Origin of the sequence: Pseudoxanthobacter sp. M-2, from assembly GCF_046156265.1 — a bacterium.
Classification (GTDB): domain Bacteria; phylum Pseudomonadota; class Alphaproteobacteria; order Rhizobiales; family Segnochrobactraceae; genus CAMDHY01.
In genome coordinates this window covers 398370-629055 of the sequence record NZ_JAWDIR010000011.1, presented here as the reverse complement: position 1 = coordinate 629055, position 230686 = coordinate 398370, and the positions used below count along the sequence as shown (strand labels likewise).

Genomic DNA, 230686 nt, shown 5'->3' with positions numbered 1-230686 from the left:
CGATCCTCGCCGCGCTCGATGCCGGGCTAAACGTGGCCACCGGCCTGCACAGCCGCCTCTCCGACGTGCCGGCAATCCGCGAGCGCGCGGCGGAGAAGGGCCTGTCGCTGTTCGACGTCCGCCACTCGCCGGTGAAGTTTGCGACCGGCAAGGGCAACAAGCGCACCGGCCGCCGCCTGCTGACGGTCGGCACGGACTGCTCGGTGGGCAAAAAGTACACCGCGCTGGCGCTGGAAACCGGCATGCGGGACAAGGGCTTCGACGCCGATTTCAAGGCGACGGGTCAGACCGGCGTGCTGATCTCCGGGCGCGGCGTGGCGATCGATGCGGTGGTGGCGGACTTCATCTCCGGCGCCGTCGAGTGGCTGACGCCGGATGCCGACCCGAAGCACTGGGACCTCGTCGAGGGCCAGGGCTCGCTGTTCCACCCGTCCTTCGCCGGCGTGTCGCTCGGGCTCCTGCACGGCGCCCAGCCGGACGCCTTCGTGGTCTGCCACGAGCCGACGCGCACCAACATGCGGGGCGTCAAGACACCGCTGCCGACCATCCAGCAGGTCATAGACCTCACCGTCACCTGCGGGCGGCTGACCAACCCGGACATCCGCTGCGTCGGCATCGCGGTCAACACCGAGCACCTCGACGACGCGGCCGCCCATACGGTGCTGGCCGAGACGGCGGCGGCGCACGGCCTGCCCGCCGTCGACCCGATCCGCACCGGCGTCGGCCCGATCGTCGACAAGATCGCCGCCGACTTCGGGCGCTGACGCCAAGGAGCCCCCGATGGCCCCGCGCCTCACCACCCGCGTCGAGCGCTGGCCGATCGCCGGCACCTTCACGATCGCCCGCGGCTCCAAGACGGAAGCCGTGGTGGTGATCGCCGAGATCGCCGACGGGCCGCACGTCGGCCGCGGCGAGTGCGTGCCCTATGCGCGCTATGGCGAGAGCGTCGAGGGCGTCGAGGCGGACGTCAGGGCGATGGCGGATGCCGTCGCAAGCGGGCTCGATGCGGCCGGCCTGCAGACGGCGATGAAGGCGGGCGCTGCGCGCAATGCGCTCGACTGCGCCCTCGTCGACCTCGCGGCGAAGCGGGCCGGCACCAGTGCCGCCGCCCTCCTCGGCCTGCCGCCCCTGCAGCCGGTCGTGACCGCCTACACGCTGAGCCTCGGCACGCCCGAGGCGATGGGAGCCGCAGCGGCCGCCGCCTCCGCTCGGCCGCTCCTGAAGATCAAGCTCGGCGGTGCCGGCGATCCGGAGCGGCTCGCCGCCGTCCGCGCCGGTGCCCCGAACGCGACGCTGATCGTCGACGCCAACGAGGGATGGACCGACGCGCTGTTCGCCGAGAACATGGCCGCCTGCGCGCGGGCCGGCGTTGCGCTGGTCGAGCAGCCACTGCCGGCGGGCGCTGATTCCATGCTCGCCGACGTGCCGCACGCGGTGCCCATCTGCGCCGACGAGAGCCTGCACACCGCCGCCGACATCCCCCGCCTCGCGGCGCTCTACGACGCGGTCAACATCAAGCTCGACAAGGCCGGCGGCGTCACCGAGGCCCTCGCCATCGCCACGGCGGCGCGTGCGCACGGGCTGAAGGTGATGGTCGGCTGCATGCTCGGCTCGTCGCTTGCGATGGCGCCGGCGGTGCTGGTGGCCCAGGGCGCCGACTTCGTCGACCTCGACGGCCCGCTGCTTCTCGCCCGCGACTGCGAACCGGGCCTGGTCTTCGACGGCTCGACGCTGATGCCGCCAAGGCCGCAGCTGTGGGGCTGAAAGCGCCGCGCTCGGTTTCGTGACCCCTCCCCCCTCGTGGGGGAGGTGGCGGGCGAAGCCCGCCGGAGGGGGCCGCCGCGCGAAGCGCGGCGGTACGGCGCCTGAGAGTTCTGCAACGTCGCCCGCCGACGGCTGACGCCGCCGGCGGCCCTCCCCGGACCGCTCCGCGGTCCGACCCTCCCACAGGGGGAGGGTAAGGCGAAGAGAGCCCCCTACCGCCCCTCCCGCACCATCACCCACGCGGCGATCAGCAGCCCTGCCCCGGCTGGCACCGTCATCGTCAGGAACGCAGCCGATCCCAGCGCAGTATAGAGCGGCCCCGACAGCGCCGTGGCGCTCGCCATCACCAGGGCGATGACGCTCGCCGCCAGCGACTGCACCGCCCCCGTCCGCCCCGGCGAGGCGGTCTCCGAGACGCGGCGCACCAGAGCGAGGTGGGTGGCCGCGAAGGAGAAGGCGTGCAGCGCCTGGGCGGCGATCAGCACGGCGAACCCAGGCTCGGCCGCGATCGTCACCCAGCGGACGATCGCCGCCAGTGCCGCCACGACGGCGAGCAGCGACGCGGAAGGGCGCGACGTCCAGCGGTGCGGCAGGGCGAACAGGATCACCTCGCCGATGACGCCGATGCCCCACAGCATGCCGATCTCGGCCCCCGAGAAGCCGCGCGCCTCGAAGGCGAGCGAGCCGAAGCCGTAGACCATCGCGTGGCTGCCCTGGACGAGGGCGCAGGCGGCAACCAGCGGCAGCGCCGGGCGGATCGCCAGCACGGCATCGGCGAAGCGCGGCCGCTCGGCCGGCCTCGCAGCACCGTCGCTGCGGGCACTCGCCGCCATCAGCGCGGCGGCGACCACCGTGAGCGCCAGCGTCGCCATCATCATCGGCCAGACGGCAGTCGCCGGCAGCACGCCGAGCACGGCGCCGGCGGCGAGCGAGGCGGCGATGAAGGCGGCGGAGCCGCAGAGCCGCATGCGGCCGTAGTGGGCCCGACCGGCCCGTGCGACCGCCATCGCGGCGGCGTCGGCGATCGGCAGTTGCGTCGTCCAGACGGCCGTGAAGGCGAGGCTGACGACCAGCAGCGCGACGACGCCGGACGACACCGCGACGAGGCCGAAGATCGCCAGCGACGCAATGGCATAGGCGAGGATGGCGCGGGGCAGCGAGCCGATGCGGTCGGCGAGCGCGCCCATCGCGGCGAGCGTGACGACGCGCGCCGCCATCGGCACGGCGAGCACGATGCCGATCTCGTCCGGCGTCAGCCCGACGGCGGCGAGATAGATCGGGAAGTACGGCAGGTGGACGCCGACGGAGAGGAAGATCGCGGCAAAATAGAGCGAGATCGTCCAGGGGGCAGGAAGGCCCGCCGCGGCCGTGACGGTCGTTGGACGGTCCGTGGGGCGCTCCGTCCTCGGGGCTGCGGTCAAGCAGGGTTCTCCGCCAGCGCCCGCGCCAGCACCGCCTCGTCGACGTTGCCGCCCGACAGCACCACCACCGACGTCTTGCCGCGACCGTCGATGCGGCCCGAGAGCAGCGCCGCGAGCGCCACCGCTCCGCCCGGCTCCAGCACGAGCTTCAATTCGCGGAAGGCGAAGGCGACGGCGGCAAGCGCCTCGGCGTCACTCACGGCGACGGCGCCGGCGAGCGTCCGGCGGTTGACCGGAAAGGTCTTCTCGCCGGGCATGTTCGACATCAGCGCGTCGCAGAGCGAGCCGCCAAGGCGCTCGTTCTTCAGCCGCTCGCCGCCTGCCAGCGACCGCACGTGGTCGTCGAAGCCCTCGGGCTCGACGGCGTAGACGGCCACATCCGGAAACGCGTCGGTGAGCGCCGTCGAGATGCCGGCGACGAGGCCACCGCCGGAGGCCGGCGCCATCGCCAGGTCCGGCACAATGCCGAGCCGTCGGCACTCGCCGGCGATCTCGAGCCCGACGGTGCCCTGCCCGGCCATGACGCCGAAATCGTCGTAGGGGTGGACGAAGGTGGCGGTGCGCTCGCCGGCGATGGTGCGGGCGATCGCCTCGCGGTCCTCCGTCAGGCGGTCGTAGAGCACCACCTCGGCGCCGAGCGCGCGGGTGCGGGCAATCTTCATCGCCGGCGCGTCCTGCGGCATGACGATGACCGCCGGCATGCCGAGGATGGCCGCCGCCGCCGCCACGCCCTGGGCGTGGTTGCCCGACGAGCAGGCGACGACGCCGCCCTTGCGCTCTGATTCAGGGATCGTCGACAAGCGGTTGAAAGCACCGCGGAATTTGAACGACCCGGTCCGCTGCAGCGCCTCCGGCTTGAGGAGGACGCGGCCACCTATGCGCGCGTCCAGCACATCCGACGACAGCAGCGGCGTCACCGCCGCCTGCCCGGCAATGCGACCTGCCGCGGCAGCGATGTCGGCGACGGAGAAGCCGGTGGCGTCAGTGGCGGACATGGGAGGCTCGCGGGAACGGAGGACGGCGTGCCGTTCGCTTGCCCGAGCGCCGGCGCGGCGTCAATCGCGGTCGGCGCTGCGAACACCAACGCTCGCTGTGAGGCCAGCACCACCCCTCGATGCGTGTCCCCTCTCCCAGCCCCGCTGGGAGAGGGTGCCCGAAGGGCGGGTGAGGGCCGCGTCGCGCGAGCGGCGCGGACGGCGGCGAGCACTGTGCTCGTGGCTTCGGCGCACTCCGCGCGCCGCCCTCATCCGCCCTTCGGGCACCTTCTCCCGCCTGAGGCGGGAGAAGGGAAATGCGGCGACCGCAGCAATAAACCAAACCTCTGCATGATCTTGGCGGATCGTGTTCAAAGCCTTCTGAGGTGGTTGTCCCAGGCCACCTCGGCGTGGCCGACGCCCGCGTCTGCCCCCGCGCGGCGGACGACGACGTCACCGTCGCCGCTGGTCAGCACGAAGCCGCCGCCGGTGGCGGGGGCGGCGCCGCAGCCGTCGTGGAGGGGGCGGCGGTCAACCACCGCCTCGGTCTCGGTGTCGACGACGAGCACGATGCCGCCGCGCGGGCCGGAGACGGCCAGTCGGCGGCCGTCGTCGGCGATGGCGAGGGAGCCGACATAGTGGCGGAGCGCCTCCCGCGCCTCGTCGGGCAGCGCCACCAGGCGCAGGTCTTCGCCGGGGGCGTGCACGGCCAGGAGCGGCGCGGCGGCCTCGTCGGCGCCCTCCCACTGGCAGCCGAGCCAGGCACGGCCGCGGCCGTCGACGGCGAGGTGGCGGGGGCTGAGGCTCTTGAGGTCGGCGGGTGGCGCGACGCTCTCCAGGAGGTCGCCGGTCTCGATGTCGACGCGGGCGAGCGAGGGCTGCATGTCGGCGAGGTTGAGGGGCGCGCGCGGATAGTCCGGGTGCGTGAGGATACCGCCGTTGGCGACGATCAGCGTGCGGCCGTCGGGGGCGAACAGGATCTCGTGGGTGCCGACGCCGTGGCAGGGAAGCTCGCCGATGCGCGCGAAGCCCTTGTCGACGTCGTAGACGCCGATGACGCCGACGCCCTCCTCGTAGGCGTTCTCGGCGGCATAGAGCAGCCGGCCGTCGCGGGAGAATTGGCCGTGACCCTCGAAGTGGCGGCCCTCGGCGGCCTCGATGACGCGGTCGGGGGCACCGGCGCGGTCGAGGACGATCGCGAAGGTGCCGGGGCGGCGAGCGAACAGCGCGAGCCGCCGGCCGTTCGGGTCGACGGCGGCGCAATGGCCGCGGGCGGGGATGTCCGCGGTGCGGAGGATCGCGCCGGTCTCGTCCAGCAGCGCGACGCCGAAGCGGCCGTCGGGAAAGCGGCAGGCGGAGGCGTATTGTGCCCCCTGCCCGGCGCGCGCCAGCGGTGCCACGGCGAGCGACAGTATGAGCCCGCCACCGGCCGACAGCAGCGCGCGGCGGTGGAGGCCGACGGCCTCAGTCGCCGTCGAGCGCATTGAAGCCGACGCTGAGGCCGAGGTCGGCGGCGATCGTCGTCGCCATGGTGGTGCGGACGCTGGCGAGCGCGATCGTCACATAGTCGAGCTTGCCCCGCAGCGCCGGCTCGGTCGCGATGGCAGCGACATCGCTGCCGGCGAGCGCGGCGACCGTGCGCTCCGCCTGGCTCAGCTCGAAATCGACCGAGCTCTGCGCCCAGGCGTCCTGCTCCGGCAGGTCGGCGGCGATGCCGCTCGCATCGATCAGGTCGCGCTGCGCCTGGATGGCGGCGGTCAGGTAGGCGACGGTCGCGCCGCTGCGGGCATAGGGGAAGCGGTTGGGCTTGGCCTTGTCGGGCGCGTCTCCCATGGCGGGGCGCAGCGCCAGGTCGCGGATCTGCTCGAGGCCGGTGAGCGAGGCCTTCAGGACCTCGTTCGCCGCCTCCTCCCAGGACCGGTATGCCGGGTTTTCAGGGCCGGGATTGAGGATCGGAACGTCGCCGCTGGCCCAGGCCTCGTCGAGCGCAACGCCGATCGCCGCAACGTTGCCGGCCGCCGCCTTTGCGACGATGCAGTTGCGGGCGAGCCCGGCGGGGTCGGTCTCGGCCGGCAGCACCACCACGAGCCGCTCGATCGCCGGCAGGCCCTGAACGGCGGCGCTCTGGCCTGCGATGCGGGCGGCGTCGAGCTCGTCCAGCGCCGGGCCTGCGAGCAGCTGCCGCAGCTGCCGCTCGACGACGCCGCGCGGGTCCGGCCAGAAGGCAATGCGCTCCAGCCGGGCATCGGTGGCGGCGGGACCGAAGCGCAGGAAGTCGAGGCGAGCCCAGGCCTTCACCGCGCCGCCGAAGGCGTCGCGGACGGCACGGTGTTCGATGCGGCCTGGCTTGGCACAGAAGTGGTCGACGGCGTGGGCAAGCACCTCGGCGCGGTGGCGGAAGGCGTGGTAGGCGGGGCGGAAATAGCCCTCGACGGCGCTGGTTACGACCGCCTGCTGGCGGGCCGTCACCGGGTCCGGACCAGAGGCGACAGCGGCGCCACCGGATACCGCCAGAGCCAAGCTCGCCGCCAGTACGAAACGTACTTTCATAGGCTTTCCAGATAGTTGAGGAGCGCTTCTCGATCAGCGACGGAAAGCGCCCGATAGGACGCGCGCGCCGCCGTCGCCTCGCCGCCGTGCCACAGCACGGCTTCGTCGAGTGTAGAGGCCCGGCCGTCGTGGAGATAGCGCCGGCTCGCCGGATGGCGGCCGACGAGCCCCACCAGCGGCGCCGTGCGCCACTCCGACGGTGCCGCGTCGCCAGCGACGGCGGGGTCGGCGAGGCCGTCACCGAGGTCGTGGAGCAAGAGGTCGGTGAAGGCCGGCACGGTGCCGCCGCCGACGGCGGGCAGGACCGGCACGTGGCAGGCGGCACACCCGGTGGCGGCGAAGACGGCGGCGCCGGGTGCGTCATCGGCCGGAGCCCGGGGCCGGAGGTCGGCGAGGAAGGCGCCGATCGCGGCCGTCATCGGCGCCGCCACCTCGTGCGGCCCGCCACGGTCGCCGCCGCCGTGGCGGGCGTCGCGGCACGCGGTCTGGACAGGCGTGCAGTCGCCGGCGGGATCGGGGAAGGTTTCGGTCGAGAGGCCGAGGTCGACGGTGAAGGCGGCGGCGACCTGGCGGTCGAGGGTGGCGCCGGTCGCGCGCCAGCCATAGCGGCCGATCGCGCGCCCCCCTGCCCCGTCGCCGACAAAGTGGACGCGGCCGGAGATGCCGTCACCGTCGGTGTCGTGCGGATCGGCGAGCGCCAGGATCGCCGCCGCGTCGACGGTGTCGAAGGCGGCGAGGCCGACGAGGGACGGCGCTCGGCGGACGCCGGCGGCGGCCGTGACCGGCCCGAAGGCGAGCGCCTCGAGGCGCGGCGTCACCCGCGGCCCCGGCTCACCGTCGAGCGCGGTCTGCAGCGCGAACACCACCTCCGCCTCCGCCGCCTGGCCGGGCAGGCCGCGGGTCTGGATCTGGTCGCCATAGACGGGGTCGCCTTGGCCGGTGGCATCCGCCAGCCGCACCACCAGACCGGCGCCGGCGAGGTCGCCGCGGTCGTTCGCCGAGATGCGCGCCGCGCCGCCGCCCTGATGGCAGCCGGCGCAGGAGCGGGCGTTGTGGAGCGGGCCGAGGCCGTCGGCCGAGCCGGTGGAGGCGCCGGCGGCGACCCAGACGCGCTCGAACACCGCCTTGCCGACGATGGCGTCGAGGCCGCCGGCGGCCGCGGCCCCCCCGGCGACGGCGACGATCAGGGTTGTGGTGAGCGCGAGGCTTCTCACATCACCCTCACGAAGCCCATCATGCCGGTCTCCTGGTGCTCGATGATGTGGCAGTGGAGCATCCAGTCGCCGGGATTGTCGGCCACCAGCGCCACCTCGAGCCGCTCCTTCGGGGTGAGCAGCACGGTGTCGGCCCAGTGCGGCACGATCTCGCGCCGGCTCGACGACAGCACGCGGAAGAAGTGGCCGTGGATGTGGATCGGGTGCGGGTGCGGGGTGACGTTGTGGAGCGTTAGCCGGTAGGTACGGCCGCGCTCCAGCACGGCGAGCGGCGGCGGCAGGCGGGCGTGACCGCCATCGGGCCACGGCTCTCGGTTGATCGCCCAGAATGAGCGGTCGGTCACGCAGAGCGGGCCGAGCGGCGGCGCCTCGGCGTCGCCGGCGATTTCGGCGACGCTCGCGCCGGTGGCGGTGGCGCTGAAGGTGAGCGTGAGCGGCAGCGCATTCGCGAGGTCCGGCTCGGCGAGGTCGGCCATCAGCAGCGGCGCCGGCTGGAAGGTGCCCGTGCGGCGGGTGTCGCCGGTGCCGGAAAGCGTCGCGAGCGTCACCGGCTGCGGGGCGTGGTAGTCGACCAGGCGGGCCTCGCGGCCGGCGGCGGGCGCGCGGACGACGAGGTCGAGGCGCATCGCCGGGCCGAGGCGCCAGGACCGCAGCGGGAACGGCGGCACGGCGACGCCGTCGATGGCGACGACGGCCGCTTCCGCCCCCTCGACGCCGATCTCGGGAATGCGGGTGGGGTCGACATTGAGGACGCGCAGGCGGCAGTCGCCACCCGCGGGCAGGTCGATGCGGAGCGCCGCCTCGCCGTTCGCCGAGCGGACAGTGCCGAAGCTGCCGGCGCGCGCGGCCCCCTCGTCAGTGAGGAAGGGCAGGAAGGCGCCGTCCTCGCCGATCCGCCAGTCCTTCAGGCAGACGAGCACGTCGGCGTCGTAGGGGACGGTCTCGTCACCCTCGGCGATCAGGACGCCGAGGAGGCCCCGGCCGAGCGTCTCGGCGGTGTTGCAGTGGGTGTGGAACCAGAAGGTGCCGGCGTCCGGCGGCGCGAAGCGGTAGCCGTAAGTGCCACCCGGCGGCACCGGCTTCTGGGTGAGATAGGGCACCCCGTCCTCGGCGTTCGGGATGCGCAGCCCGTGCCAGTGGACGCTCATCTCCTCCGCCCACGCCGGGAGCCGGTTGTCGAGCGTGGTGACGAGGGTGTCGCCGCGGCGGATGCGGACGACCTGCGGGAAGGCATCGCCCTCGAAGAAGGTCATCAGCGGCATCGCCCGCCCGCCGAAGGCCGGCAGGGTGACGGAGCGCTCGGCCGCGACGAGGGAGAGTGGCACCTCCCTGCCCTGCGGCATAACACCGACGCGGGCGAGCGGCGGCGGCCCGGCGGCGCGGGTCGAACGCCAGCCGAGGATGGTGGCGGTGAGGCCGGCAAGGCCGCCGAGGACGACGGAGCGACGAGTGGGGCGAAGCATCATGGCGGGCCGAAACGCAGCGGCCCGCCCGTCTCCGCCGAAGCGGGGAAGCGGGCGGGCCGAAGGGCCTTGGGAGGCGAACGCAGCATCTTCTCGACCTGGGGGCGGCGGCCGGACGAACCGGCCGCCGGTGACCTTCCTCAGTTGGCGCCGACGGCCGCCGGGTTGTCGAGGCTGTCGGAGCCCTCGACCGAGATCGTCAGGCCGAGCGCGGAGACCAGCCCCTCGACGGCGCGGGTCTGGGCGACCAGGGCGGTGACGATGTCCTCGATGATCTGGTTGCCCTCGGCATTGTCGGGCCCGATCATCTGGTCGTAAGCCATCTTGCCGCTGTCGGCGGTCTCCTTCATCACCGTCATCCTGGCGGTGGTATCGGCCATCGCCTGCTCGACGCGGGTGGCCGCCTCCGGCGCCTTCGCCGCGGCATAGGCGGCGAGGCCCGGACCCTCGAGCGTCGTTCCGTCGACGCGGGTGTAGGTGCCGGTGTAGAGCGCCACCATGCCGACCTGGTCATAGTAGTGCGAGTTGTGGGTGTTGTCGGAGAAGCAGTCGTGCTCCTCCTCCGGGTCGTGCAGGATCAGGCCGAGCTTGATGCGCTCGCCGGCGAGCTCGCCATAGGAGAGCGAGCCGATGCCGGTGAGGATGGTGGCGAGACCGCCCTCGGGACCCTTGGCGATCACGTCCTTGCGGGCCGCGCCATCCGGCCCCCACTGCTGCGCCATGTCCTCGAGGTCGTCGACGAGCAGCTGGGTGGCGACGACGAGATAGGCGCGGCGGCGCTCACAGTTGCCGCCGGTGCAGTTGGCGACGTCATAGTCGGTGGCGGGCCGGTTGCCGGCACCCGGACCCGTACCGTTGAGGTCCTGGCCCCACAGCAGGAACTCGATGGCGTGGTAGCCCATCGAGACATTCGCCTCGACCTCCTGGGCCTCCTGCAGGCCGGTGATGAGATCGGCGCTGATCGTCGTGGCGTCGATCTCGTCCGGGCCGACACGCAGCTTGGTCGAGCCGATGACGTTCAGCGCGTAGAGCGGATTCTCCTCGGAAACCTCGCCATAGGTCGCGCCGTCGACATAGTCGATCAGGCCCTCGTCGAGGGGCCAGGCGTTGACCTTGCCCTCCCACTCGTCGACGAGCGCGTTGCCGAAACGCAGGCCCTCGCTCTGCTGGTAGGGCACGCGGGCGGCGATCCAGGCGGTGCGGGCGGCGGCGAGCGTCGCGTCGGACGGTGCGTCGAGGAGGTCACCGATCGCCATCTGCAAAGTCTTGGCGGTGGTGAGGCTGTCCTCGTACATCGCCTGCGCGACGTCGGCGTAGTGGGTCACGACGGCTTCCGGCGCCGGGGCGTCGGCGGCCGAGGCGGAGGCGACCGCCGCGACGGTCAGGGCAACGGCGGCAGCCGTCGCCGCAAGGAGGGGAAGTCGGCGCATGGGTGAGCTCCATCGTGCCGCACACGGCGACTGCCGAGGCGGAGCATTCGCGGGCGGCACGTCCGGGCCGCACCGCTCCCGTTGTGCAACCGTCGCGGCTCAGGTGGCCGCGACGGTCAGTCCATGATCAGGAAGACGTGATCAGGAGGACGGGCCGTCGTCGTAGCCGACCTTGTCGACGATCTCGCTCGCTTCCTTGCGGTCGGCGGCGATGGTGGCGAGCGGCAGCGGATCGGGCTTCAGCTCACCCCAGGAGGCGACGATCTCGTTCACCTCGAGGCCCGGCTTCACCGGGTACTCGAAGTTGATGTTGGCGTAGATCTCCTGCGCCTCGTCGGAGGAGAGGAATTCGATCAGCTTCACCGCGTTGTCGCGGTTCGGCGCGTTCTTGGCGAGCGAGGCGCCGGAGATGTTGACGTGGGTGCCGCGGCCCTCGGCGTTCGGGAACAGGACCTTGATCGCCTGCGCCCACTCCTTCTGCTCCGGCTCCTTCTCGTTCGTCGCCATCAGGCCGACATAGTAGGTGTTGCCGAGGGCGAGGTCGCACTCGCCGGCGAGGATCGCCTTCGCCTGGTCGCGGTCGCCGCCGGCCGGCTTCACGGCGAGATTCTCCTTGATGCCCTTGATCGTCTCCTCGGCCTTGTCGGCGCCGTCGTTGGCGATCAGCGAGGCGAACAGGCCGATGTTGTAGACGTGCTGACCGGAGCGGGTGCAGATCTTGCCCTTCCACTTCGGGTCGGCGAGCTCCTCGTAGGTGATGGTGTCCTGGGCGACGCGGTCCTTGGAGGCGTAGACGACGCGGGCGCGCATCGTCAGGCCGATCCAGTGGCCGTCGGGGTCGCGGTACTGCGCCGGCACGTTCTCGGTGATCACCGCGCTCTCGACCGGCTGGGTGATGCCGAGCTGCTTGGCACCGTCGAGGCGGCCGATGTCGACCGAGAGGATGACGTCGGCGGGCGAGTTGGCGCCCTCGGCGGCGATGCGCTCCTCGAGACCCGAGCTCGCCGAGACGACGTTCGTCTTGATGCCGGTCTCCTCGGTGAACTTGTCGAGCAGCGGCTTGATCAGGTCCGGCTGGCGGTAGCTGTAGATGTTGACCTCGCCGTCGGCGGCGGCCGGCAGCGCGCCGAGGGAGAGCGCGAACGCCGCGGCGGCACTGGCGAGGAGGGCGTGATCGAACGTCTTCCGCATGGCTGGACCTTTCCCGTTGTTCCGACGTCGTGGCCGCATCCCGCTCTCACCCTCCGGCGGTTCGCGGCGCGAGCCATGACCTGAAGCGCAAGAAGCGGGAGCACCGACACGACCCGCGTCGATTGACTGTATCGGAAAAGAAACGAAGTGGGCCCGCGCTGTCAATCGACGATTTCGTCACAGAGAGAGATCGGAATGGTTTCACATGCGAGTTGAACAAGGAAGAATTCCGAACTCCAGCTCCCGCTCCAATCTTGAATTAAAATGATTCAAAACAGGGAAGTGATATTTTAGTTATTCTAATTCGTGTGACGGCAGCGCCAGCACGGGCGACCGTCGCTGATGCTGCGGGGAAGACACGGGCGGCACGCCGCCCCACATACCGCGGCCAGCTTCCGCTGGCGCGGGTCCACGTCCCTCCCCGCCCCGTCAGGGAACGATGCGGACGTCGGCTTCGGTGTGGAAGACGCCGGTCTGGCCGAAATCCTCCGAATACTTCTGCTTGATCTCGGAGATCTTGGCAGCGTTGGCCTCGTCATCGGGATGGACGACGATCAACACCTTGGTCAGTTCGGCGAGCACGGCGTCGGCACCGGGATTGCTGCCCTGGCCATAGGCGGTCACGACCGTCAGCCCCTGGGGAAAGCGCGGAGTCACCACCTCGGCGAGGAACCGCGCCCATTCCTGCTCGCTGACGCCGCGGCCGTCGGCGCTCTTCAGGCCGAAATAGAGCGTCGTCTGCACCGCAGCGATCTCGCCCATCCCGTCCTGTGCCCGCGCCGGCAGCGTCGCGCCGGCGGCGCACACCGCCAGCGAGAACAGGCAGGCGGCGGCGAAACGATGCATCGGACGGGCTTTCATCACGGTCGCTCTCCCCATTCCGCGAGGGGCCACGGCCCACCCCGCGTTTGCTTGACTTCCCCGAGCCTCGCCCCTTATATCCGCGCCACCCGCGCATCGCGCACCGGGCGGTTAGCTCAGCGGTAGAGCACTGCTTTCACACGGCAGGGGTCACTGGTTCAATCCCAGTACCGCCCACCATTCTTCCGCCGCGGCTTCAGGTCGGGCGCTTCTCTCCGTCAGCTTCCCTCGCTGTCGCGTTCCCCGCCGTTCGGGGACGGTCTAGATGCTGCCCTCGACCAGATCCGTCCAGTGGATGGTCCGGTTGCGACCGGCCTCCTTGGCGGCATAGAGGGCGCGATCGGCCGCGGCGATCAGGTCGGAGGGCGAGATCGAACCGAGGCAGTCGAAGGTGGCGATTCCGACGGTGATGGTCGTGCCGCCGAGTTCCGGGAAGACGGTGGCCTCGACGTCCGTGCGGGCGGCCTCCGCCACGGCCCTCGCGCCTTTTGCGTCGGTCTCCGGCAACAGCAGAGCGAATTCGTCGCCTCCGACGCGCGCGACGAGGTCCCCCGGCCGGCGGGCAGCGGCGAGCAACCGCTTGGCCACGACCTGCAGGACCATGTCGCCATAGGCGTGACCATGGCGGTCGTTGACCGTCTTGAAGCGGTCGATATCGACGACGAGCACGGATACCGGCCGGCGATTGCGCGACGCCCGCCGCATCTCGGTGATGATGACGCGCTCGAACCGGCGGCGATTGGCAAGGTTGGTCAGGGGATCGGTTTCCGACAGCAGCCAGAGGTTCTGCTCTGTCGCGTTGCGGCGGGCGATTTCCCGGCGCAGCAGCACGGCAATGCCGAACATGACGGAGCAGACGACGGCGGTGATCGCGAGGCTCACCACGGCCTGCCGCCGCCAGCCGAAGCCGAGCACGCCGTAACCGTGGCCGACTCCGACGGCGAGGATCATCGGCACGTCGGGGAGGCTGCGGAAGGCATAGAGACGTGTGACGCCGTCGATCGCGATCGCGCCCTGATAGGGAGCCCGCGGCGCGCCGAGATAGGGAAGTGCATCCGGAGAGCCGCGCGTGGTCCGACCGGTGTTCCCGTTGCCGTCGATGGATGGCAGGCGAAAGACGACCGTCTCCCCGCCCCACAGCAGCCAGACGACGCCATCCGAGCCGAGATCGAGGTCGGCGAGCGACTGCTCGAAGGACTCGACGAGGATTTCCGCCATGACGACGGAGCGCACACCGTCCCGGTCGGCGACGGCGCGCGCCACTGGCAGCACCTGCCGGTTCGAGAACAGGCCGATCCCCGGCGGCCCGACGACGAGCCGGCCCGGCTCTCGCACCGCGTCGAGGAACCAGACCGACGTGGCGAAATCCACCGCTGGCTGGACGACGGTCTCGCCGTGCGCCCCAACCAGATGGAGAGGGCGGCCGCCGCCATCGAGAATGACGACGGCGCCGAGCCCGCCGTCCTCGCGAGCCAGGGCGGAGAGGACGGCATAGTGGGCGGCGGTCAGTCGCGGCGGCCCGTCGAGGGGCAGCACCGCGAGCACACCGCGCAGGAAGGCGTCGGCGGACGCGATGTGCGCCTCGGAGTCATGACTGGCGAGGCTCGCGAGGTTCTCGACCGTCCGCGTGGCCGCCCGTTCGGCGGCATCGCGCGCGAGCAGGATGTTCCAGCCGATCAGGGCGAAGACGGCGACGCACAGAAGCGCAACGGCGGCGATGATGAAGGTTCCGCCGATGAGTTGGGCCCGCAGCCGCCCCCGCACGCCGCCGGGGCCCGGCGCAACAGCCCCGCCTCGGGCCGCTCGTGCCACGACCTCCAACCCTGAAGGACCATCCGCCAACACCAGCCCCGCCGGTCCGCGGCCTTCGACCCCGCCATCCGACGGTCGCCGCACGGCACCGGTCCGGCGGACCGAATCGCCGCCGAACCGTGCGAGGCGAAAGCTAGCGCGGCAGCGAACCGCCGCGCTTGAGGCGGATCAATCTCCGCCGTCGTTTCACGCGCCGTCAGCCCTCAGGCCACCGGCGCCTGGTCGTGACGAGCCTCCCCCCGCGTCTTCCACAGCGAGAACAGCACGCCGGCGGCGAGGATCACGAATGTGACGGCGAGCGACCATTCCGCCGGGAACTTGCCCCAGCCGAGCAGGTCGGCGACGAAGATCTTCGAGCCGATGAAGATCAGCAGCACCGCCAGCGCCTGCTTCAGATAGGCGAAGCGGTGCATCACCGCCGCCAGCGCGAAATAGAGCGCGCGAAGGCCGAGGATGGCGAAGATGTTGGAGGTGTAGACGATGTAGGGGTCGGTGGTGATGGCGAAGATCGCCGGCACCGAGTCGACGGCGAAGACGACGTCGGCGATCTCGATCAGCACCAGCGCCATGAACAGCGGCGTCATGAACTGCACCATCTTGCCGGTGCGCGGGTGCGGCTGCTTCACGAAGAAGCGATCGCCGTGCAGTTCGTCGGTGACGTTGAAGCGCCGCTTCATCCACAACAGCAGCGGGTTCTTGGCGAGGTCGGTCTCGTGGTCACCCCACCACAGCATCTTGACGCCGGTGAACACCAGGAACGCCGCGAAGATGTAGAGGACCCAGGCGTATTCGGCGACCAGCGTCGCGCCGAGGCCGATCATGATCGCGCGCAGCACGATGACGCCGAGGATGCCCCAGAACAGCACGCGGTGCTGGTACTTTCGCGGGATGGCGAAGAAGCCGAAGATCATCGCGATGACGAAGATGTTGTCCATCGCGAGGCTCTTCTCGACAACGAAGCCGGTGACGTATTCGACCGCTGATTGCGAGCCGAGCTGCCACCAGACGAAGCCGCCGAACGCCAGTCCGAGTGTGATGTAGAAGGCGGAGAGCGCGATGCTCTCGCCGACCTCGATCTCCTTGTTGCCCTTGTGGAAGACGCCGAGGTCGAGGACGAGCAGCGCCAGCACCAGCGCCATGAAGCCGAGCCACATCCACAGTGGCTTGTCGAGAAACAGATAAAACAAAAAGTCCACGTGCGACCTCCCTCTCGAGAACAGCGGCTCGAGGGGGCGCACGTGGCGTGCGTTCCGGACCCCGTCATCGAGCTCACCCGATGCGGTCCGACATCACGATCAGCGATCGTCAGAGGGGCCCGGCCCGCGTGGCGGGAGGTGGGACATCCGGCCTCGCAAAGCAAGGGACCCAGCCAGCGCGAGAGGATGCGTCAGGCCGTCGCAGGCACGCGCCGCAGACTGGCGCCGGCGTCGATGCCGAAACCCTGCGGCCTGTGTCGCGTGTCACAGCACGGTCGCACAGCCCGGCGATAAGGTTCCTGTCATTGCTCCCAAGGCAATTGCGGTGTCGTGTAGCCCGCCTCGGTCCGCCGGGGCGGGCTTTTTCCTGGCCTGTCGCTCCAGTCCGGCGGAAGCTGCGGCAAACGAAGCTGGCCGGCGGTCGTCAGCGCGACGGCTCCTCCCAGGCGACGACGCGTCGATAGAGCCGCCAGGTCGCGTGGCCGAGCACCGGCAGGACGACGATCAGCCCGAGGAAGAGCGGCAGCAGGGCGGCGACGGTCAGCACCATCACCACCGCGGCGAAGCCGAGCATCGGCACGGGATTGAGCGTCACCGCCCTGACGCTGGTGATCATCGCGGTGATGAAGTCGACGTCGCGGTCGAGCAGCAGCGGGAAGGACACGACGGTCAGCGAATAGAGGACGACCGCCAGGATCGCGCCGACGATATGGCCGACGGCGAGGAAGACCCAGCCTTCCGGCGTGGTGAGGATGACGGAGACGAACTCCTGGGCGGTGGTGAACGAGCGCAGGCCGAGGAAGAGCGCCATCAGGAGCCGCACCTGGTACATCCAGACGATGAAGACGAAGATCGTCACGAAGGCCATCCAGCCGAGCTCGCGCCCGCCCTGCCGGCCGATGCAGGCGAGAATGGCGGCAAAGCTCAGCGGTTCGCCGATCTCGCGCCGCCGGCTCACCTCGTAGAGCCCGGTCGCGACGAAGGGGCCGATCAGAGCGAACCCGGCGGCGAGCGGATAGACGAGATAGCCCATGCCGCCGCGGGTGGCGGTCGTGAGAATCAGCAACCCGCCGGCCGCGTAGATCGCGCCGAAGAAGAGCCCATAGAGCGGCGCCGCCTGGAAGTCCCGCATCCCCTCCGCTAGGGCGTCGACGACGTCCGAGATGGTGATCTTGCGCAGGATCGGCTGCGGCGGCCTCGCGGCTTCGCTCCGCGCGGGCGTGGCGTCGGTCATGGCGGGCCCCTCGTTTTGCGAAGCCTCACCCACCCGCGCCGACGGCGCCTTGACCTGCATCAAGCGCCGGCGGGCGCGAACGCACCCGCGGGCCGTCGCGTCGACATCTGCGCAGAAGCCGACGGCCGACGGCGAGCGTCGCCTCGACGGCCAGCAGCATCAGAGGAGTTTCACAGATGGGGAATGGTGGGCGGTACAGGGATTGAACCTGTGACCTCTGCCGTGTCAAGGCAGCGCTCTCCCGCTGAGCTAACCGCCCGGGACGCGGGCGTTGCTATAGCCGCGTTGCCGGAGCCGCGCAAGAAGATTGGCGCGGCAATCGCGGGGGTCCGTTGCCCGCCGTCGCGCGGACGCCTAGAAGGCAGCGATGAGCCAGCGTCCACCCCAGCATCGCCGCCCGCCCGGCAAGGGCCGCCCGCCGCACGCGCGCGCCGAGGCGCCCTACGCCCTCTACGGGCTGCACACCGTCGCGGCGGCGCTCGCCAACCCGCGGCGCGTCAAGCACCGCCTGCTCGCCACCCGCAACGCCCTCGCCCGGCTCGGCGAGCGGGCGGACGTTGGTCCACTGCCGCTCGAGGCGGAGATCGTCGAGCCGCGCGTGCTCGACCGCATGGTCGGGACGGACGCCGTCCATCAGGGTGTGGTGCTCCTGGCCGACCCGCTCGACGATGTTTCCCTCGACGACCTCGCCGGGGCCCGGCTGATCGTCGCCCTCGACCAGGTGACCGACCCGCACAATGTCGGCGCCATCCTGCGCTCGGCGGTGGCGCTCGGCGCCGGCGGCCTCTTGACGACGACCCGCCACGCCCCGACGGAGGGCGGCGTTCTCGCCAAGGCGGCGTCCGGCGCGGTCGACCTCCTGCCGATCGCCGCGGAAACGAATCTCTCCCGCGCGCTGGCGGCACTGCGTGAACACGGCTTCACGACGATCGGTCTCGACAGCGAGGCCGGCCACGACCTCGACGACGTGCCGATCGGCGACCGTGTCGTGCTGGTGCTGGGAGCGGAAGGGAAAGGCGTGCGGCCGGGCGTGCGGGGCGGCCTCGACGCGATGGCGCGGCTCACCGTGCCGGGGGCGATCGCGTCGCTCAATGTCTCGAACGCAGCGGCGATCGCACTCTATGCGATCGGCCGGCGGCTGCGCATCGGCGCGTCGGGTTGACCGACGGCAAGCACTGCCACGCCTGGCGACGCGGGAGCGATCGCCCCGCGCCGCCGGAGATGTCTCAGCGGCAGAACACCAGGCGGCCGCTGTAGGTGCGGTAGTAGCCGGTCCGCGGGTTGAACGAGCGGAACCGCTTCGAGCACGAGCGCACCCACGCCCGCGTCCACGGCCGGCGAACCTTGACGACGCCGCGCGGGGCAACCACCACCGCACGCGGCCCCACGACGACCGGAGCGCCGACGATCACCGGCGCGCCGTAGCCGTAGTAGCCGCCGTAGTAGCCGGGCCAGTAGCCGCCACCCCAGCCGCCGTAGCCCCAGCCGCGGCCCCAGCCACCGCCGTACCAGCGGCCGCCGCGGTAGTAGTGATTGTGATGCCGGCCGCCACCGTGCCAGCGCGGCCCGCCGCGATAGGGCCCGCCGACCGGTGCCACCCGCTTGCCGCGCGACTGCACGGTCTCGACGGGAAGCCCGCCGCTCGCCGCCACGGTCTTGCCGCCGCCGATGTTGGCGATCGGCGCAGCCGCCACCGGCGCCGCGAGCAGGACCAGGCCGGCCGCCAAAGCGAAGAGGGTCTTCATGATGCTGTACTCCGCAACACGCCCGCCCGGCGGCGAGGGGTGCGCCCCGCGCGAAAGCTGACGCAATGTTGGCACCCCCAAGCTGAATGCCGCCTGAATGGCCGGGCACCGATGGCCAGCCGATTCGATTGCCTGCCGCCGCCGAAGGCACCCGGTGCCGGCCGTAGCGGCGACCGCGGAGGGCGCGGCCGGAGCAGGCGCGCCGCAGCCGCGCGAGCGGACCGGATCGTCGTCGAGACCCTCGTGCGCGGCCGATCGAGCCGTGCTATGGGAGCCGCGCCCGCGAGGCAGGGCGGCCGGGTTAGCACAGCGGTAGTGCAGCGGTTTTGTAAACCGAAGGTCGGGGGTTCGATCCCCTCACCCGGCACCATTGCGGAGCAAACTCTCTATAAATCTCAATGCCTTATTGGCATTGGTCGACGATTGGTCCACCCATCGGCCCACCCCCGGCTGTCAGGTCGGGAAGCGCGTGCGTACGACACCCATTCTGCGAACAGGGCGACACGGCACCATCGCGCAGGCCTTGAGCACCTATCGCGCGCTCCTCGCTTTCCCGTCGGGGACCGTACGCCGTGTGCGGCCCGCTGCATCGACCCTGCAACATCGATGGCAATGCGGGCGTGGCCGGGCGCGACCCGATCCGTTGTTACGGCCCCGCACCGAGGCGACGTGCGTAGATTATCGCTTCCTCGAGCCGCGCCCGAGACGTCGCGGCGAGACGACCCACGCCGAGCAGGCGGGCCAGCGCAAGCGCTGGATCGGGGTCGCTGTCGAGCGAGGGGGTGGACAGAACGAGCCCTGCGAGTTCGGGCAGCGGAATCTCCGTCACCGACCGTCTGAACGCCTCGTCCGTGACGGCGCGGTGCGGAATGACTGGCGCGACGGTACCGTTCAGCCAGACGAAGTCACCGACGCTCTCGCTGGTGCGCTCGTAAGCAAGCGTATGCGGCTCGAGACGCTCGCGGATCCTGCTGCCCGTCCGCAGCCAGCCGTGCGCCCGCGCGACGCGCTGCGCGAGCAGATCGTCGCGAACCGGCGCCTCGGCCTCCAGGATCACCTGCACCATGCGCTGCAGCGTTGGCTGATAGTCGGCGTCGTGAAACCGCTCAGGGTCCGCCGGGATCTGCGAGATGTCCGCGACGCGATACGGCGCGCCGGCCCCGACGACCACCGGCGCGGCGGGATGGGAGGCGTTGACCTCGATCATTCGTTCGGCGGCGGCGTTGCGGACGAGAACGGGGGCTGCCTCCCACACTGGAGCGGGCGGCTCGGCTGCCAGGAGGATGGGCGCGTCGTCCTGTCGGTAATCGCCGCCGGTGTCGTCCGCCGGCTCGTCGGAGGAGGCTGGAAGGTCGGCCACTTGCCCCGGGTCGACCTCGTCACCCAGGTCCCAGTGCTGGGTCTCGGCCGGGGCAGCGTCGGCCGCCGCCTGTCGGCTGTCCTGGAGGAGGGTCGTCAACGCCTCGTGCAGACGCGCGGTCGCTCCACGGGCGTCGAACCACCAGTCGGTCGACCAGACACGCAGGATGTTCCAGCCGAGGCCCCGGAGCACCTGCTCCCGCACCTTGTCGCGGTCCCGCGCCGTCGCCGCGCTGTGGTAGGTCGCCCCGTCGCATTCGACACCCGCCAGGAACGCACCCGCACGGTCGGGGTGGCGGATGCCGATGTCGATGCGGAACCCCGACATGCCGACCTGCGGCACGGTTTGCCAGCCGAGGCGCGTCAAGGCTTCCGCCACGGCCTCCTCGAACGGCGAATCGTAATCTCCGACCGACCCTTCCGCCTGGCCAGCGAGGGCGACCGCTCCGCGGGCGGCGAAGTCCAGGAAGGTCTTGAGGTGCAGGACGCCGAGCGCCTTCGTCCGCTCGGCGACGACGTCGTCGGCCCGGAAGCCAGAGAAAATGACCAGTTCCTGGCGCGCGCGGGTCACCGCCACGTTGAGGCGGCGCTCGCCGCCGTCGCGGTTGAGGGCGCCGAAGTCCATCGACCGCTTGCCGGCGGCATCCCTGGAAAAGGTGATCGAGAACAGGATGACGTCCCGCTCGTCGCCCTGGACGTTCTCGAGGTTCCTGACGATCGTCGGCTCGACCCGATCATCGCTGAAGAACCACTCCAGCTCCGGCTCATGGCGGCGGGCCTCGTCGAGGAGGTCGTGAATGAGGCTCTGCTGCTGGGCGTTGAAGGTGACGATGCCGAGCGTCGGGCGAACGGCCTCGGGCAACGCCAGCCAGTGCCGCATCCTGCGGACGCCGTCATCGACCAGGGCCTGCGCCTCGGTCCGGTTCGTCCGGCTCTTGCCGCGGTCATAGACGCCGTCGACGTGGACGAGCCTCACGGCACGGTCGGTCACGGTCGGCGCAGGGAAGGTAATCAGGCGGTTCTGGTAGTAGTGCGCGTTCGAGAAGGCGATCAGCGACTCGCTGCGACTGCGGTAGTGCCAGCGCAGGTCGCGGACGGGGATGCCGGCCGCCTTCGCCTCGTCGAGGATGCTCTCGAGGTCGCGCTCGTGGTCGGCGACATCCTCCTCGTCCTCGTTGCGGCCGAAGAAGTTCGTCGGCGGCAGCTGCTTCGGGTCGCCGACGATGATCGTCTGGCGCCCGCGGGCGATCGCTCCGACGGCGTCCCAGGTGGTGATCTGCGATGCCTCGTCGAAGATCACCACATCGAAGAGTGACTGCGACGCCGGAAAGTACTGCGCGATCGAGAGCGGCGACATCAGCATGCAGGGCGCGAGCTTGGCGAAGCTCTGCGGCAGTGCGCCGATCATCTCGCGGATCGAGCGGCTCGGCCTCTGGAGCTCCATCTGATGGCGCAGGAGTCCGAGCTCCGAATTGCGCGGCACGCTCTGCACCGCCGGAAGTCCGTGGGCGATCGCACTCACCACCCGCGCCGTGGCCTTCGCGCGCACGAGATCGTCGATCTCGCGGAACTCCTCGATGGCGTGCTCGTGCTGGAAACGGCGGAAGTCCCGCAGGGTCCCATCGGCGTCGATCGTCGGCGGCAGCCACCAGCGCGCATAGGCGAGCTCGAAGGCGGCCCGTGTCTCGCCGGGCGCCACGGCGCCGCTCTCGAGATCCGCGATGAGCGGTGCAAGACCCTGTTCCTCGGCGCGCCTGCGAACCCCGCACCAGCTCGTCCAGTCGCGCAGCAGCCCGGCCGAAGCGGCGATCTGCTCCGTCACCGTCGTGAGGTCCTGCAGCAGGGTCTCGCTGTCGAGCGAGCCGGGATCTCCGCACCCGGCGACCTCCGCGAACCGCGCCATGGCCGCGAGAAAGCCGGCATGCGCCTCCCGGTAATCGCTCGCCCCGAGACGAAGCGCATCATCGGCTTCGCCCGGCATCAGGGCCGGCGAGATCGCCCTGGCGACCGTCGCGATCGCCTCGGCCGTTCGACCGAGGCCGTGCACACCGTCGCGCAGACGGCTCGCGTCGGCGAGGTGTCGGTCGAGGGCGGCGACGTCCGAGTCGAGCCCGGCGAAGGCGACCGGCTTGCCGGCAAGACCGCTGGTGTCGGCCGCCCGCCGGAGCGTCTGTAGCCGGGCAAGGATGGGCAGGTCGTTCTGCGGGTCCGGCCGCCCGGCGCTCGCGTAGCTCTCCAGGAGTTTGCGGACGCGGCGACGTCCGAACCAGCTCATCGGCCAGATCGAAGCGCCGGCCTCGCGCCAGCCCCGCGCGAGCTCATCCGTCGGGATACCGTCGATGGCGTCTCGCGCGAACGAGGCCGACAGGTCCGCTTCCGCCTTTCGGTAGGCGGCGATGGCGGTCTCCAGCTCGGCAAGCAGACCCCGCAGGCGCGGGAAGTCGGGATCCAGGCTGACCCGCCGATCGCGACCCGCGGTCTCGCACAGGGCCCCGGCGAGCGCCGCGAAACGATCGAGGTCGGCGCGCGATCCATCTTCCCGACCTTGCAGCCCGAACTGACGCGACAGGGCGGCAAGGGCCTTGCGCAGGCGGGTGATCGACCGGGCGAGTTCGGCAGCGGACGCCAGCAGGGCTTCCTGCCAGGCGGACGACCATTCGGGCCGGTCGACCCAGGCGAGCACCGGCTCGCGCCGAACGGATTGATAGACACGACCGAGCTCGGCGGCGAGTTCCGTCAACCGCAGGCGGTCCGTCACGTCGTGGTAGTCGCGGTGCGGCCAGGAGAGCGCGGGGGCGTGGCGCTCGCGACCCCGCAGCGCCACGCCGAGGGCGACATAGGGTGTCAGCCCGTTCGCACCCTGGCGATGCAGCGCCTCGACGTAGGCGTTGAGCGCGTCGCGCCGGACCTTGAGCCGATCGTTGACCGCAATCCAATCTGCCATCGACGCGCTGCGCCCCTTCTCCCAGGAGCTGCGCAGCTGCGTCAGGAAGGACTTGCGGTCCGCCTTGTTGGAGTGGAGCTCGAGACAATGGTCGCCGAGCCCGTGGGCGCGCAGGCGCCGGTGCACGACGTTGAGAGCGGCCGTCTTCTCCGCCACGAACAGGACGGTCTTCCCGGCAGCGAGGCAGTTGGCGATCATGTTTGCGATCGTCTGGCTCTTCCCCGTGCCCGGCGGCCCGACGATGACGAAGTCGCGCCCCTCGGCCGCCGCCATGCTGGCGGCGATCTGGGAGGAATCGGCGGGGAGCACCGACACGATGTCGGCCGGTGCGTATCGGCGGTCGAGGTCGCGCTCGTCCGTCGGGATGCCGCCGTCGCCGGAGAACGCCTGTTCCGGCGTATCGATCAGGTGACGGACCACACGGTTCTGCCGAAGCGCGTCCGTCCGCTCGACGAGATCCTTCCACATCAGGTACTTGGCGAAGGAGAAGGTCGACAGTGCGACGGCGTCGACGACCTCCATGCCCGGCACGTCCCGGACCGCCCGCCGCATGCTGGCGAGCAGGCGCGGCACGTCGATGCCGTTGTCGTCTTGGGGCAGATCGCCGGCGAACTCGGGCAACGTGAGCTCGAACTCCCGCTCGAGGAACTGCAGCAGCGTGGCGTTGAAGCGGGGCTCGTCCTCGTGGAAGCGGAGCGAGAACTGTGAACTGGCGCTCCGGCGCTCGAGTTTGACAGGCACCAGCAGCAGCGGCGCGCGATAGCCACGTTCGTCCAGCGGCTTGCGCTTCCAGCGCAGGAATCCGACCGCGAGGAACAGCGTGTTCGTGCCGCCCTCGGCGAAGTCGTTGCGGACCTGCCTGTAGAGCTCGATCAGCCGCGCCTCGAGGGCTCGCTTGTCGAGAGGCGAGGCGAGCTCGTCGCGGGCAAGCGCGTCGGCCGCGTAGCCGCGCTGGAGGTCTTCGCCACGCGCCTCGCGATAGAGGGCGGCGTCGCGTTCGCCGAGAGGGTTCTGTTCGGGCAGCGAGATCAGGCGCATCGCGGCGCCCTGCGAAAGCCGGTCCTCCAGCCTGGCGACGTCCGGGCACAGGAAAGGGATAGTCTTCTTCGAGTCGGCAAAGTTCAGCAGGCGGTTGCGCAGGGTGAGGTCGAGAAGCTTCTTCTGCCAACGGTCGATGCGGCCGGCGGCGGTCGTCGGCTTGACCTCCACCTCCTCCGCGGGCTGCTCGGGCAGGTCGACGTCGTCGAGCAACGGCAGCGGAGGCGCGATGGCGCCTGGATGGTCGGTGTTTTCCACGCGCTCATGCGACGCGAGCGGCCGGATGCCGCCACTCCGTGAGCGCGCGATGTCGATCGCCGCCACGAAGCCTGCCGCCTGGTCCTCCTCCAGCCGCGGCAGCAGCGCGCCGCGGGCGTGCTGGAACGGCATCGCCGGCCGATGCGTGACGCCGGTCGTCTCGAAGACCACGAGTTCATGGCTGGCGATGGCCTTGCGGACTTCCCCGAGGTCGGTCGTCACCGCATTTGGCAGGGTCTTCTTGACGAGCCAGGCTCCGACGGCGGCGTGGTCCCTGAAGAGGAGCACTACCGCGTGCAGGCCGCATCCCTCGAGCGCCGCGGCGAACAGCAGGGCGGTATCGAGGCACGTGGCGAGACGGTCCTGTGCGATGGTGGATGGCCGCCGCACCTTCTGGCCGCGCTGCTCGAAGCTCGCCGGCGGCTCCGCATAGAAGACGTTGAGGCCGACGACAGCCGAATAGACTGCCGAGGCCAGGAGCAGGGCGCGCTTGGGGTCGGCCGTCTGATAGCCGTCGAGACCAGCCTGTTGACCGTGCGCCGCCAGCGCTTCCGCGGCCGCCAGGAGGACCTTGGCGACGGCCGGGTCGTTCGGCAGCACGAAGGCCGGCAGCAACTGCGCCATGTCGGCGACGCCGCCCCATTCGTCGCGGGCCAGCAGGCGCACCGGCATCCGTTCTTCGAGGAGCAGCTCGTCGCCTGCGCCGCGCAACTGGAACGTGACGACGCCACTTTCGGCCTCGTCCAGTCCGGAGAGGTATTCGGCGTCGAGATCGATGCGGCGGTCGGCCAACGTCAGCACGTCGCCGGGGACGAGGCGGTCGATGGTCCAGACCTTGGGCCGAAGGAAAGCCGGCGCCGACGTCATCGTGAGCCGGCAGCTCTCGAAGTGTGAGCGCGTGGCGTTCTCGATCGCGATCGAGCGGATCACCGGGATGGCGTTCTGGAAGGAGGCGTAGGTGAAGCTGCCGGCAACCGCCGCGACGAGCCTCACGCACTCCGGTATCCCGGCCGCCCCCGTGGGCGCCTCAGCGCTAGTCTCCGTCAAAGCCCACCCCCCGTATTTTCTCGAAATTAGACGGGGCAAGTCGCCTGTGCAACGTCAGGTATTCATCGCGTCAACGGTCCTCGGGGGTCGGGTGCACTGGAGTCTGAAGCGTCGGGAAGTGCGGGTTGTGGGTGGAGTGCTTCTCGTCAGCATCCATTCAACGCTTCGAATTCGAGCCGGGCTGCGGGCGCGGCAAAGACAAGCTCACCCTCAACCTGTTCCGGCTGACGGACGCCTCACCCGACGATCCCGACCTGTTGCCGCCACCGGACGAGGTCGCGGTCGAGATCGTCGAGAGCCGAGTAACGGCGATGCCGGCTACGACGCCAGCGCCCTGACTGGCGCGCTCGGCAAGACGGGCTGGCTCGCCCGCCGCTCGCCGAACACCTCCGCCGCGAGCAGCGACAGCGAGGCGGTCCACTGCCGGAGGGTGAGTTTCGCCGGGGCGACCTGGACGAGGAGGTCGTCGACGAGCGGCAGCAGCGGGTCCGCATCGAGGGCGTCGCGCACGTCGCGAGGGCTGCCGACGAGGACGGCCTCCTCGAGGCTGTAGGGCTCCGTCGGCGAGGCGCGGCGGGCGCGCAGCTCGGACGGTAACGCGGCCTCGAACTGGCGGCGTGCCTCGGCCCCGTCGGGGTGGACGAAGAGGTGGCGGGACATCGCGATGCGCTGGCGGGCGCCCGCGTGCTCGCGGAAGGTCGCGATGACGGCGGCGTGCTGGCGGCGGTTCTCGGCGAGCGTGCGCTTCTTCGAGGTGCCGACGAAGAGATGGTCGCCAGCCTCGGCGATCGCCCGCACGTCGGCGAGCTCGGTGCCGACGCGCCAGATCTTGTCGAGCAGCGCGCTGCCGGGCGGATGCAGCACCCGACCGCCGCCAAGCTCGGCGCCGGACAAAGCATGGCGCAGGGCGTGGAGGTGGCGCTCGAAGACGGCGTGCTGGTCGTCCCACGCCACCCCGAAGGCGTCGAAGGCCCAGTTCTCGAGGCCGGTGCCGACACCGAGCTCGAGGCGGCCGTGCGCCAGGAGATCGGCGATCGCCGCGTCCTCCGCGACGCGGATGGGGTTCTCGAGCGACAGCACGACGACGGCCGCGCCGAGGCGGATGCGGCTGGTGCGCTGGCTGGCGGCGGCGAGGAAGAGCAGCGGCGAGGCGACGCTGCCCTTGTCGGAACCGAAATGGTGGGACGTGATCCAGGCGCTGTCGAAGCCGAGCCGCTCGGCCACCTCGATGAGTTGCAGTCCGGCCTCGTATTGCCCCGCCGGGTCGGCCGTGCGGTCGTTGAGGCGGAACATGATGCCGATGTCGGGCACGCGTCTTCCCTCATATGGCCAGAGAGGCCCGGCGGAACGCCGCCGAGCCATCCGGCATCCGGCTGAGGCGGGGGACGGCCAGCGCCGCCCCCCTCCCCCGTCACTGGCTCTGCTGGTCGATCCAGGTGTTGTAGGCCCAGCCGTTCAGCAGGCCGCGCGGCGGGTCGATGAACGCCGTGACGTCATGGACGCTGTCGAGGGCCGCGACGTTGTAGCGGTCGAGATAGAGCGGCAGCGTGATCGCGTGGTCGATCAGGACGTACTGAGCGATCTTGTCGTAGGCTGCCTTGCGCGCCTCGTCGGTGAGCGCATAGCGGCCCTCCTCCAGCCAGGCGGTGACCTCCGGGCTGTCGAGACGCGGGCCGTTCACCGTGCCGTCTTTTGTGTAGACCTTGTCGAGGATGACGCCGGGATCGGTGCCGCCGACGGAGCGCGGGAAGATCTCGTAGGCGTTCGCCTCGCGGACCTTGTCGACGGTGCCCTCGTCGCGGAACTGCAGGTCGACCTCGACGCCGACATTGCGGCGCAGCTCCGCCTGATAGGCAGCGAGCACGGTGTCGAGCGGCGCCTTCGGCGTCGTCGCGATCAGCCGGACAGTGAGGCGCTTGCCGCTCGCGTCGGTGCGATAGCCCTCGGCGTCACGACCGGTCCAGCCGGCCTCGTCGAGGAGAGCGTTCGCCCGCGCGACGTTGCCGCCGTAGGCCTTCTCGACGCTCGCGTCATAGAACTTGCTCTGCGGCTGCACGATACCCCAGGCGCGCTCGCCAGTGCCCTTCAGCACCGAGGCGACGATGGCGTCGACGTCGGCGGCGTCCTGCAGGGCGCGGCGCACGCGCACGTCCTGCGTCGGTCCGCTCGTCGTGTTGAAGTAGAGCGAGGTCGGGGCGACGTTCGAGCCCTTGAACTCGTACTGGAAGCCGTCGACGCCGTCGAAGAGGTCGATGTCGTTCGGCGCGATGTCGACGGCCGCCTGCACCTCGCCGGAGGCCAGCAGGCCGGCGCGCACGGACGGCTCGCTGACATACTTCACCACCAATTCGTCGAGGTAGGCCGGGCCGGTGTGGTGGGCGGTGGCCGGCGGCGAGGTGTAGCCGTCGTTGCGCTTGAAGACGAGTTCCTGACCGGGGACGACCGCCGTCAGGATGAAGGGACCGGTGCCGGCGATGCCGACGCCGCCAGCCCGGACACCCGGGTTCTCGAGCGACGTCGGCGAGACGATCGAGCCCTCCAGCGACGCGAGCGTATGCAGGAAGTTCGCCGCCGGCGCCTTCAGCGTCAGCTGCACCGTGTGGTCGTCGATCACCTTCGTCTCGGCGAGCGCACGGAAAGTGTTCTTCGCTGCGCCGGGGGCGTACTTGCCGTCGATGACGCGGTCGAAGTTCGCCTTCACGGCCTCGGCGTTGAAGGGCTCGCCGTCGGTGAACGTTACCCCCTGGCGGAGATTGAAGGTGTAGACGAGGCCGTCGTCGGACTTCGTCCAGCTCTCGGCCAGCCAGGGATGGAAGCTCTCGTCGTAATCGGCGGCGACGAGGCTGTCATAGACGTTGCGCATCACCTGCGTCTGGCTGATGGCGCCGCGGTGATGCGGGTTGAGGCCCTCGTCCGGGAAGAACGGCAGCGCGATCGTCAGCGTGCCGCCGGACTGCGGGTTGCCGGCAGCCGGCGCAGTGTCGGCGAAGGCCGGCGTGAGGGTAGTGAGGCCGGCGGCGACGGCGATGACGGCGCCGCTCAGCCACGAGCGTCGAAGCTTGCTTGCCATGGTGAGATTTCCTCGTTCAAAGATGCGGCACGGCCTGCATCAGTTGTCGCGTGTAATCGACGGTCGACGTTCCGAATAAGGATTCGGACGACCCCTGATCGACGATCTTCCCCGAAAGCATGACAATTGTCTTGTCACACAGATGATTAACTACCCCGATATCATGGGATATGAACAGAAATGATGCGCTGTAGACGCTTCTGATATCGACAAATAAATCCAATATTTGCGCTTGTACGGAAACATCCAGCGCCGAGACCGGCTCATCACAGACGAGGACCTTCGGGTTGGAGCCGAGGGCGCGGGCGATGGAGACGCGCTGGCGCTGCCCCCCGGACAGCTCGCGGGGGTGGCGGTCGATCGTGCCGGCGGGGAGCTGCACGAGGTCGAGGAGCTCGCGAACGCGCCGCTCGCGGGCCTCGCGGTCCTGGTGGACGAGGGCAACGCTCTCGGCGACGACTTCGCGCACCGTGTAGCGAGGGTCGAAGGAGCCGAGGCTGTCCTGGCCGATCAGCTGCACCGTGCCGACGCCGGCGCGCCGGGCCGCCTTCGTCTCGCCGGGCCAGAGGGCGCCGTAGATGGTGATCGCGCCGGCATCGGGTGCGAGCAGGCCGGTGACGAGCTTGGCGACCGTCGACTTGCCCGATCCGGATTCGCCGACGAGGCCGACGATCTCGCGGGCGCGAATGGTGAAGGAGACCCCGTCGACCGCCTTGAACTCGCGGCCGCCCTCGCCGCGGTACCACTTCACCAGGCCCTCGCCCCGCACGACGGTCGGGCCGGCGTCGATGGCGACCGGAGAGGCCTCGGTGGCGGTCGGCTTCGGCAGTGCCGACAACCGCTTGCCACGCGATTGCAGGCCAGGAATCGCAGCGATCAGCTGACGCGTGTAGTCGCGCTGCGGCCGATAGAGCACGTCCCGCGCCGGCCCAGCCTCGACCACCCGGCCGCGGTTGAGCACGATGACGTCGTCGGCGATGTCGGCGACGACGGCGAAGTCGTGGCTGATCAGGATGAGCCCGCGGCCACCGCCGACCTTCTCCTTGAGAAGCTGCAGGATGCGCGCCTGGATCGTCACGTCGAGCGCCGTCGTCGGCTCGTCGGCGATGATCACGTCGGGATCCCCCGCGATGGCGGAGGCGATCAGCGCCCGCTGCCGCTGCCCGCCGGAGAGCTGGTGGGCGTACTGGCGCCGCTTGAGGCCGGGGTCGCGGATGCCGACGGAGGCGAGCAGCGTCTCGATCTCGCCGGCCGCGCGCCGCCGTGGCCACCAGGCCCCGTCGGCGGCGTCGAGCGCCTCGCTCACCTCCGCGCCGATGGTGCGCATCGGGTCGAGCGAGGTCAGCGCGTCCTGCAGGACGAGGCCGATGCGCCGGCCGCGCAGGCGCCGCCAGTCCGCCTCGCCGAAGCCGCGCGCGTCCCGCCCGAGCACGTCGAAGCGCTCGGCCGCGACCCGGGCGCCGGCGCCGGCGAGGCCGAGCAGGCTGCGGGCGCTGACCGACTTGCCGGAGCCCGACTCGCCGACGATCGCGAGCACGCGGCCGCGCCGCAGCGACAGGTCGAGACCGTCGACCACCGGCGGCGCCCCGGCCGGCGCGCCGTCGAATGCGACGCGCAGGCCACGAACGTCGATGAGGAGTTCGCCCGCGCCGGGGGCGGGAGCGTCCTGGCAGGGCCGCACGTGCACGGTCATCGGCCGCTCCTGCGCTCGAAGGACCGCTGGAAGTGCCGGCCGACGACGGTGACGGCGATGGCCGTGAGCGTGATGGCGAGGCCGGGGAACACGCCGGCCCACCAGGCGACGCGCAGGTCGCCGCGCGCCTCCGACAGCATCGAGCCCCACTCGGGGATCGGCTGGGCCGGCCCGAAGCCGAGGAAGCTCAGGCCCGCCGCGCCCAGGATGGCGCCGCCGACGCCGAGGGTGGCGAGCACCGGAACGGTGCCGAGGGCGTTCGGCAACACGTGGCGGAGCACGATCAGCGCCGGCGAGGCGACCGACAGCCGCGCCTGCTGCACGAAATCGGAGTGGATCACGGCGAGCGTTTCGGCGCGCACGACGCGGCCATAGCGCGGCGCCGAGGCGACGCCGATGGCGAAGATGAGGTTCCAGGTGCCCGGCCCGGTGAAGGTGATCAGAACCAGGGCGAACAAGAGGTCGGGGAAGGCCCCGATGACGTCGAAGGTGCGCGAGATCACCTCGTTGCCGATCCGCCCGGTCACCCCCGCGAGCAGCCCGAAGACGACGCCGAGCCCGACGCCGAGGACGGTGGATAGAACGCCGATGAACAGCGAGTACTGCGCCCCGTAGACGATGCGGCTGAACACGTCGCGGCCGAGCCCGTCGGTGCCGAGCAGGTTCTCGGCGCCCGGCGGCGACAGCGCCCGGCCGAAGTCGGTCAGCAGCGGATCGTGCGGCGCAACGAGGCCGGGCACTGCCACGACGACGGCGAGGAGGCCGAGGAAGCCGAAGGAGAGCGTGACCTCCCAGCGCGGCAGCCGCGGCAGCCGTCGTGGCTCACGCAGGTCGGTGAGGGAGAGTGTCATGGATCACCTCGCCCGCAGCCGCGGGTCGGCCCAGAGGTAGAGGATGTCGACGAGCGTATTGACCGCGACGTAGATGACGGCCGACAGCAGCGCGACGGCGAGCACGACGGGGATGTCCTGCAGGGTGACGGCGACGACGGTCGCCTGGCCGATGCCGGTGCGACCGAACACTTGCTCGACGACGACGGTGCCGGTCAGCATGCCGCCGACCGCCCAGCCCGACAGCGTCATCGCCGGCAGCAGCGAGTGCCGCAGCGCGTGGGCGTACTTGAGGCGGGTGAAACCGATGCCTCGGGCCCGCGCCGTCACCGAATAGGGCTGCTCCAGCGAGCGCTCGATGCCCTCGCGGATGACCTGGGAGAGCACCGCCGCGAGCGGCAGCGCCAGCGTCAGCCCCGGCAGGATGAGCTTCCTGAAGCCCGACCCCGCCGTCACCGGCAGCCAGCCGAGGTTGAAGGCGAAGATCGTGATGAGGACGATGCCGAGCCAGAACGACGGCATAGACGCGAACACCAGCTCGGTCAGCTGCGAGGCGCCCGCGACGATGCCCTTCCGCCCGGCGGTCGCCACCGCGATGACGATGCTGAGCAGGAGCGCGGTGACGACGGCGAAGGCGGTGAGCTCGGCGCTCGCCGCCAGACGCGGCCCGAACAGGATGTCGTTCACCGGCGCGTTCTGGGCGTAGGAGAAGCCGAAGTTCCCCTGCACGACGTTGCCGAGATAGTCGACGTACTGGTCGAGCAGCGGCCGGTCGAGGCCCCAGTCGCGCTCCACCGCCGCCCGGAGCTCCGGGGTGGCGACCTCGCCCATCAGCAGCGTCACCGGATCGCCGGGGGCGAAGTGGATGGAGAGGAAGCTCAGCGTCACCGCAGCCCACAGCACGAACACCGCCGAGGCGAGCTTGCCGGCGACATAGCGCGCGACGAAGCGCTGGCGCTCGAGCCGGCGGCCGCGCGCGCCCGCCTCCTCCTCCGGGTGGCCCCGCCCGACGGCGGGGCCCGTGCTCGACTGGACGGTCATGGTGGCGCCGCGGCTCAGCTGAACGAGGCTTCGGCGCGGCGGACGCGCTTGATGCCGTAGTTCTCCGAGAACCCGTCCGCCGGACGCTCGAGGCCGTAGGTGTCGCGCAGAGTCGTGCCGGGGTACTCGGTGCGGAACAGGCCGCGCTTCTGCAGCACCGGCAGGACGTGCTCGACGAAGGCGATCGCCACCTCCGGCAGCGCCGCCGGCATGACGTTGAAGCCGTCGACGGCGCCGGCGCGGTACCAGCTCTCGATCAGGTCGGCGATCTGCTCCGGCGCACCGATCGCCGCCACGTGGGTGAGGCCGCCGCCCTGCCGGGCGAGGATCTCGCGCACCGTCAGCCGTTCGCTGCGGGCGGTAGCGACGAGGGCCGCGAAGTGGCCCTGCTTGCTGCCCGAATGACCGTCCTCGGGGATGAGGTCCCAGGGGAGTTCCTTGTCGAGGACGAGCGCCTCCACCGGGACGCCGAGCTGCAGCGCCAGCGCGTTGATCGCATAGTGCTCGGTGTGAAGTTCCTGCAGCTCGCGCTCGCGGCGCCGGGCCTCGGCCTCGGTGGAGCCGACGAGGGTGACGAGGCCCGGCAGCACCTTGACCGTCTCCGGATCGCGGCCCCAGGCCTTGGCGCGGTCGCGCACCTTCGTGCGGAAGGCGAGCGCCGAGGCGAGGTCGTGCTGTACGGTGTAGACGGCGTCGGCGAAGCGCGAGGCGAGCCCGACGCCGTCCTCGGAGGAGCCGGCCTGGACGATCACCGGATGCCCCTGGGGCGAGCGCGGCAGGTTGAGCGGCCCGACGACGTTGACGTACTCGCCGACGTAGTCGATCTCGCGGATGCGCTTCTCGTTGACGAAGACGCCCGTCGTCTTGTCGGCGACGAAGGCGTCGTCGGCCCAGCTGTCCCACAGCTGGATCACCGCCTCGACGAACTCGTGGGCGCGCCGGTAGCGGGCCGCGTGGTCGAGCATCTTCGCCTGGCCGAAGTTCTGGGCGACGTCGTCGCCGGTCGTCGCGACGACGTTCCAGGCGGCGCGGCCCTTGCTGACGTGATCGAGCGTCGAGATGCGGCGGGCGAGGTTGTAGGCGGAGTTGTAGGAGCTCGAGGCCGTGGCGACGAGGCCGATGCGGCTCGTGTGCTGCGCCACGGCGCCGAGCGCCACCGTCGGATCGAGGCCGCGGAAAGGCCGGTATTCGCCGCGATAGCGCCAGACCGGCGTGTCGGCGAGGAAGACCGCGTCGAGCAGCCCCTTCTCGGCGATCTTCGCCACCTCGATGTAGTGGTCGAGGCTGCTGTAGTGCTGCCCGTCCTTCTCCCCCGCCCGCCAGGCGCCCGGAAAGACGCCGCCGGGGATGAGGTTGAGGTTGAGGGTCAACGACTTCGGCTTCGGCTTGGTCATGGTCGAGTTCCATTCTGGGGAGCCGAGCGGGCCGCGTCCGACGCGGCGCCGCGGCGTGGCGGTGCTGACGGGAATGCTGGGACGGGGCGGTCCCTCAGTCGCTGAACGAGCCGTAGCGGCCGTTGGCGTAGACCAGCGAGGGACCGACGCCGAGCGTGATGGCCGCGACGCGGCCGAGGATGATCGCGTGGCTGTGCCGCTCGATCGCCTCCTCGAGTTCGCAGTCGATGACCGCGAGAGCCCCGCCCAGCCCGAGGGCGCCGGTCGAAAGTTCGACCCAGTCGGCCTCCGCATAGCGCTCGGCGCCCTTCACGCCACCCCTGCCCGCGAACCTGTCGGCGACATCCTGGTGGTGGCGACCGAGAACGTTGACGCAGAAGTGGCCGTGCCGCCGGATGGCCGGCCAGGTCGACGACGACAGGTTGATGTTGACGATCATCGTCGGCGGCTCGACCGACAGCGCGGTCGCCGAGGTGACGGTGGCGCCGGTGCGCGCCTCGCCGAGGCCAGCCGTGATGACGCTGACGCCGCCGGCGAGCGCTCGCATCGCCTGCTTCAAGGCGTGGGCGTCGGCAGCAGGCTGGCGAACCGGGTGTGGGAAGGCGACGTTCATCGGCTGCGCGTCCTGTGCTTCGGATAGGAAGGTGGCTCCGGGCGTCGACGCACCCCGGCCACGACGTCGGCGGCCCCGAGAGAAGCGGGGCTACTGACGACAAATCTCCAGCGCAATCCCCGTGCCAGAGACTTTCCTATTTTGAATCAATAGCTTGAGGGAGTGGTCCGGACCGGGCTGTGGCGGCTTCGCCGCAGCACGCGGGCGGGACTGCGGTCAATCCGTCACGCGATCTGCACCGTCCCTGCAGCTGTCTTGCCGTAGAAGATCGGCTTCCGAAATAATCATCCTGCTGGAATGACACCATGAAGCATGAATTCGCTGCGTCAATCGCAGCAGATCGTTCAGCTAAATGAGCGAAGACGTTAGGTGTATCCGCCGCTGTACTGGTGGCACGGATAATGCTGATTGCGGGCCGCTTCACCCGTCACGACGAGAGGCAGATCATGCAGCGCATGCACGACGACCATCTGGAACGGCTCCGGCGCCGCTCTTCGAGACGGAAGGCCGGCGGAGGACGGTCGTGAGCGGCTTTCGCGGCGCGGCCGGCCGGCCCCAGGTGGTGATCGTCGGTGGCGGCTTCTCCGGCGCCGCGGTGGCGTGGCACCTCGCGCGCACGGGAACCACCGAGATCGCCATCACCGTGGTGGAGCCCCGGTCGCGACTGGGCGCCGGCCTCGCCTACGGGACCGACGACCCGTCGCACCGCATCAACGTGCCCGCCGCCAAGATGAGCCTCGACCCGGGGGATCCCGGCCATTTCGTGCGGTGGGTGGAGGCGCGCGAGGCCGTGCGGGACGACCCGGACGCGGCCGCGCCCGGCGGTCAGCTCTTCCCGCGGCGGTCGGTGTTCGGCGCCTACGTCGGCGACCAACTCGATCCGCTGCTCGCAGCCGGGGTCGTCGCACACGTCCGCGACCGGGTCGTGGACGTGACGCCGGCCGGACGGCGCTTCGCCGTCGCGCTGGAGGGGGGCGCGACCCTCGTCGCAGACCTCCTCGTCCTCGCCGTCGGCCACACCGAGCCGCAGCCCCCGGCGGGTTTTGCCGAGGCCCTTGAGCATCATCCGCGTTTCATCGCCAACCCCTGGGCACCGCAGGCATTCGCACCGCTGCGCCCCGACGACCGCGTGCTCGTCGTCGGCACGGGGCTGACGATGGCCGACGTGGTGGCGAGCCTCGACGCCGCCGGCCACCGTGGCCCGATCACCGCGATCTCCCGCCGCGGCCTCGCCTCCCGGGGGCACGGGCCGGCGGGTTCCGCGTTCGGCGATTTCTCATCCGCCCCGGCGCGCACGAGCCGCGCGCTGCTGCGGCGCATTCGCAAAACCCTCGACGAGGCCGCCACGGCGGGCAGGCCGTGGCAGCACGTCATCGACGCTGTCCGGGAGCAGGGAACCGCCATCTGGGCGGCACTGCCGCACGAGGAACGCCGCCGCCTGCTGCGCCACCTGCGACCCTTCTGGGACAGCCACCGCTTCCGCGTCGCGCCGCAGGTCGCGGCGACGATCGCCCGCCGGCGCCGCGCTGGCACTCTCGCGATCCGCGCGGCCCTGACGCGCGACGTCGTCCGCGACGGTGACACCATCCACATCGATCTGCAGGATCGCTGGAGCGGCGCCTCGACGCGGCTGACGGTGGATGCGGTGATCCTCGCTACCGGGCCGGCAGCAGGGCGCCTGTTCGATCGCCTGCCGGTGCTGAGGAGCCTGCATCGCCTCGGCGCGATCCGGCCCGATGCCCTGCGCCTCGGCATCGAGACCGACCGCCACGGCCGCGCGGTCGGCGCGTCCGGGGAAACGGACCCGCGAATCCTGGTGGCGGGTCCCCTCGCCCGCGCAACGTTCGGCGAACTGATGGGGCTTCCCGAAGTGGCGATCCACGCCGTCCGGGTGGCCGACGCGGTCCGGGCGGCCCTGGCACAGACGGTATCGCTGGCGAACGCGTGACGACACTGCCCGTCCCCCGGATCGATGCGACCCGGGTGATGGGTCGCTCACCCACCGGGTCCGAGGCGTTCGCGGCCGGCGGATGGCGCCGTCCGATCGGCCGCGCTATCGCCCTCCAGCGACCCTGACCTGCCGGTAGTGCCGCGCGAAGGCGTCGGCGGCGATGCGGGCGGCAACGTCGGCGCACTGCTCGCGGATCTCCGGGACGGCGACGATCTCCCACAGGCGACCGGTGCCGAGCGGGCCGAGGGCGAAGAGGGCGTTGTCGGCGCGGCCGTTGCGGTCGAGCACGCGGCCGTCAGCATCGATGTCGACGCCGAGGCCGGCAGGATCCTCACGCAGGAGCCCGGCCTCGGCCAGGTCCCGCAGCAGCGGCTGCGAGCGCACGGGGGCGCCGCGGTCGAGGCCGGCGCAGTTCAGCACGCGGTCGACGCGCACCTCCACGGGGACCGCGTCGCCGCGCGGGCGCAGCGTGACCGCCACCTTGTCGTCCGCTGTGCTGCGCCGGAGGGCCAGGACCCGCCCGCGCACGACCTCAAGGCGGCCCGATGCCCGCCACTCGGCGACGCGAGCCGCCACCTCGGGTGCGAAGCGGTGGCGGTGGATGTTCCAGAACGGTGCGACGCGGCGCAGGAAGCGGCGCCGGTCCTCGCTGCCGAGGCCCTGCCAGAGCTCCTGCAGGCGGGGACGGAGGCCATCGACGACGGGACGCCAGTCGCGCCCGGCGGCGATCTCCGCCTTCGCCTTCGTGCGTACGAGCCGCGACAACTCGACGAGCGGCGTCGTCGCCGCGACGGTGGCGAGCGCCAGCGGCGGCTGCCGCGGCTCGCGGTGGGCGAGCGGTAGCAGGCCGCGGCGCGACACGGCGACGATGCGGCCGCGGTGGCCGCGGGCGGTCAGTGTCAGCACCTGGTCGATCATCGTCAGGCCGGTGCCGATGACGAGAACGGCGTCGTCGTCGGCCACGGCATCAAGGGCCGAGGGCTGCCAGGGATCGAGGATGATGCCGTCGCCGACCGCCCGGTCGACGACGTCCGCCGGGACCGGAAGGCCGGTTGGGATGTTGCCGAGGCACAGCGCCGTCGCCTCGGCGACGATCGGGCCGCCGCCGTCGAGGTCGATTCGAAGCCCGCCGGCGACCGGCGTGGCCGCCAGCGCGGCCTGCCCGAAGCGCAGCAGGGTGACGCGGCCGGCCGCGTCCCGTTCTGCCGCTGCGAGCCGGTCGGAGACGTAACGCCCATAGGCGCGGCGCGGGGCGAAGCTGTAGGGCAGCGCGTCGGCCGCGATCCCGTGGCCTTCGGGCGCGTCCCCGAGCCAGCGGACGAAGTCGGTCGGGTCGGCCGGAAACAGGCTCATCCGACCAGCCGGGACATTGATGCGATGGTCCGGATCCGCGGTTCCGTAGGCCACGCCACGCCCGGCGTCCTCGCCAGTGCCGATGAGCGCGACGCGGGCGCGCTGCGGCATCCGGCGGAGCAGATTTACGGCCAGTGCGGCGCCGGTGAAGCCCGCACCGATGATGGCGACGTCGACATGCTGCATGGAGGTCACCCAGACTGTCACAACAGGTACGAGGCCAATCGGTGCACCTTGAAGGCGATAAAGTCGATTGATTTTGTCGTTATTTGGACAGGAGCGTTTCGGTGTGTCGGCGCAAGGGCCGTTTCCGCCTCTACAGACCCGCTCTTAGCGGTCCGGCACGGCCGAAAAGATGCGCGCGCGCAGCAGGCTGATGCCGCCGTGATCGCCGGCCTCAGCCTCGTTCTCCGGGCCGACATCGAGTTCGATCTCGTCGCCCGTGACGGTGCGGGCGACCAGGCGGCGGCTGCCGGGGCGGTCGAGGACGCGGACGAGCCGGGCCGGCACGGCGTCACCGTCGTCTCGGGCGCCGGATCGCCAGGCGACGTCGGCCGGGCGGACGAAGGCCCAGGCCGGGCCGTCGAGGACACCGGGGGCCGGGTGACGGACGTGTCCGGCGACGGTGGCAACGCCGGCCGCGACGCTCGCCGGGAGGCGGTGGGTGTCGCCGAGGAAGGTCATCACGAAGGCGGAGGCCGGCTCGCGGCAGAGCTCGCGCGGCGCGCCGACCTGCTCGATGCGGCCGTGATCGAGGATCACCACGCGGTCGGCGAGGTCGAGGGCCTCCTCCTGGTCGTGGGTGACAAACAGGGTGGTGATGCCGAGGCGCTCATGCATCTCGCGCAGCCAGCGGCGCAGCTCGCGGCGGACATTTGCGTCGAGTGCGCCGAACGGCTCGTCGAGCAAGAGCACCTGCGGGTCGACGGCGAGTGCGCGGGCGAGCGCGACGCGCTGGCGCTGGCCGCCTGAAAGCTGGGCCGGGAAGCGGCCGCCAAGGCCGTCGAGTTGCATCAGCGACAGAAGCTCCTCGACGCGGGCCACGACCTCGGCCTCAGGCCGGCGGTCGCGGGCGGCGCGCATGCCGAAGGCGATGTTGTCGGCCACCTTCATGTGCGGGAACAGCGCGTAGTGCTGGAAGACGAAGCCGACACCCCGGTCGCGAACGGGTATGTCCGTCGCATCGACGTCGCCGAACAGGATGCGGCCGGCATCCGGGAAGGCGAGGCCGGCGACCATCCGCAACAGCGTCGTCTTGCCGGAACCGGAGGGCCCGAGCAGCGCCACGAGCTCGCCGGAGGCGATCTCCAGCGACACGTCGCGGACGGCGTGCACCCCGTCGAAGCGCTTGCCGACGCCGTCGAGACGGATCCTCATGCGGGCTTCTCCTCGCCGACCGGGGTCGGGACAACGGCCGCCGTCGGGCGCGCGCGACCGGCGCCGCGGCCCTCGAGTGCGACCTTGGCGACGAGGGTGAACAGCGCGATCACCGTCAGCACCGAGGCGGCGGCGAAGGCGCCGACGGCGTTGTAGTCCTGGTAGAGCAGCTCGATGTGCAGCGGCAGCGTGTTGGTCTGGCCGCGGATGTTGCCCGACACCACGGATACCGCCCCGAATTCGCCCATGACGCGGGCGTTGCAGAGGACGACACCGTAGAGCAGCGCCCACTTCACGCCGGGCAGCGTCACCGTCAGGAAGGTTCGGAAGCCCGAGGCGCCGAGCGAGGTCGCGGCTTCCTCGAGCTCGGTGCCCTGCGCCTGCATCAGCGGGATGAGTTCGCGCGCCACGAACGGCGCGGTGACGAAGATGCTCGCGAGCACGATGCCGGGCAGCGCGAACAGGATGGCGACGTCGTACTCGCGCAGCGTCGGGCCGAACAGGCCCTGCAGGCCGTAAACGAACATCAGCGCCACGCCGGCGACGATCGGCGAGATCGAGAACGGCAGCTCGATGATCACCAGCAGCAGCTTGCGGCCGGGAAACTCGAACTTGGTGATCGCCCACGCGGCGGCGATGCCGAAGACGGTGTTGACCGGCACGGCGATCAGGGCCGTGACCACCGTCAGCCAGATCGCGTGCAGCGTGTCCGGGTGAAGGATGTTGGCGGCATAGGTGGCGAGCCCCGACGAGAAGGCTCGCACGACGATCACGGCGATCGGCGCCACGACCAGCACGATCGCGACGAGAGCGACGCCGCCGATCAGCATGCGGCGCACGACGGCACCGTCGCCGATCCGCAAGGTGGGTTCGCGCGCGGCCATTCCTCTAGCGGCCCTTGTCGAGATAGCGCAGGCCGCGGGCCTGCAGGGCGTTGGTGACGGCGAGCATGACGAAGGCGGCGATCAGGATCACCGAGGCGATGGCGGCCGACGCCTCATAGTCGAACTCCTCGAGGCGGATGAAGGCGAGCAGCGCGGTAATCTCCGTCTCGAAGGGCTGGTTACCAGCGATGAAGATGACGGCGCCGAACTCGCCGAGGCTGCGCGCAAAGGCGAGCGACGAGCCGGCGAGCAGCGCCGGCATCAGGAGCGGCAGGATCACCGTGCGGAAGATCCGCCCCTCCCCCGCGCCGAGGCTGAGAGCGGCCTCCTCCAGCGCCGGCTCGAGGTCCTCCAGCACGGGCTGCACAGTGCGCACGATGAACGGCAGGCTGGTGAAGGCCATCGCCACCATGATGCCGAGCGGCGTGAAGGCGACCTTGATGCCGAGCGCGGCGAGCGGCGCGCCGTACCAGCCGTTTTCGGCAAACAGCGTGGTGAGGGCGATGCCGGCGACCGCCGTCGGCAGGGCGAACGGCAGGTCGACGAGGGCGTCGAGCAGACGGCGGCCGGGGAAGCGGTAGCGCACCAGCACCCAGGCGAGCGCGAAGCCGAAAACGACGTTGAACGCCGTTGCCACCGCCGCCGCGCCGATCGTCACCCGGTAGCTCGCCACCGCCCGCGGCGCCGAGACGATGCGCCAGTAGTCCTCCAGCCCGAGGCTCGCCGCCTTGAAGACGAGGGCGCCCAGCGGCAGGCAGACGATGATTGAGACGTAGAGGACGGTGATGCCGAGGCTGAGCGGCAAGCCAGGGAGAACACGGCGCGACAACGGACGGCTCCCTCCGGCTGTGGGCTGGCGGACGACGAGCGGCGAGGACGCTCGCCACAACGACGATGGGGGCCGCCAATGGCGGCCCCCGCTGCACCTGTCAACCGTGCGCGGGCGGAAGGGTGCGATCAGCGGCTGCCGTAGAGGCGGTCGAGCGTCGCGTCAGCGGCGAAATGTTCCTTCGTCGCCTGGTCCCAGCCGCCGAACACTTCCTCCACCGTGAGAAGCCGCACCTCGGGGAACTGATCCTTGAACTCCGCCACCACCGCCGGGTCGTGCACGCGGTTGCCGTGCTCGGCGACGATGCGCTGGCCTTCGGTGGTGTAGAGGAAGTCGAGATAGGCCTTGGCGAGGTCGCGGCTGCCGCGCTTGTCGACGACGGTGTCGACGATCGCCACCGGGAACTCGGCAAGCAGGCTGACCGAGGGCGTGACGGTGTCGAACTTGTCGGCGCCGTACTCCTTCTGGATGCCGCGGGTCTCCGCCTCGAAGGTGATCAGCACGTCGCCGATCTCGCGCTCGACGAAGGTCGTCGTGGCGGCACGGCCGCCGGTGTCGAACACCGGAACGTTGTCGAACAGCTTGGAGACGAATTCCTCCACCTTCGCCTGATCACCGCCGAACGCCTCCTTCGCGTAGGCGGTGGCAGCGAGATAGGTGTAGCGGGCGTTGCCGGAGGTCTTCGGATTGGGGAAGATCACCTTGACGTCGTCACGGACGAGGTCGCCCCAGTCCTTGATGTTCTTCGGATTGCCGGAGCGCACGAGGAAGGCCGGCAGCGAGTAGTACGGCGAGGCGTCGTTGGGGAATTCCGACTTCCAGTCGGCCGAGACGAGGCCGCCCCTGTCGACGAGGACGTCGATGTCCGTCACCTGGTTGAAGGTGACGACGTCGGCCTGCAGCCCCTCGAGGATGGCGCGGGCCTGGCGCGACGAGCCACCGTGGGACTGGTCGATGGTGACGTCCACCCCCGTCTTCGCCTTGTGGTCGGCGATGAAGGCGGTGTTCACGGCGGCGAACAGCTCGCGCGAGATGTCGTAGGAGGCGTTCAGCAGCGTCGTCGGCGCCTGCTGGGCGGCTGCGGGAACGGCAACCAATGCCAAGGCGGTCGCGGCGGCGATCGTGAAACGTCTCATGGTGGCTCCTCGGGCGGGTGTCCGACGCTGTCGGCCGGACAATAGGGGTTGCAGCGGCGCGATCCGAGCAACACGGTTGCTGTGGAAGTCCGCAGGCGGGATCATCGCGCCGCCGGCGGCGGGATTTCTGGAATCTCGTTCCGACGCGCGCCGTTCAGCGCTGCATGCCCCAGCGGCGCACGGTCACCGCCTCGATGGTGCGGAACAAAACCACCTCGACCACCAGGCCGATCAGGATCACGGTCGCGAGACCCGCGAACACCTTGTCGGTGAGGAGCTCGTTGCGGTTGCGGTAGATGAACCAGCCGAGGCCGCCCTGGCTCGAGCTCATGCCGAAGACGAGTTCGGCTGCGATCAGCGTCCGCCAGGCGAAAGCCCAGCCGATCTTCAGCCCCGACAGGATCGACGGCAGCGCCGCCGGCACCAGGATGCGCAGCACGTAGGACGGCCCCTTGAGGCCGTAGTTGCGACCGACGAGGCGCTGTGTCTCCGGCACCGCCTCGAAGCCGGTGAGGAGCGCCAGCGCGAACGGCCACAGCACCGCGTGGATCTGCACGAACAAGAGGCTCTTCTCACCGAGCCCGAACCACAGGAGCGCGATCGGCAGGAGCGCGATCGCCGGCAGCGGATTGAACATCGCCGTCAGCGTCTGCAGGACCTCGCGCACGAAACCGTTGGCGACGGCGAGCGAGACGAAGACGAGGGCGATCGCGATGGCGACGACGTAGCCCTTGAGGAGCACGCCCAGCGAGGCGGCGGCCGCCTCCATCAGTTGGTCGCTGCGCACCGCGTCGACGAAGGCAGCCGCCGTGTCGAGGAAGCTCGGCAGCATCAGCGGGTTGTTCTGCCACACCGCGGCCGCCTGCCAGGCCGCGGCGAGCAGCACGAGGACAAAGGCGCGGCGGACGAGCGTGTGGGCCGCGGCCGCCCTCAGCCAGTCGCCGAGAGTGGTGCCGGGCGCGGCAGGCCCGGCCTTGCCGGTGCCAGCGGTCAGGTCAGTCATCGCGGTGGCTCCCGGGACGGGCGAACAGCAGGGTCTCGACGTCGCGCACCACCGCCTCGAAGCGCGCCGTGCCGACATCGGCGAGGCCGAACGCGCCGGTGTCGTAGGTGGCGAGGGTGCGGCCGGGATGCGGGCTGAGGAGGTGCAGCGAGGTGCCGATCAGCACCGCCTCGTCGATCGCATGGGTGACGAAGAGCAGCGTGAAGCCAAGTTCCTCGGCGAGCTGCAGCAGGTCCTGCTGCAGGCGCCGGCGGGTGAGCGCGTCGAGGGCGGCGAACGGCTCGTCCATCAGGAGCACGTCGGGCTCGGTGGCGAGCGCCCGGGCGATCGCCGCGCGCTGCTTCATGCCCCCGAGAGCGTGTGCGGATAGGCGTCGATCGCCCGCTCCAGCCCGACCTTGCCGAGCGCCGCGACGGCGCGCTCGCGCGCCTCCTCCGTCGACAGCCGCCGCGCCACCCGCAGCGGGAACATGACGTTCTGCGCCACCGTCTTCCAGGGGAGCAGCTGGTCGAACTCCTGGAAGACGACGATGCGCTCGGGGCTCGGACCGGTCACCGGCTTGCCGCGCGTGCGGATGGTGCCGGCGGTCGGGCGCTGGAAGCCGGCGACCATCCTGAGGATCGAGGACTTGCCGCAGCCGGACGCGCCGATCAGCACCAGCCGCTCGCCCTGCCGGACGGTGAAGCCGACGTCCTCCACCGCCCGCACCGTGCCGCGGTCGGTGGTGTAGTCGAGGACGAGGCCCTCCGCCTCGAGGACGGAGGGCGCCGTCGCGGCGCGGGAAGCCGCCACCGCGGTCGCGTGCAGCATCGGCTCAGCTCCCCGGCTGCGCGTGCAGTTCCTCGAAGGTGTAGTCGGTCCAGCTCTTCGCTTCCGTCTTGATCGCGCCGGTGCGGTAGAGGAAGTCCGCGAACACCTGCGTGCGCTGCGGCACCGTGGTGTACTGCACCTCCGGGTTCTCCAGCACCTCGAGGACGAAAGCCGGATCGAGCCTGGACTTCTCGATCCGGACGTAGGTCTCGGCGGCGGCCGGCTTGTTGGCGGCGATCCACGCCGTCGCCTCCTGGAAGGCGTCGTAGAAGGCCTTGTAGGTCTTCGGGTTGTCGGCGCGGAACTTGATCGTCGTGTAGACGAGCGTCGGCGTCGCCGGGCCGCCGAGGATGTCGTAGGAGCTCAGCACCTTGTGCACCTTGCCGCTCGCCAGCGCCTGCTCCTGGAACGGCGAGTTGGAGATGTGGGCGGTGATCTCAGTCGAGCCGGAGAGGAGCGCGGCGGTGGCGTCCGGGTGCGGCAGCGTGATTGTCAGGCCATCGAGCTGCTTGTGGTTGCCGACGCCGAACTCCTTTTCGGCGGCGATCTGCAGGAGCCGCGCCTGCACCGAAACGCCGACGGCCGGCAGCGCGATCTTGTCGGCCGCCGTGAAGTCCGTCAGCGCCTTGACGTTCGGATTGTTGGTAACGAGGTAGTTCGGCTGCGCCCCGAGCGCCCCGATGATCTTCACCGAGCCGCCGGTCTTGTCCCACAGCGTCAGGAACGGCCCGATGCCGGCGGCGGCGACGTCGACATTGCCGGAGAGCAGCGCCTCGTTGATGGCGGCACCGCCCGAGAGCTTCGCCCACTCGACCTTGATGTCGAGCCCTTCCGCCTTGCCGTACTTCTCGATCAGGCCCTGATCGCGGATGACGTGCAGCGGCAGGTAGAGCGTGCCGAACTGCTCGACGATGCGGATCAGCCCCTCGGCCTTCGCGGGCAGGCCGGCGACAACGAGCGAGGCCGTCAGGACGGCGGCGGTGGCGGCCTTTGTCAGTATCTTCATGGCAGAATTCCTTCCTGGAACGTGATGAGACCGGCTGCGTGCCGATGCAGCCCTGATCAATCGCCGTAGATGAGACGCGGCAGCCAGAGCGCGATGCTGGGGAACAGGATGATGAGGACGAGGCCGAGGACTTGCAGTCCCATGAACTGCAGCATGCCGGCATAGATGTCGCGGAGGGGCCATTCGGGGACGACGCCCCTGAGGAAGTAGGCCGACAAGGCCACCGGCGGAGACAGCCAGGCGGTCTGCAGGTTGACCGCGACCAGGATCCCGAACCAGGTCAGGTCGAAATCGAGCTCGCGCATCAGCGGCAGCACGAACGGCACGACGATGAGGACGATCGGCACCCACTCGAGCGGCCAGCCGAGCAGGAAGATCAGCGCCATCACCAGCGCCAGCAGGGCGTAGGGGTGGAGGTCGAGGGACAGCAGCAGGTCACTCAGGTAGGCCGGCGTCCCCAGTCGCGCGAAGACCGCGCCAAAGAAGTTCGACGCCGCGACGAGGAAGAGAATAAGGACGGAGATCTCGAGCGTCTTGATGAGGGCGTCGGTCAGGCCGCGCCATGTCAGTCGGCGGTAGAGGACTGTCAGAAGCAGCGCTCCGAGCGCACCACAGGCAGCGCCCTCGGTGGGCGTTGCGAGGCCAAGGATGATGCTGCCGAGCGAGAAGGCCACCAGCGCCACGGGCGGGACAAAACCCTTGCCGAGTTCGATCCACAGCGCCCCGAGGTCCGCATCGGCCTGGCGCGCGGGCGGCAGCGGCGCGATCCTCGGGTCCAGTCGGCTTCTGAGCAGGGCGTAGCCGGTGAACAGGCCCGCGAGCATCAGGCCCGGGAGGATCGCCGCCACGAACAGCGTCGTCACCGGCACTTCCAGGACCGGTCCCATGACGATCAGCATGATCGACGGGGGAATGAGGATTCCGAGGGTGCCGCCCGCCGTGATCAGCCCCGACGAGAGGCGCGTGTCGTAACCGGCCCGGATCATCGGCTTGCCGGCCATGATGCCGAGGAGGGTGACGGAAGCGCCGACGATGCCGGTGGCGGCGGAAAAGATGGTGGCGACGAACATCACCGCGATGAACAGCGCGCCCCGCAGGTTGACGAGCAGACCCTGGGCGGCGTCGAACAGACGCTCCATCAGGTTCGCCCGCTCCATCAGGAGGCCCATGAAGACGAACAGCGGGATCGCCGTCAGCGTCTGCTCCATCATCGTGCCGTAGAACTGCAGCGTCAGCAGGTAGAAGACCAGCTTCCCGAAGCCCCAGTAGCCGAACACGAGGCCGAGGAAGATCAGCGTGAAGGAGATCGGGAATCCGACGAAGATGCCGAAGAGCATCCCCGCCAGCATCAGGAGACCGATGATCTCGCCGCTCATGCGAGCGGCCAGCGGCCGCGCGTGGCGGCATAGAGGCTCTTCAGGAACTCCGAGACGCCCTGCAGCACGAGCAACGCCACGGCGGCGGGCAGCACCGACTTGATCGGCCCGAGCAGAGGCATCCACGCGGTGTCCATGCCGCGCTCGCCCCGGACGACCGCCGTCGCGGCATATTGCCAGGCCAGCACGAAGAAGACGATCATCGCTGGAAAGTAGAGAAAGACATAAAGCGTGGCGTCGAGGCGACCCTGCGTCCGTGGCGAAAGCTTCCCATAGAGGAAGTCCGCCCGCAGGTGGACGCCCTTCGACAGGGCGTAGGCGGCGCCGAGCATGAAATAGGCGCCGTACAGCATCCGGCTGATGTCGTAGGCCCAGACGGTCGGCGACGCGAAGAAGTAGCGGCCGGCGATCTCGTAGATCATCGCGGCCGTCAGCGGCAGGACCAGCCAGGACACGATCCGGCCGATCCAGCGGTTGAGACCGTCGATGGCGCGGATCGGCACCGCCATCCAGGCGGGCATGTCCGCCGGCAGGATGAGCCGATCACTGCGCCGGGAAGCGAGCAACTCGTCCGGGACGTCGCGAAGCGTATCGGAAACGGACATCGGTCCCCTTGCGAGACGGCACGCCTCCGGGACGGCCCCGGAGGCGTGGAAGCAGTTCGAGGCGGATCAGTTGCCGGCGGCCAGGACGTCCGCGTAGGCACCCGTCAGGCTCGCGTTCGCCCTCTGGGCGTTCGCCCAGAACGGGATCGCCACGTCGGCGAAGGCCTTCTGGCTGTCCCACACCTCCTTGAAGAAGGCGTTCTCCGCCGCGTGGCGGTCGAAGACGGTCTTCGCCGCGTTGGCATAGGCGACGAAATAGTCCGGCGGCGTCTCATGCAGGATGACGCCGTCCTCCTCCACGAGTTGCTTCAGAGCCTTGCCGTTCTCGATGATGCGGTAGCTGTGTGCCTTGATGAGCGCAGCGTTCGCCGAAACTTCGATCGCCTTCTGCTGCTGCGGCGTGAGACTGTTCCAGACGTCCTTGTTGATGTAGATGTCGGCGTTGACGACGTTTTGATGCAATCCCTGCAGATAGTAGTGCTTCAGCACCTTCTGGAAGCCGAAGACGCTGTCGGGCTTCGGGCAGCACCACTCGGCCGCGTCGATCACGCCCTTCTCCAGCGCGGGCAGGATCTCGCCGCCGCTCATCGCCACCGCGGCGACGCCGATCTCGTTGTAGATCTGGCCGGGAATGCCCGGAGGAGCGCGGAAGCGGACACCCTTCATGTCCTCGACGCTGTTGATCGGCTCCTTGAACCACCCCAGCGCCTCGGGACCCACCGGCTGCAGGAGGAAGCCCTTCACGTTGACGCCCATCTCGTCCCAGAGACGGTCGTAAAGCTCCTTGCCACCGCCGTAGAGGTACCAGGAGACGAAGGCGAGGTTATCGAGGCCGACGCCCGAGCCGGCCGCCGGCGAGCCGAACAGCGTCGCCGCTGGGTGTTTGCCCGACCACCAGTGCGTCCACGCGAAGCCGGCCTCGATCAGGCCGGCGTCGACGGCGTCCAGCGTTTCGTTGATGCCGACGACGGCACCGGCCGGCAGCACCTCGAAGCGGACCTCGCCGTTCGTCAGCGCCGTGACGTCCTCGCCGAAGTCCTTCAGCATCACGACCTCGTCGGCGTTGATCGGAATGACCGACTGAACGCGGATGACGGTCTCGGCTTCGGCCTTGAGCGGCAACAGCAACGCCGTCACAGCGGTCGCCTGCAGCGCTAGGCGCCGAAACAATCCACCGACCGAGCGAGCGCGGGTTGGGCGAGAGGAGCCTTGAGGATGCGACATTTGCGGTTGCTCTCCCTGAACGAGGACAAGTCGACGCTTGCGACTGCAGGGCATGTGCCAAGCAAGTCGCTCAACGAATTCAATTTCTTAGATCGATGACCGGCGCCGCGGCTGTTGCCATTGCACCGCCTAGCGGGTCGCATCTGCTGCGATGGCAGGGGACTGCCGGCGGGAGCGCGGATGCGGTTCCGCGCCGGCAGCGCCCTCCCCCCTCAACTCCAGGCGTGCAGCGGCGGGGCGATGCCGTTCAGCGCGTAGTTGCCGAGGATCGCGTACTTCCAGCGGACGGGATCGTGCAGGGTGTGGGTGCGGGCATTGCGCCAGTGGCGGTCGAGGTTGTGCTCGGCGAGGGTGGAGCGCGTGCCGGCGAGCTCGAACAGCTTGTTGGTGGCGGAAATCGCGATCTCGGTCGACAGCACCTTGGCCTCGGCGACCGCTATCTGCGCGGCCGCGACGGTCTCCGCCGTCGGCTCCGCGACGGCGCGGTCGACCGCCTCGCCCGATTTGTCGAGCAGCGCCTCGGTGGCGTGCAGGCGCAGCGTCAGGTCGCCGATCGCCTGGATGGTGTAGGGATCCTCGAAGGCGTGCTCCAGGCCGCTGTCGACCCAGGCCCGCGCCTTGGTGCGCACGAAGCGGATGGTGTCGTCGATCGCCGCCCGGGCGATGCCGGTATCGACGCCCGCCTGAATGATCTGGAAGATCGCTCCGTCCGCCGTCGGCCGGTCGTAGCCCTTGTAGCCGGGCACGAGGTGCGTCTTCGGCACCTTGACGCGGTCGAGGATGACGGTGCCACTCGAGGTCGTGCGCTGGCCGAAGCTCGACCAGTCGTCGATGACGGTGAGCCCCGGCGCGTCGCGGTCGGCGATCGCGTACCAGGCGCGGCCCTCCTCATCGAGGGCGACGATCGGAACCAGATGGGCGAGCAGCGCACCGGTCGAATAGAACTTGCGGCCGACGACGACCACGTGGTCGCCGGCGTCGGTGAAGCGGGTCTCGAAGTCGGCGGCGCGCTTCGAGCCGAACTCGGAGAAGGCGTTGCCAAAGCGCACACCCTTCAGCACCTCGGCGAACAGCCGCCGCTGCTGCGCCTCATCGCTCACCGTCCGGATCGCCGCGACGACGCCGAGATGGTTCTGCGGGATCTGGCCGATCGAGGGATCGGCGGCCGAGATGATCGCGATCACCCGCGCGAGCGTCACATAGGAGACCTCGGGACCGCCGAAGCGCTTCGGCACGTTGATCGACCAGAGGCCGCTCTGGGAGAAGGCGTCGAGCTCGGCGAGCGGCAGGCGGCGGTTGCGGTCGCGCTCGGAGGCGCCGACGGCGAAGTCGGCGGCGAGCGTCTCGGCGACGGCGATCGCCTCTGCATCGTCGCGGATGACGTGGGCGGGAGTACGCGGACGTGGCACGCCGGGGACGCCGGCGGGCTTGTCGACGGCGAGCGAGAGTGCGGACATGGAAGGGTCCTCCTTTGGGATGGGCGCGTGGGCCGGCGTCAGACGACCTGCGCGAGGCGGGCGGGCTCGTCGCGGTGCGGCGTGGCGAGCCCGAGGTAGAAGGCCTTGACGTCGTCGCGCGCGGCGAGCTCGGCGGCGGTGCCGGCGAGCACGACACGGCCGTTCTCGAGCACGCTCGCGCGGTCGGCGTGGCGCAGCGCGACGGTGGAGTTCTGCTCGGCGACGAGGATCGACAGCCCTTCGTCGCGGTTGAGCCGCTTCAAGGCGCGGAAGATGTCCTCGACGATCAGGGGCGCGAGCCCCATCGACGGCTCGTCGAGTACGAGCAGGCGCGGGCGCGCCATCAGGGCCCGGCCGATCGCCGTCATCTGCTGCTCGCCACCCGAGCAGAGGCCCGCGGCGCTCCGGCGACGCTCGGCGAGGCGCGGGAACAGCGCATAGACGCGGGCGAGATCCCGCCGGATGTCGGCACGCGAGCCGCTGCGCCCGAGCCCGCCGGTGACGAGGTTCTCCTCGACGGTGAGCGACTTGAAGCAGTGCCGCCCTTCGAGCACGCCCACCAGGCCGCGCCGCACAAGGGCGGCGGTCGAGGTGCGGGCGACGTTGAGGCCGTCGTAGCTGATGCCACCGGCGACGATCTGGCCGCGCTCGGCGGGCAGGAGATTGGTGACGGCCTTCAGCGTCGTCGTCTTGCCGGCGCCGTTGGCGCCGAGCAGCGCGACGATCTCGCCGGGGGCGACGGTGAGGCTGACACCGGAGAGCGCCCGGATGGCGTGGCTGTAGGTCGCCTCGACCGCATCGACGACGAGCAGGGGGCGGCTGTTGGACGGGGCCATGGAGCACGCTCGGGCTTGGGAGCCCGGCGAAAGGGCCGGGCTCCGGGTCGGTCGGTCGGTCGGTCGCTGTTCGGCTCAGTTGGTGCTCTGCTCGGCGGCGCAGTCGCGCGGCGTGATGCCCTGCTCCTTGGCGTAGGTCGCCGCCGACTGCTCGATGATCGGGCGCAGCAGCGCCCAGTCCGGCGCGATCCAGTCGGAGACGACCGTCCACTTGCCGCCGTCCCACTGCTGGAAGGTGACGCGGCCGTCGCCCTCGTGGTTCTCGCAGGTGACGTTGATCGAGTGGAACAGGCCCTTGGCGCCGAGAGCCGCCACGCGCGCCTCGTCGAGACGCAGGTTCTCGAAGCCCCAGCGCACCTCCTCGCCGGTGAGCGTGCGCTTGCCGAACTTCTCCTGGGCGATGCGCACCGCCTCGACATTGAGGATGCCGTTCACGATGCCGAGGTTGTGGTAGACGCTGCCGATGCGATCCTTGTCGTCGAGGTTGCCCTTGCCGGCGTCGTAGACGGTCTTGATGACCTCCTGCAGCACCGGATACTCGGCACCGGAGGCCTGGGTGGTGATGGCGATGTAGCCTTTGGCGGCGTCGCCGGCCGGCCGCACGTCCTCTTCGGAATTCGACCAGACGTTGCCGATGATGTGGTCGGCGGGGAAGCCGGTCTTCTGCGCCGTCTTCAGCGCCACCGGGTTCATCACGCCCCAGCCGCGCAGCACGACATAGTCGGGCTTCGCCCGGCGGATCGTCAGCCACTGCGACTGCTGCTCGTTGCCGGGGTGCGGCACCTCGATCTGCTGCACCTCGAAGCCGTACTTCTCGGCGAGCAGGTCGTAGATCGGGATCGTCTCCTTGCCGTAGGGCGAGCCGTGGTAGAGCACGACGATCTTCTTGCCCTTCAGCGTCTCGATGCCGCCCTCGCGCGAGGCGATGTAGTTGATGATGCCGGACGTCTCGCTGTAGGGGTTCAGGAGCAGCGGGAAGACATAGGGAAACACCCGGCCGTCGGTCGAGTCCGTGCGGCCATGGTTGATGGTGATCAGCGGCACCTTGTCGGCGGTGACGCGGTCGATCATCGCGTAGGCGATGCCGACCGACAGCGGGTTCCAGGCGGCGATGCCGGCGTGGTTCTTCTGGCGCTCGTAGCACTCGACGCCGCGCTCGACCTCGTACTGCGTCTCGCACTCGTCCCAGGTGAGCGTGACGCCGTTGACGCCGCCGTCGCGGGTGTTGATCAGGTTCATGTAGTCGATGAAGCCGCCGAAGAAGCCGGTGCCGCCGGCCGCGTAGGGGCCGACGCGGTAGCTCTGCAGCGGGAAGTATTGCTCGTCGGCGACGGCCGGAACGGCGACGGCAGCGAGCGCAGAGGCGAGCAGTCCGGCCCGGAAGGCGGTCCGGAAGGTGTTGGAAATCGACATGGCAGGCTCCAGCGGTTTGTCTTGGGAGACAGGCAGTCTTGGGGAGGCGAGCTCTTGGGAAGGTCGGGTCAACGGCCGGCCCAGGCGCCGACGAGCCGCGTCTTCAGGCGGTCGAGGAGCGCGGCGAGGCCGGCCGGTTCGGCGATGAGGAAGACGATGATGAGGGCGCCGAGCACGATGCGCTGGCTCATCTCGAGCACGCCGGAATCGAACACGCCGCCGAACACGGCCTGCCCGGCGCGGGACAGCACCAGCGGGAAGACGACGATGAAGGCCGCGCCGAAGAAGGCGCCGCGGATCGAGGCGAGCCCGCCGATGATGATGATGAAGAGGATCTGGAAGGAGCGGTCGAGATTGAACCCGGCCGGCTCCACCGTGCGCAGGTAGGCGAAGGCCCACAGCACGCCGGCGACTCCGATGAAGAACGACGACACCGCGAAGGCGACGAGCTTGGTGCGCAGCACCGGCACGCCGATGATGCGCGCCGCCGTCTCCTGGTCGCGGATGGCGATGAAGTTGCGCCCGGTCTGCGAGCGCACTAGCCGCACCGCGACGATCGTCAGCACCGTGACGACACTGAGCGAGAACAGGTAGCGGCCGACCGGGCTGCCGAGGTCGAGCCCGAAGACAGTGAGCGGCGGCGCGTTGATGACGCCGGACGGGCTGCCGTTCGAGAACCACGAGAACTTCGTCAGCGCCCACTGCACGAAGAACTGCGCAGCGAGCGTCGACACCGCCAGATAGAAGCCGCGCAGCCTGAGGCTCGGCAGGCCGAAAACGAGCCCGACGGCGGCGGCCGTGACGCCCGCCAGCACTAGGCTGGCAAGGAACGGCAATTCGGGGATGCGCAGGTTGAAGTTGTAGGCGGCGAACGCCCCGACCGCCATGAACGCGGCCGACCCGAGCGACACCTGGCCGGCATAGCCGGTGAGGAGGTTGAGCCCGAGGGCGGCGAGCGACAGCGCCAGGAACGGCGTCAGGATCGCCTCGAACAGGTAGCCTGTGCCGACGAAGGGCACGATGCCGAAGGCGACGACCAGCACGCCGGCGATCGACGCCCCGGCGAGCGGAACGTTGATGGGAGCGGGCGTGAGCGCGGTGATGGTCATCGCTCAGGCCCTCTCGACGAGCTTCTGGCCGAACAGGCCGGAGGGGCGGACGAGCAAGAAGGCGAGCGCCAGGACGTAGGCGAACCAGCCCTCGATGCCGCCGCCGAGGAAGGGGCCGACATAGACTTCGGCGAGTTTCTCGGCGGCGCCGATCAGCAGGCCTCCGACGATCGCGCCGGCGATCGAGTCGAAGCCGCCGAGCACCAGCACCGGCAGCGCCTTCAGCACCACCAGCGACAGCGAGAACTGCACGCCGAGCCGGGCGCCCCAGAGGAGGCCCGCGACCAGCGCCACCACCCCGGAGGCGGTCCAGACGATCGCCCAGATGCGCGGCAGACGCAGCCCGACGGCGAGCGCGGCGAGCTGATCGTCGGCGACCGCCCGGAAGGCGAGGCCGACGCGGGTGTAGCGGAAGAACACCGTCAGCAGCGCGACCATCAGCGCCGCCGTGGCGGCGGCGAACAGATCGAAGGTCGAGACGAAGACGCCGCCGAATTCGAGCGGCAGGTCGTCGATGCCGAGATCGAGGCCGTGTACCTGCGTGCCCCAGAGCAGCTGCGCCACGCCCTCGATGACGTAGGAGAGGCCGAGAGTGGCCATGAACAGCGTGATCGGCGGCTGGTTGACGAGCGGGCGCAGCACGGTGCGCTCGATGCCGATGCCCAAGAGCGCCATCGCCGCAAGCGTGATCGCAAAAGCGAGCCAGAACGGCACGCCGTGCTCGACCAGGCTGACGAAGGTCAGCGCCGCGAACAGCAGCATCGCCCCTTGCGCGAAGTTGAGGACGCCCGAGGTTTTGTAGATCAGCACGAAACCGATCGCGACCAGCGAATACATCACGCCGGAGAGCAAGCCTCCGACGAGGACTTCCAGGAAGAACTGGAACTCGATCACAGCCCGCCCTCGCCGTCTTCGTCGTGGGCGACCCCGAGATAGGCGTCGATGACGGCTTGGTCGGCGCGGACCTCGTCGGGCGTGCCGTCGGCGATTTTGCGGCCGTAGTCGAGCACGGCGACGCGATCGGACAGCCCCATGACGACGCCGATGTCGTGCTCGATCAGCACGATGGTGGTGCCGTAGGTGTCACGGGCGTCGCGGATGAAACCCGTCATCTCGCGCTTCTCGGTCAGCGTCATGCCGGCCATCGGCTCGTCGAGCAGCAGCAGCCGGGGCTCTGCGACGAGGGCCCGGGCGAGTTCGATGCGCTTCTGCACGCCGTAGGGAAGCGTGCCGGCGCTGCGGTCGCGCAGGCCGCCGAGATGGAGGAAGTCGAGCATCGCAAGCGCGGCCTCGCGGTTCTCCGCATCCTCGCGCCGCGCCGCCGACAGCCCGAGCACCTGGCCGAACAGGCCGGAGCGGACGCCCGACGTCAGCCCCATCAGGACGTTGTCGAGCACCGTCAGCCCCTTGAAGAGGGCGAGGTTCTGGAAGGTACGGGCGACGCCGAGGCGGGCGAGCCGTTCGGTCGGCACCGCCGAGAACGTCTCGCCGGCGAGGCGGATGCGGCCGCGCTGAGGCCGGTAGAGGCCGCTGACGACGTTGATGAGGGAACTCTTCCCCGCCCCGTTCGGCCCGATGATGGCACGGATCTCACCTTCGCCGACGGCGAGGTCGACGTCGGCGAGCGCGGTGACGCCACCGAAGGTCAGCGATACGCCATCGAGCGCCAGCAGGACGGACGTGGCCGCCACGGGCAGCGGCTCGGGCCTCGGTGCGGCGATCGCTCCGACTCCCGGCCGCGGCGGCGCGACGTCGAGAGCGGCGAGCGCGAGCGAGTCCTGCAACATGAAGGGCCTCCGGCGTTTTCAGGACACGGGTGAGCCGGATCCGGCGGCGCTGACGCCGCCGGACTGCGGACCCTCCCCCGAGGCGACGATGTCAGGCGGCGGCTTCGGCCGGCAGCACGGCGGCTTCGAGCTCGCGCACCAGCGGCAGGACCCGCTCGCCGAAGAACTCGACCTCTTCCTGGAAGTGCAGGAAGCCACCCAAGATCAGGTTCACGCCGATCTTCTTCAGCGCGACGATGCGCTCGGCGATCTGTTCGGGCGTGCCGATCAGGTTGGTGCGGAAGCCGTCATTGTACTGGATGAGATCACGGAACGTGGAGTCCTGCCACATCCCCTTGCGCTCCGGCGAGGCCTGCCCGGCCTGCTTCACGGCACCGCCGAAGGCGTTGACCGCTTCCGGGTCGGCCTGCTCGACGATGCGCTCGAGCTCGGCCTTCGCCTCCTTCTCCGTCTCGCGGGCGATGATGAAGGCGTTCGCCCCGAAGCGGACCGTGCGGCCGTGGCGGGCGGCGATCGAGCGGACGTCGTCGATCTGCTCCTTGTGGCCTTCCGGCGTGTTGCCGTTCATGAAGTACCAATCGGAGACAGCGCCGGCGTTCTCTCTCGCCGCCCGCGAGTTGCCGCCCTGGAAGATCTCCGGATGCGGCGACTGCAATGGCTTTGGCTTCAAGGTGAAGTCGTGCGCCGAGTAATACTTGCCGGCGTAGTTGAAATTGTCTTTCGTCCAAATGCCTTTGACAACCTCGATGAACTCGCGCGAGCGGCGGTAGCGCTCGTCATGCTCGAGCCACGGCAGCCCGAGCGCCTCGTACTCGCCGGCGAACCAGCCGCTGACGACGTTGATCGCCCAGCGTCCGTCGAAGATCTGATCGGCCGTGGCCCCGAGCTTGGCGATGACGTGGGGGTGCCAGGGACCGGGCAGGATCGCCGCGATCACCTTCAGCGTCGTCGTGTTGGCAAGGATCGCCGTCGAGAACGTCGTCGACTCGTGCTGGTATTCGGCGCCGTAGCTGCCGATGAAGCGGATCTGCGACAGCGCGTAGTCGAACCCGACGCGCTCGGCGATGCGGGCGAGCTTGATGTTGTACTCGAGCCCCCAGTCGGTGCGCTGCGGGATCTTCGAGACGACGAGGCCGCCGGAGACGTTCGGCACCCAGTAGGCGAATTTCAGCGGGGCGGGTGCGGCGGTCGGCAAGGCATGGAGGGTCATGGATCTGCTCCGATCTGTCGGCGCGCTCAGGCCGAGAGGGCGGCGGGAAGATTGTGGGCGGCGGCGGCCGGACCGAACGCGGTTGCCGTATCGGCCCCCAGCAGCGTCACAACCTCGGTGACGACGCGGTCGATGCGATCGGCGATGGCGGGATTGACCAGGCGATAGTCGCGGAAGTCCGTCTCGACGGCATAGATCGTCGTCGGCACGGTCAGCGTGTTGAAGTAGCCGAAGAGCGGCCGCAGCTGATGCTCGGCAACGAGCCCGTGCAGGGGCGTGCCGCCGGTGGCGAGCAGCACGACGGGCTTTCCCACCAGCGCGTCGTAACGGATGAGATCGAAGAGGTGCTTGAGCGCACCGGTGTAGGAGGCGCGATAGACCGGCGTGCCGACGACGAGCACGTCCGCGGTCTCGACGGCACGAACGATCTCCGCGGCGGATCCCTGAAGCTTGTCCGATGTGAGCGCGGAGAACAGCGTGGGTCCGGCGTCGACCAGTTCGACGAGGCGGGGCCGGACGGGCGTTCGGGCGGTGATCGCGTCGAGGACGGCGGAAACGAGCGTCGTCGTCCGCGACGGTCGAGTCACGCTGCCGGAGATGCCGAGGACGGACGGAATGGTCATGGACAGGGTGGCTCCTGGGCCGCGCGGCTGCGTCGCAACCGTCGGCAAATCGGATGCTGCATAGCCTAAAGACGATAATGTTGATCAGATAGATCGTGTATTGACGTTCCCGCGATATGGGGGGAAAAATCTGCCCTCTTCCGCGATATGGGCGCCAACGGGATCCGGCCGGCCGATGGCAATGGCAGCGCGTGCGACTCAAGGACGGTCAGCCCCCGGCGCGGTGGGCGCCCCGGCAGTGCCGTTGCCGGAGCTCGACACCTTCCTCGTCGATCGCGAGCACGGCCTCGATCCGCGGGCCGGCCTCTATCGCGGGCGCGTGGTTCATCTGCCGGTGCTGGAGTCTCCCGACGACGTGCCGTTCGATCTCGCCGCGCGGACAGCCGACCAGCGCCTCGTGCTGCTGTTCTACCCCGGGGGCTGGTCTGCGACGGCGCGCGCGGCCCTCGTCCGCTTCGATTCCGCCCGCGAGGCGTTCGGCGCCTCGGCAACGGTGCTTTGCGCCGTGACGCCGGAGACGCCCTTCCAGGCGCGGCGGACCATCGCCGCGACCGGCATCGGCTTTCCGGTGGCGATCGACCACATGTGCCGGTTCACCAAGTCGCTCGGCATCGTCTTCAAGGTGCCGCTGCCGCTCAGGCGCATCGTCCGGGATCGCGGCGTCCGGCTGGCGTCCTGGAACGGCGAGCAGAGCTACGACCTACCGATGCCGGCGGCGCTGCTGCTGGACCGCCAGCGTCGGGTGCGCTGTGCCTGCGCCGGTTGGACAGCGGCATGCCTCGATCCGTCGACGCTGCTGGAGGCCCTCACCCGGTTGCCAGCCGCCGATTGAGGAACAGAGATTGATCAGAGCCCTGGTGCAAACCCGACAGCAGCGTCGATCGGCTGCTGCATCGCCGCCCCCTTCGTCGGCGACGGGCGTGCCAAGCTCTTGAGTTCCTTGACCCCGCCGCTTGGCACGGCGGCTGCTCCGATACCGGCGACCGACCCGTCACCTGATGCAAACCCAGGCGCAGCGGATCAACGCCGCATCTGCCGCCAGCGCTTGCGCCGGCGCCTGTACGAGGGACTCGAGCGTGACCACACACACCGACGACCCGATGAACGTTCTCTGGTTCCTGCCGACGCACGGCGACGGCCGCTATCTCGGCACGTCGGTCGGCGGCCGGCCCGTCGACCTCGCCTATCTGAAGCAGGTGGCGCAGGCGGCCGACAGCCTCGGCTATTTCGGCGTGCTCCTGCCGACCGGCCGCAGCTGCGAGGACTCCTGGGTCGTGGCCTCGGCGCTGGCGCCCCTCACCGAGCGACTGCGATTCCTGGTCGCCGTCCGTCCCGGCCTGCAGTCGCCGACGATGGCCGCCCGCATGACGGCGACCCTCGACCGCATCTCCAACGGCCGCCTCCTCATCAACGTCGTCACCGGCGGCGATCCGCAGGAGAACAAGGGCGATGGCATCTTCCTCAGCCACAGCGAGCGCTACGAGGTGACGGACGAGTTCCTCACCGTCTACCGCGCGCTCTTGTCCGGCGAGACGGTCGAGTACACCGGCAAGCACATCCACATCGAGGATGGCCGGATGCTGTTCGAGCCGGTGCAGCGCCCCTACCCGCCGCTCTATTTCGGCGGTTCGTCGGAGGCCGCCAACGCGGTCGCCGCCGAGCACGTCGACAAGTACCTGACCTGGGGCGAGCCTCCGGCCGACGTGGCCGCCAAGGTCGCGACCGTCCGCAAGCTCGCCGAGGCCCGCGGCCGCAAGGTGACGTTCGGCATCCGCCTGCACGTCATCGTCCGCGAGACAACGCGGGAGGCGTGGGACGCCGCCGACACCCTCATCCGCTATCTCGACGACGACACCATCGCCGCTGCCCAGAAGGTGTTCTCGCGCATGGATTCGGAAGGCCAGCGCCGCATGGCCGCCCTGCACGGCGGCCGCCGCGACAAGCTCGAGGTCAGCCCCAACCTGTGGGCCGGCGTCGGCCTCGTGCGCGGTGGCGCCGGCACGGCGCTGGTCGGCGATCCGGAGACGGTGGCCGCGCGGATGCGCGAGTACGCCGATCTCGGCGTCGACACCTTCATCCTCTCCGGCTACCCCCACCTCGAGGAGGCATGGCGGTTCGGCGAACTCGTGCTGCCGCTGCTGCCGCTCTCGACGCCGACGGCGCGCCGCCGCCAGCCTGTCAACACGGGCCCGTTCGGCGAAACCATCGCCAACGACTACCGCCCGGCAGAACGCCGCGCCGCGCAGTCGTGAGGCACCGGGGCGGACCAGAGCGCCCCACCCGGGTCTGAGTGCGGAGCGGCGGGGCGAAAGACACCGGCGCGACGCCGCCGGTCACCGCTGCGGCGCCACCCCGGTTGTGCCGCGGACGATCAACTCGACGGGCAGCTCGGCGCTGCCGGGAGCCTGTCGGGTGGCGATCCACTCCAAGAGCTTCTTGGCGGCCAGATGGCCCATGCGCTTGGCTGGCACGCGCACGGTGGTCAGTTGTGGGCGCATGTATTGCGTCACCGGCAGATCGTCGAAACCGATGATGGAGATGTCACCCGGCACGCGGAGCCCGGCATCGAGGCACTCCGTCAGCGCGCCGATTGCCTGGATGTCGTTGGCGCAGAAGACCGCGCTCGGCGGCTCGGTGCCGTTCAGCATGTGATGCATCGCCGCCCGCCCCTCGATGAAGTCGAAATCGCGCTCGAAGACGAGGTCCGGATCGAAGGCAATGCCGGCGCGCCGCAGCGCGTCCTCATAGGCGCGCCGGCGCTCGCGGGCCCGGTCGTTGACGGCACTGCGCCCGCAGACGAGGCCGATGCGGCGATGGCCGAGGTCGAGCAGGTGCTGCATGGCGATCTCGCCGGCACGATAGTTGTCGAACGATACGCACGGACAGGCCGCCTCGTCGGTCAGCTTCCAGGTGAGCACGTGCGGCACGTCGTTGTGGCGCAGCATCTCGTAGATGTCGGCGGATCGCCCTCCCCCGGTCAGGATCAGCCCGTCGACGCGGCGGCCCAGCAACTGCCGGATCAGCTTCTCCTCGCTGCGACCGTCGAAGTCGCTGACGCCGAGCAGAACGGTGTAGCCGGCCTGCTGCGCGACATTCTGGATCGCCTGCGTCGACGACGCGTAGATCGAGTTCGTGATCGTCGGAATGATCAGGCCGATCGTCATCGACCGGTTCGACACCATCGACATCGCCGCGCCGTGCGAGACGAAATGGCGGCGCTTGATGACCGCCTCGACGGCCTCCAGCGTGGCGCGGGCAACGAGATCGGGCTGGTTCAGCACGCGGGAGACGGTGGCGAGCGAGACGCCGGCCTCCTCCGCGATCTCCCGCATCGTCGCGCGGCGCTGGCTGGCCGACTCGCCTCGTGGACCGCTCATGCTCGCTCCGTCGCGTGATCCCTCAACGTTAGCGGATCGCCCGGCCCTGCTGCAACTGAAACCGTTTTCATTCTGCACTGCAGCAAATCCAGCAGACTAACTTCGTGATTGGAAGAATTATGGGCCCATCGCAAAGTCACTCTTGACCGTGGCAGCGAGTAGACAGTAGCATCCCTCCCAACGGCCGGCTTCGTCCGCGCCCCGATATGAAAGCGGTTTCATACAGCGGATCGAACTCCCACTGCGCGTGGCGCTGCTTGCGCTGCGTGGGGCTTCGAGCGGACGGCCGCGAACGCCACGGGAGGGCGAATGCCGAAGTACCTGAAGCGTGCGGATGCCCCCCGCGACAGTGGCCGCGAGAGTGTCGAGCGGACGGTCCGCGAGATGATCGATGCCATCCGCATCGAGGGCGACGCGGCGGTGCGGCGCTATGCCGAGCGGCTGGACCGTTGGGACTCGGCCGAGTTTCGCGTGCCACCGGATCGCATCCGGGCCGTCTCCTCTCGCCTGCCGGAAACCTTCAAGGACGACTTCGGCGTCTGCCTGCGCAACGTCCAGGCGTTCGCCCGGCGGCAGCGGGACTCCCTCGGTGAATTCGAGGCGGAGATCGACGACGGCATCGTCGTCGGCCAGAAGCTCATTCCGATCGAAACGGTCGGCTGCTACATCCCGGGCGGCAAGTATCCGCTGATTTCCGCCGCCATCATGAGCGTGGGGACGGCGAAGATCGCAGAAGTCGGGCAAATCATCGGATGCGCGCCGCCGCGCGACGCCGACGGGATCTTCCCGCACACGCTCTATGCCCTCCATACGGCGGGCGCCGACGAGATCTTCTGCATCGGCGGCGTGCAGGCGATGGCCTCGATGGTGTTCGGCCGGGTCGGCATGCGACCGGTCGACATGATCACCGGCCCCGGCAACGCCTTCGTCGCCGAGGCGAAGCGGCAGCTGTTCGGCGAGGTCGGCATCGACCTGCCGGCCGGCCCCACGGAGATCCTCATCATCGCAGATGACAGTGCCGATGCGGCGCTGGTGGCGACCGATCTGCTCGGCCAGGCCGAGCACGGCCCCGACAGCCCCGCCTGGCTCGTCACCACGTCGGAAGCGTTCGGTCGGGCGGTCATCGCCGAGATCGAGCGGCAACTCCTGACGCTGCCGACACGCGAGATGGCCGGCGCCGCCTGGCGCCAGCGCGGCGAGGTCGTGATAGTCGCCGACGACGACGAGGCGATCGCCGTGAGCGACGTTTACGCGCCGGAACACCTCGAAATTCAGACCCGCCGTGACGACTACTACCTCGCGCGGCTGAAGAACTACGGCAGCCTGTTCGTGGGCGAGGAGGCGACGGTTGCCTATGGCGACAAGGGCGTCGGCACCAACCACACGCTGCCGACCGGCCGCGCCGCCCGCTACACCGGCGGCCTGTGGGTTGGCAAGTTCATCAAGACCGTCACGTACCAGCGGTTGACCCGCAAGGCGAGCTTCGCGATCGCGCCCACGATGGCGCGCATCTGCGAGGCCGAGGGCATGCTCGCCCACGCCATCACCTGCCACACCCGCCACGACCGCTACGCGGCAGAAGTCACGCAGCCGAACACGGCTGCCGTGCGCGCCGGCCAGTGAGGGACCCTGGATGATCTTCTTCTTCGCCGAGACACCCGACGGCTGGGCCATTCCCGGAGTTCACGGCCCGTGGGCAGACGACGAACTCGACGGCTACGTACAGGGCGCGGTCTATCTCATCCGCGGCCAGGGCGAGAACATGCTTATCGACACCGGCAACTGGTCGTTGCCGGAGTTCGACAACAGCATGGGCGATTTCCTCATCGACAAACTCGATCGCGAGAAGAATCCGCTCAAGTACATCTTCATCACGCACAGCCACTACGACCATGTCGGCAACGCCGCCGAGCTGAAGAAGCGCTACGGCGCCAAGGTGCTGGCGCATCCGCTGGAGCGACCGATCATCGAAGACCCGTTCATCGTGACACGGGCGGACAACATCACACGGTTCGGGATGACGCCGGAGCAGGTGCTGGCGGACTTCAACCTGAAGCCGGGCGAGAGCCTCGGCCTCTCCGATCCGAGCATTATCGCCAAGTACTGGAACTTTCCGGTCGAAGTCGACACGGAGGTGAGGGGCGGCGATATCCTCGAGGTCGGCGGGCTGAAGCTGGAGGTCATCGATCTTCCGGGACATGCGGCCGGTCAGGTCGGCGTCTACAACCCGAAGAACGGCACACTCTACAGCGCCGACATCCTGCACTACCCCTCGCCGCTCGGCCCCTACCCGATCGGCAACGCAAAGGCGCACACCGACACCATCCAGCGCTGCATCGACCTCAAGCCGCAGATGCTGCTGGAGGGGCACGGACTGTGCGCCTTCTCGGAGGCGAGCGCCTTCCGCCGCCTCAACCACATGCGCCAGCAGCAGCGAGACACCCGGTTCCGCATTCCGTTCGTGCTGCAGCGCGAGGGCCGGCCGATGACCACGACGGACCTCGTCGCCGAGGTCATGCCGGTGAAGTCCGAGCTCGACTACCCGGTTTTCACCGGCCTCGGGATGCGCCGCTGCTACGCCGAGTGCTGCGTGCAGACCCATCTCGTCTGGCACATCGAGGACGGTGCCGTGGAGCGTGTGCGCGACGACGGCAAGATCAAGTTCGTCGCCACCGCCAAGGGGCGGGACTTCGCCGTCGAGGAGTACGAGGCGCGCCGCAGCAAAGACTGGAGCTGAGCGGCGCGAGCACCCCCCGCAGGAAAAGAACATCCATCGGTGCCCCGGTTTTCGGAGGACGTCATGACCAAGAAACTCAACCCGCGCTGGTTCCCCGACTACGAGAAGAAGTCGGTGGTCGATGCCCACATGGAGCGGCTCGGCCTCACCGGCGTGTCGCGCCGGCAGTTCCTGGCGACCGCCTCGGCGGGCGCCGTCGCACTCGGCACCGGCCTGTCGTTCGGCTTCCCCGGCGTGGCGCTCGCCGACACCAAGAACAAGATCGCCCACCTGATGATGACGCTCCGCCTCGAATACGTGGCGAACGCCGACGCCGGCGCCCAGGAGGCGGCGGAGGTGTTCGGCCTCGGCATCGAGTCCGTCGATGGCCAGCTCGACAGCGGCCGCCAGCTCGACCAGTTCGAGCAGCAGGTGGCCGCGGGCGTCAACGGCGTGATGCTGCACGCCCCGGACGGCGGCTCGATCCGCCGCATCGCCGAGCTCGCCAACCAGAACAAGGTCTGGTTCGACAACACCTGGGGCACGCTCCCCTGGTTCACGCCGTTCGATGCAGGCGACTACTACACGCTCTACGCCGTGCCGGAGGAGTTCTCGGCGCACAAGGACGTCACCGCCGAGGTCTGCAAGGCGATCATGGCGGCGTTCGGCGGCGGCGAGGTGGTGGGCGTCACCGGCGTTTCCGGCAACTCGACCGACCTCATCCGCTCGCGCGGCCGCGACGCCGCCATCAAGGAATTCCCGCAGATCACGCTCGCCGGCGAACTGCCGGGCAAGTGGAACCGCGAGGATTCCCAGAAGGCGATGGAGGACCTGATCTCGCGCTTCCCAAAGCTGCGCGGCGTCATCGCCCAGAACGACGACGTCGCCGACGGCTGCATCGCCGCGCTCAGGGCGGCCGGCTACAAGCCGGGCGAGGACGTCTTCGTCTGCGGTGCCGACGGCACCAGCGGCGGCGCCGAGATGATCAAGCGCGGCGTGCTGCTCGCCACCAGCGCCAACGTCCCCCAGTACATGGGCGGCCTGTTGTCGTCGCGGCTCTACGACGTCCTCAACGGCTGGCGCCCGAAGGCGGCCGAGCGGATGATGAGCTGGCGCTCGATCACCATGACGAAGGACAACGTCGACGCCTACCTGGCGCGTTATGTCGACAACGGCGACGTCCCGCCCTTCGACTACAAGAAGATGTCGAAAGTCCTGCACCCGGACGACTGGGACCCGCAGGCCGACCTCTTCCCTATGGACATCGACCTCGAGTGGGGCGGCATCCCGAAACCCGACGGCTGGGACTATCCGAAGGCCTATGTCGACAGCCGCAAGGACGGCGAGGCCGAGGCCGTGCGCGCTGAGTATGCGGCCCACTACAAGACCCCCCTGCTCGGCCCATCGCCGATGAAGGGCTGAGGGCGGCGGCCCGGGGCGACGATGATGCAAGCCGCGCTGCTCGAACTCCGGGGCGTGTCGAAGAGCTTCGGCTCGACGGCCGTCCTCGGGTCGGTCGATCTCGATCTCGGCGCGAACCGGGTGACCGGCATCGTCGGCGAGAACGGTGCCGGCAAGTCGACGCTGCTCAACATCATCTCCGGTCTCGTCGCCCCCGATGCCGGGGCGATGACGCTCGCCGGGCGGCCGTTCGCCCCGGCGAGCTTCGCCGAGGCATCGGCGGCCGGCATGTCGCGGGTGTTCCAGGAACAGGCGCTGATCCCCAACATCGCCGTCTACGAGAACATCCTGCTGTCCCACGAGGGCCGCTTCGTCCACTTCGGCCAGGTCGTGAAGCGGCGCGCGATGATCGAGCTCGCCCAGTCGATCTGCGACGAGGCCGGCATCGGCGTCGACGTGCGCCGGACGACATCGGACTACTCCTTCTCGAAGCGGCAGCTGATCGAGATCGCGCGGGCCTGCTTCGTGCCGGTCCGCGTGGTCGGCGCGGCGACCCCGATCGTGCTGCTCGACGAGCCCACCGCCTCGCTCGAAAAGGGCGACGAGGAGATCTTCTCCCGCCTGCTCGACCGGCTGCGCGCCTTCGCCTCGGTGGTGTTCGTCTCGCACCGGCTGACCGAAGTGATCGACGTCTGCGACGACATCGTCGTGTTCAAGGACGGCGGAGTCGTCGCCCGCGTCGATCCGGCTGCGGCGAGCGAGCGGTCCCTGCACGCGCTGATGGTCGGGCGCGACCGCGACGTCGACTACTACGGCGAGGCTCGGCAGCTCGTGGAGGGTGGCGCCGTCGCCTTCTCCGCGGCCGGCCTGACACTGGCTGGCGCCTATGACGACGTCTCGCTCGACGTGCGGGCCGGCGAGGTGCTCGGCATCGGCGGGCTGCTCAAGTCCGGCAAGTCGGAGCTCGGCATGGGGCTCGCCGGCGTCGTGCGGCCGGACAGCGGCACCGTGCGGGTTGGCACCGGAGAGGCGCGCCGCCCCGACATCCAGGCGCTGATCGCCGAGGGCCTCGGCTACGTGCCGGCCGAGCGGCTGCAGGACGGCATGATCGCCGCCTTTCCCGTCGCCTGGAACATCTCGATGGCGAGCGGCGGCGACCTCTTCTCGAATGCCCTCGGCCTCTGGCGCTCGGCGCGAGAGATCGAGGTGGCCGAGCGCTCGATCGCCCGGCTCGGGATCAAGGCGCGCGGACCCCTCGCCGAGTGCCGGACGCTGTCGGGCGGCAACCAGCAGAAGGTCGTGCTCGCCCGCTGGCTCTGCCGCGAGCTGAAGGTTCTCATCCTCGACAACCCGACGCGCGGGATCGACGCCGGTGCCAAGCAAGAAGTCTACGCGCTCGTCCGCTCGCTCGCCGAGCAGGGCATCGCCATCGTGCTGATCACCGACGAGCTGCTCGAGCTCATCGGCCTGTCGAACCGCATCGCCATCATGCAGCATGGCCGCATCGTCGCCGAGTGCCCGGCGCCGGCCGAGGCGAAGCCGAGCGAGCAGCACCTCGTCGCGCTGATGCTCTCCTCCCCGGCCGAAGCCGCTCCGCGGGGGGCCGCGGCATGACGCAGGTTGAAACCAGCGGACGAAGACCTGCGGTGGCGGTCCGACCCGCAGCGACACCGTCGGCCGGCGCCGGCGCGGCCGCGCACCGCTCACTCGGCGAGCAGTTGCGCGGCGGCCTGTGGCTGCCGATCGGCGTCGTCCTCGCGCTCGTGGTGATCTTCTCGCTCTCCAGCGAAGCGTTCTTCACCGTCCGCAACTTCACGGCCATCTCCGGACAGGCGAGCACCTTGCTGATCGCCTGCCTCGGCGCCTCCTTCGTCGTGCTGATGGGCTCGATCGATCTCAGCGTCGGCGCCGTCGTGCTCCTGGTGGGCGCGGTGACGGTGAAGGTGCTCAATCTCGGCGACGTCGGCGCACTCGCGCTCCTCGTCGCCATCGGCTTCGGCGCCCTGCTGGGGGCGCTGAACGGCGCGATCTTCGTGATCGGCCGCATCCCGTCCTTCGTCGTCACGCTCGGCATGTTGTCTGTGTTCACCGGCACCGCCTGGTCGATCCTCGAAGGGCGCGCGCTGCGCTTCACCTCCTACGATTTCGAGGACCTGGCGATCGGTCAGCTGATCCCGGCGGTGCCGAACATCGCCCTGTTCGCACTCGGCTTCTGGGCGCTGATGGCGCTCGTCGGCTTCAAGACCCGCTTCGGCCGCTACATGTACATCATCGGCGGCGGCGAGGCGGTTGCCGCCACCACCGGCATCCCGGTGAAGCGCTACAAGCTCTACGCCTTCATGCTGTCCGGTGCGATGGCGGGCCTCGCCGGCGCGCTGGCGGTAGCCCGCCTCGGCGCCGCCGGGCCGACGCTCGGCCAGGACCTGCTGCTCAACACGCTCGCCGCCATCGTCGTCGGTGGCACCTCGCTCTCCGGCGGCGTCGGCGGCGTCCACCGCACGCTGATCGGCGTGCTGATCATCGCCCTTCTCGACAACGGCCTGAACCTGATGGGCGTCGACCAGTACGCCCAGATGGTCATCAAGGGCGCCGTCGTCGTCATCGCCGTTCTCATCGGCCAGGACCGGGGAAAGGTCCGGGTCATGAAGTAGCCGGCCGCCGCCAGAGGCAGCCGGCCCGTGCCTGCGCGTCGCGTTTCGTCCGAACGCAGTCGACCGAACGCTTGGAGGATATCACCATGACCGACAGAACCCGCCGCCCGGGCGTCGATCGCCGCACGCTTCTCGGCACCGCAGCCGGCGGCCTCGCTGCCTACGCTCTCTCGCCTGCCCTGCTGCGCTCGCGCGCTTTCGCGCAAGGGAGCGACCTCGCCGGTGTCGCCGACTACGCCGCAGCGGAAGCCAAGAAGCTCGCCGAGGGCCGCCAGGTGACCCTGCGCATCCTGCAGCCGTCCGGCTCGCTCGGCAACGTCAAGCCGGTCGCCGACGTCTTCACCGAGAAGTCCGGCGTCAAGGTCGAGTACGTCGAAGTGCCGATGGGCGAGATCAACCAGAAGGTCCTGCTCGAGGCCGTCTCCAAGTCCGGCGGCTTCGACATCGCCCTGCCGGCCACCTTCGGCGTGCCGGACCTCGCGGAATCCGGCATCCTCGTCAACCTCGACGACTACGCCACCAAGCACGCGCCGGCCGACTACAACAAGGACATGCTCTACACCATCGGCGACTACTACAAGGGCAGCCTGTACGGCTACCAGACCGACGGCGACACCTACCTGATGTTCTACAACAAGCCCTGGCTCGACAATCCCGACGAGCAGAAGGGCTTTGCGGACAAGAACGGCTACGAGCTGAAGGTGCCGGACACCTGGGAGGAGCTCGACGCGCAGCTCGCCTGGTTCCACCGTCCCGACAAGGGCATGTACGGCGGTGCACTGTTCCGCACGCAGTACTTCATCGCCTGGGAGTGGTGGGGCCGCTTCCACGCCAAGGGCTTCTTCCCGCTCGCCGACGATCTGACGCCGCAGATCAACAACCCGGCCGGCGTGGCAGCGCTGGAAGAGCTCGTCGCCGCCTCGCAGTACCTCTATCCCGGCGCCCGCACCAACGGCCTGTTCGAGAATTTCGAGGCTTACGGCGAGGGCGACAAGTACGCCAACATCGGCTGGGGCGGCACCCAGAAGTTCCTCAACTCCGACAAGTCGAAGATCAAGGGCAAGCTCGCCTTCGGCTCGATGCCGGGCGGCAAGGTCAACGGCAACCTGCTGCGCACCCCCTACTTCAACTGGGGCTGGAACTACGTCGTCTCCAGTGTCTCGCCGGAGCCGGAGATCGCCTACCTGTTCACGCTGTTTGCCTGCAGTCCGGAGATGTCGACGATCGCCGTGCGCGACCCGGCCGGCTACTTCGACCCGTTCCGCGGCGTGCACTACGAGGACCCGGAGATCATCAAGGTCTACACGCCTGAGTTCCTGGCGGCGCACAAGCAGTCGATGATCAACTCGATCCCGGACCTCTATCTGAAGGGCCAGGGCGAGTACTTCGATGAGCTGCGCGTCAACATCGCCGCCGCCGACGCCGGCACCAAGACGGCACAGCAGGCGCTGGACGACACGGCGCGGGCCTGGGAGCGCATCACACGCCGCATGGGCCAGCGCAGCCAGCAGGTGCAGTGGCTGTTCCTGAAGTCGATCTACCCGCCGGATATTCGCGGCCAGCTCACCTGAGCAGACCGCCGACATCGTGACGAGGCGGCGGCGCGGACCTGCGCCGCCGCGAGGCGCAGGCGGACCCTGTTCGAGGACCAGAAGCGATGGCATCGACCCTCGACGAGGGACGGACTTCGGCAGGCAGCGCACCGGCGACCCGGCGGCGCGGCTGGCTGCCGTTCAACATCGCGCTGGTGCTGCCGGCGCAGCTCACCCTCATGGCCGTCGTCATCGTGCCGACGCTGATCGTCGTCTGGCTTTCGCTCACCGACTGGCAGCCGACCCAGAACATCCCCTGGTACGACGCCGAGATCATCTGGTTCTGGAATTTCTACGACCTCTGGTACGATGAGCGCTTCGTCAACTCGGTCTGGCGCACGCTGTTCGTCGTCGCCGTCTGCACCGGCGTCGAGCTCCTGCTGGCGCTCGGGCTGGCGCTGCTCTTCCTCGAGGACTGGCCGTGGAAGAAGGTCGCGGTCAGCGTCATCATCCTGCCGATGATGATCATCCCGGTCGATGCGGCGAACGCCTTCTTCATGCTGTTCAACGAGCACGGCCCGCTCAACCACCTGATCACGCTCATGATCGGCCAGCCGTTCGAGTTCTCGTGGCTGTCGCACCCGGTGTGGGCGATGGTGCCGATCATGCTCGCCGAGATCTGGCAGTGGACGCCTTTGATGTTCCTGCTGATCCTCACCGGCCTCGTGGCCCTGCCGGAAAACCAGATCCGCGCCGCGATCAACCTCGGGGCCTCGCCGGCCCGCATCTTCGCCCGCATCATGCTGCCGCTGCTGATGCCGGTGATCGCCATCGCAGTACTGATCCGCGCCATCGAGACCTTCAAGATCTTCGACGCCGTCTACATCCTGACGCGTGGCCAGCCGGGCGGCGCCACCGAGACGATCTCGATGTACATGTACAATGGCGCCTTCGTTTACTTCCGCTTCGGCTATATCGCCGCCGCGGCCCTGATCGTGCTCGTGCTCGTCGTCTCGATCTGCCTCGCCTTGTCGAAGCCGTTGAAGCGGCACGGGTGACCGGAATGCAGACGTCCTCCCGCACCGCCACCATCCTGAAGCGCACGGCCGTCGTCGTGGCGATGGTGTTCGCCTTCTTCCCGATCTACTGGCTGATCGCCACCTCCTTCAAGCCGTTCGACGAGTGGGCGTCGTGGCCGCCGGTGTGGCTCACCGAGAACCCGACGCTGCAGAACTACCGCATCGTCTTCTTCCCCGAAGCGGCCCGCGAGTTCGCCGCCGCGCAGCAAGGCTCGCTCGACTACAAGGTCTCCGGCAGCGCCTGGAAGGCCTTCCAGGACTCGGCAATCATCTCGACCTTCGCCACCGTGCTGTCGGTGGTGTTCGGCACGCTGTCGGCCTACTCGATCGTCCGCTTCCGCACCGGTGGCGAGAACTACCCGTTCCAGTTCCTCACGGTGCGCATGATGCCGCCGATCGCGGTGGTGGTGCCGATGGTGGCGTTGTTCGCCATCCTCCGCCTCTCCGACACCTATTTCGGCCTGATCCTCGCCTACACGGCGTTCACCCTGCCGTTCTCGATCTGGATGATCCGCTCCTTCATCGAGGAGGTACCGGCCGAGCTCGAGGGCGCAGCGATGGTGCACGGCATGAGCCAGTTCCGCGCCTTCCTCACCGTCACGCTGCCGCTGGTGAAGGGCGGCATCCTGGCGACGGCGCTGTTCATCTTCATCCTCAACTGGTCGGAGTTCCTGTTCGCGCTGGTGCTCACCTCCGGCAAGATCACCACGGTGACGCTGCAGGTGGCGAACTACGTCTCCGCCTCCTCCGGCAAGCTCTACGGCGTGCAGGCGGCGATGGGCACGATCTCGACCCTGCCGGTGATCGTCTTCGGCTACCTGATCCAGAAGCACCTGGTGCGCGGCCTCTCGTTCGGCGCGGTGAAGCGGTGACGGCGCCGCGCCTCGAACTCCGCGACGTGCGCAAGAGCTTCGACGGCGTCGAGGCGGTGCGCGGCTCGACGCTCCGGCTGGAGGCGGGCGAATTCCTGTCGCTGCTGGGGCCGTCCGGCTGCGGCAAGTCGACGACGCTCGCGATGATCGCAGGCTTCCTGACCCCCGACAGCGGCGACATCCTCGTCGACGGCAAGCGCATCAACGACCTCGCCCCGCAGCACCGCGGCATCGGCCTCGTCTTCCAGGACTATGCGGTGTTCACGCGCCTCAGCGTCGAGGCGAACCTCGCCTTCGGCCTCGAGGCGCGCGGCGTGCCGCGCCGCGAGCGCCGCGCCCGCATCGACGAGATGGCCGAGACGCTGCAGCTCGGGCCCCTGATGAAGCGGCGCGGCGGCAGCCTCAACATGAGCGAGATGCAGCGCGTCGCGCTCGCCCGCGTGCTGGTGACGCGGCCGAGCCTGCTCCTGCTCGACGAGCCGATGTCGAACCTCGACGCGGCGCTGCGCGCCTCGCTGCGCAGCGAGCTCAAGCAGATCCAGCGGGATCTCGGCCAGACCGTCCTCTACGTCACCCACGATCAGGTGGAAGCGATGTCGATGTCCGACCGCATCGCCGTGATGAGCGAGGGACGGCTCCTGCAGGTCGGCGCGCCGGACGAGATCTACCACCGCCCGGCGACGCGCTTCGTCGCCGAGTTCATCGGCGACCCGCCGATCAACATGCTCCCCTGCGAGGTGATGGCAACCGATCGCGGTCCGCGCCTGCGCACCGCGCTGCACGACCTCGCCGCGAGCGGCATCGCCGCCGGCCCGGGTCGCCACCTGCTCGCCATCCGCCCGCACGACGTCGAAGCCTTCCGCCAGGCGGGCCGCGATACGGCGCCGGCGTCCGTCGTGCTGGTTGAGAACCTCGGCGCCGAGCACGTCGTGCACGCCGGCTACGGCGACAGCCTGCTGTCCGTCGTCACGCCGCCCGGCTTCGCCAGCATCGGCGACACCGTCCACCTCCGGCTCGATCTCGCCCGCGCCCACATCGTCGACGCAGCGTCCGGCGCGATCCTCGCCCGCGGCCTGGAGGCGCGCGCCGCATGACCGCTCCCGCGCCCGGTTCTGCCTCCGTCGCCGACTTGCGCGTTGCCTTCCCCGGCGTCGTCGCCCTCGACGGGGTTTCGCTCGACATCGCCAGGGGCGAGTTCGTCACCGTCGTCGGGCCGAGCAATGCCGGCAAGTCGACGCTGCTCAAGACCATCGCCGGCCTCCATCGTCCGGCGGCGGGCCGCGTCGCGATCGACGGCCGCGACGTCACCGCGCTCGAGCCGCGCGACCGCGGCGTCAGCCTCCTCTTCCAGAACATCGCGCTGTTCCCGACGCTCACCGGCTTCGAAAACATCGCCTTCCCGCTGCGCACAGCCGGCGTCGGAGAGCCCGAGATCGCCCGACGCGTTGCCGACGTCGCGGCACTCCTGAAGGTCACCCACGTGCTGCAGCGCCATCCGCGCACGTTTTCCGGCGGCGAGCAGCAGCGGGTGGCGATCGGGCGGGCGATCGCGCTGCCGAGCCGCCTGCTGATGCTCGACGAGCCGCTGACCAACCTCGACGCGCGCATCCGCATCGCGCTGCGCGTCGAGTTCAAGGCACTGCATCGCGATACCGGCCAGACCGTCCTCTACGTCACCCACGATCAGGTCGAGGCGATGTCGCTGTCCGACCGCATCGCCGTGCTGCACGAGGGCCGCTTCCAGCAGATCGGCACGCCCGACGAGATCTACCATCGGCCCGCCAACCGCTTCGTCGCCCGCTTCATGGGCCAGCCGCCGATGAACATCCTGGCCGCCGACGGCGTCGAGGCCGGGGAGGCGCCGGTGCTCGTCGGTCCGGGCTGGCGCCTGCCGATCACCGGCGCGGCGCCCTCTCCTCGCACGCTGCCATCGCGCCTCGAGCTCGGCGTGCGACCGGAAGCCGTGCGCGCCGCGCCGGCCGAGACGCCCGACACCCCGTTCCGCGGCGACGTCGTCTGGGTCGAGCGGCTCGGCTCGAAGCACGTCCTCGACGTCCGCCTCGGCGGCACGGCGCTGAAGGCGGTGGTGCGGCCGGATCATCCGATCCAGGGGCCGGGCCCGGCGTGGTTCGGCTTCGAGGCGCGCGGCGACCGCCTCATCGACGGCGCCAGCGGCCAGTTCGTCCGGTAACGACAACAACAGGGAGTGCTCGCCATGTGCGTCGTCTGCGGAACCGGTGGGCCGGGCGGGCCACTGCCCGGCAAGTTCAGATACTCGCACTTCTCGCAGGACCTCGACCTCGCGCCGCAGCGCCGTCTCGCCGAGGTGGTGGCGATGTCGCCGGACGACATGGCGCGCGCCTCGCGGCTCGTGTCGGGCACCTACAACGAGCTCCTGCAGACGGCCGCGAGCCTCGAGGATCCCGGCTACCGGCGGCTGATGACCGAATGCATCGTCCGCCCGCAGGTGACGTTCCTGGAGATGTATCCGGGCGACGACGACCGCCGGCGGATGTTCGACGAGATGGTGCGGCTCGGCTTCTTCAACCCGGCCGACGATCCCGACCACGTCTGGCCGCGCGGCCACATGGACCCTCAGAGCTACCTGACGGCTCCGTCGAGCCACAACGACTTCTACAACGCCCACCCGGGCGGCCTCGCCGTCACCGTCGCCTACAACATCCGCATGGCCGACGCCTACACGCAGAACTACCGGCAGATGTACGGCATCCCGATCAACCGCGACCTGCCGGTCGCCTCGCTGCTCGTGCACGAATATCCGAAGGTCTGGCTCTATCAGTGGCAGGACGACGGCTCCTGGCTGGAGGAGCCGCGCACCGTTTACGATGATACCTGGCACGCCCACTGCATCTACGTGACCGCCGAGCTGATGCACCGCCGCTTCGACGCCCGCATCGTCATGGCGATGGCGGCGGCCCACCAGCTCTCCGCCCTCGACGCCTCGATGGATGGCCGCCGGGTGGTGACGAACTGGGTGGGCCTCGACCGCGTCGCTCACTTCATCGAAGCGGCCGCGGTGCTCGCGCAGGTCGATCCGGTCGACTACGGCCTGCTGGAACGCAAGGGCGGCAAGCTCGTGCTGGCGCCGCAGCCGGCCGAGCAGTGGGTGACCCACCTCGCCGACATGAACTGGCCCTACGCGATGGGCGCTGCCCACCTCCACACCTGGCCGCTCCTGAAGCAGGTGGCCGAGAGCGATCTCGGCATCCGCGGCGGCGACCTCGACGGCCGGCCCTTCAACCAGCTGAAGAACTATGTCTGGTCGCAGCTCGGCCAGATCACACTTTACGAGATCCTCGTGCGCGAGGGCTTCGACGCCGCCCGCGCCACCATCAACCGGCTGGTCGCCGCCTGAGGGCGGCGAGAGGAAGCATTTCATGTCGGGTTTCAAAGTCACGCCGGAGGCGGCCCTTGCCTTCGGCCGCGACGTCTATGTCGGCCATGGCAAGATCGAGGTGATGCCGAAGGTGCTCGTTCACGGCCTCGACGACGTCGCCGTCGCCTACACGCCCGGCGTCGGTCACGTCGTCCGGCGGCTGATGGAGCATCCCGAGGAGCTGTCGCAGCAGTCCGCCAAGGACAACCTGGTCGCCCTCGTCACCGACGGCACCGCCGTGCTCGGCTTCGGCAATACCGGACCGCACGCCGCAATTCCGGTCATGGAAGGCAAGGCGGTGATGTTCAAGATGCTCGCCGGCATCGACTGCATGCCGCTCTGCGTCTCCACGCGCGGCCCTGAGCACCTCGTTGACGTCATCCTGGCACTCGAACCGAGCTTCGGCGCCTTCCACCTGGAAGACGTCGCCTCGCCCGGCTGCTTCGAGGTGATGGCAGCACTCGAAGAGCGGTTGTCGGTTCCGATCCTGCACGACGACCAGTTCGGCACCGCGACCGTCATCGCCGCCGGCTTCCTCAATGCGCTCCGCGTCACCGGCCGCCGGCCCGAAGACGCGCGCGTCGTCGTCAACGGCGTCGGCGCCGCCGGCCGCGCCGCGATCACGATGCTGCAGGCGATCGGCATCGGCGACATCGTCGCCGTCGACGTCGGTGGCATCCTTCACCGCGACGACGACCTGCCGCACGCGCACTGGCGCGACGTCGCGCGGCAGACCAACCGCGACGGGCTGCGTGGCGGCCTCACGGAGGCGATGTCCGGCGCCGACGGCTTCGTCGGCGTATCGAAGAGCGGCCTCGTCTCGCATGCGATGGTCGCGAGCATGGCGCCGGGCGCGATCGTCTTCGCCCTTGCCAACCCCGAGCCCGAGATCATGCCGGCCGAAGCCCTCGCCGCCGGTGCCGCCGTCGTTGCGAGCGGCCGCTTCGACTACCCGAACCACTGCAACAACCTGCTCGCCTTCCCGGCGCTGATGCGCGGTGCCCTCGACACCAAGGCGCGCCGCATCACGCCGACGATGTGTGCCGCCGCCGCCCGCGCCATCGCCGGCCTGGTGCCCGACGGCGACCTCAGCCCGACCAGCATCCTTCCCTCCCCGCTCGACGACGCGCTCTACCCGGTGGTCGCCGAGGCAGTGGCACAGGCAGCCGTCGCGGAAGGTCTCGCACGCTTCATCCCGCCAGCCGGCGCCGTCGCCGCCCATACGGCCCATCGTCGGCGGCTGGTGGCACTCCGGCAGGTGGAGCTTGCGACTTTGTCGACACCCTGACGTTACCGAGAGCGCATCACGGCAACAGGCAGCCATACTCGCCGCCACGCGCTACTCGTCCCTGGACCGTCGACGGCGTCATCGCCCATCAACTTTCGGCGGTGCGAGAGGCGCCCCGATCAACAGGTCGACCGTCTTCGGCTCCGAAACGAGCGCACGCGCTTCTTCGCGCCGGAGCTTAGCCGCCCGAGTGTAGAACCCGCGCCGCCAGTCGGCGTGCCGAGGATAAGGGGGTTCCTGTCGAAGCCCTCTGCCTTGGTCGAGAAGACCGGGCCGCACTGACAGAATTTTCTCCACGCCCGTAACGTTGGAGCAAGGGTTGCAATTGGTCGATATTATCTTATTGTTTCTTGTGGTGAGCTCCTCTGCTTGCGCCTGATAGAGCAATTCAACGCCCTCACCAGGCACCATCAACAAAGACAATCATCCTAACAGTCAATAACTTGCGCACCCTGCAGAGCGCGGTGGCCGCCCACTCCCCGTTGCCAGCCGTGGGCAGGGACGCCCGACGTTGCTGGCGCGCCAGCGTCTCGGAGAGCGATCTTCCCCGGTGCGCGACCGACGTCGACGCCCTCAGTAGCGGGCCGGCACGTAGAGCTCCGGTGGCAGCGTCCGGCGCTCGTAGTCGGGGTTGAACACCCGCTCAGGCAGGGTGATCTCCTCGTGCGGCACCTCCTGGTACTGCACCTGCGACAGGAGGTGCGAGATGAGGTTCAGCCGCGCCCGCTTCTTGTCGTTGCCCTCGACGATGTGCCAGGGCGCCTCGGGGATGTTGGTGCGCTCGAACATCTCCTCCTTCGCCTTGGTGTACTGCTCCCAGCGGACGCGCGACTGCAGGTCCATCGGCGACAGCTTCCACTGCTTGATCGGGTCGTGGATGCGCATCAGGAAGCGCAGCTGCTGCTCCTCGTCGGTGATCGAGAACCAGTACTTGACCAGGATGACGCCGGAGCGGACCAGCATCCGCTCGAACTCCGGCACGTCGCGGAAGAAGTCCTCCACCTGGGCCTCGCTGGCGAAGCCCATGACGCGCTCGACGCCGGCGCGGTTGTACCAGCTGCGGTCGAACAGCACGATCTCGCCGGCGGCCGGCAGGTGCGGCACGTAGCGCTGGAAGTACCACTGCGTCCGCTCGCGGTCGGACGGCGCCGGCAGCGCCACCACCCGGCAGGTGCGCGGGTTGACGCGCTGGGTGATGCGCTTGATGGCGCCGCCCTTGCCGGCGCTGTCGCGCCCCTCGAACAGCACGACGAGCTTCAGCCCCTTGTGCTGCACCCAGTCCTGCAGCTTCACGAGCTCGCTCTGCAGGCGCATCAGCTCGCTGAAATAGGTGTTGCGGTCGAGGGTGCTCTTCTTGCGGTTGGCGAGCAGCGCGCGCAGCTCCGGCGGCACGCGGGCGTCGTCGATCGCCTGCTCGAGCTCCTCGTCGAGATCGTCCTCGAGCTCGATCTCGAGCCAGCTGCGGGATTGGCCGTCGTGAGTTGGTGCTGTCATTCCTCAGGACCTCCTGCGGGTACCGCGCGGGTGCCGCAAGTTCTTGCGTGTTGTCGAAATTGCATCAACTGGCGTGAAGCGGGCGGAAACCCGGTCCGCTCCCGTCAGCCGGGTGCGCGCCCCGATCGGTGCCTCACGCGCGCCTACGGCCGCTCGCCGCGCGCCATCCGGCCCTCGAGCTCGGACAGCACCGGCAGAAGGTCGGCAACGCCGTCGATGACGGCGTGGGCGCCGGCGGCAAGCAGGCGGTTGCGGGCAATCTCCCGGCGGGCGGCAAACTCCTCCGGCGCCAGCGCCCGCGTCTCGGCGAGCGACAGGCCGAAGACGTTGCCGGTCACCGCGACGCCGACCGCCCAGGCGCCGGCGTTCAGGCCCTCGGCGATGCCGACCTCGGTGTCGTCGACCTTGACGCAGGCTGAGGCCGGCCAGACGTCCATGTCGACGAGCGCCTTCCACAGCATCAGCGGGCTCGGGCGGCCGGCCGGGGTGTCACCGGTGCAGACGAGAGCGTCCGGCCGGTAGCCCTGGGCGGCGGCGACGGGCGTGATCTCGGCCATGATATCGTGGGTGTAGCCGGTGGTGGAGCCGAGCTTCACGCCGGCGCCCTGCAGCTCTGCTGCGACCTCGGCCGCGCCCGGCACGAGGTCGGCGTAGCGGGCGGCGACCGCCTTGTTCTTCGGCACGAACACGGCGTAGAGCGCGTCGATGTCCGCTTCCGACGGCGCGCGGCCGTGCACCTGCCGCCACTCCGCGGCGACGCGCGGCAGCGCCATCAGGGCGGCGATGTGGGGGCGCTTCGCCATCCCCATCGGCCCGCGTGCCTCGTCGATCGTGAGCGTCACGCCGAACTCGGCGAACGCCTCGACGAAGACGCCCATCGGCGCGAGCGAGCCGTGGTCGACCATCGTGCCGGCCCAGTCGAACACGACGGCCTTCAGGTGCCGGAAAGCGAGCGTCACGAGGCATTCTCCGTTATCGCCGGCGCCGGCGCGCCGAACAGTTCGTCCACGACTTCCTCGGCGATGGCGAACGACGTGCTCGCCCCGGTGCCGGAGGTGATGACGACGAGGCGCACGCGCGGATGCGGCGCGTCGACCAGCATGGTCCGGTCGGCGGCCGAGGCGTAGGTGCCGGTCCAGCGCTCGGTGACGACCGGCGCCGGGATCGCCAGCACCGCCGAGAGCTCGTCGAGGATGATGTCGTCCACCGCCTGCGGGGCGAAAGGGTCGGGCGTCGCGTCGTAGTGGTGGGAATCGCCGACCACCAGCGAGCCGTCGGCGCTCTGCACGGCGATCAGGTGGACGCCGTTCTCGAGCGCGTCCGGCTGCTCGGCCACGAGCCGCGCCTTCAGCGCGGCCGCCTCGGGCAGCGCCGCATAGCCGAGATAGCGGACGAGGCCGAGGTCCGACATCACCGCCGCCGGCAGGCGGAAGTCGGCCGTCGGCGCCGCAACGCGCAGCATGTGCAGTTTGCAGCGGGTGAGCGCGAAGGCGGCGAGCCGGTCCGGATAGAGCGAGACGAGGTCGTCGCCCGGGCAGACGACGACGCGCTCGGCCCTCACCTCGCCGGCGCTCGTCGCCACCACCGGCGGCTCGACGGCGACCACCGCCGTGCCGCGCTGGAAGACGACGCCGTGACCGTCGAGATAGGCTGCGAGCTTCGGGATCGCCGTGCGGGATTCGACGCGCAGCTCGTGCGGGCTCCACAGCACCCCGGCGATTGGTTCACCGGAGAGGACCGGCAGGCGCGCCGCCGCGGCGGCCGAATCCAGGAGTTCGCACCCCTCGCCCATCTCCGTCGTCAGGAACGCCTCGAGCACGGCGCGGGCTTCCGGCCGGCGTGCCACGACGGCGAGGCCGCGGTGCTCGATGGCGATGCCGGCGGGGCCGGCGATCTCCGCCCAGACGTCGCGCGAGCGCATCGCGCGGCGCCACGTCGTGCCGCGCTCCTGGCCGGTGACGGTGACGAAGCCGAAATTGCGCACCGAGGCGCCGTTGGCGCGCGCATCGCGGTCGATGACGACGACCGAGAGGCCGCGCCGTGCCGCCGCCAGCGCGTGGGCGAGGCCGCAGATGCCGGCCCCGACGACGGCGAGGTCGAACGCCTGCCCGCTCACCGGCGCCGCCAGGCCTGGGCGCGGAAGAGCAGGCCGCGCGTCAGCACCGTGTAGGCGATGCGCACCGCCGCTGAGGTGAGAAGGATCATCGTCGCCATCGCCGCGGCCGGCGCGATGTCGCCGGCGTCGTCCATGTTGAGCACCGCGATCGCCGCGAGCGTCGTGTCGGGAGAATACAGGAAGACGAGCGCCGACACCGTCGTCATCGCGTTGACGAACAGATAGATGGCGATGTCGAGGATCGCCGGCAGGCACACCGGCACGGTGACCACCGCGAACGTCCGCCACACCGGCACCTTGAGCGACGCCGAGACGGTCTCGAACTCCGGATCGATCTGCTTCAGCGCCGTCGTCGCCGTCAGGTGGGCGACCGAATAGAAGTGGGAGATCGTGCAGATCACCAGGATCGCCATGCCGCCATAGAGGAAGCCGAGCGGGTTCGCCGGATCGTTGAAGAAGAAGATGTAGCCGAGGCCGAGCACCAGGCCCGGCACGGCGAGCGGCAGCAGCGCCAGCAACTGGCCAATCGCCCGCCCGGCCCCGAAGCGCGGCGTCTTCTCGATCGCGTAGGCGCCGGTGAAGATGATGGCGGCGCCGAACACGGCGGTGAGCGTCGCCAGCATCAGCGAGTTGCCGTAGCTCGCCCAGCCGCCGCCATCCATGTTGTCGAAGTCGTAGTTCTTCAGCGACGGCGTCAGGTTGTAGGGCCAGAACGTCGCGAGCGACGCGAACACCGCCACCGCCAGGATGACGAGAACGGCGAGCGCGATCACCGCACAGATGGCGAAGAAGGTGAGGTCGACGGCGCGGTTCGGCTTCGGGATCAGCGGCACGGCACGCGCCGACAGGATGGCCGCCTGCCGCCGCTGCACGATGCGGTCGCCGACGAAGGCGAGCACCGCCGGCAACAGCAGCACGACGCCGACCACCGCGCCCATCTGGAAATTCTGCTGGCCGACGACCTGCTTGTAGATGTCGGTGGCGAGCACGTCGAACTGGCCGCCGATCACCTTCGGCACGCCGAAGTCGGTGATGACGAGGGTGAAGACGACGAAGATCGCGCTGATCAGCCCATAGCGAGCGCCCGGCAGCGTCACCGTGAAGAAAATCCGCCGCTGCGAGGCACGCAGCGCCTCGGCAGCCTCGTACAGGCGCGCGTCGGAGATCGCCAGCGCCGTCGTCAGGATGATGAGGGCGTGCGGAAAGGTCCAGAACACCTCGCCGATGACGATGCCGATCGGCCCGTAGATGGAAGCGCCCATCAGCCAGCTCTTGAGCAGGCCCTGGTTTCCGAACAGGTAGACGAGGCTGATCGCCGGCAGCAGCGACGGCGCCAGGATCGGGATCTGCGCCACCGCCTTGAAGACACCGCGGCCCGGCATGCAGGTGCGCGTCAGCCCGTAGGCGAAGACGAAGGCGAGCGTCACGCAGATGACGGTCGACAGCGCCGAGACCCACAGGCTGTTGAAGAGGTTGCCGGCGAGCGCCGGGTCGCCGAAGTAGGCGGCGAAGTTGGCGAGGCCGACGAAGGCGCCGTCGTGGTCCTCGACCGCCTTGCCGAGCAGGGCCGAGAGCGGCAGCACGACGAAGACGACGAGCGCGACGACGATCGCCAGCACGAGCAGGCGCAGGGTGATGTCGTCTCGCGACAGCCTCGGCCGGATCGGGCGCGACGTCGCGCCGGACGCGGCCGCGAGGGGGGCGGCAAGCGTGGTGTCGGTGCTCACGCGCGCGGCCTCAGTGACCGGCCGCCGGCGGATCTGGAAACACCCTGAGACGCTCCGGCGGCAGCATCACGGTGATCGTCGAGCCAGGGCTGATGCCGAGGTCGCGGACGTCGTTGATCGAGAGGTCGGCCGAGAGGTTGAGGCTGGTGCCGACGGCGTGCAGCGTCGTCGAGAAGTGGTTGCCGATGAACTCCATGACACCTACCTGCATGGCGAGCCGGTTCGGCCGGTCGGCTTCGACCGCGCGCACGACGATGTCCTCGGGCCGAAGGCAGACCGTCACCGCCGCACCGGCGCCGACGCCGACCCCTTCGGCGAGCGTCAGCGTGGCACCGCCGACCTCGGCGCGGTCGGTGGCGGCGAGGCGGCCCTTGAGGAAGTTCATCTTGCCGACGAAATCGGCGACGAAGGCGGTCGCCGGTCGGGCGTAGATCTCGTCGGGCGTGCCGACCTGCTCGATGCGGCCGCGGCTCATCACAACGATGCGGTCCGACATCGTCAGCGCCTCCTCCTGGTCGTGCGTCACCATGATGGTGGTGATGCCGAGGCGGCGCTGCAGGTCGCGGACCTCGCCCCTGAGCCGCGCCCGCACCCGCGCATCGAGCGCCGACAGCGGCTCGTCGAGCAGCAGCAGGCCCGGCGACAGCGCCAGGGCGCGGGCGAGCGCGACGCGCTGCTGCTGGCCGCCGGAGAGCTGCGCCGGGTACTTCTTCGCCTGCTCGGACAGGCCGACCAGCGTCAGGAGCTCCTCGACGCGCCCGGCGATCTCGGCGCGCGGGCGGCCGGTGGAGACGAGGCCGTAGCCGACATTGTCGGCGATCGTCAGGTTCGGAAACAGTGCGTAGGACTGGAAGACGATGCCGAAGTCGCGCCGGCTCACCGGCTCGGCGGAGATGTCGCGCCCGCCCTGACGGATGCTGCCGGTCGTCTGCACGTCGAGACCGGAGATCGCCCTGAGCAGCGTCGTCTTCCCGCAACCGGACGGGCCGAGGAAGGACACGAACTCGCCCGGATAGACGTCGAGGTCGACGTCCTCCAGCGCCGTGAACGGCCCGAAGCGCTTCGACAGGCCGCGGACTTCCAGGTACGGCGCGGGCGGGTGCGATGGGGCGAGGTGCGGCGCAGGCGAGTGGGGCGCGGGAAGGTGCGATGCGGATCTGTCGAGCAAGGCGGCGACCTCCGGCAGGCTCCGAAAGCATCGACCGGCCGGAGAACCCGGCCGGTCGTGAGGGTGCACGCAGCGCTTGCGGCGCTGCGATCAGCCTTGCGGCGCGATCACTTCGGCTCGGACTTGCCGTCGTAGCGCTTCGTCCACTCGGCGAGGATGCGCTCGCGGTTCTCGGCCGCCCAGGCGAAGTCGGTCTTGATCAGCATCGCCTCGACGTCGCCCGGCATGTACTCGAGCTTCTCGGCGATGCCCGGCAGCGCGACGATGGCGTAGCTCTGGGCGTAGAGCTTGTTCGCCTCCGGCGTCACGGCCCAGTCGGCGACCTTCTTGGCGGCTTCCGGATGCTTCGTCGTCGCCATGACGGCGGTCGCCTCCATGTCCCAGCCGAGACCCTCGGAGGGGAGCACGATGTCGATCGGCGCGCCGTCCTTCTTCGTCTTGTTGGCGCGATACTCGAACGAGAGGCCGACGACGTACTCGCCGGCGCCCGCCTGGCGGCAGGGCTTCGAGCCGGAGTGGGTGTAGCTCGCGACGTTCTTGTCGAGGGCGTCCATGAAGGCCCAGCCCTTCTCTTCGCCGAAGAGCTGCAGCCAGGCCGAGACCATCAGGTAGCCGGTGCCCGAGGAGGCCGGGTTCGGCATGGTGATCTGGCCCTGGTAGGCCGGGTCGGTGAGGTCGGCCCAGGAGGTCGGCACCTTCAGCTCGCGCTTCTCGGCTTCGACGGTGTTGAAGCAGACGGCTGAGGCCCAGACGTCCATGCCGACCCACGCCGGCGGGTTCGCCGGATCGCGCATCGTCGGCTTCACGGCCTCGAGACCGACCGGCGCGTAGGGCATCAGCATGCCCTCTTTCTCCAGCAGCATCAGCGAGGTGGCGGCGAGGCCCATGACGACGTCGGCGCGCGGGTTCGCCTTCTCGGCGAGCAGCTTGGCGGTGACGATGCCGGTCGAGTCGCGGACGAACCGCACGTCGACGTCCGGATGCGCCGCCTCGAGCGCGGCCTCGTAGGCCTTCAGCTGATCGGCCTCGATCGCCGTGTAGACAAGCACCTCGGTGGCCGAAATGGCCGGACCGACGGCCGATGCGGCAAGAATGACGGCGGCTGCGGATGTCAGAATGTGCGTGCGCATGTGGCTTCCTGCGATGCAAGACGTCGGACGGCAAACCCGTGATCTCTACGGGTTTGCTTCTGATGGCGAGGAACAACGTCGAGACAAGTCCGACTGATCAAGACTATTTCGACCGGCAGCCACAACGAATAAACCAATACGGCGCCACTCGTCGGATAGCATCGGTAGATGAAGCCTGGATGACGGTTCTGTCACGGTCGGACTCGGCCGCGGCAGCCCCACGGCGAGAGCAGGGGGATGGCCGAGACCGGCCGTCCGTGCGGCGGCGTCACGGATGGCTTGCCACACCGCCATCGGCCGGCGGCCGAGATGGCGGGGTGACCCGGCCCGCGACGGCGCGGCAGGAGAGCCGGCGCTTGTCCCGGCGGACATCCCGCGCATCCTGTCCAGCGCCCCGGGGGGTGGTCTCGACGGAAGTCCTGTGAAAGATGCGCGCTGACCGGGCCGAACCGGCGCCGACGCGGTCACGGGTGGCTGCCGGGTCCCGGCCGTGGTCGAACGTGTTTCGTCGCGGCCCCGGCTGGCCGCTGGACCGGAGGTCCCGCCGTGGTGACGGACAGCAGCGCCCTGCCGATCGTCCTGATTGCCCTGATGTATTTCGGGGACATGGTCTTCGCCTTCAGCGGTGCCGTCGTCGCCGGACGGCACCGCATGGACCTTCTTGGGATCGTGCTGATCGGGATCGTCACCGGGATCGGCGGCGGCACGCTGCGCGACGTGCTGCTCGGCAACCCGGTCTGGTGGGTCCACAATCCGCTCGAGCTCGTCCTCTGCGCGGCGACGGCCTTCGCCGCCTACTTCATCCGCGGCGTGCCCGGCGGCCGCGAGGACGCAGCCGCCTGGGCAGACGCCATCGGGCTTTCCGCCTTCGCCGTGGTCGGCGCACATATCGCACTGGCGGCCGGGGCATCGGCGGTGACGGCGGCGTTCCTCGGCATGGTGACGGCCACCGGCGGTGGCCTGATCCGCGATCTCCTGACCCAGACCCGGCCGATGATCCTGAGCAGCGACCTCTATGCCACCGCCGCCCTCGTCGGTGCGGCCGCCTACGTGCTTCTGGCGGGCCATCTCCTGGCCCCGCAGGTCGCCGCCTTCGCGGCCTTTGCCCTCGCCTTTGCGGTCAGGGCGGCGGCGATGAAGTTCCACATCCGCTTCGGCGTCATGGGGGAACCGATCATCACGACGCGCCGTCGGGCCGATCCGCCGTCCTGACCCGTCGGGTGACGGCCGCACCGCCGCCGGCGAGGCGCGAACCGAGTCCGGCGGGCGAGCGGGCAGCCGGCCCGCTGCCACAGACCTGCAACACTCAAGCGATTTCGCCGCGCCGCGGCCCCTCCCCCTTGCGCCGGCCGTGCGGCTCTGCAAGCTGGCGGCAGGGGAAATCGAAAATCACATGGACATGTCCAAGAGCGCTGCCCGGCGTTCGCGCCGTCCTGCCGTCGAGTGGCCGACGGTCGGTGTCGCCGTCGCCATCTATGGTGCCTGGCTCCTTCTCACCGTCTTCTGGGAGGCGCTGCCGCTGTGGCTGCTGGTGCCGCTCGGGGCCTGGTTCGTCGCCTGGCAGTCCTCGCTGCAGCACGAGGCGATGCACGGCCACCCGACGCTGAACCGCACCCTCAACACCGCCCTCGCCTGGCCGCCGCTGTCGCTCTGGCTGCCCTATCCGGTGTACCGGCTGCAGCACCTGCGCCACCACCGCGACGAGCACCTGACCGACCCGCTGGAAGACCCGGAATCGGCCTACTTCACACCGGCGATGTGGGCGCGGATGCCGACCCCGGTTCGGCTCATCATGCGGTTCAACATGACGCTGATCGGCCGGCTCACCATCGGTCCGGCGATCATGATCGGCTTCTTCCTCGCCGACGAGGTGAAGCGCGTCATCGCCGGCGAGCCCGGCCGGCGGGCGATCTGGGCGTGGCACCTCGTCGGCGTCGCCGCGGTGCTCGTCTGGGTGGTGGCGATCTGCGGGATGCCGCTCTGGCTCTATCTCGTCGGCTTCGTCTATGCCGGCACGGCGCTCACCCGGCTGCGCTCGTTCGCGGAACACCGCTTTGCCGACCAGCCGGAGAAGCGCACCGCGATCGTCGAGAACGGCGGCCTGCTCGGACTGCTCTATCTCAACAACAACCTGCACGTCCTCCACCACGTCCGCCCGGCGGTGGCGTGGTACCGGCTGCCGGCGCTCTACCGGGCTTCGCGCGAGCAACTCGTCGCGCGCAACGGCGGGCTGGTGTACGACGGCTACCGTGATATCGCCCGCCGCTACCTCGTCGCCGAGCACGACGACCCGCTGCACCCCCGCGCCGGCTGAGGGCGGCGGCGCGCCGGCTAGGTGGGCCGTGCGAGAGCCGGCCGACGGCATCGCGCAGCGGCGTCCGATCTCTCTCCACTGCCGGAGCATCCGATGAGTGCGCCAGCGCGTATCGCCGCGCTTGCCATGTACGACGCGCCGGCCGCCGTCGCCGCCGCGAATGACGCGCTGTGGGCGGGGCTGCGCGACCGCCTCCGCGCCGCGGGGCTCGACGGCGTGCCGGACAGGCTGACGCGCGGCGGCTCCTATGCCGACCCATGGCTCCATCCGCGCCTGTTGCTGGCGCAGACCTGCGGCTTTCCCTATGTGCACCACCTCCGGGGCCGGGTGCGGCTGGTGGCCACTCCGGTCTATGGCTTCCCGGGCGGCACGGGGGCTGAGCGGCGGAGCGTCGTCGTGGTGGCGGCCGGCGCCTCGTTCGCCCATGTCGCCGACCTGCGCGGGGCCCGCGCAGCAATTAACGACCCCGGCAGCAATTCCGGCGCCAACTTGCTTGCCGCGCTGGTCGCGCCGCTCGCCGTCGACGGCCGGTTTTTCTCGTCCGTGACGCTGGCCGGCGGCCACCGCGAGAGCCTCGGAGCCGTGGCAACGGGCCGGACGGATGTGGCGGCGATCGACAGCGTGACCTTCGGGCTCCTCTCGGCGCACGCGCCGGAGGAGGTCGCCGGCGTGCGTGTGCTCTGCGAGACGCCCGGCGGTCCGGGATTGCCGTTGATCACGCGGGGCGCGGCGACGGACGGTGAGGTAGCGGTGCTGCGGCAGGCGCTGGCCGATGTGGTCGCCGATCCGGCGCTGGCAGAGTCGCGAGAGACGCTCGGGCTCGTCGGGATCGAGGTGCTGGGGGACGAGGACTACGGCGTGCTCGCCAGATACGCGGCCGAGGCAGCGGCGCGGGGGTACCGGGAACTTTCATGAGGTCGCGCTCGGATTGACGGCCCCCACCCTGAGCGCCTCCGGCGCTCTGTCCTCCCCTTGGCAGGGGAGGGACGGGCCCGCGGCGCAGCTCGCGATCCAACCTTTGGCGTGGTCGCCATCCGGCGGGGCAGGCATGTGGCGGGCAGGAACGTGGCGGGGCAGGCGGTCGGCGTAGGCAGGCGGTCGGCGACTGCTCGTCCCTCCCCTGCCAGGGGGAGGGACAGGCCGCGCAGCGGCCAGGGTGGGGCCCGTCAATCCACCCTCAAAGCTCTTCTGGCGCGCGCCGTCCTCGACGCTCGAGAGGGACGCCCCGCCTCACTGCACTGAGGCGCCCCACCCTCAATGCCGGTACGCCACTCCCGTCGCGATGCCCTCCGCCACCAGGTCGCCGATCAGCGGGGCGAGCTTGAAGCCGTGGCCGGAGCAGGCGGAGATCACCGAGGCCTTGGCCCCGATCGGCCCGACGACAAAGCTCTCGTCCTCCGTCACCGTGTAGAAGCAGGCCTTGCGCTCGAGGATCGTGTAGCGGTCGAAGCCGGTGAAGGCGAGATCGGCGGCCGACATGAGCCGCGCCACGTCGGCGTCCGTCGCCGCCCGGTCGCCGTCGGCGTCGCCGGAACGGGTGAAGGTGTGGTCACCGACCTTCAACCGCGTGCCCGGCCGCGGCGGTAGCGTATAGGTGCCGCTCTCAAGTCCGAGATCGAGGAAGATCGGCGCCGCCGCCCACGCGGCCGCGAGATCCGTCGGCGGGGCGAGGAAGAGCACCGCCTGGCGCGACGGCACGGCGCGGCCGCGGATCTCCGGCACGAGCCGGTCCGCCCAGGCGCCGGCCGCGACGACGATCTGGTCGCCCGTGAAGACCTTGCCGCCGGCGACGGTGACCGTGCCCGCCTCCGGATCGACCGCCTCCACCTTCGTCAGCGCGTGGAAGACCACCCCCTGCCCCGCGAGGTGGACGACGAGGTCGGTGAGGATGCGGATCGGGAACAGCACGCCGGCGCCACCGAACTCGACGGCGCGCGTCAGGCCGCCGGTGTTGATCATCGGGTAGCGCGCCGCGATTTCGCCGACCGGCACCTCGCGCCACGGGATGCCCATCGCCTCGAGGTCGACGATCGAGGCACCGATCCACGGCGTCGGCTCGCGCTCCAGCACGATCGAAGGCAGCGGCGTCAGGTGGCAGGCGCCGATGTCGGCCCACAGCCGCTCGTAGAGGCGGAAGCAGTCGGGCATCAGCCGGGCGTAGCGGTGCATCTCGCCGTAGGCGTGGCGGGTGATGCGGTGCTCGTCGTGCGACGTCGCCTTGGGGTTGGGGATCGGCCCCTGGTCGAACACCTCCACCGCGAAGCCGCGCCGCACCAGCCCCCAGGCGGTGGAGAGGCCGGCGATGCCGGCGCCGACGACGAGAATCTTGCCCTTGTGCATGCGGGACCTTCGACGCGAACGGAACGGAGAAGTGGCGGGCCGGTCAGGCGGCGGCGGCGCGCGCGGCCGCGACCCAGCCTTTGTCGGCGGCCCAGCCGTCGGGCACTGCGTCGAAGCGGTCGAGCCGGTACTTGTCGAGGTCGGTGAACGAGCAGCGCCCGTCGACGACGAGGTCGCGGATGGCGTGGCCGGTCGCCGGCGACAGCCCGAAGCCGACCGCCGACATCGTGCAGACCGTGAGGTTTTCCGGCGACGACAGCCGGTCGATCACCGGCCGGCCGTCGGGCGTGTTCTCGATGAGCCCGGCCCAGGAGCGGATGACGCGGACGTGCGCCGCCTTCGGCAGGAGCTCGGCGAGACGGCGGGCGAGATGGGCGGCGAGCGGCGACGTCGGCCGTGACAGCGGTGCACCGTCGGCCGGCAGGTCGATCCACTCGTGCGGCCCGCCGCCATAGGCGAGGTTGCCGCGGAGCGTCTGGCGGCCATACAGGCCGTTGCCGTCGACGCCGCCGTGCGGCATCAGCGGCAACGGCTCCGTCACGATCATCTCGGCGCGGGCGACCGCCACCGGCAGGCGCACACCGACGGTGGCGAGCAGCCGGCCGCTCTGCGGGCCGGCGGTGACGACGACGTGGTCGCACTCGATGAGGCCGGCGGCCGTCTCGACGCCCGTCACCTTGCCGCCCCGCGCCACCAGCCGGACGACCGGCGTGTGCTGCAGGATGCGGCCGCCGAGGTCCTGGATGGCCCAAGCATAGGCCTGGACGGTGCGCTGCGGGTTGGCGTGGCCGCCGACCTTGAGGTGGATGCCGCCAAGCGCACTGTCGCCCGCAAGCGGCACGCGCCGGCGCACCTCGTCGCCGTCGAGCGCCTCCCAGTCATAGCCGTGGCGGCCGACTTCCTCGCCCATGCGGAGATAGGCGTGGAGGTGGTGCTCGGTGGTGGCGAAGATGATGCGCTCGCGGCGGTATTCGGTCGGGTAGCCGAGGAGCTCGTCCATCAGCGGCCAGAGCCGCTGCTCCTCGTGGAAGAGGGCGCTGTTGTAGTGGGTGCAGCCGCCGCCGTTGCGGCCCGACGCCTCCCACCCGACGATGCCCTTGTCGACGACGAGGACGTCGACGCCGGAGCGGGCGAGCCACCAGGCGGCCGACAGGCCGCTGACGCCGCCGCCGACGACGACCACGCTGGCGCGGAGGGGAGCATCCATCGGGCCGCTCACATGTGCATGGTGAACTCGATCAGCTCCTGCTCGCGCGGGGTGCCGATCGCATCATAGGGGACCCACTGGGTGGGAATGCCGAACCAGACGTCCCACTGTTCCTCGGAGGCCGCCGTCTCCGGCAGGGTCGCCAGCACCGCGAGCGGCAGCGGCCGCACCGGCGCGCGGTAGCAGGCGAGCGGAATGCCTTCCACTGGCACGCCGGCGCCGATCGCCATCACCATCGCCACCTGCTCGCGGCAGCGCCGGCCCTGGCACGGGCCCATCGTGACGCGGGTGAGGCGTTTCATCTGGTCGTGGCTCGGCGTCCCCTCCCCGGCCATCGCCGACAGCGTCCGGCAGCGGTTCTCCGGGATGGCGGCGCCTAGATAGCGCGGCGGCTGCACGCCGACGAGTTCGGCGCGCGTCACCTCCTCGCACGGGCAGACGAGCACGTCGGTACCCCCGGTCGCGAGCAGCGCCTCCATCCAGCGGCGCCGGTGCGGCAGCTGGTCGTCGCCGTACACGGGCGTCGGTGCGGGGGTGGACGCAGCGTCGCCTTCGGACGCGGTGGCTCCGCGCGCGGCGAGGACCGCGGCGGCCGCCCGACGGCCGTGCGCCGCCGCCTCCTCCGGCGTGGCGAGCCGGCGGCCGACGCCGGCGCAGTCGCCGGCGACGAAGACGGACGGCAGCGAGGTCGTGACACCGTCGGGGCTGTCCGGCACGAAGCCACCGCGGGCGCCGTCGAGCACGACCCGCACGCCGGCGGCGTCGAGGAGGTCGATCACCGGCACTCGGCCGACGGCGAGGCAAAGGGTGTCGCAGGCGATCGTCTGGTCTGGACGGTCCCCGTCGACGGCTGCGACGACGGCACCCGCGACGCCGAAGGCTCCGCGCACCGCCGACCGGACGACGCTGCCGGTGAGGACGCGGACGCCGCGCTCGATCAGGGCCGCGATGCGGGACGGTTCGCCGAGCGGTGCCGGCACCACCTCGACCAGTGCCGCCACCGCGAGGCCACGGGCGAGCGCGCTTTCGGCCGCCGTCAGCGCCAGATCGTCGGAGCCGAGCACGACGAGGCGGCGGCCGTCGAAGGCTTCGTAGCGCTCGAGCAGAGCCGCCAGCGCGACAGCGCCGACGACGCCCGGCTGGTCGGCACCGTCGAAGGAATAGACGAGGTCGCGTGCGCCGGCGGCGACGATGAGTTGGTCGAAGCCGCAGAGCCACGCCGCCGTCTCATCGGCGAGCCCGACCACCGGCCCCGGCAGCGCGTGCAGGGCGGCGCCCTCGACGAAGACGCCCCAGGCGGCCGTGCCGAGGGCCACGTCGATGCCGAGTTCGAAGGCCTCGGCGAGGTCGGGATTGGTCGCGAGCATCTGCTCGAGCATCCGCTGCGGCGCACCGATCGAAGCGTCGGCGCGGCCGCCGTAGAGCAGCGGCACGTCGAGGCCGACGAGGCCGGGCGCGACCGGGTTCTCGTCGACGAGCTTCACCGCCAGCCCGGCGCGCGCCGCCGCGAGCGCCGCGGTGACGCCGGCCGGGCCGGCGCCGATGACGACGACGTCGAAGCGCTCGCGCGGCGGCGCGAACTTGCCGACCTGCGAGCGCGGATCCTGTGCGGGGCGATCCGGCGCGGGCGACGGCGCGGCGGTCCGATCGTTCACGGGCCGTCCTCCGGTGTCGTCCATCAGATCGCCTCCAGCGCCGCGCCGAGGTCGGCGATCAGGTCGTCGACGTGCTCGATGCCGACCGACAGCCGCAGCGTCGCGTCGTCGATGCCGGCGGCCTCCCGCCGCTCCTTCGGCACGGCGTAGTGGGTGGTGGAGGCCGGGTGGCAGATCAGCGTCTCGGTGCCGCCGAGGCTGACGGCCATGCGCAGCACGCGCAAGCGGTCGAGCATCCGGAACGCCTCCGCCTCGCCGCCGCGGATCCGGAACGAGAAGGTCGAGCCGGCGCCGGAGCACTGCCGTTCGAAGGCGGCGCGGGCGCGCGTGCCGGCGGGCAGGAAGCCGAGATAGGTCACGCTCGCGACCTTCGGGTGGTCGCGCAGGAAGGTGGCGACCGCCAACGCGTTCTGCGCCGCCCGCTCGGTGCGCAGGTGCATCGTCTCGAAGGAGCGCAGCAGCAGCCACGAGGTGTGGGCATCGAGCGTCGAGCCGACGAGGGTGCGGAACATCTTCAGACGGGCGATGACGTCCGCCCCGCCGCTGACGCCACCGGCGAGCAGGTCGCTGTGGCCGCCGGCATACTTCGTCAGCGAGGTCATGCAGAGGTCGGCGCCGTGGGCGAGCGGGCTCTGCACGAACGGTCCGAGGAAGGTGTTGTCGATGCCGACGAGCGGCCGGCGGACCTGGCGGCGGCCGATGTCATCGGCGACGGCGGCGAGAAGCGCGATGTCGGTGACGGCAGCGGTCGGGTTGGCCGGCGTCTCCGCCCAGACGAGACCGACGGGGCCGGCGGCGATGGCCGCATCGGCGGCCGCCTCGATCGACTCCCGGTCGGTGCCATCGGAGAACCCGAAGGCGCGGATGCCGAAGCGCGGGAGTTCCTGGTGCACGAAGGCATCGGTGCCGCCGTAGATCGGCCGGCAGTGCACGAGCGTGTCGCCGGGCGACAGCTGCGTGAGCAGCACGGCGGTGATCGCAGCCATGCCCGTGGCGAAAGCCGCCGACGCCTCGGCGCCGTCGAGGGCCGCGAGCCGCGCCTCCACCATGTCGAGATTGGGATGGCCGAGACGGCCGTAGATGTGGCCGCCGGCGCCGTTGTCGACGCCGTCGAAGAAGGCGACGTGCAGGTCCTTCGCCGCCTGCGCCGACGGGTAGACGAAGGTCGACGTCAGGTAGGCGGGTGGCTTGGCGGCACCGTTGGCGGTGGCCGGGTCGTAGCCGTGGCCGACCGTCAGCGTCTCGCGGCGCACGGTGTCGTTGCGACGGCTCATCGCGCCCGCCCGCGGCTGACGCCCGCCGGTACTTGCTCGCCCGCTCTGCTCACGCGACCTCGGCGACGCGCAAGGTGGGGCCGCCGACGCGGGTGCGGACGCGGCTCACATACCAGTCGATGAAGCGCAGCACGAACGCCTCCCCCTCCGGCGAATAGGGCCCCGGCCGGTAGCCGCGGCCGTTGACGCCGCGCTGGTTCATCTCGGCGAGGTCGCGGTCCTGGCGGTTGGTGACGTCCCAGGTCTCCACCAGCCGGGCGAGATCGTAGTCGATCCCCTCCACTGCGTCTGCCCGCACCAGCCACTTGCCGACGACGTGGGTCTCCTCCGGCCCGACCGGATAGGCGGAGAACGAGAAGACGTAGTCGCCGAGGCAGTGGGTGAAGTTGTGCGGCTCGGTGGCGAAGCGGAACGAGCCGAGGTCGCCGCCGTCGACGTCGATCAGCGGCTTTGCCACCGCCGGCTTGCCGTCGCGCGACATCGAGATCATGCCGTCGTTCAGCGGGAAGCGGGCGCACTGCCACCACGGGCCGTCGCGCGGGCCGACCTCGAGGCCGTTCGCCTCCATGCGCTCGCAATAGGCGCGCTGCCGCTCGCCCTCCTCCTGGGCGAACTTCGGGGTGATGCCGACGGGGAAGGAGACGCCGAGCTCGGGGTGGCAGGCGGCGCAGTGATAGCACTCGCGGCCGTTCTCCATGACGAGCTTCCAGTTCGCCTTTTCGACCAGCGTCACCTCGTGCACCAGCTTTGTCTCGCGCAGCCGGAACGGCGACAGCATCGGCTCGAGATCGGCGCGGAAGGCGGCGAAGTCCGGTGGCGTCTCGGCGATACACACGTAGATCGCGCCGGCGACCGTCTCGACGTGGATCGGCAGCAGCGCGTGGGCGGACGGATCGAAGCTCTCGTCCATCAGGCGCGCCCGCATCAGGCTGCCGTCGAGCTCGTAGGTCCACTGGTGATAGGGGCACGACAGCCGCGTCGCCTTGCCGTGACCGTCCGGGCAGATCTGCGCGCCGCGGTGGCGGCAGGAGTTGAAGAAGCCGCGGAGGGTGCCAGCCCGGTCGCGGACGACGAGGATCGGGGTGCGCCCGATGGTGAGCGCGAGGTAGGCGCCGGGCTTCGGCAACTCCACCTCGAAGCCGACCATCAGCCAGCTCTCGCCAAAGACCGCCTCGACGTCGAAGGCGTAGAACTCCGGGTCGGTGTAGAACTCCTGGGGCAGCGTGTGCCCCGGCCGCCACGTGTCGAGACTGTCCCTGATCCGCCGATCGTCGCGCATGCGAGGCCTCCGTCGCCTGCTGCCAGCTAGCACGGGTGATCGCGCCGAAGACAATGTTGATTACTCATGCTCCAATTCGAAAAAAGCAATTGAGACGGGCGTGCGCAAACCTCATCATCCCATGCAAGAAAAAGATGGACTTCCACGAGGGTGACACACCAGAGCCGCGCCGGGCGACATGAGTCGCCGGCCGGCCCGCTGATCCAATCGAGGGGCGGGTGATCGACAGAAAATGGCTGCCGCTCAATGCGTTGCGCGCCTTCGAGGCGGTCGGCCGGCGGCTCAGCTTCACCGGCGGCGCGCAGTCGCTGCACGTCACCCAGAGCGCTCTCAGCCGCCACGTCATCAGCCTCGAGCAACTCATCGGCAAGCGCCTGATCGACCGCCGCGCACACGGCATCGCGCTCACCGAGGCCGGCGCCAAGTTGTTGCCGGTGCTGGAGAAGAGCTTCGACCGCATCGAGAAGGTGCTCGACGAGATCCGCAGCGAGGAAACGACCGAGCGCGTCCTCAAGGTGCACATGCCCCCGACGTTCCTGCAGCGCGTCGGCATGCAGATGTTGCACGAGTTTCGCGGCGAGTATCCGAACGTCGCCATCGACGTGTCGAGCGCCTACGGCAACGGCCTGCCGGCACGCGAGGTCGATGTCGCCGTCGTCTACGACAAGCCGACCGTCTCCGACGACATCCTCGACCTGCTGTGGATGGAGCGGGTGACGCCCGTCTGTTCGGCGGCGCTCGCCGCCCGCTTCGCAGGGCAGCCGCTCGGGGACCTGATCGCCGCCAGCGAGCTCCTGCACGTGCGCGTCGAGGGGCAGGCGCCGAGCCACCTGTGGAGCCAGTTCGCGCGCGTCGCCGGGGTGCGCATCGACACCTCGAAAGGCATCACGTTCGACACCCTCGCCCTCGCCGTCCAGTACGCAAAACGCGGCCACGGCGTCGTTCTCGCCGATATCGATCTCTTCATCGAAGAGATGAATGATGGAAGTCTCGGCGTTCCGGCCCGTGATGTCGAGTACAAGGACGGCTATGGTTACTTCCTCAGCTTGCACCCGGAGGATCTCGACGATCCGCTGATCGCACTATTCCGGACCTGGGTGATTTCCAGGATCGCCGGTATTGACCGGAGCGGCTCGTCCGCTACCCTAAGCGATGTGGCTGAACCGCGGCGACGGCGGGGCAGCGGTGTGGCGCCGAAGGCGCCGGGCTAGCGACGGGGGCAGACGAGGGCGCGGCCGGGATTGCCCGTGGCGCCCGCACCAGCAATCGAGCACCGCCCCGACGGGGTGGGTCATTCGACAGCGGCGCCCACAAGGCGCCGGAAACCAGACGACGTGACCAACCAGACTGGGAGCCGTGATCTCATGACCAGACTTCTCGCCTCGACGATCATCGCCGCGGGGCTCGCCGCAGGCGTATCATTTGCTGGTACCGCGCCCGCCAAGGCGGCCGACTGCGGCACCGTCACCATCGCCAACATGAACTGGGCATCCGCCGAGGTGCTCGCCTGGATCGACCAGATCATCCTGTCGAAGGGCTACGGCTGCAATGCCGAGCTGGTGCCCGGCGACACCACGCCGACGCTGACCGCGATGATGGAAAAGGGCGAGCCGGACGTGGCGCCCGAGGCGTGGGTCAACGCCGCCCGCGAGCCGCTCGACAAGGCCGTCGCCGAGGGCCGTCTCTACTTCGCCTCCGAAGCCCTGCCGGACGGCGGCGTCGAGGGCTGGTGGATCCCGAAATACGTCGCCGAGGCGCATCCCGACATCAAGACCATCGACGATGCGCTGAAGCACCCGGAGCTGTTCCCGGCGCCGGAGGACGCCTCGAAGGGCGCCGTCTACAACTGCCCGACCGGCTGGGCCTGCCAGATCCTCACCGCCAACTTCTTCAAGGCCTACGGCGGCGCGGACAAGGGCTTCGTACTGGTCGACACCGGCTCGGGCGCCGGCCTCGACGGCTCGATCGCCAAGGCCTACGAGCGTCAGCAAGGCTGGCTCGGCTACTACTGGGCGCCGACCGCCATCCTCGGCAAGTACGACATGGTCAAGCTGTCGATGGGCGACGGCGTCACCCACGATCCGGCCGAGTGGAACCGCTGCAACACCGTGCTCGACTGCGCCGATCCGAAGCCGAACGCCTGGTCGAAGTCGGAGATCTTCACCGTCGTGACGTCGCGCTTCAAGGACGCGGGCGGCCCGGCCTACGAGTACCTGACGAAGCGGACGTGGAGCAACGACACCGTCAACAAGCTGCTCGCCTGGATGGTCGACAACCAGGCGACCGGCGAGCAGGGCGCCATCCACTTCCTGAAGACGCAGCCGCAGATCTGGGAGAAGTGGGTGAGCCCCGAGGCGGCCGAGAAGGTCAAGGCCTCGCTCTGAGGCACCCAGAAGCGGTGGAGGGCGGCTCCCGCCCTCCACTGTCCGGTCAGGTCCAGGGTGATTTGTATCCTGGCTTGCGCCACACTTCCGTCCGTGACGGATGTCCGGGAGCGCGCCAATGAGCTTCTTGACCGACTTCCCGACGATGGACAACGCGAGCCTGACAGCGCTCAAGAAAGCCATCGACGAGGGGTTCCGCAGTTTCACGCGCACCTATGGCGAAGCGTTCGAGATCGCCTTCGAGCCCTTGAAGGTCTTCATGATCTGGGCCGAGCGGCTGATGACGACGACGCCGTGGCCGATCATCCTGATCGCCATCATGGCGATCGCCTGGCTCGCCAGCCGCAACATCAAGGTCGTCATCGGGTCGGGCGTCGCGCTGTTCGCCATCGGCTATTTCGGCATGTGGGACGACACCATGAAGACGATCGCGATGATCGTCGTGGCGACCCTCACGGCCCTGGTGATCGGCATTCCGATCGGCATCCTGATGTCGCTGTCGAAGCCGCTGCGCAGGATCGTCACGCCGATCCTCGACGTCATGCAGACGATGCCGAGCTTCGTCTACCTGATCCCGGTGGTGATGTTGCTCGGCATCGGCAAGGTGCCGGGCCTGATCGCGGTCGTCATCTACGCGCTGCCGCCGGTCATCCGCCTCACCGACCTCGGCATCCGGCTGGTCGACAGCGACGTCATCGAGGCGGCCAACGCCTACGGCTCGTCGGGATGGCAGCGGCTCGTCCACGTGCAGCTGCCGCTGGCGCTGCCGACGATCATGGCCGGCGTCAACCAGACGATCATGATGGCGCTGTCGATGGTGGTCGTCGCCTCGATGATCGGCGTCCAGGGCCTCGGCCAGCCGGTGCTGAAGGCGATCGCCAACCAGTACTTCACACTCGGGCTGTTCAACGGCTTCGCCATCGTCGGCATCGCCATCATCTTCGACCGGGTCAGCCAGGAGTACGGACGGCGCCTGCAGAAGCACCGGGAGATCGTGCATGGGCACTAGGCATGGGTACTAGGATCGACGGCATCAAGCTGCGGCACGTCTACAAGATCTTCGGGTCCGACCCGGCTGCCTACGTGGATCGCGTCAAGGCGGGCATGACGAAGACGGAGTTGCTCGAGCACAACCACGTCCTCGGCCTGCGCGACATCTCGATGGACATTCCCGGCGGTGCGATCCAGGTGGTGATGGGGCTGTCGGGCTCCGGCAAGTCGACGCTGATCCGCCACATCAACCGGCTGATCGAGCCCACCGCCGGCGAGGTGCTGGTGGACGACGTCGACGTCGTCAAGATGACGCCGCTGGAACTGCGCACGTTCCGGCGCACGCGCACGGCGATGGTGTTCCAGAAGTTCGGCCTGCTGCCGCACTGGACTGTGCTCGACAACACGATGTTCGGCCTGAAGGTGCGCGGCACCGCGGCGGCCGAGCGGCGCGAGACGGCGATGCGCTGGATCGAGCGGGTCGGGCTGAAGGGCTTCGAGGACAAGTATCCGAACCAGCTCTCCGGGGGCATGCAGCAGCGCGTCGGCCTCGCCCGAGCGCTCGCGAACGACGCGCCGATCCTGCTCATGGACGAGGCCTTCTCGGCGCTCGACCCGCTCATCCGCGTCGACATGCAGAGCGTGCTGCTCGACCTGCAGACGGAGATCCGCAAGACCATCGTCTTCATCACCCACGATCTCGACGAGGCGCTCCGGCTCGGCGATCACATCGCCATCCTGCGCGACGGCGAGCTCGTGCAGAAGGGCACCGCCCAGGACATCGTGATGACGCCGGCCGACGACTACGTCGCGAGCTTCGTCAAGGAGGTGAACCGCGGCCGGGTGATCCTGGTGGAATCGGTGATGACCGTCATCGCCGCCGGGGCCGTGGCCTCCGACAGCCTGCCGCGGGTGGCGGCGAACGACCCCATCGAGGTGGCGAGCAAGGTGATGTCGGATGCCGGCGCCGCGCAGGCGGTGGCCTGCTGCGAGGCGGGCCGCCCGGTCGGCCTGGTGACGATGCGCGACGTCATCAACACGATGACGACACCTGCCGCCTTCCCCTCGATCGCCCGCCAGGCCGCCACGGAGACGATCGCCGACGTCGCCTGAACGGGCGTCGGTCGCGCCGATCCACCCGGGCTTCGCAAAGATAACGGCGCGGCCGCAGGTTCGAGCTTCCGCAAGCCCCGGCCCCGCGGGCGGCCTGTTCTTGCCGACCGTCAGCCCGCCGGCTTCGGCACGATCGGGGCGACTGGCCCGCCGGCTGCCTTCCAGGCGCCGAAGCCGCCGGCGAGATGGCTGACGTTCTCCATCCCCATGTCCTGCACCGTCTTCGTCGCCAGCGCCGAGCGCCAGCCGCTCGCGCAGAAGAAGACGAAGCGCTTGTTCTCCGCGAACACCGGCTTGGCGTAGGGGCTCTCCGGGTCGACCCAGAACTCCAGCATGCCGCGCGGGCAGGAGAAGGCGTCCGGGATGCTGCCGTCGCGCTCCCGTTCGCGCGGATCGCGCAGGTCGACGAAGACGACATCGTCGCGTCCGTGCAGCGCCAGCGCCTCGGCCGGCTCCACCGCCGTGACCTCCGCGCCGGCTTCCGCCAGCAGCTGCTTGTAGCCCTTCTTCACCGCTCTGATCCTCCCGTGTCCTCCGTCCGAGCCTACGCCTTCGGGCCGGGCCGCGACAGGGGCCGGTGGCCCCATGGCCAGAACGCAGCGGCGCGCGGAACGACCGCAGCGTCGCGATCGTTCATATCCCCGACCACCGCTCTCCGAGGACCAGCACGATGACCCAGCAGCCCGACGACCCGCAGCAGCCCGATCCGAAGCGCGGGCCCGTGGACCCGTCCGACCCCCTCGGCCCCCCGATTCCGCCGATCACCGAGCCCGAGCCGGACGATCCCGCGGACCCGCCGCCGCTCCCGAACCCCGACGAGCAGAACCCGCCGATGCAGGCGACCGCCAACTGATCCGCGCCACCGGTCCGACCATGCCCAGTCCGCTCACCAGCAATCGCACGTCAGCTACCAGCAACGGCCGCTCGTCCAGCAAGCTCCGGGAGTTGCCACCGTTCGGTCTACCCGACGAGCCCTACCCGCCCCCGCCCGCGTTGGCACCGGCGCCCGCGGACGATCCCCGCGGCGTCTATCTGGCGCCGCCGGAGGAGACGGCGAAGGTCCGCTGACCACGGCGTTGTGGCGTGGCCGTGCCGCTTCCGGATCAATCCGGGATCGACGCGCCTGCCCTTTTTCGTCAGGATCGCCTCCAGGAGCACGGGAGAAGGCGCCGAATTCGCCCCACCTCGCCGGGGGAACCGGCGGGGGGAGAGGGAGGATGGCCCCTTATGCTCCGTCAGGGGGCCTTCATGACGACAAGGTTGGATACTCGGCGCCCGCGGTGGGCACTGTTCGCCGTCGCGGCGGTAGCGGCGATCGCGCTGCTCGGCCCGGTGCAGCCGGCCGCCGCCCAGACCATCGGCTACGCCCAGGCAATCGACATCCTCGCCGACAGCTGCGGCGAAGACATCCTGAAGCACTGCAAGGGCGTCAACCTCGGCGGCGGCCGCGTCGAGGGTTGCCTGATGGACAGCCCGAGAGTCTCCCAGGCCTGCAAGGTCGATCTCGTGCGGGTGCAGCAGTTGCTCGCCGCCCGGGCTGCCGCCCAGGCGGCCGTCGGCGAGATCTGCAACCGCGACGCCCAGCAGTTCTGCAAGATGACCAAGCCCGGCAAGGGCCACATCCTCAACTGCCTGCTGAAGGCCGCGCCCAGCGTGAGCGCCAACTGCAACGCGGCGATCGACGCCGCCGGCTATCGCTGAACCGCGCCCGGCAGAGAGAGAAAAACCCATGTCCTCGCGAATCCTGACCGCGCTCGTCGCGGTGGTGCTGCTGTCGCTTCCCGCCGGCGCCCAGACCAAGCTCGACCGCAACGAGATCATCAACAGCCTGACGGGGCTGCCCGCCGCGGGCCACGGCGTCACCGCCGCGCTGCTCCGCCAGCAGGCCCTCGACAACATCGCCCAGTATCCCGGCGACAACGCCACGACGGCCCTGCCGCTCGCCGCCCAGCTCGCCAAGCTGCGCCAGTTTAATGTCGAGATCGTCTTCGACTTCGATTCGGCGACGATCCGGCCGGAGTCCTACGAGACGATCGGGCTGATGGCGGACGCCCTCCATCACCCCTACCTGCTGCAGTATCGCTTCCTGGTGATCGGCCACACCGACGCCAAGGGCGACCGCAAGTACAACCTCGAGCTCAGCCAGAAGCGCGCCGACTCGATCCGCGACGCGCTCACCACGACCTTCCGCGTCGATCCGGCCCGCCTCGATGCCGTCGGCCTCGGCGAGGAGCAGCTGCGCGATCCGGCCGACCCCTACGCCCAGGTGAACCGCCGCGTGCAGCTCATCAACATCGGCGAGTGAGGCTGCGCCGCCGCGCGGAGGCGCCCCACGGGCGCGTCCGCCGGCGTCGCATCGATCGTCTCGCCTGACCGAAGCAAGCGCGGTGGCGCCGTCTCTGGCGGACGGCGCCGCTTGCGTTATCCTGACGGCCCCTCCCCGGAGCCGATCCGATGATCCGTGGCCTCGCCGTGCTGCTCGTCTGCCAGCTCCTCGGCGAGGCGACGGTGCGCGCCGCCGGGCTGCCATTGCCCGGCCCCGTGCTGGGCCTCGTGCTGCTCATCGCCGTCTTCGCGCTTGTGAGAGCCCGTGCCGCATCCGGTGGACCGGCGGACGCGACACTCGACGATACCGAGGCGACCGGTGACCGCATCCTCTCGGTGCTCGGGCTTTTGTTCGTGCCGGCGGGCGTCGGCGTCGTCACCGAGCTCGACCTGTTCGCCCGCCACGGCGTAGCGCTGGCCGCTGCCCTCGCGGTCTCGGTGGTGGCGACGCTCCTCGTCACCGTCGCGACCTTCCTCATCGTCAAGCGCCTGCTGCCGGCCTCCGCCGGTGACCCGGCGGGGGAGCCCGGCGATGGCTGACTCCCCCTTCGATCTCTGGGCCTACCTCTCGACGACACCGCTCCTGTGGCTGACGGTGACGCTCGGCGTCTGGGTCGGCGCCGATCGGCTCGCCGCCTGGAGCGGCCGTCATCCGCTCGTCAATCCGGTGCTTTTGTCGATCCTCGTCGTCGCCGTCGTGCTGGCCCTCACCGCGACGCCCTATGCCGTCTACTTCGAGGGTGCCCAGTTCGTGCACTTCCTGCTCGGTCCGGCGACGGTGGCGCTCGCGGTGCCGCTGTACCGCGCCCGCGCCCGCGTCCGGCGCAGCCTGCTGCCGATCGTCGTGGCGCTCGTCGCCGGGTCGCTGACGGCGATTCTGTCGGCGGTCGGCGTCGGCATGGCACTAGGCCTGCCGCACGAGGCTCTGGTGGCGCTCGCACCGAAGTCGGCGACGGCGCCGGTGGCGATGGGCATCGCCGAGGCGCTCGGCGGCGACCCGGCGCTGACCGCGGTCCTCGTCATCCTCACCGGCATCCTCGGCGCGATCGTGGTGACGCCGCTGATGAACCGCCTCGGCATCCGCGACTACGCCGCCCGCGGCTTCGCCGTCGGCCTCGCCTCGCACGGCATCGGCACCGCCCGCGCCTTCTCCGTCGACAGCCTCGCCGGCACGTTTGCCGGCATCGCGATGGCGATGAACGCGGTGGCGACGGCCCTGATCGCGCCGCTGGTGATCCGTGCGCTCGGCCTGTGAGATGATGGCGCCATGAACGATCCAATCGATTCGACCGATCGCGAAGCGGCCGAGCGGCGTCGGGCCGCCGCCTACTGGGACCGTCCGGCCCCGGTGCCGAAGCTCGCGCGGTGGTGGGCGTGGCCGCGAATCGTCGCCCACCAGAACGCGCTGATCTGTGGCGAGCCCCTCCCAGCCTGGGGTGCCGGCCTCGTCCGCGAGGTCGAGCGGCGCTGGCCGGGTCGCCGCTTCCGACGGGCAGTCTCGGTCGGCTGCGGCAACGGCGCCAAGGAGCTCGAGCTCCTGCGCAGCGGGCTCGTCCAGCAGTTCGACCTCTACGAGATCTCAGAGGCGCGCATCCGCCACGGCAAGAAGCTGCTCGCGAAGGCCGGCCTCACCGACCGCGTCACCTGGCACACCCACGACGGCGTCGCGGCGCTGGAACTCGGGGCGCGCTACGACCTCGTCACCTGGGACAACGGCCTTCATCACATGCCGGACACCGCCCGCGCGGTGGCCGCCAGCGTGACGGCGCTGCGCCCGGGCGGCGTCTTCCTGATGAACGACTATGTCGGCCCGAACCACTTCCAGTGGAGCCAGCGCACCCTCGCCTATGCCACCGCCGTCCGTCACCGCCTGCCCGAGGTGCTGTTGCGCGACCCGACCGATCCGGCGCGACGGCTGGCCCGGACCTTCGGCCGCCCGGACCGCGACGCGATGATCGCCCTCGACCCGAGCGAGGCGGCGACGAGCGAGGCGATCCTGCCGGCGATCCGTCAGCACTTCACCGATGCTCGCATCTGGATGCTCGGGGGCGCCGTCTACCACCTCGCCCTCAACGACGTGCTCGCCAACCTCGATCCCGCGCGCGACGGCCCGCTGCTGGAATCGCTGCTTCTGCTCGACCTCGCCCTGGCCGAGCTCGGCGAGAACCAGTACGCAGCCTGCCTCGCCGCAGTCCCCTGAGGCGACTGTCGACCATCACCATGCCGTCATCGACCATCGCCACCTTGGCGAGTGGGCGCGAGCCGCTGTACGGTCCGCGCGGGGTGGGGCTTTTCGTGGTGCGCTCAGCAGCCGGTGCGTCCGGCGAACATTAGGGGAACTCTATGGTACCTGTCGTTGCGTCGATGAACCTCCAGCGCCTGCATGTCCAGGGCGCGAAGGACAAGACCGTCAACTGGAAGGGCGCCTTCGCGTCGTGCGGCGGCAATGGCGCCGTCGCGTCTTCGACCATCGTCTACGAGATCGAGCCCGGCGATCACCTCGGCTGGCACACGGACGCCACCGAAGAGACCCAGTACATCATCGCCGGGACCGGAACGCTCTACATGGAAGACGGCGAGCATGCCGTCGGCCCCGGAAGCGTCTTCGTCCTGCCGGCCAACATCCGGCACGACCTCGCCAACACCGGCACCGAGACGCTGCGGGCCGTCGCCTTCTTCTCGGCGGCGATGTTCACGCAGACCTTCGACGAAGTGATGATGCCGCCGAACACCCAGGTGCTCGGCACGCCGAACCGCAACGGCTGATCCGTCGCAGCCTTCCGCCGGCGTCCTCGGACGCCGGCGTCGCCGCTGAAAGTGTCAGCCGGCGCCGACCTTGAAGACGCGCTTCGCGCCCTGCTTCACCGGCACGACGACGTTGACCCGGCTCGCGCCGTGGCGAAGCTCCGCCGCCGTGGCAGCGAGCAGGCGACGACGCATCCCGGCCAGGGCGGCGTCCGCCTGCATGGCGGTCTCCAGTTCGGCGAAATCGGTGCCGGCGTGCTTCTCGCGCACGGCCCGGTTCGTCTCCTGCGTCAGCTGGGCCCGGCGCATCGCACCGAAGCTGCGCGACTTGGCGTGGAACACGTAGGTGTCGGCGGCGACGAGCAGCCGGTGCCCCGCCGCCCGCAGCCTGAGGCAGAGGTCGGTCTCCTCGCCGTAGCCGTGCGGGAAGTTCTCGTCGTCGAGCCAGCCCAGTTCGGCGATCAATCCGCGCCGAAAGATGCCGCAGAAGCCGTTGAGCAGCGGGAACGGCACGGTGAGGCCGTCAGCCACCCGCTCGACGAGTTCGCCGTAGCTGTCGATCGTCCAGCCGACCGGCACGGCGTTCACCGCCCACTCGCCGGTGCGCGTCTTCACCTTCGGCACCGACTGCCAGCTGGCGGCGTTCGACACCGGCCCGACGCCTGCGACGTCGGGGGCGGAGACCAGCGCCGCGTGCAGCTTGTCGAGCCAGCCGGCCGTCACCACCACGTCGCTGTTGGCGATGACGACGACCTCGGCGACGCAGCTCTGCAGCCCGATGTTGACGGCGCGCGTGTAGCCGAGGTTGCCGGGGTTGGCGATCGCCCGGATGCGCGGGTCGGCAGCGCGGAAGGCGGCGATGCGGCCACGCGTGGCGGCGCCCGAGCCGTCGTCGACGAGCACGAGCTCGAACGGCGAGTGGGTGTGGCGCACCACGGATTCGACCAGCGCATTGAGGTCGCGGACCGCCTCGTGGACCGGCACGACGATCTGCACGAACGGCGTCGTCGTCGCCGCCGGCACCTGCGGGCGCGGCACGGCGGCGACACCGCCGCCCGGCAGCCGCGTCGGGTTGCGCGCCACCACGCCGTCGCGCCAGAGGCCGGAGAGCTGCAGCGCCTCCACCTGGTCGTGGATGGTCTTGTCCTCGAAGCTGCCGGTGGCGGCGGCCGGTGCCGCGGAGAAGGTCGAGCGCGCCGTCACCTGCGGGGAGAACACCACGCATTCGCCGAGGCCGGCGAGCTCTAAGCAGAGCACCAGGTCGGCGCCGGCCTCGATCGGCCCGCGGAAGCGCTCGGGAATCGCCACCGGCACCGAATGCAGCCGGACGACGCCGGAGCCGTAGATGCGCTTGCGGACGGTGGCGATCTTCTCGACGTGGTTGCCTTCGCGCACCAGCCCGAGGAACAGCTCGGTGACGCCGATCGGCGAGGATTCCACCGTCCGGCGCAGCAGCAGCCCGACATCGACGAACAGCCAGTCGCCGGCGATCTCCTTGAGGCGGATGCGTCCGAAGACGCGCAGGTGCCCGCCGGAGTGGCGACGCCGCACGCGCACCGCAAGCGCGTACTGGTCGTCGGCGAGCGCCAGGCCGTGCGGCCGCTCGGCGCGCACCATCGCCCGCACCGGCGAAGAGCCGCGATAGTCGAACCACCATCCCGCCGCCGTCTCGCACGGCAGTTCCCTAGGCACCACGGTCAGGCCGTGCGGCCAGGAGCGGAAGTCGGCGTTGCGGACGCGGTTCCTCGGCGGCGGTGGCTCGACGTTGCGGTCGCGGGCCGCCGTCGGCGCGATATGGATCGGCGAACCCGGCAGCGGATCGCCGCCGATGACGCGCGCCTCGATGATGTGGGCGCCGCCGTCGATGCACTCGTCGGGCAGCGGCACGACGAACCCGCAGGAGGGGTCCGGCAGCTGCGGCGAGACGAGGTCGCGGCGGAACTGGTCGGCGGCCACCACGATGATGGCGGTGCCGTCGACAAGGATTTCCACCTCGAGCTTGCGGCCGGCCGGCATCGTCGTCGCCCAACCGGTCAGCATGCCGGTCGGCGCCAGCCCTTCGAATTGCCCGATCACCGTCATGAAGTCGCGCCTGTCCCCGTTCCCGCCGCAACGGGCCCCGCAATGCCGCGGGCAACCGCACCGCGCGGCCGTCCGCAGCTTCGGGGAGCGCCGGTGCGATGGCAAGCGCCGCCGCACATCAGCCCTAACGCGGGCGGTGCCTGCGGATTCATCATGCCGTGAAGTGGGTGCCTCCGCCCCTTCCGCCGCCGGCGAGCCTCGCACTATCATGCGCCCTGTCACAGGGGTCCGAAGATGACGTCGCCTCACCGTCCGCCCGCCCGCCTCCGCCGATGACCGTCGCGGCGGAGAAGATCATGTTCGTGCTGCCGGTCTCCGGCGGCAGCGGCGGGGCGAACTCGGTGTTCCAGGAGGCGGACGCGATCCTGCGCTTCGGCGTGCCGGTGCTGATCGCCGCCAACACCGGCAACGTCATGAGCCTGCGCGAATCGTATCGCGAGTTCCAGGCGCTGGCCGGCGCCATCGTCGGCTTCGACGGCCCGGAAGGCCTCGCGGCGCTTGCCCTTCAGCACGACGTCACGACGCTGGTGGCGACCACCAACCAGTCGGTCCACACCGTCGTCATGGCGCGGCGCGAGCACCTCGCCGACCGCGACGTGCGCGTCGCCTACTACGTGCAGGACTACGAGCCGCTGTTCTACCCCTACGGCAGCGCCGAGTGGAACGGCGCCCGCGCCTCCTACGGCGCCGACCCCGACCTCATCCTGTTCGCCAAGACGCACTGGCTGCAGGAGGTGGTCGAGGCGAACCACGGCGTCAGTGTCCACAAGGTCGAGGCGAGCATCGACCACGGCGAGTTCTTCCCGGACTTCGCGGTGCGTGCCGATCCCACCCGCCCGCTGACGATCGCCGCGATGCTGCGCCCCTCGACGCCGCGCCGAGCGCCGCGCCGCACCGCCCGCATCCTCTCGACCCTCGCCCACGAGTTCGAGGGCAAGGTGCGCTGCATCTCGTTCGGCTGCGAATGGCAGGACGTCTTCCGCCACGGCCTGGTGCTGACCGGCGTCGACCACCGCGGCCGCCTCACCCGGGCGGCGACGGCCCGCCTCCTGCGCGGCGTCGACCTCTTCCTCGACCTGTCGGACTATCAGGCCTTCGGCCGCACCGCGCTCGAGGGCATGTCGTGCGGGGCGGTGCCGGTGGTGCCGATCCACGGCGGCGCCGGCGAGTTCGCCATCGACGGCGACAACGCCTTCCTCGTCGACACCCGCCACGACGAGGCCATCCTCGCCGCCGTGCGCGGCTTCATCGCCCTGCCCGAGCGCGAGCGCCGCGCCATGGCTCTGTCCGCCGTCGACACCGGCTACCGCTACACGCCGGAGCGGGCGGCGCTGTCGGAGCTCAGGCTGCTGTCGACGGGCTTCGCCGCCGCCTGAGGCGGCCGCGTACCATCACCGGTTGCTCGCTCGCCCCCGGACCCTGCGCTTCACGCGCGACGCTTCACTCGCACGGCTTGGCGTCGAGATATTCGATCGACGTCAGCTTCCCGAGGATGGTGAAGTCGCCGTAGTCGAGCTCGAGCTTGCGGGTGACGCCGTTGGCGTAGACGAGGAACGACAGCTCGTACATCGGCTTCTGCTCGGCGCGGTCGCCGCCCATCTCGAAATAGGACAGCCGCACCGGCCAGCGCGCGCCGGCACCGAGGGTCTCGACCGCCTTGGCGTCGTCCATGCCCGCTTCGTCGACGCCGGAGGCCGGCCGGCCGATGACGGCCGTGGTGGCGAACACTTTCTCGCCCTTCTCCGAGCCGTCATAGAGGTCGCCCTGCAGGATGGTGCCCCCCGCCTCGGCCGCCTCGATCACCTTGACGAGATGCTGGGTCGGGAACAGCGGGCCGTTCTGGAACGTCGTCTGCTTCTGCGCCGGCTTGGCGAGATCGACGATCACCTCGTCGCCGTCGCGGGTGGCGACACCCTTCGATTCTTCCGAGAGCTTCTGGTCGACATAGCTCTGGGTGACGAACTGGAAGGTCTCGCCCGTCGCGTCCTCGTAGCTCGTCGTGCGCAGGTCCGTCAGCCGCGAGCCGCCCTCCTGGTCGTCGATGCGCGAGACGAAGCGGAAGTTCGTCGTGAAGCCCTCGCAAGCCGAGCCGGTGAACTCGGTGACGATGCGCCCGGCGACACCGAGGATCGTGCCGTTCTCGTCGCTCTCGCCGAGGGACATGTCGTAGACGGCGCGGTGGGGCTGCAGGCCGGCGGCGATCTTCGAGACGGGCGCGGTCGCCGCCGCCGCCGGCAGCGCGGCGACGAGCACGGCGCCGGCAAGGAGGGTGGCGAGCGGACGCGGAGACGGCATCGAGGAACCTCCAGAAGGGCGCGCCGGCTTCGCACCCGGGAAGGCGGGCGCGCCGTTGCGGCGCCGGGCGATTTCGGCCATGAGGGTGGCACGCCGCCGACCCGGCGGACAAGCAGGCTCGCAAGAGACGAGGACGAGATCATGGCCGAAACCGTCGAAGATCGCCTGAAGGCACTCGGACTGACGCTGCCGGAGGCCGTCGCGCCGGTCGCCAACTACGTGCCGGCGGTGCTCGCCGGCTCGCTGCTGCACGTCTCCGGCCAGCTGCCGATGGAGAACGGCAAGCCGAAGCTCGTCGGCAACCTCGGCGACGGCGTCTCGGTCGAGGATGCTGCGGCGTGCGCCCGCATCTGCGCCCTGCACGTGCTCGCCCAGGTGAAGGCGGCGGTGGGCGACCTCTCGAAGGTGAAGCGCATCGTCAAGGTGGTCGGCTTCGTCGCCTCGGCGCCGGGCTTCACCGACCAGCCGAAGGTCGTCAACGGTGCCTCCGACCTGTTCGTCGCCGCCCTCGGCGATGCCGGCCGCCACGCCCGCTCGTCGGTCGGCGTCGCCATGCTGCCGCTCGGCGTGCCGGTCGAGGTCGAGGCGATCTTCGAGATCGCCTGAGGACGGACAACCGGGCGCGGCCCCGCCGCGCCCGGCTTCGGGGAAGACCTTGGCGCGGCGCGACCGCGCCGGGCATCGTAGAGAGCCTTGCCGGGGCACGTCGGCACGGGAGCGGTGACACGGCAGCCGTGTCACGGGAGACGGGCGATGGCGGCACCTTCCTGGCTGACGGCGCGCCCGGTCGCCCACCGCGGCCTGCACGACGCATCCCGTGGCATCCTCGAGAACACCCTGCCGGCGGCGATCGCCGCCATCGAGCACGGGTTCTCGATCGAGGTCGACCTGCAGATGTCGCGCGATGGCGAGGTGATCGTCTTCCACGACGACACGCTCGAGCGCCTGACGACCGGCACCGGCCGCGTCGCCGCCCGCACCGCCGCCGACCTCGCCGACATCCCCTTCAAGGTCGGTACCGCCCGCATCCCGACGCTGCAGGACCTGCTCGACACCGTCGCCGGCCGCGTGCCGCTGGTGCTCGAGCTGAAGTCGCAGTGGGTGCGCGATCCCGGCACCCGCCTCGTCGCCGGCGTCGTCGCCGCGCTCGAAGCCTATGACGGTCCTGTCGCGGCCATGTCCTTCGACCCCGACCTCGTCGAGGGCCTGCGCCACGCGATGCCCGGCCTGACGCGCGGCATCGTCGCCGACATCGCCACCGACCCGCACGAGTACGGCCGGCTCACCACCATGGAGCGCTTCGCGCTCCGCCACCTCCTGCACGCCCCGCGCTCGCAGCCGGACTTCATCGCTTACGACGTCCACGCGCTGCCGATGCCGGGCCCGGTCATCCTCCGCCGCGTCTTCGGCAAGCCGCTTTTGACCTGGACCGTCCGCACCCCCGACGAACTCCGCCACGCCCGCGCCCACGCCGACCAGATCATCTTCGAAGGTTTTGTGCCGGAGTGAGGGGTGGCACTCTGGGGCAAGCGCCTCAGTTGCCGGGGCCGGAACCGTCGCCGCGGGGCACGTTCTCCCGCGCCCGGGCGATGTGATCGTCGAGAGGCGCGAGGACGTCCATCACCCTGGGATCGTCCGCCGCGACGTCGGCGAGGAACAGCAAGTCCGACAGAAGGTCCGGCAGCAGCACAGCGTCGGCGGCGTCTTCACGTTGGGCTTCCAACAAGAAGCGAACCGCCGCTGCCCAGCCGAACCAGAGCTTCGGTTCCGGCCGCTCCCGCCAGCGCGAAGCCACGGTCGCATAGAACGCACGGGCGCCGTTAAAATCCTTCGCAGAGCATCGGCCCGCGATGAAAGCGGCACTGCTCTTCGCCCACTGTTCCCGCACCTCCGGCGGCGCCCCCGCAACGGCCGATGCCGTCTGCAGGTCGTCCAGCAGCGCGCAAGCGGACTCGGGTGCCACAGCGCCGGTGTGTAAGATGTAGTTGAAGACGCTCTTCACCCACTGCACCCGCAACTCCGGCGGCGCCCCCGCAACCGCCGACGCGGCCTCCAGCTCATCCAGCAGCGCGCGTGCGGACTCGGGTGCCGCCGCGGCGGTGTGGAAGATGTAGTTGAAGACACTCTTCGCCCACTCTTCCCGCAACTCCGGCGGCGCCCCCGCAACGGCCGATGCCGTCTGCAGGTCATCCAGCAGCGCGCGCGCGGACTCGGGTGCCAGAGCGGCGGTGTGTACGATGTAGTTGAAGACGCTCTTCACCCACCACACCTGCAACTCCGGCGGCGCCCCGGCAACCGCCGACGCCGCCTTTAGTTCATCCAGCAGCGCGCGTGCGGGCTCGGGTGCCGCCGCGGCGACGTGGGTGATGTAGTTGTAGACACTCCTCGCCCACTCCACCTGCAGCTCCGGCGGCGCCCCCGCAACGGCCGACGTCGCCAGCTCATCCAGCAGCGCGCGTGCGGATTTGGGTGCCGCGGCGGCGGTGCGGCCGATGTAGTTCGTGACGCTCTGCGCCCACCACACCTGCAACTCCGGCGGCGCCCCCGCAACCGCCGACGCGGCCTTCAGCTCATCCAGCAGCGCGCGTGCGGACTCGGGTGCCGCGGCGTCGGTGTGGAAGGTGTAGTTGAAGACACTCTTCGCCCACTCTTCCCGCAACTCCGGCGGCGCCCCCGCAACGGCCGATGCCATCTGCAGGTCATCCAGCAGCGCGCGCGCGGACTCGGGTGCCACAGCGGCGGTGTGTAAGATGTAGTTGAAGACGCTCTTCACCCACTCTTCCCGCAACTCCGGCGGCGCCCCCGTAACCGCCGACGCCGTCTTCAGCTCATCCAGCAGCGCGCGCGCGGACTCGGGTGCCACAGCGGCGGTGTGTAAGATGTAGTTCGTGACGCTCTTCGCCCACAACACCCGCAACTCCGGCGGCGCCCCCGCAACGGCCGACGCCGCCTCCAGTCGCTCAAGCAGTGCTTGTGTCGGCTCGGGTGCCGCGGCGTCGGTGTGCAAGATGTAGTTAAAGACGCTCTTCGCCCACTCCACGCGCACCTCCGGCGGCGCCCCCGCAACGGCCGACGCGGCCCCTAGACGATCGAGCAGCGCCCGTGCTTCCTCTGGGTTGCCGTCTGACCGAGTGGTCACAAACGCGAAGACGCTTGAGGCCAGCCGCACCAGCAGTTCGACCGGCACGGCAGGTCGGGTCGCAACATCGGCAAGCGCCGTGATGAACCCCGCAATTCTCCCGGCCGAGAAGTGCCATCCAGATTCACCTGCAAACGCTGTGAGTAGGTCCGCCTCGGCCAGTCGCGCGGCCCAGTCGTCGTAGGTCGCGAGAACGCGGAAGGCCTCCTCCGGAAAGGCTTCCCGCTTCTCTCCCGCGGACTGCGCGGCAGCCTCGACGTGGTCGAAAACCTCGAACGCGTAGCTCTGCGAGACACCCGCCACCGGTCTCCGCAACGCTTGCAGCCCGGGATGTCCCCCGAAGTCGCGGCGGGCGCGCCAGGCGAACTCCGCCGTGTTCCACCCGTCTCCTGCCCGCCACGCCGCTTCGGCGAGCCATGGGAAGCGCGGTGCGCCCGTCGCAGCGACGCTCGCGGCGAGGAGGTCGAGGGCGAAAAACTCGCCGACGAGGTCGGGCAGGAGACGGCCGAGGCGGCCGGGGGCAGCCTCGGTTGGCGGCGCCTCGCTGCGAAGCGCAGCGAAACCCTTCTCGCCCACCTCGTCCGAGAGGGCATTCTGCAGTGGCTGCGGAAGGCGCTCGGCATCCCGCGCGGCCTCGTAGCCGTCGATCATCGTCGAGAGCGCGAGCAGCGGTTCCTCGACGGCGGGGCGGATCCCCATGGCCCGCCAGCGCTTGCGCTCGCGGGCAACCAGCCTGCCGATGAGAGCCGAGAGCGTCGCCGCCTCCCCCTCTCCGGCCGCCATCGCCTCGGCGAGGATGAGGGCCGTCAGCGTGCGCCGCTCCGGGTCCACCTCTGCGTGGCGGGCGAGGAAGTCCGCCCGCTCGATCTCGAGGCCCCCGAGGAACGGCCCGGCCAGCGCGAAGATGTCCTCGTCGGTCTGCTCGCCGACGTTCAGCGCATCGGACCTCCAGCGGGCCGCCTCGATCCCTTGCCGCTCCTGCGCGGCGCCCCAGAGCTGCGCGCGCTGGAAGTCCTCGTCGGCCCGCTCGATCAGGAGAACGCGCAGCTTGTGGCCGTAGCGGCCGCCGTTGGCGACGCCCATGGTCAGCAGCGCCGTCGTCATCGCCGAATTGGCGAGCACGTAGTCGACGATGATCAGGTGGGACTTGCGCGGCTGCCAGGCGTTCAGCGTGTGGGCGGCGACGGTCTCGTTGCCCTCGCGCGGGGCGAAACCGACGCGCCAGTCGCCGTCGCGGCGCTTGCAGAGTTCCAGCGCCAGCCGGCTCTTGCCCGCCCCGCCGCCGCCGACCAGCATGTGCCAGGCGAACGGCCGCTCGTCGTCGAGGAAGGCGTCGAGCTCCGCCAGTTCGTCGCCACGGCCGCGGAACGGGATATCGGGGTTGCGGAAGGAGAAGCGGTCGGCCGCCGACATTGGCCGCACCTCCGGCAGCAGCATCAGCACCGGAGGCGTGCCGAAGATCTGGTCGTCGATCCGCGCGGCCAGCGCCGAGAGCTTGTTCACCTCGGCGGCAATCGCGCGAACCTGCTCGTCGTTCGAAGCGGCGAATTCTTCGATCGTCGCCGTCCGCTCGTCGACGAGGGCGAGGCGCATCGCCATCCAGATGTGGCGGGCGGCGGCATCATGCTTGATCTTCGCGGCGCCCTGGACGGCGAAGCGAGCGAACCACCCCGTGCCCGGATCCCGGAACCGCCGTTCCGCTTCCCCCTCTAGCGGGTGGCCGGCAGCGGCGAGTTCGGCGAGCACGGCGTTCTCTGCCAGGCGACGGAGATCGATGGCGGCCGATGCGGCGGTTTCGCCTCGTGGCGCCCCCGCCATCTCTGCAAGCGCGAGGGGCAGAGCATCGCGCAGCGCCGCTTCGACCGCGGACGCGTCCGTCGCATCCCCCTTCACCGACGCCTTGAGCTCGGTCCTCGCCCATTCGAGCGCCGCGTGAGCGGTGCGGCGAAGGTCCGCGAACTCGCCGCCGGGGACGGCCTGCCACTCGTCGAGGAGATTGCGCAGTGCCGCAAGTTGCGCCTGGCGCAGCGCCCGCGCCTCGTCGTGGTTGGGGTCGAGCGCCTTGCCTTGACGCAGCGCCGTCCAGCGCCCCAAGAACGACTTCCCCGCAGCATCGATCCGGCTGGCGGCGAGGTTGCAGGCGAGGCTCCCGGCAACACCGACCACCACCGCCGCGCCGGTGACCGCCGGGCCGACGGCGGCTCCGGATAAGGCCGCGAGTGCCAGCAGACCTGTACAAATGGTGAGGTTGCGTGCGACCGTCACGCTCCCGGAGCCCCCCGCCCGTTCGAGCCGTTCCGTCGAGTGTCGCACTGCGCCCCGCGAGCATCAATCTGCGGATGTGCGGCGGCTTCGACTTCCCCGTCGGGTCCTTCCCGGACGATCGCGACGGCGGCCCCACCCTCCCTCACCCGCCCTCCAGCAGCCGCTGGTGCTCCAGGCGGCGGCGGGTGGCGTCTTCGGTGAGGCCGAGGCCGACGAGGACGCGGCCGGCGAGTTGCAGGCTCGCCTCGGTGGCGAGCGGCACCGCGACACTCGCCCCGGCGGCGATGAGGCGGGCGGCGTGGGCGGCGTCGCGGGCGCGCACATAGATCGGGATCGCCGGCCAGGCGCCGTGCACGGCGGCGACGATGCGCTCGGCCGAGGTCGAATCGTCGAGCGTCACCACCACCGCCCCCGCCCGCTCGACGTGGGCGCGCACCAGCATTTCCAGTCGCGAGGCATCGCCGAAGAACACCGGCAGGCCGTTGGCGCGCTCATGGGCGACGGCGACAGGGTCGTTGTCGAGTGCGAGGAACGGGATCGCCTCCGCCCGCAGGGTAGCGGCGACCAGCCGGCCGACGCGGCCGAAGCCGGCGATGACGACGTGGCCGTCGATCGTCGCCACCTCGGCGAGGTCGCCCTCGTGCGCCGCGGCCGTCTCGCGGCGGGCCCACTGGGCGGCGAGCCGCGCGGCGGCGGCGGCGACGAGCGGCGTCACCAGCATCGTCAGGCCGGTGACGATGAGCATGTACTGGCCGACATCCGCCGGCAGCAGCGCGAGGCTCATCGCCAGTCCGACGACAATGAAGGCGAACTCGCCACCCTGGCCGAGCAGCAGCCCGGTCTCCAGCGAGACGGGGCGCGGCACTCCGAAGGCGACGCAGAGACCGGCCGTGATCGTCGACTTGAGCGCGAACAGGCCAACCACCGCCACCGCGATCCAGAACGGCTCATCGGCGACGACGCGCCAGTCGATACCCATGCCGACCGACATGAAGAACAGCCCGAGCATCAGTCCCTTGAAGGGCTCGATGTCGACCTCGATCTCGTGGCGGAACTCGGTCTCGGCCAGCAGCAGGCCGGCTAGGAAGGCGCCGAGCGGCATCGACAGGCCGGCGAGCCCGGTGATTGTGGCGATGCCGACGACGGCGAGGAGCACCGCCGCCATGAACATCTCCGGGCTGCGCGCCTGGGCGACGAGGCGCAGCACCGGGCGCAGCACCAGCCGGCCGACGAGGTAGATGGCGCCGATCGTCAGCACCGCCTTGCCGAGCGCCAGTGCGAGCTCGACGCCGATGCTGCCCTCGACCTTCGCACCGAGCACGCCGACGACGAAGAGGATCGGCACCACCGCGAGATCCTGCATCAGCAGGATCGAAAAGCTCGACCGCCCGAGCGGCGTGGAGAGCCGCCGGCTCTGCAGCAGGATCTGCATCACGATGGCCGTCGACGACAGCGCCAGGCACGCACCGAGCACGATGGAGGCCGGCACCGAGTTGCCGAACTGCCAGGCGATGGCACCGATGATGGCGCCGGTGATCAGCACCTGCAGGCTGCCGAGCCCGAACACCAGCCGCCGCATCGCCCACAGCCGGTCGAGCGAGAGCTCCAGCCCGATGGTGAACAGCAGGAATAGTACGCCGAGCTCTGCCAGCGCCTGCACGCCGTCGAGATCGGTGATCACGACGAAGGCGAGCGCGGGATGGTCGGACGCCCACAGCCCGAGCCCGAACGGCCCGATCAGGCCACCGACGATCAGGTAGCCGAGCACCGGGCTGACGCGCAGGCGGTGCAAAAGCGGCACGAGCACGCCGGCGGCGACCAGAAAGACGATCGCCTCGCGCAGGTAGGGAATGCCGCCGCCGTGTTCCTCCACGCGCACCCCCCCTTCGGCGCCGCTTCGTTCGCCCGCACGATTAGGCCGCGGGCGGGTCGCCCGCAACCCGGCGCGACGCGGGGCCGGCGGTGCGCGTCGCGACCCTCTCGACAGCCGCAGCGGCGACCCTACACTCAGCGGCGACGCTTTCGCGATCCTCCCGCAGGCGCCGCCCCCTTTCGCACGCCGCCGTGCGCACCACCATGGTCCGATGACGTCACCCGAGACCCGCGAGACCATCCGCCTCAGCATCGCCGCGGCGATGGCCGACATCGACAAGGCGGCTTGGGACGCCGTCGCCAATCCGGGCTGGACGGTGGGTCCGGGCGGCGCGATCGCCTCCGACGGCACCGCGACGGAGCCGTTCAACCCGTTCGTCTGCCACGACTTCCTGGCGATCCTGGAGGAAGCCGGCACGGTCTCGGCGCGCACCGGCTGGATGCCGCGCCACCTCGTCCTCGATGCGCCGGACGGCGGCCTCGCGGGAGCGGTGCCGGCGTACCTGAAGAGCCACTCCCAGGGCGAGTTCGTCTTCGACCACGGCTGGGCGGACGCCTTCGAGCGCGCCGGTGGACGCTATTATCCGAAGCTGCAGGTGTCGGTGCCGTTCACCCCGGCGACGGGGCCGCGGCTGCTGGCGGCGCCGGGACCGGGCCGAGACGCCGTGCGCGCGGCGCTGGCCGAGGGCATCGTGGCGCTCGCCCGCGAGACCGGCGCCTCCTCGGCCCACGTCACCTTCCCGACCGAGCCGGAATGGCGGCTCCTGACCGATCGCGGTTTCCTGCCGCGCACCGACCGGCAGTTCCACTGGTTCAACGAGGGCTTCTCGAGCTTCGACGACTTCCTCGCCACCTTCGCCTCGCGCAAGCGCAAGCAGGTGAAGCGTGAGCGTCGCGAGGCGGTGGCGGCCGGCATCGAGATCGAGCGCCTGAGCGGCAGCGCCCTGACGGAGGCGCACTGGGACGCCTTCTTCCGCTTCTACACCGACACCGGGGCGCGCAAGTGGGGCCGGCCCTATCTCAACCGCCGCTTCTTCTCGCTGCTCGGCGAGCGGCTCGGCGAGCGGGTTGTGCTGGTGCTGGCGAACCGCGACGGCCGCACCATCGCCGGCGCCCTCAACATCGCCGGCTCCGACACCCTCTACGGGCGCTACTGGGGGGCGATTGAGGAGCACCCCTTCCTGCATTTCGAGGTCTGCTACCACCAGGCCGTCGAGCACGCGATCGCCCACGGTCTCGCCCGCGTCGAGGCGGGGGCGCAGGGCGAGCACAAGCTCGCCCGCGGCTACCGCGCGGTGCCGACCTTCTCCGCCCACCACATCGCCCACAAGGGCCTGCGCGACGCGGTCGCCAACTACCTCGAGCGCGAACGCGCGATGGTGGCCGCCGAAACGGAATACCTCGCCGAACACGCGCCCTTCCGGAAGGGTGGCGACGAGGAGAGCTGAAGAGCGGCGTCGGAAGGCGCGTCAGACGAGGTCGAAATCAGACGCCTTCAGCTTGTCGACGTCGCGCAGGGTGGCGATGAAAACCGCATCGCCGTCACCTGAACCGTCGGCGTCGAACCAGAGCTTGCCGTTGTCGCGGTCGAACAGGAACGTCTGCTTGCCCCCGCTCGCCTTCGGGTCGTCAGACTGCACGAGCTTGAAGCCGCCGTCCTTCATGCCCTTCCAGCCGTCGACCGCGAAGACCAGCAGGTCGCCGTCGGAGACGAAGTCCAGGACGACGTCGCCGGCCTCGCGCTGCTCTTTCCAGACGAAGCTGTCGGGACCGAGGCCGCCGCTGAGCTTGTCGCGCCCCGTGCCGCCGGTGAGTTCGTCGAGGCCGTCGCCGCCCGTCAGGGCGTCGTCGCCGCCACCGCCCTCGAGGCTGTCGTCGCCGTCCGCCCCCGCGAGCCGGTTGGCCCTGCCGTCGCCGGTCAGGTGGTCGTCGAAGGCGGAGCCCGCGAGGTTCTCGATGCCCTTGTAACTGTCGCCGGCGGCTTCGCCGGTGGTGGCATTCTGGCGTGCGAGGTTAGCCGTCACCCCGGCGGTCGCCGCGGCATAGGAGGCCGTATCCTGTCCCGCGCCGCCGATCATCGCGTCGCCACCGAGACCACCTTCGAGCACGTCGTCACCGCCGTCGCCGACGAGCTTGTCGTTCCCGGCGAGGCCCTGCAAGTCGTCGTCGCCGCCCTTTCCGAAGAACACGTTGCGCCCGGCGTCGCCGACGAGCGTGTTGTCCTTGCCGTCGCCGCTCTGCACGCTCTTGTCGATCTCGACGGTGATCGTCTCCGTGGTGACGCCGCCCCGGCCGTCGGACGCCTCGACGGTGATCTCGACGGTGCCGTCCACCGCCTCGGTCATCCGCTTCGCCAGCACGATCTCGCCGTCGACGATCCTGAACAGCCCGCCGGGGTTGGTGGTGAGACGAAAGGAGACGTCGTCGCCGTCCTGGTCGGAGGCCGAGAGCGTCGCGACGACGGTGCCGACCTCGGCGTCGGCATCGACCGCTCCGCCATCGACGACCAAAGACGGCGCGTCGTTGCGGTCGTCCACCATGATTGTGAACGACTTCTGGAATGTGTTGCCAACCTTGTCCGTGACCAGAACGGTGATCTGATAGCTTTCGATTTTTTCGTGGTCGATCGCGCCAGTTAGACGCAGTTCGTTTCCCACAATCTTGAAGGGCCCGTCGCCATTGTCCTTCAGAGCGAAACTGAATGACTCGTTGAAGTCGGAATCAATTGCCGAGAAAACTCCGATCACAGCCCCGTTGGCCGAGTTCTCGTCGATGCGCGAACCGCTGAGCAATAGGTTCGAAGGCGCCTCGTTCACATTAGAAATGCTGATATTGACGTCGGCAGAATGCGATTTACCGTGCTTATCCGTAACGGTAAGTGTTAGTGAATAGCTGGGATGCATCTCGAAGTCGACTTTATCTTTCAGATAAATGCCGTCGCCAACAATCTTGAAATTTTCTGAACCTTCTCCGGACAGCGTGAACAAGAGTCCGTCGGCCTGATCGAGATCCTCGGCTTCGAACCGCGCCGCCAACTGATCGGTGGTATTCTCTTCTGCAACCGAGAAGGTCTCCGTAATGAACACCCTGGGAGCGAGATCTACGTCGCGGGGATGAATCGTGAGGTCAAAGAATGCCTCTAAAGGATGTCCACTCTTGTCAAGAGTCCAAACATTTATCGTGATGATGACAGTTTCATCTAGTCCTGGACCAGTATAAACAAGATCATGAGCATCACCTAATCTACCAAATGAAAATGTGTGTCCGCCACCGTTTACAACGGACATAATTATATCTTCGCCACGACCTCCATGGACTGTCACCCATACTCGCGCAAACTCAGCGCTGTTTAGCTCATCACCGTCGAGGGGCTCCTCATAGATCTCAAACTGCGTCAACTCAATATAAGCATTCTCGGCGGTATCCGCTTGCTGGATGGTCGCTACGGGCGAGGGATCCGCAAATTTCTCCGATGTCTTGACGTCAACGTCCATCTCCAATGCTACATCGCAGCCCACCGAAAGCGCGTACCCATGTGTCACCTCCGATCCAGAGGGCTGCAGGTCCGGAGTGGCGGCCCCACTCCATTCGAGGTCGGAGACGTCCAGATCGATGGCGACGGCGGAGTTCCGTACGACTGTGCGCTCTATCGAATAGTCGATCCCGGAGGAGAGGCTGCCAAAGGCGAAAAAGTCGTCGCTCGCGCAGCCGGACCCGAGACCCTCTAGCCACTCGCCCGCTTCGACCGCAGCGCTCAAAACCACTCCGCGCGATGCTGACACCATGGCAAGAACCGCTCCAGACTTTCTCGCTACGCTCGGGAATCCAAGGTCGGTCGGCAGATCCGTCTATCCACGGTCGCGACCCATCGCGCCAGGACTCGCTCAGGCGCCGACGTCAGGATAGCCCGAAAGCCACGGAACTTCCCGTCCTGCGTGTCCTCATCGCGATCACGTGATCAGCGGATGCCTCAGCCGCAGCAGGGACGGGTCCACTCGCCGCCGCCAACGCGAAATCGCCGGCGTGCAGCGAGCCGCCGGCGATCCAGACAACAGCTCCGAGGTGACGTCGGAGCCCCCTTACTGCTTCGTCATCGTCCAGCAGGCCACCGCGCGGGTGTTCGGGTAGACGTGGGTGTAGCAGACGTCGATCGTGGTCGGGTTGCGCAGCGTGAAGGCGTATTGGCCGTCGACGTCGACGAAGACGCCGCTATCGTAGGCCGGCGGCTTCAGGGCGCCGATGAAGGTCTCGCTGAACTTGCCCCCCGACATGGTGCCGGAAAAGCGCGTCCCCTCCTGACGGGTGATCTCGTAGGTGAAGGTGATCTTCGCCTCCGGGAAGTTCGGCCCCTCGCTGTCCGGGATGCGGTAGGGATTGGGGCCGATGATCACCGCCTGCGCCTCGCCGGACCATTTGCCGACGAGGTTCGGGACGTCTGCGGCGAGCGCCGGCGTGGCGGAAAGAGCAAGCACGGCGAAGACTGCAAGACTGCAACGCATGAGAGGATTCCCCCGGTTTCTGTCGACCCCGGCGGGAGACTGCCACGGCGGCGGCGCGGGCGGCAATTGCCTGACCAGATGCGACGCGCGCCGCATGGGACACGGGCGCCAAGGGTGCTATATCGGGCGCCGCCATGACCCGTGCTTCCCACGACCTGATCTTCTCGGTCCACATCCCCAAGACCGGCGGAACCTCGTTCGCCGAGGTGCTGCGCCATGCCTACGGGCGGCGCGTCGCCTTCGCCTATGGGCCCCATCACGCCCGCACGCACCCGTTGTTGCGCGAGCTCGGCAAGAAGGCCGACCGGGCGGTGGTGGCGCAACTCGCCGAGGAAGGCGTGCGCGTCGTGCACGGCCACTTCTCGGCGAGCGTCTTCGCCGACGCGGTGCCGGACCCGTCGCGCTACTGGATCTGGCTGCGCGAGCCGGTGGAGCGGACGATCTCTCACTTCCACTTCTTCAAGGACAAGCACGCCGCCCGTGGCGCCCTCGGCACGCAGGTGGCGGCCGGCACGCTGCCGCTGACGGCCTTTGCCGCCCACCCGGCGATCCGCAACCTCCAGGCCCGCCACGTCGGGCCGTTCGCCGTGTCCGAGTTCGGCTTCGTCGGCATCACGGAACACATGACGGCGGGGCTCCGCCAGCTCGGCCTCTCCGCCCCCGTCGGGCGCACCCCAACCGCCAACGTCAATCGCGAGAAGCCGGAGTTCGACCGCCAGACGCGGGCGGCGATCGCGGCCGAGAACATCACCGACGTCGCGGTCTATTCGGAGGGCCTGCGCGTCTTCCTCGAGCGCGAGCGCCGGCCCGGCTCGGTGCGCGCGCCGCAGACGCTCGGCTTCGTCGCCCGCACGCTCGACCGCTGGCGCACGGTGCCGGCGCCCGAGCGGACCGAGTAGGCTCGCCCGCCCCCGCATCGCCGTCCGCCCGGAGGACCTCATGGCCGACTATGACGACCAGAACGTGTTCGCCAGGATCCTGCGCGGCGAGCTGCCCTCGGCAAGGATCTACGAGGACGACGCCACCATCGCTATCATGGACATCATGCCGCGCTGCGACGGCCACGCGCTGGTGCTGCCGAAGGCGCCGTCGCGCAACCTGCTCGACATCGCGCCGGCCGACCTCGCCGCGGTGATGGCGACCGCCCAGAAGATCGCCCGCGCCGCCGTGACGGCCTTCGGCGCCGACGGCGTGACGGTGCAGCAGTTCAACGAAAGCGCCGGCGGCCAGGTGGTGTTCCACACCCACGTGCACGTGATGCCGCGCAAGGAGGGCGTGGCGCTGCGGCCGCACACCGGCGAGATGGCACCGAAGGACGTCATCGCCTCCCACGCCGAGGCCTATCGCAGGGCGCTCGCCGGCGCCTGAGCGCCGCGACCTCCGCAAGCTTCAGGGGTCGAGCGCCAGCCAGCCGGCGATCAGCACGGCTTCCGCCGCGGCGACGCCGGCGAAGAGCCGGCGCCCGAGGACGAGATAGGCGGCGAGCCCGATGCCCGCCGCGACGATGCGCAGCGCCGCCGGCGTGGTGGCCAGCGCGCCGCCGGGCGCGAGCAGCATCTTGGCGATGACACCGGCCACCAGCGCGGTCGCCACCGCCCGCACCCAGGCGAGCACCGGCGACGCCTCGTCGAGGCGAGCGCCCACGAGCACCCCGATCCAGCGCCACATCTCCGTGGCCAGGAAGCCGGCGATCAGGATGAACAGATAGGGCCACAGCGGCCCGAGATCGCTCGTGAAGCTCAGCGTCACCGGGCCCTCCCGACGATGCGGCCGATCAGGAAGGCGAGCGTGCCGCCGACGAGACCGCCCCAGAGGAGGTCGGTTGTTGAGTCGACGAGCCCGACGAGCGGCGTCAGCACGAGGCCGATGGCGAGCGCCAGCCGCTCGGTCAGGCTGCGCGCCGCACCGCTCATCGAGATGAGGAAATAGACCGGCGTCATGAACACCAGCGCGCCGGAGAGCACCGGCGGCAGTTCGCCCGCCCCCCAGTAGCCAAGCGCGGTGGCGCCGACGCTCGCCACCGCCAGCGCCGAGCCGAGCCCGGCATACCAGGCGGCACGGCCCTCGCGCGGGATCGACGGCAGCTGGACCATCGCCAGCACCCAGGCGGTGACGGCGACGAAGTGGCTGAGTGCGAGGAGGCGTAGCCGCGTCGTGCCCGGTCCGCGCAGCATCGGCATGATCGCCGCCGTCATCGGCATCAGGCGGACGGCGGAGAGCGAGACGGAGACGAAGGCGGCGACGAGCGAGGAGCCGGCCGAGATCGAGCCGGTGAGCACGATCTGGCTCGGCAGCGCCCAGATCCCACCGGTCATCAGCAGGGTCAGGCCGAGCGGCAGCCCCGCCTCGCGGGCGAAGCCGCCGAAGCCGACGGTGGAGGCGAACAGCACGAGGCCCGGCACGCCGACCGCCGCCCGCATGCCGGCGAGGAACCAGCCGCCGCGCGGACGGTGGGACGCGGCGGGCTCGTGCGACGGGGGGTCGCCAGAGGACTCAGCGGACACGGCAGACCGACGCGGCTGGGGATGGTGCGGCCGTTCGGGGAGCCCGGGCGGCGATCGGGAGGAAGCCGGGCGGCCCCGAAGGCTGCACCGGCTGTCGACGTCCTGCGGTGCCGGCAGCATGTGCCGGCACCAGGCTCATGCCGGCGGCGGACCGCCGGCGTTCGTTCGAGGCCTCGCCCCCTACTGGGTGAGCGGAACCTTCGGAACGAGGCTGCGCTTCACCGGCTTCTCGGGCGCCGGCTTCACCTTGACCTTCGCCTTCGTCTTGGCGGGGCGGCGGCGGGGCTTGCGGGCCTCCTTCGGCGGCGCCGGGCGCGGTCGGTCGCCGGTGTCGGCGAGGAGATCGAGCTTCAGGCCGTCCTGGCCGTCGTCCTTCTTCTCGACCGTCACCTTGACGGTGCCGCCCTTCATCAGCGTGCCGAACAGCACGGCTTCGGCGAGCGGCTTCTTGATGTGCTCCTGGATGACGCGGGCGAGCGGCCGCGCCCCCATGCGCTCATCGTAGCCCTTCTCCGACAGCCACTTCACCGCGGCATCGTCGAGCTCGAAGGTGATGTTGCGGTCCGAGAGCTGGGCCTCGAGCTGCAGCACGAACTTCTGCACGACAAGGTGGACCACCTCCGGCGGCAGATTGCGGAAGGCGACGATGGCGTCGAGGCGGTTGCGGAACTCCGGCGTGAACAGGCGGTTGATCGCCTCGGTGTCCTCGCCGTCGCGACGCGTCCGGCTGAAGCCGATCGGTGCCTTGGCGAGGTCGGCGGCACCGGCGTTCGTCGTCATGATCAGGACGACGTTGCGGAAATCCACCTGCTTGCCGTTGTGGTCGGTCAGCTTGCCGTGGTCCATCACCTGCAACAGGATGTTGAACAGGTCCGGGTGCGCCTTCTCGATCTCGTCGAGCAGCAGCACGCAGTGCGGATGCTGGTCGATGCCGTCGGTCAGAAGGCCGCCCTGGTCGAAGCCGACATAGCCCGGAGGTGCGCCGATCAGGCGGCTGACGGTGTGCCGCTCCATGTACTCCGACATGTCGAAGCGCAGCATCTTGACGCCGAGGATCTCGGCGAGCTGGCGGGCGACTTCGGTCTTGCCGACGCCGGTCGGACCGGAGAACAGGTAGCTGCCGATCGGCTTCTCCGGCTCGCGCAGGCCCGCCCGGGCGAGCTTGATCGCCGACGACAGCGTCTCGATCGCCGCGTCCTGACCATAGACGACGCGCTTCAGGTTCTCGTTGAGGTTGCGCAGCACCTCAGCGTCGTCCTTCGACACCGACTTCGGCGGGATGCGCGCCATCGTCGCGATGGTGACCTCGATCTCCTTGACGCCGATCGTTTTCTTGCGGCGGGACTCCGGCAGGAGCATCTGCGAGGCACCCGACTCGTCGATCACGTCGATCGCCTTGTCCGGCAACTTGCGGTCGTTGATGTAGCGGGCCGACAGTTCCACCGCCGTCTTGATGGCGTCGGAGGTGTAGCGGACGCCGTGATACTCCTCGAAGTAGGGCTTCAGGCCCTTGAGGATCTCGATGGCATCCGGGATCGAGGGCTCGTTGACGTCGATCTTCTGGAAGCGACGGACCAGCGCCCGGTCCTTCTCGAAGAACTGGCGATATTCCTTGTAGGTCGTCGAGCCGATGCAGCGGATCTGGCCGGAGGCGAGCGCCGGCTTCAGGAGGTTCGAGGCGTCCATGGCGCCGCCGGAGGTGGCGCCGGCACCGATGACGGTGTGGATCTCGTCGATGAACAGGACGGCGCCGGGGTACTCCTCGACCTCCTTGACGACCTGCTTCAGCCGCTCCTCGAAGTCGCCGCGATAGCGCGTGCCGGCGAGCAGCGCGCCCATGTCGAGGGCGAAGATCGTCGCGTCGGCGAGCACCTCGGGCACCTCGTCGTTGACGATGCGGCGCGCGAGGCCCTCGGCGATCGCGGTCTTGCCGACGCCGGGATCACCGACGAACAGCGGGTTGTTCTTCTGGCGCCGGCAGAGCACCTGGATGGTGCGCCGGATCTCCTCGTCGCGGCCGATGACGGGGTCGATCTTCCCCTTCTTCGCCTTCTCGTTGAGGTTGACGCAATAGGCCTCGAGAGCGTCGGTCTTGCGCTTCGTCCGTTCGGTACCGTCCACGGTCGCCTGCTCATCGTCTGCCCCGCGCGCCGCCCGCGGTTCGGCCATGCCGACCCGCTTCGCGATGCCGTGGCTGATGTAGTTCACGGCATCGTAGCGGGTCATGTCCTGCTCCTGCAGGAAGTACGCCGCGTGGCTCTCGCGCTCCGCGAAGATGGCGACGAGCACGTTCGCGCCCGTCACCTCCTCGCGGCCCGACGACTGCACGTGGATGACGGCGCGCTGGATGACCCGCTGGAAACCGGCGGTCGGCTTGGAATCGTCGCCGGCATCGGTGACGAGGTTGTCGAGCTCGGTGTCGATGTACTCGACGAGGTCGCGCTTTAGCTTGTCCAGGTCGACGTTGCAGGCGCGCATGACCGCGGCCGCATCCTGGTCCTCTATCAGCGCCAGCAGCAGGTGCTCGAGCGTCGCATATTCCTGATGCCGCTCGTTCGCGAACGCGAGGGCCTGATGCAGCGCCTTCTCGAGGCTACGGGAGAATGACGGCACGGGTATCCCTCACTTCTTCTCCATGACGCACTGCAGCGGGTGCTGGTGCTTGCGGGCGAAGTCCATCACCTGGGTCACTTTCGTCTCGGCCACCTCGTACGTGTAGACGCCGCATTCGCCCACGCCGTGATGGTGGACGTGCAGCATGATGCGCGTCGCCTCCTCGCGGGTCTTCTGAAAGAACCGCTCCAGAACGTGCACGACGAATTCCATCGGCGTGTAGTCGTCGTTCAGGATGAGGACGCGATACATGTTCGGGCGTTTCGTCTTCGCGCGGGTGCGCGTGACGACGACCGTTCCATTCTCGCCCTCGTCCCGACGATCGTCGCCGGCCGTCATGCTCGGTTCGTGCCGCATCGCCTTCCACACGACGCCTGCGCGCCGCATCGCTTTCCGCACAGCGCCTTAGCGCCGCCTGCCGCCCGGGGGCCAGCCGACCGCCACCCCATCCGCCGGCCACGCCGATCACTGGCCGTGCTGGCTCATGTAGGTGCCGTCTCCGACATTGTAAGGCGATCCTCCGCATTCGCAACGCGGATGCGCGTGATCGACGCGGCGAGCGGCGCCGCAGGCGGACACCGCAGCCGCCGGCACGAGGCAGGATACCTCGCCCCTCCCCCCTCGCGCGGCGGGTCGCCGCTCGGGGCCACCGGCCCGTCACCCGGCGAACCGGGTCCGCAAATGCAAAGAGCCCGGCCTAGGCCGGGCTCCCTTCAGGATCACTCTCGCTTGCGGCCCCCGGCGGCCAAGCGCCGAACCGCCGCAGGGGCGAGCGCAGGCCGGCTCCGCGGCGGCATCTGCCGCCGCGTCACATCACTTCGAAGTCACCTTCGCGAAGATCGTCTCGTAGGGCTTGTAGGCGTCCTTGGCGAGGTCGACGTACATTTCGCCGAGCTTCGACATCTGCGAGACCATGCCCTCGTACGAGGACTTCAGGTACTCGCTCTGCACTTCCATCGCCTTGTCGAGCGACTTCACGCCCATCAGCTTCTCGAGAGCGGCCGTGCCGTCCTCGTAGCTCTTCTTCGAGTAGTCGGCGACCTCGACCGCGATCGCCTGCATGCCCTTGGAGAGCGTGCCGAACGACTTCATGGCCGTGTCGAGACCGTCCTTGTTGAGCTTCTGAATCTCATCCACGCCAGTAACCATTTCTGTTGATTCCTTCTTTGGCAGGGGCGGACCCAGCGACGACGCGAGACCCTGTCGCCAGCACCTGACCAAAATTATATGCACTGCACAAAAAATGTCAAGATCATCCCGCATTGCAACAACGTGACGGCGGGCGTCGCCGCTTAACCGTCCGCTAACCGCCATTCCATAGCCTCGATTGCGTCACCCCTCGTCCGCGGGCAGGGGGTCCGTACGGGCCGAGCCCATCCCGCTCCTCCGTCACCCGAGAGCCGAGGTCGATCGCCGATGCCGTTGCGCCCCGCCGTCCGCCGCCTGTTCGCAACGATCCTCCGCACGGGAGCGGTCGCGGTCGCCGGGCTGGCCCTCACGGCGCTGGCGGCTGGCCCCACCGCCGATCCGGCGTGGGCGGCGAAGAAGAAGACGGCGACCACCAAGGCGAGCCCTGCCGCCGACAGCCGCTATGCGGCGATCGTGGTCGATTCCGCCACAGGCGAGGTGCTGTTCGCGAAGAACGCCGACGCTCGCCGCTACCCGGCCTCGCTCACCAAGATCATGACCCTCTACATCCTCTTCGAGGAGATGCAGAAGGGCCGCTACAACGAGGCCTCGAAGCTGTCGGTCTCCGCCAAGGCGGCGGCGCAGGCGCCCTCCAAGCTTGGCCTGAAGGCAGGCGGCACGATCACCGTCGGCGAAGCGATCCGCGGACTGGTGACGAAGTCGGCCAACGACGCCGCGATGGTGGTGGCCGAGAACGTCTCCGGCAGCGAGGAGGCGTTCGGCAAGCGCATGACCGCGACGGCCCGCCGCCTCGGCATGCACGGTACGACCTTCCGCAACCCGAACGGCCTGCCCAACCCGGGCCAGGTGACGACCGCCCGCGACATGGCCACCCTCGGCCTCGCGGTGCAGACGCGTTTCCCGCAGGAATACAAGTACTTCTCGACGCGCAAGTTCGTGTTCCGGGGCGCCACCTACGGCAACCACAACCGGCTCCTCGGCAGCGTCGAGGGCGTCGACGGCATCAAGACCGGCTATATCCGCGCCTCCGGCTTCAACCTCGTCACCTCGGTGAAGCGCGATGGTCGCCAGCTCGTCGCGGTGGTGATGGGCGGGGCCACGGGCCGCTCGCGCGACGCCCACATGGCCGAGCTCGTCCGCACCTATCTGCCGAAGGCGACGCGCACCCGCGCCACGCAGCCGCTCGTCGCCTCCGTGCGCGGCGGCTGGAAGCTGCCGCAGACCGAAGCGGAAGTCGCCGCCGCCGATCCGACCGCCGAGGCGCCGATGGTGCTGGCGCCGGCCGCCTCCGCGTCCCCCGCTCGCCCCGTCGTCGTGGCTCTCCGCCTGCCGGTATCGGCGCCCGCCCGTCCCGCCGTGCCGGTGGCCGTGGCCGCCGTCGTCGAGGAGCCGGTCGCGCCGCTCGCCTTCGCCGCCCTGCCGGTGCCTGCCCCCGTTGCCGCCGCGGCTCCGGTCGCGCCCGCCCCGCAGGCCGCCCCGATCCAGCTCGGCTCGCCGTCGAACGCCGACGTCGCCGCCGCCAAGGCACAGCTCACCGCGATGCTGCAGCAGTTCGAGGAGGAGCAGGGCGACACCAACACCGTCGATGGTGCCGAGGAGGCCGTCGTCGTCGCCTCGACCGCTCCGATCGCGGTGCCGGAGATTGCCACGCCGCAGCCGGTGGCCGTCGCCGCGCCGGCGCCGACCGCGCGCGACGGCTGGAAGATCCAGATCGGCGCGCTGCCGAGCCAGACCGCCGCCTCCGAGCGCCTCGCCGCCGCCCGCGACCAGTTCGCCCGCCTGCTGGCGCAGGCCGAGCCCTACACGGAGCCGGTCGCGGCCGGCTCGACGACGCTCTACCGCGCCCGTTTCGCCGGTTTCGAGACGCAGGCCGCCGCCCGGGCCGCCTGCGCCCAGATCAAGAAGCGTGCCTACGACTGCCTGCCGGTTCTCCAGTAACGCGCATCACGGACTGCGACGATGGCCGCCCAAGAGACGTTCCTTCGCTTCGTTGATACGCGCAGCGAGCGCCGCGGACCCGCCCATGTCGGGATGGACGCGCTTCATCAGGTTGCGGTGCGCGGTGCGGACCTCGTCCGCACTCGCGCCCTGCGCAAGCCCCAGGATCTCGTACGCCTCCTGCTCGCTCATGCCGCGCGAGCGCGGCGCGGCGCCCTGCCCCCCTGCCGCACCGTCGTTCAGGTGTTCACGCCAGCGGGGCTCCCGGCGGTCGAGATACACTTCCAGGAGCGCCCGGCTCTCCCGGTCGCCAGCCGCGCCCGCCCATAGGCCGATCAGCGCCTCGACGGACAGCGCATTGAGCGACTGGCCGGCATAGCGGCCGGAGCGGACGGTGCCGCGCACCGTGCCGGCAACGTGGTCGAGTTCGAGTTCGACGAGCGCACTCGCCGCCCGCGACGTCTTCGGTGCCGTGCCGGTGCCGCCGCCGGCAGTTCCGCCGGGACGCCCGAGGCCACCGAGCCCGCCCAGGCCCCCGAGCCGGCCCAGGCCACCCAGTCCGCCCAGCCCGCCGAAACCGAACAGCGACAGCCCGAACAGGCCGATCGGCATCGCCGCGGCCCACTTGCCGGTCGCCGCCAGCACGATGGCGACGCCGATCAGCACGACGCCGCCGATGCGCGGCAGCGAGCGCGCGAGCTTCTTCGGATCCGCCTTTACATAGCCGCGGCCGAGGGCCCAGAGGCAGAGAACCAGCAGAGCGCCGCCGAGGAGAAAGATCACGGCGACAGCCTGCCGAGCAGCAGCCGGGCGCCGTCGTCGCCGCGCTTCTCGAGCGCGGCGAGAGCGGCCCGGCCGCCGGCCGCATAGGCGGCGACGGCGCGCAGGAGCTTCGCAAGCTCCGCTCCGGCGCCGGCGCTGAAACGGACGTGCGCGCCGCCGGTGAGGCGGGCGATCTCGGCGAAGGCGACGGAGGCGGTGGCGTCACTACCCTCCTGGAAGAGGAAGGCCGGTACGCCGCGCAGCGCCAGTTCGCCGGCGCGGGCGGCGAGTTCGTCGACCGGCTCCTCGCAGGCGTCACCCACATAGACGAGCGCCCCGACGCGCTTCTCGCGCGCCTCGTTGGCGACGTGCGACAGCACCTTGCGGATCTGCGTGAAGCCGCCTCGGCAGTCGATCCTCGACATCAGGCCGCCGAGCATCTGCGGGTCGGCGACCCAGCGGCTCGCCCGGCACTCGCCGAGGCCGCGGAAATAGACGAGCTTCACCGACAGCCCGCCGAGTGCCGCCGTCGCGTCGAACATCTCGGCCTGGATGACGCAGGCTTGGTCCCAGGTCGGCTGGCGGCTCATGGTGGCATCGAGGGCGAAGACCAGCCGCCCCTGCCCCTCGCCGCGCGGCGCCATCGTGCGCGCCTTCTCGAGGAAGGCCTCGATTTCCGAAGAGGACGAGCGCGCGGCCTCGCCCAACCCGGAGGGGACGGTGGTGGTCTTCGACAGGGGGCGATTACGATCGGTCACAGACGATAAGATGAAGCGCGCCACCGATTTCGCAATGGCCCTGCGGCGACCGTGCTGCTCATCGCGGCCCGCGGGCTCAAAGCAGGCCGAGCTCGGCAAGCGCGCGGCGCATGTCGCTCGGCAGGGCATCGCCGCCCTCGCCCCTCTGGCCGATGTCGCGCGGTGCCTCGGCGGGCGCGAGGTAGCGCCAGCCCTGGAACGGCCGCTTCTGCCGGCGCTCGGTCGGCACCAGCACCGGCTCCAGCACGATCTCGCAGCGCTCGATGCCGTCGTCGCCCTTGACCGGCCGGAGGTCGCGGATCGGCTGGCGCACCTGCAGCACGCCGCGGATCACCCAGTAGAGCGAGCCGCCGTCGAGCACCTCGTCGCGGCGGCGCGGCGCCATGCGGGTGGTGTGGACCTGCTCGGCCGGCCGCCCGAGGCGCCGGCGCTCGGCCTGCGTCTCGTCGATCCACTGCTGCAGATCCTCGATCGAATCGGCGCCGACGCAGAGCTTGATGATGTGGAGCGGCATGGCGGGAGGGTGGTGCGGCAGCGCCGCGGAATCAATCGCGCCGATCGGCGCGGCTGGGGACAAGTGGCGCCCTTGCTGCAAGCACCCTGATTTCCCGGCCGAGCACACTGGCGAGCAGGGGACATACGTCAAGCCACACCCTCTCACCGTCATCGCCCGGCTTGACCGGGCGATCCATCCCACCCCCAAACGTCGGTCGCGTCCGTGATGGATGCCCCGGTCAAGCCGGGGCATGACGTAGAGGGAGATGACGTGGAGGGGGATGACGTGGAGGGGGATGAAGCTCAGCCCGGCTTTCCGCCCTCCACATCCGCCAGCACCACGATCGCCGCGCCCTGCGCCACCTGGGCGCCGACGGCGGCGCGTACCTCGGCAACGGTGCCGTCGCGCGGGGCGACCACCGTGTGCTCCATCTTCATCGCCTCGACGGTAAACAGCGGCACGCCCCGCGCCACCGTGTCGCCGGGAGCGACGCGGACGGCCAGCAGCCGGCCGTGCATCGGCGCGCGCACCACGCCGGAGCCCTCGAGATCATCGGCGGTGCGGGCGAGTTCGTCGACGAGGCGCACCGCGGCGGCACGGCCGGCGTCGAGCGCATAGGCGGCGTCGCCGGCGCGCACGAACGCCTCCTCCGCCACGCCGGCGCTGGAGGCGCGGCCGACGAACGCCTCGACCGTGCCGTGGCCCCAGCGCAGCCGCGCCGTCTGCGGCGCCCCGCCGTCGACCGAGAAGCGGTAACCGACCTCCCGCGACGGGCCGAGGGCGAAGCCGTCGAGGGTCGCCCACGGGTCGCTCCAGCCGTCGGCGCGCGGCACCGGCGGCGGCGCCCGCGTCGCCGCGACCAGCCGCACCACGACGGCGGCGACGACGCCGTCACCGACGCGGCCGCCGGCGATCGCCGTGCCGGCGCGCTCGACGAAGCCGGTGTCGACGCCGCCGGTGCGCACGTCGGCATGGCCGACGACCGACCGCAGGAAGGCGAGGTTCGACTTCGGCCCGGCGACGACGGTGCGGGCGAGCGCCGCCGATAGCCGGTCCAGCGCCTGCTTCCGGTCGGCGCCGTGGGCGATGATCTTGGCGATCATCGGATCGTAGAACGGCGCCACCGTGCCGCCCTCCTCGACGCCCGAATCGACGCGGATGCCCTCCCCCTCCGGCAGACGAAGCACGTCGAGGCGCCCCGAGGACGGCAGGAAGCCGGCGTCCGGGTCCTCGGCATAGAGGCGCACCTCGACGGCGTGGCCGTCGATCGGCGCCGCCTGCGACGGCAGCGGCTCGCCGGCGGCGACGCGCAGCTGCCACTCGACGAGGTCGAAGCCGGTGATCGCCTCGGTCACCGGGTGCTCCACCTGCAGGCGGGTGTTCATCTCCATGAACCAGAAGCCGTCGGGCCGGAGCCCCTTGGCGCCGTCGACGATGAATTCCACCGTGCCGGCGCCGACATAGCCGACGGCCTTCGCCGAGGCGACGGCGGCCGCGCCCATGGCGGCCCGCACCTCCGCCGTCATGCCCGACGCCGGCGCCTCCTCGAGCACCTTCTGGTGGCGGCGCTGGATGGAGCAGTCGCGCTCGTTCAGGTGAATGGTGTTGCCGTGGGTATCGGCGAAGACTTGGAACTCGATATGGCGGGGGTCGCGGACGTAGCGCTCGACGAGCACGCGCGGGTCGCCGAAGGACGACTGCGCCTCGCGGCGGGCGGCGGCGAGCGCCTCGTCGAACTCGATCGCCCGGTCGACCCGGCGCATGCCCTTGCCGCCGCCGCCGGCGACCGCCTTGATCAGCACCGGGTAGCCGATCTCGTAGGCCTTCTGCTTCAGGAAATCCGGGTCCTGGCGTTCGCCGTGATAGCCCGGCACCACCGGAACTTTATTCTGCTCCATCAGCGCCTTGGCGCCATCCTTCAGCCCCATGGCACGGATCGCCGACGGCGGCGGGCCGACGAAGACGATGCCTGCGGCGGCGCACGCCTCGGCAAAGCCGGCGTTCTCCGACAGGAAGCCGTAGCCGGGGTGGATGCACTCGGCGCCGGTCGAGCGCGCGGCGGCGAGGATGCGGTCGGCCGAGAGGTAGGATTGCGCCGCCGGCGCCGGGCCGATCGGCACGGCCACGTCGGCGAGCCGCACGTGTGGCGCCTCGGCGTCGGCGTCCGAGTAGACGGCGATCGTGCGCAGCCCGAGGCGGCGGGCGGTGCGGATAATGCGGACGGCGATCTCGCCGCGGTTGGCGATGAGGATCGAACGGAACACGGCGTCTCCCCTGGGCCGGGCGGGCGCCCGGCGCACGCGCCGCGAGGCCGACGCATCGGGAGCATCGGCGCGGCCGCGGACGGGCGGAAGGATGGCACGGCGGGCGGGCGGATGGCGAGAGTGGTGCGTGCTGGCCGGTTTGCTCAGAGCACACCCGGCCGCCGCGGGCCATCCGTGTCAGTGCAGGATCCGCGGCCCCTCGCCCGTCGGCGGCGTCGGCATGCCGAGCGGGCCCGCTTCGCCGAGCTCGACGTCGAGGCCGCCGCGCGGTGCCGGCACGGCGAACACGGGCGCCCCGAACATCGGCGCGCCCTCGGCGAAGTCGAAGTCTCGCGCCGGACGCGGCTGGGCGAACAGGAAGCCCTGCAGGGCGGCGGCGCCGGTGGCGATCGCGACGCTGCGCTCGGCTTCCGTCTCAATGCCCTCGATGATGACGAACAGCCCGAGCGCCCGGCCGAGATCGGCGATCGCCGACAGGATCGCCGAGCCGTTCGGGTCGCCGGAAACGTCGGTGACGAAGGCGCGGTCGATCTTGATGCCGTCGACCGGCAGCTCGCGCAGGCGCGACAGGCTGGAATAGCCGGTGCCGAAGTCGTCGAGCATGATGCGCACGCCCATGCGGCGCAGCGCCGCCAGCACAGAGAGCGTCTGGTTGTTCTCGCTGCCGAAGGCGTGCTCGGTCACCTCGATGCAGAGGCGTTCCGGCGCCAGCCCCGACAGCGCCAGCGCGCTGCGGACGCCGTCGACATAGGCGATGTCGGCGAGCTCGGTCGGCGAGGCGTTGACGAACAGCCACGCCCCGTCCCAGGCGACCGCGTCGGCGCAGGCGCGGCGCAGCACGTAGGTGCCGAGGCGGACGATCTGGCCGTTCTCCTCGGCGAGCCGCACGAAGAACGGCGCCGGCACGTAGCCGCGTTCAGGATGGCGCCAGCGGGCGAGCGCCTCCATCGCCTGCACCCGGCCGGTGCCGGCAGTGACGATCGGCTGGTACCAGACCTCCAGCAGCCCGGCGTCGAGGGCATGGGCGAGGTCGGCCTGCAGCCGCGACTGCAGGCGCATGGAATCCTCCATCGCCTGCTCGAACATCGTGTGGCGGCGGTCGCGGTCCTCCTTGGAGGCATAGAGGGCGAGGTCGGCGCGGCGGAACAGGTCGTCCGCCCCTATCGTCCGGTCGAAGCTCACCGCCGTCCCGACGGAGCCAGCGACCGGCAGCCGGCGGATGCCGACGAACATCGGCTGGCAGAGCGTCTCGCTGATGCGGACACCCAGCACCTGCGCCTCTGCCGCGGCCAGCACCGACGTCTGCAGCACGACGAATTCGTCGCCGCCGAGCCGGGCGACGAGATCGTCGGGGCCGATCAGCCGCTCGAGGCGGCGGCCGACCTCGACCAGAAGCTGGTCGCCGGCACCGTGGCCGTGGGTGTCGTTGAAGGTCTTGAAGTCGTCGAGGTCGACATAGTGGACGGCGACGCCGCGGCGTCCGTCCCGCGCCTCCAGGGCAGACTCGAGGCGCGCCTCCAGCAGCCGGCGGTTCGCGAGGTCCGTCAGCGGATCGCGCTCCGCCATGCGGTCGATCTCTTCGCGGCGCCGGGCGTCGGCGGTGGAGGCGGTGCCGAGCTTGAACAGAAGCAGCGCCGTCACCGCGGCCACGGCCGCCATCGCCACCACGGCGGTCGGCAGCACGTGGGTGCGGATCCAGTCGCCGGGGCGGTCGGGCCGCCAGGTGAGGAAGCCGAGCGCCGGGCCACCGCCGCGCGCGGTCAGCGCCTCGACCGCCCAGCCCGATTCGTTCGGCGGCACGGCGCGCAGATGGGCGCCGTTCAGTTGCAGGTCGCGGCCGATTTCGCCCAGGAGGTCGGCGTCGAGGAAGGCGAGGCTCACCAGCACCGGGCGCTCGGCGGCGGCGAGGCCCGCTCCCACCGGAACGACGGCGGCGAGCGCCGGCCGGCCGTCCGAGACGACCACGTCGGCGGCGCCGGCGACGGATGCCCCACCCGCACCGGCCACGGCATCGTCATCGAGAGAAGGACCGGCTGCCGTTGTCGCCGTCCGGGCGGTGGCGACCAAGTCGTCGAGGATGGCGCGCAGGCGCTCGAAGGCGCCCGGCTCGATCATCTCGCCACCGTCCGAGCCGTAGACCGGTCGTCCGCTGCCATCGAGCAGGAAGACCAGGTCGTGGCCGTGCCGGGCGCTCAGCCAGCGCCCGAGCCGCTCGTGCAGGCGGTCGCGTGCCGCGGGGTCGAGAGCCGCGGCCGCCGCCGCCTCGCCGCCGATCGCGACCGTCTGCTCGCGGGTCATGTCCTCGAGACGGTCATCGACGGCGGTGGCGAACAACGACGCCTGGCGGGAGACCGCATAGTCGTCGGAGAGCTGGGCGGCCCAGACGATGGCGACCACGACGAGGAGCGCCGCGACGAAGACCGTCACGGCGACTGGCAGGACCACAGGCAGGACGGCGTTTCTCGCCCCCACGGCGCTGATGCTTCCCCTCGGTCCGCCGGCGACAAGGGCGTCGTCTGGCTGGACCAGTTCCCGATATGGCACGAACCGCCCCACGCCGCGGATCACGATTCGTGGAGCCAGGGGAGATTAGGCAGGGCAGCCCGGCTTGGGCACGGGAAAAAAGCCCCGGACGCGCGAGCGTCCGGGGCCGAGGGGGAGATGAGGAAACCGCATTGGCACCTCAGGAACGCCGACATCGGGCAAATGTTCCCGCACGCCCCGCGAATGTGACAAAGACGATCTCGGCCCGACGGGCGGCGGGTTCGAGAGCCGTCCGTTCGTGGCGAACGCTCGAGCCCGGACCCGGCTTCCCGCTCGTCGCAGCGCTAGCCGGGGCGGCGGATCGACTGTCCGAACCGGAAGACGTTGTCGGGATCGACCGCCTTCTTGATCTCGGACAGCCGCGCGTAGTTGACGCCGTAATACTGCTCGGCCCAGTCGCGCAGCGCCGGGTCGGGGAAGTTCTGGAACGCCCCCTCGCCGCAATGGGGCAGCATCGCCTCGTAGGTCTCGTCCAGCCAGTCGCGCGCGGCCGCGACGGCCCGGCGCCCGTCCTCTGCCTCATAGGTGAACGATGTCGAGAACAGCCACTGGCTGCGGCGGTGGACGAAGGCGGTGTCACGCGCCCTGAGGTCGTTCACCGCCTTGCCGGTCTGGAAGAGCTTCAACGAGGCCGAACCGCTGGTTCCCGGGAAGCGACGGGCGTGGCGGAAGGCGGTGTCGAGGGCCCGGGCGCCGAAGGGCCTTTCGACGAAGCGGGAGCGCTCCCGATAGTGCTCGGGCGCCCCCTCCTCCGACAGGAGCTCCTGCCCTTCCCAATAGGGTCCGGTTCGGATCGTCTGCTTGAGCGACGGCGCCACGGCGAAGACCGGCGCGAGGATGTCGCGCAGCTCGTCCCGCGGCCCGTGCAGCTGGCCGAGCAGGTTGACGCGGACGTCCTTGCCGGCGCGGCGGTCCGCCGGGGTGACCGCGCGCAGCGTGATCTTCGAGCCGAGGCGGCGCGTCGTGCCCTGCAGCGCCGTGATCAGCGCCTCCGCCACCGCCTGCGGCTTGCGCGACCAGGTGATGTCGAAGGCGGTGATCTCGTCGACCGCGAAGGTTTCCACGACGAAGCGCGTGTTGATGCCGAAGTTGCCGCCGGCGCCGCCGCGGCAGGCCCAGAACAGGTCCGGCTGGTGACGCTCGCGCGCCGTGCGTATCTCGCCGTCGGCCCCGACGACGTGGGTCTCCATCAGCTTGTCGGAACCGATGCCGTTCAGCCGCATGTCGAAGCCGATGCCGCCACCGAGCAGGAAGCCCGCCACGCCGACGCCGTAGCAGCGTCCGTGGGTGATCGCCACGCTCGCGCGGGACAGCGCCGTGTAGATGTCGCGGTTCTTCACCCCGGCGCCGACCGTGACGCGCCCGGACTGCGGGTCGAAGGCGATGTCGTTCAGATCGCCGACGTCGATCATCAGCCCGTGCGTCGTCGAGTAGCCGGCATAGTTGTGGCCGCCGGCGCGGGCGACGAAGCGGATGTCGTGTTCGCGGCACCAGAGGATCGCTTTGGCGACGTCCTCCGGCGTGCGGCAGCGGGCGATGCCGGCGGGCAGGCGGTCGGCATAGACGAGGTTGTTCGGCCGCGCGGTGGCCTTGAAACCCTTGTCGCCCGGGCGCAGCAACGATCCGGAGAGGCTGCGGGCGAGGTGCTTCCAGGCCTTCTCCGAGGCCTCGGCGGCAGCGACGGGGCTCGCCCGGCCGAGGACGACGAAGCCGCCGAGGGCAGCGGCACCGGCGAGGATGCCGCGGCGGGTGGTGCCCGTGGCGTGCGGCGCCGGCGAAGCAACGGAGACAGGCTCGGGCGGCTGTGCGTCGTCGGTTACGAAGGACATGATGACTCCGGCGAGAGTCCGGCCTCGGGCGGGACGGCGCAAAATGCCACCGCCTCCCACCGCCGGCAATCGCCGCCGCCACGCAACCTTGCACGGGGCCTGCGTGCGCCGTGGCCCCGACGCGCGGCCTCCTGGTCAGCCCCGGCTGCCGCCGACCGCCTCCACCACGACGCGCACGGCGATCGTCTCGCCCTCGCCGCCCGTCCGGGCGCCGCGCAGGGGCGCGGCGCCAAGCCAGTCGAGGGCGGTGGCGACGCGAACGTGCTCGTCGGCCGGGCAGACGCCCAGCGATGGATCGAAGCCGATCCAGCCGATACCGTCGACGTGGGCCTCCGCCCAAGCATGTCCCGCATCGCTCTCGCGCCCGCCGGCGTCGCTGTAGAGGTAGCCGGCGACGTAGCGGCACGGCGCACCAGCAGCGCGGGCGGCAGCGAGGAAGACGTGGGCGAGTTCCTGGGCGGTGCCGCCGCCGTCGGCGAAGATCTCGGCGGCGGCCCGAACCGGCGTCGCCGAGGGCGGGTCGCGGCGCAGGCGCTCGTGCAGGCCGCGGTTCAGCGTGTGCAGAAGATCGAGCGGGTCGTCCGTGCCGAAGGCCGTGGCGTGGGCGAAGTCGGCCAGCGCCTCGTCGGCGGTCGTGAGCGGCGTCTGGCGCAGATAGACCGGCATCGGCAGCCGCTCGATCGCGCCCCGGACAATCCCGGCGGTGTCATCGGAGCCGACCTCGCCGGATGCGGTGATGGTGAGCGTGTCGAGCGGCCCGTCGGACGAGAACGAATGGGCGCTGTTGCCGAACGGGTCGTCGATCGGCGTCAGGCGGCCGTCGGCCGAGACGTCGAGGCGCCAGTCGGCGACGAACTGGCCGTTGTGGTTCTGCGGCGTCAGCCGCAGCACCTGGATCGCCCGCGCCACCGGCTGGGTGTAGCGGTAGGTCGTCTCGTGGGTGATCCGAAGCCGCATCGCCGCGCCGCCCGCCTCTCGGTGAACCTCAGACCAGGTACTGTTCGGAGATCGCCTGGCCGAGCTGGTTGTTCTCGCCGATGAAGTCGACGAGGAAGGCGTGCATGCCGGTGGCGAACACGGTGGTGATCTCCATGCTCTCGAGGCGCGCATAGGAGGCGCGGGCGAGCCGCTGGCTCGGCCCCTGCCGTCCGTAGGTCCGCGCCAGATAGTCGAGGTGGCGCGTGGCGTTCTCGTAGCAGCTCGTCAGCGAGCGCGGCATCTCGCGGCGCAGGATCAGGAGGTCGGCGACCAGGCGCGGCCGCAGGCTCTCGCGATAGACCCAGTGGTAGGAGGTCAGCGCCGACACCGAGCGCAGGATCGCCGACCACTGGAAGTAGTCGAGGCCGCCGCCGACCGACTGCCCCTCCGGCAAAAGGATGTGCGACTTCACGTCGAGGATGCGCGCCGTCGAATCCGCCCGCTCCAGGTAGACGCCGATGCGGAAGAAGTCGAAGGCGTCATTGCGCAGCATCGTCCGATAGGCCGAGCCGTCGAAGCGGAGCGACGCCTCCTTGACGAAGGAGAGGAACTCGCCGAGGCGCGGGCGCGTCATGGTCGCCCCGTCGAAGCGCTTCATCTCGAGCCAGGCGCCGTTGATCGCCTCCCACATCTCGATCGTCAGCGCCGTGCGGACGGCACGGGCGTTGTGGCGGGCGATCTCCAGGCAGTTGCGGATGCTCGACGGGTTGGCCGGCGAGAAGGCGAGGAAGTCGACCACCGTCGCCTGCGTCGCCTCCTCGTAGAGGCTGCGGAACAGGTCCTCGGAGCCGGTGGCCGCCACCGCCGATTCCCATTCGTTGGAGCTGCCGCCGTAGCCGGCCGGCAGGGTCGCGAGCCGGAGCGCGGCGTCGAGGATGCGCGCGGTGTTCTCGGCCCGCTCGACGTAGCGGGCGAGCCAGTAGAGGGTATCGGCGGTGCGGGAGAGCATCGGGGAGGCTTTCTCGGAAGGGAACGGCGCGGCGGCGGCGGACGAGGGGGGCGCGTCAGTCGACGACCCAGGTGTCCTTGGTGCCGCCGCCCTGGCTCGAATTGACCACCAGCGATCCCTCCTTGAGGGCGACGCGGGTGAGGCCGCCGGGCACGATGCGGACGCGGTCGGAGCCGGTCAGCACGAACGGCCGGAGGTCGACGTGGCGTGGCGCCACGCCCTCCCCCACGAAGGTCGGGCACGTCGACAACGCCAACGTCGGCTGCGCGATGTAGTTCGTCGGGTGGGCCTTCACCTTGTCGCGGAAGGCGGCGATGGTGGCCGCGTCCGACTTCGGGCCGACCAGCATGCCGTAGCCGCCCGAGCCCGAGACCTCCTTGACGACGAGGTCGGCCATGTTCTCGAGCACGTAGGCGAGGGAGTCGGGCTCGCGGCAGCGCCAGGTCGGCACGTTCTGCAGGATCGGCTCCTCGCCGAGATAGAAGCGCACGATCTCCGGCATGTAGGTGTAGACGGCCTTGTCGTCGGCGACGCCGGTGCCGACGGCGTTGGCGAGCGCGATGTTGCCGGCCCTGTAGGCCGACAGCAGGCCGGGCACGCCCAGCACCGAATCGGGGCGGAACACCAGCGGGTCGAGGAAGTCGTCGTCGAGGCGGCGGTAGAGCACGTCGACCCGGCGCGGCCCCTGCGTCGTGCGCATGTAGACGACGTTCTCGCTGACGAAGAGGTCGCTGCCCTCGACGAGCTCGACGCCGAGCTTGTCGGCCAGGAACGAGTGCTCGTAGTAGGCGCTGTTGAAGGGGCCGGGCGTCAAAAGCGCCACCGTCGGGAAGCCGGGCGCCGAGGTCGGCGCGAGCGAGCGCAGCGTCGCCAGAAGCTCGTCTGGATAGTTCTCGACCGGCGCGATGCGGTGGGTCTGGCAGAGGTCCGGCAGCAGCCGCATCATCACCTCACGGTTCTCCAGCATGTAGGAGACGCCGGAGGGCGTGCGGGCATTGTCCTCGAGGACGTAGAAGGTGTCGGCGTCGACGCGGACGATGTCGATGCCGGCGATCGGCACGTAGACGCCGTGTGGTACCTCCACACCCACCATCTCGGGGCGGTAGTAGGGATTGCCGTAGACGAGGTCCTCGGGGATGACGCCGGCGCGGACGACCTCGCCCTTGCCGTAGACGTCGCCGAGGAAGGCATTGAGCGCCTTCACCCGTTGCACGAGGCCGGCCGAGAGGCGGTCCCATTCAGCGCGGGTGAGCACCCGCGGCACGATGTCGAACGGGATGATGCGCTCCTCGGCCTCGGCGTCACCGTAGACGGAGAAGGTGATGCCGATGCGCCGGAAGAGAAGCTCGGCCTCGTGCTGGCGGGCGCGCAGCTGCTCCACGTCCGTCTCGCCGATCCAGGCCTTCACCCGCTCATAGCCCTGCCGCACATCGCCCTGCCCCAAATCGGTACCGGAGCCGGTCATCTCGTCGAAGGCGCTCACCGTCATCGTCCGTCCCGTCCCCTGCCCGCGCCGGCGGCGCGCCCCCGGATTTAACCGGGAAAGTGCGGCGCGCCGCAAGCGCCCCTTGCCTTGATCGTGGGCAGACAGAGGGTCGCGGGCAAGGTTGCCGCCAATTTGGGCACGTGCGGGCGGGAGCCTGCTTATCGGGCGGTCTGGTCTCCGGCGGCGACATCGAGCGACGGAGGCGCGCCTCAGATCAGTTGCAGGCCCTTCAGCGAGGCGTGGCCGTCACGACCGACGATGATGTGGTCGTGCAGGACGATGCCCAGCGGCTTCGCCACTTCGGCGATGTGGCGCGTCATGTCGATGTCCGCCCGCGACGGCGTCGGATCGCCCGAGGGATGGTTGTGGACGAGGATCAGGGCGGTCGCCGAGAGCTCGAGCGCCCGCTTCACCACCTCGCGCGGATAGACCGGCGTGTGGTCGACGGTGCCGGTCTGCTGCAGCTCATCGGCGATCAGCGCGTTCTTCTTGTCGAGGAAGAGGATGCGGAACTGCTCGCGCTCGGCGAACGCCATCGCCGCGCGGCAGTACTCGATGACCTGGCTCCACGAGCCCAGCACCTGCTTGCCGCGCACCCGGCCGCGCGTCAGGCGCTGGGCGGCGGCGAGCACCGTCTTGAGGTCGAGCGCCACCGCCGGCCCGACGCCCTCGACCTCGGCGAGATGCGCCTCCGGCGCGCCGAGCACCTCGCCGAACGAGCCGAAGCGGGCGATCAGCCGCTTGGCCACCGGCTTGGTGTCGCGCCGCGGGATGGCGCGGAACAGGATCAGTTCGAGGAGTTCGTAGTCCGCCAGAGAATCGGCGCCGGCGCTGCGGAATCGCGCCCGGAGCCGGGCACGGTGACCGTCGAGCCCCTCGCCATCGGCCGGCGCGGCCGCCTTCTGCCCGCGGCGGGCGGGTCGGGCATCTTCGAAACCGTCACCGTCCGCCATCGCCGCCCGCCCCCCCGAGCGCCGGTCCTCAGCCGGCGGACCGCGGCCGGTCGAGACCGGCCGGCGACAGCGTGAAGATCTCGTGGCCGCTCTCGGTGACCCCCACCGTGTGCTCGTACTGCGCCGACAGCGAGCGGTCCCGCGTCACCGCGGTCCAGCCGTCCGACAGGATCTTCACGTGCGGCCGCCCGAGGTTCACCATCGGCTCCACCGTGAAGATCATGCCGGGGCGGAGCTCGATGCCCTCGCCGGGGCGGCCGTAGTGCAGGATGTTCGGCGTGTCGTGGAACAGCCGGCCGACGCCGTGGCCGCAGAAGTCGCGCACCACCGAGCAGCGCTCGGCCTCCACATAGGTCTGGATCGCCGCGCCGATGTCGCCCGTGGTGGCGCCGGGACGGATCACCGCGATGCCGCGCATCATCGATTCGTAGGTGACTTCCAGCAGCCGCTCGGCCGCCCGCCGCAGTTGGCCGACGCCGTACATGCGGCTCGAATCGCCGTGCCAGCCGTCGAGGATGAAGGTGACGTCGATGTTGACGATGTCGCCGTCGCGCATCGGCTTGTCGTTCGGAATGCCGTGGCAGACGACGTGGTTGATCGAGGTGCAGGTCGACTTGCGGTAGCCGCGATAGTGGAGCGTCGCCGGCAGGGCGCCGTGCGAGACGCCGAAGTCGTAAACGAAGGCGTCGATCTCGTCGGTCGTGACGCCCGGCTGCACGAGCGGCGTCAGCGCGTCCAGGCACTCGGCGGCGAGCCGGCCGGCGCGATGCATGCCGACGAAGGCGTCGCGGCCGTAGAGCCGGACGTGACCGGTGTTCTTCAGCGGCGCCGTCGCCGCATCCACGTAGGTGACCATGCGTTCTTCCTCGTCGCCGCGCACCCGCCCGCAGCGTTTCGTTCCACCGTCATATAGACCCGATCGTCGCCACTTGCAGCGCCGATCGCAACCGCCGGTCTTCCCGCGCGCCGCGGGAGGCCCTCTTCAGTCCACGATCGCGACGCGGCGTTCGACGCCGATGCCGTCCGTCGTCACCTCGCAGGCATAGGCGATCACCTCCACCCCGGCCCGCCGGGCCTCGGCGAATCCCTTCGCGTAAACGGGATCGAGGTCGGCGGCGATGGCGACGCGGTCACAGTCTCTGCGTTGCACGACGAAGGCCATCACGGCGCGCCCACCGGCGGCAGCGACGTCGGCGAGTTCGGCGAGGTGGCGGGCGCCGCGCGCCGTCACGCAGTCGGGAAACTCCGCCAGTCCCGGACGCCGCATCAGGTGGACGTTCTTGATCTCCACATAGGCCGGCGGCCGGTCCGGGCTTTCGAGCACGATGTCGACCCGGCTCGCCCGTCCGTACGGCACCTCGCGCCGCAGCCGCACGTAGCCGGCGAGCTCCGGCACCGTGCCGGCGAGGATCGCGGCGGCGAACAGGGCGTTCGGCCGGTTGGTGTTGATGCCGACCAGCGTGCCGTCCGCCTCGACGATCTCGAGCGTCATCGGCAGCTTGCGCGTGCGACTGTCGGAGACGGAGACGAACGCCCGCGCCCCCGCAGTGTCGAGCCCCATCATGGCCCCGGGGTTCGGGCAGTGCACGACCTCGACGCTGCCGTCGGGAAAGGCAACGTCGGCGAGAAAGCGCTTGTAGCGGCGAAGGAGCCGCCCCTCGCGGAGCGGAACCGTGAACGGGATCAAGGCGCGAGCCGGCAGGCGAGAGGACCGGGCACGACAGTGCAGGTGGCGAGCAGCGCCGCGGTTTCGTCGAGCACCCGGCCGGTCCAGCCATCCGTGGTGCGCTCCATCACCATGAAGCCGAACTCGTGGATTTCCAGCCCGTCGGCAATGGTGCGCCCGGCCGCCTGCATGCCGGACAGGTCGCTCGGTGTCGGACGCTCCAGCATCGTGCCGCTGTTGCCGACGACGAGCTGGCCCGGCCCGCCATTGGTGAAGGTCAGGCTCTCGAACAGGTGGATATGGCCGGAGATCGCGACCTGCAGCGCCCGCGGCAGGCTGTCGCCGGCCGCCGCCGCGTAGGTCTGGCTCGAGCCGTAGACGCGGTCGTGCGCGCCGCGGGTGATCGCCCAGGCCGGCTTGTGCGTGAGCAGCATCGTCGGCGCCGTCGCGGCGGCCGTGCCGATCGCCTCGAGCTCCTGGCGCAGGATCGCCGCCATCGCCGGGTCGACGCGCGCGTCCGGCGGGAACGAGGTGTCGAGCACGGCGAAGCTCTGGCCGTCGATCACCACCGTGTAGGTCGGGTCCTTCTGCGGGCACGGCATCGCCGGGTCGAAGGCGTCGGGCGACAGATGCCGGCTGTAGCCGACGCCGGCGCGGCTGCAGATCTCGTGATTGCCACGCACGACGATCATCGGCGCGGCGGCGAGCAGCGGTGCGGCCGGCGTGAAGAAGTCCGCCGCCCAGGTGGGGAAGTTGTCGCCGGATGGCGTGCCGGCGCAGCCCGGCTGGATCAGTGTCGGACAGGGCCGCTCGCGGTAGATGTAGTCGCCGACGTGGATGATCAGATCCGGCTTCTCGGCGGCAGCGGCCGCCGCCACCGTGGCGAACACCCACTTCGTCGGATCGTCGCAGGCCTGCGCCCAGTTCGGCGCGACACGGCAGCCGGTATCACCGACGATGACGACGCGGCCGATGGTCTTCGCGGGCGCCGGCACCACGACCCCGGCGACCGTCACGCTGGTCGCTCCTTCCCCGAGCGCCAGCGCACAGACGCGCTCCGGGAAGCCGTCGGCCGGCGCCGCGCGCTCCGTCATGGCGATCGCGACGCCGTCGACCGTCGCCTCCGGACAGGCCGCGTCCGTCACCACCGCCCGCGCCTCGGCGCCGCCGCCCGCCACATACTGCGTCCAGCGCGCCAGCACCTCGGCGGACGCCGGAGCAGCGACGGACAGGCTGGCAGCGACCAGCATGGGCAGGGCGAGCGTCGAGGACAGCCTCGCGACAGGGCGGCGACGCATGGTGGTGATCGTGATCATCTGGCTTCCCCCGGCCGGCAGTCTTCTTGGGGACCCAGTCTTCACCAGCCGGCGAAGCACCTCAACCGGGATCGCACGCTGTTGCCACATCGCCGCAGCCGGGCGGAACGCTTGGATAAACCGCCCCGGCCGCTTGCGGCGGCGGCGCCCGGCGAAGACACTGCCGCGCTCGCGACTCCCCCTGCCCTGCCAAACCGAACGGCTCGCCCCATGACCTACTGCGTCGGCATCTTCGTCCAGGAAGGCCTGGTGATGATCGCCGACACGCGCACCAACGCAGGCCTCGACAACATCGCCACCTACCGCAAGCTCCACATCTTCGAGAAGCCGGGCGAGCGGGTGGTGGCGATCGCCACGTCGGGCAACCTCGCGGTGTCGCAGTCGGTGCTGAGCCTGTTGTCGGAGGGCGTGCGCGATCCCGTCACCGGCGACCTCGAGACGATCTACGACACGCCATCGATGTTCCGCACGGCGCAGCTCGTCGGCGAGGCGATCCGCGAAGTCTACCGTGTCGACGGCAAGGCGCTCGAGCAGAACGCCGCCGGCTTCGACGTGACGATGCTCGTCGGCGGCCAGATCGCCGGGCGGCGGCTCAGGCTGTTCATGGTCTATCGCGCCGGCAACTTCATCGAGGCGACCGAGGACACGCCCTATCTGCAGATCGGCGAGCACAAGTACGGCAAGCCGATCCTCGACCGCGCCGTCGGCTTCCGCACCAGCCTGCGCGAGGCCCTGAAGCTCGGCCTGATCTCGATGGATTCGACGATCCGCTCGAACCTCTCCGTCGGCCTGCCGATCGATGTGCTGACGATCCGCCGCGATGTCTTCGCCTCGGAGCTGCGCCACCGCATCGAGGCGCAGGACGGCTACTTCCAGGACCTGCGCCAGCGCTGGTCGGCGGCGCTGCGGGAGGCCCATATCGCCATCCCGCCTCCACCCTACGGAACCGGCGTCAGCTGAACTGCCACTATCCGGCCTGCGCCTCGACGCTCGTCACGGCGAGCATGTTGGCGACGCCGCGGCTCGTCGACGACGGCAGCAGGATGTGCGCCGGCTTCGCCGTGCCCATCAGGATCGGGCCGACGTGCAGTCCGTCCGCCACCTCCTTCAGAAGCGTCATGGCGATCGAGGCGGCGTCGAGCGTCGGGAAGACGAGCAGGTTCGCCGGCCCCGACAGCCGCCCGTTCGGCATCGCCCGCTCGCGCACCAGGGCGGAGACGGCGGCGTCGCCGTGCATCTCGCCGTCCACCTCGATGTCCGGGCACTCGCCCCAGAGAAGGCGCGTGGCGCGGCGCATCTTCTCGGCCGAGGCCGACTTCTGCGAGCCGAAGTTCGAGTGCGACAACAGCGCCACCTTCGGCTCGAAGCCGAAGCGGCGCTGGTGGATCGCCGCGAACCGCGTCGTCTCGGCGATCTCCTCGGCGGTCGGGTTCTCGCGCACCGCCGTGTCGGTGAGAAAATAGGCGCCCTCGTTGAAGATCAGCAGCGACAGCGTCGACAGCCCGCTCGCCCCCGGCTTCAGCCCGATGACCTGGCGAATGTCGCGCAGGTGGCGGTCGAATCGGCCGTCGAGGCCGCAGAGCAGCCCGTCCGCCTCGCCGCGCTGGACTGCGAGCGCGGCGATGACGGTGGTGTTGGTGCGCACGATCGCCCGCGCCGCCTCCGGGTTCACCCCCTGGCGGCCGACGCGCTCGAAATAGAGGTCGACATAGTCACGGTAGCGCGGGTCGTCCTCGGGATTGATCAGCTCGAAATCGCGCCCCGGTCGCACCGACAGCCCGTAGCGCTTCAGCCGCGTCTCGACGACGGCTGGCCGGCCGACGAGGATCGGCTGGGCGATGCCGTCCTCGATCGCCACCTGGGCCGCGCGCAGCACACGCTCGTCCTCGCCGTCGGCCAGCACGATGCGCTTCGGCGCCGAGCGGGCCGCCGAGACGATCGGCTTCATGGCGAGACCCGAGCGGAAGACGAAGCGCTCCAGGCTGTCCTCGTAGGCCTTCCAGTCGGCCGGCGGCCGGGCCGCGACGCCCGTCTCCACCGCCGCCTTCGCCACCGCCGGGGCGATGCGCAGGATCAGCCGCGGATCGAAGGGCGACGGGATCAGGCTCGTCGGGCCGAAGCGATCCTGCTCTCCGCCATAGGCACGCGCCGCGACGTCCGAGGGCGGCTCCTTGGCGAGCGCCGCGATCGCCTCGACCGCGGCGATCTTCATCTCCTCGTTGATCGCCGTTGCGCCGACGTCGAGCGCCCCCCGGAAGACGTAGGGGAAGCACAGCACGTTGTTGACCTGGTTCGGATAGTCCGAGCGGCCGGTGCAGATCATCGCGTCCGGGCGCACGGCCAGCGCCACCTCCGGCAGGATCTCGGGCACCGGGTTGGCGAGGGCGAGCACCAGCGGCTGCTTCGCCATCGCCGCGACCATCTCCGGCTTCAGCACGCCGGGCGCCGAGACGCCGAGGAAGACGTCGGCGCCGCCGATGACGTCGGCGAGCGTCCGCGCCTCTGTCTCCTGGGCGTAGACGGCCTTCCACGGGTCCATCAAGTCGGTGCGGCCCGCATAGACGACGCCGCCGAGGTCGGTCACCCAGACGTTCTCGCGGCGCGCGCCCATGCGCACGAGCAGGTTGAGGCAGGCGAGGCCGGCAGCACCAGCGCCCGAGGCGACGATCTTGATGTCTTCGATGCGCTTGCCCGACAGCTCCATCGCATTGAGCACGGCGGCGCCGACGATGATCGCCGTGCCGTGCTGGTCGTCGTGGAACACCGGGATCTTCATGCGCTCGCGCAGCGCCGCCTCGATGGCGAAGCAGTCGGGACCGCGGATATCTTCGAGATTGATGCCGCCGAAGGTCGGCTCCAGCGCCGCCACCACGTCGACGAAGCGGGCGACGTCGGTCTCGCCCACCTCGATGTCGAAGACGTCGATGCCGGCGAACTTCTTGAAGAGCACCGCCTTGCCCTCCATCACGGGCTTCGAGGCGAGCGCGCCGATGGCGCCGAGGCCGAGCACGGCGGTGCCGTTGGAGACGACGCCGACGAGGTTCTGCCGGGCCGTGTAGAGGGCGGCGGTGGACGGGTCGGCGGCGATCGCCCGGCACGGCGCGGCGACGCCGGGCGAATAGGCGAGCGCCAGGTCGCGCTGGTTGCCGAGCGGCTTCGTGGGCCGGATCTCGAGCTTGCCGGGGCGCGGATGGCGGTGGAAGTAGAGGGCCGCCTGGTCGAGGCTCGCGTCGCTGGTGCGCTCGTCGCTGCCGTCGTCGCGCTTCGTGCCGTCGCTCATCGCGTCCCTCGTCACCGGTCCCGTCGAGCCTGCCGGCCCCCACGCATGGCTCTTAGCAACGGGGCGCGCCGGATGCACGTGCCGGCATGCGCACCGCCGGCGGGCCGGACATCTCTAAGAACGAAGCGGAAAGCTTCCCGAATAAGCTTCTCATAAGACCATTTGAGAAGTCTTGTGCAACGACCGTGATGTTCGCCTGACTTTTACGGGCAACTTCGCCAATTCAGGGTGGCGAGGTGGAAGAAAATCCGCTTACCTGTGCCGACGATGCGCGTCGCCCCGGCGGCCCGGAGACGGGTTCCGCGTGGCAGGTCGAGTATCGAGTCGACGGAGCGACCCAATCATCCGGGAGGAATTCGATGAAGCCACTTCACGTCGCCGGTGCCGCCATCGCGGTGCTCGTCGCGGGCAGCCTAGCTACGGAAGCCGCCGACATTGCCAAGGGCCGCAAGAAGCTCGGTGAGATCGTGCTGGGTGCCCAGGGCGGCAGCGACTTCGCCGTCGAGGGCAAGGAGATCAAGATGGAGGGCGGCAAGTCCTACCGCCTGCTCATCACCTCGAACGGCGGCAAGGAATACAAGTTCATGGCGCCGGAGTTCTTCCGCAACGTGTGGGTGAACCAGATCGTCATCAACAACATCGAGATCCACCCGTACGGTGCGCCGCACGCGCTGGAATTCGACGTGGCCGGCACCGTCGAGTTCGACTTCGTGCCGATCCGCACCGGCACCTACGACTGGTACATCGCCGGCCTGCAGGAGCAGGGCATGACCGGAACGCTCATCGTCGAGTGATCCGGTTCGTCGAGTGACCCGGATCGTGTCACCCGGACCGCCGCGTGACGTGCGACGAACCACCATCGCATCCCGGCGCCCGTCCCGCGGGCCGGGCGCCGACTCACCTCGTCCAAAGTTCCAAAAGGGAGGCTGCACACCCATGAAACACCCGATGATCGCCGTGGCCCTCGCCACGCTCGCCCTCGCCGCCGGTCCGGCCCTTGCCGACGAGGCGGCCGATTGCGCCGCCGGCATCCAGTTCATCGAGGCCGAACTCGCCAAGAATCCGACCGGGAAGGTGCTCGAAAACCTCAACGAGGCGCTTTCCGACGCCAAGCGCGAGCAGGGCGAGCAGGAATATGACGAGTGCCTCGAGGCCGTCGACGAGGCCAGGGACGCCGTCGGCGCCGGCTGACGCCACCGACCATTCTTCCTCGGAAGCCGAGGCCCGCGGAGCCCCCTCCGCGGGCCTTTTCCATGTCGGTGCACCGCAAGCTGGCGCGAGGCTTGCGACGTTGCGCGGTGGCGCTTGCCGACGCGCCCGACTCCGGGGATTCTCGCCACGCCGCCGGGGGACAATGGCTGCAACACCGGCGCTGGAATCTGGAGACCTCTCGATGAAGGCCCTTTCGACCACCGCGACCCGTCTCGTCGCCGCGGGTATCGCGACGCTCGCCCTCGCCGCGCCGGCCGCTGCGGCCAGTTGCTCCACCTCCGCCCTCAAGGGCAACTGGATCATGGCGCTGACGACGCCCGACGGCCCGCAGTACTGCAAGCTCACCTTCAACAGCAGCGGCTCGCTCACCAAGGGTGACTGCTACGAGGCGCTGCGCAGCAACACCGCCTATACCTTCTCCGGAACGCTCGCCGTCAACAGCGACTGCTCGATCAACGACCAGCTGACGCAGAAGATCAACGGAAACAAATACAAGGTCACGTTCAAGATGACGATGACCTCGGGCAACATGCTGATGACCGGCCTCGCCCAGCCGAACAACAACAAGACCAACTTCGCCCTGGTGACGGCGACCTACCAGCCCTGACGTCGAAGATCGGCTCGTCCGGTGGTCGGAGGCCGCCGGGCGACCCGTCCGGACACGTCGCAGTCTGCCCGGCTTGCCGGCCGCCGCTACCGTCCGGGGCTTCTGCAGGTTGGCGAAGCCGGTATCACCGGCTACAGGAGCGTGGACCGGTTCGACAGTGAGGAGTGACGGCGATGTGTGGAGCCTGCGAGGACGAAGTGTTCCTCACGACCCCGAACCCGCACTGCGTCCTCCGTGGCCTCGCGCCGGCTAAGCCGGCCGGTGCACCGTCCCGCCGGCGCTTTGCGGCGACGGAAGTCGTCGACGCAACGCCACAAGAGCCGGCGTTCGCCGACGCCGCTCCGCTTCTCTCCTTGCGCATCGGCCGAGCGAGAGCGGCAGCGGCGCTGCGCGCCTAAGCGCGGCTGATCGGCCCCGCGCCGGGGCCCAAGTCGCCGCTCGCGCGTGGCGGATAAATCTCGGCGAGGCGACGCGGTGAGCGCCGTTCAAGCGACAGATGGAGTTCACTGGTGCGCATGCGCGCTCCATCGAGGCCGAAGACGTGGCGGCCCCCAAATCCTCACCAGCGGACGTCCTCGTCGCTTTGGTCGCTCAGGAGTGGGTTGCAGCGAACTCGGCGAGCCCCTGTCGGGGTTGCCGGCTACCGCTTGCGCGATGCAACCCCGCACTTGGATGCATCGCTATCCTGTCGTTGCGCAACGCTGCCCCTTCTTGCCGGGCACGGCAGTGATGGAGTTGACGAACGGTGCACGCGTGCCGATCAGCCTCGTCTGCGCCCCGGTAGCCGCGTCAATCGCGACCAGCCGATCCCGAGAGCCGCCGGAAACAATGTCGCTGCCAAGGACGGCTACTCCGTAGCTGGTGGAGATCTGGAAGTCCTTGCTCAGAGTTGGCTTCTTCTTGAGATCGTCAAAAATCGAAAGACGATCTCCGCGGTTACCCTCACCGATCAGCAGAAATCCAAGATCACTTTTTGAGGAGTAGAACTCGTAGGATCGCCCACTCTGCGAAAATTTTGCCTTCTGCCTCGTTCCCTTCGCCGTCAGGTCGGTGATCCAGAGGCCGTTGTTTGAAGACCACTCATCGACAGTGAAGTAGGCGACTCCGTTGAACGTGCCGGAGCGCATCGGCAGCATATCGGAGTCGCCGGTGGTATCCTCGTCGCTCACGAGGAGGGGTTCCGACCACCGCTGGCTGCCGTACACCGCCCTCACCGAGATGCCCCAGCCATCGTCGGATGCGACAGTCAAATACGGAAGTCCTTCTGCTCCCGCAAAGCCCCGAACCTCGCCGCCAATATTCTTAAGCAGCCGAGTTCCACCGACGGTCCCATCTGTCATCAATATTGAAACATATCCGAAGTCGTTTTCATCGGTCAGGCCGATAGCAAAGTCTCGTCTTCCAAAATGTACAGGATTCTCAGTGTGCAGCACCTTATTTTGCCAGAATTTTGGGTTCTTGTGCAGCGAAAATAGCTTACGAAGCTTGTAAGTCTTGGCCTCAAGCGACCCCAGCGAGACTTGATCGTTGTCTTCAGCCACCCTGAGTATCGCATAATTGTCGTTCGCAATTAGGATGTCCGTTCCGTCGCTAGTGAAGTCGCCTGAAAGTCGTGCAACTAACTTCGACCCGGCAGATGTTCCGTCGGTAATCCATAACTGAGGTTTACCTAAAAACGGTTGTATCATAAATAATAACTTGCCGTCAAATTTGACAAGCCTATTAGAATTATAGTGAAAGCTGCTATTCTTTGGGAATATGCTTGGAGAAACAACAAGCCTGGTTCCCGCTCTCGTTCCGTCAGTTGCCCAGATCCCGGTGCCGTCATGTTCTTTTGTGTAGGCGGTGAAGTACACTTGCCCTTGGTAGGGCGTGAGGCTGGAAGGGTAGGATCCCTCCGATCCCGGGACGAGGTCCGCGAGCAGTCCCGTGCCGGCCGGCGTGCCATCGGTGACGAAAAGCTCCCGCCCGGCATTGTCGGTCGAGGAAGTGAAGACCGCCAGGCAGGCGGTCGCTGCAGCCGTGATCGCGTCCAATTAAGGTATCTCCGGATTAAATTCTCCTTTGAGTTGCACAACACAGTCCCGAGCGCAATGCGGTGAGCGTGCAGTCGCAACAGCGCGGGCATGACGGCTGCCGTCGGCGGTCTGTCAGCAAATTTCTGAGCGCACGACCGAGTTGGCTCCAGCCAGCGGCAAGGTGCTGTGGAGATCACAGGCGGCGGTTGGCAACGAAGTTTGCGTGGCCGTCACCGGCCCGCCCTCGTCACCATATTATCCTCCCGGCGTCGGTCGTCCGCCCTTTCATAGCGAAGACCGGTGCCGGCTGGTCGACACCTACAAGCAGCTCGCGCTCGGCGCGCTGCTGCCGGAGCCCCGCTAGCCCGCCAGAAGCTCCGCCGTCGCCGCCAGCACGGCGCCGCCGCCGCCTTCGACGATCGCGCGCAGGCTCGTCGTCTCCGGCAGGTGCGCCTCGGCGAAGTGGCGGGCGACGAGCGTGCGGCTGGCGCCGCGGCCGTCTCCGCCGTCGGCGAGCGCGGCGGCCACAAGCCCGGTGCCGCCGGCAGCGAGGCCGAAGAGCTTCAGATAGGGTGTCGCCCCGGCCAGCGCCGCCTCGCCACGCCCGTCGGCCTGGGCGGCGAGCAGCCACTCGGTGGCGGCGGTGAGGTCGGCGAGCGCAGCCGTCAGGCGCCGCGCCGCGTCGCCGAGGTCCGGCCGGTTGGCACCGCGGGCGCGCTCGGCCACCGCCGCGAGCTCGGCGATATAGCCGCGCACCGCCGCGCCGCCCGACTGCGGCAGCTTGCGGACGACGAGGTCGATCGCCTGGATGCCGTTGGTCCCCTCGTAGATCGGCGCGATGCGGGCGTCGCGCAGGTTGCGCGCCACCCCCGTCTCCTCGATGTAGCCCATGCCGCCGTGCACCTGGATGCCGAGCGAGGCGACCTCGACGCCGATGTCGGTGGGGTAGGCCTTCGCCACCGGTGTCAGCAGGTTCGCCCGCTCCTGCCAGTGCCGCCGCTCGTCGCCCTCGGCCGAGCGGGCGCGGTCGATCGCCACCGCGCAGGCATAGGCGATGGCGCGGGAAGCGTTGGTGAGGGCGCGCATCGTCAGGAGCGTCCGCCGCACGTCCGGGTGCTCGATGATCGGGCTCATGCCGCCGCCGTCCCAGCGCGGCGAGCGGCCCTGGCGGCGGTCGGCGGCATAGGCGACCGCCTGCTGCGTCGCCCGCTCGGCGATGCCGACGCCCTGGATGCCGACCTGCAGGCGGGCATTGTTCATCATCGTGAACATGCACTTCAGGCCCTGGTGCGGCTCGCCGACGAGATAGCCGACCGCGCCTTCGCCGCCGTCGCCGAAGCCCATCACGCAGGTCGGCGAGGCGTGCAGCCCGAGCTTGTGCTCGATCGAGCGGCAGGTGACGTCGTTGCGCGCCCCGGGGCGGCCGTCGGCCTCGACGAGGAATTTCGGCACCAGGAACAGCGAGATGCCCTTGGTGCCCGGCGGCGCGTCCGGCAGACGGGCGAGCACCAGGTGGACGATGTTGTCGGTGAGGTCGTGCTCGCCGAAGGTGATGAAGATCTTCTGGCCGAAGACCCGGTAGCTGCCGTCCGCCGCCGGCTCGGCGCGGGCGCGCAGTGCCGCGAGGTCGGAGCCCGCCTGCGGCTCGGTCAGGTTCATCGTTCCCATCCACTCGCCGGAGACGAGCTTCTCGAGGAAGACGCCCTGCAGCTCCGGCGAGGCGTGCGCCGCCACCGCCTCGATGGCGGCGATCGTCAGGGTCGGCCCGAGCCCGAAGGCCAGCGCCGCGGAATTCCACATCTCGAAGGTGGCGACGCCGAGCGCGATCGGCAGGCCCTGGCCGCCGTGTTCCGGATCGGCGACGAGCCCGTTCCAGCCGGCCTCCCGCCATTCGCGATAGGCTTCCTTCCAGCCGGGTGGCGTCGTCACCGCGCCGGCTTCGAAGCGGGCGCCGACGCGGTCGCCGACGGCGTCGAGCGGCGTCACCTTGTCGGTCGCGAAACGGCCGGCCTCGGTCAGCACGGCGTCGACGAGATCGTCCGAGAGGTCGCCGACGGCGCCCGCCGCCATCGCGTCGCCGAGGCCAGCGACGTGGCGCAGCGTGAAGGCGATCTCCTCGACCGGTGCCCGGTAGGCCATGTGCGTTTCCTCCTCCGCCGCGCCGGCTTGACGCCCCGGTCGCGATCCCCGACAGGTGCCCGCACCCCGTCGCGATGGTCGGCGACAACTCTAGGCGAGCCCATGTCCGCATCCAATGCGGCGCCGACGCCGGTGCCCGCATCCCCGACGAAGGTCGCACCCGCCCGGGTCGACGCCGCGGCACTGCTGGCGGACCCGGCGCGGCTGGCGGACGCCGTCGCCGTGCTCGCCCGCGGCGGCCTCGTCGCCGTGCCGACGGAGACGGTCTACGGCCTCGCCGCCGACGCCACCAACCCGGTCGCCGTGGCCGCGATCTATGCCGCCAAGGGCCGGCCGTCGAAGAACCCGCTGATCGTCCACTGCGCCGACCTCGCGGAAGCTGACCGCCACGGTATCGTGGACGGCGAGGCGCGCCGCCTCGCCGAGGCTTTCTGGCCCGGACCGCTGACGCTGGTGGTGCCGCGGCGGCCGGGCTCGCCGGTGGCGGCTGCCGTCACCGCCGGCCTCGACACCGTGGCGCTGCGCGTGCCCGATGCGGCCGTCGTGGCCGCCCTCGCCCGCGCCTTCGGCCGGCCGCTCGCCGCCCCCAGCGCCAACCGCTCCGGCCGCGTCAGCGCCACCGACGCCGACGCCGTCATCATGGAACTCGGCGGCGCGGTCGATCTCGTCATCGACGGCGGTCCGTCGGCGATCGGCGTCGAATCCACCATCGTCGCCGTCGACGCCGACGGCGCCAGGCTTTTGCGCGCCGGCGGCCTGCCGGCCGAGGCGATCGAGGCAGTCCTCGCCACGCCCCTCGCCCGGCCGGAGGCCGACGCCGAGCGGCCGACGGCGCCCGGCCAGCTCGCCTCCCACTACGCGCCGCGCGCGGCGCTGCGGCTCGGCGCCACCGACGTGCGGCCCGGCGAGGCGCTGCTCGCCTTCGGCCGCCGGATGCCGCCTGGCGCCGACGCGGCGGTGGCGGTGTTCCAGCTGAGCGAGCGCGGCGATCTCGTGGAGGCGGCCCGCAACCTCTTCGCCGGCCTGCGGACCCTCGATGCCAGCGGCGCGGCGACGATCGCCGTGATGCCGCTGCCGGACGCTGGCCTCGGCGAGGCCCTCGCCGACCGGCTCGGTCGCGCCGCCGCCCCGCGCCCGGGGACGCACGGTGAATCGTCTTGAGCGGCCGTCCCCCGCGCGCTAGACGAGGCCTCCTCCCGCCGGAAGGCCGCCGATGACCGACCCTGCTTCGCATCCCGACGGCCAGCCGCGCACCGTCAGCGCCGCGATCCTGGTGATCGGCGACGAGATCCTGTCGGGCCGGACGAAGGACAAGAACATCGGCTACATCGCCGAGTACCTGACCGCCATCGGCATCGACCTCTCCGAGGTGCGGGTGGTGCCGGACGTCGAGGCGCGCATCGTCTCGGCGCTGAACGCGCTGCGGGCGGACTACGACTACGTCTTCACCACCGGCGGCATCGGCCCGACCCACGACGACATCACCGCCGACAGCGTCGCCAAGACCTTCGGCGTGCCGATCGACGTCGACCCGCGCGCCGTCGCCATGCTGAAGGAGCGCTTCAGCGACGCCGAGCTGACGCCGGCGCGCCTGCGCATGGCGCGCATCCCGGCCGGCGCCGACCTCGTGCCGAACGCCGTGTCGAAGGCGCCGGGCTTCCGCATCGGCAACGTCATCGTCATGGCCGGCGTGCCCTCGATCATGCAGTCGATGCTGGACGCCGTCGCCCCGTCGCTGTCGACGGGCCAGAAGATGCTGTCGGAGACGATCGACGCCGGCCTGCCGGAAGGCGCCGTCGCAGAGCCGCTGGGCGCCATCGCCAAGGCCAACGCGGACGTCATGATCGGCTCCTACCCCTATTTCGACGGCAGCCGCTATGCGACCCGCCTCGTCGTCCGCGCCCGCGACGCCGGCCGCCTCGCGGCCGTCGCCGCCGATGTCGCCGCGATGGTCGCTGCCGTGCGCACCGCGCAGGGCCTGCCGGCGGCGCCGTCCCCTGCCCCCCTCCCCGCTGGAGAGACCGCCCGATGACGCCGATGCTGCCCGGGGCCGAGAAGGCCTTCCCGGTCTCCTGGGACCAGTTCCACCGCGACGCCCGCGCCCTCGCCTGGCGCCTCGGCAGCCAGGGCAACTGGCAGGCGATCGTCTGCGTCACGCGCGGCGGCCTCGTGCCGGCCGCGATCATCGCCCGCGAGCTCGGCATCCGCCTGATCGAGACGATCTGCATCGCGAGCTACCACGAATACAAGGAACAGGGCGGCCTCGTCGTCCTGAAGACCGTCGCCCCGCAGTTGATCGAGCTCGCCGACGGCGAGGGCGGCGCGATCCTCGTCATCGACGACCTCGTCGACACCGGCCAGACGCTGCGGGTCGTCCGCGAGATCCTGCCGAAGGCGCACATCGCAACCGTCTATGCCAAGCCCCAGGGCCGGCCGCTCGTCGACACCTTCATCACCGAGGTGTCGCAGGACACCTGGATCTACTTCCCCTGGGACCTCGGCCTCACCTTCCAGGCGCCGCTGTCGGGCTCCAAGGCGTAGATGAGAATTCTCGTAGATCAGAGTGTATATTCCCGCAGTTTTGTTTTCTCCTTTGCCTACGATCCAAACCAAGATCCTGATGAGCGGAATCGATTGATTGGGGTTAAGCCCCGCATGATAGAACCGGAACGGAGGTCATTTTTACTGACGGAATGGCCCCACCTAGCCAAACTAGTGAGACAGTATACAAATGGCAGGGTGCAATTCTACACTACCTTTGTCCTGTATAATGAAGCGTTTCCAACATTGACTCTTGGAAGTCACCACGCCTTTCCCACAAGTTTTTTTCATTTTTGTGAGGAGGGGTGGATAGAAGATCCATTCAATTTTCTAACCTTGGGAGCAATGGAAAGCCAGCCGGCAAAAAACTTCGATTTAGCTATCAAATTTGCGATGAGGCGGGGGATAGAGGACATACAGCGTTCACATAGATACGTTAGTACGGAGTGTGTAGAAATTCTGCTCTCCACCCTTAGGAATTCGCCCCCTAAACACTATCGTGACATCTACAATATATATTTGGCTCACGTGAATAATGTTAATTATTTTTTGACATTTGATAAGAAGATTATTCGTTATTTCAGCGATACGATAAAGAATCCATTTCGGTGTGAACCTGTGCTGCCGTCTTCTCTAGGTCCATTGCTTGAAGAAGATAAAAAATATGAATTCGCAATCCCGCAAAGTGAATTTTTGATATTGCCAGAGATGATGAATTACTGGAGGTCCATAGGCCTGACTCCCGCAAGGCGGACAGCACAGGCCTTGACGGCCAATACGATCACGGAATCCTGATCACGGATCACGTTCGCGCGGGCCGGACCCACCGGCGGTTGTTTCGCCCCTTCCTCCATCGCACAGTTCTCCCGCGGCATTCGTCCGGGGGATGACGCACGTCACATCGGCTTCGCCACCACCGGCGCCATTCTGGCGTGCGGTCGGAAAGCCGGTCGTGGCGTCGCAGGCGGCGCCGTCGTTCTCCGTGTGACGCGAGAGGGATGCCGATGCCGACCGCCCCCCGAGTGACCGCCTCCACCGCCCCGTTCCCCCTGCGAGCGATCGCCGCCGCGCTCCTGGCGTCGGCGACGTTGCTCGCCCTGCCGGCCGACGCCGCACCGCAGGACGAGGTGACCGTCAAGAAGAAGACCGTCAACGGCGTCGTCGCCGACGTCTACAGCTGGTACGATTCTCGCGGTCTCCTGCGCACCGTCGCGCTGAAGCGGCAGGGCGAGGGCAATCCCGGCAACGGCGGCTACGCCGTGCAGATGACCTACCGGCCGAACAAGAACACTACGGTGCGCGCCGACGACCCCGGCGGGAATGACGGCGGCTTCGGCTATTTCGTCGGCCACGAGGGCTACCGCACCTTCACCAACAACGACTACGGCACGGTCGCCGGCAAGGTCTTCGGAACCGACGACAGCCCGCTCGGCCGTCGCTTCCCCGTCACCGGCAAGAGCAAGGTCGCGAAGAACAAGAAGTCGGCCGCCCACCGCTTCGAAATGACGTACCCGCGCTACGGCACCCGCACACCGATCCCGAAGGACCCGAACACCGGCGAATTCGCCGAGAAGACGCCGATCGAGAAGGCCGCCAACAGGAAGTACGAGACGCCGGTGACGATCACCTGGACCTTCCAGGCCGGCCAGGACTTCCCGCGCATCGACATCGCCGTCGACCTTTCCGGCGTCGGCCAGCCGGACCGGGTGAACTTCGATCTGCGCGGCCCCTACGGCGTCCTCGACTTCGACCACGGCAAGGGCCTGCCGGTCGACAAGGTGATGTGGGGCGACCGCTACCACTTCGAGACGACGCAATCGCCCGTCGTGCGCAACACGCCGTGGACGTGGAACGTCGCCAATGCCGGCAACCGCTACACCGCGCTCATCGCCGGCAAGTACGAGATGGGGCTCTACGAGCCGCGCAGGTTCGTGAAGTCGATGATCGTGCACGGCTACGCCAACGGCCGCGGCAAGACCTCCGGCAACTACCGCTGCGACGACGCCGACTGGACACTGCCGTGCGACTGGGAGTGGCCCTACCAGTCACTGCAGTACAGCCTGCCCTACGACAACCCGAACCAGCCGACGACCGGCAAGAAGATCGCCTGGGGCTCCACCGCCTTCTACGGTACGGGCGACAGCCTTCAACAGGTCTTCGATGGCACAACGGGCGACGACTTCGTCGGCTGGCCGGAGGCCGAGGTGCTCCGCTACAGCGTCTGCGTCGTGCTCGGCATCACCAAGGGCGATGGCCTGACGAAGGCGGCGGCAGCGCCGGACAGCGCGCTGACGTGCGCAAGGCAGCAGATCTTCGACTGACCATCGCCACCCCGCACAGGGTGATCACGGGAGCCACGCCATGATGAAGGTTTCCATAGCGACGCTAGCCGCTGCCGCACTGATCGCGGCGGCTGCCCCGGCGCCGCCGGCCGCGGCAGCCTCCGAGCCCTATCTGGGCGAGGTCATGTTCGTCGCCTTCGGTTTCTGCCCACGCGGCTGGGTGGACGCCGATGGCCGGTCGCTGGTGATCAACCAGAACCAGGCGCTGTTCTCGTTGCTCGGCACCCGCTTTGGCGGCAACGGCCAGACGCACTTCAAGCTGCCCCACCTGCGCAAGCAGGTGATCGCGGAGGAGAGGCGCGAGGACGGCACGAAGGTCACGCGCGTCCTGCGCCCCTGCATCGCCCTGCAGGGCATCTTCCCATCGATGGATTGAGAGACCTCAGAACAACCCGCCGTAGAGAGCACAGAGATCGGCGGGGTGCCGGCCCTTCAGGTGCTCGATCTCGCCGCGCTTCACGCCGGCGAAGCACTCGAGGAAGACCGGCGCGAACCAGCCCGTCACCACCGGGTCGGCTTCCAGCGCATCGAGAGCGGCATCGAGGCTCGTCGGCAGCCGGACGAGCCCGAGAGCCTGGCGTTCGTCCTCGCTCATCTCCTCCGGGTCGCCGACGATCAGCGGCGGCGACGGGGCGCGGCGGCGCAGGCCCTCGAGGCCGGCCCGCACGACCGCCGCCAGCGCCAGATAGGGGTTGGCGGTGGCGTCGGCGGCGCGGAACTCGATGTTGTACTGGCCGGCCGGATCACGCCCGCCGATGGTCGTCACCGGGCAGATGCGCAGCGTCGCCTCGCGGTCGCGCTCGGCGAGCGAGGTGTAGGAGGCGCTCCACGTGTGCGGCTTCAGCCTGAGATAGGACGGCACGCTCGAGGCCGTGAAGGCCGTGATCGCCGGCAGGTGGGCGAGCACGCCGGCGCAGAACGCGCCCGCCGCGGCAGACAGCCCGCCCGGCTGTCCGGCGTCGTAGGTGGCCGGCCGGCCTTCGGCGTCGACGAGGCTGAAATGGATGTGGACGCCGTTGCCGACGCCGTCGGGCGCGGGCTTCGGCGCGAAGCTCGCAAGCCATCCGAAGCCGCGCGCCACCTCGCGGGTGATCTCGCGGATCGCAACCGCGCGGTCGGCGGCGGCGAGGCCACCGCAGGGCTTGTGGGTGATCTCGAACTGGTCGGCGCCGTATTCGGCGATCACCACGTCCGGGTCGACGCCGGCCTCCTCCAGCGCCGCCATCAGCATCGGCGCGAACGGATCGGTGCGCCGGAGCGCGGCGAAGGCGAAGGCGTGCGCCGGCGGCAGGTTCGGACCGGCCAGCCCGAACTCGTGCTCGAAGGCGGCCACCAGGGTAAGTCCGGTCTCCGCCTCGAGGTCGGCGAGCGCCTGGCGCAGCATGGTCCGCGGGCAGCAGCACCACGGCGTGCCGTCGAGCTCGACGAGGTCGCCGCAGACGAGGTCGAAGGGGGTCGCTGTCCCGGTTGAGGCCGTCCGGAAGCGCGCCGCGAGGTCCGGCACCAGCCGGAGGTCACCGGTGGAGCCCCACGGGTTCGGGTGCACGATGGTGTTGAAGGGCGTCAGCGACAGGTCGGCCTGCAGCCAGCCGACGCCGGTCGTGGCGAGGCGTTCGAGGCGCCGGGCCGGTACGAAGCGGCCGCGGGTGATCGCGGCGAGGTCGGTAGTGACGATGCCGGTGAGCGGCTCGTGTCTGCCCCCTTGCCCGCCCGCGTCCACGCCCGACGTCTTCGTGCCCGCTTCGGCCGCCATCCGTTCCCCCCGCTATGCGATGATCGTCCGCGGCTCAGCGCGCCTGGTCGAGCAGCCGCTTGCACTCCAAGAGCTCGAACAGCGTCGCCTGCAGGCTGCGGATCTCGTCGCGGCTGAGCGCCCCCTCGCCACGCCCGACGTCGCCGCGCAGGCGGTCGAAGAAGCGAAGCGCCGAGCTGCGGTGGCCGCCATCTTCATCATCGGTGCGGATTCCGCGTGGCACCGGGCCGTCGTCGTCGGCGTCGCCGACCGAGAGCTCGCGGCGCGGTGCCGAGACCGCCGCGCCGCCCTCCGGAGCGCGCCGTCGCGGCGGAACCACGGGCTCGCCGTCCTCCTCCTCCGCGTCCTCCGCTTCGGCCTCCTCGGCGGCGTCGACGGCGCGGGCGGCGAGAACGGCTCGACCCGGCCGAGCCGGCGGCTCGTCTTCCTCGTCCTCGAACTCGAAGCGGGGCTCGTCGCGGGTGCCGGGCTCGTCGGGGGGAATGTCGGTCAGCGGCTCGCCGCGGGCGAGGCCGATGACCTTGCGGGCGCCCTGCTCGCGCAGGATGCGCTGGACGCCGCGGATGGTGTAGCCCTCGCCGTAGAGGAGGCTGCGGATGCCGCGCAGAAGCTCGACGTCGCCGGGGCGATAATAGCGGCGGCCGCCGGCACGCTTGATCGGCTTGACCTGGGCGAACTTGGTTTCCCAGAAGCGCAGCACGTGCTGCGGCAGATCGAGCTCCGCCGCGACCTCGCTGATGGTGCGGAACGCCTCGGGCCCCTTGTCCACCGCCGTCCGCCCGCCTCCGTATCCAGTGTTGCCGCCGTCCCGCCCTGTCTGTCAGAGTCGCGACGGCTTCTCAATGGTGTGCGCGCGGCGGCTGGTGCACGACCTCAGCCGCTGCCGAGCAGCCCCTCGTTGATGCGGTCCTTGAGGACGTTCGAGGGCTTGAACACCATGACGCGGCGCGGCTCGATCGGCACCTCTTCGCCGGTCTTCGGATTGCGGCCCATGCGCTGGCCCTTGGAGCGCACGAGGAAGGAGCCGAAGGACGAGAGCTTCACCGCCTCGCCGCGTGCCAGGCAGTCGGAGATCTCCTGCAGCACCATTTCGACGAGCTCGGACGACTCCGCCCGTGACAGCCCGACCTTCTGGTAGACGGCTTCACACAGGTCGGCTCGTGTCACGGTCCTGCCCGACATGGCTCGTCCTCGCTGGCGCGCTGGAATGCGTTTCGATGGCCTGACGAACGCGCGCCGGCAGCGGGGGAAATAACCGAGCTGTCCTGCCGATCGCCTTGGCGCAGAACGGTATTGTCTCGACGGCGCGGGGTCAACCGCGGGTCGCGATCACCATCGGATGAGGCTCGCACCCCAGGTGAAGCCGCCACCCATCGCCTCGACCAGTACGAGGTCGCCGCGCTTGATGCGGCCGTCGCGGACGGCGACGTCGAGGGCGAGCGGGATCGAGGCGGCCGAGGTGTTGCCGTGCCGGTCGACGGTGACCACCACCTTCTCGTCGGGGATGCCGAGCTTGCGGGCGCTGGCGTCGATGATGCGGCGGTTCGCCTGGTGCGGCACGAACCAGTCGATGTCAGCGGCCGAGAGACCGGTCTGGGCGAAGACGTCCTCGATGACGTCGGTGATCATCGCGACCGCGTGCTTGAAGACCTCGCGGCCGTGCATGCGCAGATGCCCGACCGTGCCGGTCGAGGATGGGCCCCCGTCGACATAGAGCTTGTCGCGATGGCGGCCGTCGGCGCGCAACTTCGAGGCGAGGATGCCGCGGTCGCTGACCTCGCCACTCGCCGTCTGCGCCTCCAGAACCACGGCACCGGCGCCGTCGGCGAACAGCACGCAGGTGGTGCGGTCCTCCCAGTCGACGATGCGCGAGAAGGTCTCCGCCCCGATCACCACGGCGCGCTGCGCGAGGCCGGTGCGCAGGTAGGCGTCCGCCGTGGCGAGCCCGTAGACGAAGCCCGAGCAGACCGCCTGCATGTCGAAGGCGGCACCATGGGTGATGCCGAGCTCGGCCTGGATGCTGACGGCGGACGCCGGGAAGGTGTTGTCCGGGGTGGAGGTGGCGAGCAGCACGAGGTCGATGTCGGCCGGCACCAGGCCCGCCGAGGCGATCGCCTGCCGCGCCGCCGACAGCCCGAGGGTCGAGGTGAACTCGCCCGGCCCGGCGATCCGCCGCTCGCGGATGCCCGTGCGCTGCACGATCCACTCGTCCGAGGTATCGACGCGCTTGGCCAGGTCCTCGTTGGTGACGACGCCAGCCGGCAGCGCGCTGCCGGAGCCCATGACGACGGAGCGCACCACGGTCACGGCGCCACCGCCGCGGCCGGCTCGGCCAGCCGCTCGCGGTCCGCGCGGAACCGCCGGATGTCGTCGGCGATCTTCACCTGGAGATCGTAGCGCGCCATGTCGAACGCGAGCTCGACGGCACTCGCGAAGCCCTCGGCGTCGGTGCCGCCGTGGCTCTTGATGACGAGGCCGTTGAGACCGAGAAACACGCCGCCGTTCGCTGTCCTGGGATCCATCTTCTCTCTGAGCTGGTCGAACGCCCGCTTGGCGAGCAAATAGCCGAGCCGCGACATCAGCGATCTGTTCATCGCGGCCTTCAGATAAGCGCCGATCTGGCGGGCGGTTCCCTCCGCCGTCTTCAGCGCGATGTTGCCGGCGAAGCCCTCGGTCACCACCACGTCGACGGTGCCGGAGCCGACGTCGTCACCCTCGACGAAGCCGTGATAGGAAATGGTCGCCGGCGCGGATTCGCGCAACAGGCGGGCCGCCGCCTTCACTTCCTCGAGACCCTTGACCTCCTCGACGCCGACGTTGAGCAACCCGATCGTCGGGCGCTCGACGCCGAGCACGGCCCTCGCCATGGCGCCGCCGAGGATGGCGAAATCGGCGAGCTGGTTGGCGTCCGCGCCGATCGTCGCGCCGACGTCGAGGACAATCGATTCGCCCCGGATCGTCGGCCAGATCGCCGCGATCGCCGGGCGCTCGATGCCCTCCATGGTGCGCAGGCAGAACTTCGCCATCGCCATCAAGGCGCCGGTGTTGCCGGCGGAGATCGCCGCCGCCGCCTCGCCGGTCTTCACCGCCTCGATCGCGCGCCACATGCTGGAGCGCCAGCGGCCGTTGCGCAGCGCCTGGCTCGGTTTGTCGTCCATCCGCACGGCAACGTCGCAGTGCCGCACCTCGCTCGCCGCGGCGAGCTTCGGGCGCGTCGCGAGCAGCGGCGCGATGCGCGCCTCGTCGCCGAACAGGATGAACCGGATGGACGGGCAGCGGACGAGCGCGATCTCGGCGCCCGGCAGCACCATGTCCGGCCCCCGGTCGCCCCCCATGACGTCCAGAGACAGGGTGACGGGCTTCGTCATCGCTCAACAACCTCGGTGCCGGTCGGCACCTCCGCAACCGTCGAGCGGCCCTGCCCACGGCGGCTGGAACATACCCGTTTCCGATGTGCGCACAACCGCTTTGTCCGCCGCCGCATCGGGGTCTCAGGGCTTGCGCACGAGGCCGGCGAGACCGGCGAACGGCGACTGCTTCGCCGGTTCGTCGGGGGCCTCGACGATGTCGTCGAACGCCACGCCGGGCTTGCGCGGATAGAGATCGAGCCCGAGCGCGAGGTGCTCGGCGGCGAGCGCGCCGACGTCGATGATGTCGCCTTCGAGCGGCTCCGGTCCGTCCGGGCCGGAGGCATCGAGGTCGATCTCGCCGGTCGGCGCCGCGGCGGCCTGGCGCTTGAACCGCAGGTCGATGTCCTCCTCGATGGCCGTCTCGAACGGATCGAGGGTGACGACGCAGGTCTGCACCACGGTCGCCGATACGTGCCCGCGGACCCGTGCGCCGCCGCGCGCGGGCGTCACCGTGATCTCGGCATGCAGCCGCTCGATGGCCGGGATGCCGAGGTCGCGGGCGAGTGCTGCGCGCTCTCCGGCATCGGCGTCGATCATCAAAATGTCGCCGTCGCGGGCGAGCCTGCGGACGTCGACCGGGCGCGAGAGCGGCAGCACCGTCATGACATCTGCTCCGGCGCGAAGGCGGCGGGATCGGGGAACGGCAGCCTGCCCTCGAGCACGGCTTCGAGCGGGGCGGCCGCAAGGGCGTCCTCCGCCGCGATCACATAGGTGGCGAGCGCAGCGGCGACCCCGGCCACCTCGGTCCCCGGGAAGACGTTGCGTGCGATCGCGTCGGCGAGGCCGCCGGCGTCGCGTTCATCGAGCGCGGCTCCGTAGGCTTCAAGCCGGCCATAGAAGGCGGCCGCCATCACCTTCATGCGCTTCGGAACCGTGAGGTCGCCGACGCCCATCTCCCGCAGCGAGCGATCCATGTCGGAGATGAACAGGTCGAACAGCGCCTGCTGCTCGGCGGGCGCGTCCCTCCGCAGCCGGCGGGTCGCCAGGACGACGTGCAGGACGACCATGTCGAAACGCCCGTCGAGGCTGTCGGCGACGCCGAAGTCGGTGTAGAAGGCCGCCTGCCGCGCCTGTGCCACGATCGCACCATAGAGGGCGAACGGCCGACGATCCTCGCGTCTGAAGATGCCCAAGACCATCAGATGCCCAAGCCTGTCCCGCTCACTTCGCCATGTCCGCTCACCAAGACCGTACCGCCCACCAGGATCGTTACGCTCACGACGACCGGGCCGCTGACGATGCCCATGCCGCCGGCCCGATACGAGGGCCGACACCGTTGACGCACCGTGCGAGCCGCCGTCTGCTCCGGCGGTCGCGCGCAGGGGCGATTCGCCACCCCGTCGGCAGGGCCACCCGGCTCGGTCGATCGGACGACTAACGCTTTTGCCGGAGGATGCCAAGGTGGGCCGACCGACCGACGCCGTGCAGCGACCCGAGCTCTCCAACTCCGGCTCGAGGCGCCGTGCCCGCACGCTGTCGCCGGCGGTGCTGGCGGTAGCCGCCTGCCTCGCCCTCGGGGGCTGCGTCGGAGAGACGCTCAACCGCGGCTACGTGCTGACGCCGGAGACCCTCGACCAGATTCCCGTGGGCTCCAGCCGCGAGCAGGTGCTGCTGGCAATGGGATCGCCCTCGACCACGGGCACGCTCGGCGGCGAGGTTTTCTACTACATCAGCCAGAAGGCGAGCCGGTCGGTGGCCTTCATGAATCCGGAGCTCACCGACCAGCGGGTCCTCGCGATCTATTTCGACGAGGAGGGCCGCGTGACCGAGGTGGCCGAATACGGCATGCAGGACGGCAAGGTGTTCGACTTCATCTCCCGCAAGACGCCGACCGGCGGTGCCGACTTCGGCTTCATCGGCCAGATCCTGCGCGGTGCGACGAACGTCGGCCCGAGCCTCTGAGGGCAGCGGCCGCTCGGCGGCCGCTTCAGCTCGATGACGGTCGCTCGCCTCGCAGGCGGCGCGACCACCGGGCGAAGCGCCGCTCGATGCGGCGCATCAGCGTCGGCCGCCGCCCGGCCCGATCGCCGGCACCGGCGGTAGCCGTCACGGCCGGCGCTCCGGCAGCGTCAGCTTCTGGAGCCTGGTTATTGGCCACTCGCGCTCTTCGCGCGGCCGCGAGTTCCTTTCGGCGCTCCAGCTCCTGCGTCCGTCCCGTGGAAAGGCCGAGCGCGCGGCGGAGTCGGTGCATCGTCACCGCATGCCACGCGTCAAGCTTTTGGACGCGCGGCGGCCGTGCCCTGACCCCGAAGGCGGATCCGATGGTTTCGATGACCTGCGGCGGCAGCTTCTTCACTTGCCGTGCCGCCAGCACCCGCCGGCCGAGTCGCAGCCGCTCCTGCGCCGTCAGTTCGGAGAGCTGCGGCAGAAAGGTCCGCTCGGCGGGCGGCCGCGTCGAGGGCACCCTGATGGGAGCACCGGGTAGCCGTCTGTTCAGCCGCTCGATCTCGGAGCGGAAGAGGCCGTGCAGCGTCGACCACTGCTCCGACGTCAGGTACTGGCCTGGCTTGTCAGCGAGGCCTGCTTCGACGCTCGCCTGCTCGCAGACCGCAAGGAGCTTGCCGACCCGCAGCCCTTCGACGGCAAACCGGGCCTCTTCCAACGCCTTGATGTGCCGCAGGCCCTTCGTCTTCTCGTCCTTCGGCAGGCCGAGGTCGGCGGTCGAAAGCCGTCGGTTGACCTCGCGCACGGCCTCCAGCGCCACCCAGTTCGGCGACGTGTTGACCGGTTCCAGCGAGGCCGGATCGCATTGGCTGAAGGCCTCCACAGGCAGTCCGAGCGCCGCCCAGGCGTCCTTCAGGAGATCGCCGCCGACGAGCGTCTCCCGGTCCAGAACCTGGACCCGGATGGCATCCCAGCCAAAATGATGGGCCCAGGTGGATACGAGGCGGGTGAAGGCCAGCCAGCGCATCTCATGGGCGATGTCGAGGAAATCGTCGAAGTTCTTGTGATTGCCACCGGTCTTGGTGCGCTGCGCGTATTTCGAGGGGATCATCCGGGTGAAGTCGCGCACGTAGAACAGGATCTGCGCCTGGTGCGGCGCCACCGCCTCCGCGAGCTCGCCAACGCCGTCCGGGCGGGCGAACTCGAAAACCTCCGAGCTCAGCAGAAAGGTCTTGTCGGGCGCCTCGGCCGCGAGACGCGCGAGCGCCGCCTTCAGCTCCGCCCGCTCATGGACGTGCTTCGACTCGGTAAAGGCCTTCGCGAGCGGATGATGGGCGAACGTCCCGAAGCCGACCTGGGGATAGCTGACGCCGAGTTCCTCGAGCAGACCGGCATTGAGCGTGAAGAAGCGCTGCAGACTGGTGCTGCCGACCTTGTGTGCGCCGATGTGGATATGAAACACGCCCGCCGACCGCTCTTTCCTGTTGCCTCCCCCGGCGTTAACCCCTTGCTGGTGGAAAACGGGTTGCCAAGGCAACAGCAAGTTTGGTGATCACGGGTTTGTGACCAAGAGCGCGCGCCGATGGATTCGGCCGGCGGGCCGCAAGCGTTGCGAAAGGGCTACGCGCCGAGCACCTGTCGCACCACGTCCGCAACCGGCTGTGGAAGCGCCGTCACGGGCGGTCCGCCGAGCAGCCGCTCGGCCATGGCCCGCCGCACCGGCTCGCCGATCTCAGCATAGGCAGGCAGAAACGGCCGCTCCCCGGGCGCCCTCTCGTCGGCAATGACGATCGGCTGATCGAGGTGAGCGTTCAGCTTTTCGATCTCCGCCATGTACAGCGCCCGCAGGGCCGACCACTGCTCCGGCGTCAGGTACTGCACGCGCCCGCCACCGCCCGCCGCCACGGCCGCCTCCGCACAGGCATCCTCGAGGCGGTTGATCTTGTAGACGACCCCCTGCTCGCCGCCCGGCTCGCTGAAGGTCTTGCGCTGCACGCGGTTGCTGCGCCCCAGCCGGTCCCAGTCCAGGCCGGCGGCGTCGATGGCCGCGTAGATCGCGCGGAGCGTCTCCACCGCCTCCCACGGCGGCGAGGCGTTGAAGGTCTCCCGCGTCCCCGCCGGCGCCTCCTCGATCACCGGGGGCGGCAGACCGACCGCGGCGACCGCGTCGCTGACGAGGTCACCGCCGTTCAGCGCCTCGCGGTCCAGCGGACGGACCCGCACCTTGTCCCAGCCGAAGACCTCGCCCCAGCGCCCGATGAGCTCGCTCACCCGGAAGCGCTTCCAGTCCTCGGTCATGGCGAAGAAGGTATCGATGTCGCGGAGGTTCCTGCCCTTCTTGGTGCGCTGGGCATAGACCGACGGCATCAGCCGCGTCAGGTCGCGCACATAGGCGAGGACACGCACGTCGTGCCGACGGCGGATGCGTTCGGCGAACATCTCGATGCGCCGCGGCGGCATCAGTTCGAAGTTCTCGGTCGACAGGAGGTAGGAGCGGCCATCGACGTCGGCCAGCCGGTCGATCGCCTCGAACACCGCCTCGCCGGAGGCGTCGCCCTTCTCGATGTCGCGCAGGGCGGCGATGACGCCCCCGTGGGTGCGGCTGTCGAAGCCGAGGTCGGGAAAGGCGAGCCCGTGCCGCTCGGTGAGCGCCGTGTTCAGGCGAAAGAATCGCTGGATCGTCGACGTGCCGGTCTTATGCAGGCCGATGTGGACATAAAGCACGCGGCGGTTCCCTGCTTTCGCTCGCGGTGTGGCCGAAACGGCAGCGGCGGCCCGGCCCCTCCGGGGCGGACCGCCGCGAACCTAGACAAGGCTGTTGCCAATGTCACCGCCGCCGGCGCGAACCGGCGGCGAAACGACACCCCATCTCAGTGGGCGAGCACCGCCAGCAGCAGGAGCGCCACGATGTTGGTGATCTTGATCATCGGGTTCACGGCCGGGCCGGCGGTGTCCTTGTAGGGATCGCCGACGGTGTCGCCGGTCACCGACGCCTTGTGCGCCTCGGAGCCCTTCATGTGGCGAACCCCGTCCTTGTCGACGAAGCCGTCCTCGAAGGACTTCTTGGCGTTGTCCCAGGCGCCGCCGCCCGCCGTCATCGAGATCGCCACGAACAGGCCCGTGACGATGACGCCGAGCAGCATCGCGCCGAGCGCTGCGAAGGCATTCGCCTTGCCGGCGATGGCGTTGATGACGAAGAAGCAGACGATCGGCGACAGCACCGGCAGCAGCGACGGGATGATCATCTCCCGGATCGCCGCCTTGGTCAGCATGTCGACGGCGCGGCCGTAGTCCGGCCGGTCCTTGCCGGTCATGATGCCCGGCTTCTCGCGGAACTGCCGGCGCACCTCCTCGACCACCGCGCCGGCCGCCCGCCCGACCGCCGTCATGGCGATGCCGGCGAACAGGTTCGGCAACAGGCCGCCGAAGAACAGGCCGACGACGACGTAGGGGTTCGACAGCGAGAAGTCGATCGCACCGAGGCCCATGAAGTAGCTGTGCTGCGTCTCCGTTGCAGTGGAGGCGAAGAACTTCAGGTCCTCCGTATAGGCGGCGAACAGCACCAGCGCACCGAGGCCGGCCGAGCCGATGGCGTAGCCCTTGGTGATCGCCTTCGTGGTGTTGCCGACGGCGTCGAGGGCATCGGTGGTGACACGCACCTCCTTCGGCAGGCCCGCCATCTCGGCGATGCCGCCGGCGTTGTCGGTGACCGGGCCGAAGGCGTCGAGCGCCACCACCATGCCGGCGAGCGCCAGCATCGTCGTCACCGCGATGGCGATGCCGTAGAGGCCGGCGAGGCTGTTGGCGAAGAGGATGCCGGCGATGATGATGATCGCCGGCACCGCCGTCGCCTCGAGCGAGACGGCAAGGCCCTGGATGACGTTGGTGCCGTGGCCGGTGACCGAGGCCTGGGCGATCGAGCGCACCGGCCGGAAGCCCGTGCCCGTGTAGTACTCGGTGATCCAGATGATCAGGCCGGTGACGATGAGGCCGACGAGGCCGCAGAGGAACAGGCTGAGCGCGGTGAAGGACACCCCCGCCGACGTGGTCAGCACCGTGTCCAGCCCGCCGAACACCAGGATGGTGATCGGGAAGATGGCGATCAGCGACAGGACGGCGGTGGCGATGAAGCCCTTGTAGAGGGCCCCCATGATCGACTGGCTGGCACCGAGCTTGACGAAGAAGGTGCCGATGATCGAGGTGATGACGCAGACCGCGCCGATCGCCATCGGATAGATCATCGAGGATTCGGCGAAGGCCGTGCCGGCGAAGAAGATCGAGCCCAGCACCATCGTCGCGACGAGCGTGACGGCATAGGTCTCGAACAGGTCGGCCGCCATGCCGGCGCAGTCACCGACATTGTCGCCGACGTTGTCGGCGATCGTCGCCGGGTTGCGGGGGTCATCCTCCGGGATGCCCGCTTCCACCTTGCCGACGAGGTCGCCACCGACGTCGGCACCCTTGGTGAAGATGCCGCCGCCGAGGCGGGCGAAGATCGAGATCAGCGACGCGCCGAAGCCGAGCGCCACCAGGGCGTCGATGACGGTGCGGTCGTTGGAGGCGTAGCCGAGACCCACCGTCAGGACGGCGTAGTAGATGGCGACGCTGAGGAGGGCGAGGCCGGCGACGAGCAGGCCGGTGACCGCGCCCGACTTGAAGGCGATGTCGAGGCCGGCGGCGAGGCTCTTCGTCGAGGCCTGGGCGGTGCGGACGTTGGCGCGCACCGAGACGAGCATGCCGATGTAGCCGGCGGCCGCCGACAGGATCGCACCGAAGGCGAAGCCGATGGCGACGGTGATCGACAGCAGGAAGGCGACGATGATGAAGATCACCACGCCGACGATGCCGATCGTCGTGTACTGGCGGGCCAGGTAGGCCTGGGCGCCTTCCTGGATGGCGGCGGCGATCTCGCGCATGCGCGGGGTGCCGGCGTCAGCCGCCATCACCGAGCGCACCGCCCAGATGCCGTAGGCGATCGACAGCAGACCGCAAACAATGACCAAGCCGAGAGCGGGCATAATTCCTCCGTGGAGCGGCGCTCTCGTTGTTGCCGGGTCGGACGCCCGCGGAGCGCTTCGATATTGGCTGGACCGCGGGCGGACTTCAGGCCGCCGTCCGCGGTGGTGGGGCAACGTGCCCCCCGGCCGGAAGGCCGTCAAGGGGCCGCCGCCACGCTTTCGTCCAAATTCGCAAGTCGTCCGGAGCCGCTCTAAACTCAGGCGGTGCGCGGCTTTCCGGTCGTCGCGTCGACGATCAGCAGCGCGGTGCACGCCACGACGATGGCAATGGTCACGCCATTGACCATCGCCCAGCCGGCGGCGTCGAGGATCCGGCCGGAGGCGAGCGAGGCCACCGCGACGAAGCCGAAGACGAGGAAATCGTTGGCCGCCTGCACCCGCGCCCGTTCCTCCGGCCGCGCCAGCCGCACCACCATGGCGGTGGCGCCGACGAAGCCGAGGTTCCAGCCGAGGCCGAGGAGCACGAGCCCGCCCCAGAAGTTCGCGAGCGCGAGGCCGCTCATGCCGACGAGGCCGGCGGCAGCGAGAATCATCAGCCCGGCCGCGACGACCCGGTGCGCGCCATAGCGGACGATCAGGCTGCCGGTGACGAAGCTCGGCGCGAACATCGCCAGCACATGCCACTGGATGCCGAGCGCAGCTTGCGTGTGGCTGAGGCCGCAGGCGACCATGGCGAGGGGTGCCGCCGTCATCACGAGGTTCATCAGCGCGTAGGCCGAGACCCCGCAGGCGGCGGCGACAAGGAATCGGCGCTCGAGCAGGATCGCCCGCAGCGGCCGGCCCGGCACGGTCGGGTCGGGCGGCGGTGGCGTCGGGATGCGCAGGAAGGCGAGCACCAGGCAGGCGGCGGTCGCCAGCACCGCCTGGGCTGCGAACGGCCCGGCGAACAGCACCGGCGAGAACAGCTCCTGGGTCAGGATCACCGTCTGCGGCCCGACGATGCCGGCGGCGAGCCCGCCGAACAGCACCCACGACACCGCCTTCGGCTTGAAGGCGTCGCTCGCCGTGTCGGCGGCGGCGTAGCGATACTGCTGGACGAAGGCCTGCGAGGCGCCGCCGAGCGCCACCGCCAGGCAGAAGCCGAGGAAGGAGCCCATCAGGATGGCGGTGGACGCCGCCGCCCCGCCCATGACCGAGACGACGGCGCCGACCATGAAGCCGGCGCGCCGGCCGATCCGGCGCATCAGCATCGCCGCGGGTATAGACGTCGCCGCCGTGCCGACGACGAAGCAGGTGATCGGCAGCGTCGCGAGCGACTTGTCCTCGGCGAGCAGGTAGTGGCCCGCGAGCCCGCCGGTGGCGATGGTGATCGAGGCAGTGGCGCCGCCGATCGCCTGCGCGCCGGCGAGCACGACGGCGTTGCGCTTCGCCAGCCGGTCGCCGTCCGGGATCGCAGCGGCCGCCGTCGTCATCTGCCAGAGGCTCCTAACGCAACTCGGTCCGCGGCGCGCAGATCACGGCGCGCAGTTCCCGGCGCTCCACCATAGGCCGGGTCCGCCGCCGCGTCGGGTCAGAAATGCGAGAAGGACCCGCGCTCGATGCCGAGGCTCGCGCCGTCGCCGCCGGTGACCGTGACACCCGGCTCGCCGGTGACAGCCTCGCCGATTTCGGTCGCCGCCACACCGGCGGCGGCGCAGCCATCGAGGAAGGCCGCCACCGCATCCGGCCGGACGGCGGCGGCGATCTCGTAGTCGTCGCCACCGGTGATCGCCGTCACCAGCAGCGCCGGATCGGCCGCCACGGCCGCGGCGGCGGCCGGCGACAGCGGCACCCGCGCCGCATCGAGGCGGACCGCGACGCCCGAGGTCGTCGCCATCTTGCGGAGGTCGCCGACGAGGCCGTCGGACACGTCCATCGCCGCCCGGGCGTGGTCGCGCACGACAGCGGCCGCAGCGACCCGCGGCTGCGGGTGGGCGTAGCGGTCGAGGAGGTGGTCGGCGTCGGCCGCCGCCAGCCCGAGCCGGCCACCGAGGCCGGCGTCGAGCCGGAGCTTCAGTCCGATCGCGGCGTCGCCGATCGTGCCGGTGACGACGATGCGGTGGCCCGCCTGCGCCGCGCCCCGCCGCACCATGCCGCCGGTCGGCACAAGGCCGAAGGCTGTGATCGAGATCACCGCGCGCTCCACGGTGCGGATGGTGTCGCCGCCATAGAGCGACACGCCATAGGTCTGCTGGTCGGCGGCGAGGCCGGCGGCGAAGTCGGCGAGCCAGGCTTCCGTCCAGCCGTCCGGCAGGCCGAGCGCCAGCAGGTAGCCGACGGGCGTGGCGCCCTTTGCGGCGAGATCGGAGAGGTTCACCCGCAGCGCCTTGCGGGCGACGGTGGCACCGGGATCGTCGGCCAGGAAATGGATGCCGGCCGCCACCGCGTCCTTGGTCAGCACCAGGTCGAAGCCCGGCGGCGGCATGTAGAAGGCGGTGTCGTCGGTGAGAGCGAGAGCCCCCGCCGCGGTGGCGAGCGGCGCGAAATGGCGCGCGATCAGCGCATCCTCGCCGGAGCGCGGCGCGCTGGCGGTCCCGCTCACGACCCCGGGGCCGCCGGGGTGAACTCCTCCGGCCGCACCTCGCGGGCCAGCCGGTCGAGCACCGCGTTGACGATGCGCGGCTCGTCCTCGGCGAAGAACGCCTTGGCGACGTCGACATATTCGGTGATGACGACGCGCGCCGGCACGTCGGGACGGTGGCGCAGCTCGTAGACGCCGGCGCGCAGGATCGCCCTGAGCGTCGCGTCGACGCGGGCGAGCGGCCAGTCGTGCGCGAGTGCAGCGTGGATCGACGGGTCGATCGCCCGCTGCTCCGCCACGACGCCGCCGACCAGGTCGCGGAACCAGCCGGCATCCGCCGAGCGGTACTGCTCGCCGTCGATCTCCTTGCCGAGGCGAAAGGCCTCGAACTCGGCGACGACGTCGGCGATGTCGGTGCCGGCGAGTTCCATCTGGTAGAGCGCCTGCACGGCGGCGAGCCGCGCCACGCCGCGCTGGTTGGCCGGCCGCGTCTCGCGCGACGTCTTCGCCGGATCAGCCATCGCGGTTCAGAGCCCGAGCTTCGACCGGACGGCGATCATGGCGAGCGCCGCCTTCGCAGCCGCCCCGCCCTTGTCCTTGCCGTCGACGGAGGCGCGCGCCCACGCCTGCGGGCCGTTCTCGACCGTCAGGATGCCGTTGCCGAGGGCGAGCCCCTCGTCGATCGTCAGCATCATCACGGCGCGGGCCGACTCGTTGGCGACGATGTCGTAGTGGCTCGTCTCGCCGCGGATGACGCAGCCGAGCAGCACGTAGCCGTCATACTCGGTGCCGCCCTCTTCCGCCGCGATCAGCGCCATCGACAGAGCCGCGGGGATCTCCAGCACGCCGGGCACGGAGAGGCGCTCATAGCGCGCGCCGGCGGCTTGCAGCGCCTGCGTCGCCCCGGAAACCAGGGCGTCGGCGATGTCCTCGTAGAAGCGCGCGTCGATGACGAGAAGGTTCGGCTGATCGTCGTCCATGGCGGCGGCCTCTTCAGAATTCTGGGCGGCGACGGAGGCCGTCGCCGCGGGGCGCACTCGAACCATGGCGCCACCCGATTGTCCAGCCGCGCGGGGTCGCAGCCGGCTCCGCCCGGTGCAGACCTGCTATGCCGGCGGCGTGGCCTGCGCCGCCGCTCCCGCCTCCGCCAGCCGCGCCACATAGCGCGCCATCACGTCGATCTCGAGGTTGATGCGGTCGCCGACGCGCCGCTCGCCCCAGGTGGTGACGGCGAGCGTGTGCGGGATGAGCAGCACCGAGAAGACGTCGCCGGTGACGGCATTCACCGTCAGCGAGGTACCGTCGAGGCAGACCGAGCCCTTCTCGGCGATGAAGCGGGAGAGCTGTGCCGGCACACGGAAGTCGAAGCGGGTCGCCTCCCCCACTTCTTCCCGCACGACGATCTCGGCGAGGCCGTCGACGTGGCCGGAAACGATGTGGCCGCCGAGTTCGTCGCCGATGCGCAGCGCCCGCTCGAGGTTGAGGCGCGTGCCAGCCCGCCAGTCGGCCGCCGTCGTCAGCGCCAGCGTCTCCGGTGCCGCGTCGACCGCGAAGCGGGCGCCGCCGGCGTGCGGCCGGACCTCGACCACGGTCAGGCAGACGCCGCTGCAGGCGATCGAGGCGCCGATGGCGATACCGGCCGGATCGTAGGCGCTGTCGATCTCGAGGCGGCGCACCGTCTCCCGTTCCACGACGGAGACGACGGTGCCGACGTCGGTGACGATGCCGGTGAACATGGCGCTCAGTCCTTCCGCCAGAGATGCACGAGCCGATCCTCCCCGAGGGGCCGGTCGTTCAGCAACACGAACGCCGGGTCCGCCAGCACGTCCTCGACCGAGCGGCCGATGAACGCCGGTACGCCGTCGCCGCCGATCGGATCGGGCGCCCGCACGAGAAAGATCTCGTCGACGAGCCCCGCCTCGAGCAGACCGGTGGCGACACGCGGGCCGCCCTCGACCAGCAGCGTCGTCAGTCCGCGTTCGGCGAGCGCGACGAGCGCCGTTCCGAGGTCGATCCGCCCTTCGGCGGTGAGCGGGGCGGCGATGACGGTGGTGCCGGTCGCCTCCAGTTCCGCAAGGCGGCGCGGGTCGGCGACGCCGCCGGCGATCACCCACAGCGGCACCTCGTGGGCCGAGCGCACCAGCGCCGAATCGACCGGCAGCCGGCCATGGGTGTCGAGGACGATGCGCACCGGCGATCGCCCGGCGAGCCCCGGCAGCCGGCAGGTGAGAAGCGGGTCGTCGACCAGCGCCGTGCCGACTCCGACGAGGATGCCGTCGGTGGTGGCGCGCAGTGCGTGGCCGGCCTGGCGGGCGGCGTCGCCGGAGATCGGCACCTGGCGCTCGCCGAAGCGGCCGACGAATCCATCGGCGGAAACGGCGAGCTTCAGGCGCACGTGCGGGCGGCCGTCGCGGACACGGCGGATGTGTCCGGCGTGCTCGCGGGCCGCTTCCGCGGCACAAACGCCAGTGGTGACGGCGATGCCGGCCTCGCGCAGCATCCGGTGGCCGTCGCCGGCCACCCGTATGTCGGGATCCTCGAGGGTGGAGACGACGCGATCGACGCCCGCCTCGATCAGCGCGACGCTGCACGGCCCGGTCCGGCCGACGTGGGAGCACGGCTCCAGCGAGACGTAGACCGTCGCCCCGCGCGCGAGCGCCCCCGCCTGCGCGAGCGCGACCGTTTCGGCGTGCGGCCGTCCGCCCGGCGCGGTCCAGCCGCGGCCGACGACGCGCGGTCCGTCGCCGTCATCGCGCACGATGATTGCGCCCACCGCCGGATTGGGCCACGCGCGACCGGCATTGCGCCGGCCGAGCGCCAGCGCCGCGCTCATCCAGCGGCGATCCTCGTCGGGCGATGGGCTCGCGCCCCGCCCCTTCACAGCCTGCATGAGATCAGTCCCGGCCGCCGGTCTCGCCCTCGCCGCGAGAGGCGAGCTCATCGAGAAAGACCCCGAAGTCCTTGGCCTCGCGGAAGTTCCGGTAGACGGAGGCGAAGCGCACATAGGCGACATCGTCGATCGCCTTCAGACCTTCCATGACAAGGTGGCCGATCTGCTCGGCGGTCACCTCGCTCTCGCCGAGGTTCTCGAGCTGGCGGACGATGCCGGAGACCATCTGCTCGACCCGCTCCGGCTCCACCGGCCGCTTGCGCAGCGCGATCGCCACCGAGCGGGCGAGCTTGTCGCGGTCGAGCGGCACGCGCCGGCCCGAGCGCTTGACCACCATCAGCTCACGCAGCTGCACCCGCTCGAAGGTGGTGAAGCGGCCCCCGCAGGTGACGCAGACGCGGCGGCGGCGGATCGCGGTGTTGTCCTCGCTCGGGCGCGAGTCCTTCACCTGGGTATCTTCGCCGCCGCAATAGGGGCACCGCATCGGGGGTTTCGCGGCTCCTGCTCAGCCGTAGATCGGGAAGCGGTCGACGAGCGCCTTGACGCGGCCGCGCACCTTTTCCTCGACCAGACCGTCGGCCTCGACGCCCTTCTGCGACAGCACCCCCAGCACCTCGGCGATCATGTCGCCGATCTCCTGGAACTCGGCGACGCCGAAGCCGCGGGTCGTGCCGGCCGGCGTGCCGAGGCGGATGCCCGACGTCACCATCGGCTTCTCGGTGTCGTAGGGAATGCCGTTCTTGTTGCAGGTGAGGTGGGCGCGGCCGAGCGCCAGCTCCGACACCTTGCCGGTCAGGCCCTTCGGCCGGAGGTCGACGAGGGCGAGATGGGTGTCGGTGCCGCCGGAGACGATGCGGAAGCCGTGGCCCGTCAGCGTCTCGGCGAGCGCCTTGGCGTTCTCCACCACCTGCTTCGCGTAGAGCTTGAAGGACGGCTGCAACGCCTCGCCGAAAGCAACGGCCTTCGCCGCGATAACGTGCATCAGCGGGCCGCCCTGCAGGCCCGGGAAGACGGCCGAGTTGAACTTCTTGGCGAGCGCCTCGTCGTTGGTCAGGATCATGCCGCCGCGCGGGCCGCGCAGCGTCTTGTGGGTGGTGGTGGTGACGACGTGGGCGTGGTCGAGCGGGTTCGGGTGCACACCGCCGGCGACGAGACCGGCGAAGTGCGCCATGTCGACCATGAACAGCGCGCCGATCTCGTCGGCGATCGCCCGGAAGCGGGCGAAGTCGATGACGCGCGGATAGGCGGAGCCGCCGGCGATGATGAGCTTCGGCTTGTGCTCGCGAGCGAGGCGCTCGACCATGCCGAAGTCGATCAGCTCGTCGTCGCGGTTGACGTGATAGGGCACCGGCTTGAACCACTTGCCGGAGAGGTTGACCGGGGCGCCGTGGGTCAGGTGACCGCCCGCGGCCAGATCCAGACCCATGAAGGCATCGCCCGGCTGCAGCAGCGCCAGGAACACCGCCTGGTTCGCCTGGGCGCCCGAGTGCGGCTGGACGTTGGCGAAGCCGGCGTTGAACAGCTGCTTCGCCCGCTCGATGGCGAGCGTCTCGGCGACGTCGACATACTGGCAGCCGCCATAGTAGCGCCGGCCGGGATAGCCCTCGGCGTACTTGTTGGTCAGCACCGAGCCCTGCGCCTCGAGCACCGCGCGGGAGACGATGTTCTCCGAGGCGATCAGCTCGATCTCGTCGCGCTGGCGGCCGAGCTCGGAGCGGATGGCGCCGAACAGTTCGGGATCCGTCTGATCGAGGGGGCGCGTGAAGAAGCCGCTTTCGGCGGCCCGAACGGCGGCGGTGACCGTGGCCATGTCAACTCGCTCCAACGAGGGTCGTTACGGACGCGGCAACGGCCCTTCCCCGGGCCGCCGGCGCGATCGGCGGATGCCGTCCGCCGGGTCGAAGCGCACTTAGCATGGGCGCCCGGGTGAACCAAGCACGGACGCGACACCGCGGGGCGGCGTAGGCGACGTCGCACCGGGAGTGGCCCGCGGAGACGAAGACGGCCGCGGACCTTTCAGCCCGCGGCCGTGAACTCTGCGCCGGTCGAGGCGCCAGGCGCGTTACTGCGGAAGCTGGAAGTAGGCTTCCTCGGCGACCGGAGCGCCGGTCGTGTTCATCGCGACCGCGTCGCCCATGTCGCGCTGGTAGATGTCGTCGCGGAAGTGGACGATGCCGTCCTGCGTCGCCCAGGCGGTGACGTAGTTGAAGTAGACCGGGACCGGCGCCTGCAGCTTCGCGTCGATGCGCTCGCCGGTGCGGATCGCCTCGTCGATGCGGCTCTTCGGCCACTCCGGATTGGTCTCGAGCAGCCATGAGACGAGCTCGCGGACGTTCTGCACGCGCACGCAGCCGGAGGAATGGAACCGGGCATTCTGGCCGAACAGGCTCTTCTGCGGTGTGTCGTGCATGTAGACGGCGTGCGTGTTCGGGAAGTTGATCTTCACCGAACCCATCGAGTTCTCGACGCCGGGCTCCTGGCGGAACAGGTACTGCGTCGCCTGGTCGGTGTTCCAGTCGATGTCGGTCGCCTGCAGCTCGTTGCCCCGGCCGTCGTAGATGCGGATGCGGTTCTTCACGAGGTACTGCGGATCCGCCAGCATCTTCGGAATCAGGTCCTTGCGGATGATCGACTCCGGCACGTGCCAGTACGGATTGAAATTGATCTCCTGGATCTTCGCCGAGAGGATCGGCGACTGCCGGTCGATCTTGCCGACGACACCGGTGTGGCGGGAGCGCACGACGTCGCCCTCGACCGCCTCGATCTCCGCCGACGGGATGTTGACCATCACGTAGCGCTCGCCGAGGAAGCCGGACATCGAGCGAACGCGCACGAGGTTGAGCTCGAGCTGGCGCAGGCGCTGGTCGGCCGGCACGTTGAGGGCGAGCACGGTGGCGCCGCCAACGATGCCGTCCGGCTGCAGGCCGTGGCGAACCTGGAAGCGCCGCACGGCGCCGTCGACGTAGGAATCGAAGGTGTCCTGGCGACCACCCGCGGCCGCGAGATCGCCGGAGATCATCAGCCGCTCGCGCAGGGTGCCGACGGCGCGATCCCGCGAGCCGAGCTTGAGGCGGGTCTTCTCGGGCAGGGTCGGCCAGCCGCCCCGTGCCACGATCTGCTGGTAGACGGGGATCGACTGCTCGATCTGCACCGCCGTCATCGGCGACAGCGTCGGCTGCGTGCCCTTCACCTGGTTGAGCTCGGCGATGGCGGTGTCGTACTTGTCCGCCCACTCGGCGCGCAGCTGGTAGTTCTGCAACGCCTGCAGCGGGCTCTCCGCGCGGGCGAGCGTCGGTGCGAACATCGCCCCCGCCGCCGCGCCGAACAGCGCCATCGCGACACCCCGGCGGGTCAACGCCCCGCCGCGACCGGCGTGTGCCGTCGGCTCGACCCGCTCGACCCGCGGCCCGCCGGCGCTCACCTGCTCGGTGCTGACCTTCATGCTTGACTCCCGTCGCCGATCACGCCGCCCGTACCACCCGCTGTGCGGAGGCCTATCACGGGCGTGGTTAACAGACATCCACCAGCACCGGTTCCGCGACCCTGATCGTGGGCTGCAGGCGGTCGCCGCCTAATTGGAGGTCTCTCCCATCACAAAATGGCGGCTTCATGGTGCCGGGCGTAGCCGGTGCGAGGCTGTCTTCGGCGGGGTTTCAGAGGCGGAAGCGGATGCGGTCGTCCCAGTAGCGGTCGAGGCGCTGCAGGTAGACCGAGAGCTGCCGCAGGTCCTCCGGCGGCAGACCGCCTGCTTCGACAATGGTGCCGGCGCTCTTCTCGTAGAGACGTCCGACGATGTCGGCGACGCGCCGCCCGGTCTCGGTGAGACGGATGCGCACGGCGCGGCGGTCGTCGCGGCAGCGCTCCTGCACGAGATGCCCGCCCGCCACCAGTTGCTTGATGTTGTAGGAGACGTTGGAGCCGAGATAGAAGCCGCGCGCCTTCAGATCGCCGGCGGTCAGGTCGGAATCGCCGATGTTGAACAAGAGCACCGCCTGCACGGCGTTGACGGTGGAGCAACCGAGGCGGTCGAGCTCGTCCTTCACCGCTTCGAGGAAACGGCGGTGGACACGCTCCACCAGCATCACCGCATCGAGGATGAGCGGCTTCACATCGACGTCGCGCGCAGGCCTGTAGCCTCCGCCGGACGCCGTCTCATGCGACGGTCCTGCGTACATCGTCTTCGCCTTCCTGTGAGATGCCGGATTTGTCCGGTCGTCCTTGAGGAAAGGATGGACGCCCCGAGTCTAAAGGCGGCTTAAGCGGCAGGATGAATCAGACGTGAATCAGCGGTGACCTTCCGCCGGCTCCACTAGACTCGCGATCGACTCGCGACGTCCTGTCGCCACGGCGTGGGATTCACGCCTCTTCCTCCGCCTTCCGCCGGGCCTGGCGGCGCGCCATGAACAGCATCGCTGCGTAGACGACGAGGCTCGCGATGTAGAACGGCAGGCGGAACGGCCGTTCTCCGAAGATCTCGGCGAGCGCCCCGTGGGTCAGGACCTGGCAGGCGATGGCGAGCAGCCACACCGCGACGCCCCAGGCGGTGGCGATCCACAGTCCGACCGCGACGACGAGATCGATGACGCCGTAGAACACCGTCGTGCTCTGCCAGTCGATCGACTGCGTGGCGAAGCCACCCTGGCCGGGGACCGGCAGGTAGCCGACGATGCGGCCCCAGTGCCCGAGGCCGGTGGCGAGCCAGATGACGGCGTTGACGCGCAGGAAGGCGACGATCAGCGCGGGCCATGGCCAGGCGTCCAGCCGGGCCATGAGGCCCGCCCGCGGCGGCGGTGCCGCCGCATCTTTTCCCGCCGGTGTCGTCGTTGCCATGCCCGTCAGTCCAGAACGATGTCGCCGCCCGCCGGCGGTCGGAAATGGGCTTCGATGTCGAGGACCTCGAGCTCATCGAGATCGGCCGGCTGCCAGCGCGGGCGGCGGTCCTTGTCGACGATGGCGGCGCGCACCCCCTCGTAGAAGTCGTGACCCTCGAGGATCCGGCAGAGCAGCCGGTATTCCATCACCATGCACTCGGAGAAGCTCATCTTCCGCGCCCGCCGGAGAGCATGGAAGGTGAGCTCGAGGCTGGTCGGCGAGCGCGAGCGGATCGTCGCCGCCGTTTCCGCCGCGAAGGCCGCGTGCTCGCCCGTCTCGGCGTCGAGGCGGAGGAGGATCTCGCCGACCTCGCGAGCCGAGAACGCCCGCTCGATCACCCCCAGCCGGTCCGCCAGCGGAGCCGGCCCGATCGGCACGCCACGCCCGGCGAGCGCGGCATCGACGTCCCCCGTCTCGGCGAGGGTGTCGAGGATCGATGGCAGGGCCTCCGGCGCGACGGCATCGGTGACGAAGCCGGCAAGGTGTGCGTCGGCGAGGCGGATCGAGGTACCCGTCAGCCCGAGATAGAGGCCGAGCTCCGACGGCATGTGCGACAGGATGTAGGTGCCGCCGACGTCCGGAAAGAAGCCGATCGCGACCTCCGGCATGGCGAAAATGAGCCGCTCCGTCGCCACGCGGTGCGGACCGTGCGCCGACAGACCGACACCGCCACCCATGCAGACGCCGTCGACGAGCGCCACGTAGGGCTTCGGGTAGCGCTCGATCAGCGCGTTCAGCCGGTACTCGTCGCGGAAGAACAGGTTGCGGCTGGGATCCCCCGCCCGCCCCATCTCGTAGACTTGGCGGATGTCGCCACCGGCACAGAAGGCGCGGCCGGGCGCCGCCGTCACCGCCACCACCGCGACCGCGGGATCGACGGCGAAGTCGTCGAGGGCGGCGCGCATCCGCAGCACCATGTCGTGGGTGAGCGCGTTCAGCGCCGGCTGGCGGTCGAGCGTGACGAGGCCGAGCCTGCCGCGCCGCTCGATCCGGATGTCGCCGTCGCCGTCCGTCATCGCCCTGCCGATCCGGTTCGCACGCGGCCGGTCGGAGCCCGGCGGCACCGCCGGTCCTACGGCCGGCGACACCTGCCGTCAACGCCGCACGGGACCCGCTTGAAGCGCCTTCCCGTTCCGGTCTAGCGTCGCGTCTTATGGAAGAGCTCCAGGAAGACCCCATCGACGAAGGCCCGACGGCCGCGACGGCCGTCGCCGCCATGCGTGCAGAAGCGAGCGCGGTGCGCACCCGGCTGCGCATCGAGACCGCGATGGTCGCCGAGATCGTCGGCGGCCGCCGCATGCGCCGCAACCGGCGGCGACCCTGGGTGCGCCGTCTCGTCCGCGAGACGACGCTGACCGTCGACGACCTGATCTGGCCGCTGTTCGTCGTCTCGGGCGAGAACGTGCGCGTGGCCGTGCCGTCGATGCCGGGCGTCGAGCGCCTGTCGGTCGACCAGCTCGCCCGCGAGGCCGAGCGCGCCGCCCAGCTCGGCATTCCCGCGATCGCGCTGTTCCCCTACACCGATCCCGGCCTGCGCGACCCGCACGGCACCGAGGCCTTCAACCCCGACAACCTCGTCTGCCGCGCCATCCGGGCGATCAAGACGGCGGTGCCTGAGCTCGGCATCGTCACCGATGTCGCCCTCGACCCCTACACCAGCCACGGCCACGACGGCCTGCTCGTCGGCGAGGAGATCGTCAACGACGACACCGTCGCCTGCCTCGTCGAGCAGGCGCTCGTGCAGGCGGAAGCCGGCTGCGACGTCATCGCACCCTCCGACATGATGGACGGCCGCGTCGGCGCCATCCGCCATGCGCTCGACGTCAGCGGCTTCGAGCACGTCCACATCATGTCCTATGCGGCGAAGTACGCCTCCGCCTTCTACGGGCCGTTCCGCGACGCGGTCGGATCTTCGAAGACGCTGCTCGGCGACAAGCGCACCTACCAGATGGATCCCGGCAACTCGGACGAGGCGCTGCGCGAGGTCGAGCTCGATCTCGCCGAGGGCGCCGACATGATCATGGTCAAGCCAGGGATGCCCTATCTCGACGTCATCCGCCGGGTGAAGGACGCCTTCGGCGTGCCGACCTTCGCCTACCAGGTCTCCGGCGAATACGCGATGATCCGGGCGGCCGAGCTCAACGGCTGGCTCGACGGCGAGCGGGCGATGATCGAGAGCCTGCAGGGCTTCAAGCGCGCGGGTGCCGACGGCGTGCTGACCTACTTCGCCCCCTTCGTCGCGGAGAAGCTGACGCGCGGGATGTGAGGCCGCCGGGAGACTGTCCCTTGTCGAGGATGTTTCCGGGCACGAGCTCCCGCCCCGTCGGCGCGACAGGGGACGATCATTACGCGGGGCGAGTCCGATGAGCGACCGCGAGACACCAAGGACGGTCGCCATAGTGGCGTCGTCGGCACCGGTCCGCACGAAGCCCTCGACCTACCCGGAGCCCTTCTTCACCCGCATGGGGAAGCGGGAGAAGCGACCCCTGGGCGACCTCTTCGGACTGAAGAATTTCGGGGTGAACCTGACGCGGCTCGCACCCCGCGGTGAATCCGCGCTGCTGCACCGGCACAGCAGGCAGGACGAGTTCGTCTACATCCTCGAGGGCGAACCGACCCTCGTCACGGAAACCGAGGAAGTCGCTCTTTCCCCCGGCATGTGCGCGGGATTTCCCGCGCAAGGCATCGCCCACCAGCTGGTGAACAGAACCGACCGTGACGTCGTCTATCTGGAGATCGGCGACCGCTCTGCCGGCGACGAAGGCAGCTACCCGCGCGACGATCTCAAGGCCTCGCTCGGTGCGGATGGCCAGTGGGTCTACACCCACAAGGATGGCCGGCCGTACTGAGCGACGTACCGAAACTTCAAACTGAAGCACGGCCGGCGGCCGGTCCAAGTTTGCAGCCGGGCCCAATTTTGCGGCCGCCCAGCGCGGGTGTATCGTCGTTGCGCGAGCACGGGCGACTGGACCCGCAAGCCCGCCGCCTGACATGCCGAGCCCCGGCAGGGACTGACCGATGAGCGAACACGCCCGCTCCGCCACCGTCACCGTGTCCCTGGAGGACGCCGAGGCGCGCCTGCCGGCGCTCGTCGAGCGCGCCGCCGCCGGCGAGGAGATCGTCATCGAGAAGGCCGGAAAGGCTCGCGCCCGGCTGGTGGCTGTCTCGGAGGCGCAAGCGACGCGTCGTCTCGGCGGTTTTCTGCGTGGCCAGATCCGCATCGGCGAGGACTTCAACGACCCGCTGCCGGACGACATCCTGCGGGCCTTCAACGGCGAAGCCGATTGAGGCTGCTGCTCGACACCCACATCTTCCTATGGTGGGCCGACGCGCCGGAGAGGCTGCGCGCGCCGCAGCGCGAGGCTATCGAAGACCCGGCCTCCGAGGTCTTCCTCAGCGTCGCCAGCCTCTGGGAGATGGCGATCAAGGTCGGGACCGGGCGGCTGGACTTTCCCGTTGCCGACATTGAAGCTCACACCGTCGGCCGTGGCCTGGGACTTCTGCCGATCCTTGCGCCCCACGCCGTCGAGCTCCTCGCCCTCCCCCGCCTGCACGGCGACCCCTTCGACCGCATGCTGATCGCGCAGGCCCGCGCCGAGGGGCTGATGCTGGTGACGGACGACACGATGATCCGCCGATACGACGTGGCCCTGCTGTGACCGAAACCCCTCTCCGCCTGCCCACCCTCGCCGACGTCCGCGACGCCGCCGCCCTCCTCGAGGGCCGCGTCATCCGCACGCCCTGCCTGCCGGCGCCGAAGCTGTCGGCGCTGACCGGGGCGACCGTCAGCGTCAAGTACGAGAACCTGCAAGTCACCAACGCCTTCAAGGAGCGCGGCGCCTATGTGAAGCTGACGGCGCTCACCGCGGAAGAGCGGGCGCGTGGCGTCATCGCCATGTCGGCCGGCAATCACGCCCAGGCGGTCGCCTACCACGCCCGCGGCCTCGGCGTGCCGTCCACCATCGTCATGCCGGTGACGACGCCCTTCGTGAAGATCGCGGCCACCCGCGGCTATGGGGCCCGCGTCGTGCTCGCCGGCGAGACGGTGGCGGAAGCGCAGGTCGAGGCCGGGCGCATCGCCGCCGACGAGGGCCTCGTCTGGGTGCACCCCTACGACGATTTCGACGTCATCCGCGGCCAGGGCACCGTCGCGCTGGAAATGCTGGCCGACGACCCCGACCTCGACACCCTCGTCGTCCCCGTCGGCGGCGGTGGCCTGATCGCGGGCATGGCGACGGCGGCGAAGGCCCTGAAGCCCGGCATCCGCATCGTCGGCGTCGAGGCGGCGCTCTATCCGGCGCTCTGGGCGGCACTGCGCGGCGAGGAGCCTGCCTGCGGCGGCAACACGCTGGCCGAAGGCATCGCCGTGAAGGCGGTCGGCCGCCTGCCCCTCGCCGTCGCCCGCACCCTCGTCGACGACGTCGTGCTGGTCGACGAGGTCCACCTCGAGCGCGCCGTCAACGCCTTCTTGACACTGCAGAAGACGATGGCCGAGGGCGCCGGCGCGGCCGGCCTCGCCGCGCTGCTGGCGAGCCCGGATCGCTTCGCCGGCCGCCGCGTCGGTCTCGTGCTGTGCGGCGGCAACATCGACCCGCGGGTCCTCGCCGGAATCATGATCCGCGAGCTCGCCCGCGCCGAGCAGATCGTCGCCGTGCGCGTGACGACGCCCGACCGCCCCGGCGTCCTCGGCGAGATCGCCACGATCATCGGCGCGCTCGGCGGCAACATCCTGCAGGTGTCACACCACCGCACCTTCCTGAGCGTCCCCGCCAAGGGCACCTCCGTCGACATCTCCTTCGAGACCCGCGACGGCGCCCACGCCGCCGAGATCGTCGCAGCACTCGAAGCGCGCCGCTTCACCGTCGTCCGCCTGCCCGCCGACGAGGTGCTGCCTTAGCCCGACGCGGCCACCGCGTTTGAAAACCCCGGCCGCCGTCCCCATCTCGCTTTCCGTATGGGCGATGCCCTTTCTTGGAGGACGAGGATGAGCGACGTGATCGGCACCGGGAGCGGCAGCGTGCGGGCCGACGTCTTCGATCCGGTCGCGCAGCCGGAGCTGTTCGAGGGCCTGCGCTGGCGCCGCACGATGGCGTTCGTGGTCGACGTGGCGATGGTCGGCACGCTGTTCATGATCGCCGCCTTCGCGGTGTTCTTCCTGGGCCTCCTCACCCTCGGCCTCGGCTGGATGCTCTATTTCATCCTCTGGCAGGCAATCGCGCTGCTCTACACCGCCTTCACCCTCGGCGGGCCGTCCTCGGCGACGCCCGGCATGCGGATGATGGGGATCGAGATGCGGCTCTGGTACGGGGCCAAGGTCTACCCGCTGCTTGCGGCCGCCCACGTCATCGCCTTCTGGCTGTCGGTCTCGTTCCTGACCCCGTTCGTGCTGGTCGTCTCGCTCCTCAACGAGCGCAAGCGGCTGCTGCACGACATCGTGCTCGGCACCGTGGTCGTGAACAGCCGCGCGATTACCCGTCTAACCTGATCACCTCAATCGCCCCTGTTGGAATCGCGACAGCAGCGGGATAGGACTCCCGGCGGCGCGTCGCGGTCGATGGTGCCCCGCTCGCGCTGCGCGGTGGGCCGTCGTGATCGATCCATCACCCATGCGCCATGACCCCGCGGTGGGGTCGCGCGAGGGTGGATGAGCGTCGCTGCCGATTTTCACATGTGGTTCACGATGGTCGTCGTGCTGGCGACCATCGTTCTCTATGCCGCCGACAGGTTGCCACTCGAGGCGGTATCCGTCACCGCCCTCGTGGCGTTGCTGCTCGGCTTCACGATCGCCCCTTTCGAAGTCGGCGGCCGGACCTTCGATACCGATGAATTTCTGCTCGGTTTCGCCAATTCTGGCCTCGCCACCATCCTGGGCCTGTTGATCGTCGGGCAGGCGCTCTTCCAGACGGAAGCCCTCGAGCGACCGACGCAGATGGTGCTGCGCCTGGCCCGCGGCCGCCACGACGTCGCCATTGTCGCCACCCTGGTCGCAATCGGCGCCCTGAGCGCCTTCCTGAACAACACACCCGTGGTGGTGATGTTTCTGCCGATCATCAGCGCGTTTGCGAGCGCCGGCGGCGGCTCGCCGTCGCGCGTGCTGATGTCTCTGTCGTTCATCACCATCCTGGGCGGCATGACGACGGTGATCGGCTCGTCGACCAACCTCCTCGTCGTCGACGCCGCCGCCCGCATCACCGGCGAGCGGATGGGCTTCTTCTCCTTCACGCCGGTCGCGCTGGTGCTCGCGACCGTGGGCGCCGTCTATGTGCTGTTCGTGATGCCACGCCTGCTGCACCCGCGGCAGTCGATGGTCGATGCGATGCAGGGCGGCGGTGGCAAGCAGTTCATCGCCGAGATCCTCGTCACCGAGAATCACCCGCTGGCTGGCAAGCGCGCCGTCTCGGGGATGTTCTCCGGCATGACGGACATGACCGTCCGCCTCGTGCAGCGCGGCGAGCGGCCGATCCTGCCGCCGTTCGAGGACATCACCATCGAGCCGGGCGACATCGTCATCGTCGCCGCCACCCGCGGCACCCTCACCAAGGCGCTCACCGGCCGCGACGCACTGGTGACGACGGAGCCGGGAACCGGTGATGCCCCCAGTGTCGCGGCGCTGCCCCCGCGCGCCGCCCGCCTCGCCGAAGGCATCGTCGCGCCGGGTTCGCGGCTGATCGGCCGCACCCTCAGCAAGGCCGCCTTCCGCACCGAGACCGGCTGCATCGTCATCGGCATCGAGCGGCGCAGCCGAATGCCGCGCATGGTGATGTCGGAGATCCGGCTGGAGGAAGGCGACGTGCTCCTCTTCGCCGGCCGCGACCAGGATATCGACCGCCTGCGCGGCAGCCGCGACGTTCTGTTGATCGATCACTCGATGGCCGACCTGCCGCCCCGCCACACGGCGCCCCGGGCACTTGCCGTCTTTGCCGGGGTGGTGCTGGCGGCCGCGACCGGAGCCGTGCCCATCGTGGTGGCGGCGCTTGCTGGGGCCTTCGCGGTGATCGCCCTCGGTTGCATCAACGTGCGGCAGGCGCTGCGCGTCTGCGACAGCCGCATCATCTTCCTGATCGGCTCCTCGATCGCACTCGCCACCGCGCTGGAAGTGACCGGCGGCGCCACCGCCATCGCCGAGGCCGTCGTCGACCTGCTCGACGGCCAGTCCACCACCGTCATCCTGTCGGGCTTCTTCCTGCTGGTGGCCGTGCTGACCAACATCCTGTCGAACAACGCGACGGCGGTGCTGTTCACGCCGATCGCCATCGGCATCGCCCAGCGCCTGGGGGTGGCGCCGGAGCCCTTCATCGTCGCCACCGTGCTCGCCGCCAACTGCTCGTTCGCGACGCCGATCGGCTACCAGACGAACCTTCTCGTGATGGGGCCCGGGCACTATACCTTTGCCGACTTCTTCCGGGCGGGCACACCGCTGATGCTCCTGATGTGGGTGACCTTCACCCTGATCGCCCCTTGGGTCTATGGTCTGTGACGGACGCGGGAATCGCGGCGAGTGCGGGTACGAAACTTGAATCGTCGAAGAGCGCCGAAAGCGCCGGTCACGGGACCGGGGCGGCGGTCGGGCCGGCGAGGCTGGGATGACGCGGCAATATTCGGATAACCCGCAGTTCTATCTGACGGCGCCCTCCCCCTGCCCCTATCTGCCGGGGCGGATGGAGCGGAAGGTGTTCACCCACCTCGTCGGTGACCGTGCCGCCGCCCTCAATGACGTTCTCACCCAGGGCGGCTTCCGGCGCAGCCAGAACATCGCCTACCGGCCGGCCTGCGAGGGCTGCCGGTCGTGCATCTCGGTGCGGGTGGTCGTCGACGAGTTCGAGTGGACGTCGTCGTTCAAGCGCACCGCCCGCGCCAATGACGACCTCGTCGGCGTCGAGCTGCCGACGGCGCCCTCGTCCGAGCAGTATTCGCTGTTCCGCCGCTATCTCGACGCCCGCCACGCGAGCGGCGGCATGGCCGACATGTCGGTGCTCGACTACGCCATGATGGTCGAGGACACCCACGTCGACACCCTCGTCGTCGAGTACCGCCGCCGCGGGCCGGACACCGCCATCAACGGCCGCGGCCGCGGCCCGCTCGTCGCCGTCAGTCTCACCGACCGCCTCGCCGACGGCCTGTCGATGGTCTACTCGTTCTACGATCCCGAGCCGGCCGACCGTGGCCTCGGCACCTTCATGATCCTCGACCACATCCGCCGCGCCCGCGCCGCGGGCCTGCCTTACGTCTATCTCGGCTACTGGGTCGAAGAGTCCCGCAAGATGGGCTACAAGGCGCGCTTCCGCCCGCAGGAGCACCTCGGGCCGCGCGGCTGGGAACGGACCTGATCCTCCCGCCGGCGCAGCCCCGCCGAGGCACGCGCCCGGAAGTCCCGAATCCCTGCCGCCCTCCCTGCGGCTCCGAGCGCCACCATGCACGATCCCCTTCCCGCCACCGACGCGCCGGGCGCCGACGGCGTCGACGCCGGCCCGCCGACCTGGGGCGAACTGGTGCTCGGCCGCTACGCCGTCGCCTCGGCCATCCTCTGCCTCGGCGTCGGCACCCACGCACTGAACTGGTTCCTCGTCGCCACCGCCGTGCCGACGGCCGTCATGGAAATCGGTGGCGCCGCCCACATCAGCTGGGCCACCGCCGTCTACCTCGTCTTCGGCATCGTCGGGGCGGCGCTCGCCGGCGACCTCAAGACGCGCTTCGGCGGCCGCGCCGTCATGGTCGCCTGCGCGGCCGTGCTGATCGTCTCGACCGCACTCGCCGCCGAAGCGCCGACCTATCCACTGTTCCTCGTCGGCCGCTCGGTGCAGGGCTTCGTCGAGGGCGTCGTGCTGGCGCTCTGCTACGTGCTGATCGCCGACGTCTTCCCGCCCCGCGCGCAGCCGCAGGTGTTCTCGTTCCTAGCCGCCGTCTGGGCGGTGGCGACGCTCGCCGGGCCGGCGATGGCCGGCGTCCTGATCGAGTTCGCCTCCTGGCGGATTGCCGTCTGGGTGACGGTGGTGCCGGCGGCGGCGCTGCTGGTGCTGTCGGCACGCGCCCTGCCGGGGCGGGTGGGACCACCCTCGGGCCCGTGGCGGCCGCCACTGCTGCGGCTGTCGCTGCTCTGGCTCGGGGCGATGGCGATCTGCGTCGCGGCCGTGCTGGAGACGGTGCTGACGGCGAGCCTGCTCGCCGCCGCCTCGATCGCCCTTTTCGTCCTCGGGCTGATGCTCGACAAGCGCTCGGCGCGCCGCCTCTTCCCCGCCCGCCTGCTGCACGTCGCCGACGCGGCGCCGGCCGGCCTGTGGGTGATCGGGCTGATGATGTTCGCCGAGACCGCGATCCCGGTGTTCGCCGCCTTCACCGTGCAGGTCGGGTTCGGCACCGGCGCGCTGATCGCCGGCCAGGTCGCCTCGATCCCGGCGCTCGCCTGGTCGGCCGCCGCGTTCGCCGTCGCCCGTCTCACCGGCCGCGCCTCCGACCTCTGCATCCTCGGCGGTCCGGTGCTTTTGATCGCCGGGCTGGCGCTGACGGCGGTGGGTGTCGGCAGCCTCTCGATGACGCCCTTCGTGATCGGGCTGATCGCCGCCGGCGCAGGCTTCGGCGTCAGCCACGGCTTCCTCAGCCAGCGCCTTATGGCCGCCGCCGCACCCGGCGAGACCGCCGTCACCTCCGGCGCGATCCCTGCGCTCGAGGGCGTCGGCTCCGCCTTCGGCGCCGCCGCCGCCGGCCTCGCCGCCGCCGCCGCCGGCTTCGACGGCACGGCAGCCGGCGTGCCGGCGCTCGCCTGGGTGTTCGTCTGCGGGGCACTCGTCAGCCTGCTGACGCTGGCGCTGTCGGTCCGCTTCGTCGCGGCGACGCGCCCACCGGCGTGAGGCGCCTCGGCGCGGCTCGAAATGGCGCTGATTTTGACAACCTGCGGTGGCCGCCCTACGAGTCTTAAGGCTCGATCCATGCGCGGGAACCGCCACCGATGCCGTCTCTCTCCCGCCGGCCCGCCGGGATACCGTGTCTCATCGTCGTCATCTGCGCTTTCGCGGTCCTGAGTGCCTTGGCTGCGTCGGCGCGCGCAGCAAGCCAGCCCTCCTACGATCACCCAAAATTCGCCAGCCTCTGGCGAGACGCCACTCGGCCCGCTGGCGTCACCGTCACCGAGTATCCGGACTTCACTCTGGTGAAGTCAAAAGACGGCCTTACGCTCTACTATTTTACGAAACGAAATCATTTCGCGCATCCCGGTATTGTCAAACGCTCGATGATACAAAATCGCGACGGCGGCTGGCGCGTCAGTGTCGACGGAAAATCCTTTGCAGCGAAGCGAAACGATCCTGGTTTTTTGAAGTGGCTCGATCAATTCAAGGAACTTAATCAAAAAATGCGGAAAGCGATTGAAGAAGATCACGGCACGACGCCCTAACCGCGCGCGTCGACCACCCCGCCCGCCGTCAGCGCGAGCCCCGTCAGCCGGCGGTCGAGATGGCGCGCCCGCCAGGCGAGCAGCGCCTCGGCCTCGGCGAGCCGCGCCGCCGCCATCGTGGGGTCGCCCGCCCGGTCGACCGTCTCCGCCGGATCGTCGGACAGGTCGAAGAGCAGCGGCGGCAGGCCGGCGAAGTGGACGTACTTGAAGCGCTCGCCGCGCTGCACGGTGAGCGAACAGGCGTCGAGCGGCAGGTCCAACATCGCCTGCGCCCGCCCGCTCGCCACCTCGCGGAAGTCGTATTCCCAGTGCACCGCCGTCCGCCAGCCGGCCGGCGCCACGCCGGTGCCCTCCATGAACGGCGCGAGCGACGCCCCGTCGAGGTGGCCCGGCACCGGCAGGCCGGCGAGGCCGAGCAGCGTCGGCACCACGTCCACCGCCTCGGTGAAGGCTGCGACCCGGCGCCCGTGACCGGCCGGCGCCCGCGGGTCGGCGACGATCAGCGGCACGTGGTAGGCGGCGTCGAAGAAGCCATATTTGCCGACCGTCCAGTGGTCGCCCATCAGCTCGCCGTGGTCGGAGGTGAAGACGACGATGGTGTCCTCCGCCATGCCGGCCTCGGCAAGCAGGCCCAGCATCCGGCCGATCTCGGCGTCCACCTCGGCGATCATGCCGAAATAGACCGCCCGCAGCACCCGGAAGTCCGCATCCGTCCAGTCGGCGACGCCGCCGTCGCCGGCCCCGATGACATAGTGGTGGCCCGCCCGCGTGATGTCGGCCCAGTAGGCGACGAGCGGGTGCAGCGCGCGCTCCTCCGCCGCGCTCGCCCGCCGCCGGAAGGCCGGCCCGCCTGCGGGGTCGAACATCGTGTTGTAGGGCGCCGGCACGATGTAGGGCGGGTGCGGGCGCAGGAACGAGACGTGGGCGAACCACGGCCGGCCGGCGCGCTGCTCGGTCAGCCAGTCGGCGAACGTGTCGACCACGAAGGCCGTCTCCGTCTCGCCGGCGCCGTAGACCGGCGGCGCGTTCGACGGCCGCGGCCCCGCCCCGCCCACCGGCCGGTAGATGTCCCACGGGTCGGCGGGAATCGCGTAGCCGCGCCGCTTCAGCCAGGCGAACCACGGGCCGTTGCTCTCCGGCAGGCGTAGCCGCGCCGTGAAGCCCGGCAGCACGCCCTCGTAGGTCCTGATCCACGGGTCGTCGCCTTCGGTCGTCCGCGGGTCGATCGACTGGTCGGTGTAGCCGAACAGCGTCGGGTCGTAGCCGCCGCGCCGGGCCATGCGGGCGATCGTGTCGTGGCGGGCGTCGAGCGGCGTGCCGTTGCGCACCACCCGGTTGGTCATCTGATAGAGCCCGGTGTAGAGGCAGGCGCGGGCAGGCGAGCACGGCGCGGCATTGGCGAAGTGGCGCGTGAAGCTGACACCGCGGGCCGCGAGCGCATCGAGATGCGGCGTCGCCACCGGCATGGCGCCGAGCGCGCCGAGGCAGTCCCCCCGCCACTGGTCGGCGGTGACGAACAGGATGTTCGGACGAGACATCGCGGCACTCCGGGCGGGCGCCGAGGGGGCGCCCTGCCCGCCTCCCATGCCGCCGCCGCGCGGCGCACGCAAGTCCGCCCGACGCGACCTCGCCGGCCGCCTCTGTCACACGGCCGTCATGGGCGCCCACTAGCGGATGCCGGGTGTGGCGATGCTACGGCGGCAGGATGGCAGGGCCCGACGAGGACCCTTCGAAAGCCGCACGTCGACGTGATTGCCAGCCGTCGCCGCCTGCACCTAAAGTGACGGACGGGTGACGAAAATATGACAGAGGGGCGCACTCGTCCGAGCCGCCTGCAATCCGATCGCCGACCCGCATCGAGAATTCGCGTGACCGCGACGCACCGGCGTGTCCGGACCGTCGCAAAGGCTGAGGAAAACGACACATGAAGGCCGCTTGGAAGACCACCACCGCGCTCACCGCCGTCGTCGGCCTGCTCGCCTCGTCGGGCGCCGCGTTCGCGCAGTCGGCCGAGCTCATCGCCGCGGCGAAGGCCGAGGGCATGCTGACGACCATCGCCCTGCCCCACGACTGGTGCGGCTACGGCGAGCTGATCGCCGACTTCAAGGCGAAGTACGGCCTCGAGGTCAACGAGCTGAACCCCGACGCCGGCTCCGCCGACGAGATCGAGGCTGTGAAGGCCAACAAGGGCAACACCGGCCCGCAGGCGCCCGACGTGCTCGACATCGGCCTGTCGTTCGGCCCGTCGGCGAAGGCCGAAGGCCTGCTGCAGCCCTACAAGGTGGCAACCTGGGACACCATCCCCGACACCGCCAAGGACGCCGAGGGCTACTGGTACGGCGACTATTACGGCGTGCTGTCGTTCGAGGTGAACACCGACATCGTCAAGAACGTGCCGCAGGACTGGGCCGACCTCCTGAAGCCGGAGTACGCCAACGCCGTGGCGCTCGCCGGTGACCCGCGCGCCTCCAACCAGGCGATCCAGGGCGTCTATGCCGCCGGCCTGTCGCGCGGCGCCGCCGCCGGTGCCGCCGCCGGCGAGGAGGGGCTGAAGTTCTTTGCCGAGCTCAACAAGGCCGGCAACTTCGTGCCGGTGATCGGCAAGGCCGCCTCGGTGGCGCAGGGCTCCACCCCGATCGTCATCCGCTGGGACTACAACGCGCTCGCCGACCGCGACACCCTCAACGGCAACCCGCCGATCGAGGTCGTCGTGCCGAAGACCGGCGTCGTCGCCGGCGTCTACGTCCAGGCGATCAGCGCCTACGCGCCCCACCCGAACGCCGCCAAGCTGTGGATGGAGTACATCTACTCCGACGAGGGCCAGCTGAAGTGGCTGGAGGGCTACTGCCACCCGATCCGCTTCAACGACCTCGTGAAGAACGGCAAGGTCCCGCAGGACCTGCTCGACAAGCTGCCGCCGGCCGAGGCCTACGAGGCCGCCGTGTTCCCGACCCTCGAGGAGCAGGGCGCCTCGAAGGAAGCGATCACCAAGGGCTGGGATAGCGTCGTCGGCGCCAACGTCCAGTGATCTCGGCGCTCCGGCGCTAGAGACAGCGTCCGCGTCGCGGCCCGCCGGAAGGCGGTGACCGCGGCGCGGCACCCGGGCCGCGGCGCGGCTCTTGCACGATCCGGCTGATCGGTCGCGTTGCCCGCCGGGCGCGCACCGGCGGGCGGCGAGCCGGCCCTGCGGCGCTGGCGGATCATGGACGGGGCGATGGTCGACGCCGCACATCCGGCACCACTTCGAGAACCTCTGCAGGGCACCACACCGCCGCCGGTCGTCAAGCCGGCGTTCTCCTGGGCATGGCTCGGCGTCACGCCGTTCTTTCTGTTCGCGCTCCTGTTCCTGATCCTGCCGACGCTCTACCTCGTCGTCGGCGCCTTCATGGACACGCAGGGCAACTTCACCCTCGACAACATCGTCAACCTGTTCCAGCCGACGATCCTGCGCGCCTACTGGATTTCCATCCAGGTGAGCGCCGCCTCGGCGATCCTCGGCGCCCTCTTCGGCTTCTTCCTCGCCTATGCGGTGACGCTCGGCGGCCTGCCGTCGTGGATGCGCTCCTTCGTGATGACGTTCTCCGGCGTCGCCTCCAACTTTGCCGGCATCCCGCTTGCCTTCGCGTTCCTGGCGACGCTCGGGCGCACCGGCCTCGTCACGGCGCTGCTGATCTACTTTTTCGACTTCAACATCTACGGATCGGGCTTCAACCTCCTCTCCTTCTGGGGGCTGACGCTCACCTACCTCTACTTCCAGATCCCGCTGATGGTGCTGATCCTCGCCCCGGCGCTCGACGGTCTGAAGAAGGAGTGGCGCGAGGCCTCCGAGATCCTCGGGGCCTCGAGCTGGCAGTACTGGCGCTACGTCGCCCTGCCGGTGCTGTGGCCGGCGATCCTCGGCACGACGCTGCTGCTGTTCGCCAACGCCTTCGGCGCCGTCGCCACCGCCTACGCGCTGACCGGCTCCTCGCTCAACATCGTCACCATCCTCTTGTTCGCGCAGATCCGCGGCGACGTGCTGCACGACCAGCACCTCGGCTACGCGCTGGCGCTCGGCATGATCCTGATCACCGGCATCACCAACGGCACCTACATCTGGCTGCGCGCCCGCAGCGAACGGTGGCTGCGATGAAACGCTCGACCGTCGGCCCCTGGATCGCGTTCGGCCTCGGCGCGCTCTATTTCCTCATCCCGCTGATCGCCACCTTCGAGTTCTCGCTCCGGATGCGGCGCGGCACCTACTCGTTCGACGCCTACGCCGTGGTCTTCGCCGATCCGCGCTTCCAGGCGAGCTTCAGCTACTCCGTGGTGCTGGCGCTCGTGACCATCGTGCTCGGCGTCATGCTCGTCGTGCCGACGGCCTACTTCATCCGGCTCAGGCTGCCGAAGCTTGCGCCGATCGTCGAGTTCATCACGCTGCTGCCGCTCGTCATCCCGGCGATCGTCATCGTCTTCGGCTACTTGCGCCTCTACAACTCGTCGTCCTGGCTGCCGTTCACCTCGAGCGCGCGCGCCACCGACCTCCTGCTCGCCTTCGGCTACGTCACCCTGGCGCTGCCCTACATGTACCGGGCCGTCGACACCGGCATGCGGGCGATCGACGTGCGCACGCTGACGGAGGCGGCCGAGAGCCTCGGCGCCGGCTGGGCGACGGTCCTGTTCCGCATCGTTTTCCCGAACGTCAAGGTGGCGATCCTGTCGGGCGCCTTCATCACGTTCGCTGTGGTGATGGGCGAGTTCACCTTCGCGAGCCTGCTCAACCGGCCCGCCTTCGGCCCGTATCTGCAGCTCATCGGCGCCAACCGCGCCTATGAGCCGGCAGCCCTCGCCATCATCGCCTTCCTCGTCACCTGGGCCTGCATGGGGCTGCTGCAACTCGTCCTCGCCGGCGCCCGCGTCGCCCGCCAGAGATAGGCAACACATGGCGTTTCTCGACATCACCGGCGTCCGCAAGGCCTACGGCACCCAGACCGTCGTCCACCACGTCGACCTCGGCATCGAGCGCGGCGAGTTCGTCTCCTTCCTCGGCCCGTCCGGCTGCGGCAAGACGACGACGCTGCGCATGGTCGCGGGCTTCGAGGTGCCCTCGGCCGGCCGCGTCGTCATCGACGGCAAGGACGTCACGCCGCTGCGCCCCAACCAGCGCAACATCGGCATGGTCTTCCAGGCCTATGCCCTCTTCCCCAACATGACGGTGGCCGAGAACGTCGGCTTCGGCCTGAAGGTCGCCGGCCAGTCAGCGGCCGAGATCGCCCCGCGCGTCGAGGAGATGCTGCGCCTCATCAAGCTGCCGCAGCTCGGCGGCCGCTATCCCTACCAGCTCTCCGGCGGCCAGCAGCAGCGCGTCGCGCTCGCCCGCGCGCTCGCCATCAAGCCGAAGATCCTGCTCCTCGACGAGCCGCTCTCCGCCCTCGACGCCAAGATCCGCATCTCGCTGCGCGAGGAGATCCGCGCCGTGCAGCGCCAGCTCGGCATCACCACGATCTACGTGACGCACGACCAGGAAGAGGCCCTGTCGATGTCGGACCGGATCGTCGTGATGAACGAGGGCCGCATCGAGCAGATCGGCACCCCCTTCGAGATCTACAATTTCCCGCGCACCCGCTTCGTCGCCTCCTTCGTCGGCACGCTCAACCTCATCGAGGCGAAGGTGGCGCCGGGCGGCGGCAAGCTCGAGATCGACGGCCAGCCGGTGATCGCCCGCGAGGGCATCAACGGCGCCGCCGCCGGGACGTCGGTGACGGTGGCTCTCCGCCCGGAGGCGATCACGCTCGCGGCGGGTGGCGAGGGCCGCAACGCGCTCGCCGGCACCGTCGAGGAGGTGAGCTTCCTCGGCTCGGTGATCCGCATCCGCGTGCGCTTCAAGGAGAACGCCGTCTCCCTCGACACCTTCAACGACCCCGCCGTTGCCCCGCCGGAGCGCGGCAAGCCCGTCACCGTCAGCTTCGCCCACGGCGACGTGCAGGTGCTCGGCGCCGCCTGAGGGGCGTCGTCGCCTCCGGAGCAGGCGCGCCGGGCCCTCTTTCGTTGCGTCCGGCGGCGTTCGCCGCCACGATGGACTTCCGCGGCGATCCGCGCGCCCGCTGCTGGCTTTGCAGCATCGCGGTGGCGGCTCCCGTATGCTAGTCATACGGTCTGTCCCCGCCTCCCGATGGACCTGGGCCCTTGGAGATCTATCTCCCGATCGCGGAAACGCCGGTCAACGTCTTCACCATCTTCGCGATGGGCGCGGCCGTGGGCTTCATCTCGGGGCTGCTCGGCATCGGCGGCGGCTTCCTGCTGACACCGCTCCTGATCTTCTCCGGCATCCCGTCGGCCGTCGCGGTCGCGACCGTCGCCCCGCAGATCGTCGCCTCCTCCACCTCCGGCGCGCTCAGCTACTTCCGAAGAAAGGCGATCGACTTCAAGCTCGCCGGGGTGCTGTTCGCCACCGGCGCGATGGGCTCGGCGCTCGGCGCCTACGTGTTCGAGCGGCTCGGCCGGACCGGTACGCTCGATCTCGTGATCAGCCTTTGCTACATGATCTTCCTCGGCACGATCGGCGCGATCATGCTGTGGGAAGCGGTCCGCTCGATGCTGCGCAGCCGCCGCGGCGAGGCGCCGACGCTGCGCCGGCCCGGCCAGCACAACTGGGTGCACGGCCTCCCCTTCAAGATCCGCTTCCGCCGCTCCAGGCTCTATGTCAGCCTGCTGCCGATCACCGTGCTCGGTGCCGGCATCGGCTTCCTCGGCACGCTGCTCGGCATCGGCGGCGGCTTCATCCTGGTGCCGGCGCTGATCTACCTCCTGCGCGTGCCGACCTCGATCGTCATCGGCACCTCGCTCTTGCAGACGCTCGGCACCATGGCCACCGCCACGGTGCTGCACTCCGTCGGCACCGGCACGGTGGATGCCGTGCTCGCCCTCATCCTGATGATCGGCGGCGTCATCGGCGCGCAGTTCGGCGCGCAGATGGGCCTCAAGCTGCGCGGCGAGGTGCTGCGCGGGCTGATGGGCCTCTTGGTGCTCACCGTCGGCATCCGCTTCGCCGTCGAGCTCGTGGCGGTGCCGCGCGACCTGTTCTCGCTGGCGGTGCTGTCATGGTGAGGCGCCTCGCCCTCGCCCTGCTGGCCGCGCTCGCGACGGCGGCGCCGGCCGCGGCCGAGACGCTCGTCGCCTCGGTCTCCTCCTCGCGGATCGAGATCTCGTCGGATTTCTCCGGCACCACGCTCGTCGTCTTCGGCGTCGTCGAGCGCGATGCGGCCACTGTCGCGCGTCCGGGCGGCTACGACGTCGTCGTCGTCGTTCGCGGGCCGGACGAGGAGGTGGTAGCGCGCCGCAAGCAGCGCACCTTCGGCATCTGGGTGAACCGGGAATCGGAGCGCTTTCCGGAGGCGCCGTCGTTCTACTCCGTCGATTCCACCCGCCCGCTCGACGAGATCACCAGCCCGGAGATCCTCTCCGCCCACGACCTCGGCCTGCGCTACGCCGATTTCGGCCGTGGCCCCGGCAAGGGCAACGAACCCTTCCGCGATGCGCTCATCCGCATCCGCGAGAGCGCCGGCCTGTTCGCGCAGCGCGGCGGCACGGTGACGATGCTGACGCCGACCTTCTTCCAGGTCGGCGTGCCGCTGCCGGGCACCGTGCCCGACGGCCGCTTCACCGTGGAGATCAGCCTGTTCGGCGACGGCGCCCTGCTCGCCCACAACATCGCCGACCTCGCCGTCGAGAAGACCGGTTTCGAGGATGCCGTCCACGTCATCGCCGGCGAGCAGCCGCTGCTCTACGGCTTCGTCGTGGTGGCGATGGCGATCTTCGCCGGCTGGCTCGGCGGCGTCGTCTTCCGCCGCGACTGAGGCCGATCAGGGAACCGGCGACTTCAGCGCCCGCGGGCGGCCGTGAGGGGAATCCGGTAGAGCCGCTCGGTGCCGATCAGGTGCGCCACCGTGCGCGCCCGCGACAGCACCCGCGCGAAGGCGTGGTCGAACAGGTCGAGCCCGCCGGCGAGCGAGCCGAACGCCGGCAGCACCAGCCGGTGGCCGTCGGTGGCGAAGCAGCGCCGCCTGACCCCTCTGCCCCGCCCCACCACGGTCAGCGCCGGGTGCAGGTGGCCGCAGACCTCCCCCTCGACGAAGGTCGCCGACGGTTCGTGGCGGAAGACGAGCCCGCCGATTTCGGCATCTGCGGCCCGCGCGCCGCCGACGTGGTCGGCGATCTCCGGATCGTGGTTGCCGGTGATCCACAGCCACTCGCGCCCGCCGACGAGGGCCGCGAGCCGCGCCGCGTCCGCCGGCGACAGTCGCCCCGCCCCGCCACGGTCGTGGAAGGAATCGCCGAGCGCCACCACCCGGTCCGGCGCCAGCGCCGCCACCACGGCCTCGAGCCGCGTCAGCGTGATCGCCGTGTCGTAGGGCGGCAGCAACTGGCCGAGGCGGGCGAAGCTCGAGGCCTTCTCGAAGTGCAGGTCGGCCACCACCAGCGTGCGCGTCGCCGACAGCCAGAGCGCGCCGGAGGGGTGCAGCTCGACGGTGATGCCGCCGACCCGCGCGACGGCGAGCCCGGCCGGCGCAGCGGCCGCCCGTTCCGTCCCGCCCATCGCCGCCACGGCCCCCGTCACCCCATCGCCTCCTCGATCAGCTCCTCGGCGCTTTCGGCCAGGATCGTCTCGTCTGCCGCCCCCGACACCGATTCGCGGCCGATCTCGAGCAGGATCGGCACGGCGAGCGGGGAGATTCGCTCGAGCCTCTTGTGCACGATTCGCCCCCGGATGCGCGAGAGCATGTCCGACAGCCGGCCGACGTCGAGCAGCGTCCGCGAGGCGTCCTCCCAGGTGGCGCGCATCAGGATGTGGTCGGGCTCGTGGGAGCGCAGCACGTCGTAGACGAGGTCGGTCGACACCGTCACCTGCCGGCCGGACTTCTCCTTGCCCGGATGGCGCCGCTCGACGAGCCCGGCGATCAGCGCACAGGCCCGGAACGTGCGCTTCATCAGGTAGCTCTCGGCGAGCCACTCCTCGAGGTCGTCGCCCAGCATGTCGGCGTCGAAGAGGGCGCCGAGCGTCGGCCGGCCGCGCTCGAAGGCGCGCCCCATGTCCTCGAGGCCCCACACCGAGATGGCGTAGTCGGTGGCGACGAAGCCGACCGGCTTCAGCCCCAGCCGGTCGAGCCGCCGCGTCAGCAGCATGCCGAGGGTCTGGTGGGCGAGCCGTCCCTCGAACGGGTAGGCGACGAGATAGAAGCGGTCGCCCCGCCGGAAGGTCTCGACCAGCATCTCCTCGCGCGACGGCAGCACCGACTTCAGCTTCTGCATGGCGAGCCACTCGCCCACCTGCGGCGGCAGCGACGGCCAGCGCGACGGGTCGGCAAGCATCGCCCTCACCTCCGCAGCAAGATAGGTCGAGAGCGGGAACTTGCCGCCGGCATAGGCCGGGATCTTCGGCTCGTCGCTCTTCGCCCGCGAAACGAACGCCTCGGTCTCCCGCACGCCTTCGAGCTGCAGCACCTCGCCAGCGAACAGGAAGCTGTCGCCCGGCGAGAGCGTCTCGATGAAGTACTCCTCGATCTCGCCGAGCACCCGTCCGCCGCGGCCGACGGACGAGCGCTTGCCGATCAGCCGCACCTTCAGGAGCGGCGCCTCGATGATGGTGCCGACGTTCAGCCGGTACTGCTGCGCCACCTGCGGGTTCGTCACCCGCCACAGCCCGTCCTGCCCCTTGCGGATCTTGGCGTAGCGCTCGTAGGCCCTGAGCGCGTAGCCGCCTGTGGCGACGAAGTCGACGACGCGGTCGAAGGTCGCCCGGTCGAGCTCGCGGTAGGGCCAGGCCGATGTCACCTCGGCGTAGAGCGCGTCCGCCTCGAAGGCGCGGGCACAGGCCATACCGAGGACGTGCTGGGCGAGCACATCCAATGCACCCGCCTTCAGGGGCGGAGTGTCCTGCGCGCCGAGATAGTTGCCGTCCACCGCCGCCCGGCACTCCAGCACCTCGAAGCGGTTCGCCGGCACCAGCACCGCCTTCGACGGCTCGTCGAGGCGGTGGTTGGCGCGCCCGATGCGCTGGGCGAGCCGGCTCGCCCCCTTCGGCGCGCCGACGTGGACGACGAGATCGACGTCGCCCCAGTCGATGCCGAGGTCGAGGGTGGAGGTGCAGACCACCGCCTTCAGCCGGTTCTCCGCCATCGCCGCCTCGACGCGCCGGCGCTGCTCGCGGTCGAGCGAGCCGTGGTGGAGGGCGATCGGCAGGGTGTCGTCGTTGATCGTCCACAGCGCGTGGAACAGCCGCTCCGCCTGGCTGCGGGTGTTGACGAAGACGAGGGTCGTCTTGTGCGCCTTGATCAGCGCGTAGACGTCGGCGAGCGCGTGCGCCGCCGAGTGGCCGGCCCACGGAATGCGCTCCTCGGTGTCGAGGATCGAGATGTTCGGCTTCGCGCCGCCCGCGACCGTCACCAGCTCCGCCGGCGTCGCCACCCCGCCGAGCCATTCGCGCAAGCCGTCCGGGTCGGCGACGGTGGCCGACAGCCCGGTGAAGCGCAGGCCCGGCGCGAGGCGCCTGAGCCGCGCCAGCCCGAGCGACAGCAGGTCGCCGCGCTTCGACGTCACCAGCGCGTGCAGCTCGTCGAGCACCACCTCGTCGAGGTCGGAGAAGAAGCGGTCGGCGTCGCGCGCCGAGATCAGCAAGGCCAGCTGCTCGGGCGTCGTCAGCAGGATGTCGGGCGGCGCGAGCTTCTGCCGCCGCCGCTTGTGCACGGGCGTGTCGCCGGTGCGGGTCTCGACCGAGATCGGCAGCCCCATCTCCAGCACCGGCGTGCCGAGGTTGCGGGCGACATCGACGGCGAGCGCCTTCAGCGGCGAGATGTAGAGCGTGCGGATACCGGTGCGGGCCGGCGGGCGCCCGCTGACCCGGCCGCGCGCCGCCGCCTTCTCCGCGGTGAGCCGCACCAGCGTCGGCAGGAAGCCGGCAAGCGTCTTGCCGGCCCCCGTCGGGGCGATCAGCAGCGCCGAGCGGCCGGCGCGGGCGTGGTCGAGCAGCGCGATCTGGTGCGGCCGCGGCGTCCACCCCCGCCCGGCGAACCAGCCGGCGAATGCCGCGGGCAGGATCGGCGGCTCATCGGTCGGGGGCGGCGGGACGCGGGCGGTCACGCGGGCGCTCCGGCCGACGCGGCGCCCTGCCGCCCCCGCTCCGCTGCGCTTCGCGGACCCTCATCCGGCGCTGCGCGCCACCTTCTCCCAGCGGGGCTGGGAGAAGGGAGAGGCCACCTTCGGCATCTCGAAAGGATCAGCGTGTGCAAAACGACTGCCGCGTTCCCCTTCTCCCGCCTGCGGGAGAAGGTGCCCGAAGGGCGGATGAGGGCCGGCGCGCTCAGCGCGCCGGAGCCATAGGGCAGCAACCTATCGCGTCACGAACGAAACGGAAACACCGCTTCGTCACCCCTCACAGCTCCGCCACGCGCCCGTCGATGAGCGTGATGCGCCGGTCCATGCGGTGGGCGAGCTCGAGGTTGTGGGTGGCGATCAGGGTGGCGAGACCGGAGGCGCGCACCAGCGCCGTCAGGGCGTCGAACACCTGGCCAGCCGTCTTCGGGTCGAGGTTGCCCGTCGGCTCGTCGGCGAGCAGCAGCCGCGGCGCGTTGGCGACGGCGCGCGCGATCGCGACGCGCTGGCGCTCGCCGCCCGAGAGCTCCCCCGGCACGTGCGCGGCCCGGTGGTCGATCCGCATGTAGGTGAGCAGTTCCCGCCCCCGCCGCTCGGCCTCGCGCCGCTCGAGCCCGGCGAGGCGCTGCGGCAGCACGACGTTCTCGAGCGCCGTGAAGTCCGGCAACAGGTGGTGGAACTGGTAGACAAAGCCGACCGCCTCGCGGCGTACCCGCGTCCGCTCGTTGTCCGGTAGCCCGCCGCAGGGGCGCCCGGCGATGCGAACCTCGCCGGCCTCCGGCCGCTCGAGCAGCCCGGCGATGTGGAGCAGCGTCGACTTGCCGGCACCGGACGGGGCGACGAGCGCCACCATCTCGCCGGCGGCGATCGACAGCTCGGCCCCTTTCAGGATCTCGAGCCGGCCCTCGCCCTCACGATAGGCATGGATGACGCCGGAGAGCCCGAGCGCCTCGCCGTTGGGCAGATCGCTCATTCGCGCCGAAGCCCCTCGACCGGGTCGAGCCGCGCCGCTTTCCAGGCCGGATAGAGGGTGGCGAGGAAGGAGAGCAGCAGCGCCATCACCACGATCGTCACCGTCTCGCTCGCCTCCATGTCGGCCGGCAGCCGGCTCAGATAATAGAGCTCCGGCGAGAACAGCTCGGTGGAGGTCAGCCAGGCGATGCCTTGCCGGATGTTCTCGACGTTGAGGCAGACGACCGTGCCGAGCACGACGCCGGCGATCGTGCCGACGACGCCGATGCTCGCCCCGGTGATGAAGAAGACCCGCAGGATGGTGCCGCGCGTCGCCCCCATGGTGCGCAGGATGGCGATGTCGTGGCCCTTGTCCTTCACCAGCATGGTGAGGCCGGAGACGATGTTGAGCGCCGCCACCAGCACGATCAAGGTGAGGATCAGGAACATCACGTTGCGCTCGACCTGCAGCGCCTGGAAGAAGGTGGCATGGCGCTGCGTCCAGTCGAGAACGAAGGCGGGTCGCCCGGCCGCCTCCTCGATCACGGACCGGAACTCGGCCACCCGCCCGGGATCGTCGAGATAGACCTCGATCGCCGTCGCCTGGCCTTCCTGGTTGAAATAGAGCTGCCCCTCCTCGAACGGCATGAAGACGACGGAGGAATCGAACTCCGACATGCCGATCTCGAAGATCGCCGCCACCGGATAGGTCTGCACGCGCGGCGTCATGCCGAACGGCGTGACGGTGCCGCGCGGCGAGACGAGGGTGATGGGATCGCCGGCCGAGACACCGAGCGTGCGCGCCAGACGCGTGCCGATGGCGATGCCGCCGCCGGTGTCGAAGCCGTCGAGGCTGCCCTCGCGGATGGTGCCCGCGACGAGCGCGAGCTTGCCGAGATCCTCCGCCGACATGCCGCGCGCCAGCACGCCGGACGAGCCGGCCGCCGCCGAGATTAGCGCCTGCCCCTCGACATAGGGCACCACCGCCCGCACGCCGGGCACGCCGGCGAGCCTTGCCGTCACGTCGGCGAAGTCGGTCAGCGGGCCGTCGATCGGCTGCACCAGCATGTGGCCGTTGATGCCGAGGATCTTCGTCATCAGCTCGTTCCGGAAGCCGTTCATCACCGCCATGACGATGATGAGGGTGGCGACGCCGAGCATGATCCCAAGGAACGAGAAGCCGGCGATTACCGAGATGAACGCCTCGCGCCGCCGCGAGCGCAGATAGCGCCCGGCGATCAGCCATTCGAGCGCCGAGAACGGCGCGACGCCCGCCTTGCGCCCGCTGCCCGCGGCGGCGGACGTGCCGTCGGCGGCCGTCGACGTGTCTGTCACGAAAGCGGCCTCATCCCTTGAGCTCGGCGACGAGCTTGTTCACCGCCGCCTCCGTCGACATCGCCTCGCGCTCGCCGCCCGCCCGCTGCTTGAGCTCGACCTCGTTCTTCTCGAGGCCGCGCGGCCCGACGACGAGCTGCCAGGGCAGCCCGATCAGGTCCATCGTGGCGAACTTGGCGCCCGGGCGGTTGTCGGTGTCGTCATAGAGCACCTCGACGCCCGCCGCCTCGAGCTCGCCATAGAGCTTCGTGCAGGCGGCGTCGGTGTTGGCGTCGCCGGGCTTCAAATTGATCAGGCCGACGTGGAACGGCGCGACGGAGGCCGGCCAGATGATGCCGGCGTCGTCGTGGCTCGCCTCGATGATGGCGCCCAGCAAGCGCGACACTCCCACCCCGTAGGACCCCATGTGGACGGGCCGCTCGGCGCCGTCCGGGCCGGCGACCTTCGCGCCCATCGGCTCGGAGTACTTGGTGCCGAAGTAGAAAATGTGGCCGACCTCGATGCCGCGGGCGGCGACGCGCTTGTCTTCCGGCAGCGCTGCGAACGCCGCCTCGTCGTGTTTCTCGTCGGTCGCCGCGTAAAGCGACGTCCAGGCATCGACGATCGGCGTGAGATCAGACGAAAAGTCCGTGTCCTCGCCGGGAATCGGCAGGTCGAGCAGGTCGCGGTGGCAGAACACGGCGCTCTCGCCGGTGTCGGCGAGGATGATGAACTCATGGCTGAGGTCACCACCGATCGGGCCGGTGTCGGCCTGCATCGGGATCGCCGTCAGCCCCATGCGCCGGAAGGTCCTGAGATAGGCGACGAACATCCGCCGATAGGCGGCGCGCGCACTGTCGCGGTCGATGTCGAAGGAATAGGCGTCCTTCATCAGGAACTCGCGCCCGCGCATGATGCCGAAGCGCGGCCGGACCTCGTCCCGGAACTTCCACTGGATGTGGTAGAGGTTGAGCGGCAGGTCGCGGTAGCTCTTCACCGAGGCGCGGAAGATCTCGGTGATCATCTCCTCGTTGGTCGGCCCGAAGAGCATCTCGCGCTCGTGGCGGTCGGTGATGCGCAGCATCTCCTTGCCATAGGCGTCGTAACGCCCGCTCTCGCGCCACAGGTCCGCCGACTGGATGGTCGGCATCAGCACCTCGACGGCACCCGCCCGGTCCTGCTCCTCGCGGACGATCTGCTCGACCTTCTGCAGCACGCGGAAGCCAAGCGGCAGCCACGAGTAGATGCCCGCCGACTGCTGGCGGATCATCCCCGCCCGCAGCATCAGCCGGTGCGAGACGATCTCCGCCTCCTTGGGGGTCTCGCGAAGGATAGGCAGGAAGTAGCGGGACAGGCGCATCAAGGTCTCTTCGGTGCAAGAACGCGAGGGGCGCCGGGGCGCACGGGACGGCGAGTGAAGCCGCGCGGCCGCCAAAACACAAGGGCTCGGGCTTCTCGGCGACGTGCCCGCGGACGTGCGGCCAAATCAGGGCGGAAGCGCGGCGGCAAGGCGGCCCGATCGTGACCCAAGCGTTGTTCGCGAGTCCTCGCGGTCGTTCGCCGGCGTCCGGTGAAGGCCTTGCAAGGCACGGGATTCCGCCCCGAGCCCCCTTCGCAAAAAAGTTGGGCGATCGATGCACAAAATGATGACAACCCGATTTTCCTCCGCTAGAGTAGCAACATAATAAATGGCTGCCGATCACCGAGCCGATACGGCGCCAAAGAGGCATCGCGGTCTAAGTCTTGGGAGGAAGGCCCTCGGCGCAGCGCAAAGCTCGCAGCCGCCTGAAGTCCGGAAGAATCTCGACGGATCTCCGGGCGTCAGGAATGGGGGTTAGACGCGGAACTCAAAAGGGCAAGGCTTCGGCCTTGCTTTATTTTTTTGTGCCTACCCCTTCGATAACTCGGCTTCCTCTCGATGATGCGAATTCTCTATCGCGTCATCGCCACCGCCGATGCTGCCCGCTTTTCTGGCCCAGCGCCGGATAGCCGCGATCCGGCGCCTGGCTTAGCCAAATGAGGCAGGCCTGCTGCCATCGCGACAGCTCGGAGCGCCGCGAATGTCTCCTCCCCGGTCCAGCCATCGCTGGTGCCTGCCGTAGACTCAGGCGGCCGTCGGTACCGGATTCTGTGCTGCAAGCACGCGCCCGCGCCACTGCGGGTCGGTCGCCGCGATCAGCACCAGGCGGGCGAGTTCGCCGCGCGTGATCCGCCCGATCGCCGGCGGCGCCGAGACGAGGCGGCCGTGGCCGTCGGCCGGTCCGTCGAGGAGACCGCCGGGCCGCACGATCGTCCAGGCGATCGGCGCCGCGCGCAGGTGATCCTCGGCCTTCGTCTTCTCCGCCACCACCGCCCCGATCACCTCGCGCATGCGCGGCGACAAAAGCGGCAGGCTCTCGCCGCAGCCGAGGGACGTGACGAGCACGAAGCGGCTGACGCCAGCGGCCACCGCCGCATCGATGAAGGCGATGTTGCCGGCGCTGTCGACCTGCCCCTCCCCCGGCCGGCTGCCGAGGAAAGAGACCGCGACGGCACCCTGGCCGGCGACGGCGCAGAAGTGCGCGAGATCGGCGGCCACCATCGCATCGCCGGACACGACGCGGCCGCCCGCCGCCGCCACCGCGGCGGCACCGTCGACGCCGCGGGCCAGCGCCGTAACGGGGTGACCGACGGCCGTGGCCGCCGCGACGAAGGCGAGACCGGAGCCGCGCGTGCCACCGGCGACGGCGAACGCCGCGGCTTGGCGGCTCCGCTCCGGCCGGCCCGGCTCGCCGTCCTCAGAGGCCACTTTCCACCACCACTTCGCGGTCGCGCGCGACCGTCAGGGCGAGGTCGGCGGCATCGCTGATCTGCAGCGGCAGGCCGATCGCCTGTGCCGCCTGCACCACGCGCTTGTCGGCGGCCGCCGCGACGAGAGCCGCGTGCATCTGCGCCACCACGTCCGGCGCGGTGCCAGCGGGGGCGAACAGACCCACGCTGTTGGTGGATGCGTAGCTGCGCCTGCCCGTCACCTCGCGCAAGGTCGGCACGTCGAGGGCCGGATTGCGCTCGCCGCCGAAGGTCACGAGCGCCCGCAGCCGCCCGGGATTGGCGCGCATGAAGGAGGCGAGGCTCGGCGTGTTGATGAGGCCGGCCGAGGCGCGCCCTTCCAGCACCGTCTCGAAGACGCGCTCGCGCCCCGGCGCCAGCACGTCGCGCAGGCCCTGCCCGAGGGCGAGTTCGAGGAAGCGCAGGTGCACGCTGCCCGGGTTGGAGCTCGCCACCGTGAGCTGGCGGCCGCGCGCCATCTCGGCGAAGGCGGCCCAGTCGCGCACCGGCGAATCGGCGGAGACGAACAGTGCCGTGGAGTAACCGACGGTGAGCGTCGCGATCGGCACGAGGATATCGAGCGAGGCGGCCGCGTTCGGCTTCCGCGACGCTTCCGCCGCATCGTACATCACATGGGTCAGCGTATCGCTGGCGAGCAGGCGCAGTTCGCCGCGGCCCTGGTCGGCGAGCGCCGTCAGCGAGCGCTGCATGCGGTCGGGCAGCGGCGGAATGTCGATCTCGATGCGGCGGCTCAAGGCGGCCGACAATGCGGCGCTGAGCACGTCGCACGTCACCGCGACGACCGAGCCACGCCCGTAGGGCACGTAGATGCGGACCGTCGAGGGAAGTCGGGTCTCGGCCTTGGCGCCGCCCGGCAAGAACGCCGCGGCGGCGAGGCCTCCCACCGCCACGATCACCGCGCGTCGGCTCGGCCCCCGGCCGGCGGCCCCCTCCTCGTCGCCTCCTCGCATCGGTCGAACCTCCCCGATGTCCACCCGGCACACCCGCGGCCGGCTTCCTCGCCTTCGCCTCGGCCGCGGCCCGAGAAGGCTCTTGGCGCCATGCTGGTCCGGGCGCCACGCCAATGCAAGCGCGGCACTGGGCCGATCAGAGGTCGCGAACGAACGGGATGTCGTCGAAGCCGATGCCGGAGGTCAAAAGCGCGTAGATGCCGGCGAACACCACGGCCGCGACCGCCGAGGTCACCAGCGCGACGCGCAGCATCGGGAAACGGGAGGGCGCGCTCGGCTCGGTGCCCGGCGTGATCTCGCCGACCTCGGCCTGCGTGCGGTAGCCCCACGGCAGCACCATGAACAGCACCAGCCACCAGACCACGAAGTAGATCGCCACCGCACTCGTCAGGGACACGCCAGTTCCTCCGTCCGTCGCCGCGCCGGCCGGTCAGGCCTGCTCCAGCTCCACAAGCGTGCCGCAGAAGTCCTTCGGGTGCAGGAACAGCACCGGCTTGCCGTGGGCGCCGATCTTCGGGTTGCCGTCGCCGATGACGCGCGCCCCCGCCGCCTGCAGCCGGTCGCGCGCCGCCAGGATGTCGTCCACCTCGTAGCAGAGGTGGTGAATGCCGCCCGACGGGTTCTTCTCGAGGAAGCCCTTGATCGGCGAGGCGTCGCCAAAGGCGCCGAGGAGCTCGATCTTGGTATTCGGCAGCTCGACGAAGACTGTCGTCACGCCATGGTCCGGCTGGTCCACCATCTCGGAAACGTGACCGCCTAGCGTATCGCGATAGACCGCCGTTGCCGCCGCGAGGTCCGGCACAGCGATCGCCACGTGGTTGAGCCTGCCGATCATCGACGCCTCCTCTTGCCCCCGCCCTGTCGCTCGACCACCGCCTCGCTCGCCACCGCATCCGTCGTGGCGACGACGCGGCAGACAGGCTTCTTGCCCCACCGCTCCGCCACCGCCGAACGGGCGGCACGCCGCAGCGCCTCCGCCACCAGCGCCGCATCGCGGCGGCGCGGCCGCGGGATCGAAACCAGCGCGCCCATCACCGCCTTTTCGACGATCTCCTCGAACAGCTCGCCGTCGGCATCGTGCTCGGGAATGCCGAGCAGCACCACCTCCGGCCCGTGCACCACCTCGCCGGCGCCGTCGAGGCCGACCGAGACGACGATCGCGCCGGCGAACGAGATCCGCCGCCGGTCGGCCATGCCCGATTCATCGGGCTCGAGCAGCAGCCTGCCATCGCGGTAGAGGTGTCCGAACGGCGCCTCGCCGACAATCGCGGCCGGGCCCGGCGCCAGGCGGACGATCTTGCCGTCGCCGCCCACGACGATCTCCTTGACGCCGAGCGAGCGGGCGAACTTGGCGTGCTCGGCGAGATGCAGCGGCTCGCCGTGGACGGGGATCGACACCTCGGGCTTCAAGAGCCCGTAGAGCTCGGCGAGCTCGTCGCGGCGCGGATGGCCGGAGACGTGCACGAGCGCGTCGCGGTCGGTCAGAACGTCGACGCCGCGCGTCGCCAGCGCGTTGACGATGGCGCCGACGGCCTTCTCGTTTCCAGGAATGGTGCGCGAAGAGAAGATCACGAGGTCGCCCGGCGACAGCGCCACCCGGCGGTGGTCGTCGGAGGCGATACGGGCGAGCGCCGCGCGCGGTTCACCCTGGCTGCCGGTGAGAAGCGCCACCACCTTGTCGCGCGGCAGGTAGCCGTAGGCCTCCTCGTCGAGCGGCATGCGCAGCCCGTCGAGGTAGCCGAGCTCGCCGGCGACATCGAGCACCCGCAGCATCGAGCGGCCCATCACGACCACCTCGCGATCGGCTGCCGTGGCCGCCATGATCACCGCCCTGAGGCGCGCAACATTTGAGGCGAAGGTCGTCACCGCCACCCGCGCCGGTGCGGCACGGATGATGTCGACGAGCGAGCGCGCCACGTCCTGTTCGGACGGCGAGCGGCCGGCGCGGATGGCGTTGGTGGAATCGCAGACGAAGGCGCGCACGCCCTCGTTGCCGATCTCGGCGAAGCGCTGGAGGTCGATCGCGCGGCCGATGCCGGGCGTCGGGTCGATCTTCCAGTCGCCGGAATGGACGACGGTGCCGAGCGCGGTGCGGATGACGAGGGCGTTCGGCTCCGGGATCGAGTGCGACACCGGCACGAGTTCGAGGTCGAAGGGGCCGAGCGTCCAGCGGTGGCCCTGCTCCACGACGGTCACCGGCACCGTCTCGGCGCCGAACTCCTCGCCCGCCTTGGCGGCGAGCAGGCCGGCGGTGAAGGGCGTGGCGAAGACCGGGGCCCGCAGCCGCGGCCAGAGCTCGATGACCGCGCCGTAGTGGTCCTCGTGGGCATGCGTCAGCACGATGCCGACGAGGTCGTCGCGCGCCTGCTCGATGAAGCTCGGATCGGGCAGGATGACGTCGACGCCCGGCGTCGTCTCGTTGCCGAAGGTGACGCCGCAGTCGACCATCAGCCACTTGCGGTGGCGGGGCGGGCCGATGCCGTAAAGGCCCATGTTCATGCCGATCTCGCCCACCCCGCCCAAGGGCAGGAAGACGAGTTCGCCGGCAGAGCGCTCGGGTGTGCGTGTCATGTCCTGGCCGTCCCCGCCGCTCCGAAGTGAACCTCGCCGGCGGTGATGGTGCGGCGCGCTCCGCTTTCGGTGCGCACGACCAGCCGGCCCGTCTCGTCAATCGTCTCGAATACGCCGCGCGTCACCTCGCCGTCGATCCGGACCGCCACCGCGCCACCGAGACCGGAGGCGCGCTCCAGCCAGCGGGCACGCACCGCCGGGAAGCCCCGGCCGTCGTCCCACGCCGCCGCCGCCTCGCACCAGCACTCCGAAAGCGCCGAAAATACCGCTTCCGCATCGACCGTCGCACCGAGACCGGCGAGTGAGGCCGCCGGATAGGGCAGGTCCGTCGGCGCATGGCGCACGTTGACGCCGATGCCGACGACCACCGCCATGCGCCCATCCGGCGCCCTCTCGGCCTCAAGCAGGATACCGGCCAGCTTGGCGCCGTCGAGCAGAACGTCGTTCGGCCACTTGAGCGCGATGCGGTCGCCGCCGCCCTGGGCGCCGTCGAGGGCGATCGCCGTCACCACTTCCGGTGCCGCGCGCCGGAGCGCCGCGTCCAGCGCGACGCCGGCGACGAAGCCGAGCGTGGCGACGGCAGCCGCATCGGCGGCGGTGACTGTCAGGAGGCTGGCGGCAAGGTTGCCCCGCTCCGTCGACCAGGCATTGCCGCGGCGGCCGCGGCCGGCGGTCTGGCGGTCGGAGACGACCCACAGCCGGCCGGTGTCACCGGCGCGCGCGCGGGCCAGCGCCTCCGCGTTGGTCGAGCCGATCTCGTCGAAGGCGGCGAGGCGGTAGCCTGCCGAGCGGGCGTCCGGTCCGAGGGTGAAGGCCATCCGCTAGAAGAGGCTCTTCGCCGCGTCGCCGGCCGCCGCGACGAGGGGGGCGGCGAAGACGACGAACAATAGCACCACGGCCCCGCTCGCGCCGAGCACGATGCGCAGCTCGTTCGGCATCCGCTCGAAGCCGGCAGCCGGGTCGTCGAAATACATGATCTTGACGATGCGCAGGTAGTAGTAGGCGCCCACCACCGAGGCGACGACGCCGATCACCGCCAGCGTGTAGAGCCCCGCCTCGATCGCCGCCAGGAACACGTAGAACTTGGCGAAGAAGCCGGCGAGCGGCGGAATGCCGGCGAGCGAAAACAGGATCATGGCGAACAGGAACGCCATCACCGGGTGGGTGCGCGACAACCCGGCGAGCTCGCCGATCTCCTCCACCATGCCGTCCTTGCGGCGCATCGTCAGGATGCAGGCGAAGGCGCCGACGGTCATGGCGAGATAGAGCGTCATGTAGATGATGACGCCCTGCACGCCCGCCTCGGTGCCGGCGGCGAGCCCGACGAGCGCGTAGCCCATGTGGCCGATCGACGAATAGGCCATCAGGCGCTTGATGTTCTGCTGGCCGATCGCGGCGAACGAGCCGAGCACCATCGAGGCGATGGCGATGAACACGATGATCTGCTGCCAGTCGTGCGCCACCGGCCCGAAGGCGTCGACGACGATGCGCACGATCATCGCCATCGCCGCCACCTTCGGCGCGGCGGCGAAGAAGGCCGTCACCGGCGTCGGCGCGCCCTCGTAGACGTCGGGCGTCCACATGTGGAAGGGCACGGCCGAGATCTTGAAGGCGAGGCCGGCGAGCACGAACACGAGGCCGAAGACGAGGCCCATCGAGGCCTCGCCGCCCGTCAGCGTCGCGGCGATGTCGACGAACACCGTCTTGCCGGTGAAGCCGTAGACGAGCGACATGCCGTAGAGCAGCATCCCCGACGACAGCGCGCCGAGCACGAAGTACTTCAGGCCCGCCTCGGTGGAGCGCTCGGAATCGCGGTTGATGGCGGCCACCACGTAGAGCGAGAGGCTCATCAGCTCGAGGCCGAGATAGAGCGCGATCAGGTCGCCGGCCGAGATGATCATCATCATGCCGAGCGTCGCGATGACGATGAGGATCGGGTACTCGAAGCGCTCGAAGCGGGCGGCGCGGGCAAACGCCACCGACATCGCGATCGCCAGCGCCGAGCCGATCAGCGACAGGATCTTCATGAAGCGGGCGAACTCGTCCATGACGAAGGCGCCGTGGAAGGTCGTGCCGTAGGTCGGGTCGAAGATCAGCACGATCGCCGCGACGATGATCACCGCCGCCGCCATGCCGGTGACGACGGGCGTCGAGCGCTCGCCGCCGAACACGCCGACCATCAGCAGCACGAGCGCGCCGACGGCGAGCAGCAGTTCCGGCAGCACCGGCATCAGGTCGGGGAGCGTCGCCATTTCCTGCATGACCCTCGTCGCGTCTTCCGTCTCGTGCTCGTCCAGGTCCGGCCGCGGCCGGGCTCAGGCGGATGGTCTCAGCGCACCGCCACCGGTGCGCCCGCCTGCGCCAGCTCCGCCGGCGTCGCCGCCCGGAGCTTCGCCTGCTCGTTTGCCTCCACCGCCCGCTCGACCTTGGCGACGAGGTCGGTGACCGAGGCGGCGGTGACGTCCATCACCGGCTTCGGCCAGACACCGAACAGCACCGTCAGCACCGCGAGCGGCACCAAAAGCGTCTTCTCGCGCAAGGACAGGTCGAGCATGCCCTTGAGGCTCGGCTTGTCGAGCACGCCGAACACCACCTTGCGGTAGAGCCACAGCGCATAGGCGGCCGACAGGATGACGCCGGTGGTGGCGATGAAGGCCACCCAGGTGTTCACCTCGAAGGCGGCGAGCAGCGTCAGGAACTCGCCGATGAAGCCGCTCGTCCCCGGCAGGCCGACGTTCGCCATCGTGAAGATCAGGAACACGACGGCGTAGAAGGGCATGCGGTTGACGAGACCGCCATAGGCGACGATCTCGCGGGTGTGCATGCGGTCATAGACGACGCCGACGCAGAGGAACAGCGCGCCCGAGACGATGCCGTGCGAGAGCATCTGGAAGAGGCCGCCCTGGATGCCCTGCTCGGTCGCCGTGAAGATGCCCATCGTCACGTAGCCCATGTGGGCGACGGAGGAGTAGGCGATGAGCTTCTTCATGTCCTCCTGCATCAGCGCGACGAGCGACGTGTAGACGATCGCCACCACCGACAGGGTGTAGACGAGCGGCGCGAAGTCGGCGCTCGCCACCGGGAACATCGGCAGCGAGAAGCGCAGGAAGCCGTAGCCGCCCATCTTCAGGAGGATGCCGGCGAGGATGACCGAGCCGGCGGTGGGTGCCTCGACGTGGGCATCCGGCAGCCAGGTGTGCACCGGCCACATCGGCATCTTCACCGCGAAGGAGGCGAAGAAGGCGAGCCACAGCCATGGCTGCATCGCGACCGGGAAGTCGTAGGCGAGCAGATCGACGATGTCGGTGGTGCCGGCCTGCCAGTACATCGCCATCAGGGCGAGCAGCATCAGCACCGAGCCGAGCAGCGTGTAGAGGAAGAACTTGAAGCTCGCATAGACACGCCGCGGCCCGCCCCACACGCCGATGATGATGAACATCGGGATGAGGCCGCCCTCGAAGAACACGTAGAAGAGCACGAGGTCGAGGGCGCTGAAGACGCCGATCATCAGCGTCTCGAGCACCAGGAAGGCGACCATGTACTCCTTCACCCGCGTGTGCACCGAGTGCCAGCTGGCGAGGATGCAGAACGGCATCAGGAACGTCGTGAGGATGACGAACAGCATCGAGATGCCGTCGACGCCCATCTTGTAGGTGATGGTGCCGCCGAGCCAGTCGGCCTCCTCGACGAACTGGAAGCCGGGGTTCGAGAAGTCGAAGCCCACCCACAGCGTCAGCGAGAACAGGAAGGTGACGACGGTGGTGACGAGAGCGACGCGGCGGATGTTGTTGAGCGCCGTCTCCTCCTCGCTGCGCACCATCAGGATGAAGAACACCCCGACGAGCGGCAGGAAGGTGACGATCGAGAGGATCGGCCAGCCGCTCATCAGTGAACTCCCCCGCCGGCGAACATCGCCCAGGTGATGAGCGCCGCGACGCCGATCAGCATCACGAACGCGTAGTGGTAGAGGTAGCCGGTCTGCAGCTTCACGACCCGGTTGGTGACGTCGATGACGCGCGCCGAGACGCCGTCCGGCCCGAAGCCGTCGATCAGCCAGCCGTCACCCTTCTTCCACAGGAAGCGGCCGATCCACTTCGCCGGACGGACAAACAGGAAGTCGTAGAGCTCGTCGAAATACCACTTGTGGTAGACGAAGTTGTAGATGAGCCAATGCTCTTCGGCGAGCTTCTTCGGCACGTCGGGCCTCAGCATGTAGAAGTAGAAGGCCAGCAGCGCGCCGATCGCCATAGCCACCGTCGCCGCCCACGGCACCCAGCCGGGGGACTCGTGCATCTCGTGGAGGATGTGGTTCTCCTCGCCGAGATAGAGCGCGCCCTTCCAGAAGTGCTCGTAGCCGTGGCCCATGAACGGGTCGTGGAAGACCATGCCGGCGAACAGCGCTCCGCACGACAGCACGAGCAGCGGCACCACCATCACCCACGGGCTCTCGTGGACGTGCTTCATCACCTCGGCCGGCGCGCGCGGCTTGCCGAAGAAGGTCATGAAGATCTGCCGCCAGGTGTAGAAGGCGGTGAGCAGCGCCGCGATCGTCGTCAGCCAGAAGGCGTAGCCCGCGAACATGTTGTGGCCGGCATAGGTCGCCTCGATGATGGCGTCCTTGGAGTAGTAGCCGGCGGTGAACGGGAAGCCGGTCAGCGCCAGGCCGCCGATCAGCATCGTCCAGAACGTCCACGGAATGTGCTTCCTGAGGCCGCCCATCTTGCGCATGTCCTGCTCGCCGTCGACCGAGTGGATCACCGAGCCGGCCGCGAGGAACAGAAGCGCCTTGAAGAAGGCGTGCGTGAACAGGTGGAAGATGGCGATTGAGTAGGCGCCGACGCCGAGCGCCGCGAACATGTAGCCGAGCTGCGAGCAGGTCGAGTAGGCGATGACGCGCTTGATGTCGAACTGCGTGCAGCCGATCGTCGCCGCGAAGAAGGCCGTCGTCGCGCCGATGAAGGTCACGAAGGCGAGCGCCGCCGGAGCCTGCTCGAACAGCGGCGACAGCCGCGCAACCATGAACACGCCGGCCGTCACCATGGTGGCGGCGTGGATGAGGGCGGAGACCGGCGTCGGGCCTTCCATGGCGTCCGGCAGCCAGGTGTGCAGCAGGAACTGCGCCGACTTGCCCATCGCGCCCATGAAGAGCAGCAGGCAGATCACCGTGACGGCGTTCACCTCCTGGCCGAGGAAGTTCATCGACTGCTCGCCGAGGCTCGGCGCGGCGGCGAAGATGATGTCGAACGACACCGAGCCGGTGACGACGAACAGGCCGAAGATGCCGAGCGCGAAGCCGAAGTCGCCGACGCGGTTGACGACGAAGGCCTTGATCGCCGCGGCGTTCGCCGAGGGCTTCTGGAACCAGAAGCCGATCAGGAGGTAGCTCGCGAGGCCGACGCCCTCCCAGCCGAAGAACATCTGCACGAGGTTGTCGGAAGTCACCAGCATCAGCATGGCGAAGGTGAACAGCGACAGATAGGCGAAGAACCGGGGCCGGTGCGGATCGTGCGCCATGTAGCCCATCGAGTAGATGTGCACGAGCGCCGACACGGTGTTGACGACGATCAGCATCACCACGGTGAGCGTGTCGATGCGCAGGCTCCACTCGACCGAGAGCGTGCCGGAGGTGAACCAGTTGGCGATGTCGATCGTCTGCTTGCCGGCGTCGCCAAAGCCGACGGTGATGAAGGCGACCCACGACAGGATCGCCGCCAGCACGAGGAGGCTGGTGGTGACGAGTTCGGCCGCCCGCGAGCCCGGCGCCGCGTCGTGGTGGTCGTCATGCCCGTGCGCATCGTGGCCCGCCCCGTGGCCACCGTGCGGCGCTGGGTGGCCGGCGAAGGCATGCGCGACGCCGTGGCCGCCGGCCGAAGCGCCGTGCGCCGGCGGCGTGTGGGCTGCGTGCGCGCCGTGGCCGGTGTCGCCGATGCCGTGGCCGTCCGGCGGCGCCGGGATGTGGGCCTTCGAGCCGACGAGCGTGATCAGCCCGGCGATCAGGAAGCCGACGAGGGGCAGGAAGACGATGAGATGATACACGCCGTCAGCCCTTCATCATGTTGATGTCTTCGACCGCGATCGAGCCCCGGTTGCGGTAGTAGACGACCAGGATCGCGAGCCCGATCGCCGCCTCCGCCGCCGCCACCGTCAGCACGAGAAGCGCGAAGATCTGCCCGACGAGGTCGCCGAGGTGAGCGGAGAAGGCGACGAGGTTGAGGTTGACGGCGAGCAGGATGAGCTCGACCGACATCAGGATGACGATGACGTTCTTGCGGTTCAGGAAGATGCCGAACACGCCGAGCGTGAACAGGATCGCCGCGACCGTCAGATAGTGGGAGAGCCCGACCGCCATTGTCGTCGTCCGTCCTCGTCGTCGTTGCGCTCGTCGCCGCCCGGGCGGGCGGCGGCCGTTCGTCAGATGCCCTTGCGGCGCCCGCGGGGCGCCGTCAGATACCTTTCCGGGGTGCGACCTTGCGCACCTCGATGGCGGTCGCCTTCGTGCGGGCGTTCTGCGCCGAGATCGACTGCCGCTTGACGCCTTCCTTGTGGCGCAGCGTCAGCACGATCGCCCCGATCATCGCGACCAGCAGCACCAGGCCCGCCGCCTGGAAGAAGTAGATGTAGCGGGTGTAGAGCAGCAGCCCGAGCGCCCTCGTGTTGCTGACCTCGCCCATCGGCGGAATCAGCGCCACGCCACCGCCGTCCGGCGCCGTCACCCAGGTGCCGAGCACCATGACGAGCTCGACCAGCAGCACGAGCCCGATCAGCGCCCCGATCGGCAGGTACTGCAGGAAGCCCTGGCGCAGCTCGACGAAGTCGACGTCGAGCATCATCACCACGAACAGGAACAGCACCGCCACCGCGCCGACATAGACGACGACCAGGATCATCGCCAGGAACTCCGCCCCGAGCAGCAGGAACAGCCCGGCGGCGTTGAAGAAGGCGAGGATCAGGAACAGCACGGAGTGCACGGGATTGCGCGAGGAAATCACCATGAACGCCGACGCCACCGTGATGGCGGCGAAGAGGTAGAAGAATAAGGTCTGCAGGACCATTCCTGACCCCCGTTCGGCGCCGGTCGATCCGGCCGCTCAGTCGCCGCGCGTTCTAGCCCGCCCGCGCGATCCCAGTCCACCGCCCGCCGGACGGCGGGCGGACACGCCGCACCCGAACCCGCCTCAGCGGTAGGGCGCGTCCATCTCGATGTTGCGCGCGATCTCGCGCTCCCAGCGCGCGCCGTTCGCGAGCAGCCGGTCCTTGTCGTAGTAGAGCTCCTCGCGCGTCTCGGTGGCGAACTCGAAGTTCGGCCCCTCGACGATCGCGTCCACCGGGCACGCCTCCTGGCAGAAGCCGCAGTAGATGCACTTCACCATGTCGATGTCGTAGCGGGTGGTGCGGCGCGTGCCGTCGTTGCGGCGCGGGCCGGCCTCGATGGTGATCGCCTGCGCCGGGCAGATCGCCTCGCAGAGCTTGCAGGCGATGCAGCGTTCCTCGCCGTTCGGATAGCGGCGCAGCGCGTGCTCGCCACGGAAGCGCGGGCTCACCGGCCCCTTCTCGAAGGGGTAGTTCAGCGTCGACTTCGGCTTGAAGAAGTAGCGCATCGACAGGAAGAACGCCGACACGAACTCCTGCAGGAGCAGCGACTTGGCGGCCTGGGCGAGCGACATCGGTCGAACCTCTCTTGTCGTCTCTGCCGGTCAGGACGCCATGCCGGGCGCCCAGCCCGTCAGCATCAGGACCGCCGCGACGATGAAGACCATGGCGAGCGAGATCGGCAGGAACACCTTCCAGCCGAGGCGCATCAGCTGGTCGTAGCGGTAGCGCGGCACCATCGCCTTCACCATGGCGAACATGAAGAAGACGAACAGCGACTTCAGCAGGAACCAGATCACCCCCGGCACCCAGTTGAAGGGGGGCAGGTCGATCGGGGAGAGCCAGCCGCCGAGGAACAGGATGGTGGTCAGCGCGCACATGGTGGCGATGGCCACATACTCGGCGAGCATGAACATCATGTAGGGGCTGGAGCCGTACTCCACCATGAAGCCCGCCACCAGCTCCGATTCCGCCTCGACGAGGTCGAAGGGCGGCCGGTTCGTCTCGGCCAGCGCCGAGATGAAGAAGATGATGAACATCGGGAAGAGCGGCAGCCAGTACCAGTTCAGGATGGTCAGCCACGGCACGCCGAGCGCGGTGGCGAGCCCGTGCGCGTACTGGGCGTGCACCACTTCCGACAGGTTCAGCGTGCCGGCGCAGAGCAGCACCGTGACGAGCACGAAGCCGATCGACACCTCGTAGGAGACCATCTGCGCCGCCGAGCGCAGCGCCGACAGGAACGGGTACTTCGAGTTGGAGGCCCAGCCTCCCATGATGATGCCGTACACGCCGAGCGACGAGATCGCGAAGATGTAGAGGGTGGCCACGTTGATGTCGGCGATCACCCAGCCCTCGGCGACCGGGATCACCGCCCAGGCGGCGATCGACAGCGTCGCCATGACGAGCGGCGCGAGCAGGAAGATGCCCTTGTTGGCGCTCGAGGGGATCACCGGCTCCTTGAAGATGAACTTCAGGAGGTCGGCGAACGACTGGAACAGGCCGAAGGGGCCGACGACGTTCGGGCCGCGCCGCATCTGCACCGCCGCCCAGATCTTGCGGTCGGCGAGCAGGATGTAGGCGATGATGACGAGCAGCACGACGATCAGGAGCACGCTCTGCCCGAGCATGATCAGGAACGGCAGCGCGTAGGTGGTCCAGAAGTCGCTCATCGGGCGCTCTCCGCCGCCGTGCGGGTCGTGTTCGTGAGGCCGCGTGTCATTCCGCGGCCTCCGCCATGCGGGCGCGGGCGAGCGCCGCGCATTCCGCCATCACGGCCGACGCGCGGGCGATCGGGTTCGTCAGGTAGAACTCCGTCACCGCCGACCGGAACGGCGCGCTCGACGGATCGCCGCCGCGTGTGCCCAGCCGCTCGACGGCGGCCGGATCGGCCGCCACCACCTGGTCGACCGCCTCGAGGTGCGGCACCGCTTCGATCATCGCCGCGCGCAGTTCGAGCAGCGAATCATAGGGAAGCGTCGCGCCGAGCACGGCCGACAGCGCCCGGAGCACCGCCCAGTCCTCGCGCGCCTGTCCCGGCGGGAAGGCGGCGCGGTTCGCCCGCTGCACCCGCCCCTCGGTGTTGACGTAGGTCGCCGGCTTCTCGGTGTAGGCCGCCCCCGGCAGGATGACGTCGGCGCGATGCGCCCCGGCGTCGCCGTGGGTGCCGAGATAGACGACGAAGGCCGAGCCCAGCCGGTCCATGGGAATCTCGTCGGCGCCGAGCAGGAAGACGACATCGAGGTCGCCCGCGCTCGCCGCCTCGAGCATCCCGGCTGTGTCGCGGCCGCCCTCGCCTGGCACGCAGCCGACATCGAGGCCACCGACGCGCGACGCCGCCGTGTGCAGCACCGCAAAGCCGTTCCAGTCGGCCGAAACCGCACCTGCCGCCACTGCCGCCCGCGCCGCGAGCGACAGCACCGCCGCGCCGTCGGGTCGCGACAGCGCCCCCTGGCCGACGATGATCAGCGGCCGCTCGGCCTTCGCCAGCACGTCGGCGAAGGTGTGCTTGCCGGCGGCGACGTCCTTGAGCGTATCGGGGCCGGCACCGAGATACTCGACCGGATAGGTCTGATCGACCGGCTCACCGATGACGCCGACCGGCAGCCCGCTTGCCCGCCAGCGCTTGCGGATGCGGGCGTTCAGCACCGCCGCCTCGCGCCGCGGATTGCAGCCGACGAGCAGGATCGCGTCGGCCTCCTCGATGGCGCGGATGCCGACGTTGAAGAGATAGCTCGCCCGGCCGTCAGCCGGGTGGAGCGCGGCGCCATCCTGGCGGCAGTCGACGCTCGCCACGCCGAGGCGCGTCATCAGGTCCTTCAGGGCGAACAGCTCTTCGGTCGAGGCGAGGTCACCGCCGATGGCGCCGACGCGGGCCGGACCCGCCGCCTTCACCTTCTCGGCGATGGCGGTGAACGCCTCCGGCCACGTCGCCGGCATCAGCCGACCGCCGCGGCGCACATAGGGCTGGTCGAGGCGCTGGGTGCGCAGGCCGTCCCAGATGTAGCGGCTCTTGTCGGAGAGCCACTCCTCGTTCACCCACTCGTTCAGCCGCGGCAGGATCCGCATCACCTCGCGGCCGCGGGTGTCGACGCGGATGTTGGAGCCGACGGCGTCCATCACGTCGACCGACTCGGTCTTGGCGAACTCCCAGACGCGGCCGGTGAAGGCGAACGGCTTGTGGGTCAGCGCGCCGACCGGGCAGAGGTCGGCGACGTTGCCCTGCAGCTCCGAGCCCATCGCGTGCTCGAGATAGGTGGTGATCTCCATGTCCTCGCCGCGCCCGGTGGCGCCGAGATCCGGCACGCCTGCCACCTCCGTGGTGAAGCGCACGCAGCGGGTGCAGTGGATGCACCGGTTCATGATCGTCTTGACCAGCGGGCCGATGTACTTGTCCTCGACGGCGCGCTTGTTCTCGTGGAAGCGCGAGCCGGAGACGCCGTACAGCATCGACTGGTCCTGCAGGTCGCACTCGCCGCCCTGGTCGCAGATCGGGCAGTCGAGCGGGTGATTGATGAGCAGGAACTCCATCACCCCTTCGCGCGCCTTCTTCACCATCGGCGTGTTGGTGAAGATCTCCGGCGCCTCGCCGTTCGGGCCGGGGCGCAGGTCCTTCACCGCCATGGCGCAGGAGGCCGCCGGCTTCGGCGGGCCGCCCTTCACCTCGACGAGGCACATCCGGCAGTTGCCGGCGATCGACAGCCGCTCGTGGAAGCAGAAGCGCGGGATCTCCGCCCCGGCGAGTTCCGCCGCCTGCAGCAGCGTCGATTCCGGCGCGACGTCCACCTCGGTGCCGTCGACGATGATCTTGGTCATCGGCTCATCTTCCCGTCACAGCGCGGTGGTCGTCCGTCATCGCCCTCACTCCGCCGCCTGCAGCGTCACGCCCGGCACGGCACGCGCCTGATAGGCGTCGATGCGGGCCTCGATGACGGGGCGGAAGTGGCGGATCAGGCCCTGGATCGGCCAGGCGGCGGCGTCGCCGAGGGCGCAGATGGTGTGCCCCTCGATCTGCGTCGTCACCTGCAGGAGCATGTCGATCTCGGACTTCTTCGCCTCGCCCTTCACGAGCCGCTCCATGACGCGCCACATCCAGCCGGTGCCTTCCCGGCAGGGCGTGCACTGGCCGCAGCTCTCGTGCTTGTAGAAGTGGGCGAGGCGGGCGATCGCCTTGATGACGTCGGTGGACTTGTCCATGACGATCACCGCGGCGGTGCCGAGGCCGGACTTGAGGTTGCGCAGGGTGTCGAAGTCCATGGCCAGGTCTTCGCACTGGTGCGCCGGCAGCAGCGGCACCGACGAGCCTCCCGGGATCACGGCGAGCAGGTTGTCCCAGCCGCCGCGGATGCCGCCGCAGTGGCGCTCGACGAGCTCGCGGAAGGGAATGCCCATCTCCTCCTCCACCGTGCACGGCTTGTTCACGTGGCCGGAGATGCAGAAGAGCTTGGTGCCGGTGTTGTTCGGCTTGCCGAGCCCGGCGAACCAGGCCGGCCCGCGGCGGAGGATCTCGCCGGACACGGCGATCGATTCGACGTTGTTGACCGTCGTCGGGCAGCCATAGAGGCCCATGTTGGCCGGGAACGGCGGCTTCAGGCGCGGCTGGCCCTTCTTGCCCTCGAGGCTTTCCAGCAGCGCCGTTTCCTCGCCGCAGATGTAGGCGCCGGCGCCGTGGGCGACGTAGCAGTCGAAGTCCCAGCCGTGGACGTTGTTCTTGCCGATCAGCTTGGCCTCGTAGGCCTGGTCGATCGCCGCCTGCAGCCGCTCGCGCTCGCGGATGAACTCGCCGCGCACGTAGATGTAGCAGGCGTGCGCGCCCATCGCGAAGCTCGCGATCAGGCAGCCCTCGACCAGCGTGTGCGGGTCGTGGCGCAGGATCTCGCGGTCCTTGCAGGTGCCGGGCTCGGATTCGTCGGCGTTGACGACGAGGTAGTGCGGGCGGCCCTCGGCCGGCACCTTCGGCATGAACGACCACTTGAGGCCCGTCGGGAAGCCGGCACCGCCACGACCGCGCAGGCCCGAGGCCTTCATCTGGTCGATGATCCAGTCGCGGCCCTTGTCGATGAAGCCCTTGGTGCCGTCCCACTGGCCGCGCTTCAGGGCGCCCTGGAGGCCCCAGTCGTGCTGGCCGTAGAGGTTGGTGAAGATGCGGTCCTTGTCGCTGAGCATCGCGGTGGCTCCCTCAGCTCTTCGTGCCGGCCGGCGCGGTGCCGGCGGGCGCCTTGTCGGCGCCGTCCTTGCCGTCCGAAGCGCCGGACGCCTCGGCCGGCTCCGGCGCCGTCTCGGCGATCTTCGGTGCGGCGGCGGCGACCTCTTCGCTCTTCAGCGGCGTCTTGCCCTCGGCGGCACGCGCTCCGGGCGAGTCGGACACCTGCTGCTCCGGCCGGGTCTCGTGCGGCCGCCCCATCTCGAGCGGCGCCTGGTCGTCGCCGTGGGCCGGGCCGGTGTCGCGATTGGCGGGACCGCGCAGGATCGCCTCCAGATCGGTGAGCGTGGTGGCCCCGCCCTCGGGCATCGAGAAGCTGCGGCCGTTCTGCGGGCCCGGCACCGGCGGGGCGCCGCGGGCGAAGCCGTCGATCAGCGCCTCGAAGCTTTCCGGCGTCAGGTCCTCGTAGGTGTCCTTGACCACCTGCACCATCGGCGCGTTCACGCAGGCGCCGAGACACTCGACCTCCTCCCACGAGAAGTCGCCGTCGGCCGACACGTGGAAGGGGTCGTGGTGGATGCGCCGCTTGCAGATCTCGATGAGGTCCTCGGCGCCGCGCAGCTGGCACGGCGTCGTGCCGCACACCTGGATGTGCGCCTTCTTCCCCACCGGGGCGAGCTGGAACATCGTGTAGAAGGTCGCGACCTCCAGCACGCGGATGTTCGGCATCTCCAGCATCTCGGCGATGACGCGGATGCAGGGCTCGCTGACCCAGCCCTCCTGCTCCTGCGCCCGCCACATCAGCGGGATCACGGCGCTCGCCTGCCGCCCTTCCGGGAAGCGCGCAATCACGGTGCGCGCCCATTCGAGGTTCTCGGGCGTGAACGCGAAGGACGCCGGCTGCTGGTGGTGAAGGCGACGGACGGCCATCAGCGATCCACCTCTCCGAAAACGATGTCGATGGAGCCCAGGATGGCGGAGACGTCCGCCAGCATGTGGCCCTGGCAGAGGAAGTCCATCGCCTGCAGGTGCGCGAATCCGGGCGCACGGATCTTGCAGCGATAGGGCTTGTTGGTGCCGTCGGCGACGAGATAGACGCCGAACTCGCCCTTCGGCGCCTCGACGGCGGCGTAGACCTCGCCCGCGGGCACGCGGTAGCCCTCGGTATAGAGCTTGAAATGGTGGATGAGCGCCTCCATCGAGCGCTTCATCTCGCCCCGCGAGGGCGGCACCACCTTGCCCTCGAGGGCGTGAACCGGCCCCTGCCCTTCCGGCCGGCGCAGCTTCTCCAGGCACTGCTTCATGATCCGCACCGACTGCCGCATCTCCTCGACGCGGATGTGATAGCGGTCGTAGCAGTCGCCGTTCTTGCCGATCGGAATGTCGAACTCGAGCTCGTCGTAGCACTCGTAGGGCTGCGACTTGCGCAGGTCCCAGGCCGCGCCCGAGCCGCGCACCATCACGCCGGAGAAGCCCCAGGCCCAGCAGTCCTCGAGCCGCACCACGGCGATGTCGACGTTGCGCTGCTTGAAGATGCGGTTCTCGGAGAGCAGCCCCTCGAGGTCGTCGACGACGCCGAGGAAGGGGTCGCAGAAGTCCCAGATGTCGTCGACGAGGCCAGCCGGCAGGTCCTGATGGACGCCGCCCGGGCGGAAGTAGGCGGCGTGCATGCGCGCGCCCGAGGCGCGCTCATAGAACACCATCAGCTTCTCGCGCTCCTCGAAGCCCCAGAGCGGCGGCGTCAGCGCGCCGACGTCCATCGCCTGGGTGGTGACGTTGAGGAGGTGGGAGAGCAGCCGGCCGATTTCCGAATAGAGCACGCGGATGAGCTGCGCCCGCTTCGGCACGGTGATGCCGAGGAGCTTCTCGACCGCCAGGCAGAAGGCGTGTTCCTGGTTCATCGGCGCGACGTAGTCGAGCCGGTCGAAATAGGGGATCGCCTGCAGGTAGGTCTTCTGCTCGATCAGCTTCTCGGTGCCGCGGTGCAAGAGCCCGATGTGCGGATCGACGCGCGTCACGACTTCGCCGTCGAGCTCCAGCACGAGGCGCAGCACGCCATGCGCCGCCGGATGCTGCGGCCCGAAGTTGATGTTGAAGTTGCGGACTTCGGCTTCAGGCATGGGAGGCCCCGAAGGTTGCGTCGAAGGACGGGCCAACTGGCAGGCCGCCCGCTGGCGTCACCCCCACTGCCCACTGCCCACTGCCCACTGCCGTCGCACCAGCGACCACTGCTGCCGCCCGCATCACGTCTTCGCCTTCTCATCGCCCGGCAGGACGTAGTCCGGCCCTTCCCACGGGGACAAAAAGTCGAAGGCGCGGAACTCCTGCGTCAGCCGCACGGGCTCGTAGACGACGCGCTTGACCGCGTCGTCGTAGCGGACCTCGACGAAGCCGGTCAGCGGGAAGTCCTTGCGCAGCGGATGGCCGTCGAAGCCGTAGTCGGTGAGGATGCGCCTGAGGTCCGGGTGGCCGGTGAACAGGATGCCGTAGAGATCGTAGGCCTCGCGCTCGAACCAGTCGGCGCCCGGGTAGATCGCAGTTGCGGACGGCACCGTGGTGGCCGCGTCGGTCTCGACCTTGACGCGGATGCGCAGGTTCTGGTGCGGCGACAAGAGGTGGTAGACGACGTCGAAGCGCTTCTCGCGCGACGGCCAGTCGACGCCGCAGGCATCGATGAAGGAGACGAACTGGCAGCGCGCGTCGTCGCGCAGGAAGCGCAGCACCTCGATCAGGCGGGTGGCGGACACCGTGACGGTGAGTTCGCCGAAGGCCACCGTCCGCTCGCCCAGCGCCGCGCCGAGCGCCTGGCCGAGATAGTCGGAGAGCTCGCTGAGCGTCTCGTCCATCGCCGTCTCCGTGGAGAGTGTCGCCGCCGCCACGATCAGCGCTCGATCGTGCCGGTGCGGCGGATCTTCTTCTGCAGGAGAAGAACGCCGTAGAGCAGCGCCTCGGCCGTCGGCGGGCACCCGGGAACATAGATGTCGACCGGCACCACGCGGTCGCAGCCGCGCACCACCGAGTAGGAATAGTGGTAGTAGCCGCCACCGTTGGCGCACGAGCCCATCGAGATGACGTAGCGCGGCTCCGGCATCTGGTCGTAGACCTTGCGCAAAGCGGGCGCCATCTTGTTGGTGAGCGTGCCGGCGACGATCATCACGTCGGACTGGCGGGGGCTCGCGCGCGGCGCGAAGCCGAAGCGCTCGGCGTCGTAGCGCGGCATCGACAGCTGCATCATCTCGACCGCGCAGCAGGCGAGGCCGAAGGTCATCCACATCAGCGAGCCGGTGCGCGACCAGGTGATCAGGGCATCGGCCGTCGTCACCAGGAAGCCGCGGTCGGCGAGCTCGTCGCTGACGCCCTGGAAGAACGGATCGTCATGGCCGACCGGGCGGCCGTGCTGGTCGAGGAGGCCGGTGGGCGCCTTGGCGACCAGCGGGCCCGTGGGCGCGGTCAATCCCATTCCAGCGCTCCCTTCTTCCACTCGTAGACGAACCCGACGGTGAGCACGCCGAGGAAGGTCATCATCGACCAGAAGCCGAACCAGCCGAGGTCGCCGAAGGCCACCGCCCACGGGAACAGGAAGGCCACTTCGAGGTCGAAGATGATGAACAGGATCGACACCAGATAGAACCGCACGTCGAACTTCATGCGGGCGTCGTCGAAGGCGTTGAAGCCGCACTCGTAGGCCGAGAGCTTCTCGGTATCGGGCGCCCTGAAGGCGACGAGGAACGGCGCGACGAGCAGCGCGGTGCCGACGAAAGCGGCGACGCCGATGAACACGACGATCGGGAGGTAGTCTTTGAGGAGCTCTTCCATGGATCGCCCTCGCTCACCACTCTACGACGCGCACCGCCAAGCCCGAAACAGGACCCGCTCTTGCGTCCGAGCCCGAGTCCCACGACATGCCAGTTCGGGCGGTTGCCCCAACGGGCGACCGCCGCTCCCCCCGTTGCGCTTCCTTCCCCTGATGCCCCCGAGCCACGATGAGCATCGAACTGGTTCTATTCTAAAGGCTCCACCGGGCGGAGCAACGCCTTGCGGCCGAGAGCCGCGGCGCCGCCCCCCGGCGAACGGGCAGAGGCTTATCCCACGCTCCCGCGGGTGGCAAGGCGCCCACCGGCCGGTCGACGACCGGCACGTCGGCGCTCACAGCTCCTCGAGGAAGCGGCCGTAGGCGTCCCGCACGATGAAGATGTGGGCGCGCATCGCCGCCGCCGCGGCGCTGCGGTCGCCGCGCAGGATCGCCGCCACCACCGCCTCGTGTTCGGCGTGCGACTTGGCGATGCGGCCGAGCGCGGCAAATTGCGCGCGCCGGAACGGCTGCACCCGCGTCCGGGTCTCGGTGGTGATCTCGGCGAGATAGGCGTTGTGAGTCGCCTGATAGATGGTGGCGTGGAAGGTCTCGTTGAAGTCGCGGTAGCGCACCGCCTCGCCGGCCCGCATCGCCGCCCCCATCGCCTCGTGCAGCCGCTCCAGCGCCCGCCGCTCGGCCGCCGTCATGTTGGTGGCGGCCAGCCCGGCGCAGAGCGCCTCGAGCTCGGCCATCGTCTCGAACATGTCGACGAGGCGCTGCGGCGTCGGGTGCGCCACCACGGCGCCGCGATGCGCTCGCGATTCGACCAGCCCGCTCGCCGCCAGCGCCCGGAGCGCCTCGCGCACCGGCGTCCGCGACACCCCGAATCGCCGCGCGAGCTCGCTCTCGTCGAGCGCCGCCCCGGGCGAGAGCTGGCCGGTGACGATCTCCTCGGCAAGCTGCAGCCGCACCTCGACCGCCCGCGTCACGGACTTCGTTGGCGCGGCGGGCGCCGTTTCGGCGGGCGAGGAGTCCACTGGGGCGGTTTCCCGTTGTTCTGCTTGTTCCGAATGTAGTGCGGTGGAGCGTGATTCACCCTCCCCTTGAGGGGGAGGGTCGTCGCGCCGAAGGCGCGGCGGGGTGGGGTGACCGCGCGCGGGAGCCCGCATGCAACTCAGTCCCCCACCAGTCTCGCAGTTCTTTTCGCCGCCTCCCGGCGGCGCCACCCCACCCCGGTGACCTGCGGTCACCGACCCTCCCCCTCCAGGGTAGGATGGGTAGGATGGGTGCCCTGCTGCAACGAGGTGCCCCATGCGCACCTCGAATGCGTCCCCCTCTCCAGATCGTTCCGGACTACCCCCTACCCCTCGTCCGCAATCGTGCTCACATGCGCCGCGACGACGCGCCAGCCGCCGGGAAAGCGCACCCACGTCTGCATCTGCCGGCCGACCAGCCCCGGCTGCACATCGCTGCGGAACTCCGTCGACACCGTCGCGAAGTCGGTCCCGAACGTCGTCACCACCGTGTTCGACAACCGCCGCGAGGGATGGATCACCGGCGCCACCCGCCGCCAGGCGCCGATCACCTCCGGACCGTACTGGTTCTCGGCGATGCCGAAGCGCACCACCGGCGCCCCGTCCCAGAACTGCTCGTCGAGGGTGTCGAAGTCGCGCTCCACCAGCGCCCGCTCGTATCGTTCGAACGCAGCCCGCACCTCGGCCACCACCTCCAGCCGGTTGATCTCGGGGCCATCGCCATCGAGCCCGCCCGCCGTCGTCTCCGCCACCCGCGCCCCGCTCCGCAGCACCGCCCCGCCGCTCATCCGACGGCGGCCTCCAGCGCCGCCAGCGGCGCCGTCCAGCCGACGATGCCGCCCTGCGCCCGCACCATGTCGAGCGTCGCCGCCTTGAACTCCGGAAAATAGCTCTCCGTCGCGTCCTCGACGAGCAGGCACTCGTAGCCGCGGTCGTTCGCCTCGCGCATCGTTGTCTGCACGCAGACCTCCGTCGTCACGCCGGCGAGCACCAGGTGCGTCACGCCCCGCGCCTGTAGGAGTTCGCCGAGCCTTGTCGCGTAGAAAGCGCCCTTGCCCGGCTTGTCGAGGACGATCTCGCCCGCCACCGGCGCGCAGGCGTCGACGATGGCGTTGCCCGGCTCGCCGCGCACAAGGATGCGTCCCATCGGCCCTTCGTCGCCGATCCGGAGCGTCGGCGCGCCGCGCGTCCGCTTCGCCGGCGGGCAGTCCGACAGGTCGGCCGCGTGCGATTCGCGCGTGTGCACCACCGTCCACCCGCGCGACCGGGCAAATGCCAGGAGCCGCGCCACCGTCGGCACGATCGCCGCCACCCGGCCGATGTCGTTGCCGAGGGTGTCGCCGAAGCCGCCCGGCTCGACGAAGTCGCGCTGCATGTCGATGACGACGAGCGCCGTCGCCTTCTCCGGCAGGACGTACGCATAGGGCTCGGCCGCGACGGTCAGCTTCATCCCCGCCCCTCTCAGTGTCCGGCCATGTGCCGGCCGATGGTGGTGCGGTCGGTCTCGGCGATCGGCGCGACATAGTCGATGCGCCCCTCCGACATCACCGCGACGCGGTCGGCGAGCTCGAGGATTTCGTCGAGGTCCTCGGACACGAGCAGCACCGCCGCCCCACGGTTGCGCTGGTCCATGATCTGGCTGCGGATCTCCGACACCGAGGCGAAGTCGAGCCCGAAGCACGGGTTCGCCACGATCAGCACGTCGACGTCGCCGGAGAGCTCGCGCGCCAGCACCGCCCGCTGCACGTTGCCGCCCGACAAGGTCTCGATCGGCGCGTCCGGTGAGGTCGTCTTCACCCGGTAGCGGCCGATCAGCTCGCGCGCCATCTTCCTGAGCGGATAGGGCTTCAGCCAGAAGCCAAGCCCGGCGATCGGCGGCTTGTCGAACGAGCGGAGCGAGATGTTCTCCGCCACCGACATCTTCGGTGCGGTGGCGTTCTTCAGCGGCTCCTCCGGCAGGCCGAACACCTTGAAGCGATCCATGTCGGCCCGCTTCGGCTCGAACGGCTGGCTGCGTACGACGATGCGCCCGTCGGTCAGCGGCCGCTGGCCGGACAGCGTCTCGATCAGCTCGCTCTGGCCGTTGCCCGACACTCCGGCGATGCCGACGATCTCCCCGCCGGCCACTTTCAGGTTCACCCGGTCGAGCGCCGGCAGCCCCTCGTCGTCGATGGCGCAGAGGGCTGCGAGCTCGAGCTTCGTCTCGCGGGCGTTGAAGGTCTTGCGGGCGGCGCGCTCGCGGATCTCCTGGTCGCCGATCATCAGGCGCGCCATCTCGTCGGTCGACATCTGGCCGACCTTGCCCGCCCCCACCATCCGCCCGCGCCGGAGGATCGACACCTCCTCGGTGAACGCCGTCACCTCGCGGAACTTGTGGGTGATCATCAGCACCGACAGCTCGCCGCGCTCGGTCATGCCGCGCAGGAGCCCGAGGATCTCGTCGGCCTCCTGCGGCGTCAGGACCGAGGTCGGCTCGTCGAGGATGAGGAAGCGCTGGTCGAGATAGAGCTGCTTGAGGATCTCGAGCTTCTGCTTCTCGCCCGCCGACAGGCTCGACACCGGCTTGTCGAGCGGCACCCGAAACGGCATCTCGTCGAAGAAGGCCTCGAGCCGCTTCGTCTCCTTGCGCCAGTCGATGAAGGCCGGCGCGTCGGCGCGGGCGATGACAAGGTTCTCCGCCCCCGTCAGGCTCGGGACCAGCGTGAAGTGCTGGTAGACCATGCCGAGCTTGAGGAGCTGCGCGTCGCGCGGGTTCTTCACCTCGACGTCCTTGCCGTCCACCCGGATCGAGCCGCGCGTCGGCTCGTAGAAGCCGAGGATGCACTTCACCAGCGTCGACTTGCCGGCGCCGTTCTCGCCCAAGAGCGCGTGGAACGAGCCGGGCCGGACCGTGATCGAAACGTCCTCGAGCGCCGTGAAGGCGCCGAACACCTTGGTCATGCCGACGGTCTCGACGCCGACCGCCGTCCGCCGGCCACCGTTGAGGGCCGGCGCCGGCGCGAGGGCCTCCGCCGCGCTCACGGCAGGGCCTCCAGCAGCGCGTCCGCCGTCGCCACCGCGCCGAACACGCCGCCCTGCATCTTGATCATCTTCAGCGCCGCGAGGTGGTTGCCGTAGTCGGTGGCGCCGCAGCAGTCCTCGAGCATCAGGCACTCGAAGCCGCGATCGTTCGCCTCGCGCATCGTCGTGTGGACGCAGACGTCGGTGGTGATGCCGGTGAGGATGATGTTGCGGATGCCGCGGGTGTGCAGGATCAACTCGAGGTCGGTGGCGCAGAACGAGCCCTTGCCGGGCTTGTCGATGATCGGCTCGCCGGCCAGCGGATAGAGCTCGGGAATGATGTCCCAGCCCGGCTCGCCGCGAACGAGGATCTTGCCGCACGGCCCGGCATCGCCGATCCCCGCCCCCATCTGCCGCGACCGCCAGCGCTTGTTCGCCGGCAGGTCGGCGAGGTCCGGCCGGTGGCCCTCGCGGGTATGGATGATCGTGTAGCCCTTCGCCCGCATCGCCGCGAGCACCCGGCCGATCGGCTCGATCGGCGCCCGCGTCAGCGACAGGTCGTAGCCCATGGTGTCGACATAGCCGCCCTTCCCGCAGAAGTCGGTCTGCATGTCGATGATGATCAGCGCCGTGTTCGAGGGCTGCAGGTTCCCGTCGAACGGCCAGGCATAGGGATCGGCGGCGACGGCGACGCCCTCCGGGGCGGCGACGGCACGGGCGAGAGCGGTCATGGCGTCTCCTTCTCAGTGCAGAGGGTCGGGGCGGCTCATTTCACGATCGACAGTTCGCCCGGTGCGCCGCGCAGCGCCCGCACCTTCGAGGAGGCGGCGATCATGATGGCGAGCGTCAGCACGTAGGGGGCGGCGTTGAAGAAATGGTAGCCCTGGCTCACGCCGATCGACTGCAGCGCCGGCCCGAGCGCGCCGGCGGCGCCGAACAGCAGCGCGGCGACGAAGCAGAGCAGCGGGTTCCAGCGCGCGAAGATGACGAGCGCCACCGCCATCAGCCCCTGGCCGGACGACAGCCCCTCGTTCCATGAGCCGGGATAGTAGAGCGACAGGAACGAGCCACCGACGCCGGCCATGAAGCCGCCGATGGTGGTCGCCACGAACCGCACGCCGAGCACCGAGACGCCGAGGGCGCGGGCCGCCGCGGCGGAGTCGCCCGTCGTCCGCACGATCAGCCCGGCCCGCGTGTTGCGGAACGCCCACCACATGACGACGGCAAGCGCCGCGCCGATGAAGAACAACGGGTTGATCTCGAGCGCCACCCGCACCTGCGAGATGTCCGACCACTCGCCGAGCGGGATCGACGGCAGCCGCGGCGCCGTCGGCTGGATGAACGGCTTGCCGAAGAAGAAGGCGAGCCCAACGCCGAACAGCATCAGCGCGATGCCGACGGCGATGTCATTCACCTTCGGCAGCGAGCAGAGGGCTGCGTGCAGCATGCCGAACAGCGACCCGGCGATACCGGCCGCGAGCACCCCCGTCCACGCCGAGCCGGTCATGTAGGAGACCGCGTAGCCCGTCATCGCCCCGAACACGAGGGTCCCCTCGAGCCCCAGATTGATGCGCCCCGACTTCTCCGTCAGGCACTCGCCGAGGCTGACGAACAGGAACGGCGTCGACACCCGGATGGCGCCGGCGAACATGGCGAGCGGCACGCTCCACCACCCGAGATCGGTCGCGACTTGGGTCGGGTCCATCAGCGCGCTCCTTGTCTTGAGAGACGACCGCCGCGGAGGGCACCCGTCCCTCCCCTGCCAGGGGGAGGGACAGCCGGCGAAGCCGGCAGGGTGGGGCCCGTCAATCCGAACTCAGGCCGGCGTTGGGACTGACAGGCCCCCACCTGCCGCGCTGCGCGCGGCTGTCCTCCCCCCTGGCAGGGGGAGGACCACGTCGCATGCTGGGCGGCCCTCACCGCTTCCCCCCGAAGATCTTGAACCGCCCGTAGAGCGTCTCGCTCGCGAGCAG

General features: G+C 69.9%; 200 protein-coding genes, 3 tRNA genes and 2 pseudogenes (2 of these 205 only partly in view). 69 read left to right on the top strand and 136 right to left on the bottom strand.

Annotated elements, in window-relative coordinates; translation table 11 throughout:
- A protein-coding gene (gene dgcN / locus RUR49_RS07950) for an N-acetyltransferase DgcN (RefSeq protein ID WP_409145831.1) crosses the window boundary here: on the top strand, positions 1 to 764 show its 3' portion. 247 nt of this gene lie to the left of the window's left edge; 764 of the gene's 1011 nt are visible here — the last part of the coding sequence; its start codon lies beyond the left edge, outside the window; it ends in the stop codon at positions 762 to 764.
- A gap of 16 nt (positions 765 to 780) precedes the next feature.
- On the top strand, positions 781 to 1764 hold the full coding sequence (gene dgcA / locus RUR49_RS07945; protein WP_409145830.1) for an N-acetyl-D-Glu racemase DgcA: 984 nt from the start codon (positions 781 to 783) through the stop codon (positions 1762 to 1764).
- A gap of 212 nt (positions 1765 to 1976) precedes the next feature.
- On the opposite strand, the gene RUR49_RS07940 is transcribed toward dgcA, so the two are convergent.
- The 9 genes from RUR49_RS07940 to RUR49_RS07900 form a co-directional block, all read right to left on the bottom strand.
- Positions 1977 to 3185, bottom strand: coding sequence for an MFS transporter (locus tag RUR49_RS07940; RefSeq protein WP_409145829.1), 1209 nt, complete (start codon positions 3183 to 3185; stop codon positions 1977 to 1979).
- Entirely contained in the window at positions 3182 to 4180 is a 999-nt protein-coding gene (locus RUR49_RS07935; protein WP_409145828.1) for a threonine/serine dehydratase, read from the bottom strand. Before RUR49_RS07935 ends, RUR49_RS07940 begins: the two co-directional genes overlap by 4 nt.
- A 350-nt stretch (positions 4181 to 4530) precedes the next feature.
- Positions 4531 to 5643, bottom strand: coding sequence for a DUF1513 domain-containing protein (locus RUR49_RS07930; protein WP_409145827.1), 1113 nt, complete (start codon positions 5641 to 5643; stop codon positions 4531 to 4533).
- Positions 5624 to 6709, bottom strand: coding sequence for an imelysin family protein (locus RUR49_RS07925; RefSeq protein ID WP_409145826.1), 1086 nt, complete (start codon positions 6707 to 6709; stop codon positions 5624 to 5626). Before RUR49_RS07925 ends, RUR49_RS07930 begins: the two co-directional genes overlap by 20 nt.
- Positions 6706 to 7923, bottom strand: a complete 1218-nt coding sequence (locus tag RUR49_RS07920; RefSeq protein WP_409145825.1) for a di-heme oxidoredictase family protein — start codon at positions 7921 to 7923, stop codon at positions 6706 to 6708. Before RUR49_RS07920 ends, RUR49_RS07925 begins: the two co-directional genes overlap by 4 nt.
- Positions 7920 to 9389, bottom strand: coding sequence for a multicopper oxidase family protein (locus RUR49_RS07915; RefSeq protein ID WP_409145824.1), 1470 nt, complete (start codon positions 9387 to 9389; stop codon positions 7920 to 7922). Before RUR49_RS07915 ends, RUR49_RS07920 begins: the two co-directional genes overlap by 4 nt.
- Positions 9390 to 9526: 137 nt before the next feature.
- Positions 9527 to 10816, bottom strand: coding sequence for an imelysin family protein (locus tag RUR49_RS07910; RefSeq protein ID WP_409145823.1), 1290 nt, complete (start codon positions 10814 to 10816; stop codon positions 9527 to 9529).
- Positions 10817 to 10957: 141 nt separating this feature from the next.
- Positions 10958 to 12007 (bottom strand): Fe(3+) ABC transporter substrate-binding protein, encoded by a 1050-nt coding sequence (locus tag RUR49_RS07905; RefSeq protein WP_409145822.1) that lies wholly within the window; start codon positions 12005 to 12007, stop codon positions 10958 to 10960.
- 429 nt (positions 12008 to 12436) lie between these two features.
- Positions 12437 to 12868 (bottom strand): DUF3574 domain-containing protein, encoded by a 432-nt coding sequence (locus RUR49_RS07900; protein WP_409145821.1) that lies wholly within the window; start codon positions 12866 to 12868, stop codon positions 12437 to 12439.
- 105 nt (positions 12869 to 12973) lie between these two features.
- On the opposite strand from RUR49_RS07900, the gene RUR49_RS07895 reads away from it, so the two are divergent.
- Positions 12974 to 13048: transfer RNA gene (locus RUR49_RS07895), tRNA-Val, on the top strand.
- Positions 13049 to 13129: 81 nt separating this feature from the next.
- Here RUR49_RS07895 and RUR49_RS07890 read toward each other — a convergent pair.
- From RUR49_RS07890 to RUR49_RS07875, 4 genes are all read right to left on the bottom strand, one after another.
- Positions 13130 to 14632: a diguanylate cyclase domain-containing protein gene (locus RUR49_RS07890; protein ID WP_409145820.1), complete on the bottom strand. Its 1503-nt coding sequence runs from the start codon at positions 14630 to 14632 to the stop codon at positions 13130 to 13132.
- A gap of 251 nt (positions 14633 to 14883) precedes the next feature.
- Positions 14884 to 15834 carry a TerC family protein gene (locus RUR49_RS07885; protein ID WP_409146351.1) on the bottom strand — a complete coding sequence of 317 codons (951 nt, stop codon included), beginning with the start codon at positions 15832 to 15834 and terminating at the stop codon, positions 14884 to 14886.
- A 466-nt stretch (positions 15835 to 16300) separates the two neighbouring features.
- Complete coding sequence (locus tag RUR49_RS07880) at positions 16301 to 17110, bottom strand: DUF2189 domain-containing protein (protein ID WP_409145819.1); 810 nt, start codon at positions 17108 to 17110, stop codon at positions 16301 to 16303.
- Between the two features lie 184 nt (positions 17111 to 17294).
- Positions 17295 to 17369, bottom strand: a tRNA-Val gene (locus RUR49_RS07875).
- A gap of 108 nt (positions 17370 to 17477) precedes the next feature.
- On the opposite strand from RUR49_RS07875, the gene RUR49_RS07870 reads away from it, so the two are divergent.
- Complete coding sequence (locus RUR49_RS07870) at positions 17478 to 18272, top strand: TrmH family RNA methyltransferase (RefSeq protein ID WP_409145818.1); 795 nt, start codon at positions 17478 to 17480, stop codon at positions 18270 to 18272.
- A gap of 64 nt (positions 18273 to 18336) precedes the next feature.
- Here RUR49_RS07870 and RUR49_RS07865 read toward each other — a convergent pair whose 3' ends face one another.
- The gene (locus tag RUR49_RS07865; protein WP_409145817.1) at positions 18337 to 18855 is read right to left on the bottom strand and encodes a BA14K family protein; all 519 of its coding nucleotides are present in this window, start codon (positions 18853 to 18855) and stop codon (positions 18337 to 18339) included.
- Positions 18856 to 19150: 295 nt separating this feature from the next.
- Here RUR49_RS07865 and RUR49_RS07860 point away from each other — a divergent pair.
- Positions 19151 to 19225 (top strand) — tRNA-Thr (locus RUR49_RS07860).
- Positions 19226 to 19501: 276 nt separating this feature from the next.
- Here the strand turns inward: RUR49_RS07860 and RUR49_RS07855 are convergent.
- Positions 19502 to 25447, bottom strand: coding sequence for a DUF3320 domain-containing protein (locus tag RUR49_RS07855; RefSeq protein ID WP_409145816.1), 5946 nt, complete (start codon positions 25445 to 25447; stop codon positions 19502 to 19504).
- Positions 25448 to 25626: 179 nt separating this feature from the next.
- Here RUR49_RS07855 and RUR49_RS07850 point away from each other — a divergent pair, with 179 nt between their 5' ends.
- Entirely contained in the window at positions 25627 to 25839 is a 213-nt protein-coding gene (locus RUR49_RS07850; RefSeq protein WP_409145815.1) for a hypothetical protein, read from the top strand.
- On the opposite strand, the gene RUR49_RS07845 is transcribed toward RUR49_RS07850, so the two are convergent.
- The 7 genes from RUR49_RS07845 to RUR49_RS07815 form a co-directional block, all read right to left on the bottom strand.
- Positions 25820 to 26812: an LLM class flavin-dependent oxidoreductase gene (locus RUR49_RS07845; RefSeq protein WP_409145814.1), complete on the bottom strand. Its 993-nt coding sequence runs from the start codon at positions 26810 to 26812 to the stop codon at positions 25820 to 25822. The genes RUR49_RS07850 and RUR49_RS07845 overlap by 20 nt on opposite strands.
- A gap of 100 nt (positions 26813 to 26912) precedes the next feature.
- Entirely contained in the window at positions 26913 to 28571 is a 1659-nt protein-coding gene (locus tag RUR49_RS07840; protein WP_409145813.1) for an ABC transporter substrate-binding protein, read from the bottom strand.
- Positions 28572 to 28587: 16 nt separating this feature from the next.
- The gene (locus RUR49_RS07835; protein ID WP_409145812.1) at positions 28588 to 30264 is read right to left on the bottom strand and encodes an ATP-binding cassette domain-containing protein; all 1677 of its coding nucleotides are present in this window, start codon (positions 30262 to 30264) and stop codon (positions 28588 to 28590) included.
- A complete protein-coding gene (locus RUR49_RS07830; protein WP_409145811.1) occupies positions 30261 to 31115 on the bottom strand; it encodes an ABC transporter permease in 855 nt (284 codons plus the stop codon). Before RUR49_RS07830 ends, RUR49_RS07835 begins: the two co-directional genes overlap by 4 nt.
- 3 nt (positions 31116 to 31118) lie before the next feature.
- The gene (locus tag RUR49_RS07825) at positions 31119 to 32135 is read right to left on the bottom strand and encodes an ABC transporter permease (RefSeq protein WP_409145810.1); all 1017 of its coding nucleotides are present in this window, start codon (positions 32133 to 32135) and stop codon (positions 31119 to 31121) included.
- Positions 32136 to 32149: 14 nt separating this feature from the next.
- Positions 32150 to 33529, bottom strand: coding sequence for an NtaA/DmoA family FMN-dependent monooxygenase (locus tag RUR49_RS07820; RefSeq protein WP_409145809.1), 1380 nt, complete (start codon positions 33527 to 33529; stop codon positions 32150 to 32152).
- Positions 33530 to 33623: 94 nt separating this feature from the next.
- The gene (locus RUR49_RS07815) at positions 33624 to 34142 is read right to left on the bottom strand and encodes a flavin reductase family protein (protein ID WP_409145808.1); all 519 of its coding nucleotides are present in this window, start codon (positions 34140 to 34142) and stop codon (positions 33624 to 33626) included.
- A 523-nt stretch (positions 34143 to 34665) separates the two neighbouring features.
- On the opposite strand from RUR49_RS07815, the gene RUR49_RS07810 reads away from it, so the two are divergent.
- Positions 34666 to 36090, top strand: a complete 1425-nt coding sequence (locus RUR49_RS07810) for an FAD/NAD(P)-binding protein (protein WP_409145807.1) — start codon at positions 34666 to 34668, stop codon at positions 36088 to 36090.
- A gap of 105 nt (positions 36091 to 36195) precedes the next feature.
- On the opposite strand, the gene RUR49_RS07805 is transcribed toward RUR49_RS07810, so the two are convergent.
- From RUR49_RS07805 to msuE, 19 genes and pseudogenes are all read right to left on the bottom strand, one after another.
- Positions 36196 to 37632 carry an FAD/NAD(P)-binding protein gene (locus RUR49_RS07805; RefSeq protein ID WP_409145806.1) on the bottom strand — a complete coding sequence of 479 codons (1437 nt, stop codon included), beginning with the start codon at positions 37630 to 37632 and terminating at the stop codon, positions 36196 to 36198.
- Between the two features lie 144 nt (positions 37633 to 37776).
- The gene (locus RUR49_RS07800; protein ID WP_409145805.1) at positions 37777 to 38823 is read right to left on the bottom strand and encodes a sulfate/molybdate ABC transporter ATP-binding protein; all 1047 of its coding nucleotides are present in this window, start codon (positions 38821 to 38823) and stop codon (positions 37777 to 37779) included.
- On the bottom strand, positions 38820 to 39707 hold the full coding sequence (gene cysW / locus RUR49_RS07795) for a sulfate ABC transporter permease subunit CysW (protein WP_409145804.1): 888 nt from the start codon (positions 39705 to 39707) through the stop codon (positions 38820 to 38822). The genes RUR49_RS07800 and cysW overlap by 4 nt, the downstream gene beginning before the upstream one ends.
- 4 nt (positions 39708 to 39711) lie before the next feature.
- On the bottom strand, positions 39712 to 40536 hold the full coding sequence (gene cysT / locus RUR49_RS07790; RefSeq protein ID WP_409145803.1) for a sulfate ABC transporter permease subunit CysT: 825 nt from the start codon (positions 40534 to 40536) through the stop codon (positions 39712 to 39714).
- Positions 40537 to 40664: 128 nt separating this feature from the next.
- The gene (gene cysP / locus RUR49_RS07785; RefSeq protein ID WP_409145802.1) at positions 40665 to 41672 is read right to left on the bottom strand and encodes a thiosulfate ABC transporter substrate-binding protein CysP; all 1008 of its coding nucleotides are present in this window, start codon (positions 41670 to 41672) and stop codon (positions 40665 to 40667) included.
- 154 nt (positions 41673 to 41826) lie between these two features.
- Positions 41827 to 42675 carry an ABC transporter permease gene (locus tag RUR49_RS07780; RefSeq protein WP_409145801.1) on the bottom strand — a complete coding sequence of 283 codons (849 nt, stop codon included), beginning with the start codon at positions 42673 to 42675 and terminating at the stop codon, positions 41827 to 41829.
- A pseudogene (locus RUR49_RS07775) lies at positions 42668 to 43485 on the bottom strand (ABC transporter ATP-binding protein). Before RUR49_RS07775 ends, RUR49_RS07780 begins: the two are co-directional and overlap by 8 nt.
- Before the next feature lie 4 nt (positions 43486 to 43489).
- A complete protein-coding gene (locus RUR49_RS07770) occupies positions 43490 to 44491 on the bottom strand; it encodes an ABC transporter substrate-binding protein (protein ID WP_409145800.1) in 1002 nt (333 codons plus the stop codon).
- 56 nt (positions 44492 to 44547) lie between these two features.
- Positions 44548 to 45867, bottom strand: a complete 1320-nt coding sequence (locus tag RUR49_RS07765) for a TRAP transporter large permease subunit (RefSeq protein ID WP_409145799.1) — start codon at positions 45865 to 45867, stop codon at positions 44548 to 44550.
- Positions 45864 to 46472, bottom strand: a complete 609-nt coding sequence (locus RUR49_RS07760) for a TRAP transporter small permease subunit (RefSeq protein WP_409145798.1) — start codon at positions 46470 to 46472, stop codon at positions 45864 to 45866. Before RUR49_RS07760 ends, RUR49_RS07765 begins: the two co-directional genes overlap by 4 nt.
- A gap of 66 nt (positions 46473 to 46538) precedes the next feature.
- Positions 46539 to 47609, bottom strand: coding sequence for a TRAP transporter substrate-binding protein (locus RUR49_RS07755; RefSeq protein WP_409145797.1), 1071 nt, complete (start codon positions 47607 to 47609; stop codon positions 46539 to 46541).
- A gap of 299 nt (positions 47610 to 47908) precedes the next feature.
- On the bottom strand, positions 47909 to 49153 hold the full coding sequence (locus RUR49_RS07750) for an SfnB family sulfur acquisition oxidoreductase (protein ID WP_409145796.1): 1245 nt from the start codon (positions 49151 to 49153) through the stop codon (positions 47909 to 47911).
- A 38-nt stretch (positions 49154 to 49191) separates the two neighbouring features.
- Positions 49192 to 49989, bottom strand: coding sequence for an ABC transporter ATP-binding protein (locus RUR49_RS07745; protein WP_409145795.1), 798 nt, complete (start codon positions 49987 to 49989; stop codon positions 49192 to 49194).
- A 75-nt stretch (positions 49990 to 50064) separates the two neighbouring features.
- Positions 50065 to 51402: an ABC transporter substrate-binding protein gene (locus RUR49_RS07740; protein WP_409145794.1), complete on the bottom strand. Its 1338-nt coding sequence runs from the start codon at positions 51400 to 51402 to the stop codon at positions 50065 to 50067.
- A 68-nt stretch (positions 51403 to 51470) separates the two neighbouring features.
- Positions 51471 to 52511 carry a branched-chain amino acid ABC transporter permease gene (locus RUR49_RS07735; RefSeq protein ID WP_409145793.1) on the bottom strand — a complete coding sequence of 347 codons (1041 nt, stop codon included), beginning with the start codon at positions 52509 to 52511 and terminating at the stop codon, positions 51471 to 51473.
- Between the two features lie 3 nt (positions 52512 to 52514).
- Positions 52515 to 53405, bottom strand: coding sequence for a branched-chain amino acid ABC transporter permease (locus RUR49_RS07730; protein WP_409145792.1), 891 nt, complete (start codon positions 53403 to 53405; stop codon positions 52515 to 52517).
- The gene (locus tag RUR49_RS07725; RefSeq protein WP_409145791.1) at positions 53402 to 54298 is read right to left on the bottom strand and encodes an ABC transporter ATP-binding protein; all 897 of its coding nucleotides are present in this window, start codon (positions 54296 to 54298) and stop codon (positions 53402 to 53404) included. The genes RUR49_RS07730 and RUR49_RS07725 overlap by 4 nt, the downstream gene beginning before the upstream one ends.
- A 91-nt stretch (positions 54299 to 54389) precedes the next feature.
- Positions 54390 to 55508, bottom strand: coding sequence for a dimethylsulfone monooxygenase SfnG (gene sfnG, locus RUR49_RS07720; protein ID WP_409145790.1), 1119 nt, complete (start codon positions 55506 to 55508; stop codon positions 54390 to 54392).
- 26 nt (positions 55509 to 55534) lie between these two features.
- The gene (msuE, locus tag RUR49_RS07715) at positions 55535 to 56131 is read right to left on the bottom strand and encodes an FMN reductase (RefSeq protein ID WP_409145789.1); all 597 of its coding nucleotides are present in this window, start codon (positions 56129 to 56131) and stop codon (positions 55535 to 55537) included.
- A gap of 238 nt (positions 56132 to 56369) precedes the next feature.
- On the opposite strand from msuE, the gene RUR49_RS07710 reads away from it, so the two are divergent.
- Together RUR49_RS07710 and ssuD are read left to right on the top strand one after the other, a co-directional pair.
- On the top strand, positions 56370 to 56963 hold the full coding sequence (locus RUR49_RS07710) for a redoxin domain-containing protein (protein WP_409145788.1): 594 nt from the start codon (positions 56370 to 56372) through the stop codon (positions 56961 to 56963).
- A 268-nt stretch (positions 56964 to 57231) separates the two neighbouring features.
- A complete protein-coding gene (gene ssuD / locus RUR49_RS07705; RefSeq protein ID WP_409146350.1) occupies positions 57232 to 58383 on the top strand; it encodes an FMNH2-dependent alkanesulfonate monooxygenase in 1152 nt (383 codons plus the stop codon).
- A gap of 81 nt (positions 58384 to 58464) precedes the next feature.
- On the opposite strand, the gene RUR49_RS07700 is transcribed toward ssuD, so the two are convergent.
- The gene (locus RUR49_RS07700; RefSeq protein ID WP_409145787.1) at positions 58465 to 59508 is read right to left on the bottom strand and encodes a LacI family DNA-binding transcriptional regulator; all 1044 of its coding nucleotides are present in this window, start codon (positions 59506 to 59508) and stop codon (positions 58465 to 58467) included.
- Between the two features lie 309 nt (positions 59509 to 59817).
- Here RUR49_RS07700 and hisD point away from each other — a divergent pair, with 309 nt between their 5' ends.
- From hisD to RUR49_RS07640, 12 genes are all read left to right on the top strand, one after another.
- Positions 59818 to 61131, top strand: coding sequence for a histidinol dehydrogenase (gene hisD, locus RUR49_RS07695; RefSeq protein WP_409145786.1), 1314 nt, complete (start codon positions 59818 to 59820; stop codon positions 61129 to 61131).
- Positions 61132 to 61141: 10 nt separating this feature from the next.
- Complete coding sequence (locus RUR49_RS07690; RefSeq protein ID WP_409145785.1) at positions 61142 to 62245, top strand: MBL fold metallo-hydrolase; 1104 nt, start codon at positions 61142 to 61144, stop codon at positions 62243 to 62245.
- Between the two features lie 63 nt (positions 62246 to 62308).
- Positions 62309 to 63646 carry a substrate-binding domain-containing protein gene (locus RUR49_RS07685; RefSeq protein ID WP_409145784.1) on the top strand — a complete coding sequence of 446 codons (1338 nt, stop codon included), beginning with the start codon at positions 62309 to 62311 and terminating at the stop codon, positions 63644 to 63646.
- A gap of 21 nt (positions 63647 to 63667) precedes the next feature.
- Positions 63668 to 65239 (top strand): sugar ABC transporter ATP-binding protein, encoded by a 1572-nt coding sequence (locus tag RUR49_RS07680; RefSeq protein ID WP_409145783.1) that lies wholly within the window; start codon positions 63668 to 63670, stop codon positions 65237 to 65239.
- A 32-nt stretch (positions 65240 to 65271) separates the two neighbouring features.
- Positions 65272 to 66276, top strand: coding sequence for an ABC transporter permease (locus RUR49_RS07675; RefSeq protein ID WP_409145782.1), 1005 nt, complete (start codon positions 65272 to 65274; stop codon positions 66274 to 66276).
- An 86-nt stretch (positions 66277 to 66362) separates the two neighbouring features.
- On the top strand, positions 66363 to 67847 hold the full coding sequence (locus RUR49_RS07670) for an extracellular solute-binding protein (RefSeq protein WP_409145781.1): 1485 nt from the start codon (positions 66363 to 66365) through the stop codon (positions 67845 to 67847).
- Positions 67848 to 67933: 86 nt separating this feature from the next.
- A complete protein-coding gene (locus tag RUR49_RS07665; RefSeq protein ID WP_409145780.1) occupies positions 67934 to 68866 on the top strand; it encodes a carbohydrate ABC transporter permease in 933 nt (310 codons plus the stop codon).
- Between the two features lie 5 nt (positions 68867 to 68871).
- Positions 68872 to 69759, top strand: coding sequence for a carbohydrate ABC transporter permease (locus RUR49_RS07660; RefSeq protein ID WP_409145779.1), 888 nt, complete (start codon positions 68872 to 68874; stop codon positions 69757 to 69759).
- Positions 69756 to 70853, top strand: a complete 1098-nt coding sequence (locus RUR49_RS07655) for an ABC transporter ATP-binding protein (RefSeq protein ID WP_409145778.1) — start codon at positions 69756 to 69758, stop codon at positions 70851 to 70853. Before RUR49_RS07660 ends, RUR49_RS07655 begins: the two co-directional genes overlap by 4 nt.
- A complete protein-coding gene (locus RUR49_RS07650; RefSeq protein ID WP_409145777.1) occupies positions 70850 to 71950 on the top strand; it encodes an ABC transporter ATP-binding protein in 1101 nt (366 codons plus the stop codon). The genes RUR49_RS07655 and RUR49_RS07650 overlap by 4 nt, the downstream gene beginning before the upstream one ends.
- 24 nt (positions 71951 to 71974) lie before the next feature.
- The gene (locus RUR49_RS07645) at positions 71975 to 73135 is read left to right on the top strand and encodes a hypothetical protein (RefSeq protein WP_409145776.1); all 1161 of its coding nucleotides are present in this window, start codon (positions 71975 to 71977) and stop codon (positions 73133 to 73135) included.
- 22 nt (positions 73136 to 73157) lie between these two features.
- Positions 73158 to 74444, top strand: coding sequence for an NADP-dependent malic enzyme (locus tag RUR49_RS07640; RefSeq protein ID WP_409145775.1), 1287 nt, complete (start codon positions 73158 to 73160; stop codon positions 74442 to 74444).
- A gap of 573 nt (positions 74445 to 75017) precedes the next feature.
- On the opposite strand, the gene ppk2 is transcribed toward RUR49_RS07640, so the two are convergent.
- The 6 genes from ppk2 to RUR49_RS07610 form a co-directional block, all read right to left on the bottom strand.
- Positions 75018 to 75938, bottom strand: coding sequence for a polyphosphate kinase 2 (gene ppk2, locus RUR49_RS07635; RefSeq protein ID WP_409145774.1), 921 nt, complete (start codon positions 75936 to 75938; stop codon positions 75018 to 75020).
- Between the two features lie 143 nt (positions 75939 to 76081).
- Positions 76082 to 76897: a phosphonoacetaldehyde hydrolase gene (gene phnX, locus RUR49_RS07630; protein WP_409145773.1), complete on the bottom strand. Its 816-nt coding sequence runs from the start codon at positions 76895 to 76897 to the stop codon at positions 76082 to 76084.
- Positions 76894 to 78054, bottom strand: coding sequence for a TIGR03364 family FAD-dependent oxidoreductase (locus RUR49_RS07625; RefSeq protein WP_409145772.1), 1161 nt, complete (start codon positions 78052 to 78054; stop codon positions 76894 to 76896). The genes phnX and RUR49_RS07625 overlap by 4 nt, the downstream gene beginning before the upstream one ends.
- Positions 78051 to 79781: a putative 2-aminoethylphosphonate ABC transporter permease subunit gene (locus RUR49_RS07620; RefSeq protein WP_409145771.1), complete on the bottom strand. Its 1731-nt coding sequence runs from the start codon at positions 79779 to 79781 to the stop codon at positions 78051 to 78053. The genes RUR49_RS07625 and RUR49_RS07620 overlap by 4 nt, the downstream gene beginning before the upstream one ends.
- 10 nt (positions 79782 to 79791) lie before the next feature.
- Positions 79792 to 80949, bottom strand: a complete 1158-nt coding sequence (locus tag RUR49_RS07615) for a putative 2-aminoethylphosphonate ABC transporter ATP-binding protein (RefSeq protein WP_409145770.1) — start codon at positions 80947 to 80949, stop codon at positions 79792 to 79794.
- A 107-nt stretch (positions 80950 to 81056) separates the two neighbouring features.
- Positions 81057 to 82079, bottom strand: coding sequence for a putative 2-aminoethylphosphonate ABC transporter substrate-binding protein (locus tag RUR49_RS07610; protein ID WP_409145769.1), 1023 nt, complete (start codon positions 82077 to 82079; stop codon positions 81057 to 81059).
- A 549-nt stretch (positions 82080 to 82628) separates the two neighbouring features.
- On the opposite strand from RUR49_RS07610, the gene RUR49_RS07605 reads away from it, so the two are divergent.
- From RUR49_RS07605 to RUR49_RS07595, 3 genes are all read left to right on the top strand, one after another.
- Positions 82629 to 83291: a trimeric intracellular cation channel family protein gene (locus RUR49_RS07605; protein WP_409145768.1), complete on the top strand. Its 663-nt coding sequence runs from the start codon at positions 82629 to 82631 to the stop codon at positions 83289 to 83291.
- A gap of 181 nt (positions 83292 to 83472) precedes the next feature.
- The gene (locus tag RUR49_RS07600) at positions 83473 to 84393 is read left to right on the top strand and encodes a fatty acid desaturase (protein WP_409145767.1); all 921 of its coding nucleotides are present in this window, start codon (positions 83473 to 83475) and stop codon (positions 84391 to 84393) included.
- 126 nt (positions 84394 to 84519) lie between these two features.
- Entirely contained in the window at positions 84520 to 85308 is a 789-nt protein-coding gene (locus tag RUR49_RS07595) for a phosphate/phosphite/phosphonate ABC transporter substrate-binding protein (RefSeq protein WP_409145766.1), read from the top strand.
- A 339-nt stretch (positions 85309 to 85647) separates the two neighbouring features.
- Here the strand turns inward: RUR49_RS07595 and RUR49_RS07590 are convergent, their stop codons facing one another.
- The 5 genes from RUR49_RS07590 to RUR49_RS07570 are packed head-to-tail and all read right to left on the bottom strand — an operon-like array spanning position 85648 to position 92148.
- Positions 85648 to 86733 carry an NAD(P)/FAD-dependent oxidoreductase gene (locus tag RUR49_RS07590; RefSeq protein WP_409145765.1) on the bottom strand — a complete coding sequence of 362 codons (1086 nt, stop codon included), beginning with the start codon at positions 86731 to 86733 and terminating at the stop codon, positions 85648 to 85650.
- Positions 86734 to 86776: 43 nt separating this feature from the next.
- Positions 86777 to 87940 (bottom strand): NAD(P)/FAD-dependent oxidoreductase, encoded by a 1164-nt coding sequence (locus RUR49_RS07585; protein ID WP_409145764.1) that lies wholly within the window; start codon positions 87938 to 87940, stop codon positions 86777 to 86779.
- A gap of 8 nt (positions 87941 to 87948) precedes the next feature.
- Positions 87949 to 89595: an NAD(P)/FAD-dependent oxidoreductase gene (locus RUR49_RS07580; RefSeq protein ID WP_409145763.1), complete on the bottom strand. Its 1647-nt coding sequence runs from the start codon at positions 89593 to 89595 to the stop codon at positions 87949 to 87951.
- A 23-nt stretch (positions 89596 to 89618) separates the two neighbouring features.
- Positions 89619 to 90869 carry a cystathionine gamma-synthase family protein gene (locus RUR49_RS07575; RefSeq protein ID WP_409145762.1) on the bottom strand — a complete coding sequence of 417 codons (1251 nt, stop codon included), beginning with the start codon at positions 90867 to 90869 and terminating at the stop codon, positions 89619 to 89621.
- A gap of 49 nt (positions 90870 to 90918) precedes the next feature.
- Complete coding sequence (locus tag RUR49_RS07570; RefSeq protein ID WP_409145761.1) at positions 90919 to 92148, bottom strand: aromatic ring-hydroxylating oxygenase subunit alpha; 1230 nt, start codon at positions 92146 to 92148, stop codon at positions 90919 to 90921.
- Between the two features lie 218 nt (positions 92149 to 92366).
- On the opposite strand from RUR49_RS07570, the gene RUR49_RS07565 reads away from it, so the two are divergent.
- From RUR49_RS07565 to RUR49_RS07550, 4 genes are all read left to right on the top strand, one after another.
- Entirely contained in the window at positions 92367 to 93359 is a 993-nt protein-coding gene (locus RUR49_RS07565; RefSeq protein WP_409145760.1) for a LysR family transcriptional regulator, read from the top strand.
- A gap of 153 nt (positions 93360 to 93512) precedes the next feature.
- Positions 93513 to 94532, top strand: coding sequence for an ABC transporter substrate-binding protein (locus RUR49_RS07560; RefSeq protein ID WP_409145759.1), 1020 nt, complete (start codon positions 93513 to 93515; stop codon positions 94530 to 94532).
- A 118-nt stretch (positions 94533 to 94650) separates the two neighbouring features.
- Positions 94651 to 95541, top strand: coding sequence for an ABC transporter permease (locus RUR49_RS07555; protein WP_409145758.1), 891 nt, complete (start codon positions 94651 to 94653; stop codon positions 95539 to 95541).
- A gap of 2 nt (positions 95542 to 95543) precedes the next feature.
- Complete coding sequence (locus RUR49_RS07550) at positions 95544 to 96635, top strand: glycine betaine/L-proline ABC transporter ATP-binding protein (protein WP_409145757.1); 1092 nt, start codon at positions 95544 to 95546, stop codon at positions 96633 to 96635.
- A gap of 110 nt (positions 96636 to 96745) precedes the next feature.
- Here RUR49_RS07550 and RUR49_RS07545 read toward each other — a convergent pair whose 3' ends face one another.
- A complete protein-coding gene (locus RUR49_RS07545) occupies positions 96746 to 97147 on the bottom strand; it encodes a rhodanese-like domain-containing protein (protein WP_409145756.1) in 402 nt (133 codons plus the stop codon).
- A gap of 158 nt (positions 97148 to 97305) precedes the next feature.
- Here RUR49_RS07545 and RUR49_RS07540 point away from each other — a divergent pair, with 158 nt between their 5' ends.
- From RUR49_RS07540 to RUR49_RS07510, 7 genes are all read left to right on the top strand, one after another.
- Positions 97306 to 97488, top strand: coding sequence for a hypothetical protein (locus RUR49_RS07540; protein ID WP_409145755.1), 183 nt, complete (start codon positions 97306 to 97308; stop codon positions 97486 to 97488).
- A gap of 395 nt (positions 97489 to 97883) precedes the next feature.
- The gene (locus tag RUR49_RS07535; protein ID WP_409145754.1) at positions 97884 to 98336 is read left to right on the top strand and encodes a cysteine rich repeat-containing protein; all 453 of its coding nucleotides are present in this window, start codon (positions 97884 to 97886) and stop codon (positions 98334 to 98336) included.
- A 28-nt stretch (positions 98337 to 98364) separates the two neighbouring features.
- The gene (locus RUR49_RS07530) at positions 98365 to 98940 is read left to right on the top strand and encodes an OmpA family protein (protein ID WP_409145753.1); all 576 of its coding nucleotides are present in this window, start codon (positions 98365 to 98367) and stop codon (positions 98938 to 98940) included.
- 149 nt (positions 98941 to 99089) lie between these two features.
- The gene (locus RUR49_RS07525) at positions 99090 to 99500 is read left to right on the top strand and encodes a CidA/LrgA family protein (protein WP_409145752.1); all 411 of its coding nucleotides are present in this window, start codon (positions 99090 to 99092) and stop codon (positions 99498 to 99500) included.
- Positions 99493 to 100215: an LrgB family protein gene (locus RUR49_RS07520; protein ID WP_409145751.1), complete on the top strand. Its 723-nt coding sequence runs from the start codon at positions 99493 to 99495 to the stop codon at positions 100213 to 100215. Before RUR49_RS07525 ends, RUR49_RS07520 begins: the two co-directional genes overlap by 8 nt.
- Positions 100216 to 100227: 12 nt before the next feature.
- Positions 100228 to 101160 carry a class I SAM-dependent methyltransferase gene (locus RUR49_RS07515; protein WP_409145750.1) on the top strand — a complete coding sequence of 311 codons (933 nt, stop codon included), beginning with the start codon at positions 100228 to 100230 and terminating at the stop codon, positions 101158 to 101160.
- Positions 101161 to 101303: 143 nt separating this feature from the next.
- On the top strand, positions 101304 to 101726 hold the full coding sequence (locus RUR49_RS07510; protein ID WP_409145749.1) for a cupin domain-containing protein: 423 nt from the start codon (positions 101304 to 101306) through the stop codon (positions 101724 to 101726).
- A 54-nt stretch (positions 101727 to 101780) separates the two neighbouring features.
- Here RUR49_RS07510 and RUR49_RS07505 read toward each other — a convergent pair whose 3' ends face one another.
- Positions 101781 to 103787, bottom strand: a complete 2007-nt coding sequence (locus RUR49_RS07505) for a glycosyltransferase family 2 protein (protein WP_409145748.1) — start codon at positions 103785 to 103787, stop codon at positions 101781 to 101783.
- A gap of 296 nt (positions 103788 to 104083) precedes the next feature.
- Between RUR49_RS07505 and RUR49_RS07500 the strand changes: the two genes are divergently transcribed.
- The gene (locus RUR49_RS07500) at positions 104084 to 105163 is read left to right on the top strand and encodes a glycosyltransferase (protein WP_409145747.1); all 1080 of its coding nucleotides are present in this window, start codon (positions 104084 to 104086) and stop codon (positions 105161 to 105163) included.
- Positions 105164 to 105227: 64 nt separating this feature from the next.
- Here RUR49_RS07500 and RUR49_RS07495 read toward each other — a convergent pair whose 3' ends face one another.
- The gene (locus RUR49_RS07495) at positions 105228 to 106082 is read right to left on the bottom strand and encodes a cell envelope integrity EipB family protein (protein WP_409145746.1); all 855 of its coding nucleotides are present in this window, start codon (positions 106080 to 106082) and stop codon (positions 105228 to 105230) included.
- A gap of 141 nt (positions 106083 to 106223) precedes the next feature.
- Between RUR49_RS07495 and RUR49_RS07490 the strand changes: the two genes are divergently transcribed.
- Entirely contained in the window at positions 106224 to 106688 is a 465-nt protein-coding gene (locus RUR49_RS07490) for a RidA family protein (protein WP_409145745.1), read from the top strand.
- A gap of 147 nt (positions 106689 to 106835) precedes the next feature.
- Positions 106836 to 107591 carry a glycerophosphodiester phosphodiesterase family protein gene (locus RUR49_RS07485; RefSeq protein WP_409145744.1) on the top strand — a complete coding sequence of 252 codons (756 nt, stop codon included), beginning with the start codon at positions 106836 to 106838 and terminating at the stop codon, positions 107589 to 107591.
- Positions 107592 to 107616: 25 nt separating this feature from the next.
- Here the strand turns inward: RUR49_RS07485 and RUR49_RS07480 are convergent, their stop codons facing one another.
- Together RUR49_RS07480 and RUR49_RS07475 are read right to left on the bottom strand one after the other, a co-directional pair.
- A complete protein-coding gene (locus RUR49_RS07480) occupies positions 107617 to 111486 on the bottom strand; it encodes a hypothetical protein (protein ID WP_409145743.1) in 3870 nt (1289 codons plus the stop codon).
- A gap of 142 nt (positions 111487 to 111628) precedes the next feature.
- On the bottom strand, positions 111629 to 113365 hold the full coding sequence (locus RUR49_RS07475) for a monovalent cation:proton antiporter-2 (CPA2) family protein (RefSeq protein WP_409145742.1): 1737 nt from the start codon (positions 113363 to 113365) through the stop codon (positions 111629 to 111631).
- A gap of 205 nt (positions 113366 to 113570) precedes the next feature.
- Between RUR49_RS07475 and RUR49_RS07470 the strand changes: the two genes are divergently transcribed.
- Positions 113571 to 114806, top strand: coding sequence for a GNAT family N-acetyltransferase (locus tag RUR49_RS07470; RefSeq protein ID WP_409145741.1), 1236 nt, complete (start codon positions 113571 to 113573; stop codon positions 114804 to 114806).
- A gap of 21 nt (positions 114807 to 114827) precedes the next feature.
- Here RUR49_RS07470 and RUR49_RS07465 read toward each other — a convergent pair whose 3' ends face one another.
- Both RUR49_RS07465 and RUR49_RS07460 read right to left on the bottom strand, forming a co-directional pair.
- On the bottom strand, positions 114828 to 117143 hold the full coding sequence (locus RUR49_RS07465; RefSeq protein ID WP_409145740.1) for a cadherin domain-containing protein: 2316 nt from the start codon (positions 117141 to 117143) through the stop codon (positions 114828 to 114830).
- Positions 117144 to 117437: 294 nt separating this feature from the next.
- Positions 117438 to 117857, bottom strand: a complete 420-nt coding sequence (locus RUR49_RS07460; protein ID WP_409145739.1) for a hypothetical protein — start codon at positions 117855 to 117857, stop codon at positions 117438 to 117440.
- A gap of 134 nt (positions 117858 to 117991) precedes the next feature.
- On the opposite strand from RUR49_RS07460, the gene RUR49_RS07455 reads away from it, so the two are divergent.
- Positions 117992 to 118756: a hypothetical protein gene (locus RUR49_RS07455; RefSeq protein ID WP_409145738.1), complete on the top strand. Its 765-nt coding sequence runs from the start codon at positions 117992 to 117994 to the stop codon at positions 118754 to 118756.
- A gap of 40 nt (positions 118757 to 118796) precedes the next feature.
- A complete protein-coding gene (locus RUR49_RS07450) occupies positions 118797 to 119225 on the top strand; it encodes an HIT family protein (RefSeq protein ID WP_409145737.1) in 429 nt (142 codons plus the stop codon).
- 21 nt (positions 119226 to 119246) lie between these two features.
- On the opposite strand, the gene RUR49_RS07445 is transcribed toward RUR49_RS07450, so the two are convergent.
- From RUR49_RS07445 to RUR49_RS07425, 5 genes are all read right to left on the bottom strand, one after another.
- The gene (locus tag RUR49_RS07445; RefSeq protein ID WP_409145736.1) at positions 119247 to 119606 is read right to left on the bottom strand and encodes an AzlD domain-containing protein; all 360 of its coding nucleotides are present in this window, start codon (positions 119604 to 119606) and stop codon (positions 119247 to 119249) included.
- The gene (locus tag RUR49_RS07440) at positions 119603 to 120361 is read right to left on the bottom strand and encodes an AzlC family ABC transporter permease (protein ID WP_409145735.1); all 759 of its coding nucleotides are present in this window, start codon (positions 120359 to 120361) and stop codon (positions 119603 to 119605) included. The genes RUR49_RS07445 and RUR49_RS07440 overlap by 4 nt, the downstream gene beginning before the upstream one ends.
- Before the next feature lie 180 nt (positions 120362 to 120541).
- Positions 120542 to 122974: an ATP-dependent Clp protease ATP-binding subunit ClpA gene (gene clpA / locus RUR49_RS07435; protein WP_409145734.1), complete on the bottom strand. Its 2433-nt coding sequence runs from the start codon at positions 122972 to 122974 to the stop codon at positions 120542 to 120544.
- Between the two features lie 9 nt (positions 122975 to 122983).
- On the bottom strand, positions 122984 to 123313 hold the full coding sequence (gene clpS / locus RUR49_RS07430; RefSeq protein WP_409145733.1) for an ATP-dependent Clp protease adapter ClpS: 330 nt from the start codon (positions 123311 to 123313) through the stop codon (positions 122984 to 122986).
- 474 nt (positions 123314 to 123787) lie between these two features.
- On the bottom strand, positions 123788 to 124123 hold the full coding sequence (locus RUR49_RS07425; RefSeq protein WP_409145732.1) for a phasin family protein: 336 nt from the start codon (positions 124121 to 124123) through the stop codon (positions 123788 to 123790).
- A 267-nt stretch (positions 124124 to 124390) separates the two neighbouring features.
- Between RUR49_RS07425 and RUR49_RS07420 the strand changes: the two genes are divergently transcribed.
- Positions 124391 to 126061: a D-alanyl-D-alanine carboxypeptidase gene (locus RUR49_RS07420; protein ID WP_409145731.1), complete on the top strand. Its 1671-nt coding sequence runs from the start codon at positions 124391 to 124393 to the stop codon at positions 126059 to 126061.
- A gap of 6 nt (positions 126062 to 126067) precedes the next feature.
- Here RUR49_RS07420 and RUR49_RS07415 read toward each other — a convergent pair whose 3' ends face one another.
- The 13 genes from RUR49_RS07415 to RUR49_RS07355 all read right to left on the bottom strand — a co-directional run bounded on the left by RUR49_RS07415 (position 126068) and on the right by RUR49_RS07355 (position 142062).
- Positions 126068 to 126844, bottom strand: coding sequence for a DnaJ domain-containing protein (locus RUR49_RS07415; protein ID WP_409145730.1), 777 nt, complete (start codon positions 126842 to 126844; stop codon positions 126068 to 126070).
- Positions 126841 to 127605, bottom strand: coding sequence for a VWA domain-containing protein (locus tag RUR49_RS07410; protein WP_409145729.1), 765 nt, complete (start codon positions 127603 to 127605; stop codon positions 126841 to 126843). Before RUR49_RS07410 ends, RUR49_RS07415 begins: the two co-directional genes overlap by 4 nt.
- Positions 127606 to 127657: 52 nt before the next feature.
- Positions 127658 to 128095 (bottom strand): DUF1489 family protein, encoded by a 438-nt coding sequence (locus RUR49_RS07405; protein ID WP_409146349.1) that lies wholly within the window; start codon positions 128093 to 128095, stop codon positions 127658 to 127660.
- Positions 128096 to 128379: 284 nt separating this feature from the next.
- A complete protein-coding gene (locus RUR49_RS07400) occupies positions 128380 to 130341 on the bottom strand; it encodes an acetyl/propionyl/methylcrotonyl-CoA carboxylase subunit alpha (RefSeq protein WP_409145728.1) in 1962 nt (653 codons plus the stop codon).
- Between the two features lie 177 nt (positions 130342 to 130518).
- A complete protein-coding gene (locus RUR49_RS07395) occupies positions 130519 to 132813 on the bottom strand; it encodes a putative bifunctional diguanylate cyclase/phosphodiesterase (RefSeq protein WP_409145727.1) in 2295 nt (764 codons plus the stop codon).
- A gap of 356 nt (positions 132814 to 133169) precedes the next feature.
- A complete protein-coding gene (locus RUR49_RS07390; RefSeq protein ID WP_409145726.1) occupies positions 133170 to 134714 on the bottom strand; it encodes an FAD-binding oxidoreductase in 1545 nt (514 codons plus the stop codon).
- A gap of 135 nt (positions 134715 to 134849) precedes the next feature.
- Positions 134850 to 135671, bottom strand: a complete 822-nt coding sequence (locus RUR49_RS07385; RefSeq protein WP_409145725.1) for a transglutaminase N-terminal domain-containing protein — start codon at positions 135669 to 135671, stop codon at positions 134850 to 134852.
- 28 nt (positions 135672 to 135699) lie between these two features.
- Complete coding sequence (locus RUR49_RS07380; protein WP_409145724.1) at positions 135700 to 136641, bottom strand: alpha-E domain-containing protein; 942 nt, start codon at positions 136639 to 136641, stop codon at positions 135700 to 135702.
- Between the two features lie 55 nt (positions 136642 to 136696).
- A complete protein-coding gene (locus tag RUR49_RS07375) occupies positions 136697 to 138130 on the bottom strand; it encodes a circularly permuted type 2 ATP-grasp protein (protein WP_409145723.1) in 1434 nt (477 codons plus the stop codon).
- A gap of 206 nt (positions 138131 to 138336) precedes the next feature.
- Positions 138337 to 139080 (bottom strand): RadC family protein, encoded by a 744-nt coding sequence (gene radC, locus RUR49_RS07370; RefSeq protein ID WP_409145722.1) that lies wholly within the window; start codon positions 139078 to 139080, stop codon positions 138337 to 138339.
- 28 nt (positions 139081 to 139108) lie between these two features.
- Positions 139109 to 139936 carry a type I methionyl aminopeptidase gene (map, locus tag RUR49_RS07365; protein WP_409145721.1) on the bottom strand — a complete coding sequence of 276 codons (828 nt, stop codon included), beginning with the start codon at positions 139934 to 139936 and terminating at the stop codon, positions 139109 to 139111.
- A gap of 126 nt (positions 139937 to 140062) precedes the next feature.
- Entirely contained in the window at positions 140063 to 140767 is a 705-nt protein-coding gene (gene sfsA / locus RUR49_RS07360) for a DNA/RNA nuclease SfsA (protein ID WP_409145720.1), read from the bottom strand.
- A complete protein-coding gene (locus RUR49_RS07355) occupies positions 140764 to 142062 on the bottom strand; it encodes a metallophosphoesterase family protein (RefSeq protein ID WP_409145719.1) in 1299 nt (432 codons plus the stop codon). Before RUR49_RS07355 ends, sfsA begins: the two co-directional genes overlap by 4 nt.
- Before the next feature lie 210 nt (positions 142063 to 142272).
- Here RUR49_RS07355 and RUR49_RS07350 point away from each other — a divergent pair, with 210 nt between their 5' ends.
- Entirely contained in the window at positions 142273 to 143022 is a 750-nt protein-coding gene (locus tag RUR49_RS07350) for a peptidase (RefSeq protein ID WP_409145718.1), read from the top strand.
- A 7-nt stretch (positions 143023 to 143029) separates the two neighbouring features.
- Here RUR49_RS07350 and RUR49_RS07345 read toward each other — a convergent pair whose 3' ends face one another.
- Positions 143030 to 145342 (bottom strand): NADP-dependent malic enzyme, encoded by a 2313-nt coding sequence (locus tag RUR49_RS07345; protein WP_409145717.1) that lies wholly within the window; start codon positions 145340 to 145342, stop codon positions 143030 to 143032.
- Positions 145343 to 145701: 359 nt separating this feature from the next.
- On the opposite strand from RUR49_RS07345, the gene RUR49_RS07340 reads away from it, so the two are divergent.
- The 3 genes from RUR49_RS07340 to RUR49_RS07330 all read left to right on the top strand — a co-directional run bounded on the left by RUR49_RS07340 (position 145702) and on the right by RUR49_RS07330 (position 147161).
- Positions 145702 to 146136, top strand: coding sequence for a hypothetical protein (locus tag RUR49_RS07340; protein ID WP_409145716.1), 435 nt, complete (start codon positions 145702 to 145704; stop codon positions 146134 to 146136).
- 142 nt (positions 146137 to 146278) lie between these two features.
- On the top strand, positions 146279 to 146533 hold the full coding sequence (locus RUR49_RS07335; protein WP_409145715.1) for a histidine kinase: 255 nt from the start codon (positions 146279 to 146281) through the stop codon (positions 146531 to 146533).
- 202 nt (positions 146534 to 146735) lie between these two features.
- Positions 146736 to 147161, top strand: a complete 426-nt coding sequence (locus tag RUR49_RS07330) for a hypothetical protein (protein WP_409145714.1) — start codon at positions 146736 to 146738, stop codon at positions 147159 to 147161.
- A gap of 680 nt (positions 147162 to 147841) precedes the next feature.
- On the opposite strand, the gene RUR49_RS07325 is transcribed toward RUR49_RS07330, so the two are convergent.
- Positions 147842 to 149197 carry a hypothetical protein gene (locus RUR49_RS07325; RefSeq protein WP_409145713.1) on the bottom strand — a complete coding sequence of 452 codons (1356 nt, stop codon included), beginning with the start codon at positions 149195 to 149197 and terminating at the stop codon, positions 147842 to 147844.
- Between the two features lie 342 nt (positions 149198 to 149539).
- Entirely contained in the window at positions 149540 to 151318 is a 1779-nt protein-coding gene (locus RUR49_RS07320) for an acyl-CoA dehydrogenase (protein WP_409145712.1), read from the bottom strand.
- 102 nt (positions 151319 to 151420) lie between these two features.
- Between RUR49_RS07320 and RUR49_RS07315 the strand changes: the two genes are divergently transcribed.
- The 6 genes from RUR49_RS07315 to RUR49_RS07290 all read left to right on the top strand — a co-directional run bounded on the left by RUR49_RS07315 (position 151421) and on the right by RUR49_RS07290 (position 156577).
- Complete coding sequence (locus tag RUR49_RS07315; RefSeq protein ID WP_409145711.1) at positions 151421 to 152479, top strand: L-threonylcarbamoyladenylate synthase; 1059 nt, start codon at positions 151421 to 151423, stop codon at positions 152477 to 152479.
- Positions 152480 to 152531: 52 nt separating this feature from the next.
- Positions 152532 to 153350: a competence/damage-inducible protein A gene (locus RUR49_RS07310; protein WP_409145710.1), complete on the top strand. Its 819-nt coding sequence runs from the start codon at positions 152532 to 152534 to the stop codon at positions 153348 to 153350.
- 5 nt (positions 153351 to 153355) lie between these two features.
- Positions 153356 to 153859, top strand: a complete 504-nt coding sequence (gene gpt / locus RUR49_RS07305) for a xanthine phosphoribosyltransferase (protein ID WP_409146348.1) — start codon at positions 153356 to 153358, stop codon at positions 153857 to 153859.
- A complete protein-coding gene (locus tag RUR49_RS07300) occupies positions 153860 to 154654 on the top strand; it encodes a hypothetical protein (protein ID WP_409145709.1) in 795 nt (264 codons plus the stop codon).
- 209 nt (positions 154655 to 154863) lie between these two features.
- Positions 154864 to 156180, top strand: coding sequence for a hypothetical protein (locus tag RUR49_RS07295; protein ID WP_409145708.1), 1317 nt, complete (start codon positions 154864 to 154866; stop codon positions 156178 to 156180).
- 40 nt (positions 156181 to 156220) lie between these two features.
- Entirely contained in the window at positions 156221 to 156577 is a 357-nt protein-coding gene (locus RUR49_RS07290; protein WP_409145707.1) for a phage tail protein, read from the top strand.
- A gap of 6 nt (positions 156578 to 156583) precedes the next feature.
- Here the strand turns inward: RUR49_RS07290 and RUR49_RS07285 are convergent, their stop codons facing one another.
- The 7 genes from RUR49_RS07285 to RUR49_RS07255 all read right to left on the bottom strand — a co-directional run bounded on the left by RUR49_RS07285 (position 156584) and on the right by RUR49_RS07255 (position 162503).
- Positions 156584 to 157954, bottom strand: a complete 1371-nt coding sequence (locus tag RUR49_RS07285; protein ID WP_409145706.1) for a glutamine synthetase family protein — start codon at positions 157952 to 157954, stop codon at positions 156584 to 156586.
- Between the two features lie 34 nt (positions 157955 to 157988).
- Positions 157989 to 158723 carry a MerR family transcriptional regulator gene (locus RUR49_RS07280; protein WP_409145705.1) on the bottom strand — a complete coding sequence of 245 codons (735 nt, stop codon included), beginning with the start codon at positions 158721 to 158723 and terminating at the stop codon, positions 157989 to 157991.
- Between the two features lie 104 nt (positions 158724 to 158827).
- On the bottom strand, positions 158828 to 159136 hold the full coding sequence (locus RUR49_RS07275) for an integration host factor subunit alpha (protein ID WP_409145704.1): 309 nt from the start codon (positions 159134 to 159136) through the stop codon (positions 158828 to 158830).
- Between the two features lie 147 nt (positions 159137 to 159283).
- Positions 159284 to 160255, bottom strand: coding sequence for a beta-ketoacyl-ACP synthase III (locus tag RUR49_RS07270; RefSeq protein ID WP_409146347.1), 972 nt, complete (start codon positions 160253 to 160255; stop codon positions 159284 to 159286).
- A gap of 2 nt (positions 160256 to 160257) precedes the next feature.
- On the bottom strand, positions 160258 to 161322 hold the full coding sequence (plsX, locus tag RUR49_RS07265; RefSeq protein ID WP_409145703.1) for a phosphate acyltransferase PlsX: 1065 nt from the start codon (positions 161320 to 161322) through the stop codon (positions 160258 to 160260).
- Between the two features lie 123 nt (positions 161323 to 161445).
- Positions 161446 to 161967, bottom strand: coding sequence for a YceD family protein (locus RUR49_RS07260; RefSeq protein ID WP_409145702.1), 522 nt, complete (start codon positions 161965 to 161967; stop codon positions 161446 to 161448).
- Entirely contained in the window at positions 161964 to 162503 is a 540-nt protein-coding gene (locus RUR49_RS07255) for a ubiquinol-cytochrome C chaperone family protein (RefSeq protein ID WP_409145701.1), read from the bottom strand. Before RUR49_RS07255 ends, RUR49_RS07260 begins: the two co-directional genes overlap by 4 nt.
- Before the next feature lie 334 nt (positions 162504 to 162837).
- Here RUR49_RS07255 and RUR49_RS07250 point away from each other — a divergent pair, with 334 nt between their 5' ends.
- A complete protein-coding gene (locus RUR49_RS07250) occupies positions 162838 to 163266 on the top strand; it encodes an outer membrane protein assembly factor BamE (RefSeq protein WP_409146346.1) in 429 nt (142 codons plus the stop codon).
- 25 nt (positions 163267 to 163291) lie between these two features.
- Here RUR49_RS07250 and RUR49_RS07245 read toward each other — a convergent pair whose 3' ends face one another.
- The 15 genes from RUR49_RS07245 to RUR49_RS07175 all read right to left on the bottom strand — a co-directional run bounded on the left by RUR49_RS07245 (position 163292) and on the right by RUR49_RS07175 (position 179544).
- A complete protein-coding gene (locus tag RUR49_RS07245) occupies positions 163292 to 164710 on the bottom strand; it encodes a hypothetical protein (protein ID WP_409145700.1) in 1419 nt (472 codons plus the stop codon).
- Positions 164711 to 164868: 158 nt separating this feature from the next.
- A complete protein-coding gene (locus RUR49_RS07240) occupies positions 164869 to 165972 on the bottom strand; it encodes a hypothetical protein (protein WP_409145699.1) in 1104 nt (367 codons plus the stop codon).
- Between the two features lie 146 nt (positions 165973 to 166118).
- Entirely contained in the window at positions 166119 to 168266 is a 2148-nt protein-coding gene (locus tag RUR49_RS07235) for a sodium-translocating pyrophosphatase (RefSeq protein WP_409145698.1), read from the bottom strand.
- 197 nt (positions 168267 to 168463) lie between these two features.
- Positions 168464 to 169678 (bottom strand): MFS transporter, encoded by a 1215-nt coding sequence (locus tag RUR49_RS07230; protein ID WP_409145697.1) that lies wholly within the window; start codon positions 169676 to 169678, stop codon positions 168464 to 168466.
- 98 nt (positions 169679 to 169776) lie between these two features.
- Complete coding sequence (gene thiL, locus RUR49_RS07225) at positions 169777 to 170787, bottom strand: thiamine-phosphate kinase (protein WP_409145696.1); 1011 nt, start codon at positions 170785 to 170787, stop codon at positions 169777 to 169779.
- Positions 170784 to 171287 carry a transcription antitermination factor NusB gene (gene nusB / locus RUR49_RS07220; RefSeq protein WP_409145695.1) on the bottom strand — a complete coding sequence of 168 codons (504 nt, stop codon included), beginning with the start codon at positions 171285 to 171287 and terminating at the stop codon, positions 170784 to 170786. The genes thiL and nusB overlap by 4 nt, the downstream gene beginning before the upstream one ends.
- A 6-nt stretch (positions 171288 to 171293) precedes the next feature.
- Entirely contained in the window at positions 171294 to 171746 is a 453-nt protein-coding gene (gene ribH, locus RUR49_RS07215; protein WP_409145694.1) for a 6,7-dimethyl-8-ribityllumazine synthase, read from the bottom strand.
- Between the two features lie 126 nt (positions 171747 to 171872).
- A complete protein-coding gene (locus RUR49_RS07210; RefSeq protein WP_409145693.1) occupies positions 171873 to 172502 on the bottom strand; it encodes a riboflavin synthase in 630 nt (209 codons plus the stop codon).
- Positions 172503 to 172507: 5 nt separating this feature from the next.
- The gene (gene ribD, locus RUR49_RS07205; RefSeq protein WP_409145692.1) at positions 172508 to 173656 is read right to left on the bottom strand and encodes a bifunctional diaminohydroxyphosphoribosylaminopyrimidine deaminase/5-amino-6-(5-phosphoribosylamino)uracil reductase RibD; all 1149 of its coding nucleotides are present in this window, start codon (positions 173654 to 173656) and stop codon (positions 172508 to 172510) included.
- A 4-nt stretch (positions 173657 to 173660) separates the two neighbouring features.
- The gene (gene nrdR, locus RUR49_RS07200) at positions 173661 to 174140 is read right to left on the bottom strand and encodes a transcriptional regulator NrdR (protein ID WP_409145691.1); all 480 of its coding nucleotides are present in this window, start codon (positions 174138 to 174140) and stop codon (positions 173661 to 173663) included.
- Positions 174141 to 174161: 21 nt separating this feature from the next.
- Entirely contained in the window at positions 174162 to 175466 is a 1305-nt protein-coding gene (glyA, locus tag RUR49_RS07195) for a serine hydroxymethyltransferase (protein WP_409145690.1), read from the bottom strand.
- Between the two features lie 252 nt (positions 175467 to 175718).
- A complete protein-coding gene (locus RUR49_RS07190) occupies positions 175719 to 176990 on the bottom strand; it encodes a murein L,D-transpeptidase (protein ID WP_409146345.1) in 1272 nt (423 codons plus the stop codon).
- A 319-nt stretch (positions 176991 to 177309) separates the two neighbouring features.
- Complete coding sequence (locus RUR49_RS07185; protein ID WP_409145689.1) at positions 177310 to 177831, bottom strand: MarR family winged helix-turn-helix transcriptional regulator; 522 nt, start codon at positions 177829 to 177831, stop codon at positions 177310 to 177312.
- Positions 177832 to 178012: 181 nt separating this feature from the next.
- The gene (locus tag RUR49_RS07180; protein WP_409145688.1) at positions 178013 to 178486 is read right to left on the bottom strand and encodes a DUF6163 family protein; all 474 of its coding nucleotides are present in this window, start codon (positions 178484 to 178486) and stop codon (positions 178013 to 178015) included.
- Positions 178487 to 178491: 5 nt separating this feature from the next.
- Positions 178492 to 179544 carry an enoyl-CoA hydratase/isomerase family protein gene (locus RUR49_RS07175; RefSeq protein WP_409145687.1) on the bottom strand — a complete coding sequence of 351 codons (1053 nt, stop codon included), beginning with the start codon at positions 179542 to 179544 and terminating at the stop codon, positions 178492 to 178494.
- A gap of 251 nt (positions 179545 to 179795) precedes the next feature.
- Here RUR49_RS07175 and hemB point away from each other — a divergent pair, with 251 nt between their 5' ends.
- The 10 genes from hemB (at position 179796) to RUR49_RS07125 (ending at position 188915) form a co-directional block, all read left to right on the top strand.
- Complete coding sequence (gene hemB / locus RUR49_RS07170; RefSeq protein ID WP_409146344.1) at positions 179796 to 180794, top strand: porphobilinogen synthase; 999 nt, start codon at positions 179796 to 179798, stop codon at positions 180792 to 180794.
- Positions 180795 to 180891: 97 nt separating this feature from the next.
- Positions 180892 to 181377, top strand: a complete 486-nt coding sequence (locus RUR49_RS07165) for a cupin domain-containing protein (protein WP_409145686.1) — start codon at positions 180892 to 180894, stop codon at positions 181375 to 181377.
- Positions 181378 to 181546: 169 nt separating this feature from the next.
- Positions 181547 to 181816 carry a type II toxin-antitoxin system Phd/YefM family antitoxin gene (locus RUR49_RS07160; RefSeq protein WP_409145685.1) on the top strand — a complete coding sequence of 90 codons (270 nt, stop codon included), beginning with the start codon at positions 181547 to 181549 and terminating at the stop codon, positions 181814 to 181816.
- Positions 181813 to 182187: a type II toxin-antitoxin system VapC family toxin gene (locus RUR49_RS07155; RefSeq protein ID WP_409145684.1), complete on the top strand. Its 375-nt coding sequence runs from the start codon at positions 181813 to 181815 to the stop codon at positions 182185 to 182187. The genes RUR49_RS07160 and RUR49_RS07155 overlap by 4 nt, the downstream gene beginning before the upstream one ends.
- Positions 182184 to 183425, top strand: coding sequence for a threonine ammonia-lyase (locus RUR49_RS07150; RefSeq protein WP_409145683.1), 1242 nt, complete (start codon positions 182184 to 182186; stop codon positions 183423 to 183425). Before RUR49_RS07155 ends, RUR49_RS07150 begins: the two co-directional genes overlap by 4 nt.
- An 87-nt stretch (positions 183426 to 183512) precedes the next feature.
- Complete coding sequence (locus tag RUR49_RS07145; RefSeq protein WP_409145682.1) at positions 183513 to 184013, top strand: RDD family protein; 501 nt, start codon at positions 183513 to 183515, stop codon at positions 184011 to 184013.
- Between the two features lie 159 nt (positions 184014 to 184172).
- Positions 184173 to 186005: an SLC13 family permease gene (locus RUR49_RS07140; protein WP_409145681.1), complete on the top strand. Its 1833-nt coding sequence runs from the start codon at positions 184173 to 184175 to the stop codon at positions 186003 to 186005.
- A gap of 106 nt (positions 186006 to 186111) precedes the next feature.
- Positions 186112 to 186855 carry an arginyltransferase gene (locus tag RUR49_RS07135; RefSeq protein ID WP_409145680.1) on the top strand — a complete coding sequence of 248 codons (744 nt, stop codon included), beginning with the start codon at positions 186112 to 186114 and terminating at the stop codon, positions 186853 to 186855.
- Between the two features lie 84 nt (positions 186856 to 186939).
- The gene (locus RUR49_RS07130) at positions 186940 to 188373 is read left to right on the top strand and encodes an MFS transporter (protein ID WP_409145679.1); all 1434 of its coding nucleotides are present in this window, start codon (positions 186940 to 186942) and stop codon (positions 188371 to 188373) included.
- Positions 188374 to 188471: 98 nt separating this feature from the next.
- Positions 188472 to 188915: a hypothetical protein gene (locus tag RUR49_RS07125; protein WP_409145678.1), complete on the top strand. Its 444-nt coding sequence runs from the start codon at positions 188472 to 188474 to the stop codon at positions 188913 to 188915.
- Here RUR49_RS07125 and RUR49_RS07120 read toward each other — a convergent pair.
- On the bottom strand, positions 188912 to 190453 hold the full coding sequence (locus RUR49_RS07120) for an alkaline phosphatase family protein (RefSeq protein WP_409145677.1): 1542 nt from the start codon (positions 190451 to 190453) through the stop codon (positions 188912 to 188914). The genes RUR49_RS07125 and RUR49_RS07120 overlap by 4 nt on opposite strands.
- Positions 190454 to 190839: 386 nt before the next feature.
- Between RUR49_RS07120 and RUR49_RS07115 the strand changes: the two genes are divergently transcribed.
- The 6 genes from RUR49_RS07115 to RUR49_RS07090 all read left to right on the top strand — a co-directional run bounded on the left by RUR49_RS07115 (position 190840) and on the right by RUR49_RS07090 (position 196750).
- The gene (locus tag RUR49_RS07115) at positions 190840 to 191943 is read left to right on the top strand and encodes an ABC transporter substrate-binding protein (RefSeq protein WP_409145676.1); all 1104 of its coding nucleotides are present in this window, start codon (positions 190840 to 190842) and stop codon (positions 191941 to 191943) included.
- A gap of 186 nt (positions 191944 to 192129) precedes the next feature.
- Positions 192130 to 193047: an ABC transporter permease gene (locus RUR49_RS07110; protein ID WP_409145675.1), complete on the top strand. Its 918-nt coding sequence runs from the start codon at positions 192130 to 192132 to the stop codon at positions 193045 to 193047.
- Positions 193044 to 193829, top strand: a complete 786-nt coding sequence (locus RUR49_RS07105) for an ABC transporter permease (RefSeq protein ID WP_409145674.1) — start codon at positions 193044 to 193046, stop codon at positions 193827 to 193829. Before RUR49_RS07110 ends, RUR49_RS07105 begins: the two co-directional genes overlap by 4 nt.
- A 7-nt stretch (positions 193830 to 193836) precedes the next feature.
- Positions 193837 to 194898: an ABC transporter ATP-binding protein gene (locus RUR49_RS07100; protein ID WP_409145673.1), complete on the top strand. Its 1062-nt coding sequence runs from the start codon at positions 193837 to 193839 to the stop codon at positions 194896 to 194898.
- A 182-nt stretch (positions 194899 to 195080) separates the two neighbouring features.
- Positions 195081 to 196001 carry a sulfite exporter TauE/SafE family protein gene (locus RUR49_RS07095; protein ID WP_409145672.1) on the top strand — a complete coding sequence of 307 codons (921 nt, stop codon included), beginning with the start codon at positions 195081 to 195083 and terminating at the stop codon, positions 195999 to 196001.
- Positions 195995 to 196750 carry a TIGR02186 family protein gene (locus RUR49_RS07090; RefSeq protein WP_409145671.1) on the top strand — a complete coding sequence of 252 codons (756 nt, stop codon included), beginning with the start codon at positions 195995 to 195997 and terminating at the stop codon, positions 196748 to 196750. Before RUR49_RS07095 ends, RUR49_RS07090 begins: the two co-directional genes overlap by 7 nt.
- Before the next feature lie 23 nt (positions 196751 to 196773).
- On the opposite strand, the gene pdeM is transcribed toward RUR49_RS07090, so the two are convergent.
- The 32 genes and pseudogenes from pdeM to RUR49_RS06930 form a co-directional block, all read right to left on the bottom strand.
- Positions 196774 to 197511, bottom strand: coding sequence for a ligase-associated DNA damage response endonuclease PdeM (gene pdeM, locus RUR49_RS07085; protein ID WP_409145670.1), 738 nt, complete (start codon positions 197509 to 197511; stop codon positions 196774 to 196776).
- A complete protein-coding gene (locus tag RUR49_RS07080; protein WP_409145669.1) occupies positions 197508 to 200030 on the bottom strand; it encodes a ligase-associated DNA damage response DEXH box helicase in 2523 nt (840 codons plus the stop codon). The genes pdeM and RUR49_RS07080 overlap by 4 nt, the downstream gene beginning before the upstream one ends.
- A 292-nt stretch (positions 200031 to 200322) precedes the next feature.
- The gene (locus RUR49_RS07075) at positions 200323 to 201015 is read right to left on the bottom strand and encodes an ABC transporter ATP-binding protein (protein WP_409145668.1); all 693 of its coding nucleotides are present in this window, start codon (positions 201013 to 201015) and stop codon (positions 200323 to 200325) included.
- On the bottom strand, positions 201012 to 202328 hold the full coding sequence (locus RUR49_RS07070; RefSeq protein ID WP_409145667.1) for a lipoprotein-releasing ABC transporter permease subunit: 1317 nt from the start codon (positions 202326 to 202328) through the stop codon (positions 201012 to 201014). Before RUR49_RS07070 ends, RUR49_RS07075 begins: the two co-directional genes overlap by 4 nt.
- A 10-nt stretch (positions 202329 to 202338) precedes the next feature.
- On the bottom strand, positions 202339 to 203667 hold the full coding sequence (proS, locus tag RUR49_RS07065; RefSeq protein ID WP_409145666.1) for a proline--tRNA ligase: 1329 nt from the start codon (positions 203665 to 203667) through the stop codon (positions 202339 to 202341).
- A gap of 744 nt (positions 203668 to 204411) precedes the next feature.
- Complete coding sequence (locus RUR49_RS07060) at positions 204412 to 205095, bottom strand: NAD(P)H-binding protein (protein ID WP_409145665.1); 684 nt, start codon at positions 205093 to 205095, stop codon at positions 204412 to 204414.
- A complete protein-coding gene (locus tag RUR49_RS07055; protein WP_409145664.1) occupies positions 205085 to 206086 on the bottom strand; it encodes a tripartite tricarboxylate transporter substrate-binding protein in 1002 nt (333 codons plus the stop codon). Before RUR49_RS07055 ends, RUR49_RS07060 begins: the two co-directional genes overlap by 11 nt.
- Positions 206087 to 206222: 136 nt before the next feature.
- Positions 206223 to 206483 carry a DUF1467 family protein gene (locus RUR49_RS07050; RefSeq protein ID WP_409145663.1) on the bottom strand — a complete coding sequence of 87 codons (261 nt, stop codon included), beginning with the start codon at positions 206481 to 206483 and terminating at the stop codon, positions 206223 to 206225.
- A gap of 33 nt (positions 206484 to 206516) precedes the next feature.
- On the bottom strand, positions 206517 to 206921 hold the full coding sequence (gene mce / locus RUR49_RS07045) for a methylmalonyl-CoA epimerase (RefSeq protein ID WP_409145662.1): 405 nt from the start codon (positions 206919 to 206921) through the stop codon (positions 206517 to 206519).
- Positions 206918 to 208657, bottom strand: coding sequence for a ribonuclease J (locus RUR49_RS07040; RefSeq protein WP_409145661.1), 1740 nt, complete (start codon positions 208655 to 208657; stop codon positions 206918 to 206920). Before RUR49_RS07040 ends, mce begins: the two co-directional genes overlap by 4 nt.
- Positions 208654 to 209475 carry a biotin--[acetyl-CoA-carboxylase] ligase gene (locus RUR49_RS07035; RefSeq protein WP_409145660.1) on the bottom strand — a complete coding sequence of 274 codons (822 nt, stop codon included), beginning with the start codon at positions 209473 to 209475 and terminating at the stop codon, positions 208654 to 208656. The genes RUR49_RS07040 and RUR49_RS07035 overlap by 4 nt, the downstream gene beginning before the upstream one ends.
- Positions 209476 to 209478: 3 nt before the next feature.
- Positions 209479 to 210909, bottom strand: a complete 1431-nt coding sequence (gene nuoN, locus RUR49_RS07030; protein ID WP_409145659.1) for an NADH-quinone oxidoreductase subunit NuoN — start codon at positions 210907 to 210909, stop codon at positions 209479 to 209481.
- A 77-nt stretch (positions 210910 to 210986) separates the two neighbouring features.
- A complete protein-coding gene (locus RUR49_RS07025; protein WP_409145658.1) occupies positions 210987 to 212543 on the bottom strand; it encodes an NADH-quinone oxidoreductase subunit M in 1557 nt (518 codons plus the stop codon).
- Positions 212543 to 214693: an NADH-quinone oxidoreductase subunit L gene (gene nuoL, locus RUR49_RS07020; RefSeq protein WP_409145657.1), complete on the bottom strand. Its 2151-nt coding sequence runs from the start codon at positions 214691 to 214693 to the stop codon at positions 212543 to 212545. The genes RUR49_RS07025 and nuoL overlap by 1 nt, the downstream gene beginning before the upstream one ends.
- Before the next feature lie 4 nt (positions 214694 to 214697).
- Positions 214698 to 215006: an NADH-quinone oxidoreductase subunit NuoK gene (gene nuoK, locus RUR49_RS07015; RefSeq protein WP_409145656.1), complete on the bottom strand. Its 309-nt coding sequence runs from the start codon at positions 215004 to 215006 to the stop codon at positions 214698 to 214700.
- A gap of 94 nt (positions 215007 to 215100) precedes the next feature.
- Entirely contained in the window at positions 215101 to 215709 is a 609-nt protein-coding gene (locus RUR49_RS07010) for an NADH-quinone oxidoreductase subunit J (protein ID WP_409145655.1), read from the bottom strand.
- 123 nt (positions 215710 to 215832) lie between these two features.
- A complete protein-coding gene (gene nuoI / locus RUR49_RS07005; RefSeq protein ID WP_409145654.1) occupies positions 215833 to 216321 on the bottom strand; it encodes an NADH-quinone oxidoreductase subunit NuoI in 489 nt (162 codons plus the stop codon).
- A 30-nt stretch (positions 216322 to 216351) separates the two neighbouring features.
- Entirely contained in the window at positions 216352 to 217416 is a 1065-nt protein-coding gene (gene nuoH / locus RUR49_RS07000; RefSeq protein ID WP_409145653.1) for an NADH-quinone oxidoreductase subunit NuoH, read from the bottom strand.
- Positions 217417 to 217462: 46 nt separating this feature from the next.
- Positions 217463 to 219559: an NADH-quinone oxidoreductase subunit NuoG gene (gene nuoG, locus RUR49_RS06995; protein ID WP_409145652.1), complete on the bottom strand. Its 2097-nt coding sequence runs from the start codon at positions 219557 to 219559 to the stop codon at positions 217463 to 217465.
- A gap of 45 nt (positions 219560 to 219604) precedes the next feature.
- Positions 219605 to 220909, bottom strand: a complete 1305-nt coding sequence (nuoF, locus tag RUR49_RS06990; RefSeq protein ID WP_409145651.1) for an NADH-quinone oxidoreductase subunit NuoF — start codon at positions 220907 to 220909, stop codon at positions 219605 to 219607.
- 313 nt (positions 220910 to 221222) lie between these two features.
- Positions 221223 to 221816: pseudogene (gene nuoE / locus RUR49_RS06985) on the bottom strand (NADH-quinone oxidoreductase subunit NuoE); the annotation flags it as partial.
- Positions 221816 to 223006, bottom strand: a complete 1191-nt coding sequence (locus RUR49_RS06980) for an NADH-quinone oxidoreductase subunit D (protein ID WP_409145650.1) — start codon at positions 223004 to 223006, stop codon at positions 221816 to 221818. The pseudogene nuoE and the gene RUR49_RS06980, both read right to left, overlap by 1 nt.
- Before the next feature lie 123 nt (positions 223007 to 223129).
- Positions 223130 to 223732, bottom strand: a complete 603-nt coding sequence (locus RUR49_RS06975; protein ID WP_409145649.1) for an NADH-quinone oxidoreductase subunit C — start codon at positions 223730 to 223732, stop codon at positions 223130 to 223132.
- A 35-nt stretch (positions 223733 to 223767) separates the two neighbouring features.
- Complete coding sequence (locus RUR49_RS06970) at positions 223768 to 224346, bottom strand: NuoB/complex I 20 kDa subunit family protein (protein WP_409145648.1); 579 nt, start codon at positions 224344 to 224346, stop codon at positions 223768 to 223770.
- Positions 224337 to 224702: an NADH-quinone oxidoreductase subunit A gene (locus tag RUR49_RS06965; protein ID WP_409145647.1), complete on the bottom strand. Its 366-nt coding sequence runs from the start codon at positions 224700 to 224702 to the stop codon at positions 224337 to 224339. Before RUR49_RS06965 ends, RUR49_RS06970 begins: the two co-directional genes overlap by 10 nt.
- A 330-nt stretch (positions 224703 to 225032) precedes the next feature.
- Positions 225033 to 225716 (bottom strand): GntR family transcriptional regulator, encoded by a 684-nt coding sequence (locus RUR49_RS06960; protein WP_409145646.1) that lies wholly within the window; start codon positions 225714 to 225716, stop codon positions 225033 to 225035.
- A 323-nt stretch (positions 225717 to 226039) separates the two neighbouring features.
- Positions 226040 to 226501, bottom strand: a complete 462-nt coding sequence (gene hpxZ / locus RUR49_RS06955; RefSeq protein WP_409145645.1) for an oxalurate catabolism protein HpxZ — start codon at positions 226499 to 226501, stop codon at positions 226040 to 226042.
- Entirely contained in the window at positions 226498 to 227163 is a 666-nt protein-coding gene (locus tag RUR49_RS06950; RefSeq protein ID WP_409145644.1) for a cysteine hydrolase family protein, read from the bottom strand. Before RUR49_RS06950 ends, hpxZ begins: the two co-directional genes overlap by 4 nt.
- Before the next feature lie 11 nt (positions 227164 to 227174).
- A complete protein-coding gene (locus RUR49_RS06945) occupies positions 227175 to 228653 on the bottom strand; it encodes an ABC transporter ATP-binding protein (protein ID WP_409146343.1) in 1479 nt (492 codons plus the stop codon).
- Positions 228654 to 228730: 77 nt separating this feature from the next.
- Positions 228731 to 229444: a cysteine hydrolase family protein gene (locus RUR49_RS06940; protein ID WP_409145643.1), complete on the bottom strand. Its 714-nt coding sequence runs from the start codon at positions 229442 to 229444 to the stop codon at positions 228731 to 228733.
- Between the two features lie 35 nt (positions 229445 to 229479).
- Positions 229480 to 230418: an ABC transporter permease gene (locus RUR49_RS06935; protein WP_409145642.1), complete on the bottom strand. Its 939-nt coding sequence runs from the start codon at positions 230416 to 230418 to the stop codon at positions 229480 to 229482.
- Between the two features lie 211 nt (positions 230419 to 230629).
- Positions 230630 to 230686, bottom strand: the 3' end of a protein-coding gene (locus RUR49_RS06930; protein ID WP_409146342.1) for an ABC transporter permease. The gene runs 1002 nt beyond the window's last position; only the last 57 of its 1059 coding nucleotides appear in the window; the start codon falls outside the window, past its right edge; its stop codon occupies positions 230630 to 230632.

Excerpts from the sequence above, each read along its gene's own strand:
- dgcA (WP_409145830.1), top strand. The coding sequence starts at position 781 with ATGGCCCCGCGCCTCACCACCCGCGTCGAGCGCTGGCCGATCGCCGGC.
- RUR49_RS07935 (WP_409145828.1), bottom strand. The coding sequence starts at position 4,180 with ATGTCCGCCACTGACGCCACCGGCTTCTCCGTCGCCGACATCGCTGCC.
- RUR49_RS07930 (WP_409145827.1), bottom strand. The coding sequence starts at position 5,643 with ATGCGCTCGACGGCGACTGAGGCCGTCGGCCTCCACCGCCGCGCGCTG.
- RUR49_RS07925 (WP_409145826.1), bottom strand. The coding sequence starts at position 6,709 with ATGAAAGTACGTTTCGTACTGGCGGCGAGCTTGGCTCTGGCGGTATCC.
- RUR49_RS07915 (WP_409145824.1), bottom strand. The coding sequence starts at position 9,389 with ATGATGCTTCGCCCCACTCGTCGCTCCGTCGTCCTCGGCGGCCTTGCC.
- RUR49_RS07910 (WP_409145823.1), bottom strand. The coding sequence starts at position 10,816 with ATGCGCCGACTTCCCCTCCTTGCGGCGACGGCTGCCGCCGTTGCCCTG.
- RUR49_RS07905 (WP_409145822.1), bottom strand. The coding sequence starts at position 12,007 with ATGCGGAAGACGTTCGATCACGCCCTCCTCGCCAGTGCCGCCGCGGCG.
- RUR49_RS07900 (WP_409145821.1), bottom strand. The coding sequence starts at position 12,868 with ATGAAAGCCCGTCCGATGCATCGTTTCGCCGCCGCCTGCCTGTTCTCG.
- RUR49_RS07885 (WP_409146351.1), bottom strand. The coding sequence starts at position 15,834 with ATGTGGCTCGGCTTCATGGCGCTGGTGCTGGCGCTGCTCGTCCTCGAC.
- RUR49_RS07880 (WP_409145819.1), bottom strand. The coding sequence starts at position 17,110 with ATGACCGACGCCACGCCCGCGCGGAGCGAAGCCGCGAGGCCGCCGCAG.
- RUR49_RS07870 (WP_409145818.1), top strand. The coding sequence starts at position 17,478 with ATGAGCCAGCGTCCACCCCAGCATCGCCGCCCGCCCGGCAAGGGCCGC.
- RUR49_RS07865 (WP_409145817.1), bottom strand. The coding sequence starts at position 18,855 with ATGAAGACCCTCTTCGCTTTGGCGGCCGGCCTGGTCCTGCTCGCGGCG.
- RUR49_RS07840 (WP_409145813.1), bottom strand. The coding sequence starts at position 28,571 with ATGGCAAGCAAGCTTCGACGCTCGTGGCTGAGCGGCGCCGTCATCGCC.
- RUR49_RS07835 (WP_409145812.1), bottom strand. The coding sequence starts at position 30,264 with ATGACCGTGCACGTGCGGCCCTGCCAGGACGCTCCCGCCCCCGGCGCG.
- RUR49_RS07830 (WP_409145811.1), bottom strand. The coding sequence starts at position 31,115 with ATGACACTCTCCCTCACCGACCTGCGTGAGCCACGACGGCTGCCGCGG.
- RUR49_RS07825 (WP_409145810.1), bottom strand. The coding sequence starts at position 32,135 with ATGACCGTCCAGTCGAGCACGGGCCCCGCCGTCGGGCGGGGCCACCCG.
- RUR49_RS07820 (WP_409145809.1), bottom strand. The coding sequence starts at position 33,529 with ATGACCAAGCCGAAGCCGAAGTCGTTGACCCTCAACCTCAACCTCATC.
- RUR49_RS07815 (WP_409145808.1), bottom strand. The coding sequence starts at position 34,142 with ATGAACGTCGCCTTCCCACACCCGGTTCGCCAGCCTGCTGCCGACGCC.
- RUR49_RS07805 (WP_409145806.1), bottom strand. The coding sequence starts at position 37,632 with ATGCAGCATGTCGACGTCGCCATCATCGGTGCGGGCTTCACCGGCGCC.
- RUR49_RS07800 (WP_409145805.1), bottom strand. The coding sequence starts at position 38,823 with ATGAGGATCCGTCTCGACGGCGTCGGCAAGCGCTTCGACGGGGTGCAC.
- cysW (WP_409145804.1), bottom strand. The coding sequence starts at position 39,707 with ATGGCCGCGCGCGAACCCACCTTGCGGATCGGCGACGGTGCCGTCGTG.
- cysP (WP_409145802.1), bottom strand. The coding sequence starts at position 41,672 with ATGAGACGTTTCACGATCGCCGCCGCGACCGCCTTGGCATTGGTTGCC.
- RUR49_RS07780 (WP_409145801.1), bottom strand. The coding sequence starts at position 42,675 with ATGACTGACCTGACCGCTGGCACCGGCAAGGCCGGGCCTGCCGCGCCC.
- RUR49_RS07770 (WP_409145800.1), bottom strand. The coding sequence starts at position 44,491 with ATGAAGATACTGACAAAGGCCGCCACCGCCGCCGTCCTGACGGCCTCG.
- RUR49_RS07765 (WP_409145799.1), bottom strand. The coding sequence starts at position 45,867 with ATGAGCGGCGAGATCATCGGTCTCCTGATGCTGGCGGGGATGCTCTTC.
- RUR49_RS07760 (WP_409145798.1), bottom strand. The coding sequence starts at position 46,472 with ATGTCCGTTTCCGATACGCTTCGCGACGTCCCGGACGAGTTGCTCGCT.
- RUR49_RS07750 (WP_409145796.1), bottom strand. The coding sequence starts at position 49,153 with ATGTCCGCACTCTCGCTCGCCGTCGACAAGCCCGCCGGCGTCCCCGGC.
- RUR49_RS07745 (WP_409145795.1), bottom strand. The coding sequence starts at position 49,989 with ATGGCCCCGTCCAACAGCCGCCCCCTGCTCGTCGTCGATGCGGTCGAG.
- RUR49_RS07740 (WP_409145794.1), bottom strand. The coding sequence starts at position 51,402 with ATGTCGATTTCCAACACCTTCCGGACCGCCTTCCGGGCCGGACTGCTC.
- RUR49_RS07735 (WP_409145793.1), bottom strand. The coding sequence starts at position 52,511 with ATGACCATCACCGCGCTCACGCCCGCTCCCATCAACGTTCCGCTCGCC.
- RUR49_RS07725 (WP_409145791.1), bottom strand. The coding sequence starts at position 54,298 with ATGTTGCAGGACTCGCTCGCGCTCGCCGCTCTCGACGTCGCGCCGCCG.
- sfnG (WP_409145790.1), bottom strand. The coding sequence starts at position 55,508 with ATGACCCTCCATGCCTTGCCGACCGCCGCACCCGCCCCGCTGAAATTC.
- msuE (WP_409145789.1), bottom strand. The coding sequence starts at position 56,131 with ATGACCATTCCGTCCGTCCTCGGCATCTCCGGCAGCGTGACTCGACCG.
- ssuD (WP_409146350.1), top strand. The coding sequence starts at position 57,232 with ATGAACGTTCTCTGGTTCCTGCCGACGCACGGCGACGGCCGCTATCTC.
- RUR49_RS07700 (WP_409145787.1), bottom strand. The coding sequence starts at position 59,508 with ATGAGCGGTCCACGAGGCGAGTCGGCCAGCCAGCGCCGCGCGACGATG.
- hisD (WP_409145786.1), top strand. The coding sequence starts at position 59,818 with ATGCCGAAGTACCTGAAGCGTGCGGATGCCCCCCGCGACAGTGGCCGC.
- RUR49_RS07690 (WP_409145785.1), top strand. The coding sequence starts at position 61,142 with ATGATCTTCTTCTTCGCCGAGACACCCGACGGCTGGGCCATTCCCGGA.
- RUR49_RS07685 (WP_409145784.1), top strand. The coding sequence starts at position 62,309 with ATGACCAAGAAACTCAACCCGCGCTGGTTCCCCGACTACGAGAAGAAG.
- RUR49_RS07680 (WP_409145783.1), top strand. The coding sequence starts at position 63,668 with ATGATGCAAGCCGCGCTGCTCGAACTCCGGGGCGTGTCGAAGAGCTTC.
- RUR49_RS07670 (WP_409145781.1), top strand. The coding sequence starts at position 66,363 with ATGACCGACAGAACCCGCCGCCCGGGCGTCGATCGCCGCACGCTTCTC.
- RUR49_RS07665 (WP_409145780.1), top strand. The coding sequence starts at position 67,934 with ATGGCATCGACCCTCGACGAGGGACGGACTTCGGCAGGCAGCGCACCG.
- RUR49_RS07660 (WP_409145779.1), top strand. The coding sequence starts at position 68,872 with ATGCAGACGTCCTCCCGCACCGCCACCATCCTGAAGCGCACGGCCGTC.
- RUR49_RS07650 (WP_409145777.1), top strand. The coding sequence starts at position 70,850 with ATGACCGCTCCCGCGCCCGGTTCTGCCTCCGTCGCCGACTTGCGCGTT.
- RUR49_RS07645 (WP_409145776.1), top strand. The coding sequence starts at position 71,975 with ATGTGCGTCGTCTGCGGAACCGGTGGGCCGGGCGGGCCACTGCCCGGC.
- RUR49_RS07640 (WP_409145775.1), top strand. The coding sequence starts at position 73,158 with ATGTCGGGTTTCAAAGTCACGCCGGAGGCGGCCCTTGCCTTCGGCCGC.
- ppk2 (WP_409145774.1), bottom strand. The coding sequence starts at position 75,938 with ATGACAGCACCAACTCACGACGGCCAATCCCGCAGCTGGCTCGAGATC.
- RUR49_RS07610 (WP_409145769.1), bottom strand. The coding sequence starts at position 82,079 with ATGCGCACGCACATTCTGACATCCGCAGCCGCCGTCATTCTTGCCGCA.
- RUR49_RS07600 (WP_409145767.1), top strand. The coding sequence starts at position 83,473 with ATGGACATGTCCAAGAGCGCTGCCCGGCGTTCGCGCCGTCCTGCCGTC.
- RUR49_RS07595 (WP_409145766.1), top strand. The coding sequence starts at position 84,520 with ATGTACGACGCGCCGGCCGCCGTCGCCGCCGCGAATGACGCGCTGTGG.
- RUR49_RS07590 (WP_409145765.1), bottom strand. The coding sequence starts at position 86,733 with ATGCACAAGGGCAAGATTCTCGTCGTCGGCGCCGGCATCGCCGGCCTC.
- RUR49_RS07585 (WP_409145764.1), bottom strand. The coding sequence starts at position 87,940 with ATGGATGCTCCCCTCCGCGCCAGCGTGGTCGTCGTCGGCGGCGGCGTC.
- RUR49_RS07575 (WP_409145762.1), bottom strand. The coding sequence starts at position 90,869 with ATGAGCCGTCGCAACGACACCGTGCGCCGCGAGACGCTGACGGTCGGC.
- RUR49_RS07570 (WP_409145761.1), bottom strand. The coding sequence starts at position 92,148 with ATGCGCGACGATCGGCGGATCAGGGACAGTCTCGACACGTGGCGGCCG.
- RUR49_RS07560 (WP_409145759.1), top strand. The coding sequence starts at position 93,513 with ATGACCAGACTTCTCGCCTCGACGATCATCGCCGCGGGGCTCGCCGCA.
- RUR49_RS07555 (WP_409145758.1), top strand. The coding sequence starts at position 94,651 with ATGAGCTTCTTGACCGACTTCCCGACGATGGACAACGCGAGCCTGACA.
- RUR49_RS07550 (WP_409145757.1), top strand. The coding sequence starts at position 95,544 with ATGGGTACTAGGATCGACGGCATCAAGCTGCGGCACGTCTACAAGATC.
- RUR49_RS07540 (WP_409145755.1), top strand. The coding sequence starts at position 97,306 with ATGACCCAGCAGCCCGACGACCCGCAGCAGCCCGATCCGAAGCGCGGG.
- RUR49_RS07535 (WP_409145754.1), top strand. The coding sequence starts at position 97,884 with ATGACGACAAGGTTGGATACTCGGCGCCCGCGGTGGGCACTGTTCGCC.
- RUR49_RS07530 (WP_409145753.1), top strand. The coding sequence starts at position 98,365 with ATGTCCTCGCGAATCCTGACCGCGCTCGTCGCGGTGGTGCTGCTGTCG.
- RUR49_RS07525 (WP_409145752.1), top strand. The coding sequence starts at position 99,090 with ATGATCCGTGGCCTCGCCGTGCTGCTCGTCTGCCAGCTCCTCGGCGAG.
- RUR49_RS07520 (WP_409145751.1), top strand. The coding sequence starts at position 99,493 with ATGGCTGACTCCCCCTTCGATCTCTGGGCCTACCTCTCGACGACACCG.
- RUR49_RS07515 (WP_409145750.1), top strand. The coding sequence starts at position 100,228 with ATGAACGATCCAATCGATTCGACCGATCGCGAAGCGGCCGAGCGGCGT.
- RUR49_RS07510 (WP_409145749.1), top strand. The coding sequence starts at position 101,304 with ATGGTACCTGTCGTTGCGTCGATGAACCTCCAGCGCCTGCATGTCCAG.
- RUR49_RS07505 (WP_409145748.1), bottom strand. The coding sequence starts at position 103,787 with ATGACGGTGATCGGGCAATTCGAAGGGCTGGCGCCGACCGGCATGCTG.
- RUR49_RS07500 (WP_409145747.1), top strand. The coding sequence starts at position 104,084 with ATGTTCGTGCTGCCGGTCTCCGGCGGCAGCGGCGGGGCGAACTCGGTG.
- RUR49_RS07495 (WP_409145746.1), bottom strand. The coding sequence starts at position 106,082 with ATGCCGTCTCCGCGTCCGCTCGCCACCCTCCTTGCCGGCGCCGTGCTC.
- RUR49_RS07490 (WP_409145745.1), top strand. The coding sequence starts at position 106,224 with ATGGCCGAAACCGTCGAAGATCGCCTGAAGGCACTCGGACTGACGCTG.
- RUR49_RS07485 (WP_409145744.1), top strand. The coding sequence starts at position 106,836 with ATGGCGGCACCTTCCTGGCTGACGGCGCGCCCGGTCGCCCACCGCGGC.
- RUR49_RS07470 (WP_409145741.1), top strand. The coding sequence starts at position 113,571 with ATGACGTCACCCGAGACCCGCGAGACCATCCGCCTCAGCATCGCCGCG.
- RUR49_RS07465 (WP_409145740.1), bottom strand. The coding sequence starts at position 117,143 with ATGGTGTCAGCATCGCGCGGAGTGGTTTTGAGCGCTGCGGTCGAAGCG.
- RUR49_RS07460 (WP_409145739.1), bottom strand. The coding sequence starts at position 117,857 with ATGCGTTGCAGTCTTGCAGTCTTCGCCGTGCTTGCTCTTTCCGCCACG.
- RUR49_RS07455 (WP_409145738.1), top strand. The coding sequence starts at position 117,992 with ATGACCCGTGCTTCCCACGACCTGATCTTCTCGGTCCACATCCCCAAG.
- RUR49_RS07450 (WP_409145737.1), top strand. The coding sequence starts at position 118,797 with ATGGCCGACTATGACGACCAGAACGTGTTCGCCAGGATCCTGCGCGGC.
- clpS (WP_409145733.1), bottom strand. The coding sequence starts at position 123,313 with ATGACGGCCGGCGACGATCGTCGGGACGAGGGCGAGAATGGAACGGTC.
- RUR49_RS07425 (WP_409145732.1), bottom strand. The coding sequence starts at position 124,123 with ATGGTTACTGGCGTGGATGAGATTCAGAAGCTCAACAAGGACGGTCTC.
- RUR49_RS07420 (WP_409145731.1), top strand. The coding sequence starts at position 124,391 with ATGCCGTTGCGCCCCGCCGTCCGCCGCCTGTTCGCAACGATCCTCCGC.
- RUR49_RS07405 (WP_409146349.1), bottom strand. The coding sequence starts at position 128,095 with ATGCCGCTCCACATCATCAAGCTCTGCGTCGGCGCCGATTCGATCGAG.
- RUR49_RS07390 (WP_409145726.1), bottom strand. The coding sequence starts at position 134,714 with ATGTCCTTCGTAACCGACGACGCACAGCCGCCCGAGCCTGTCTCCGTT.
- RUR49_RS07385 (WP_409145725.1), bottom strand. The coding sequence starts at position 135,671 with ATGCGGCTTCGGATCACCCACGAGACGACCTACCGCTACACCCAGCCG.
- RUR49_RS07380 (WP_409145724.1), bottom strand. The coding sequence starts at position 136,641 with ATGCTCTCCCGCACCGCCGATACCCTCTACTGGCTCGCCCGCTACGTC.
- RUR49_RS07375 (WP_409145723.1), bottom strand. The coding sequence starts at position 138,130 with ATGACGGTGAGCGCCTTCGACGAGATGACCGGCTCCGGTACCGATTTG.
- radC (WP_409145722.1), bottom strand. The coding sequence starts at position 139,080 with ATGGCGGACGGTGACGGTTTCGAAGATGCCCGACCCGCCCGCCGCGGG.
- map (WP_409145721.1), bottom strand. The coding sequence starts at position 139,936 with ATGGTCACCTACGTGGATGCGGCGACGGCGCCGCTGAAGAACACCGGT.
- RUR49_RS07355 (WP_409145719.1), bottom strand. The coding sequence starts at position 142,062 with ATGATCACGATCACCACCATGCGTCGCCGCCCTGTCGCGAGGCTGTCC.
- RUR49_RS07350 (WP_409145718.1), top strand. The coding sequence starts at position 142,273 with ATGACCTACTGCGTCGGCATCTTCGTCCAGGAAGGCCTGGTGATGATC.
- RUR49_RS07345 (WP_409145717.1), bottom strand. The coding sequence starts at position 145,342 with ATGAGCGACGGCACGAAGCGCGACGACGGCAGCGACGAGCGCACCAGC.
- RUR49_RS07340 (WP_409145716.1), top strand. The coding sequence starts at position 145,702 with ATGAAGCCACTTCACGTCGCCGGTGCCGCCATCGCGGTGCTCGTCGCG.
- RUR49_RS07335 (WP_409145715.1), top strand. The coding sequence starts at position 146,279 with ATGAAACACCCGATGATCGCCGTGGCCCTCGCCACGCTCGCCCTCGCC.
- RUR49_RS07330 (WP_409145714.1), top strand. The coding sequence starts at position 146,736 with ATGAAGGCCCTTTCGACCACCGCGACCCGTCTCGTCGCCGCGGGTATC.
- RUR49_RS07320 (WP_409145712.1), bottom strand. The coding sequence starts at position 151,318 with ATGGCCTACCGGGCACCGGTCGAGGAGATCGCCTTCACGCTGCGCCAC.
- RUR49_RS07315 (WP_409145711.1), top strand. The coding sequence starts at position 151,421 with ATGTCCGCATCCAATGCGGCGCCGACGCCGGTGCCCGCATCCCCGACG.
- RUR49_RS07310 (WP_409145710.1), top strand. The coding sequence starts at position 152,532 with ATGACCGACCCTGCTTCGCATCCCGACGGCCAGCCGCGCACCGTCAGC.
- gpt (WP_409146348.1), top strand. The coding sequence starts at position 153,356 with ATGCTGCCCGGGGCCGAGAAGGCCTTCCCGGTCTCCTGGGACCAGTTC.
- RUR49_RS07300 (WP_409145709.1), top strand. The coding sequence starts at position 153,860 with ATGAGAATTCTCGTAGATCAGAGTGTATATTCCCGCAGTTTTGTTTTC.
- RUR49_RS07295 (WP_409145708.1), top strand. The coding sequence starts at position 154,864 with ATGCCGACCGCCCCCCGAGTGACCGCCTCCACCGCCCCGTTCCCCCTG.
- RUR49_RS07290 (WP_409145707.1), top strand. The coding sequence starts at position 156,221 with ATGATGAAGGTTTCCATAGCGACGCTAGCCGCTGCCGCACTGATCGCG.
- RUR49_RS07285 (WP_409145706.1), bottom strand. The coding sequence starts at position 157,954 with ATGGCGGCCGAAGCGGGCACGAAGACGTCGGGCGTGGACGCGGGCGGG.
- RUR49_RS07275 (WP_409145704.1), bottom strand. The coding sequence starts at position 159,136 with ATGTCGGGCAGGACCGTGACACGAGCCGACCTGTGTGAAGCCGTCTAC.
- plsX (WP_409145703.1), bottom strand. The coding sequence starts at position 161,322 with ATGACGAAGCCCGTCACCCTGTCTCTGGACGTCATGGGGGGCGACCGG.
- RUR49_RS07260 (WP_409145702.1), bottom strand. The coding sequence starts at position 161,967 with ATGACGGTGCTGCCGCTCTCGCGCCCGGTCGACGTCCGCAGGCTCGCC.
- RUR49_RS07255 (WP_409145701.1), bottom strand. The coding sequence starts at position 162,503 with ATGGTCTTGGGCATCTTCAGACGCGAGGATCGTCGGCCGTTCGCCCTC.
- RUR49_RS07235 (WP_409145698.1), bottom strand. The coding sequence starts at position 168,266 with ATGCCCGCTCTCGGCTTGGTCATTGTTTGCGGTCTGCTGTCGATCGCC.
- RUR49_RS07230 (WP_409145697.1), bottom strand. The coding sequence starts at position 169,678 with ATGACGACGGCGGCCGCTGCGATCCCGGACGGCGACCGGCTGGCGAAG.
- nusB (WP_409145695.1), bottom strand. The coding sequence starts at position 171,287 with ATGGCTGATCCGGCGAAGACGTCGCGCGAGACGCGGCCGGCCAACCAG.
- ribH (WP_409145694.1), bottom strand. The coding sequence starts at position 171,746 with ATGGACGACGATCAGCCGAACCTTCTCGTCATCGACGCGCGCTTCTAC.
- RUR49_RS07210 (WP_409145693.1), bottom strand. The coding sequence starts at position 172,502 with ATGTTCACCGGCATCGTCACCGACGTCGGCACCGTCGTCTCCGTCGTG.
- ribD (WP_409145692.1), bottom strand. The coding sequence starts at position 173,656 with ATGCAGGCTGTGAAGGGGCGGGGCGCGAGCCCATCGCCCGACGAGGAT.
- nrdR (WP_409145691.1), bottom strand. The coding sequence starts at position 174,140 with ATGCGGTGCCCCTATTGCGGCGGCGAAGATACCCAGGTGAAGGACTCG.
- glyA (WP_409145690.1), bottom strand. The coding sequence starts at position 175,466 with ATGGCCACGGTCACCGCCGCCGTTCGGGCCGCCGAAAGCGGCTTCTTC.
- RUR49_RS07190 (WP_409146345.1), bottom strand. The coding sequence starts at position 176,990 with ATGGCGCTGTTCGGCGCGGCGGCGGGGGCGATGTTCGCACCGACGCTC.
- RUR49_RS07185 (WP_409145689.1), bottom strand. The coding sequence starts at position 177,831 with ATGTACGCAGGACCGTCGCATGAGACGGCGTCCGGCGGAGGCTACAGG.
- RUR49_RS07180 (WP_409145688.1), bottom strand. The coding sequence starts at position 178,486 with ATGGCAACGACGACACCGGCGGGAAAAGATGCGGCGGCACCGCCGCCG.
- RUR49_RS07175 (WP_409145687.1), bottom strand. The coding sequence starts at position 179,544 with ATGACGGACGGCGACGGCGACATCCGGATCGAGCGGCGCGGCAGGCTC.
- hemB (WP_409146344.1), top strand. The coding sequence starts at position 179,796 with ATGGTCGCCGAGATCGTCGGCGGCCGCCGCATGCGCCGCAACCGGCGG.
- RUR49_RS07165 (WP_409145686.1), top strand. The coding sequence starts at position 180,892 with ATGAGCGACCGCGAGACACCAAGGACGGTCGCCATAGTGGCGTCGTCG.
- RUR49_RS07160 (WP_409145685.1), top strand. The coding sequence starts at position 181,547 with ATGAGCGAACACGCCCGCTCCGCCACCGTCACCGTGTCCCTGGAGGAC.
- RUR49_RS07145 (WP_409145682.1), top strand. The coding sequence starts at position 183,513 with ATGAGCGACGTGATCGGCACCGGGAGCGGCAGCGTGCGGGCCGACGTC.
- RUR49_RS07140 (WP_409145681.1), top strand. The coding sequence starts at position 184,173 with ATGAGCGTCGCTGCCGATTTTCACATGTGGTTCACGATGGTCGTCGTG.
- RUR49_RS07135 (WP_409145680.1), top strand. The coding sequence starts at position 186,112 with ATGACGCGGCAATATTCGGATAACCCGCAGTTCTATCTGACGGCGCCC.
- RUR49_RS07130 (WP_409145679.1), top strand. The coding sequence starts at position 186,940 with ATGCACGATCCCCTTCCCGCCACCGACGCGCCGGGCGCCGACGGCGTC.
- RUR49_RS07125 (WP_409145678.1), top strand. The coding sequence starts at position 188,472 with ATGCCGTCTCTCTCCCGCCGGCCCGCCGGGATACCGTGTCTCATCGTC.
- RUR49_RS07120 (WP_409145677.1), bottom strand. The coding sequence starts at position 190,453 with ATGTCTCGTCCGAACATCCTGTTCGTCACCGCCGACCAGTGGCGGGGG.
- RUR49_RS07115 (WP_409145676.1), top strand. The coding sequence starts at position 190,840 with ATGAAGGCCGCTTGGAAGACCACCACCGCGCTCACCGCCGTCGTCGGC.
- RUR49_RS07110 (WP_409145675.1), top strand. The coding sequence starts at position 192,130 with ATGGTCGACGCCGCACATCCGGCACCACTTCGAGAACCTCTGCAGGGC.
- RUR49_RS07105 (WP_409145674.1), top strand. The coding sequence starts at position 193,044 with ATGAAACGCTCGACCGTCGGCCCCTGGATCGCGTTCGGCCTCGGCGCG.
- RUR49_RS07100 (WP_409145673.1), top strand. The coding sequence starts at position 193,837 with ATGGCGTTTCTCGACATCACCGGCGTCCGCAAGGCCTACGGCACCCAG.
- RUR49_RS07090 (WP_409145671.1), top strand. The coding sequence starts at position 195,995 with ATGGTGAGGCGCCTCGCCCTCGCCCTGCTGGCCGCGCTCGCGACGGCG.
- RUR49_RS07075 (WP_409145668.1), bottom strand. The coding sequence starts at position 201,015 with ATGAGCGATCTGCCCAACGGCGAGGCGCTCGGGCTCTCCGGCGTCATC.
- proS (WP_409145666.1), bottom strand. The coding sequence starts at position 203,667 with ATGCGCCTGTCCCGCTACTTCCTGCCTATCCTTCGCGAGACCCCCAAG.
- RUR49_RS07055 (WP_409145664.1), bottom strand. The coding sequence starts at position 206,086 with ATGCGAGGAGGCGACGAGGAGGGGGCCGCCGGCCGGGGGCCGAGCCGA.
- mce (WP_409145662.1), bottom strand. The coding sequence starts at position 206,921 with ATGATCGGCAGGCTCAACCACGTGGCGATCGCTGTGCCGGACCTCGCG.
- RUR49_RS07040 (WP_409145661.1), bottom strand. The coding sequence starts at position 208,657 with ATGACACGCACACCCGAGCGCTCTGCCGGCGAACTCGTCTTCCTGCCC.
- RUR49_RS07035 (WP_409145660.1), bottom strand. The coding sequence starts at position 209,475 with ATGGCCTTCACCCTCGGACCGGACGCCCGCTCGGCAGGCTACCGCCTC.
- nuoN (WP_409145659.1), bottom strand. The coding sequence starts at position 210,909 with ATGGCGACGCTCCCCGACCTGATGCCGGTGCTGCCGGAACTGCTGCTC.
- RUR49_RS07025 (WP_409145658.1), bottom strand. The coding sequence starts at position 212,543 with ATGAGCGGCTGGCCGATCCTCTCGATCGTCACCTTCCTGCCGCTCGTC.
- nuoK (WP_409145656.1), bottom strand. The coding sequence starts at position 215,006 with ATGGCGGTCGGGCTCTCCCACTATCTGACGGTCGCGGCGATCCTGTTC.
- RUR49_RS07010 (WP_409145655.1), bottom strand. The coding sequence starts at position 215,709 with ATGGTCCTGCAGACCTTATTCTTCTACCTCTTCGCCGCCATCACGGTG.
- nuoI (WP_409145654.1), bottom strand. The coding sequence starts at position 216,321 with ATGTCGCTCGCCCAGGCCGCCAAGTCGCTGCTCCTGCAGGAGTTCGTG.
- nuoH (WP_409145653.1), bottom strand. The coding sequence starts at position 217,416 with ATGAGCGACTTCTGGACCACCTACGCGCTGCCGTTCCTGATCATGCTC.
- nuoG (WP_409145652.1), bottom strand. The coding sequence starts at position 219,559 with ATGACCAAGATCATCGTCGACGGCACCGAGGTGGACGTCGCGCCGGAA.
- nuoF (WP_409145651.1), bottom strand. The coding sequence starts at position 220,909 with ATGCTCAGCGACAAGGACCGCATCTTCACCAACCTCTACGGCCAGCAC.
- RUR49_RS06980 (WP_409145650.1), bottom strand. The coding sequence starts at position 223,006 with ATGCCTGAAGCCGAAGTCCGCAACTTCAACATCAACTTCGGGCCGCAG.
- RUR49_RS06975 (WP_409145649.1), bottom strand. The coding sequence starts at position 223,732 with ATGGACGAGACGCTCAGCGAGCTCTCCGACTATCTCGGCCAGGCGCTC.
- RUR49_RS06970 (WP_409145648.1), bottom strand. The coding sequence starts at position 224,346 with ATGGGATTGACCGCGCCCACGGGCCCGCTGGTCGCCAAGGCGCCCACC.
- RUR49_RS06965 (WP_409145647.1), bottom strand. The coding sequence starts at position 224,702 with ATGGAAGAGCTCCTCAAAGACTACCTCCCGATCGTCGTGTTCATCGGC.
- hpxZ (WP_409145645.1), bottom strand. The coding sequence starts at position 226,501 with ATGAGCGGCGGGGCGGTGCTGCGGAGCGGGGCGCGGGTGGCGGAGACG.
- RUR49_RS06950 (WP_409145644.1), bottom strand. The coding sequence starts at position 227,163 with ATGAAGCTGACCGTCGCGGCCGAGCCCTATGCGTACGTCCTGCCGGAG.
- RUR49_RS06945 (WP_409146343.1), bottom strand. The coding sequence starts at position 228,653 with ATGACCAAGGTGTTCGGCGCCTTCACGGCGCTCGAGGACGTTTCGATC.
- RUR49_RS06940 (WP_409145643.1), bottom strand. The coding sequence starts at position 229,444 with ATGACCGCTCTCGCCCGTGCCGTCGCCGCCCCGGAGGGCGTCGCCGTC.
- RUR49_RS06935 (WP_409145642.1), bottom strand. The coding sequence starts at position 230,418 with ATGGACCCGACCCAAGTCGCGACCGATCTCGGGTGGTGGAGCGTGCCG.